The organism is Cytobacillus pseudoceanisediminis, assembly GCF_023516215.1.
Classification (GTDB): domain Bacteria; phylum Bacillota; class Bacilli; order Bacillales; family Cytobacillaceae; genus Cytobacillus; species Cytobacillus pseudoceanisediminis.
The window spans coordinates 2882227-3112912 of sequence record NZ_CP097349.1; the positions used below are offsets into that span (position 1 = coordinate 2882227).

Sequence of the window (230686 nt, forward strand, 5' to 3'; positions counted from 1 at the left end):
TTATCCGCTTATGAAAGTGGTAAAAGGCAAATGGAGAGAAGTTCATCCGCTGGTTTATTTATTTGCAGTGCTATTCTTTTATCAGCTTGCTTTCCTGCCGCACTAAAAAGAAAAGCGGAAGCGCCTTATAAAAAAGCTTGTCCAAATCGGACAAGCTTCAGACTGTCGACAAACTCGATGAAAATCGTGCTTGTCTGCAGTCTTTTTTATTTTAAAATAGAAGTAATACAATGCTTGAGGTGATTTAAATGCTTTCAAAACATAATCCAATTCAACGGGATCAAATTGAAATGGTTGCTTTAGACGAACTTGTACCGGCGGACCATTTGGTCCGCAAAATTGAAGCGGCGATTAATTTCTCATTCATCTATGACTTGGTAAAAGATAAGTATTCAGAAAAAGGCCGCCCAAGTATTGACCCTGTAATATTAATTAAACTCACATTTATTCAATATACCTTCGGTATTCGCTCCATGCGTCAAACAATTGAAGAATTGAAAACGAATATGGCTTATCGATGGTTTTTAGGATATGGCTTTCACGATAAAGTTCCTCACTTCTCAACTTTCGGTAAAAATTATGAGCGCCGATTTAAAGACACCGATCTCTTTGAACAAATATTTTACCGAATCTTAAAAACCGCAGCTGAAAAGAATTTAATTAGTGCTGAACACGTTTTTGTAGATTCTACTCATGTAAAAGCGAGTGCAAATAAACGCAAATTTGAAAAGAAAGTTGTTCGAAAAGAAACCCGTGCTTATCAAGAACGCCTTCAAGAGGAGATTAACCAAGACCGCGAGGATCATGGAAAAAAGCCGTTTCCACCTGATAAGTTTGATAAAGAAGAATACAAAGAAATCAAGGAAAGTACAACAGATCCAGAGAGTGGCTACTATGTAAAAGATGAGCGTACAAAACAGTTCGCTTATTCTTTCCATGCGGCTGCAGACCGCAACGGCTTCGTGTTAGGCGCAATTGTAACCCCTGGTAACACGCATGATAGTCATATTTTAGAGCCATTGGTAGAACAAGTCATTGAGAAAGTTAGTAAACCAAAAGCTGTTGCGGCAGACGCAGCCTATAAAACACCTGCTATCACGAGCTACTTATTGAAAAACGACATCACACCTGCTTTACCTTACACACGACCTCGCACAAAAGAGGGTTTCTTCAGAAAACATGAGTATGTTTATGATGAGCATTTTGACTGTTACATTTGCCCAACTGGTGAGATATTAAAATATACTACAACTACAAAGGAAGGCTATCGTCAATATAAATCAGATCCTCGAATTTGTGCTGGATGCCCTTTCTTGTCTCAATGCACACAGAGTCAAGCACATCAAAAACTGATTCAACGTCATGTGTGGGAGTAACATGTGGAAGAAGCAGATCATCTTCGCCACCATCAAGACGTCAAACCGATCTATGAAAAACGCAAAGAAACAATTGAACGAGTATTCGCAGATGCAAAAGAAAAGCATGGCATGCGTTGGACAACCCTCAGGGGACTTAAAAAATGTCGATGCAGGCGATGCTTACTTTCGCTGCCATGAATTTGAAGAAAATGGCCAACTGGACTTGGCAAGGTCCAGAAATGGCCTAAATGATAACCTCGGAGAGGTCTGCAATTCTCTGTAACTACTTGAAGTCCTACAAAAAATCAAAAAAAGAGTTCGGAATGAGACTATTCCGAACTCTTTTTGTCTACAAACTGAAGCTTGTCCAAATCGGACAAGCTTTTTTGTTTTTTACCGCTTCTATTTAATACCTGACCATTCATATTCTATAAGTATACAATTGGACAAGTTAGGGTGATAGCTTATGTATGAAAAGCTGTTTGCAACTTTAATAGGAAGTTTATTATTAGGCATAGGCATTAACGGCTTCCTTGTCCCCCACCATTTGCTTGATGGGGGCATTATTGGCATAGGGCTGATCCTCCATTATTATTACGAGCTTCCCACTGGATTAAGTATGATTGTCTTAAGCATTCCATTATATGTACTTGCCTGGTTTTATGAGAAGAAATATTTTTTCTATAGTCTGCACGGCCTCCTGATTTCATCCTTCATTATTGATTTGCTTTCTGCTATGCGAGGACATTTTAATCTTTCCATATTGCCCAGCTCGATTTTAGGCGGCTGCCTGGTTGGTTTTGGGATAGGCCTTATGCTCCGCTATGAAACCAGCACAGGGGGGACAGACCTGCTGGCACAGCTGATGACAAAGCTCCTCCCTATTAATATCGGCGCTTTGATATTTGCAATTGATGGATTGGTCATTTTAAGCGGTTTAAAAATTGTCGGTATTGAAAAATTCCTGTACTCGTTTTTAACCATCATATTTGTAGGCACCATGACATCGTTAACAGTTATAAGAAAAGAGCAGAATATCGTTAAATGAAAAAAGCGGCAGGTGCCCGGCACCTGTCGCTTTTCTTATGCTTATGCTTCTGCTTCTATTTTTTCATTCATGTCGCTATAAAGATTTCCATCAATTTCACCGGTGATACGGCTCGTTAAGATGCCGGAGGTCATGGATCCGCTGACGTTAACAGCTGTGCGTCCCATGTCTATCAGCGGTTCAATTGAGATCAGCAAGCCGGCCAGTGCAACTGGCAGGTCAAGGGCAGATAATACCAGGATCGCTGCGAACGTCGCACCGCCGCCGACCCCTGCCACACCAAAGGAGCTGATCGCTACAATGAGAATGACGGTAAAAATAAATCCTGGTGACAGCGGGTTAATGCCCACAGTCGGAGCAATCATTACCGCCAGCATTGCCGGATAGATTCCAGCACATCCATTTTGGCCGATGGAAAGACCAAATGACCCTGCAAAGTTGGCAATTCCTTCAGGAACACCCAGTGACTTTTGTGTTTTAATGTTCAATGGCAATGCACCGGCACTTGTTCTAGATGTAAAGGCAAATGTTAATACAGGAAATGCTTTTTTCATATAGGTAATTGGATTTAAACCGCTCAATGTTAAAAGCAGCAGGTGAATCAGGAACATAATGGCAAGGGCCACATAAGAAGCTATAACAAATTTCCCTAAGTTTAAAATGGAGTCGAAATCACTCATGGCCACTGTTTTCGTCATGATGGCCAACACTCCGTACGGAGTCAAGCGCAGAATTAATGTTACAACACGCATAATAATTGCATAGAACGCATCCACAATTTTTGCGAAAAGCTCAGCCTGCTCGGGTGATTTCCGTCTGACACCCAGGTATGCAATTCCTAAAAAGGCTGCAAATATTACAACTGAAATGGTGGATGTAGGTCTTGCTCCTGTAAAATCAAGAAATGGGTTTGCCGGAAGAAGATCAAGCATCTGCTGTGGGAATGTTCTTCCTTCAATACCCTGATAGGTTTCTTCCAGCTGTTCGCCGCGGGCTGTCTCTGCATCGCCTCCGCTGATTTGGACTGCCTCCAAGTCGAAACCGACAGCTGTTGCAATCCCTATAGCGGCAGCAACTGCAGTTGTACCTACAAGCAGACCAAGGATAAGCACACTGATTTTCCCTATATTATTTGTTAATTTAAGCTTAGTAAAAGCTCCTAAAATGGAAATGAAGACTAATGGCATTACGATCATTTGCAGGAATTTGACATAACCCCCGCCTATTAAATTGAACCAGTCTGCAGATTTGGCAATGATCTCAGCACCCGGTCCGTAAATCAGCTGAAGGGCGAAACCAAACAAAATCCCTAATCCAAGCGCTGTAAACACACGCTTTGAGAATGAAATATGCTTTTTTTGCATAAAGAATAATACGCCTACAAGCAGAAGCATAATGGCAATATTTAAAACTAATAGTCCTGTACTCATCGGACTGAATCCTCCCCAAAAGATGTTCTCATAATGACTTACTATAATACATGTATTCCTATGAGTCAAGTCGGAATTAAAATTTAAATTTTCTTATTATATATTCCATTCTGCCATGAAATGTTCAGTATTTTTCCTTTTGATTTGCGCCTAAATTTCACGAACCATTAGATAACCCGGCAGTTGTATAACTGCCGGGTTTAGGTTAATAAATCTTGTTTAATTGTTTTTCCCTGAAAGAGCCTTTGTTTTTTCAAAACATTGATCCATTGCACTCATTACCGCTGCACGGAACCCTTTTCTCTCCAGCTCGGCAACTGCTTCAATCGTTGCCCCACCTGGAGTACAGACCTCATCCTTTAATTCCGCTGGATGCAGACCTGTTTCCAGCACCATCTTGGCAGCCCCCAAAACAGCCTGTGCTGCGAGCTGATAAGACTGTTCACGGGGCAATCCTGCTTTTACACCGCCATCTGCCAATGCTTCAATGAACATATAGACGTAAGCTGGAGAAGAACCGCTTATAGCAGGAATCGCATCCATCATCTTTTCTTCCATAAAAGCTGCTCTTCCAATGCATGAAAATATTTTTTCCACTTCCTCCATATCATCTGGAGATACTGATTCATTAGCTGAAAGGACGCTCATTCCTTCTCCTACTAATGATGGCGTATTAGGCATGATTCGAATTGCTCTAACTTTCCGGCCAAATGACTGTTCCAGAAAGGTTAGACTAATGCCGGCCGCAATGGTTATAATGATGGCATCGGAACGGACGCTATCTTTAATCTCATCAATAACTTCCCCATGTGCATCAGGCTCAATAGCCAAAAACACTATATCCGCTTCTTCCGCTGCTCCAATATTGGAAAGGCGTGTTTGTATATTCCACCTGCTTTTTACATCGTCAAGCGTCTTCTCCGTTCTTGCTGAAGCAATAATCTGGCTTGGATTTACCAGATTGGATTTGAGTATTCCTCCAATTATGGCCTGAGCCATTTTTCCACATCCGATAAAACCGATATTTTTATTCATCAATGCCCACATCCTGTATAGTATTTCCCTTTGCTATTATACTGCAGGTATGGTTATGAAAAAATAGCAGAGGGTAAAAACATAAGACACGATGCTGCAACACTAATAACATACTGTTTGGAGAGATTGATCTTGAAAGATATAAAACCATATGCCCCACTGCCAGAAGACTTCTTTCAGCAGCCGACACTACTATTGGCGGAAGCACTGCTGGGCTGCTTATTGATCAAAGAAACGGAAGAGGGCATCGCCTCAGGCTATATCGTTGAGACAGAAGCATATATGGGCCCGGAAGACAGGGCAGCTCACAGCTTTGGGAACAGGAGAACAAAGCGGACCGAAATCATGTTCAATGAACCCGGATTTGTCTACACGTATGTGATGCATACCCATTGTTTGGTTAATGTTGTGAGCGGCCCAAAGGAAAAGCCTGAAGCTGTATTGATCAGGGGAATTGAACCTGTAGACGGCCTTGATTTAATGAAGAAAAGACGAAAAATGGATGATCTTAAGAACCTAACTAATGGACCTGGTAAATTAACCAAAGCTCTCAATATTACAATAGATGATTATGGGCGGCGTTTTACAAGCCCTCCTCTTATGATTGCTAAAGGAATTCCTCCCGGGAAAGTCACACGCGGAAAACGAATCGGAATTGATAATTCCGGTGATGCGCGGAATTATCCCTGGAGATTTTGGATTGCTGAAAATCCTTATGTTTCACGGAACAGGAAGTAAGAGGAAGGAAGAAATTAATAAACAGCAAACCGGAAAAACTCTTCAAAAGAAGAGATTTTCCGGAAATTTTTATGCTATTAACCGGAATTCTTCTGCACCCGTGAATGGATCCAGGATGATAACTGAAACAGCAGCATGCCGACCAAAGCTGCAATCAGGATATAAGCCCCTGCAAATACTTTAAGGCCTCCTGTGGCCAATCCGGCAATAATTACAGAGAATTCTCCCCTTGATGATAATGATAATCCCGCCTTTAGAGCTTCCTGTTTCGATAGGCCATACCATTGCCCTCCAAAATATCCTGCAGCAAGCTTGTGAATGATGGACCAGGTAACAATAATAACCAGAAGATCCAGAGAAGGAATTTCTTCATTAAACTCAAGCGAAAGCCCGAAATTCAAGAAGAAAAATGGGAGAAACAGATTCCTGACGGGAAGTACAACTTCCTCTGTTTTTTCTTTCACCTCCGTTCCGGCAAGTATGATGCCGGCAAGAAATGCGCCAATAACCTCTGATAGCCCCAGAAATACTGCAAATCCTCCATAGGTAATCGCAACTCCAAGAACAAGAATCAAAAAGGAATCTTCATGAGCAACTTTCTTCATCCAATGCTGGGCTTTATGAAGAACTATTCTGCTCATCCAAACTGCAGCGCCAGCAAGGAGAGATACCTTCAGAAAAATAAACAGAAAGTCTGCAGCGGAGAAACTATTTCCACCGCTCAGCCCAATCAGAACGGTCACAAGAATCGGGGCAGCGAGGTCTTCAAAAATCAGAAGAGATAGAATATATTCAGAGTCTTTATCTTCAAGGCGATTCTTTGATTCCAGCAGCTTAACAGTAATTGAAGAACTGGTTGCATATACGATTCCGCCTATCAATAAAGAGACAAACATATTTTGACCTGCTGCATAGGCAATTCCCGCAGTCACTCCCACTCCCAAAAAAACATCCAATAGCCCGGATTTCCAGACCTTCCTTCCGTTATTCCTTAATTCTCGCACAGAGAATTTTGTGCCAAGCAGAAAGAATAGCAGAATTAAGCCAATTTCACCTGCAGCTTCAATTACTTTCGCCTCTTTGTAAAATCCAAAAATACCGATGCCAGCTCCTAAAATAATATAAATAACGATATCGGGAATTCTTAAGATTTTAATCCCAATTATTGCAGTTATATAAAGGGCAATAAAAATGAGCCCAATTGCAAGAGGCATATTCATATTCCGTTATTCATCCTTTTCTGAAACCGTATTTTTACGGACTATTAATACCCTCTTTGTCTAAATTTCACTCCTGTCAATTAGATCCAAAATCGGATAGCACAAATTGTGTCATTCCCTCCAAGGATTGTTTTTTCGGCTGTATTTAATTTCGGAAATGAATACTTAATTATTTATATAAAGAAAATTCGACAGGTACCTGGCACCAATAAAATTTGTCGATAAAAAAACGAGCTATATTACTGGACTTTTTTATTAAAGCGTTTATTTTACTATAAAAAGGCAATATTCTATGTATAAGTTCAATAAAACCGAATGGGATGGTGTTACGATGGCAGACAAAAAAAATGTTAAAACTCCCAACAAAGATCTAAATATTGGTGCTAATGTTTCATTAAACGGCCTGGTAACAGCTGTTTTTGATAATATGGTCCATGTCCAGATTGGCGCTAAGATTGTAACGGTCCATGTAAAAGACCTTTATTCTGGATTAAATAATCCTTTGTTAAAAAACCAGCAGGCATAAAGTGAAACTTCAATCAGCGGGGGCTTTATACCCCACTGATTATAAGTTGAGGCCCACAGGACAAGGAAGGCTTCGTCTGCATGAGCATCGTACGAGCAAATGCGACAGCTTTTGGGCGGAAGTATGTTACAAAGACATTGCCATAGGACAAGGAAAGCTACGGCAGCGATACATCGCACGACCGAAAGCGCAGCTTTTGGGAGGACGTGGCGTTTTTAGTCTTTGTTCTGCGGTCGGGCCTTTATGGGCAGTGGACTCCCACTTATCCTCTTTCGATTCCTCTGAGTCTTGAAGAAGGAGGCTTACTGCCCGTTAGACTGCGATAACATCCACCATCTCTAAACATACTTCAGGAGGGGCAGCTCATAAGCTTGCCCCTCCTGTTTTTTCATTATGTTTTCAGGTTATACCGTCTGTACCTGTTTATTTTCCTTTACAGCCGGAGCATAGTCTCCAAGCACCTGATAAGCCTTCAAATCTGATGTATCTAATAATGACACAGCTTCCAATGATGCCTTAAAGATGAAGACATCTTTTGACACTTTACTGATTATTTCACATCCCTCAGGCAATCCTGCATTAGCATCACCCCAAATAATCCAAACTGGCTCGTCAAGAACAGTCCATTCCGACTTGCCTTCCTCAAAGACTGAAGGAATATCTGTTCTGCCTACATGAATCAAATCTTCAATAATTGCGCTGGCTGTCGGAAACATGCCGGCTCCAGGACCCTGCAGGCTGATATTCCCGACTATATCCGCATCAATTGAAACTGCATTTTGCACTCCTTCTACTCTGTACAAGGGATGTGCCTCCGCTGTCAGGACCGGTTTTACAGTACAGCGGATAGCATCTTTTTCCCTCTCAATCGATGCTACATGTTTAAATTTCAGTCCCAGGGAGTCAGCCATACGGATTTGTTCAATTGTAATGTCAGTAATGCCTTCTCTAACAGATGTTTCCTGCGCCGGTGCTTTCCCGAACACCAGCTCACTCAGAACAACCGCTTTGAAAAAAGCGTCATATCCCTCGATATCGTTTTTGGGATCGGCTTCTGCATATCCTTTTTCCTGAGCTATTTTCAGTGCTTCTTCAAATGATAAGTTCTCTTCGCGCATACTTGTCAAAATGAAATTGGACGTGCCATTTAATATACCTTCGATCCGTTCAATCTTGTTCGCATTCAGCAGCTGCTTGATAGTCTGAATTATTGGGATTCCGCCTCCGACTGTTGCTTCAAATCCTAATGATACATTATGTTCTTTTGCGAGCCTCGCAAGCTCACTTCCATGGAATGCAAACATCTCCTTATTTGCAGTAATGACATGGCATCCTCTCAATATTGCCTGGCGCAAATACGTATAGCCTGGCTCCCTGCCAACAATGGCATCAATTACGACATCAAGCTTGGGAAGCTCAATAATTTCTTGAAAATCATCAGTTAAAAGCACGTCATCATCAGGCACAGAATGCTTACTCACATTTTTGACAAGGATGGCGGAGACCTTCACTTCTTTCCCGAATATCGCCTGAAGCCTTCCCTGATGTTTGCTGATCGTTTCATACACTCCTTTTCCAACTGTTCCAAACCCCAATAGCCCGATCGTTAACGCTGACATTTCTCATTCCCCCTGGTTAATATTTAAAGAGCAGATACCTATAAAAACAAAAAACCCCTTCCGTCTATTACAGACAAGAAGGGGTTTGAATTTACATTCCGTTCATTCCGCCTTCTTATCTTCGGAAAATGTATTCCTCTGAATTTGGCACCGTGCATAAATGCTGGTTGCCGAGGCTTCATAGGGTCAGTCCCTCCGCCTCTCTTGATAAGAAGTTTCTAAGTATTCAATTTATATGAATCATAAACATTTATAAGGACTTCGTCAACCTTTTTTGAAATTTTTTCTTCAACCGCTTTCATTTTCCTCGAAATCTTCAATAATGATTTCAAGAAAATGCTTAAGAATTCTGGCAGTGAGCCCCCAAATAACCTTATCCTCAAAAAAGTAAAATACTTCTTCTACTTTCCTTGTCTGCCAATTGTAATTTTCACCTCCGGCAATCAAGTCAAAAGGAAAATTTTCTTCGGGCTCTACTTTAAAATTCACGTGATACGTTTCCGGCTTTACTCTTTTTAGAAAGGAAAGAGGCACGGTAAAAACTTCTTCTACTTCGTCAGGGTTTGGCACGATCTGGTCAGGATTATGGATAATGCCTGCATAAGGGTAAATAATTTGTCCGAAGGAAATCATGTAATCCAGCGGGGACACATCTGTGATGCTGTCTTCGTTTACACCAAGTTCCTCTGAGGTCTCACGGATAGCCGTATGCTCCTCATCCCTGTCTTCCGGATCTATTCTTCCCCCGGGGAAACAGACCTCCCCAGGCTGCCTTCTCATTGTAAGTGAACGCACCTCAAAAAGGACATGTGTTTCCTTATTTATCTCAACAAGCGGAAGCAAAATAGCGAATTTCGAAAATCGCTCACTCCCTAAAATGACTGGGGTCCTGTTACTTAACCTTTTAGCCAGTTTTTCAATCTCCATATACCCCCACCTCCAGCAGAAATTCCAATTTATTGGCTACATCTTTATCATACTGTATTTACTGTGTTTTATTAATTCATACGGCTTGTACCATGTAATGATACAGGACAGTCTAACTGTCCGCCCTTCAAAAGAAAAAGAAAGTTTCTCCTCCTGCAAATCAGGGGAAATAGAAAATATAATATGACATGAGGAGTGAAAATATGAAGAAAAATATATTAATAGGCGGGTATGCTACACAGGAAGAGCTACGAGAAGCTATTGAAGGGGCAGAGTCAAACGGGTATCAGAAAGACAACCTGGTGATTGTTTCAAAAGATGGAGCGAATCTTGAAAGCTTTGCAGACAATCATGGAGTGAACTTACGAATAGTCGGATCCCAGGAGCTCGGCAATCAGCGCTTTCTTGATTCAGTGAAAGCCCTTTTTATGGGAGAAGATCCAGCCACAAGTTCAGGAATGGATCCTGATAAAAAAGATGGTATACGGTTTGATGAACATGACCTGGATAAATACGCAAGTATGGTGTTTGATGGAAAATATGTCTTAATCGCGGATTACTACGGAAACTATCCCACTACCCAGAAAGGCAATCAGAGGGTCAGTGCTGAAGACTCAGAAGGGTACCTCGAAAGCGCTTCAGCACGGGAAGTTGTCCATGAAACAGATATCAAAACACTGGCAGATAAATCCGGTAGCTCATGTGCTGCCGATAATCAGGAATTTACTCGTGTTCATGTTTCACCAAAGTCTGAAGTTGTGAAAACCAGTGCTGAATTAAACTGGGATAATCGGCTTACAAAGGAAAGGCACAAATAGCAAAGGGCCCCCGTGTGGGGTCTTTTTTCCCGAATAAAAAAGAGAGGTTCCCCTCTCTTAAGCATACTTCTTCTTATCTTCCTCCTGTTTGAAGAAACTCTTCATCGCATGGAATACATCTGCTTTTTGCTTAAGGATATAATAGCGGAAATCCTCATTTTTAATATTTTTATAGGCTGACATCAAGGTCGAGTGGCGGTTATACTGGTTGACCTCACCGTACCCGAACATATTGGACACCTTCATAAGATCTTCCACCAGCTTAACACAGCGGGCATTGTCAGAGGTCAGGTTATCACCGTCTGAGAAGTGGAAAGGGTAAATGTTATATTTGCGCGGGTCGTATTTGACATCAATCAGTTCAAGCGCTTTACGGTAGGCAGATGAACAAATGGTTCCCCCGCTTTCTCCTTTTGAGAAGAAGTCCTCTTCTGAGACCACCTTTGCTTCAGTATGATGGGCAATAAATTCTATCTCGACTGTCTCATATTTGGTCCTCAGGAACCGGGTCATCCAGAAGAAAAAGCTTCTGGCCATATACTTTTCCCAAATCCCCATCGATCCGCTCGTATCCATCATTGCAAGCACGACAGCCTTTGAATCAGGCTTTACAATTTCATTCCAGGTCTTGAACTTCAAATCTTCCTTATAAATTGGGTGGAAAGCTGCCTTTCCATTCATTGCATTCCGCTTGAATGCCGACATCATGGTCCGTTTCTTATCAATATTGCCCATTAATCCAGTCTTTCTGATATCATTAAATTCAATGTCCTCTACCAGATTTTCATCCTGCTCTTTTCTTTTTAAATTAGGCAATTCCAATTGTTTAAATAAAGCTTCTTCAATTTCCATCAATGATACTTCTGCTTCAAAATAATCCTCGCCTGCCTGGTCGCCTGCCCCTTGCCCTTTTCCGGGTCCTTTCTGGCTGCCGGATCCGTCACGTGCCACTACATCTCCAATCTGGCTATCTCCATCGCCTTGGCCGACATGTTTGTTTTTATCATAGTTATAACGGATTTTGTATTCATCCAAAGAGCGAATTGGAATCTTCACTACTTCCCGCCCATTCGACATTACAATGTTTTCTTCCGTTATTAAATCAGGCAAATTGTTGCGGATTGCTTCCTGGACTTTATCCTGATGACGCTGCTGGTCATCATAGCCTTTGCGATGGAGGGACCAATCTTCTTGGGAAATCACAAACTGATGGTTATTGACATTCGTCATGTTAACCCCTCCTTTTAAATTAAATTTCACACATTACAGCTTTCCAACATACAATATCGCGAGTGTCAAAAAATGATGAAACATCCCCAATTCAGCAGTCTGCCTTCTTTTCATAGACTCATTTCCTGGCAGCAAATTAATTATTAATGCACCAATACAAAGAAATGTTTATTACTCTATCATATGCGAGAAGACAAAATAATTTACAAATAATTTTGACAATAAGACATTCGCATCATCTTTTAGACAAGCCCATTTTTTAATATGGGGATTTGCCTAATTAAACAAAAATGAACCTCCGCTTTTAGCGAAGGTTCTTGTCCTTGTTTTTATGCTGAATGGGATCGGGATATTTATCATAATCCTCTTTTAATTCTTTATTGGTCCGCAAATTTTCCATCTGCTTTCCCAGGTTTTCCATTTCTTCAATATTTTCTGCCATTGAGCTGTTTCTCGGTGTATAATTCTTATCTAATTCTTTCTTTTTCATGAATATCACCTCTGCTGTATTTATACCCCCAATTGGGCATATCTAAACTTTTAGGCAGAATCTGCTGCATAAAAATGGCCAAGCGAAAATAGGATTATACTAAAAGGGGGGATTTTTATGAGCGAAATCCTTTGCTGCGGCTGGTGTGGTGAATTATCACTGTATGATCGGACAGTTTATCTTGAAAACAAGCCAATTTGTCCTGAATGCCAGAAAAAAGAAAGAAGCTGCACAAAATATAGAGAAAAATAGATGAAGGGGCTTTCGGGCCTCTTTTTTTATATGGGGTATTTTTCCTGGAATCTATCATTTTTAATTCATTTTGCGGTTTGCTTTCCGATTCTGACTTTTTCTTGATTGCGACGCTTCTTCAATTATTTGCGCTGATACATTTGATTTTTGCGCTGTAACCCGTGTTATTTGCGCCTTCCTCATTCTTTATTGCCTCTAGTATCATAATTACGCCGATATCCAGCTGATTTGCGCTGCCCAATTTGATTTTTGTGCTGTAACCCATGTCATTACGCCTTCCCTATTCTTTATCGCGTTCTCTTCTGCCATGATTGCTCCTGAACTTATTTGCGCCCCTCCTAATTCAGCTCCTTATTCATCCGCAAAAAAAGCCTGGCAGCTATCCTGCCAGGCTTTTTTTAACGATTCAGCAAGCTTCCAACATAGCGGAGCAGTTCGTTTGCTGATGTTGAGTTATAGCCATGTTCGTCAATTAATCTTGCTACAACTTCATTCACCTTCTTCAGCTGCTGCTCATCAGGCGTTTTTGAAGATGTGGTGATCTTCACGACATCTTTCAGGTCAGCGAAAAGCTTCTTCTGGATAGCTTCACGCAGACGGTCATGCGAATTATAGTCAAAGCGCTTGCCTTTTCTTGCGTAAGCTGAGATGCGGATGAGGATTTCCTCCTGAATGCTTTCTTCGCATTCTCGGAGATGCCGATCTGCTCTTCGATTGAGCGCATCAGTTTTTCATCCGGACTGATTTCCTCACCGGTTAATGGGTCGCGAAGCTTCGCTTTATTGCAGTATGCTTCAACATTATCAAGATAGTTTTCCATAAGCGTTTTTGCAGATTCTTCATAAGAGTAAACAAATGCCTTTTGTACTTCTTTCTTCGCAATATCATCATATTCTTTGCGGGCCAGAGAAATAAAGTTCAGGTATCTTTCCTTCAGTTCTGGAGTAATGGATGGATGCTGATCCAACCCTTCTTTAAGCGACCGTAATACATCCAGCGCATTGATGCTCGTAATATTTTTACGGATGATTGTAGAAGAGATCCTGTTGATAACATAACGCGGGTCAATACCGCTCATGCCTTCATCTGCATGCTCTTTTTTCAATTCCTCCACATCAGCCCTGTTATAGCCTTCAACGCTCTCTCCATCATACAAACGCATTTTCTTAACTAAATCTATATCGCCTTTTTTCGGATCCTTCATGCGGGTTAAAATCGTAAACATCGCTGCAACCCTCAGGGTATGAGGTGCAATGTGCACATTGGAAACATCGCTTTCTCGGATCATTTTATCGTAAATCTTCTCTTCCTCTGAAACCTTTAAATTATATGGGATTGGCATAACGATAATCCTTGAGTGCAGAGCTTCATTCTTTTTATTAGAAATGAATGAACGGTACTCTGTTTCATTCGTGTGAGCAACAATTAGCTCATCCGCTGATATCAAGGCGAAGCGCCCTGCTTTAAAGTTGCCTTCCTGAGTCAGGGACAATAAATGCCATAAAAATTTCTCGTCGCACTTCAGCATTTCTTGGAATTCCATCATCCCTCGGTTTGCTTTATTTAGTTCCCCATCGAAACGATAGGCACGAGGATCTGATTCTGAACCATATTCAGCAATGGTTGAAAAGTCAATGCTTCCAGTCAGATCAGCAATATCCTGGGATTTTGGATCTGATGGGCTGAAAGTTCCAATTCCCACCCTGCGGTCTTCTGAGAAAATGATTCTTTCAATTAAAACATCTTCTATACGGCCGCCATACTCCTGTTCGAGACGCATACTATTCAATGGCGAGAGGTTTCCTTCAATTCTTATTCCATATTCATCATGAAAGTCTTTACGGAGGTGATGCGGGATTAAATGAAGCGGATCTTCATGCATTGGACAGCCCTTAATAGCATAGACCGCTCCCCTATCAGCGTGAGAATATTGCTCTAAACCTCTCTTTAGCATTGTCACTAAAGTTGATTTACCGCCGCTGACCGGCCCCATTAATAAAAGAATCCTTTTGCGGACATCGAGGCGTTTGGCAGCAGGATGGAAATACTCTTCTACCAGCCTTTCCAATGCTTCTTCTAATCCAAAGAGCTGATTGCTGAAAAATTGATATCTTTTTTGCCCCTTCACTTCTTCGACACCGGCATCCTTAATCATATTATATACCCGTGAATGTGCTGACTGGGCAACCCATGGCTTCTCTTTAACAATTTCTAAATACTCTCCAAAAGTCCCTTCCCATTTAAGCTTTTCTTCCTCGTGTCTGTACATCTCAATTTTTTTAGAATATCCATAAGGACCTCCCCTGTCGCATTATCAGAGACGATTAATATACTCTATGCGCCCCGGCAATCGAACATGCGTAAACTATTGAGAGTTTGGTTTGTACTTTTTATGGGGAATAATTATAAGGAACACTTTGCTGCGGGATCTAACTGTAAAAAAAACTCCATACTTTTCATTCACAGTTATTCATTTTTGGGCTATAATAAGCTTATATTTACAAGCTTGCCTATTGATATACCGCTAAAGGAGGATTACATATACATGGGTACAATTATTATTATCGGTGTAATGGTTGCTTTCCTTGCTGCTATTTTCGCTGCTGGTTATGATGACAAGCCAGGCGTAAGCAAAATAAGCTGCTGATCATTCAGCAGCTTTTCTCTAATTTCGAACACAGGCTCTTGGTTATAGCCCTACCTCAAATCCATCTTTTTCTTCTGTACAAAATCCTTCATATACATTCGTGTCTGCTTTTCAAGCATGCCGGCGATTTGACCAGTCCACGTGTCATTCCGCTTGCCGCCCGTACGCTCATCATAGTACTCGGAAATGATTTTATTATACACTTCCAGCTCTTCGCGGTAGGCAGTTTCATCCTGCTTATATTCATTTTCATGGTATATGTGCTGAAGAGGAAGCCTTGGCTTTTTATCGTTCTTTTTGGAAGGATAGCCAACAGCCAGTCCAAACAAAGGAATTACGCGATCCGGTGTTTTTAAAAGTTCAGCTACACCTTCAAGATTGTTTCTTATTCCGCCAATATAGCATATTCCCAATCCCAGCGATTCAGCAGCAACCGCAGCATTCTGTGCAGCCAATGCTGCATCAATGACAGCCACCATAAATTTCTCTGTGCTTTCAATGGAGGGAATTACATTGATATTTTCCATTTGTCCCATTACTTCATGACGATGCAGATCAGCACAAAATACGAAAAAGTGGCCATTTTCTGCTACATAATTCTGGTTGCCTGCAAATTCAGCAAGTTTCGCTTTCTTCACTTTATCGGTAATACCGATTATTGAATAGGCTTGAACAAAACTTGAGGTGGACGCAGCTTGAGCAGAAAGTACAATCGTTTCTATCTGTTCTTTGGACAGAGGCCTATCTTCAAAATTCCGCACGGAGCGATGGTCCATCAGCAAATTGATCACTTCATTCATCACAACTCATCCTTTCCATATATACTTTTTCATTTTACCCAGAAAGGAAAGTATTCTCCAAAGGAAAAGGCCCGAAAAATACCAGGCCAGCTGTTTCCTATTTTAAATGCAAGTAATCCTGCTGCCGCAGTGCTTCATAAACAAGAATGGCTGCAGTGTTGGATAAGTTAAGCGAACGGACTTTATCGTTCATTGGAACCCTTAATGCGCGTTCTTTGTTGATTTCAATGATATTCTTCGGAAGGCCCGTCGTTTCTTTGCCGAAAATAAAATAATAATCCTTCCCGACATTGCTGTAATCGAAAGTGGAATGCGGCTTGGTGCCATACTTCGTTAAGTAGAAGTATTCACCGCCTTCGCTGCTATTAAAGAAATCGTCCAATGATTCATGATAGACGATCTTTACAAATTGCCAATAATCCAAGCCTGCACGCTTCAGCATTTTATCATCTGTCGAGAAGCCAAGCGGCCGGATCAGATGCAATGTCGTATCAGTAGCCGCACAAGTACGGGCTATATTACCAGTGTTGGCCGGAATTTCCGGCTGATATAATACTACATGCAACCCCACTTTTTTCACCTCTAAATTAAATCTGCATGTGTTATTATATCATTTTGAAATCACCTTACAAATTACTGGTCATCAATTATAGACAAAAATTTATATTTAATATTCGGTGTATAGGCTGTTGAATCTTCATAAGCCCAATAACGCATTCGGCTGTTATAAGTATGGGCATTGACCAGGGGCATTCCTGAGGCATCTTTTCCCGTCACGATCGTTGTATGGTCAAATCGCCCGTCTCCCTGAAAATCATAGCAAATAACATCTCCAATTAAGAGCTGATCCGGACTGGAGACTTCCTCCGCTCTTAACCCCGAATTCGAACTCGGCAGATACCATCGCAATGAATTCGCTACCGTCCAGCTGTAGCTCCAATTTCCGCTTCTCATCCACCATCCTTTTCCGCGGTTAGGATACCCTCTCATCGGGCCGCCGCCTACATGAAGGCACTGTGAAATATAATTGGTGCAATCCACTTCAAATTTTTTATAAGCCGGATTATAGCTGTTCCACCATTTTTCTGCATACTGCACTGCTTTCATGCGGTCATACTCATATACAAGCCTTTCTTCCTCTCCATATTCATGGTCTGGAGACGCTTCATCTTTTTGAATCTCATTAAAAGGGTTTTTCTCCCGATCCTCGACGAACACTCCTTTATAAAAGTCGGCTGTTCGCTCTTCAATTTCTTCTTCCATATAGAACACGCCTTTTTGCTTAATTAAATATCTAAAGTGAACTCTGTATTCAACCTGCTTCACGTCATCCTTCTCCCCGCCGACCTTGATCACTTTTCCGGTTGCCTGGGCTTTAACAATCTCACCGGACCGGGCGGTAAGAGATTCTTTCTTCTTTTCAATCTTAGGGCAGGTATGAATTGAACTTCTTGAATGGGAAACGCACTGCTGCACTCTTTTTATTAACAGCTCCTGAAGCTGGTCCCTCACGCATCTCACTCCTCTCCTATTCAATACATATGAGAGAAAGCAGAGGACTTTGCTTAATTTTTCGTGCAATATAACAGTAAGTCAGCCGGACTGAACAGTTTCTCTGCATTTGAATTTTACTCTTTGCATATTGTTGGACTGAGGAAAAATTAGAATTTTTCATAAAAATGGCATAGAAAAAGAGGGAGATTCCTCCCTCATCATTTCTCAATAAAACTTAAACCTTTTTCAATCTCAGCAATGGCCTCTCCGTCTTTTTCCTGCTGCAAAGCCTTTTCCAGGGCAGCTAATGATTTCTCACCGCCAATTTTCCCAAGTGCCCAGGCAGCCGTTCCACGGATCACCGGCCGAGGATCTTCTGTCATGACTTTAATCAGATCTTCTACAGCTGTTTCGTCTTTGTAGTGAGCCAAGGCGATAATGGCATTTCGCTGGATCGGCTTTTTCCCTCTCCAGGAGCCTGAAACCGGACCATATTTTTCTTTAAATTCACGGTTGCTGATAAATAAAAGCGGCCTTAAAAGCGGCTTTGCCACTTCCGGATCCGGCTCCATCTCTTCGTGCAGATGAAAATCCTTGCCTTTATTTTCAGGGCATACGGTTTGACAGGTATCACACCCATAAAGTCTGTTACCCAGTTTTTCTCTATACGGCTCAGCAAGAAAGCCTTTTGTCTGTGTCAGAAACGCGATGCACTTCTGTGCATCAAGCTGACCTCCCTGAATTAAAGCACCAGTCGGACAGACGTCTACACATTTATTGCAGCTGCCGCATCTGTCTTCCATTGGTTTATCCGGCTCAAATGGCAGATTCGTAATCATTTCTCCTAGATAGACATACGATCCGAATTCCGGTGTAATGATGGAACAGTTTTTTCCGCTCCAGCCAATTCCGGCACGCTGCGCTACGGCCCGATCCACAAGCTCACCTGTATCCACCATGGATTTGCATAACGCCTCAGGTATTCTTGACTGAATGAATCCCTCAAGTTTCTGTAGACGTTCCCTCAAGATATGATGATAGTCTTTACCCCATGAAGCGCGGCAGAAAATGCCTCTTCTCTCACCTCTTTTGCTGACCACTCTGACCTTCATTTTGGAAGGGTAAGCAACAGCTATTGAGATAATGGATTTGGGCTTGTCCAATAGGAGGCTGGGATTCACTCTCTTCTCAATATCGGGCTCTTCAAATCCAGATTGATATTGAAGTTCCTGCTGGCGAATCAGTCTATTTTTCATCTCATCAAAAGTGCTGGCTGCTGTAAAACCGATTTTATCTATGCCAATTGTTTTACTGTATTCAATCACTTCCTGCTTGAATTGGGCAAAATCCATTGTATAACCTCCTTTCATGAAAAATTGATTTATATGAAAGTCTTTAATTTATTGAATCACCGCTTATTATGATAAACTATTTTAAAGTAATTTTGGAGGTGGAAAGCTTGGAAATTACGTTTGCTCCCGAGTTGTGCAGGTTAATTCCCCAATTTAAAATTGGATTCATTACATATAAAAATATAGAAGTCGGACAATCTCCTCAAATGGTAAAGGGCAGACTCCAATTATTTCAGGAATCAATTTATTTTGACTTAGAGGACAAGAGTGTTACAGAATATGAAGGGATCAAAGAATGGAGACAGATTTTCAAAACAGCAGGCAAGGATCCAAATCGGTACCGCCACTCTGCAGAAGCACTGTACCGAAGAATTAAGAAACAAAATTATCTGCAGCCGGTCAACAGCTCCATAGATATTAACAACTTCTTTTCCCTCGAATATCAAATACCGATTGGCGTGTATGACGCAGATAAGCTTTCAGGCAATCTGTCTATCAGGTTAGGCAAAGAAGGCGAAGAATATAACGGTCTAAACGGAAGACCCAACTCACTTGCCAATTTAATTATTAGTGAAGATGCGGCAGGGCCATTTGGCAGTCCGTTTGTCGACTCTGAGAGGACAGCGGTGACGGAACAGACTAAAAATGCCGTTCAAATCGTTTATTTGCGCCCTTCTCTGGAAATGGAAAAGGCTGAAAAAATGGTTGAGTCCCTAATGAACATGTACTCTCAAGTGCATGGTGGAGAAGGAACCTTTAAGGTAATTGGATGTTAAACAAGTTTATTAAAAATCGAGTGGAATCCGCGGAGGCCACCCGATTTTTTTGCTCAATAGCCAAAGAAAATGAAAAAACGCAATACCTCGTTCTTTTTGAACGAAACACTGCGTTGGCTATGTATGGAGCGGGTGAAGGGAATCGAACCCTCATCATCAGCTTGGAAGGCTGAGGTTTTACCACTAAACTACACCCGCATTTATATGAAGTTACTGACTACTGTTTTTTCCCGTACTTGCATGCCTCTTCCTCTAAAAGCTTTTTCATGGAAGCCTATGCGTCGAGGCAACTCGGAGATGATTCATGGATGTGTTGGCTCGTGGCTGAGGTTTTACCACTAAACTACACCCGCATTTGTGTATTTATATTTAATCAGTAATGAAATTATGCCTAAATCCAATGTCGATTTTTATCTACAGCAAAATAAACATTGTGTCGAATCAACTATTTAATAATACTAAATTCAGCCGGAATGGTCAACCCCAATTGAGAAAATTGTCGAAAATACAGGAAAGGATTTAAAATCCTTCCCTGCTAAGAATGTTACACCCACCACATTTCTGAAGGCTGTTCTTCAATTAAGATCGACTTAAGGTTCCTGACTGCCCTTGTAAATCCTTCTTCTATAGACATAAGCGGATCTTCATGCTCAATGCTGACAACATAATCATACCCAAATGTTCGCAAAGCGCTCATCATATCCGACCATTCCTGCAGGCCGTGTCCGCACCCGACTGACCTGAATGTCCACGCTCTGGTCTGGACATTTCCATACGGCTGCATATCTGTTAAACCGTACATATTAACATTTTCCTGGTCAATATAGGTATCTTTTGCATGAAAATGATGAATGGCATTTTCTTTTCCCAAAATCTTTATTGCTGCCACAGGGTCGATTCCCTGCCACCATAAATGGCTTGGGTCCAGATTGGCACCAATGGCATCACAGGTTTCTTCCCTTAATTTTAGAAGTGTATAAGGAGTATGCACAAGGAATCCGCCATGAAGTTCAAGACCAATTTTCACATTATGGTCTTTTGCAAATTGCCCGGCTTTCTTCCAGTAAGGAATGAGTTTCTCCTCCCATTGCCATTTCAGCACTTCTCCATACTCATTCGGCCATGGAGCAACCGGCCAATTCGGATGCTCGGCCCCTTCCCCATCACCTGCAGTGCCTGAAAAACAGTTAACAACCGGAACATTCATTAAGCTGGCTAACCTAATCGTGTCATATAACACGCGGTCCGATTCCTCTGCAAATGCTCTATCAGGGGAAATCGGATTGCCATGGCAGCTGAATGCGCTGATTTCAAGACCTCTTGATAAAATCTTTTTCAGATAATCAGCCCGAAGTTCTTTACTTTCTAATAGCTCGTTCAGGCTGCAGTGAGCGTTTCCGGGATAAGCCCCGTTCCGATTTCAACAGCCTTAAGACCTGCAGCTGCCACATGATCAAGCATTTCTTCAAAATTCTTCTCAGCAAATAAAACGGTAAATACGCCGAGCTTCATAAAATCCCCTCCTCGCTTCTAAAGTATTTCTCTTCTGCCCATTTCACTGCTTTTATAAATCGCATCAATAATTCTGGTTGTCTGCAGTGCTTCTTCTGCTTTAACTATGAATTCTTCCCTCCCCAAACAGCTGTCAATAAAGTTCCGTGCCTGCGCCAAAGCATAGTCATCCTCCCCGGCAGCCATTCTGAGCGTGTATTAAGGAGCATTCCATGTTTGGATTGGTTCAAACTGAATGGGAATAAATCAATTCCTCCACCCTGCCCTGAAAGGCTGAGGCTTTCATCATCCCGTTCGATATTGGCCGACCATGAGGTTTCAAAAAGCAGGGATGCCCCATTGGCAAATTTTATATAAGCTGTCACATGGTCATCGACATTAAAGGATTGATGGTCAAAACTTCCCCATAGATTCACCTGCTCAGGCATTCTGCTCAATGTATTATAAGCTGTACCGGAAACCCCGGTTTCCTCCGGGTTTCCCAGAAGCCAAAGCGAGAGGTCAAGCAAGTGGCATCCATAATCAATCAAACTTCCTCCGCCCTGAAGTTCCTTATTGGTGAAAACACCCCATCCCGGCACCTTTCTTCTTCTCATTGCCCGTGCTCTGGCGGCAAATGGAAGACCAATTTCATCTTCTGAAATGAGTTTTTTGGCAGCCTGAGCCTCTTTCATAAACCGGTAGTGGTAGGCAATGGCCAAAACCTTTCCCGACCTGTCTCTGGCTTCTATCATTTTCCTGCATTCTTCTGCTGTCATGGCCATCGGCTTCTCACACAACACATGCAGCCCGGCATCCAGTGCAGCAGCCGTAATCTCAGCATGAAACTTATTCGGTGTACAAATAACTACGGCATCTGTTTCACTGAATACTTCTTTATAATCCGTAAAAACGCTGCTAATTCCAAACTTCCTTGCAGCCAATTTTGCAGTATCCTCATTCACATCGCAAATAGCTGTTATGGAAGCACTATCCGATAATTTTAGTAAAACGGGAATATGCCTGGACTGGGCTATTCCGCCAGCACCAATAATCCCGATCCGAAGTTTCTTCATTGATGCACCTCACTTAATTCTGACAATCTGCTTTGTTTCGCTCGACTCCAGCGCAGCAAGTATCACTTGGAGCGACTTCATTCCCTCAGAACCAGGAATCGCAGGCTCCTTTTCATTTAAGATGCTTTCAAGAAAATGATCAATGACGCCTGAATTCTTTTGTCCTCCTTCTTCATTTGTCTGAATCCCGCCAAGTTCGTACTTCACTGTTTCACCATTTGCATACTGAACAATGAGAGAATTCACCGGATCATCTTCTAATCTCAAAATTGCCTTTTCTCCATAAATAATTGTGGAATTGTCTTCTTTTGAGACATAAGACCAGCTTGCAGCCAATGTACCGATTACACCGCTTTCCGTTTTTAAAACGCATACCGCTGTATCATCGACATCAGCACCCATCTTGGCACTTGTCTCTACGAATGCTCCTGCCTCAGCAAACTCTTCTCCCAGCAGATAACGCAGCAAGTCGGTCTTATGTACACCAAGGTCGCCCATGGCGCCAATAAAAGCCTGATCTTTTTTGAAGAACCAGCTTTCTTTGCCATCTGCACTCCATCCCTCTGGCCCGCCGTGGCCAAAAGCCGTCCGGAAACTATAGATTTTTCCAGCTTCACCTTTTGCAATCAATTCCTTTGCTTTTTTATGAGATGGAACAAAGCGCTGATTATGAGCAATCATTAATTTCTTTCCATTCTTACTGGCTGCTTCAATCATGTCCTGTGCCTCTTCCATAGAAGTTGCCATAGGCTTTTCACATAGTACATGCTTGCCGGCGTTTAATGCTGCAGCTGATATGGGAGCATGCAGATAATTCGGGGTGCAGACACTCACTGCATCTATATCCTTATTAGCCAGCAATTCTCTATAATCGGTGTACACCTGCGCCCCGTACAACCCGGCAAACACATTTGCACGCTCTTCATTAATATCACATACCGCTGCAATGACAGCCCCGCTGCTTGCATGATATTCAGGCATATGCCGATGCTTGGCTATACTTCCGCAGCCAATTATTCCAATTTTGAGTTTTTTCATCTTAATTCTCCACTCCTTCTTGACTCACTCTGATTCTCTCCAATGGCTTCGCATTTCCATAGACCGGTACGGGAAGATCAGTTGGTTTAGCCCACTTAACAGCATTTTTAATAACCTGCTGAACGTCCTTATGATAATAAGTTGGATACGTTTCATGTCCTGGGCGAAAATAAAAGATTTTCCCTTTTCCGCGCCTGTATGTACAGCCGCTCCGGAAAACTTCCCCGCCTTCAAACCAGCTCACCATTACAAGTTCATCCGGTGCAGGGATATCAAAATGTTCCCCATACATTTCTTCTTTTTCAAGTTCAATATATTCTCCAAGTCCTTCTGCAATGGGATGGCTCGGGTCTACAATCCAAATCCGTTCCTTTTCATCCGCTTCTCTCCACTTTAAATCACAGGATGTTCCCATCAATGCTTTAAAAATCTTAGAAAAATGGCCGGAATGCAGGACAATCAGCCCCATTCCATCCAGCACTCTTTGTTTTACTTTTTCAGCGATTGCATCCTCAACTTCCCCATGCGCGAGATGCCCCCACCAGACCAAAACGTCTGTTTCCTGTAAAACAGCATCACTAAGTCCATGCTGAGGCTCATCCAATGTAGCTGTCTTTACTTTATAATCTTCTTCATTTAAAAAGTCTGCAATGGCACCGTGAATACCATCCGGATAGACAGACCTTACCTTTTCATCCTTTTGTTCATGACGATTCTCATTCCAGACAAGCACGTTGATCATAATCTTCCTCCTTCTGTTAATTCATGCTTCGATATTCATTTGGGGAAATCCCCTCTGTCTTTTTAAAGACTTTGCTAAAGTACTTTTCATCCTGATAGCCGACCTGGAAAGCAATTTCATAGATTTTCAGTTTAGGGTTCTGCAGAAGCTCTTTTGCCTTGTTCATTCGGACATTCGTAATAAAATCCGTTATGGTAGCCTGATATTCATGTTTAAACTTCCTGGAAATGTACTCCCTGCTTAAATAAAATCTGTCTGCAATTTCCTGCAGGTTAATATCCTTGTTATAGCTTTCCAGCAAAAACTGTTCTATTTGCTGAATCACATTCATCTCCCCGCCATGCTCCTTCTGGCATTCCTCTGGAGGACTCTGCTGTTTCCATTCATTTATGGCTTTCTCCAGGGTTTCATTCAATATTTCAGGATCAATAGGCTTCAAAATATAATCAAAGCTTTTATAACAGATGGCATTCCTCATATAGTCAAAATCATCATATCCGCTGACGACAATCGTCTTGCTGGATAGATCCGAAGAATGAATCCATTTTAAAAGGCTTATGCCATCTCTCTTTGGCATGCTCATATCAGTGAATATGATTTCCGGGCGATGCTCTTTAATCAGCTTTATGGCCTCATTTCCATCTACCGCCTCCAGGATTGTGTCAATTCCAAAGCGGCTCCAATCCGCAAGAAGCAACAAGCCTTCCCTCACATGTTTTTCATCATCCACAATAATTGCTTTCATCTTATCCACCTTCCATCCTTTTTGGAAGTTTAATAGAAACAAGCAGCCCGCCGCGCTCAAGATTCTTAAGCTGCAGGTATGCACGATTGCCATAATAGAGTTTTAACCGGGTGTAAACATTCTTCAGTCCGATATTCGTTAACTCAACCTTTTGCCCTATCCTGTCATTCATCAAATGCAATCGGATTTCCTCCAGCCTGCTCTCAGAAACGCCGCTGCCATTATCCCCGATCAGAATATCCAGATAAAATTCATCCTGTCTGCAGGTGATACTAACCTCTCCTGTTTTTTCCCGTGCATCAAAGCCATGCTTAAAATAATTCTCCACTATGGGCTGTAAAATCATTTTCGGCACAGGAAACCCCAATGCTTCTTCATCAAGCTGAAAACTGAACTGAAGCTGGTCACCGAACCGCTCTTTTTGCAGCAGGAGATAGGACTTGGTATGTTCGATCTCTTTTTGAAGAGGAACCATATCCTCCTCCATATTCATGCTGTATCGCATGATTTTAGAAAGGCGGGTAACAGACGAATAAATCTGCGGACCCTGATTTTTTAATGCCGCTGTTCCGATGGACTGCAATGCGTTATATAAAAAATGCGGATTAACCTGGGACTGCAGAACCTTTAGCTGATTGGTCTTGTTCTCAAGCTGAAGTTTATACTCCCGATTGATCAAATCATTTATTTTATCGATCATTTGTTTAAATCGATCACCGAGATAGCCAATCTCATCATTGCCAAAAGATTGAAAACGGACATTAAGGTTTCCTTTTTCAACCTGATCAATATATTTCAGCAGGATTCTGATTGGTGAAGTGATTCTAACAGAGATAAATAGAGTGGCAAGAATAACCAGGATGAGTCCGATTACGCCAAACATGATATTGATTTTCGCCACGCTGAATGCACTTTCATATAAAGTGGTATATGGGACACGCTTAACAAGATACCAGCCGCCAGAATTTTGCGATAATTGATCGTATATCATGACGCCGTTGAATGAACCTTCTTTCCATTCAACCGTGCCATTAACTTTATTTGTACTCATTACCCAATCTATCCAATCAGTCGTTTTAGTATCTTCATCAGTTTCATCAGTTGAATGGTAGATCAATTCCCCTTCAGGAGATATAATATAGAATTCTTCATTTTCCTCCGAGTAAAGATTACGGCTGATATTGGTTATTTGATCTGGTGAGAACTCCAGTGAGATATATGCCAATATATCATCTGATGGAATATTGATTAAAGATCTGTGAAGCGTTATTACATTTTTAGGCTTTTTGTCCTCAGGCTCCTTTATCTTATGAATAGGCTCAAGATACATATTGCTTGGACTTTCTTTTGCTTTTAGGTAAAATTCCTGATTGGCATTTGTCAGCTTCTTTGAAAAAATAACTGTAGAGCGCCTGGAAGCTGTTATAAGACGATCTTCCTTTGCAACAGCAATGTTGACCCTTTTAATATTTTCTTCTGCATACAGTATGGTAGAAATTACATTTCTTACAGCTTCCACTGCCTGATAATTATTTTCCTTTTGGGGATCTTTTAAAAAGTTTATTAAACCTGGATTATTGTAAAGGGATAGTGTTAATCCATCCAGCTCATTTATGTAACCCTCCAGGTTCACTTTTCCTTGATATAATAGGTTGCTATTTTCCTTGATGGCCTGGTCTTTCAATGATTCCGCTGTATGATAATAAGTGATGATTATAGACGCCCCAAATGGAACGATCGTTGCTACCATCAATAGAACAATCAGTTTATTCCTAATGCTCTTTTTGAACATGTACATCCCCCGCTGCTTTGTCTTTTACAATAGTATAAAGCGAACTTCCCTTTTGGGGATGCCTTTTTGCTATGGGGTTTTGCTTATCATTAAAATATAAAACAGAAAGCATATCTTCCGCAGACATGCTTCCTGTTTAACCAAATTTATTTCAAATTATCCCAGGATGCCTGGAAGCGTTCAACGAGCGTATCATAGTCGATCTTTCCTGCAGCGTATTCCTGGATTGTTGCAGCAAACTCTTTATTTGCACCATCAGGCCATCTGAACCATGTCCAAGGAACAGTTTTCTCTTCCTTAGAATACTCAAGAATATGCTGGCCAAGAGGCCCTAAACCGGTTGGCTCTATATTGTCGAAGGCAGGAATGAACGCAAACTCTTCTGTGATATAACGCTTTCCTGTTTCAGAAGAAACCATCCAGTCAAGGAATAATTTTGCTTCTTCAAGATGTTCTGAATTTTTATTAAGAACCCAGTTGTTCGGAACGCCTACTGGTAAACGGTCTGCTTCAGCTTCATCATCAGTCAGCGGAATTGGAAGGAATCCCATGTTAATTTCAGGGTCGATTTCAAGAATCATGTTTTCTGTCCAGTTTCCCTGCTGAAGCATAGCCGTTTTGCCGGAAGCAAATAGAGTCACTTGCGTATTGTAATCTGTTGTTAATGGATTTTCATTTCCGAAGTTTATTTCAGTATCAAGCACTTCTTTGAACTCTTTAAATTTATCATTGCCAATAATCTTTTCAGATCCGCTGTATAGGCCCTCAATAAATGCCACTGGATCTTCCTGCTGTGCAAATGGAATATTTAATAAATGCTGACCAATGACCCACCACTCTCCGTAACCGGCAGAGAAAGGAGTAATTCCTTTATCCTTTAGTTTTTCAGCAGCATCCTTCAATTCAGAAATCGTATTAGGCGGTTCAGTAATGCCTGCTTCTTCAAATAAATCCTTATTATAAATGAAACCGTATCCTTCAAGGTTTACAGGCATTCCATAAAGTTTTCCGTCTGTATCAGTCATTGGTACTTTTCCAATTGGAAGCACATGCTCTGCCCAAGGCTCATTTGAAAGATCTGCAAGATGCTCCTTCCAAAGCTCCAATTCTTTAAATCCGCCATTGTTAAAAATGTCAGGCTGTTCGCCGGATGCAAACTTTGCTTTTAATGCGGCACCATAATCAGCACCGCCGCCGACTGATTCAAGCTTTACTTTAATATTCGGATGCTCTTTTTCGAATTCACCGATCATTTCCTGAAGCTGATCGGCAATCTCCACTTTAAACTGGAACAAATTTAATGTTACCACTTCATCCTCATTCTTTGAATCATCCTTAGGCTTTTCGTCCCCTGAAGAGCTGGAAGAAGAACAGCCTGCCATAATGCCCGCCATCAGAACCAATGACAGCAGTAATAAAGCAAAGCGTTTCATTTTGTTTCCCCTGAATAATTTTTTATATAAACTTTAACAGCCCATATGGCCGCAAAAGTCTCTATAACTACTTGATGGAGCCTTGTGCAATGCCTTTAATAATATGCCTCTGCAGGAACAGGAAGAAAATAACGACCGGTGTAATGCCCATTACAAGGGCGGCCAGTCCCATGTCCCATTGCTTTGTATATTGTGCAAAGAATGAACTTGTGGCCAAAGGAATCGTCCTAAGTTCTGCATCCTGAAGCACAAGAAGCGGCAGCAGATAATCATTCCAGATCCATAATGTATTTAAAATAACAACCGTTACAGTGATTGGTTTTAGAAGCGGAAAAACAATTCTCCAAAAGACCCCAAACTGGCTGCACCCATCAATTCGGGCCGATTCTTCTATCTCTATTGGAACTGTTTTAATAAATCCGTGATACAGGAAAAGCGATAATGGTACACCAAAGCCAAAATACATAATGATGAGACCTGGTATGCTGTTTGTCAGATTCAGCGTGCCTCCCAGCTTCATCAGCGGTATCATGACCGTCTGGAATGGAATAACCATCGCAGAAACAAATAGGGCAAATAGGATTTTGCTGAATTTTCCCGGGGTTCGGACCATCTTCCAGGCAGCCATGGAACTAATGACAACAAGTCCAATATTGCTGATCACCGTAATTATAAGCGAGTTCCAGAAGGCCCGCGGGAAATTAATAATATCCCATACCTTCAAGTAATTGGAGAATAAAAACTCCTGCGGCCACGCTGCAGCATCAATCAAAATATCTGCAAAACCTTTTACAGAATTGATGATCACGAAATAAAAAGGTATGAGGAAAATGACTCCTAATACGATTCCGATAATCTCGAGCAGAAACGTAACCTTCGTATATCTGGGATTCATTATGCCTCAACCTCCCTTTTCTTGGTCATCATAACCTGAACCGTTGTAAAAATAGCCACAACAAGGAAGAACAGAATGGATTTCGCGGTACCAAGACCATACCGGTTATTTTGGAATGCTTCCTGATAAATATTAATCGCTACAGATTGTGTTGAATTAAAAGGACCTCCGCCTGTCAGTGAAATATTCAGATCGAAAATCTTAAAGGCCATTGAAATAGTTAAAAAGAAACAAATCGTAAACGCCGGCAAAATAAGTGGAATAATAATTTTCGTCAGAAGTGTCCAGCTTGATGCCCCATCGATCCTGGCAGCCTCCAGCAATGTCTGGTCAACCCCTGCAGCGCTGCAATATAAATAACCATCATATATCCGCTGATCTGCCAGGCAAACACAATTACAATCCCCCAGAATGCTGTTGTCTCATCCCCAAGCCATGGGAGCTTAAAAACGGACAGGTCTGTAAGATTTCCAATTGCCGCAAACCCTTTTACAAAAATAAACTGCCAGATGAACCCAAGCAATAATCCCCCGATAACATTAGGAATGAAAAACACAGTCCGCAATAAGTTCCTGGACTTCAATGCTGCGTTCAATAATAACGCAAGCCCAAAACCTAGTAAATTACTAATAATAACCGAAGCTAACATAAACTTGGTAGTAAAAATAAAGGAATCAAAAAACTTAGGATCATTCTTAAAGATCTTTAAATAATTTTCAAGTCCTACCCACTCAACCACAGAACTGACACCATTCCAGGAAGTAAAGGAATAATAAATACCCATCAAAAAAGGAATGATTTGAATCACCAGGAAAAAAATCAATGCCGGTCCTACAAAAGCACTGTATGTTAGCATTTTTTTCAGATTTGCTTTTTTCCTGGATACTGTTTTAACCTCTGAATTGACTGCTGCTTCCCCGACCTCAATCTTTGTCTCCAAATCTTTTCACCGCCCCCTTATCTCTTGCAAACGCTTTCCTACATTATATTTGAAACCGTTTGCATATATAGGTGACTGAATTGACTAAAAAGGTGCAATATTTTGACTTGTTTAAAAGGTTTAACTTGTGTTAATCGAATACATTGCATAGAATGAAGCTATCTTGAATATAGGGATGTGGGCTATGATATTAAAATATCGTTATGAACCGGAAGAATTAAAATTGCTTCAGTGTTTACATGGAAGAATGCGGCTTTCCCCAAAAGATTACAGCCTCTTTCTTAATTTAGAAAAAGGTTTTTCAGGTGAGAAGAAATTTGATGAACTACTAGAACATTCGCCTGAGGAATGGATTATTCTTAATGATTTATTGTTCGATTACAGTAACACCCTTTTCCAAATAGATTCACTATTATTCACTGGAGGCTGTATCTATCTTTTTGAAGTTAAGAATTATGAGGGAGACTTTTATATCGAACAAAACAGATGGTATACAGTACCAGCAAATACTGAAGTTAAAAATCCTCTTCTGCAGCTTCAGCGAAGTGAATCCCTCCTGAGAAGACTTCTGCAGAAATTGGGAGTAGAAACCCCTCTTAAGGCTCTTCTTATTTTTATTAACCCCGAATTTCAATTGTATCAAGCCACAATGAATCTTCCTGCTATATTTCCAGCACAAATTAACCGATTTATAGACAAATTAAAATTGAAATCTCAACCGGCAAATAAGAACCATTTAATGCTGGCAGACAAGTTACTGTCTTTGCATTTGGAGGATATTCCTTATGGAAGGCGATTTGAGTATACATTTGAGGGATTGGAGAAGGGGGTTAAGTGTGCTTCTTGCCAGCACTTTATGGATCGATTGCACAGAGCTGCTTTAGTATGTAAGAATTGCGGATACAAAGAAGATGTCGAATTGGCAATCGTTAGAAGTGTTAAAGAGTTTAGAGTTATGTTTCCCGATATGATGCTAACAACCAATATTGTGCATGAATGGTGTTCTGATATTATTTCAAAGAAAAAATCCGGAAAATCCTATCAAACAACTTTAATCATATCATTCATGGCAAGACTTCTTACTTTGAATAAAACACAATTATGTTGAGTAGTTTATTTTTAACAGTATGGCATGTCCCCTTCGGCTATCCTCACACGATTCATGAATAAGCAAACATCATTAGATTCTTTTAGATCACACTATCGATACTGAAGGGCTCTATTCAGAATTATTAGTTCCATTCACTGAGGTTATCGAACCTTAATGGCTTTATTCTGCTGCATTAGTTCCGCTCACTTGACATCATGAAACTGAACGGCACTATTCACTTGCATTAGTTCCATTCATGTGACATCTTTGAAACTGAACGGCACTATTCTCTTGCATTAGTTCCATTCACATGACATCTTTGAAACTGAACGGCACTATTCTGCTTCATTAGTTCCGTTCACATAAAGTCATCGAATCTTTCTGGCTCTATTTTGGTGCATAAGTTCCGTTCACATAACATCTTCGAAATTTAGAGATTCTTTTTCGCCTCTTCAGTTATTAGTTCCGCTCAATTCACAACATTAGGACACATCGTTTTTTTCCTCCTGCTAAGTCAATAATTATGTCCTTTTGAATTACTTCCGAACAGTTCAGAACCCCATTTCGAAACCACCCTCTGAATCGTTCGGAACCCTGCATTGAAACAACTTGCATCACAATCAGCAGAAGGGCTGCATTGATATTTGCTTTCCGCTTTAAAATTTGCACAGATTTTAATTAACAACAAAAAAGGTTTCCCTATTAGGAAACCTTTTTTAGATACCGGTGGTCGGGGTCGAACCGACACTCCAGAAGGAACACGATTTTGAGTCGTGCGCGTCTGCCAATTCCGCCACACCGGCATATTAAAATGTAGTAAATCTTGTGGTGCCGAGGACCGGAATCGAACCGGTACGGTAGTCACCTACCGCAGGATTTTAAGTCCTGTGCGTCTGCCAGTTCCGCCACCCCGGCGTATATCAGCGAATCAAGATTTAGATTATGGAGGCGGCAACCGGATTCGAACCGGTGGTAAAGGTTTTGCAGACCTCTGCCTTACCACTTGGCTATGCCGCCATAAATTGAAGTTTATTCTGGAGCGGAAGACGGGATTCGAACCCGCGACCCCCACCTTGGCAAGGTGATGTTCTACCACTGAACTACTTCCGCAAAATGGCTGGGCTAGCAGGATTCGAACCTGCGAGTGACGGAGTCAAAGTCCGGTGCCTTACCGCTTGGCTATAGCCCATTGATCGTTCATATTACATTTATATGAGAGTTATACTCGTACTGTTACTTTAAAATTATGGGGCGACTGATGGGAATCGAACCCACGAGTGTCGGAGCCACAATCCGATGCGTTAACCACTTCGCCACAGCCGCCATTATAAAATTGGCAGGGGTAGTAGGAATCGAACCCACATCAAAGGTTTTGGAGACCTTCGTTTTACCATTAAACTATACCCCTATATAAATGGTGGAGGGGGCAGATTCGAACTGCCGAACCCGAAGGAGCGGATTTACAGTCCGCCGCGTTTAGCCACTTCGCTACCCCTCCATATTAACATAAAAAAATGGTGCCGGCGAGAGGACTTGAACCCCCAACCTACTGATTACAAGTCAGTTGCTCTACCAATTGAGCTACACCGGCAAATCAATTCAGTAAAGGTGGCTCAGGACGGAATCGAACCGCCGACACAAGGATTTTCAGTCCTTTGCTCTACCGACTGAGCTACTGAGCCAAATATTATTAATATTGTAAAAATGGCGGTCCGGACGGGACTCGAACCCGCGACCTCCTGCGTGACAGGCAGGCATTCTAACCAACTGAACTACCGGACCAAATTGCGGGGGCAGGATTTGAACCTGCGACCTTCGGGTTATGAGCCCGACGAGCTACCGGACTGCTCCACCCCGCGACAATAATATGGTGGAGGATGACGGGATCGAACCGCCGACCCTCTGCTTGTAAGGCAGATGCTCTCCCAGCTGAGCTAATCCTCCATTATGGTGACCCCTACGGGATTCGAACCCGTGTTACCGCCGTGAAAGGGCGGTGTCTTAACCGCTTGACCAAGGGGCCAATATAGAATTAATAATGGCGGAGAGCAAGGGATTTGAACCCTTGATACGCGGTTAGCGTATACACGATTTCCAATCGTGCTCCTTCGGCCACTCGGACAGCTCTCCATTTGGCTCCGCAGGTAGGATTCGAACCTACGACCGTTCGGTTAACAGCCGAATGCTCTACCACTGAGCTACTGCGGAATAGTGATATTTGTAAAACAGCCCGGCAGCGTCCTACTCTCACAAGGGGACAGCCCCTAACTACCATTGGCGCTGAGAAGCTTAACTTCCGTGTTCGGTATGGGAACGGGTGTGACCTTCTCGCTATCGCCACCAGACTATTTTTCAAAGACAAGTATTATTATACCGTCTTTTTATCATTTTTCAAGAGGAAATTTACTATTTTTCGTTCCCTCAAAACTAGATAATGTATGAAGAAGAATTTGCCGAGTATTCACCAATAACTTGTCTAGCTTCGGCTCCTAACTTCTCTCGAAGTTGAACAGTCGCCTCCGCTTTTCGTTTTGGTTAAGTCCTCGATCGATTAGTATCAGTCAGCTCCACATGTCGCCACGCTTCCACCTCTGACCTATCAACCTGATCATCTTTCAGGGATCTTACTAGCTTGACGCTATGGGAAATCTCATCTCGAGGGGGCTTCATGCTTAGATGCTTTCAGCACTTATCCCTTCCGCACATAGCTACCCAGCGATGCCTTTGGCAAGACAACTGGTACACCAGCGGTGCGTCCATCCCGGTCCTCTCGTACTAAGGACAGCTCCTCTCAAATTTCCTGCGCCCACGACGGATAGGGACCGAACTGTCTCACGACGTTCTGAACCCAGCTCGCGTACCGCTTTAATGGGCGAACAGCCCAACCCTTGGGACCGACTACAGCCCCAGGATGCGATGAGCCGACATCGAGGTGCCAAACCTCCCCGTCGATGTGGACTCTTGGGGGAGATAAGCCTGTTATCCCCGGGGTAGCTTTTATCCGTTGAGCGATGGCCCTTCCATGCGGAACCACCGGATCACTAAGCCCGACTTTCGTCCCTGCTCGACTTGTAGGTCTCGCAGTCAAGCTCCCTTGTGCCTTTACACTCTGCGAATGATTTCCAACCATTCTGAGGGAACCTTTGGGCGCCTCCGTTACTTTTTAGGAGGCGACCGCCCCAGTCAAACTGCCCACCTGACACTGTCTCCCGCCCCGATAAGGGGCGCGGGTTAGAATTTCAATACAGCCAGGGTAGTATCCCACCGACGCCTCCACCGAAGCTGGCGCTCCGGCTTCTCAGGCTCCTACCTATCCTGTACAAGCTGTACCAAAATTCAATATCAGGCTACAGTAAAGCTCCACGGGGTCTTTCCGTCCTGTCGCGGGTAACCTGCATCTTCACAGGTACTATAATTTCACCGAGTCTCTCGTTGAGACAGTGCCCAGATCGTTACGCCTTTCGTGCGGGTCGGAACTTACCCGACAAGGAATTTCGCTACCTTAGGACCGTTATAGTTACGGCCGCCGTTTACTGGGGCTTCGATTCAAAGCTTCGCTTGCGCTAACCTCTCCTCTTAACCTTCCAGCACCGGGCAGGCGTCAGCCCCTATACTTCGCCTTGCGGCTTCGCAGAGACCTGTGTTTTTGCTAAACAGTCGCCTGGGCCTATTCACTGCGGCTCATCAGGGCTATTCACCCTAATGAGCACCCCTTCTCCCGAAGTTACGGGGTCATTTTGCCGAGTTCCTTAACGAGAGTTCTCTCGCTCACCTTAGGATTCTCTCCTCGCCTACCTGTGTCGGTTTGCGGTACGGGCACCTTTTCCCTCGCTAGAGGCTTTTCTTGGCAGTGTGGAATCAGGAACTTCGGTACTAAATTTCCCTCGCCGTCACAGCTCAGCCTGTGTGGTAACGGGATTTGCCTCGTTACCGGCCTAACTGCTTGGACGCGCTAATCCAGCAGCGCGCTTACCCTATCCTCCTGCGTCCCCCCATTGCTCAAACGGTAAAGAGGTGGTACAGGAATATCAACCTGTTGTCCATCGCCTACGCTTTTCAGCCTCGGCTTAGGTCCCGACTAACCCTGAGCGGACGAGCCTTCCTCAGGAAACCTTAGGCATTCGGTGGATGGGATTCTCACCCATCTTTCGCTACTCATACCGGCATTCTCACTTCTAAGCGCTCCACCAGTCCTTGCGGTCTGGCTTCAACGCCCTTAGAACGCTCTCCTACCACTGACATCGTAAGATGTCAATCCACAGCTTCGGTGATACGTTTAGCCCCGGTACATTTTCGGCGCGGAGTCACTCGACCAGTGAGCTATTACGCACTCTTTAAATGGTGGCTGCTTCTAAGCCAACATCCTGGTTGTCTAAGCAACTCCACATCCTTTTCCACTTAACGTATACTTTGGGACCTTAGCTGGTGGTCTGGGCTGTTTCCCTCTTGACTACGGATCTTATCACTCGCAGTCTGACTCCCATGGATAAGTCTTTGGCATTCGGAGTTTGTCTGAATTCGGTAACCCGATGGGGGCCCCTAGTCCAAACAGTGCTCTACCTCCAAGACTCTTACTACATGAGGCTAGCCCTAAAGCTATTTCGGAGAGAACCAGCTATCTCCAAGTTCGATTGGAATTTCTCCGCTACCCACACCTCATCCCCGCACTTTTCAACGTGCGTGGGTTCGGGCCTCCATCCAGTGTTACCTGGACTTCACCCTGGACATGGGTAGATCACCTGGTTTCGGGTCTACGACCACATACTCATTCGCCCTATTCAGACTCGCTTTCGCTGCGGCTCCGTCTCATCAACTTAACCTCGCATGTAATCGTAACTCGCCGGTTCATTCTACAAAAGGCACGCTATCACCCATTAACGGGCTCTAACTACTTGTAGGCACACGGTTTCAGGATCTCTTTCACTCCCCTTCCGGGGTGCTTTTCACCTTTCCCTCACGGTACTGGTTCACTATCGGTCACTAGGGAGTATTTAGCCTTGGGAGATGGTCCTCCCTGCTTCCGACGGGATTTCTCGTGTCCCGCCGTACTCAGGATCCACTCTGGAGGGAACGAAGTTTCAACTACAGGGCTTTTACCTTCTCTGGCCGGCCTTTCCAGACCTGTTCATTTACCTCGTTCCTTTGTAACTCCGTGTAGAGTGTCCTACAACCCCAAGAGGCAAGCCTCTTGGTTTGGGCTAATCCCGTTTCGCTCGCCGCTACTCAGGGAATCGCGTTTGCTTTCTCTTCCTCCGGGTACTTAGATGTTTCAGTTCCCCGGGTCTGCCTTCTATACCCTATGTATTCAGGTAAAGATCCTATCCCATTACGGATAGGGGGTTTCCCCATTCGGAAATCTCCGGATCAAAGCTTACTTACAGCTCCCCGAAGCATATCGGTGTTAGTACCGTCCTTCATCGGCTCCTAGTGCCAAGGCATTCACCGTGCGCCCTTTCTAACTTAACCTACTTCGGCCGCTGATCGACTGCGGATCTCTGCGTCAGCTCTCTCGCTCCGCTCCTCACGTACTGAAGTACGCTCCGGTGCTCACTCGGTCGCTTCCTTGATCTCCTTGCCGCTCATCGTCCTCATGGTTTGTGCTCTTACTTATTTTCAAAATAAGAGAAAAAACTAAGATGGCGATTACTCGGTTATTGCTTCTTCATTATCATTATCTAGTTTTCAAAGAACGAATCTTTCATTGAGAGATTGAACTCTCAAAACTGAACGAACAAAACACGTCACGTTTCATGTAAATATCCTTAGAAAGGAGGTGATCCAGCCGCACCTTCCGATACGGCTACCTTGTTACGACTTCACCCCAATCATCTGTCCCACCTTAGGCGGCTGGCTCCAAAAGGTTACCCCACCGACTTCGGGTGTTACAAACTCTCGTGGTGTGACGGGCGGTGTGTACAAGGCCCGGGAACGTATTCACCGCGGCATGCTGATCCGCGATTACTAGCGATTCCGGCTTCATGCAGGCGAGTTGCAGCCTGCAATCCGAACTGAGAATGGTTTTATGGGATTCGCTTAACCTCGCGGTCTCGCAGCCCTTTGTACCATCCATTGTAGCACGTGTGTAGCCCAGGTCATAAGGGGCATGATGATTTGACGTCATCCCCACCTTCCTCCGGTTTGTCACCGGCAGTCACCTTAGAGTGCCCAACTGAATGCTGGCAACTAAGATCAAGGGTTGCGCTCGTTGCGGGACTTAACCCAACATCTCACGACACGAGCTGACGACAACCATGCACCACCTGTCATCCTGTCCCCCGAAGGGGAACGCCCTATCTCTAGGGTTGTCAGGAGATGTCAAGACCTGGTAAGGTTCTTCGCGTTGCTTCGAATTAAACCACATGCTCCACCGCTTGTGCGGGCCCCCGTCAATTCCTTTGAGTTTCAGCCTTGCGGCCGTACTCCCCAGGCGGAGTGCTTAATGCGTTTGCTGCAGCACTAAAGGGCGGAAACCCTCTAACACTTAGCACTCATCGTTTACGGCGTGGACTACCAGGGTATCTAATCCTGTTTGCTCCCCACGCTTTCGCGCCTCAGCGTCAGTTACAGACCAAAGAGTCGCCTTCGCCACTGGTGTTCCTCCACATCTCTACGCATTTCACCGCTACACGTGGAATTCCACTCTTCTCTTCTGCACTCAAGTTCCCCAGTTTCCAATGACCCTCCCCGGTTGAGCCGGGGGCTTTCACATCAGACTTAAGGAACCGCCTGCGCGCGCTTTACGCCCAATAATTCCGGACAACGCTTGCCACCTACGTATTACCGCGGCTGCTGGCACGTAGTTAGCCGTGGCTTTCTGGTTAGGTACCGTCAAGGCACCGGCAGTTACTCCGGTACTTGTTCTTCCCTAACAACAGAGTTTTACGATCCGAAAACCTTCATCACTCACGCGGCGTTGCTCCGTCAGACTTTCGTCCATTGCGGAAGATTCCCTACTGCTGCCTCCCGTAGGAGTCTGGGCCGTGTCTCAGTCCCAGTGTGGCCGATCACCCTCTCAGGTCGGCTACGCATCGTTGCCTTGGTGAGCCGTTACCTCACCAACTAGCTAATGCGCCGCGGGCCCATCTGTAAGTGATAGCCGAAACCATCTTTCAGCTTTCCCTCATGTGAGGGAAAGAATTATCCGGTATTAGCCCCGGTTTCCCGGAGTTATCCCAGTCTTACAGGCAGGTTGCCCACGTGTTACTCACCCGTCCGCCGCTGACTTCAGGGAGCAAGCTCCCATCTGTCCGCTCGACTTGCATGTATTAGGCACGCCGCCAGCGTTCGTCCTGAGCCAGGATCAAACTCTCCATATAAGAGTTGATTAAGCTCATAAATTGTCTTTTCAAAAAAGACTAAAGAATTAACGTTGACGTTTTTGTTCGTTCAGTTTTCAAAGATCAATTTCTCTTTGTTATATTTTACCTAATCGCTCAGAAGCGACTTTATCAATATAACATGTGTTGAATTTAGTTGTCAACACTTTTTTTATAAGTTATCCGTCGTCTGTGAAAATGTTTTTCGTTCATATCGCAGCGACGGATATAAATATAACAAGGATTTAAATAAAGGTCAATAACTTTTAAAGTTTTTTTACGATAATTTTTTTGAGTTTGTAATACCTGTGATAAATTCCTTGCCCTTTTGTTTCAACATTTACTGTTTCGATAAAATGCTTATCAATCAAATACTCAAGAAGCATGCTTAAGTCAACTGCATATAGATAAAGCTCTTCATGGTTCATAATATCGTGGATGGACCATGCATCTTTCTCAGCAAGCACATCTGCAAGATGGCTGATTCCTTGCTTAGTTCTTGAATGAATTAGAAATTCACTTGCAAGAAACAGAAGCTCCAGTCTTTTTTCAAGAGGCTCCTGGCTATTCACCAATTCTTCATATAGCTTCATTATTTCAGGTTCAATTTGCTTTACCTGGTTCCAGACAGTTACCTCTGGATGGAATCCATTTTCAATAACAGCCAGTCTGGCCAGGTGATGAAGGGAATGAACAATATGGTTATAGGCATCAAAATAATGGCGATTTTCAAAAAAGGCTTTGCCATCCATATATCTTCTGATCAGCTTGGCAAACTCAAGACCCATTTTTAATTTTCGCCCATAGAACGGAAATTCTCTTAATTCCACCTTCAGGTTATAAATATATTCATTTCGATCGAATAAAACTTTCCCATTATAGAGCCAATCAAAGATCTTTCGGTTCGACCCCAGCAGGATCCATTCGCGAAGCTGCTTGTCTGTCACAATATGAAGAGCAGCTTTTTTATCTTTATATGTGTAATGTTTAACAAACACAGGTTCATCTGCTTCCTCTACAAGGATCAGCAGTACAGCATCAAATGTATCAGTAGCAGGAATAGCTTTTTGCAGTTTTTCGGTCATAATCACGCCAAGAGTGTTCGTCTGGCTTGCCCGTTCTTGATATATAGGACGGAGAATATCTTCCATCATAATTCCTCCATTTTATTGATAGCGTATATCTTCGACAATTATAAATGAAATCCTTCCTAAATGTGAGACATTTTTCGACACCATTCTATATTAATATTTATTTACGCAAAAGGAGTATGGTATAGTTAGTTTTTAGGAGGGAGCAGAATGGCTAAGTACTCAAATAAAATCAATAAGATTCGTACATTTGCCCTTAGTTTAATTTTTATCGGATTTATCGTTATGTATCTCGGAATATTCTTTAGGAATTCCGCTCTTCTCATGACAATATTTATGCTTCTTGGAATGCTCTGCATTCTTGCTAGCACCGGTGTATATTTTTGGATCGGCATGCTTTCAACAAAAACCGTGCAGGTGGTTTGCCCAAATTGCGGAAAACATACAAAGATGCTTGGCCGAGTTGATATGTGCATGTACTGTAATGAACCTTTAACGCTCGATCCAAAACTTGAGGGCGTTGAATTTGATGAAAAATACAACAAAAAAAATACGAAGCAGAGCTGATTTATCTCTTGCTTCATATTCAAGTTTTAAGAATGACCGGCTAACTGAAAGCCGGTTTTTTTATGGAAAAATAAAAAGCTGACAGCACACAGCCGGCAGCTTTAAATAATTTATTAGTGAGCTTCTTTACTTGCACAATCCGGACACGTTCCGTAAATCTCCATTCTATGATGGCTGATTTTAAAACCTGTAACATGTGAAGCAAGGTGCTCTACTTCATCAAGACCAGGATAGTGGAAGTCTACAATCTTGCCGCAGCTTTCACAAATGACATGATAATGATGAGTGGTTACAAAATCGAAGCGGCTAGATGCGTCACCATATGTCAGTTCCTTTACCAGGCCAACCTCACGGAATACTCGTAAATTATTGTAAACTGTTGCCACACTCATATTTGGAAATTTACCCTCTAATGCTTTGTATATATCGTCAGCAGTAGGGTGTGACATGGAGTTTATTAAATATTCAAGTATCGCATGACGCTGCGGAGTGATACGGACTCCAGTATCTTTTAAAGTATCCAGCGCCTCTTTTAATTCCATATGCGCCACCGCCATGCACCTCTTTTCCAACAAATATTCTTACTTTATAATCTTTATAAATAGTGTACTAATTTTTTACCACATTTGTCAATATTACAAACTCCTTAATAGAGGGAATCAACTCTTTTCAGCGTGAAGCGATTGCTCACCGGAGCCTAAATGGTGATTGACAAACCGGGCAGCAACAAACAGCAGATCTGACAATCGGTTCAGATAAACTAAAACGATCGGATTCACTTCTTCACCGAGCGAGACCGCACATCGTTCCGCTCTTCTCACCACCGTTCTAGCTACATGGAGCGCAGCTCCCGAAGGGTGACCGCCGGGTAATATAAAGTTATTAAGCGCTCCAAGGTCAGCTTCCCACTCATCAATTTGCTTTTCCATGAAGGTGATATCCTCTTGCTTTATCGTCCATTTAACTTCTTTTCCTGCAGGCGTTGCCAGCTCTGCTCCTGCATGAAACAGGTCTGTCTGCACTTTATGAAACACCTGCTCCACTTTTTCTTTCCCGCTGAAATACTCACTTCTTAAATGGCTTAAGGCCATTCCAATCATAGAATTAGCCTCATCACATGAACCGTATGCCTCAACGCGAATGTCATTTTTACTGACTCTCTGCCCGTATATTAATGACGTTGTCCCCTTATCTCCCGTTTTTGTATAAATCCTCATCTTAATACCCTCTTTCAAAATCGATCGCATTAATAATCTTTGTTATTTTATATATATGTATGAAGGTTATGCTTAAAAATTTAACCAGACTTGGACCTTTTCATTTTCCGCCGGCAGTTTATTTAACATGCCCTAACAAAGTACCAAGCGTAAACTCAGCCATAAGAATTTCATTCCCATTGCATGTTTTGAAATGCATTTCATCTATTCCTGCTGACATCACCATAATCCACTTTAATTTTTTTATCTTATTAATTCTTACCCATGTGTAATAAATACTTAGCATCATAAAGGATTTCCCGCAGCTTCAAATCCGTCAATAAATAGAAAATCCCCTTAAGGAAAATCCAGTATTGCCTCTTCCTGCAGCTCTTGGGAGGCAAAATGGAAGAAACAATTTTCATAACTACCACTCCATCTTATTTAATTCACCGTTTCACCCCATGCCGCTTGGCAAAAATAATAAACATAAAAAAACGAACCTGTTCAGGTCCGTTTCGAAAAAGTATCTGAGGAGGTATGCCCTAATAAAATGATATGCAAAACTTGTTCTTCGGAATGGACAAAAGCCTTGTTCCGTTAAAAAATAGGCAACCCATTTGCGGCTAGGACAAATTCTCCTTTATATATTCCAGTGTCTCCTCGACATGCCCTTTTACCTTAACCTTGCGCCACTCTTTAACCAGTTTGCCTTCCTTGTCAATAATAAAAGTGGAACGTTCAATTCCCATGTATTCTTTCCCGAAGTTCTTTTTCAGTTTCCAGACATCATAGGCATCTGCCGCTTTATGCTCCTCATCCGCAAGCAGCAGGAAAGGCAATCCATGCTTTTCAATAAACTTCTCATGCCTGCTGAGCGGATCGGGGCTTATTCCTAAAACGACAGCATTCACATCTGCAAAATTATCATGATTGTCCCTGAAATCACATGCCTGGGTTGTGCAGCCAGGCGTCATGTCTTTCGGGTAAAAATAAAGAACAATATTTTTCCCGAGGTAATCTGATAACTTTACCTTTTCACCATTACTGGCCTCGAGCTCAAAATCCGGAGCTGCTTTACCGATTTCAATTGCCATTTTAATTCCTCCTGTTGAATAGGTTTCTTACTCTAAGCCTATCCAACTTTGTGGTCAAAAACAACTGATAGCATTATGAAACCCGGTCACCTGCATCAAATACTACCCTGGCAACAAATGCTGCCGGGATCACATAACCGATTAACGCTTCCAGTACGGCAATAAGCCTGCCTATACCAACAGGACTGATATCTCCATACCCAACTGAAAAAAGTGTTACCGCACTAAAATAGAAACCCGTCTCCAGTCTCTCGAGGAAACCAGTTTCCATATAGTCAGTGCCGTCCATTAAAACCACCAGCCCATGTAAATCAAGCCATATATATATAAGGCCAAACCCAATCATAATCGTTGCATACAAACTTATCAGATAAAGGAAATTCTCCACAGAAACCCATCTTCCCTTTATCTTGGCGGATGAGAAAAGAGTCTGCAGACTCATGATCATACACAGCACGATTAAAATCAGCGATAAATAAAATGCCATACTGCACCTCATTTCGAAATGCTTATCAATTCATTTATACGCTTATAGCCAGTCCTGTATGACAGCCTGTCTCTGAAACGTCTTTCTGCTTATACTCAGAATTTCCTCCCATAAAAAAAGCCAGGGATTTAACCCGTCTTTAATTGCCCGCACCGCGATAGCGCTTAACACCTGAATTCCAAGCCAGAATCGAAATGCTAAAGAATACTATACCGATTACAGGCGTTAAAAAGGAATACAAAAACCATTCCTCTTTCCCCAAAAAGTATGAAGCTGGATATACACCAACAAAGGCAAACGGAAGCACCCAGGTTAGGACGAAGCGTATGACACTATTATAAATATCAACCGGATACCTGCCATAATTCCCGATGTTGTACATCATCGGCATGATTGATGTTCTGGCATCCGCCCAAAAGCTGATGCAGGCAATCATGACAAAGATGCCACCGTACACAAGCATTCCACCTATCACAAATAAGAAGAATAAGAATGGATCTGTCCAGGATATCTCTAAACCAAGACTGTTTCCGGCGTAAATCATAACCGCAATTCCAGTAACAGCCCCAAAAAGAGATTCAAGTTCCATCCGTTCTAAAACGATTTGGAACAGACTATGGATCGGCCGGGTCAAAATCCTATCGAGTTCTCCTTTTACAATATATCTCTCATTAAAATCCCAAATATTAAAGAATGATGAAAACAGTGCATAGGGCACAAGGAAAAATCCGTAAATAAAGATAATTTCATCCCTTGTCCAGCCCCCAAGGAGAGTTGTATGGCCAAAGACGACTAAGATAAAAATTAAATTGACTGCCTGAAATAATAGATCTGAAAGGATCTCTACAAATAAATCTGCACGGTACTGCATTCTTGTTTTCATATATTGGGCGACATATTGAAAGAAAATGGCTATATAAAACATCTGTCACCCTCCTTGAATAATGAGCTGTTTTTTCGCTATGATCCACAGAACCTGAATTGGCATTATCAGAATAAGAACCCAGATCCCCTGCATAATGATAGCTTGTATAGCTTCGTTATTTGAAAAGCTATTTGTAAAGATCATGCTCGGCACATAGCTAATACCCTGAAAGGGCAGAAATCTTAATATATCCTGTGCCCAGACCGGAAAAAAGCTGATAGGAATCAGAAGACCGGAAAAGAGATCAATCACAACTCTTTTCGCCCGGATAAGCCCAGTATTATTAAATAAGAAGAAAGTGGTAATACCTGTCAATAAATTAATTTGCGTATTTATAAGAAAACTTAATAAAATCGATACCGCAAAGAAAATCCAGGTAGTCCAATCCGCAGAAAATTGGAGCGGAAAAATGAACGAGACAATTGCCATTCCCGGAACCGAGAAAAAGAAGAGACGGAATATCCCTTCACCCAATCCCTGCATCGTTTTCATGCCCAAATAATTATATGGGCGGATCAGTTCCACCGCTACTTTTCCTTCTTTAATCTCAGCAGCCATTTCCCTGTCTATATTATTAAAGTAAAATGCCCTTGCCATCCACGCTACAGCCACATATGTCGACATCTGGATCACAGACATTCCCTCAATCGCATCTTTTTCTCCATAAATGGCGCTCCACAGGAAATAGTAAGCGCCAATATTAATACTGTATATCAGAATGCCTGTATAGTAATTCGTTCGGTAGGCAAGCATCATCAAAAAGCGGATCCGAATCATTTCTATATATTTATCCACAGGAACACCCCCGGTTATAAATAAATCCTTTCATTAAGAGATCCCCCGGTCATAAATATTTCTAATTATTTCCTCTGTTGAAGTTTCTTTAATATTGATGTCTTTCACTTTCAAATCCGCCACGACTTTAGCGATAAGCAGGGAAATCAGTTCATCATTATCCTCCACAAAGGCGGTAAAGATCGCTTCTTTCTCATCCTTTTCCCATTTTACTTCAGATGATGCCGTAATCTTGTTTAAATCGGCAAGGCCCACTTCTTCAAGAAATTGAAATTCTATTTCCTTCCCTTCTCCCCATTTTTCCTTCAGGCTTTTTAATGCTCCATCATAAATGATTTTACCGTCATCTAACATAACAACTCGTTCGCATAACGCCTCAATATCCGAAAGATCATGAGTAGTCAGGAGAATAGTTGTATTATATTTTTCATTTATTTCCTTTAAGAACTCCCTGATTTTCAATTTTACAAGCACATCTAGCCCAATAGTGGGCTCGTCTAAAAACAGCAGCGGAGGATTATGGATGAGTGCTGCTGCCAGCTCACACCTCATTCTCTGCCCGAGTGAGAGCTTCCGGACCGGTTTATCGAGCAGAGGTTCAATATCTAAGGTTTTGATAACATGCGCCATATGACTGTCGTATTGCTCATCAGTAACCTTATACACCTTCTTGAGAAGCCTGAAGGATTCCTGTACAGCAATATCCCACCAAAGCTGAGATCTCTGGCCGAAGACAACTCCAATCGTGCTGACGAATTTTTCACGGTCTTTATGAGGGTTCATTCCATTCACAATCACTTCACCGCTGGTTGGGGTTAGAATCCCCGTCAGCATTTTTATGGTGGTTGATTTCCCCGCCCCATTTTCACCAATATACCCAACCATCTCCCCTTGCTTTACATTAAAACTGATATTGTTAACCGCTGGCACAATCTTATAATTCCTTGTAAGCAAGTCACGGAAAGCACCTTTTAATCCTGAGCGGCTTGAATATGCTTTAAACTCCTTCTTTAAGTTGCGTACTGTTATTGCATCATTCATCATTACTCCTCCTGCCAATTAATGCCCTAATGAAATAGTTTAGACAAACAGCGCATTCTTCACAACTAGATTGCTCCATTTCCGCTTTCTAAAATACAGAATAGTCCGCCTTCCCCTTAGATTGGACGAAGCCCCTTCCAAACATGTTAAAATAATGATGAACGTATAATTGGATTTTATCAGGAGGATTAACATGCAATTTACTAATTCTGAACGGCTGCATAAACAGGCTTTAGAACATATTGTCGGCGGGGTGAACAGTCCTTCCCGCTCCTATAAAGCAGTTGGAGGCGGCTCGCCGGTTGCAATGGAACGTGCACAGGGCGCTTATTTCTGGGATGTGGACGGCAATCAATATATTGATTATCTGGCTGCTTATGGTCCCATCATTACCGGGCATGCTCACCCCCATATTACAGAAGCAATAAAAACAGCAGCTGAGCGCGGAGTATTATATGGAACTCCTACACCACATGAAGTGAAATTCGCGGAAATGCTAAAGGAAGCAATGCCTAATTTGGATAAAGTCCGCTTTGTGAACTCAGGAACTGAAGCGGTCATGACCACGATCCGTGTTGCAAGAGCCTATACGGGCAGGGACAAAATCATTAAGTTTGCAGGCTGCTATCACGGCCATTCCGATCTTGTACTGGTTGCTGCAGGGTCAGGGCCGTCAACACTTGGAACCCCTGACTCTGCCGGGGTTCCAAAGAGCATTGCCCAGGAAGTGATCACAGTTCCTTTCAATGAAATCGAACCATATAAGGAAGCGCTGGAAAAATGGGGCGACCAAATCGCTGCCGTCCTGGTGGAACCGATTGTCGGCAACTTTGGAATTGTTGAACCCAAACCAGGGTTTTTGGAACAGGTTAACGAATTAACACATGCAGCCGGGGCACTAGTCATTTATGATGAAGTCATCACAGCATTCCGGTTTATGTATGGCGGTGCCCAGGACCTGCTAGGCGTAAAACCAGACTTGACAGCTATGGGGAAAATCATAGGCGGCGGCCTTCCAATCGGTGCGTATGGCGGGAAGAAGGAAATCATGGAAACAGTAGCTCCGTTAGGTCCTGCATATCAAGCAGGTACAATGGCTGGTAATCCAGCTTCGATTCTGTCAGGAATTGCATGTCTCGAAGTATTGAAACAGCCTGGTGTCTATGAATATCTGGACCGGCTTGGCGAATTGCTTGAAAAAGGCATTAGTGCAGCTGCAGAAGAACATAACATTCCCATAACAATTAACCGATTAAAAGGTGCCCTGACAATCTACTTTACGGAAGAAAAAGTTGTGAATTATGAACAGGCGGAAAATACAGATGGAGAAATGTTTGCAAAATTCTTCAAGCTGATGCTCAATCAGGGAATAAACCTGGCTCCATCAAAATATGAAGCATGGTTTATGACAATTGCGCATACCGAGGAAGATATCCACGCAACAATTCATGCGGTTCAAAACGCATTTCAGCAATTAAAAGACTAATAAATATTCATATTTTTATACATTAACGGGAGCAGAAATGCTTCCGTTTTCTTTAACTCCAGTAATGAAAACGTTTACAAACAAGGCGATTTTTTATACACAAACTAATGTCCCCCTTCTAATCATATCCAACTTTTTGTATAAATAATTGATTTCTGAAAATTCATATGATATGATGGGAGAAATCTTTTGTGTAAGAGCGGATTACGCTGGCATAAAAAGTTTAATATATTATTAGCCTGTCCCGAATAATCGAACTATTCATTTAATAAATGCCTATGCATTTATCCTTTCAAAACAAGATTAACTTTGCAGCAGCCTCATTTAAAACCCGTAAACACTAAATTTTTATAGATTACTATTTTTCAGGAGGTGAACGGCTTTAAGGCACAGCCTTATTTTCAGCCGAATTTTATGACATTACAGCAATGGAGTCCTTCACTTTTTAAAGAGTTTCACCGCCAGGAGCACGATGCGTGCGGCATTGTTTCTGCAATGGAGAAAAAGAAAGTCCCAACCCGCGAGAATATTTTCAGCTGTATCAATGCACTCGTTACGATGAATCACCGTGCCGGTTTTATAAATGGAGAAGGCGACGGCGTAGGGATTCATATTGATATCCCAAGAGAGCTATGGAAAGAAAAGTTAAAACAAGCAGGAGCAGATCCTAAAGCAGCAGAAAAAGAAGGATTTGTCGTTGGACATGTGTTCATGTCCAGAAAGCAGGATACTGAATCACTTAAAGCCATTTTGCTGCAAAAGCTTGCTGACGCAAATCTAATGGTTATTTATGCATCTGATGAAGTAACCGAGTCCTCAGCTTTAGGTCCCATTGCCATTCAGGAGAATCCTGTATTCTGGCAGTTTGCCTGTTTAGCAGAGGAGAATGGCGGAGAGCTTTCCAAGAAGCTCTTTGAATTGATTGTTGACTTTGAAGAAGACGAACATGTTCATGTCGCTTCCCTTAGCCAGCATCATGCTGTATACAAAGTAATGGGAGCGGGAGACATTCTGCCTAAATACTATCATGATTTAGCAAGCCCGCTTGTTGCTTCAACAATGACTCTTGGGCACAATCGCTATTCCACTAACACATTATCAAGCTTTTTCCGCGTGCAGCCTTTTAGTGTGTTAGGACATAACGGAGAAATCAACACGATTGCCAAGCTTAGGGATGAAGCCAAAATGGTTGGCGTTCCGCTTGTAAAAGACGGCAGTGATTCTCAGGATTTGAGCAGAACACTTGAAACATTTATCTGCAGGGATGGATTTACCCTGTTTGAAGCAATGGATGTTATGTTCCCGCCTATCGTGAATGAAATCAAATCATACCCTGATCACCTTCAGGATATGTACGCCTATATCCGTGAAGCATGGGGACATTTTGCTCAAGGTCCAGCAGGAATTATTTCCCGTTTTGCCGATGAAGCTGTTTTCAGTGTCGATGCGCTGGGTCTCCGCCCGCTTTGGATGCTGGAAACTGAAAGTTCTTATCTGTTCTCTTCTGAGCCTGGTATCATCCCATCCAGTGAATATGTAAATGAACCTAAGCCGCTTTCACCAGGTGAAAAGGTTGGTTTAAAATGGGACGGAGATACACTTGCAGTATACGAACACAGCCATTATCAGGCTGAAGTTTTTAACAGATTTTCAAAGCGTGTGAACACTGATAACTTCCGGATTCGCCTGCAATCTCCTAAACTGGAGAAAACCGTCTCTGTAAACTATCCGGATAAGATTCATAACGGGCAGTATAAAGCTTTCGGCTGGGAGAGAGATCATGTCCAGCTGGTAGAGCAAATGGCAGAAAAAGGAGCGGAGCCAATTCGTTCTCTTGGACACGACTCTCCTTTAGCAGCACTAAATCCTCAGCGGAAAAACATCGCAGATTTTATTAAGGAAAGTGTTGCTGTCGTTACAAACCCTGCCATTGACCGTGACCGGGAAACTGAGCATTTCTCAACCCGCACGATTATCGGCCAGCGTCCTTCTTTATTTGAAAAACAGGAGCCAGGGGCCGTAATTGAATTGCAGACTCCTATTTTAATAGAAGGCAAAGCAGGCTATGAATGTTCCGTTGAACTTAATCAGCCGAGCTACGATCAGGTAACCTGCTTCTATCAGGAACAAAAGCTGATATCTTATTTGTCTACCACATTTACGAAAGATGAAACGGTAAAAGAAGCTTTAGACCGTTTATCAGCAGAAGCAGTTGATGCTGTCAAAAATGGCAAAACCCTGCTTGTACTAGACGACGCCAATGCTCATCAGGAGGACGCTTACTGGATTGATCCGCACCTTGCGGTCTCTGCGATCGATCAAGCTCTTGTAAAAGAGGCTGTGCGCCGTGAATGTTCCCTATTGCTGCGCTCAGGTTCAATCAGATCGCTTCATGATATCATCACAGCATTCGGTTTAGGCGCTGATATTATAAGTCCTTACTATATGTTTATGACAGTTCTTGGCGAATCTGAAACACCGCTTAAGAATTTATATTCAGCTCTGACTAAAGGACTGGAAAAAGTCATTTCAACAATCGGCATTCATGAATTAAGAGGCTATGGACGTTTATTCTCTGCCATTGGTCTTCACGAAGAATTAGCCGAATACCTGAATATAGTGAATTTCTTCGGATCTAAGGAGCTTTCATTTAGCTTTAGCGCTTTAAAGGAAGATGCATTTGCAAGAGCAGAAGATTACCAGAATGAAAAAGAACGGATCGGAAAAACATTCAGCCTTTTCCCCCGAATCTGGAAAGCGATCGGCGAAGTTGCCTCAACTGGTGACTACAATGCATATAAGGAAAAAATCACAGAACAGGAAGACCAGAATCCAACAACAATCCGTCATTTAACCGGATTTAAGGAAACTGCTTCTCATTTAAATCCTGAGGATATCAGCCTGCATGTGGGCGAGCATGACCTGCCATTTGTCATTTCCTCCATGTCATTTGGATCTCAGAATGAAACAGCCTTCAGAGCCTATGCTGAAGGTGCTGACCGCTTGAACATGGTCAGCCTGAATGGCGAAGGCGGAGAAATCAAGGATATGCTTGGAAAATATCCGAGAACCCGCGGACAACAAGTGGCATCAGGACGCTTCGGTGTTAATGCCGAGCTCCTTAATTCATCCAACCTGCTGGAAATAAAAATAGGGCAGGGTGCAAAGCCTGGTGAAGGAGGTCACCTTCCTGGATCCAAGGTAACTGCAAAAATTGCCGAGGCACGTAATGCAACAATTGGATCGGATTTGATTTCACCTTCCAACAATCATGACATCTACTCGATTGAAGATTTGGCACAGATGATTCACGAGCTTAAAACAGCCAATGACAAAGCTAAAGTTTCGGTAAAGGTGCCAGTTGTGCCGAATATTGGAACCATTGCAGTCGGGATTGCAAAAGCTGGTGCCGATATAATCACACTGAGCGGTTTTGACGGAGGTACAGGGGCAGCAAGAATTCATGCCTTGCAGCATGTAGGCCTTCCGGTTGAAATTGGTGTTAAGGCAGCCCACAATGCCCTTCTGGAGGCAGGAATCCGCGATAATGTGGAGCTTTGGGCTGATGGCGGAATCAAGAGTGCAGCAGACGTATTGAAGGTTATGCTGCTAGGTGCTAACCGTGTAGGCTTTGGTACACTTTCCATGCTTGCTATCGGCTGTACAACATGCCGCGGCTGCCATCTTGATACTTGCCATGTTGGTATTGCAACACAAATTGATTCAGAAGCACAGGCGAAGGAACATGGTTTAAGAAGGTTTGTTCCTCGTCAATTCGACCTTGCTGTCCAAGGCATCATGAACCTGTTTACTGCTTTTGGCAACGAACTGAAAGCACTGGCAGCTTCAATTGGTGTAAAAAACCTGCAGGATGCAGTTGGACGTTCTGACCTGCTTGTACAGATTAAGGGCCAGGATCAGCTTGATCTGACTCACCTTCTGAAAACACTTGAAATCGGCCAATTCTCAGTCCAGGAAACACCTGAAGCACTAAAGGAAGCCCAGCTGCAGGTGGCTGTTGGAGCAGAGTATCTGGATGCAAGTGTGGAAGAATTACATCAGTCACGTGAGTTCCATAGCATCACTTCCGAGCAGCGAGTACTGGGAAGCCGAGTATCCTGCCACCGTGTAAGAGACAGACTCGACGGTTCTTATAAAACTCTTCCGCAAGTTGATTTGAAATACAAAGGCGGATCCATCCCGGGCAATGGCCTTGGAGCTTACAACAGTTTCGGCATCAACATCGAAGTTGCTGGAGGAGCACAGGATGGCATCGGAAAAACTTCTTTCGGCGGACAAATTAAAATCTTTAAAGCAAAAGGCAAGAATGGCAAGTTTTATAATGGCTCTGTTGGTAAAGGCTTTGGTTATGGCGCTCAGCAAGGTTTGCTTGTGGCACAAGGAAATGCTGACGCCCGTGCCGGAATCAGATTATCTGGAGCAGACATGATTATCGGCGGCCAGCTGCAAAAGCCGCTGCCTGAAAAGGAATACGGCAATATCGGTTCAAATGCAAATATTAAAGGGTTTGCCTTTGAGTATATGACTAATGGCCGAGGCCTGGTTCTGGGTGATGCCGGTCCATGGATCTGCGCAGGAATGACAGGCGGTGTTGTTTACCTAAGACACCAGCCGGAAATGGGCTTAACAAAAGAAGCCATCCAGCGCAGAATTGCCAAGGGAGCAAAAGTCTCTGTTACTCCTCTTTCCGATAAAGGAAAGGAAGATGTAAAAGACCTGCTTGGCCAATACGTTGCACTGTTGAACGATCAAGGCCAGGAAGAAGAAGCCTCAAAGCTTGCTTCCCTTCTTAATCATCCGGAAGACCACTTCGTTCAAGTCATTCCTGTCAAAGAACAGGCAGATCCTTCTGTTTCCACAGAGTGATGACCAACCAAGCCCCAACCGTTTCAGCGGATGGGGCTTTTAGTCTTAGTTTGGCTTTTTTATTCTGTTTTGGCACAACTCCCAGTTTCTTTCACTGCTTCTGTGCTTCGTCCAGCGCACTATTCCGCTCCTTGAGTTCCTTTCGCTACTTCCCCACTTCGCCAAGCGGCACTATTACGCTCCTTGAGTTCCGCTGTTTCAGTGCTCCCCCAGCGGCAATATTCCACCACATGATTTCCATCACTGTTTCCGTGCTTCGCCAGCCGCACTATTCTCCGTTCTCTTAAACTTTTCACATCGTTTAGGCACCTTTATCTTTTTTACAACTTTTAATAAAAATTTCATGAAAATGCCCCTTGAACTTCTTTCCATATCCCTGTATAGTACAATATTGTTTAATAATGAGCAAAACCGTTTAAAGTATGTATAATTACTGTAATTACGGTTTAATTCAACTTGCTTTTTAATGAACCACAAGATAAAAAATCTTAAAGAAAGAAAGGACATTTATTGTATGAAACTTGGCGCCCGCATACTTAAGACGGGAATCGCAATCATTCTAGCTCTTTTATTATCGGAACTCTTTCATCTGCCTGCTCCAATCTTTGCAGGAATTGCAGCTATCTTTGCTGTTCAGCCGACTATTTACAGATCTTATCTATCTATTGTTGAACAGATCCAGGGTAATGCGATCGGTGCAGTAATTGCCGTGATTTTCGTGCTATTATTCGGCAACGATGTCTTCATTATAGGTCTGGCAGCTATTATTGTTATCACGATTAATCTAAAGCTTAAAATCGAAAACACGATTGGACTGTCACTTGTAACCCTGATTGCCATTATGGAAACACCTGGCGATACCTTTTTGCAGTTTGCACTTATTCGTTTTTCAACCATTATGCTTGGTGTATTATCGGCTTTTATCGTTAACCTTGTATTTCTTCCTCCTAAATACGAAAATAAACTTTACTTTAAAATATCCAATAGCACGGAGGAAATTACCAAATGGATCAGGCTAAATATACGGCATGCGTCTGAACACAAACTGCTCAAAAACGATATTGATAAAATGAAAGAAAGCAATGTGAAGCTTGATCAGCTGTACTTAATGTATAAAGAGGAAAGAAATTATTTTAAACGCAATGATCAGGTTAAATCCAGAAAACTCGTTATATATAGGCAAATGATCTCGACTGTTAAACGCTCACTGGAAACGTTAAAAAAGCTTCACCGCTATGAAAATGATCTGCTGCAAATGCCAGAAGAATTTCAGCATGCAGTTCAGCAGCAGCTTGATATCCTTATCCACTATCATGAACACGTCATGCTTAAATTTATTGGAAAAGTCCGGCCGAATGTAGTTTTTGAGGAAGGCGACTTCAGCCTGAGCAGAAAGGAACTGGTGAACCTTTTCCTGGCTCAGCATAAAGAGTATGAGCATGATGAAGAATCCATTCTCCCTCATATCATGCAAGTTGTATCAGCTATTGTTGATTATGATGAACATGTGGAACACCTTGATAAGCTTATTTCCAGTTTTCAGGCATATCATAAAGAGGAAAATGAGGTTTCAATACCGGAGAACTCCGAATAGCCGGGGGATATAAACTAACAATCATAGGAAAAAGCAGCTGATTTCAGCTGCTTTTTTTGTTAGTTCTTCATTCTTGGGTCAAGTGCATCCCTTAATCCATCACCCATTAAGTTAAAACCTAGAACCGTAAGCATAATCGCAAGCCCGGGGAAAATCATCGTCCATGGAGCCTGTATTAGATATGCCTTAGCATCAGAAAGCATTTTTCCCCATTCAGGATTTGGCGCCTCTGCACCAAGGCCAAGAAATCCAAGGGCAGCACATTCAATGATTGCTGTTGCGATGGCAAGTGTTCCCTGTACAATAATCGGAGCCATGCTATTTGGGAGCACATGCCTGAAGAGAATCCGGCTGTTGCTCATTCCGATCGCTTTTGCGGCCATTATATATTCTTCCTGTTTTACACTCAGCACCCTTGAACGAATAAGTCTGCCAAAGTTAGGAATATTGATTACCGCAATGGCAATCAGGGCATTTCTCAATGATGGGCCAAGCACTGCCACAATCGCAATGGCCAGCAAGATGCTTGGGAAAGCCAGCATGATATCGAAAATGCGGGAGATAATTGTATCAACCCATTTGCCATAATACCCTGCTACTACACCTAAAAGGCAGCCAACTACAATAGATCCGATTACGGCCAGAAACCCTACCCATAAGGAGATCCTTGCCCCATAAACAACTCTTGAGAAGATATCCCTGCCGAAGTCATCCGTTCCAAACCAATGCTCGCCTGATGGTGCCTGAAGCCTTTTTGACAGCATTTGCTCATTAATTCCCTGCGGCGCAATAAGCGGTGCAAATACAGCCAGAAGAATGAAAAATAATACAATAATGGTGCCAATTAAAGCTAGTTTATTTTTTCTAAAGCTCCTCCATGCTTCCACCCAGGGGGAAACTGCTTTTTCTTCAGCTGGCATAATAGGCGGCTGAAGGTCTTTTTGTCTTGAAAGTTCCAAGTCCGTTCCCCCTCCTTAATTATATTTAATGCGCGGATCGATTGCTGCATACAGCAAGTCCACAATTAGATTGATCATGACAAAGATAAATGCAATGACAAGTATGCCTGACTGGATAACAGGATAGTCACGATAATTGATAGCCTCATAAATATAACGTCCGATACCCGGCCAGCTGAAAATCGTCTCTGTTAAAATCGCTCCTCCAAGCAATAGTCCCATTTGAAGACCGATAATTGTAAGAACTGGAATGATGGCATTCTTTAACGAGTGCTTATAAACGACCCAGAACATTCTTAAGCCTTTTGCCCTCGCCGTCCTGACAAAATCAGATCTCATTACTTCAAGCATCGTAGAACGTGTAATTCTCGCAATGATCGCCATTGGAATTGTCGCCAGGGCAAATGCCGGCAGAATCAAGTGTCTGATAACATCCCAGAATTGATCCATTCTTCCCTGCAGGAGGGTATCAATCATATATATGTTCGTAATGGCCGTAATCGGATTTCTTACTTCTTCCCTTCCTGAGGTAGGAAGCCAGTCCAGCTTAATGGCAAATGCCCACTGCTCCATTAAACCAAGCCAGAAGATTGGCATGGAAACACCAATAAGTGCAAGCACCATTGCCACATAATCAAACCAGGAATTCTGATACCATGCACTGATGATTCCGGCATTCACACCGATAAAAACAGCAATTAACATGGCAACGAATGTAAGTTCAATTGTTGCAGCCAGATACGGCCAAATTTCCTGGCTAATTTCTGTTTTCGTACGGAGTGATTCTCCAAGGTCCCCCGTGAAGAGCCCGCCAAGGTATGTAAAATATTGAAGGTACCAAGGCTGATCAAGCCCCAGCTGCTTCGTTAATTCCTCTACTGCTTCTTTTGTTGCCAATTGTCCCAAGATAATCTGTGCCGGATTACCAGGAATTGCCCGAATCATAAAAAAGACGATAAGGGAAAGCCCCAGCAAAACTGGAATAAGGGAAAACAAACGTTTTAGTGTATAGGACAGCATTGCCATTTCACCTCTCTTGAAGGTTGTCTAAAATTTGTTGGAATAGAAAAGGGAGCTACAGAACTGTACTCCCTTTTCCTTGAATATAAGAAGTATACCTATCTCACTTGAAAAGCATCTTATTTAAATTCTACAGTTGCCAGTAAATCAGAACCTGTTGGATGCGGCTTGAAGCCTGTGATATCAGCCTTGCCCGCAAGGATTGGCCTTGAGTGGACAAGCGGAATCCATGGAGCATCTTCTTTGATCAGAACCTGAGCCTGTTTGTAAAGCTCTTCACGCTCTGCCTGATCCGCACTAGCCTGAGCCTTTACAAGCAATTCATGCACCTCAGGGTTTTCATAGTAAGTGTAGTTGTTGGAGCCGATGCTGTCCTGGTCAAGAAGCACATATAGGAAGTTATCAGCATCCCCATTGTCGCCAGTCCATCCTAATAGGAATGTATCAGCTTCACCATTCTTGGCTTTATCCAGGTAAGTACCCCACTCATAAGTAACGATTTTTGCTTTAACACCGATTGCATCAAAGTTGGCTTGAAGTGCTTCAGCCACTTTTTGTCCATCCGGCATATATGGTCTAGGAACCGGCATTGCCCATAGTTCCATTTCAAATCCATTTTCATATCCTGCTTCTTTTAAAAGTTCTTTAGCCTTTTCAGGATCGTATTCATAATCTACAACATCATCGTTATAGCCAGCTACAACTGAAGGCATTGGGTTTTTCGCAGGCTCAGCTGCACCAGCATAGAAAGCATCAATTAGCGCTTGCTTATCAACAGCATAGTTCAATGCCTGGCGGACTTTCTTATCTTTTAATGGTCCGCGGGTGCTTGTCAATCCAAGGTAAGCTACGTTTAATGATGGACGTTCAAAAGTTTGAAGGTCCGGGTTTCCTTCGATTTGGCCAACATCACTGAAGTTAACACCATCGATTAAGTCTACTTCACCTGTAGCCAATGCATTTAGACGCGCAGAGTTTTCTGGAATAACACGGAAGATAACCTCATCAAGCTTTGGAAGACCTTCCTGCCAGTATTCTTCATTTTTCACAAGAGTAATGCGATCGTTTGCTTTGTATTCCTTAAATACAAATGGTCCTGTCCCAACCGGGTTGTGAAGGAACTTTTCACCGTGCTTTTCAATAGCAGCCGGGCTGGCAATTCCAAATGGTGACATTGCAAGGTTCTTTAAGAATGGTGCAATTGGCTTGTTTAAAGTAAATTCAACTGTGTAATCATCTACAGCTTTTACTTCAGAGATCTTGTCTCCGAACTGAGAGTTATAGTAATAGAACTGTTCAGCGTTTCCAGCTTTCCATCTTTCAAAGTTGAAGACAACCGCTTCGGCATTAAAATCAGTTCCATCGTGGAACTTTACGCCTTCACGAAGCTTTAATGTATGCTTTAGCCCGTCTTCACTTGCTTCCCATTCAGTAGCAAGGCCAGGCTGAATTTCTGTATCCTGCTCACCAAATTCAATCAGAGTTTCATAGATGTTTTTTGTAACTTTAAATGACTCACCTTCTGTTGTGATAGCGGGATCAAGCGAAGTAGAGTCACCGCCTCGGCCAAATACTAATGTGCCGCCTGAAGACGTTTCTTCTGTATCTGTACCTTTCTCTTTATCCTTTTCGTCTTTCGTTCCGCTGCTTGAGTTGCTGCTGCAGCCGGCAAGAGCCAGTGACAGAAGCAAAGCTGCAACAAGAAACCAAATGCCATTGCGCTTTTTCATTGTTTTCCCCCTTTTTTCTTTTGCCGGTATCGGCTATTAACCTATTTATCATCCATGCAGTTCTGCCCTTTTTATAGCTCAGCTATAAAGATGGCAGGCTGCAAAGTGACCTGGTTCTATTTCCTTCAGCTGCGGCCTCTCTGTTTTGCAGATCTCCATGCATTCTTTGCATCTTGTATGGAATGCACATCCTGTTGGCGGATTCTGCGGACTTGGAATGTCCCCAGTCAATAGCTCCCTGTCTTTCTTTAAAGTCGGATCAGGGATGGGAACTGCACCAAGCAAAGCCTTTGTATACGGGTGCAGCGGTTTATCGTAGAGCTGGTCAGATGTTGTGATCTCTACTAATCTTCCAAGATACATAACACCAACTCTATCACTGATATGTTTAACAACCCCGAGATCATGGGCAATGAATATATACGTCAGCTGGAATTCCTTTTGCAGATCTTCCAGCAGGTTGAGCACCTGTGATTGAATGGATACATCAAGAGCTGAAACAGGCTCATCTGCAATGATCAGCTTAGGCTTGGTCATCAATGCTCTTGCAATTCCAATCCTCTGTCTTTGGCCGCCGCTGAATTGATGCGGATAGCGCTTGGCATGGTAGCTGCTGAGGCCGACAACCTCAAGCATCTCCCTTACCCTCCGTTTACGCTCTTCCTTATTGCCGATTCCGTGGACAATGAGAGGCTCCTCCAAAATCTGCTCAACTGTATGGCGCGGATTTAAGGAAGCAAAAGGATCCTGGAATACCATCTGCATTTCCTTTCTCATTTTGCGCATTTCCGCCGAGTTGAGGGCAGTCAGATCCTTGCCTTCAAAAACTACTTTTCCCTCTGTTGGTTCTATCAGGCGCATCAGCATTCTGCCCGTGGTTGATTTGCCGCATCCTGATTCACCGACCAATCCAAGCGTTTCACCTTTATTGACGAAGAAGCTGATATCGTCAACCGCTTTCACATCGCCTTGTTTTCTTCCAAACAGACCGCCGGATACTGGAAAATACTTTTTTAACTGATTAACTTCCAACAGCACTTCGGTCATTAATGACACCCCCAGACTCATGCAGGAAACAGCGCACCGTATGCTGTTCTGCTTTTTCGACATTGTAAAGCGGAGGACTTTCCGTTATGCAGCGGTCATGGACAAATTCACAGCGCGCTGCAAAACGGCATCCAGTCTTGATGGAGCCCGGTTTTGGGACATTTCCCGGTATGGAATATAGACGCTCCTTCTTTTCTCTTACATCAGGCACTGATTGAAGTAGTCCCTGGGTATAAGGGTGCTTTGGGTTTTTGAATATCTCTTCTACCGGAGCCTCTTCCACTATTTTCCCTGCATACATAACAATTACCCGTTCACAGACTTCAGCTACTACCCCTAAATCATGTGTGATCATAATAATAGCTGTATCCAGTTTTTCATTTAGATTCTTCATTAAAGATAGAATTTGGGCCTGGATTGTAACGTCTAAAGCGGTCGTCGGCTCATCCGCGATCAAAAGGCGCGGATGGCAGGACAAAGCCATGGCAATCATTACCCTTTGCCTCATTCCCCCTGAGAGCTGATGGGGGTATTCCTTCATAATCTGCTCTGCCCTTGGCAGTCCAACAAGCTTCAGCATTTCAACTGCCTGCTGGCTCGCGGCTTTCTTTTTTAATTTTTTATGTAATTTGATTCCTTCTACCAGCTGATCTCCAATTGTAAATAAAGGATTTAATGAAGTCATCGGCTCCTGGAAAATCATAGCCACTTCATTGCCTCTTAATTCACGCATTCTTTTTTCTGATGCATTAACAAGATCTTCTCCATCCAAGAGGATTTCGCCGCCCGTAATTTTTCCCGGGGGCTGTGGAATCAGCTTCATAATGGAGAGTGATGTAACACTCTTTCCACAGCCCGATTCACCTACAATTCCAAGAATTTCACCCTTGTTAACCGAGAAGCTGATATCGTCCACGGCGGGAACTTCTCCATCTGAAGAAAAAAGGAAGTCCTCAGCTGCTTTACATCTAAAACTGGAGCTTGAGTCACACGGATACTCCTTTCTTGAACGTCCTTTTCTATGAAATGGGACATTTTTAACAATATTGGACCTTAGGTCACTATCTTTTTTTCATTCTATAAAAAAAGATTGGTTAAGTCTACTCATTTTTCTAAATTATTTAAATATAGTAAACATTATATATTTTTAGACATGATTTTGTAAGTAATATCCTACTAATATTTATGAAAAAGATGGAGATTAATGACCGTTATTTGCCGGCAGCAGTTTTAACACTATAGTAATTTAACGCATTGCTATAAAAAAGCGCACAATAAAGCCGGCCCTGTAATAGAGCCGGCTTTTAAACCTAATTTTCAAGCTGCTGAACTTGAAAAAGCTTATAATAATTACCTTGTTTTTTCATTAATTCCTCATGGCTTCCAGCTTCAGAAATTTCACCATGCTCTATCAGGATAATTCTATCCGCATGAGTGATGGTGGAAAGGCGATGAGCCACGATAAAAGTCGTGCGGTCTTTAGCCAATTTTTCTAATGCTTCCTGTATCAGATGTTCACTCTCTAAATCAAGGGCTGAAGTGGCTTCATCCAGCACAAGGATCGGCGGGTTTTTCAAAAAAATTCTCGCAATGGCGATCCGCTGCTTTTGCCCTCCCGAGAGCTTCACACCGCGCTCGCCTACCTTGGTATCATAACCTTCAGGCAAATTCATAATAAATTCGTGGGCATTGGCAGCCTTGGCAGCTTCTATTACTTCATCCTCGTTGGCATCGGGTTTGCCGAGAAGAATGTTTGTTTTAACCGATTCGCTGAACAAAATATTATCCTGAAGCACCATGCCAATTTTATCGCGAAGGCTCCTTACCTTAAATGAACGGATATCAGTGCCATCAAGCAGGATTCTGCCTTCGTTGACATCATAAAAACGCGGAATCAGCCCTACTAATGAGGATTTCCCTCCTCCGCTCATCCCAACAAGGGCAATTGTCTCCCCTGCTGATACATCAAGATTTATTTTCTTTAATACTGGAGGCTCATTCTCATTGTAAGAAAAGCTTACTTCTTCAAATTGGATATGCCCTTTAACATTCCGGCATTGGATTGCATCAGAAGAATCGTCTATATCATATTTCTCATCAATTAATTCGAATACTCGATCCATGGATGCTATCGATTGAGTTAAGGTTGTTGATGAGTTAACAAGCCGTCTCAGCGGGCCGTACAATCTATCTATATAAGCGACAAACGCCATCATGACACCGAGAGAAATTTCCCCCTGGATAACCTGGTATCCTGAATAGCCAATTACTAAAAGCGGTGAAATATCTGTAATGGTGTTAACAACTGCAAATGCCTTTGCGTTCCACTTCGTATGGTCGATCGCTTTTGTCAGGAAATTTTTATTTTGCGCATCAAATTGGGTTTGCTCATAATCTTCAATTGCAAAGCTTTTAACAACTGCCATCCCCTGAACACGTTCATGCAGATAGCCCTGTACTTCTGCAAGAGCCTGAGAACGGGCCCTTGTCAGCTTTCTGAGGTTCCCAAAAAAGTATTTGACTGAAAAAGCATAAAATGGAAATAAAAGCAGAGACACAATCGTCAACGTAACATCCATATTCAGCATAATGACAACTGCTATTAAAATAGTTGCCACATCAAGCCATAAATTCATTAAACCGGTTACTACGAATGTTTTGGTTTGCTCAACATCATTTATGACCCTGGAGATGACTTCCCCTGTTCTTGTATTTGCATAGAACCGGAAGCTTAGCTTTTGAATGTGGGTAAAAAGCTTATCCCGGATATCATATAGAATTTTGCTTGCCACCCATTGGGCAAAGTATTGGCGGTAATACTCAATTGGCGGACGGGCGATGACAAATAAAGCAATCATCACAGCCATAACCATTAAAAGTGTGCTGGTCTTATCGCTTTGGCTTAATGCCTCATTGCCAATAATATCATCAATTACATACTTAATCAGAAGCGGAATCAAAAGTGGAATGGCAAATTTAATGATGCCTATTATAATGGTTCCGATAATCTGAAGCCGATACGGCTTTACGAATTTCAAATATCTCTTTATACTGTCCAACCGGATCGCTCCCCTCTCTTCATCATGCAGCTTTTTTATTTTGGACTATCAGCCGATATTTCCAATTATTTTTTTAAACTTACCCCTAAACCTGGTAATCATGCAGATCTGGACAAAAATAAAAACCTGCTGACTCAAGGTCCAACAGGCGTTTTTTCGGCATTCAGCCATTTTTTAGCGTCTGTAAGTAAGATAACGTTCATACCATATATCAATAAAGTCGGGTGCAAAAGGTCCTTTTCTCTGACGGATCCAATGGATGAGATTGTCAACATTCGATTTAAGGATGCTGTCAATTACATCGGGATAATTCATCTCCTGACGGTGCCGTTCATACTCATCTTCGTCAAGCAGATTGAATGTCATATCCGGATACACTTTAATATCAAGATCATAATCAATATACTTTAACGCTTCTCCGTCAAAAATGAATGGTGAACTGATATTGCAGTAATAATAAACACCATCTTCCCGAATCATTCCAATCACATTAAACCAGTGCTGTGAATGGAAATAACAAATGGCTGGCTCTCTTGTCACCCATGTTCTTCCGTCAGATTCTGTTACGATTGTCCGGTCATTTCCGCCAATCACTAAATTTTGTGTCCCTTTTAATACGGTTGTTTCCTCCCAGACGCGGTGGATATGCCCATTATGTTTATAGCTGTGTATTTGCATTGGTTCGCCTTCGATGGGTACCGCCATTTTTTTCCCCTACTTTCCATTCCGGAAGCTTTGCAACCTGAAAATACTTTTTTTGGCGCCATTTAATAGGCGTCCTCCCCTTCATGCCGGCGTTTACTGCACAGCATGACTCAATACTATCCAAAAGAAAAAGGCAACAAAGTACGATTCCTGTTTTCTACTATTATAACGGTAAAAGGAAATTTTTAAAACAAAGAGCCATTGAAATGTATCAACGGCTTTAAAAAAAGGATATATAGCTGATTTTATAGGTATAGAAGAACAGATGGATTTAGGGAAGGAAAGTTATTTTTAAACAGTTACATTTACTTCCTGATAGGAGCGGATGACCTCTTCGGTCTGTTCCTCAAATATACGATGAATTTCTTTCAGTTCTTCTTTCATCCTTGCAATCTCATACTGTACACTTTCAAGCTCCGTTTCCTGCTGAATTGCCTTCAATTCTTCTTCAATCTCTTGGCAGCGTTCCAATTCACTTTGAAGATAAAGAAGCTTTTCCATCGTTTTCATCTGTTCTGAAACTAAACTGTTAAAGTTCTCCATGTTTGTTTCACCGTCCCCATTATTTTTCCTATCTTTATATTTCGATGCACCTTTTTTTAACCCTTTGACTAGTTATGTTGACTTTATGGAAGTTTTGTCGAAGTGATGACCAGAGATAAAAAATTGACTGGGGACTTTAATTCTAATCCGCACAAAAAAGAAGAAACCGCCCTTTCCATTTAAAAGGCGGTTTCTTTCTTTAAATGTTATTAGCGGCTTTGTTTGCCGGCATTTTGACCTTTACGAGCTTCAGCTTGCTGGTTTTGCTGTCTTACTTCAGCAGCGTTTGTTTCGCTGGCAAATTCAGTTCCGAATTGGCCTTGTCCAGCAGATTGTGCGTTTTGTTGTCTCACTTCTTGAACGTTAGTTCCAGCTTGAGTTTGGTTTGGTTGTTTAGCCATTATAATCACCTCCACGCTCATTAATTTAACCGAGAGCGGAGGAAACTATCCAACTTTTTTAAATACCAAAGATATCCATTTTCTCATTAAACAAGCAGTGAAATGCCTCCATCCACAATAATCGTTTGGCCGCGGATCATGCTGGAATCCTCACTTATCAAAAACATTACTGTATTAACCATATCTTCAATTTCCACCATACGCCCTGCAGGAGTTTTGGTCTTTGCTTCTTCGAGAAGCTCTGCACGGTTAGGGAAATGTTTTAAAGCTTCAGTATCAACTGCACCGCCTGAAACAGCGTTTACGACGATATTTTTGGGAGCCAGTTCAATAGCCAAGTAGCGTGTCAATGCTTCTAATGCGGCTTTTGAAACCCCCACAGTCGTATAGTTTTCCAGGTAGCGGATCGATCCCAGGGAGCTGATGCTTACTATTTTTCCGCCGCCATTTTTCTCCATCAGCTTTGCAGCTTCCTGTCCGCAGAAAAGCAGAGCTTTGCTGTTAATATTCATTGTCCAGTCCCAATGGGATTCTTCCAGTTCCATTGCCGGGCGCAGTACACCGGATGCTGCATTGTTTACAAACACATCCAGCCTTCCAAATTCACGCTCAATCTCCTGGAATAGCCCTTTAATTTTTTCTACGTCACCTACGTTTGCTTTTACAACCAGGACTTTTCTTCCCAGTGCCTCAATTTCGGCTGCTGTTTCATTTGCAGCCGATTTGCTGCGTGCGTAATTGATGACAATGTCATAGCCTTCTTTGGCAAGCCTGATGGCCGTTGCCTTTCCAATTCCTCTGCTGCTTCCTGTTATCAGTGCTACTTTTTGTGTCATGATTCAGTTTCCTTTCTGTTATGTATTCCTGTTCCAAACTGTTTTAGGGATTGTTATAACGGGAATTTAAAAATTAAGCTGTTCTCTCTAGTTTGGTGCAAGTGTCCTCCGCTCTAACCAACTCTGCATGTTAAACTTTGTTTGAATTTAACAGCACCAAAATTTTAAAAAACAGCCTAAATAAAACCCCTTACCGATTTCATTTTAGCTTTTTCCATGTATATATGGCAATTCGAATTAAAACACTATTTGTAATCCAAATAAGGAAAGGAAGATGGCAATTGTTTGTCGGACGTGATATGACAGAGCTCTCTATGATGTCAAAATCAGACTGGAAGGACAGTGAGCTTGCTTTTTACCATCATTCATTTCAGCAGATCATGCCTTATTTAAATGCTGAGGGCCAAACCATCCATAGGGAAATCATCGAAGAAATAGAAAACCGCGGCGGCTTGAAAAGACAGGAAGCTGATTATACGCATGGAACCCGGGTAAGCTACGATTAATCATATAGAAAAAGGGGGCACGCCTCCTTTTTCTATCCTCTGCTATCCAAATATTGCTTCCATATTTTCTGGTGGGAAACCGGAAAAGGAAATTCTTTAATTTCTTCAAGGCTGACTAATTTCAAATCATTTTTTTCTTCTTCAAGTATTATTATTTTTCCTTTATACACATTTATGTTCCATGTTAGATGGGAAAAAACGTGTTCAATCTGACCAGTCATTTCTTGTATTTCCACTTCGGCGCCAAATTGTGTGCTGAACACATCTTTCATCTGCTCTTTGTCGCTTACATAAGCAATATTGATTTCTGCCATCGGAAATTCCCAGAGATTAGCAAGAAGGCCTTTTTCAGGCCTTTTGTGTATCAAAATTCTTTCGTGATCATCTATGAGGACAGCTGCTGCTAACTGGACATTTCTTTGCTTCTTTGTTTTAGTTTTTACGGGCAGCTCATGCTGCGTCCCCTCATAAAAAGCAGTACAATGTTCTCTCACCGGGCATAATAAGCATGAAGGTGACGTTGGTGTACAAATTAATGCGCCAAGCTCCATAAGGGCCTGATTGAAATGGGACGGATTTTTATGTGAAATTAATTTTCGGACGGAAGACTCAAAGATCTTCCTGGAAGAAGGCTTGGCGATATCATCCCAGATAGAGAGGATACGCGAAAGGACCCGCATGACATTGCCATCCACAGCTGGTTCCGGTATTCCGTAAGCAATACTGAGAATTGCTCCTGCTGTATAAGGCCCTACTCCTTTTAATGTAGAAATTTCTTTTGGTGTATCTGGAACTCTTCCGCCATATTTTTCATGGACTTCCCGGACGGCCGCCTGAAGGTTTCTTGCTCTTGAATAATAGCCCAAACCCTCCCAGGCTTTTAATACCTTTTCTTCGTCTGCTTCAGATAGATCCTTTACAGTCGGAAACTGTTCAATAAAGCGATGAAAATAAGGAATTACGGTATCCACCCGCGTCTGCTGAAGCATAATCTCGGAAACCCAAACCTTGTAAGGATCCTGGTCCTTTCTCCATGGCAAATCCCTTTGCTCAGCTTCAAACCACCTGAGCAAATCATCTTGAAAACCATTTATATCAACTGATTCAATCGTATTTTGATTAACTTCTTTCAATTTTTAATCCTCCTGATGTTAAACAATCGGAAAATATGGGAATATATTAGTACAGTCGCTTCTTTAATCCTTAGTTCTTGATGATTGAACATTATTCATCAACTCCTTTAAAGGTACCCATATTCAGCTGTTAATACAAGAAATTTGCTGGTACACTAAAAAAGCGGCATCATGTCCGCTATAGATTAAATCAAACACAAGAATCATGTCCCAAGGAAGGAGGTATTTTCCTCTTGGATACCGGCACACATGTAGTTATGGGGCTGGCGATTGGCGGCATTGCCACTCTTGACCCCGTTGTTGCTGAAAGTTCTGCTACAGCAACAAGTGTCATGATTGGAGCCATAGTCGGTTCACAAATACCAGATATAGATACTGTTTTAAAACTAAGAAATAATGCCGTTTATATTCGCAATCACAGGGGAATTACCCACTCCATACCGGCTGTGCTGCTTTGGCCTCTTGCCATACTTGCAGTTGTTTACCCATTTTTTCCAACAGCAGATTTGCTTCATTTATGGCTGTGGACTTTTTTGGCTGTTTTCCTGCATGTTTTTGTAGACATATTTAATGCTTATGGAACTCAGGCACTTCGGCCCTTTTCTTCCAAATGGGTAGCTTTGGGAATCATTAACACATTTGACCCATTTATTTTTGGGATCCATGTCGCAGGATTATTTATCTGGGCCTTCGGGGCTCATCCTGGTTATACATTTTTAATTATCTATGGCATTATTGTCGTGTATTATCTTCTTCGATTCGCAGCTCAGAGAAGTGTGCTGAGAGCTGTAAAAGTAATTATACCGGATGCCACAGAAATCATCATTGCCCCAACTATGAAATTCAATCAATGGCGAGTTGCCGTGATGAGCAAGCAGCAATTTTTCGTTGGGCGTGCTGTTAAAAACCATGTGAGGATTCTCGATCAATTTAACCGCGTTCCTGTTCCTGAAACACCTGTAATTGAAGCCGCGAAGAAAGACAAAAATCTTTCAGCATTCCTATCCTTCTCACCTGTTTACCGCTGGGAAGTGGATGAATATGATGATTATTATGAAGTTCGATTCATTGACCTCCGCTACCGGAGCAATGGACATTATCCATTTGTAGCCGTGGTCCAGCTCGATCGGGAGTTTAACATTCAATCATCCTATACAGGCTGGATTTTCAGTGAGGAAAAACTTCGAAAAAAACTGGATATCATTCCTGGCTAATGAAAACAGGCTGCTAAATAGGCAGCCTGTTTTCAATTCAGCGCATTTTTGTCCTGTTCGAGTAAATGTTTGTATTTAGGATTATTGGCAACAAATTCATGGAGCCTGCTTCCGTGGTTTTCTACCCATTGCCTTACGATTCTTTCTGTCATTTCAGCACCTTTATATTCTCTGCCAGCCTTGGCATAAGTTGCTTCAAAATCTTCCCATAGCAGTTCAATCCATGTCTGGGCCTGGCTTGCTGAAAGCATTTTGTTTTTTTCCAATAAAAGCTCATAAAGCTTTTGCTGGTACTCATTCATAAAAGTCACCTCATTACCATTTATTAATAACCAGTATCCATCATAGCCTTTCGAAAAAAACAAATAATAGTATTACGTGATTGGCTAATATGCCGTTCACGCTCTTATTCCGGTTTAGGAGGCTGCTTATGCGCAATAAAGCGAGAAATTTCCCAAATCAAAACAATATAAAATTGGAAGGGGAGCCGCGGGCTAAAGCAGAATATGCTTCACGCCGGGCTGATGGCACAATTAATACGCACCCTCAGGAACGAATGAGAGCTTCATCAAACCGCGAAAGTGACACACCAGAATTTTAAAATACAAGGAGGGCTTGGTTATGGGAAACAGCAAAAACTTTTTTGGGGATAACCCTTATTCCAGTCCATTTACTTCACCGCACTTTAGGCCTAAACGTGCACATTCACAAGTAAATGGTGAGACCCAGCAAACTCAAGACCTCATTATTTTAAAACGGCAGATTCGCAAAAATTCATAAAGTGAGTTAGACTGCACTAAAATCAGAAAGAGGATGGTTTACATCATCCTCTTTTTTCCAGTTTTTTCAGCATGGAGATCGGCAAAGCTTCTTCACCTTTGCTTCCATTTAGCCGGAATCCCCAGGCAAACACGCCATTCATATATTCAATTTTAAAGTAAACTCCTGGATCTCCATCGATTTCATAAATTTCACCAGGGGAAAAATCATCAGGATTGAGCAGGTAGGATTTCGCCATTATTACTTTGCGCTCAAGTACGGCAAACTCATTTACCATACCCATCTGTTCCGCTTTCCTTGCTTTTTCATTTAAGCTGGCAATTTCTTGCTGAAGCTCATACGTAGTCATTGTACTGTACCTTTTCTCCTGCATATTAACCCCTCTTACTTTCTCTAGATAATCGTATATTGCTTTGGTTAATTCTTGAAATTTCTGTTTAGTCTTTTAATGTGCCCGTTGATTTCCGGTTCGACATACCTAAGTATATGAGAAAATGCCTGTTTAGAAAAGGGTCCTGCCTTTTGTTTTGATGCTATTTCACAAGTATTGAACTTTTTTGTTAAAATGGTGTTTAAAAGACCTTCAAAGGAGGGAAACATATGAAGTCCGTCATCATTACCGGCGCGGGGTCCGGATTAGGCAAAGAGCTTGCTTTATTATTTGCCAGACAAGGATTCCATATTATTTTAACAGGAAGGACTTTGGACAAACTGCAAAGTGTGGAAAAGGAGATTCTTGAAGCTGGCGGAAGCGCTCAATCCTTTACATTAGATATTGCAAAACTCCAGGAGATCAGCAGCTTGATGACGCAAATCCAAAGCCATGAACTTTACGGCTTAATTAACAATGCTGGAGTTGGACATTTTGGGCCATTTGAACGTCTTGGAGAGCAGGAAATACAGGAAATGCTTCAAACAAACGTGCTGGGCACTATTTATATGACTCAGGCTGTTCTGCCTTATTTTAAAGAAAAAAACGGCGGCTTGCTGATGAACATCATTTCGACTGCTGGCTTAAAAGGAAAAGTAAATGAATCAGTGTATGCAGCAAGCAAGTTTGCTGTAAGAGGGTTTACAGAGAGCCTTCAGAAAGAACTCGAAGACACGGATATTAAAGTTAAAGCCGTTTATATGGGCGGAATGGATACCTCTTTCTGGGATGAAAGCGACCATATCAAAAACAAATCCAGGCTTCGTTCTCCTGAAGAAGTGGCAGTAATGATTCTGGATAATTTGAATGAAGAGTCCATTGTAATTGAATCTAAAAAATAACACATGGGCTTCCATGTGTTATTCTTCATCACTTAAATATCGATCAATTAAATCAAACGAAAAGCCCTTTCTAAATAAGGTTTGTTTCATTTTTTGCCTGTATTCGAATTCAGGAAGATTGGCATATTTCCTCTTAGCTTTCTCCGCTTGGTACTTTAGGGCAGCCAATTCTTCATCTTCTTCTTTTTCAATCTCCGTTTCAGATATTGCTTCTTGAATGATGTCAAAATTAAAACCTTTACGCATTAACATCTGCTCCAGTTTTTGTTTGAGGATCTTTGATGAATCACGGCCATATTTCTGTGCATGCTTTTCACACAGCCTTATTGCTGTACTTAATTCAGCTTCCCTTGAATACACCTCCAGCGCCTCATCGATTAATTTAGGGGATATCCCTTTCTCCTTTAGTTCAGTGCGGATTAATCCTTTCCCTTTATCTGATGTGTTCATTTGTGTACGCACAAAAGCTTTTGCATATTCTTCATCGTTTAAAAATTTGTAATCATACAATTTGTGAACAACTTCCTGAATAACAGGTTCTTCAACTTCTTTGTCAGCTAAATGTTTGCGGACTTCGGTTTCTGAGCGCATCCTTCTGGATAAATACTGAATAGCCATGTTATAGGATTTCCGGATATCGTCCTGATAGCCAATTTCATTTAGTGAAAATTCATCAAGCTCGATTCCTTTTTTGAGCTGATGTTTTATTAATACATCTTCATCCACACTAAATGCATATTCTTCACCTTTCCCATAATCCATATATATATTGTAGCGGTCTGTGTTTTTTTCTGAAATGTGATTTTCGTAATGATCGGCATTTTCTCCACCTCTTTTCTTAAATGTAACATAATCAAAGCCTCTTTTCGTATAAATTGTTGTTTTCCGCTCCAGGCTGCTCGCTTTCTGCAGGCCGCGGGCAGTGAGTCTCTTCGACAGGGTCTTACCGCCGCAATAAACTCAATAAATAATATACAAAAAGCAACAAACCTTGCGAAAACAGCCTTATCAAAAAAGGATTTTGAAAGAGAACGTCGTAAACTGTAACAAGGTATTTGCACTTGAAAGGGGAATCGCCCATGAGAATAGCCATCGCAGGCGGAACTGGCTTTGTTGGAAACGCCTTGGTGAAAAAATTACTGGAGAAAAAACATGAAATATTTATTCTAACGAGAAATATATCTCATAAGCAGCATTCTAAAAATCTGAATTATATACAATGGCTGAACGATGATGATTCACCGGAAGATGTTCTGGAAAGCATTGACGTGTTTATCAACCTGGCTGGTGAGTCCATTAACAGTGGAAGATGGACGGAAGATCGCAAAAAACGGATATTAAACAGCCGCATTACAGCCACGAAGGAAGTTCGCCGGATTATCAGCCGCCTTGAAGAAAAGCCGTATACACTTATAAATGCCAGCGCCGTTGGTTACTATGGCACTTCCCAGGTTGAAACTTTCACCGAATCTTCCAGGAAAAGCGGTACTGATTTTTTGGCTGAAACAGTAAGACGCTGGGAGGAAGAGGCAGCCAAAGCAGAAGAATTTGAAGTCAGGACAGTATTCTGCAGGTTTGGAATCATTCTTGAGAAAAACGATGGTGCTCTTCCGCGAATGGCCCTTCCTTATAAATTATTTGCCGGAGGGACTGTCGGAACAGGCAGCCAATGGGTTTCCTGGATTCATTTAGATGATGCCGTAAGCGGAATCCTTTATTGCATTGAACACGAACAGCTTCAGGGTCCCGTAAATTTCACATCGCCCTATCCTGTGACTATGAAGGAATTTGGGCAAATACTTGGAGAAGTCCTTAATCGCCCGCACTGGATGCCTGCTCCGGGCTTTGCTCTAAAAATAGCTCTTGGAGAGATGAGTACCCTGGTATTAGAGGGGCAAAAAGTACTTCCTGAAAAATTGCAGTCATTCGGTTACGAATTTTTATATCCAGAATTAAAGGCAGCTCTTAGCGATATTTATAAATGAAATTTGTATCATTTTTTTCAAATAAGGGAAAAATAAGGGAAGTGTGAACCTTATTCTGAAAGGATGATACAAAGTGGACAAAAAGAAAAGAGACAAATCCAAAAGCACTTTATCAAGCATGCAGGAAGTAACTTATTCAAGAGAATTCAAAAGAGCTGACAAAGCAGGCGGATTTGCAGGCAGACAGTCAAAACATTAATTTCCACCCATACCATCCCTATTAAAGGCACATGATAAAGGTACGGAAATAATTAGTTTCCGCACCTTTATTGCTGAAAGGGGTTATTTGCAATGGGCCGTGCACATGGACATAAAACTCGCGATAAAAACAAATCATCACTTCCACAAGTACCAAAAAACATGAAATCTGACGGCATCGACGTAGAATTTAACCGCGAACTTGCCGATCATGATGATCTCGAGGCAATGGCACGTTCCAAGGCTGCTGATCAGCGGGCAAAGAGCAGACAAAAACGCTAGCCTAAATAGAAAAGCGGAAGCCCATGCCCATGAAGGAGCACAGACTAAGAATGCCACGTCCTGTGGCAACGTCTGCATAACCCGTATCCTGCGGACCTCAGGCATAAGTCGGTTCCTGTAAGAAGGCGTTCTTCCTTCTGAAAGGAAATGGCTTATGACGTCCCTAGGAGCCGCAGTTAGACAAGCTTGTGACCTCGAGGGGGCAGTCACTGGAGCGAGACATTTATCGACATTCAGAATTCTATGCTTTTCTATTATTAAAGGACAAAAAAAGCAGGAACCTCAGGTTCCTGCCTTTCATATTTCTGCTCAGTGAGTGTGTGCTTCTTTTTTGCCTATTCCGTGACCGCCTTTTATCATTGTTTTAATATAGGGGATGGCGAATCTGTCAACACCCCAGCAGTAAGCACCTGCACCTGTAAATAGAAGGATGATTGCTGCTGTATATAGTATTGGGTTAGTGCTTGTTGTTCCTGCTAATAGGAAATTTAGATTCATGAAAGCTCCTGCGATTAATGCCGGAATGGTCGCTGCTCCAAGTATTAGTCCAATTCCAACGAGGACTTCACCCCATGCAACTAAAGTACTGAATAAATCTGCGTTTGGCAATGCTACATTTTCCAGGAAGCCCGCATACCAGCCCTGCACTGCTGGATGGTCGCCAGCGGCTTGTGCTATGGCCCCCTGCATGAACCCACCTGCATTAAATCCGCCTGCTACCTTATGCCATCCTGCTTCCAGCCATTGTATACCAAGCCAAACCCTTAATATTGTCCACACGACTGCTGTCTTAGGAGTTTTCCACCATTTCATGATAATCATCTCCACGTTATTATTGTGATAAATTTCACATATTCATTTAAAAATTTTTCCCTATCAGGGGATTTAAAAGCCGGCCAGCTCTCGAGAGGAAAGATTGCTGCCGTGAAGTTATTTGTGAAATACTTCACTAACTTTCCTCACTTATAATATACTTCTTTCCATCCCTTTTCGCAATATACTTCACTAATTCTTCACAAAATATCGGACTATCATTAATAAGGCTGTTTTCATCCGGCCAAAGCGGGAATAGGAATAGTACTGTGTAAATTATTGCTGCATTAAAGGAGGACCTTTGACACATGCTTGAAAGCTTGCTGAAAGATCTCATTGCTATTAATAGCTCTTCAAAGGAAGGAGCAAACCAGGCTATTGAATATTGTCATCAATGGCTGTCGGGCCACGACCTTCCCTCTAGAATAATTGAAAATAATGGATATAAAATGGCAGTCTGTGAAATTGGAAGCGGTGATCAGACCGTTATTTTTAATGGGCATGTGGATGTTGTCTCAGGAAAGGATGAACAATTCATTCCTGTAGAACTCCGCGATAAAATATATGGACGCGGGGCAGCAGATATGAAAGCCGGGGTTGCGGCCATGATGTGTGCAGTAAAAGAACTCCGCAATAAGCCAATTGGCGTAAAAATTCAGCTTCAAATTGTATCAGATGAAGAAATCGGCGGTTTTAATTGTTCCGGGTATTTAGCAGAACAGGGGTATCGCGGGGATTTTGTCATTTGTTCTGAACCGACTCAGCTCGGAATTGCACTGGAAGCAAAAGGAGTTATCAGGCTGGACATCCAGATAGACGGAGATCCGGCCCACGGCAGCCGTCCATGGGAAGGAGTCAATGCCATTGAAAAGGCTTTTGAAGTACATCAAAAACTATTAAAATTGCCTTTTGCAAAAGAGGCGTCTGAATTTTTTCCGCAGCCTTCGATTAATCTGGCAAAAATAACTGGAGGAGATGTTTATAATAAGGTGCCTGAAAAATGTATCATGTCGTATGATATCCGGTACTTGCCTGAACAGGATCATGAAGAGATCATCAAACAAATCGAGAATATCACAGATGGAGAAATAATTATGAATATGTTCAGCAAGCCGCTTGTGACAGCCAGAGACAATCCTTTCATCTTAATGCTTGAACCTATTGTTGAAAAACACACAGAAGATAAAGCCGTTTTCTTTGGACAGCATGGTTCTGCCGATACTGTGTTCTTTGCCAATTACGGGATACCAGCTATCGAGTTTGGCCCAACCGGCATGAACTGGCACGGTGATAATGAATATGTCCTGCCGCATTCCATTCATTTATATGAAAAAATGCTTATCGACTTTGCCATGAAATTCTCGAATTAAGATGCAAATTAAATGCTAATAGTCTCCCAATATGGTAAATTTTCGGTATATGATTAAAGGGGGATTCAGAGTAATGAGCTCTATTAGTTTATTGAAAAAATCTGCTGGAATTGTGCTGCAGAAAAAGAACCTGACAAATGTTACTGCCAGAGTTGGACTTGTACTGGACATTTCCGGCTCCATGCGCAAGTTATATAAAAACGGGACTGTCCAAAGGGTTGTGGAGAGAATCTTAGCAGTTGCCAGCCAATTTGATGATGACGGTGCACTTGATATTTGGGTCTATGATAATGAATTTTCCAGGCTGAAGCCGGTAACAGAACATGACTTTGAAGGATATGTGGATCAATATATATTAAATAATGATCTGATTCACAAATTCGGAAGAAATGATGAACCGCCAGTAATGGAGGATGTCATTCAGAAATATACCACAGAAGATCCTAGTAAAGACCCTGCCTTCATTGTTTTCATTAATGATGGGGGCTGTAAAAGAACGATCAAAAAGCCGGTTATAGCATCCTCCGATAAACCATTATTTTGGCAGTTTGTCGGCATAGGCGATTCAAACTTTGAAGTACTGGAAAAATTGGATGAAATGGATGGCCGCTATATCGATAACGCAAACTTTTTCCACATTAAAGATATCGAGACCATTTCTGATAACGAACTTTATGACCTCTTGCTGAATGAATTCCCTGACTGGCTAAAAGAAGCTAAGGAAAAGAATGTCATTTTATAGATAAGCAAAAAGGCGGATTTGATATTAATCAAGTCCGCCTTTTGCATCCCTGCTGGCCATATACCCATTTTGCATCCAACTGTCATTTCAAGCATTAGCACCCACTGCCGCTTTACCGTGAAGCCGATAGTAAAAGCCTTCCTGTTCAAGCAGAGAATCATGAGTACCTTCCTCAATAATCCTGCCCTCTTCAAGAACAAAAATTTTATCCGCTTTCTGAATCGTATTCAGACGGTGGGCAATGACAAAACTGGTCCTGCCTTTCATCAGTTCCTGAAGGGCATCCTGAATCTTAAGCTCTATCACTGTATCAATGCTGCTTGTTGCTTCATCCAAAATTAAAATGCCCGGGTTGGCCAGAAAGGCACGTGCAATGGAAAGAAGCTGCTTCTGCCCCTGACTTATGCCATTTCCGTCCTGACTCAGCACTGTCTCATACCGCTGAGGAAGTTTCATGATAAAGGAATGGGCATTGGCAAGCTTAGCCGCTTCCACCACTTCATCATCTGAGGCTTCCAGCCTGCCGTAGCGGATATTTTCGCGCACAGTGCCGCGGAATAGAAAGGAATCCTGCAGCACAAAACCCATATGCTTCCTCAGGCTTTCTTTTTTCACATTGGCTATATCTTCACCGTCAATTAATATAAGGCCTGAGTCCCGTTCATAAAACCGTGAGAGCAAATTGATCATTGTTGTCTTCCCTGCACCTGTCGGACCAACTAAAGCAGCAGTCTGTCCTGCTTTTACATGAAGGTTTACATCCCTTACCGTATTTCCATCTTCCTCATAAGAAAAAGATACATTATGGAACTCTACCTCGCCTTTTACTCCGGTAAGTTCTTTTAGCTGCTCTTCATTTCTGAATTCTTCATCTTCATCCATAATGTCAAATACCCGCTCTGCTCCTGCAATCGCTGATAAAAGTGTGTTAAACTGGTTTGCCAAGTCATTAAGCGGACGTGTGAATTGCCGGGAATACTCCGTGAATATGACGATGACACCGATTGAAATCATACCATTCAGGGCAAAAATGCCTCCAACCCCGGCAATAATGGCAAAGCTCATGTTGTTCAGAACATTCATCAGCTTCGGGATAAATCCGGAATATGTCTGAGCCCAGAACCCTGCCCCCTAAGTTTTTCTCCTTTTTCCCGGAACTCGGCTATAACTTTCTTTTCCTGTGAAAAGGTCTTGATGATCCTCTGTCCTGATATGGTCTCTTCAATAAAACCGTTCAGCTCTCCAAGATTCTTTTGCTGCTCTTTGAATAACCTTCCTGTCCGTGCTGTAATCCATTTCATTCCAAAAAACATCAGCGGCACAATGATCAGAGTAATGATCGTCAGCAAAGGACTGAGCCAAAGCATAACGGAAACTGTGCAAATCAAAGTCAGCAGGCTGGAAAAGACCTGGATCACTGAACTGTTCAGAGTCGAGCTGACATTTTCAATATCGTTTGTTACCCTGCTCATCAGTTCCCCCTGCTGCCGCTTGTCAAAGAACGGAATAGGGAGCTTATGCAAATGTTTGAAAAGCTTCGTTCTCATTGTAAATACAGTATCCTGTGCGATGCCGATCATCCAATAATTCTGAAACCAAAGTGCAAGCGAGTTCAGCACATATATGACTCCAAGCCAGATCAGTAAGGCAATAAATCCATTGCTGTTCTTTGTGACAATATACTCGTCGATCGCCATCCCGACTAAATAAGGACCAAGCAGCCCCATTGCTGAGCTGATAACCACCATTAATAGAACAAGAGATAACAACCCTTTATTGTAGGCCAAGTATGTCCAGATTCTTTCTAATGTGAAATTAATGTTCTCAGATTTCGGCTTTTTCCCTTTAGTAAATTCACCATTCAAGTCGAGAGGTATCTTTTTATATTGGAAAGGTTCTTTGAGCTGTTTAAGCATAATTTCTGTTCTCCTCTCCAGATTGGGATTGAAAAATCCGCTTATACAATCCCGATGTTTTAAGGAGATTCTCGTGGTCTCCCTCAGCCAGAAGCCTTCCATCTTCAAGCAATAAGATTCTGTCTGCTTCCATTGCTGTACTGATTTTCTGTGTGATAATCAGTGTTGTACAGGTATATTTTTTTAAAGAACTCAAAAGTTTTGCCTCTGTTTTCATATCCAGTGCACTTGTACTGTCATCAAGCAGAAGGATTTTCGGCATTCTTACTAGCGCCCGGGCAATGGATAGACGCTGTTTTTGCCCGCCCGATAAATTAACACCCTTTTGTCCCACTTTTGTTTCATAACCTCGTGGCAGCTTCATAATCGTTTCATGTATTTGTGCATTGACAGCTGCTTCAGTTATTTCCTCCATCACTGCATCTTCCTTGCCCCATGAAATGTTCTCTTTCACACTGCCTGTAAAAAGCAGGGCTTCCTGAGGTACAAAGCCAATTTTCCTGCGGAGATTCTCCATTTTCATTTCCCGGACATCATGCCCATCAATTTCAACTTTTCCTCCGGTCACATCATATAGCCGGGGGATGAGCTGAAATAAAGAGGTCTTCCCTGAGCCTGTTGCACCTAATATCGCTACTGTTTCCCCGGGATATATTGTAAAGCTGATGCCGTCCAGTACCTTCTCAGAAGTGCCTGGGTAATGAAAAGATACATTATTAAATAGAATTTTGCCCTGACTTACTGTTAGGGCATTCTTGGATCTTGAGCTGTCTGTTAAATCCACATCAGTCTCCAGCACCTCTGCTACACGATTCGCAGAGGCCCGCGCCCTTGAGAATGCCATGATAATCCAGGAAAAAATGGAGAAAGCGGCCGTTATCCTGGTAGCATAGTTAACAATTGCAACAATCTCTCCAACCTTTACATCCCCTGTATTTACCTGTATGCAGCCAAACCAAAGCACGCCAAGAATACTAAGATTCATGATTAGGAGCAAAACAGGCATGGTCACTTCCATTAGGCGCAATGCTTTAACCGTTCCATCTCTAAGATCCTCATTCGTGCGCGTAAATCGTTTCACTTCATGATTTCTGCGGACAAACGCTTTAATTAGCCGAATCCCTGTCAGATTCTCCTGCATGACGCTGTTCACAGAGTCCAGCTTTTCCTGGACTGCTTTAAAGAGCACGCCTCCTTTTCCCATTACCCAAAACAGAAATAGAAAAAGGAATGGGGCCACAGCTGATAAGATAAGAGCAAGTTTCACATTTACCACAAAAGCCATTATAAGGCCGCCAATTATTAATAGAGGGGCTCTCATCATGATTCGAAGACTCATAAAAACGGTATTTTGAAGCTGCGTAATATCATTAGTCATTCGGGTAATTAATGAAGATGTCGGAAAAAGATTAAAGTTGGCAAAAGAGAAGGATTGTACCTTGTCATATAATCTTTTCCTTACATCAAAACCAAAGCTTTGGCTGACATGGGCAGCATAAAAGGAATTAATGACTCCAGCCGCAAAGGCGGCAAAAGAGGCAGCCAGCATAATCCCTCCCCACTTCACTACCTCCTGAAGATTATTCTGAAGGATGCCTTCATCTATGATCTTTGCCATTAGCAATGGCTGAATAAGCTCAACAGCAAGCTCCGTCAGCATTAAGAATAATGCTATTGCCACCGCTATCCGGTAAGGCTTAAGAAATGCTAAAACTTTCGCCATTTATAGTCCCCCAAGCTGTAATTGCAATTTATAATATATGTATAATAAGACAACTAAAATCCTTCGGCAAACTAAATAAACCTATTAATATCATAATCCTTTTTACAAAATTTTTAAATAATTCCATTAAAAAAATTAAAAAACGCCTGGATCAGACCAAGCGCCTATTCATTCTTATATATGGGGGCAATCAGGTCGATCCTGTTTGTCCATATGCCTCCTGAATAATCATCAGGCAGCCGTTCCATGTCTTCCGATCTGTCAAATCCTTCCGACCAGCTCCCGTCCCCTGCAACCACAATAACTCTTGTGCCTGCATCATCCATTCGATTCAAGAACTTATTTGGCCAGCCCCATAACAGCTTTGTATATGATTCAGGAATATGAAGCTGTGTGTTATGGCAGGAGTTTGGAACATATCCTGTCCACCCCGTTCCTAAATAAGGGAGAAGGCATTCTTTCAAAGTTGCCTTGGACATCACCCTCATTGCAGGCATTTCTTCTATCAGAGCAGCAATAGGTTCGTCTCCTCCATAAACAGATATTTTCTCCAATCTGTCTTCTGAAAACATGGACAGGTATTCAGCAAGCTTTTCTCCTTCTTGGGGATCGTTGCTTTTAATATGGATTAAGAAATCTCCTTCCGGAAACTCTTTCATGACTTCATCAAGGCTTGGCATCATCCCGATTCCTTTACCGCGAAACGGATAGGTTTTTCCATTATCAGCTGTGTAGCCATATCCAATGTCCAGCTTTTTTAATTCCTTCATTGTATAATCTCTGGTATTTCCCTTTGCATTTGTCCGGCATTCCAGCGTCCAATCATGGAATACCGCAAACTGTCCATCCTTTGTAAGCTGAATATCCAGTTCAACTGCATCTGCACCTGCCGCAAAAGCTGCTTCCATGGAAGGAATCGTATTCTCAAGAAAGGAATGCTCAGGCTCGTAAATTCTTTCAGCCGTACAGGTCTCCCCTGTTATCCCTTCCATATGAAAGGTCTGGGCCATTCCTCTATGGGCGAGAAGCAGCGGCTTATCATTTCTTTCTTTTGTAAGCAGGGAGGTGTTGTTTAAAAACATAAATGCGCCGAGAATTAATAAGATTATGATCAGCCGTTTTAAAATCTTCTTTACCTTTTTCATTTGTCCTCCGGTTTTTGCAGAAATAAATCTTTTCTCAACCGATTTTACCATAATCCAATAGGTAAAAATATAAAAGGCCAAATCTAAAGATTCGGCCTTTTATTGTTAGCTTGATTTCCGCCCCAGGTAAGCTTCCATGATTCTAGGATCATTCAGGAGCTTTTGTGAGCTTCCCTCAGCAACCATTTTCCCTGTTTCTAGAACATACCCATAATCGGATATTTTTAGTGCCTGTCTTGCATTCTGCTCCACCAGAAGAACAGTTGTGCCTGCTTCGTTAATTTCTTTAATAATTTTAAAGATATCTGCCACTATTAGAGGGGCCAGCCCCATTGAAGGTTCGTCAAGAAGAAGCAGCTTTGGTTTGCTGAGGATCGCTCTCGCAATGGCCAGCATCTGCTGCTGACCCCCGGATAATGTTCCTCCAAGCTGCTTCTGCCTTTCTTCAAGGATTGGGAAACGTTCCATTACAATCTTAATATCCTGGTCAATTTCATTGTCCTTCCGATGGTACGCTCCCATCTCAAGATTTTCAAGCACTGTCATTCCTGAAAGAATCTGGCGGCCTTCCGGAACAAGGGCAATCCCTTTGCGCAGCAGCTGGTCCGGCCGCAGTCCCGTTACATCCTGCCCCTGAAATTGAATGCTGCCGGCTTGAGGCTTGAGCAATCCGGAAATGGTCTTCATAGTCGTTGTCTTTCCTGCTCCGTTTGCGCCAAGTATCGTAACAATACTGCCTTCTTCCACTTCGAGGCTGATGCTTTTCAGAACCTGGATTTTTCCATAAAAGGCGTTAATCCCGTTTACCTTAAGCATACAAATCTTCCTCCTCACTGCCGAGATAGGCTTCGATGACATCCGAATTATTTTGGATTTCAGCAGGTGTTCCTTCAGCAATCTTCTTGCCGAAGTTTAGCACGGCAATACGGTCGCATAATTTCATGACAAGCGGCATATCATGCTCAATCAGCAGGACGGTAACGCCTTGTTCCTGAATTTTTTTGATGAGATGAAATAATTCGCTTGTTTCTGTTTCGTTCATTCCGGCTGCCGGTTCATCCAGAAGCAGCAGCTGAGGAGAGCTTGCCAGTGCCCTGGCAATTTCCAGCCTTCTTTGCTGGCCGTATGCCAGGCTGTCAGAAACAATATCCGCAAAACCTCCCAGCCCAACAAACTCTAATAGTTCATTCGCTTTGCTGCGGATTCTTTCTTCTTCTTTCCGCTGTGATTTTGTCCTGAATACACTGCTGAACACCCCGGATTTACTCCGGCAATGCTCCCCAACCATCACATTTTCTTCTGCTGTCATCTGGGGAAACAAGCGAATATTCTGGAATGTTCTGCAAATGCCTTTTTTCGTGATAAGGTGCGGCTTTAAGCCATTGATATTGTCTTCATTAAAGATAATCTCGCCTGAGGTAGGCGTAAACATCGATGTAATCAGATTGAACATCGTTGTCTTCCCGGCTCCGTTTGGACCGATCAGCCCAAAGATCTCACCCCGGTTAATAGAGAACGAGACATCAGACAGGGCACTCAGCCCGCCAAAGTTTTTACATGCTTTTTTGATTTGAAGTACCATGCTTTTGCCTCCTCTTTGATGCTTTAAGCTTGAGCCAATTTAAAATATTTACATCAATTAATCCCTGTGGCCGGACAGCCATCATAATAATAATGATCAGACCGTAAATCATGTAGCGGTATTCGCTTATAAACCTGAGCACTTCGGGCATTACAGTTAAGAAGAGCGCTCCAAACACCGGTCCCCAAATTACTTCGCTTCCTCCAAAAACTGCGAAAATCAGTATCTCAACCGCACGGTGATAGGCAAAATCGGCAGGACTTATGTAGGCAAGAACATGTGCAAATAATGCACCTGCAAATCCGGCTACCAGTGCCCCCTGTGCAAATGCCAGGACTTTATAATAAGTAATATTGATTCCCATTGACTCTGCTGCTTTTTCATCCAGCTTAATCGCTGCGAAAGCCCGTCCCACTCTGGAGCGGTTCTGCCTTCTGAAAAACGTGATTATGCTGATTGTAACCCCTAACAAAATGAGGAAAATAGCTAGAAAAACAAACTGGTTATTTTGGAGTCCAAGTATTTTCGGATCAAAGCCAAATTCTTTTAAAGTATTCAGCAGTTCACGGCCCATATGAGGAATGCCTGATAAGCCTACAGCTCCCTTTGTCATAGACTCCCAGTTTACAAAAATAACCCGGATAACCTCTCCAAACCCGAGAGTCACAATGGCGAGATAAACCCCCTGAAGCCTTAATGTCGGTATCCCGATAAGGATTCCGAATAAACCCGCCAATAAAGTGCCCGAAAGTATCCCCACAATAATAGGAAGGTCAAAGTTCAGCGTCAGAAGGGCCGATGTATAGGCACCGATCCCCATAAATCCTGCATTGGCAAGCGAGAGCTGACCAGTTGATAGAGTAATATATATACTTACCCCTAAAATAATGTTGATTAATATAAAAGAAGCTACCTGTAAATAATATGGATTTATTAATTCTGCAAGCATGAGTTCACCTTCTTACGCTGAAATTTTTTGGCCAAACAACCCCTGCGGCCTGATGAGAAGGATGACGATAATTGCCGCAAAAGCTATTGCATCCTTGTATCCCGAATTGCCGTAAACAACGACAAAGGTTTCCGCCAAGCCAAGGATAAGGCCTCCGGCCATCGCTCCCTTGACATTCCCCATGCCGCCAAGAATGATGATGGCAAGTCCTTTTAGCCCAATGGATAATCCCATCTGAGGGGTAACAGAGTTAAATGCCATTCCGACCAGGATCCCGGCAATCCCGCCCATCGCAGATGCGATAATAACAGTCATCGTAATCGTTCTTTTCACATCAACACCAAGCAGGCTTGCAGTTTCAAGATTTTCAGCAGTTGCCCTTAAGGCTTTTCCTGCCTTTGTTTTGCCTAGCCAAAAAGAAAGGGCGTACATGAGAAGGACAGAAATGATAAAGATAACAATCTGCACAAGATATACGGTTATCGAACCAATCTGGAAACTTATTTCCGCAAAAGAAGCACGGAAAGGATGGTTGCCTGGACCAAAAATATGGTGCGACAGGTTCTCCAGCAGTATCGAAACACCAATGGTACTGATCAATGGCGCCAGATGGGATACTCCCTGTTTATTCCTGAGAGGTCTCAGGGCAAATCGCTCAAGCAGATATCCCATTGCGGCAGTTACCAAAATCGCTGCCATAAAGGCCAGCCAAAGCGGCCCTTTGAATGTGGAAGTGACAACAACACCAATGAAGGCCCCGAACATAAAGATTTCTCCGTGTGCCATATTGATAATGCCAAGCACCCCGAAAACCAATGTAAACCAAGTGCAACGATGGCATAAATGCTGCCAAGGGTAATTCCGTTTATTAATTGTTCAATTAACACGGTATTCACCTACTAACTTTATTTATATGAATCATTTTCTTAAAAGTAAGCTCTGGCACTGATAGCGCCAGAGCTTCACTTTTGCAGCTTTCTTAATTAAATTCCTTAAATGCCCCGCCTTCGATAACCAAAACGGTCGGATCCATTACGACATCCCCTTCTTCATCAAAAGAGAACTCCCCAAGGATTCCATTAAAGCCTTGGATTTCGGCCAAAGCATCACGAAGTGCATCACGATCAGCTTCACCCGCATTTTTTAATGCTTCAGCCATAATGTATAGTGCATCGTAAGCCTGTGCTGCAAATTGGTCAGGCTTTTTGCCGTATTCTTCCTCATACTTACCGACAAATTCCTTGACCTTATCATCTTCTTTTTCACCATACCATGGAGTTGCCACAATCAGTCCATTTGCTGCATCCCCTGCTATATTGATGACCTCAGGAGAATTGAAGCCGTTTCCTCCTACAAACGGGACATCAATGCCCATTTTCCTTGCCTGATCCATTATTACTGCACCTTCATTGTATAGAGCCGAGGCCAGAATAAGGTCTGGCTTTAAACCTTTAATTTTCGTCAATTGCGCATTATAGTCTGATTGTCCTTTTTGGAACGTTTCAATCGTTAAGATTTCAAGCCCCTTCTCTTCTGCTGCTTTTTTCATCGTGTCAAAGCCGGATTTTGTAAAAACATCATCATTTCCATATAGAATTGCTACTTTTTTAGCATCATATTTCTCAATGGCTTTATCTATTGAAGCAGGAATCGCCAATGCTTCAGGCAGCGAGTTTCGGAAGACATAGTCCCCAATTTGCGGAATCCCTTCTGCAGTTGTTGAAGTCCCCATAATCGGTACCCCGTTCAGATCGGCTTCTGGACCAACTACATTCATTTCTGTACTTAATGTAGGCCCGATAATGCCTGTCACATTCTCTGAATTCATAAGCTTTTGTGCTGCTGTCAATGCCTGATCCTGCTTGCCGGCGGAATCTTCTATAACAAGGTTTATCTCGACTTCACCCTTGCCGTTGATTTCTTCCTGTGCGAGCTTTAAGCCATTTGTGATTGCTTCGCCATAAGCTGCACCCGGCCCGCTGATATAAGAAATAACTCCAATGTCGGCTTTAACTGCTCCTCCGCTGCTTTCCCCATCCTCATCCCCTGCTGCCTGATTGCCGCCGCATGCAGAGAGGACAAGCAAACTGGACAATGCTGTAAATTGCGCAAATTTCTTTAACTGCTTTCTCATTTTCTCTAACCCCCGTTATCAGAAATAAGTAAATATTCAAAACTATATTACTATTTAAATACAAATGCTTGTCAATGTAAACAATAATATGGAAACTTTTCTTACATATTAATTGACAACGGAAAGCGGAAGTTGCCTGGAACTGAAGCAGATGTTTCATCGTCTGGAAAATGCAGCCTTTCATTGTCTTCTGTCAACAATAGAAATATAGAATCTTTGTTTTTTATGAACATTGTCGTAACTTGTCACAGAATTGTAAGATTAATCTAAAGATATAACCATTGGAGGTGCCGGAAGAAATGGAAGCGATTACAAGAGACTTTTTTCTATATTTATCAAAAAATAGCTTACTGAATAAAATTGCCCAGAACAGAGGCGGAAGTTTTGCGGCAGGTAAATTAATTGGAGGGGTTGATTTCAAAAGCAGCGTCCGCTTTATCAGAGATCTGAATAATCAAGGACTTTCTGTAACAGTGGACCATTTGGGAGAATTTGTTGATTCTGTTGAAGTGGCTAATGAACGGACAGAGGAATGTATTTCAACCATTGAAATGATCAGCAAAGAAGGACTTGATTCACAGGTATCCCTAAAAATGACCTCTCTTGGTCTGGATATCGATCGTGATCTTGTTGTGAAAAACATGACAAGAATTCTTGATACTGCCGAGAAGCATAAAATTATGGTGACAATTGATATGGAGGATGTACCGCGCTGCCAGGCCACTATCGATTTGTTTAAGCAGTTTAAAGAGAAGTACAGCTGTGTAAGTACAGTTCTGCAGGCTTACCTGTATCGGACTGAAAAGGACCTCGAGGATTTGGGGAAATATCAGCCTTTTTTAAGAATGGTAAAAGGTGCTTATAAAGAATCACCGGAGCATGCTTTTCCTGAAAAGACAGATGTAGATGAAAACTATAAGAAATTAATTGAGCAAAGTCTGTTAAACGGAAATTATACAGCAATAGCTTCCCACGATGATCAGATCATTGAGTACACAAAAGAATTGGCAAAGAAGCATAACATTCCAAACGATCGCTTTGAATTCCAAATGCTCTATGGCATGAGGAATAAAACACAGCTGGAACTGGCGAAGCAAGGCTATAAGATGCGTGTCTATGTACCATACGGAATGGACTGGTATGGATATTTCATGAGAAGGCTCGCTGAACGCCCTGCTAATATTGCTTTTGCTTTTAAGGGCATTTTCAAAAAGTAAAACTTTAAAATTATTTTTCTTCCAAAACAATAAAATACAGCTATAATAATAACCAACCATTTGTGATTTCTAAGTAATGAGAAAGCAGCCCACTGCTTTCTCATCGCTTATTTTATCTAAATATTTGTAAACTAACAAAAAGGAGGCTTACAAATGGATTATGCATTAATTATATCCATTACCGTGTATATGATTGGGATGCTTTGGATTGGCTATTATGCCTATAAAAGGACTTCCAATCTATCAGACTACATGCTCGGAGGACGAACACTGGGTCCTGCGGTAACCGCTTTAAGTGCGGGTGCATCCGATATGAGCGGCTGGCTGCTGATGGGACTCCCGGGAGCCATGTATGCCACTGGCCTAAGCGCTTCCTGGATTGTCCTTGGCTTAACACTCGGGGCATGGGCGAACTGGCTTTATGTTGCACCTAGGCTTCGCACGTATACTGAGGTAGCCAATGATTCTATTACGATCCCTGGTTATTTAGAAAACCGTTTCGGGGATGCTTCCAAAATTCTGCGCCTGATTTCAGGATTAGTTATCTTAATTTTCTTTACCTTTTATGTATCATCAGGCATGGTATCCGGGGGAGTATTATTCCAAAGCACCTTTGGGCTGGATTACCACACAGGTTTATGGATCATTACTGGTGTAGTAGTAGCGTATACACTATTCGGTGGATTTCTTGCGGTTAGCTGGACAGACTTTGTTCAAGGTTTGATTATGTTTATCGCCCTCATTCTTGTACCATTAGTAACACTTTTCCATGTAGGCGGATTTGGGCCGGCAATTGATACTGCAAGAACAATCAATCCAGCTTTCCTTGATATCTTTAAAGGAACAAGTCTTTTAGGCATCATTTCCCTTTTTGCTTGGGGACTTGGCTATTTTGGGCAGCCTCATATTATCGTCCGCTTTATGGCTATCAGTTCTGTTAAAGAAATCAAGAAAGCCACCCGCATTGGGATGGGCTGGATGATTTTCTCGAGTATTGGCGCTATGCTGACTGGTTTTGTGGGTATTGCTTATGTTGCTGATACAGGCATTTCAATAGAGGACCCTGAAACCATTTTCATTCTTCTTGGCGAGGTATTATTCCACCCGATCATCACTGGATTCTTAATCTCAGCCATTCTGGCAGCTATTATGAGTACCATTTCATCACAGCTGCTTGTAACATCAAGCTCATTGACGGAAGATTTATATAAAACGTTCTTCCGCCGCTCAGCTACAGATAAAGAATTGGTTACAATAGGAAGATTATCTGTATTACTAGTTTCTATCATTGCATTGATTATTTCATGGGAGAAAAATGAAACGATTCTAGACCTTGTGGGTTATGCATGGGCTGGTTTCGGATCCGCTTTCGGACCTCTTATCATTCTTAGCTTATATTGGAAGCGCATGACAAGATGGGGAGCATTAGCCGGAATGATTGTTGGGGCAAGCACTGTCATCATTTGGTCTCAAGCCGGATTATCTGAAGTACTTTATGAAATGATTCCAGGCTTTGCTGCCAGCTTAATTGCCATCATAGTGGTAAGCCTTCTAACTGCAAAGCCATCTGCAGAAATCGAAAAACAATTTGCTGACTTTGAAAAATCCTTAAAATAACCTAAACGTTTCAGGACTGGGCCAAGAAAATGCCCGGTCCTTTTTCTTTCGGCAAAATTCGAGTGGTGCCTCCCATTGTTTTTCACTATAATAAGAACAGCAATGTTTAGGAGGGAGCCTTTAATGAGTCAGCCGCTGGAGAAAATCCTTAATATGACAGATATAGATGAGATTACAGAAATGGTCAGTACTTTTTTAAAGAAGCCTGTTGTCATCGAGGATGAACAATTCTCACTGCTGGCCTATAGCTCGTATTATATTGAACATTTTGATTTGGCGAACCAGCAGACCATATTTTCGAAGAGATGGCCCATACCCATTTTGGAGAAATTTATGGATGAAGGCATTGTTGATCAGTTAAAGACAATTCCTGAGCCTTTTAGAATTAAGAAAATGGAAGAAATCGGCCTTAACCAGCGCGTGGTTGTAAGTGCAAAATATAAAGAGCAGATACTGGGTTTTATTTGGGTTCAGGAAATAGAAGACACTCTATCTGAAAGCGAAATGAACTTTCTGCATGATGTTTCCTTCCATATTGGAAAGCTATTATATCAGAAAAACCTGAAAAAACTGCGCAAGGAAGAAGAAAAACATCAATTTTATCAAAAGATTATTGATCGTACCTATCAGACGGAAGATCAGATCAAATGGGAGGCGGCCAATGTTAAAATCATCCTCCCTGAGGCCTTTATCATCAATGTATTTTCTGTCGTGCAGGCAGATGAAGAGATATTTGCGGAATTGAATGAAACCGTTCGGCTGTTTGCAAATGCCCTCAGCCATCCAGCTCACATATTTACAAACCAGCATGAAATTATCGTCATGATCGGCAGCAGTTCCCCTGCACCCGGCAGCCTATCAGAAGACGCACATGAATTAACCAATACCGTTCTTAGCCAATTCAGACCGCAGACTGTGTATGCAGGGATCGGAGGAGAATATTCCTCCATCTTAAAACTGCGCAAAAGCTATGCAGAGGCTCTGGAGGTCATCAAAGCCGCCAAATTCATTGGATCACCTGAAGAATTGCCGTATGAATATAAAAAGCTATGGGTATTCCGTTATTTAGAACCTATTGCTCAGCATAACAGCCTGACTAAATATGTAAATGAAGACCTTTTGAAGCTGCAGAAAAAAGACCTGGAAAGCCAAACCAGCCTGCTGAAGACGCTTGAGGTGTATTTATTAAACAACTGCCGCCTTAAGCCGACAGCGGAACAGCTTTTCATCCATACAAATACTTTAAAATACCGAATGAAACAAATTACTGATTTAACATCCATCGACTTTGATGACTTTAACACAAGATGCCAGCTGTACATTGATTTACAGCTGCTCAAGCGGAAGAAATAAGAGCTGGCTGGCGGAAGCGATTCATGACGACTTTTTCATGTTTGTTTTCCTGATTTCGGCTTCATGAAGCGTCCATGGCGACCATTTTTCCCTTTGCTTCCTGATTTTCGGCTTCATGAAGTGCTCATGGCGACCATTTTTCCCTTTGCTTCCTGACTTTCGGCTTCATGAAGCGTCCATGGCGACCATTTTTCCCTTTGCTTCCTGACTTTCGGTTTCATGAAGTGCTCATGGCGACCATTTTTCTACTGGCTTCCTGGTTTTCAGCTTCATGAAGCGGTCATGGCGACCATTTTTCTCTTTGCTTCCTGATTTTCGGCTTCATGTAGTGCTCATGGCGACCATTTTTCTACTGGCTTGCTGGTTTTCAGCTCATGAAGCGGTCATGGCGACCATTTTTCTCTTTGCTTCCTGATTTTCGGCTTCATGTAGCGCTCATGGCGACCATTTTTCTACTGGCTTCCTGGTTGCCGGCTTCATGCAGCGCTCATGGCGACTATTTTTCTCTTTGCTTCCTAAATTTCGGCTTCACGAGGCATTCTCTTCTATCACCGGCTTTTAAACTTACCTGGATTCTCAACTCTAATAGAAACAACTTCTCCTCAACTTAAACAAAAACGATAGATTTTTAAAGATCCTGCTGAGAGCTTTTTATTTAATGGTTTAACCGGCATGAAGTCGGTGCCTTCCGCAAATTCCTCACCATTGCATATTGGGCATTCCACAATATGATTCACTTCTCTCATCCCCTTCTGCTTATATACAAACCGAGTGGTAAAAGTTCCAAAAGAAATGCCTGTCCCCTCGCCAGGGAGCAGGCATCATTATTGTTCTTCTTTTTCCGGCTTGAATAAAAAGTATGAGATGACCCCTGATAATAGTGCTGCACCAGCTGCTATCAGCAATCGAATCAACAAATCTATTTGCTGATAATCTTTATTAAGCATCCACATTGCAGCTGCAGCTACAAGAATCATTATGGGAATGACAATAAGCTTCCTATTTTTCAAGATTTTTTACATCCTTTCGCGTCGTGCTAACCAAAACTTATTATATAAGAATTAAGCAAAAATAGATAATATCAGCCCCTCTTGCAAACCCTTCCAATTTTCATAATTATTAAACCTTATTTTTTTGCCCTCATTCCCTTTACAAAGGGGCTTTAAGGGCTTTATAATCCCGTTGTTCCACTTTATACGGATCTCGAGAAAACTATAAAAAAGGAGGTTGCGGCGATGCGGCAAAAACTATTTTCTTTTATCATGATAAATCTGGGAGCATTCCTGGTTTCTATAAATGTCCATTTTTTCTTGTCCCCCAATAATTTAGCAACAGGAGGGGTCAGCGGATTGTCGATCATCATGAATGACTTATTTCCGGATTTCTCCATAGGTACTTTCATGATTCTTGTCAACTTGATCCTGTTTGCAGTTGGTTTTATTTTTCTTGGATCAGGCTTTGGGGCAAAAACTATATATGCGAGCTTCGCTTTGTCTTTTTATGTGTGGGTGCTTGAAAAATTCACCCCGATGGCCCATCCGCTAAGCGAAGACTTGCTTATTCAGCTGATCATCGGGCAATGCATCGCCGCGACCGGAATGGCAATTGTCTTTAACCAGCAGGCTTCTACTGGCGGGACAGACATCATCGCCATGATTATTAATAAATACTTAAATATTGAAGTCGGCAGAGGAGTGCTTCTTGCGGATTTATTGATCGCCCTGTCTTCCGCCGTTCTGTTCGGCCCGCAAGTTGGCATGTATGCCTTCTTTGGTGTCATAATTAATGGATTTGTCATTGATTATGCACTTCAGCAATTCAATTCAAACAAAGAAGTTGTTATTATCAGCCGCCACAGTGATGAGATTAAAACCTATATCGTTCATGAACTGGGCAAAGGTGCAACCATCCACTCCGCAACCGGTGCCTTCACATCAGATAAAAAAGAAGTCATTACAACTATCCTGGGGAGAAAAGATTTCACAAAGCTGAAAAGTTACATTACCCAGGTTGATAATAAGGCATTTATCACTGTTCATACGATGAATGAAATTCTTGGCCAAAATTTTAAAAGGCTGGCATAAATGGTAAAGCTTCATCCGCAAAGGATGGAGCTTTATTTTATATGCAGTGGCTTTGCTTTGGGCTTCAATCCATGTAATATTATAGCGAAAACGGAATCATCCTATACGTACGCGGTCCTAGTGGCCGCTTTTTTGTTTGCCTAATTTTGGTTTTAAATAAACCCTATGTGGAAAAAGGGTAGAAAAGGAGGCGTTAGCATGAAAGTTATTGTAATCGGTGCCAATGGAGATGTGGGCGAACATGTAATCAGAAAGCTCGCGGAGAAGAAGCTTGAAGCTCTTGCCGTTGCTGCAAATGAAAACCAAATTGAAGACCTTGTAAAACTGGGTGCATCCCATGCAATTGTTTATGACGAGCAAAAGCTGATCCCCTTTCTTCAGGCATCAGATGCAGTGATTTATTTAACAGGCGTCAATCCTAAAAAACATACGAGCAAAACAGTCATGGTCGATCACCAATCTATTTCAGATATCATCCAATTGGCACAAGAATCCGGTATCAGACGATTTGTGATGATGAGTGCAGTCAAAGCGGAGGAAAGGGAAACGGACCCTTCCCGCAAGATTGCTGCGAAGGATCTTCCAGAAGATATGCTTAAAGCAGCCAATTTGGTCTACACGGTTATCCGGATTGGTCAATTAACTGACAATCCCGGCAGCGGAAAAATTACCCTGTCAGAGAAAATCCATGACCGGGATGCTGAGATTTCGCGTGAGGACGCAGCCGAAGTTCTAGTAGAGTCTATTGATAAAGAAGCTATCTTTCATTCAACCATTGAGGCAGCCTCTGGGGACACCCCTATACGAGAAGCCCTAAGCCAGTTTTAATAGAAGGAGGATAAAATGAGTTTAACAGATTACCTTGTCATTGCATTATTTATATTCATTGCATTGGTTATTTTTGTACCAGTCATTCTATTTATTTATTGGTATGTAAAAGATGACAGGCAAAAACAGCACTCCATACTCAGAAACTTTCCGGTAATTGGGAAGGTGCGATACATCACAGAAAAAGTGGGACCTGAGCTAAGACAATACCTATTCAATAATGATACGGAAGGCAAGCCTTTTTCCAGAAAGGAATACCAGGATGTGGTCAAAGCCGGCAAATATAAAGAAAGACTAATAGGATTCGGCTCTATAAGAGATTTTGATGAAGAAGGGTTCTATATACGCAATACCCTGTTCCCTAAACTCGTTGATGAGATGAAGGTGGATAATACACAGAAAGTTAAAACACGTGTTTATAAAGTCGATGGAGACAATCTTTTTCAAGAAAGGAACACAGCGAAGAAAAATTGGCCGATCCTTACTATCTGCGGGATGAAGATGCGGTTGTGCTGGGCGAAAAAACCTGCCGGCAGCCATTCAGAGTCAAGGGACTTGTAGGACAATCGGCCATGAGCTACGGTTCTCTTGGCGAAAAAGCGATCACTGCACTTTCAAAAGGTCTTGGCCTTGCCGGCGGCACCTGGATGAATACTGGTGAAGGCGGTCTGTCTCAGTATCATCTTGCCGGCAGCCCGGACATAATAATGCAAATTGGCCCTGATATGTTCGGCGTCCGAAAGGCTAACGGGGAATTCTCCTGGGAAGAATTTAAAAAGAAAAGTGAAATACCTGAGGTAAAAGCCTTTGAACTAAAGCTTGCACAGGGTGCAAAAACCCGCGGCGGACATGTTGAAGGTGAAAAAGTAACCGAAGAAATTGCCAGAATCCGGCTTGTAGAGGTTGGCAAAACGATTAACAGTCCAAACCGTTTCTATGAATTTGAGGATGCCCCTTCCATGTTCCATTTTATTGAGGAGCTCCGGAGTGTAGGCGGAAAGCCTGTCGGAATGAAAATAGTGGTAGGAGATCTTGATGCCCTGGAGAGCATGATTTCCTATATGAAGGAGAGCGGCAAAGGCCCTGATTTTATTACAGTTGATGGCGGTGAAGGCGGAACAGGGGCTACTTATCAGGAGCTTGCAGATAGTGTGGGGCTCCCCATCCAATCAGCCCTGACAGTTGTGGATGAAATGCTGAGGGAGTACGGAGTCAGAGACCGTGTAAAAATTATCGCTTCCGGTAAATTAATCACTCCTGATAAAATTGCCATTGCTCTTGCGATGGGAGCGGATCTTGTCAATATTGCGAGGGGCTTTATGATCAGCGTCGGCTGCATCATGGCCCAAGTCTGCCATACAAATCACTGTCCTGCAGGGGTTGCGACAACTGACAAGAAGCTGCAGGATGGATTGATTGTTGATGAAAAGCATTACCGGGTCTGCAACTATGTCATCTCTCTAAGAGAAGGATTATTTAATCTTGCGGCAGCTGCTGGAATCGATAATCCCACCCAATTTGAAAGAAAACATATTGTCCATAAAGATAAATTCGGCAGAGTCTCCCCTATTGAAGATATACTGCATGCAGCCAAACGTGCCCAGCTGCAGAAAGAAAGCTGACAAACTGATGCCTGGTCCCGTCTGGACCGGGTTTTTTGCCCTCTTATTTCTTTAGTTAATAAGCAATAAGATTCACCGCGCGCTCCTTTTTCTTACATAAAAACGGGACTATCGTGTTATTTTGAGGTTATCATTCGAAATCCGCAGGCAATAAAGGTATAATTTAGTTTGGTAAAAAAATAGATTACTAGAAAAAATGTGTTTACATAAGGGAGGATTTTAGGATGGGATGGGTAATCGCCATATTATTTGGTTCAGCAGTTGTGCTGCTCATTTTATCGTTTTTAAAAACGGCGCAATCCAAATCAAATATTGAGCAGCAAATCGATCAGGTTACTTTTACATTAAAAAATGAAATTCATGAACTGCAGCAGCAAATCAGAAATATTGAATTGGATGCTGAGATTACAGCAAAGCAATCCGGGGCAATGAGCGGGCCATCAGAAGAAAGACTTTTGCTTCGCGAGGTACTGGATTTGCATAAACGCGGATATTCGAATGAAAGCATTGCATTAAAAAAACAGCTTACACCTAAAGAGGTCGACCTGATGCTTCTGCCTTATTCAGCGAACAAAGGTGAAAGGAGCATGGTTGCCCAATGACACCAAATACCTTGCGCAGTTTTGCAGCAGGCCTTTTAGCGGCGGCCATCTTGACAGGAAGCGTCTACCTTTTTGGACCTTCTGAAGCAAAAAGTACAGAAAAGCCTTCTGATAAGACAGAGGAAGCAGAAAAGCTGTCAGATAAAGAAATGATTGAATTGCTCGCATCTAAAGGCTACGTCATCAACACTGAAGCTGAATGGAGCAAACAGCTCGCTGCTGCAGCAAAGTCCAGCGAGAAGAAAGATGAAAAAGCAGAAGAGAAAACTGAGGACAAAACTGGCGAAAAAGTTGTTTACCGGACTATTTTAACCGTATCTATGGGAATGACCAGCATTGACGTTGGGAACGCACTTGAAAAAGCCCATATTATTGAAAGCGGAATTCAATTCTATAAAGATGTAGAAAAACGGGGACTTGAGAACGAATTGCGTCCCGGCACATTTGAAATAGAAAGCGGAATGACTACAGACGAGATCATTTCAGTTATATTTAAGTAAGAAAAGCTCCTTTTCGGGTGAAAAGGAGCTTTTTTTCTATATTTCAATAGTAAAAATGACTAATTTGCTGTCATAGGAACCTTTATGTGCGGATAACACAAATTTGTGTGCGGATAGAAATAATTATGTGCGCTCAAAAAAAGAGTCTGCTTACTCTTTCAAAAACCTGCGAAGAATCTGAGCCAGTTCTTCCGGTGCTTCGTACATGCTCATATGCCCGGCAGCTTTAATGGTCAATTGTTTGATGTTAGGCCCTTCAACTGCAAATGACTTTTCTGGAGGGATAATCTGGTCTTTGTCTCCAGCAACAAGTAATACCGGGAGCTTTGTACTTTTCAAGACATGGCTGCGGTCCGCACGAAGTTTCATCGCTTTCAGAGCAGCCTTTGCACCTTCAGAGCTTGTACGATAGCCAATCTCTTTGGCCATTTGAATTTCCTTGGGATGTTTCTCACCGGGCGCAAAGAGCTTGGGCACAAGCCCATCAATAAAGGACTCAATTCCCTCTTTATCAATTTTGCCGGCAGCGATATCCCTTCCTTTCTTTCCTTCTTCTGAATCGGGGCTGGCTGTTGAATGGACAAGAGAAAAAGATTTCAGCATGTCTTCATAAGATTCAGCAAATGCAAGGGTTACGTAGCCGCCCAATGAGTGTCCGAAAAGAGATACTTTATCAAACCCCAGCTCATCTATAGCCCCTTTGATCACTTCAGCCATCTTTTCAATTGACAGTTCACCGGCCGGCAAACTTGACCCCCCATGTCCTGGAAGGTCCACCGCAATGACGCGAAAATCCTCCGCCAAAATTGGAATCATCCTTGCCCAATAATCTTTGCTGCCGCAAAAACCATGCAGCAATACCAGCGGCTCACCTGTGCCTTCATCATAATATGAGATGGCTGTTCCATTTACATTTTTTATTTTTGCATCCATTCAGAAAAAACCTCCTTTATTTCGCGAGTAAATCCTGATATTCGCTCTTTCGGTCAAAAACAGCTTTAGCATATGAGCAGGCAGGAACAATCTTATACCCTTTGATGCGCGCCTCCTGAACGACACTTTCCAGCAGTTTTCCGGCAACTCCCTGACCGCGCAGAGATTCACTTACATATGTATGGTCTATGGTTATGACGGAATCGCCGCTTGGAATATAGGTGATTTCAGCAATCATATTCCCTTCATCATCATTCATAAAAAAACGGTTTTCTTCTTTTTGTATATCTTTATTCATCGCATTTCCTCCTTTATTTAAATATTTCCTTATACTTGATGTTAACATACTGTCTTCAAAATTATCTGAATGTCCTTTCCTATATCTTCCCTGCTAAATAAAACTTTTAAACTTTAGTTTTCTTACTATGCTTTTACATTGCTGCTATTGCTGCTTAGGGAATCAACTTTCAGCACACTTTTATGAACCAAAAGAACTCCCTTTCTGCTATTAAAACAGAAAGGGAGTTCTTTGCCTAAAATACCTTACTATGCAATTACTCTATACCAGCGGTAAATAAGATATCCTCTATTTCTTTGTATCCTTTTCTTCTGGCGAGCTCAATCGGCTTCACACCATATTGGTCTGTAAGGCTTGTATCGGCCCCGTGTTCAAGCAATATCCTTATGATGGCCTGCTGGGTTTCTCCTCCATCATTCAAAACAATGGCTTCAATCAAAGGTGTCCATCCGCAATAATTGGTATGGTTTACGTTTATATCTGTAGATGTTAAAAGCTCACGAACCACCTCTATATGTCCCTTTTCGCAGGCTGGAGTAATACCCACTCCGCCAAATCTCGTTAAGAGATTAATATCTGCCCCAGCGCTAATCATCATTTTAACTAACTTCAAATCTCCATGAATGCATCCATATAAAAATGGGTTTAAGCTGGTTTGATCTTGAAGATTAATATCTGCCCCTGACTCCGCCAGAAAATGAACCATATCATAATGCTTATTTATCGAAGCAATCAAAATGGCCGTTCGTTTTTTCTTATCCTGAAGATTAATATTAATGCCGCTCTCTAGACAGGCTTTCAAACAGTCAAGGTCACCATTTTCTGCTGCGTCGAATAGCACAAGGCTATCATCAATTTTTAACATATGATCCTCCATAAAATATGGTATTTATATCAGGAAACGTTTTTATGTCAGCTGTCCTGCTACAACTTTCCCTCTAAAAATTACCGCTTCTCTTTTAGGTGTTCTCGCAACTGCTTCTGCCGAACACGAAGCATCGACAAGTACCAAGTTTGCTTCTTCTCCCTCAAGCGGCCAACTCATCTCTCCATCCTTGTTTAATGGGACAGGACCCCCAGTGGCCCATTTTAATGATTGTGCCAGAGAAATTTCATCGCTCTTACGGTAAAGCTCACCATATCTCGTTACTTTTTCCAGCAGATCTCCAGTCCCGAAAGGTCCCCATGAATCATAGAAACCATCGCATCCCAGATAAATATTTACACCTTTTCTGTCCAAGAGTTCAATTGGTGGAAGAGATTTTGTTATAGGAATAGTGGACATGATCGACATTCCAAGCTCATTCAATCTTTCCGCCATTTCTTCTGCTTGCGGGACTGGTACTTCCCCTAAACAAAATGCATGGCTTACAGCAGCACGATTGTGCCACTTTGCTTCTTCTATCATTTCAGCAAATTTATCAATTGTATATAGCCCTACATGTCCTCCATCATGTAAATGGATATCTATATCTGCATCAAATTCTGTACTCAGATTCATGACTTCATAAAGTGACTTTTCAATATTACGGTCAATTCCTGCAGGATCAAGACCGCCTACAATGCTGGCTCCAGATCTCATCGCTTCTTTCATGAGAGGAATTACATGTTCCCTTAAAAGACCGTGTTGAGGGAAAGCTACAATTTCGAATGTCAGTTTGTCGGAATAGTCTTCTAAAGCTTCTCTTACGCCCTCCAGGTTCTTCAAGCCAATATAAGGATCAATATTTACATGGGTACGAATGTGAGTTGATCCCTTAGAAAGGAGAAGCTCAATCATTTTGCTTGCCCGCTGCCTGGCTGTAGGCGCCAATTCCTCAAGCTCCATTGCTTCATACCTTAAACGTTCCTCTAAATTTTTGACCGGCCTGCAAGCCTTCCAATCAAGAGAAAGATAGGTCTTATCAAGATGGTTGTGCATCTCTTTAAAAGATGGCAGTGCCAAAAACCCTCTTCCATCCACTGTATTTTCATTTTTCGAAATTTCATATCCGCTGCTCTGTTTTTCTATTACTTTTCCATCTTCAATTTTCAAATGAAATAGTTCAGTTTTTGTAGTATAAACTCCCTTTTCATCCTTGAGGTATCCAGTTTCAAGCTTAATGTTTGTTAACCAATGGGACTTAGGCATTACTTAACCCTCCTTTTTGCTCTTAAGCTATGAATTTATTATGTTTAGTTCAGTTCGTTTGCTTTCAACCTTATTGCCTTTGAAAAATAATGACTCAACCGGTGCTCTTCTTGCAATTGCCTCTGCTGAACATGTCGCATCAACAAGCATCATCGTTGCATCGTCGCCGACTTTTGGCCAAACCCTTTCACCAGCTTTATTCAGGGGAGTAATACCGCCAGTTGCAAACTTCAAGACTGATGATAAAGAATATTCATCAATCATTCGGAACCTTTCCGCAAGGGTCCCCAGTTTCTGTATGGTGTTTCCTGTTCCGAACGGGGACCAGTGATCGGTGATGCTGTCATGGCCTACTGAAACGGGAATACCATAACGATCAAGGGCAGGAACTGGAATAGTTGTACGATTAATTGGAATGGTAGTGGTCACGTCAATTTCCTGCTCTTTTAATATTGCCGCCATCTCAGCCAATGCTTCTCCGGACAGGTCGGCTAAAGCAATTCCATGGCTAATTGTTGCTCTTCCTGCCATGCCTGCTTCTTTTGTATAATCTGCCATTCTCTCAAATGTAAAAGCTCCCAATGAGTTAGGATCATGAAGATGGATATCGACTCCCTTATTATGCTCTGCTGCAATTTCAAAAATGGTATGCAGGGACTTTTCAATGTTTCTGTCCACGGTAGCTGGATCCACACCGCCAACCAGGGTGGCACCATTTTTCATAGCATCACGAATTAACTGAACAGAGCCGCTCCTCAGCAGTCCATGCTGCGGAAACGCAACAATGTCATATGTAAGGACATCTTCATATTTTTTTAGTGCATTGACAGTAGCTTCCAAGTTTTTCAGGCCAATTACAGGGTCAACATTACAATGTGTGCGAATGTGGGTATGGCCATTTTCCAAATATAGCTCTATCATTTTTTCAGCACGTTCTTGTGCGGTTGGGAGAAGCTTTGGCAGAAGTTCCTTTTCCTCTTCTAATCTAGTGAAAATGCCATTTGTGATTGGTGTACAGGCTTTCCATGGCCCGCCGTAATAGGTTTTGTCAATATGAATGTGCATATCTCTTAAAGAAGGAAGCAGAAGCTTCTGTTTTGCATCAAGTTGGTTTTCATTAGAATCTGGGGCAAGCAGTGAAATTTCTGCAATTTTTCCAGCTTCGATTTTCAAGTGGCAAATTTCTGTGCTTGTCCCTGTAATTTGTTCATTTTCGTAAATGAATCCTTTTTCTAGCCGAACATTTGTAATCCATAGAGCTGTCATTCTGATTCCTCCTAAAATTGAAAATGAAGGAAAAGCACTTTTGCTTCAAAAGTACTTTTCCGTTTCCCTTTTTAATTTACTTACTTAATTACTGCATCATCAATCATTAAATAATTGGCAGCATTCAGCCAAAAGCCGCTTACATTTTTACTGTGCGCAGCCATATGTTCATAGTTTCGGATTGGAATATAGACCGCATCCTCTAATTCCATTTGCATTACTCTTTCATAAAGATCCTTCCGCTTTGCTTCGTCAGTCTCTCTTCGTGCTTCTTCGATAATTTTGTCTACCTCTGGGTTGCTGTAATAAAAATGGTTTCCAGGAGGTCCCTGTGAAGCAGTATGGAAAAGGTTGTACTGATTATAATCACCATCTCCAGTGGCATTTCCCCATCCTCCGATAAATAGATCATGCTCAGATTTATCAATTGTATCGATATATGCTCCATATTCCATTACTTGAATATCTACCTCAACGCCAATTCCCTTTAATTGCGATTGAATAACTTCAGCCATATTGATGCGTTCTTTTCTATCACTTGTCAGTAATTTAAGCTTAAGTCCGTTTTCATATCCGGCTTCTTTTAACAATTTCTTTGCTTCATTTAGATCATAATCATAAGGCTTAACTTTTTCACTGTGGCCAAACACCTTTGGACTCATCGCGGCATTAGCAAGTGTGCCCACATTGTTATAAACCCCTTTAATGATCGCTTCTCTCTCAACTGCATGGCTGATTGCTTTGCGGACTTTAACATCATCCAATGGTTTTTTCTTCGTGTTAAATCCAATATATTCAACTGCAAGCCCCTCAGCCCGGAGAAGTCCCATCGATTCAGAAGCCTCAATTCGCTCAATTTCTGTAACAGGCACCTGATCATTAATGTGTGCTTCCCCTGTTTCAATCATAGCCAGCCGAGTCGCGTCTTCAGGTACAACCTTAAAAACAACTTCATCAATACTTGGACTTTTTCCCCAATAATTTTCATTTTTCTTCAAGGAAATTTCCTGTCCAGTCTTCCAATTTTCAAAAACAAACGGGCCTGTACCAACAGGTTTCTCTGCAAGCGTCTCCTGGTTTTCGGCCAGCGCCTTTGGACTCATGATGCTTCCTTCACTGCTTGCAAGAATAGAAAGCAGCGGAGCATACGGGTAATCAAGCAATAATTGTACTGTGTATTCATCAATTACTTTTACTTCATTAATCATCGCGAATTTCTCACGCTGAGGCGATCCAGTGTTTGGATCCAGCAAACGATCAAAGGTGGCCTTCACAGCTTCAGAGTTAAACGGTGTACCGTCATGAAAGGATACCCCTTCCTTTAGTTTAAACTCCCAGGTCGTATCATCAATGACATTCCACTCTGTTGCCAGCAGCGGCTGAATGTTCATATCTTTATCTGGTTCCACTAAAGTTTCATATACTTTTTGATAAATAATATTTGCTGAAGGAATGTCTGTAATAAAGTGAGGATCTAATTTTGTTGCATCTGATAAACGGACAACTGTCAATGTACCCCCATCCTTTTTACCTTCGGATTCATTGCCAGCTTCCTGCTCTGTTTTTGTTTGTGTAGAACATGCTGTTGACAGCAGCATCATTAAGCTTAGGAAAATCATTAGCAATCCCTTTCGAAAGTGCTTTCTATCTTTCTCCATTTTTCTCTCCCCTTTTTTAGTAAATAATTCCGGTAATAAACTCAATGTTCACCGTCCCTCCGTAAATGCATATCTGCATTATAGAAGATGATGCACTTAGATATTTACAGAATATTTACTTGATTTTTAAATATTTTGACAACTATTTTAAAAAATATTTACTTTACAGGTAATTTTGATAATTTTAACTAAACGTTTGCAATCCATTCTTCTTTTGAAAGGAGGAAGACTGATTTTCAATTTACTGCTAGTAAAAAAATCTTTTAGGGGGAAATAAGATGACAGTTCAAGTAAAAACGGAGCAGCCAGATATAGCTGTAAAGACATTGATTAGCGGCTCAAAGGAATCTAGAATAAAAGATTTTCTTTCTATATTGATGCAAAATAAAGCAGCACTTGCTGGGGCTATTATTATTTTTGTTTATCTGTTAATGGCGGCATTTGCACCGCTGCTGGCTCCATATAGCCCATACGAAATTGATTTGGAAAATAAGCTGACTCCTCCATCTGCAGACCACTGGATGGGAACAGATGATAAAGGAAGAGATATTTTAAGCCGGATTCTATATGGTTCAAGGCTTTCAATGGGGGTCGGATTTGCTGCTGTGTTATTCGGAGCATTTTTCGGAATCATTTTTGGTCTTGTAGCTGGGTATTATGGCAAATGGGTTGACACCATTATCATGAGGATGATGGATGTTATGCTTGCATTCCCAGGGATTCTCCTTGCTCTAGCAATTATTGCAGCACTGGGTCCAAGTCTGATTAATGTGACCATAGCAGTAGGAGCTTTTTCTGTACCTTTATTTGCTAGAATCGTCCGGGGATCTACTTTAGAAGTAAAGCGCCTTGAGTATATTGATGCAATCCGATCGCTTGGCGCCTCTGATTTTGTCATTATATCCAGGCATATTTTCCCGAATATTCTTTCACCCATTATTGTTCAAGGGACTCTGCGATTGGCTACCGCCATTCTGTCAGCAGCTGGATTATCATTCCTCGGCCTGGGTGCACAGCCGCCTTCACCTGAATGGGGAACCATGCTCAGCAGCGGGAGGGATTTCTTATTCTCCGCACCTTATATCGCCCTATTTCCAGGTCTTGCCATCTCTATTCTAGTTCTTGGATTTAATATTTTTGGTGATGGTTTGCGTGATGCGTTTGACCCTAGGATGAAAAAATAAAAGCTTTGAGGAGGTTATATCTATGCTGATGTTTATATTACGCCGGATTTTACAAACAATCCCGGTCATTATTGGAGTTACTTTTGTTGTCTTCTTTATTATGCAGCTCGTTCCAGGGGATCCTGCAGTACTTCTTGCTGGTGAAGGCGCCTCAAAAGAAACGATTGAAGCTATTCGAGACCAGCTTGGATTAAATCAGCCTTTATATATCCAATACTTCGAATATTTAACGAGTGTGTTTAAGGGGGATTTAGGTGTCTCCTTAAAAAACAGCCAGCCTGTTCTTGATGAAATATTAGTAAGACTGCCAATTACCATTGAACTCGCCTTCTTTAGCATCATTATTACAATCGTGCTGGGAATGGCAGCAGGAATTATTTCAGCTGTTAAACCTTATTCTTTGACCGATGTCAGCGTCATGCTTGTTGCACTCTTAGGAATTTCACTTCCAAGCTTCTGGTTTGGCCTCATGCTTATGTATTTCTTCTCTGTTAAGCTTCAAATTTTGCCGGTTGCAGGATGGGACAGTCTGCTCCATGTCATCTTGCCGGCTATTACCCTTGGAGCAGGAGGAGCAGCAATTGTCGCAAGGATGACCAGATCGAGCATGCTGGAAGTTATTCGCCAGGATTATATTCGGACAGCACGTGCAAAAGGGCTTCGCGAACGAATCATTATTTATAAACATGCACTGAGAAATGCCCTGATTCCAGTGATTACGGTTGTGGGCCTGCAGTTTGGCGCACTCCTTGGAGGCACCGTATTGGTGGAATCGATCTTTGCTATTAATGGACTGGGAAGAATGATTGTCGATGCAATTCGAATGCGTGATCTTCCAATGGTCCAGGGAGGAGTATTATTTGCCTCACTTATTTTCGTAGTTGTGAATTTATTCGTAGATGTCTTCTATCGGTTCTTCAATAAACGCATTGAGCTAAATTAAGTTAAGGGTGGTGACTGGATATGAAAGAAAGTAACAGGCCAATACTTGAAGTAAAAGGATTAAAAACCCACTTTACAACAAAGCGGGGAGTCAGCAAAGCGGTTGATGGCATCGATTTTACACTGCATAAAGGGGAAACGCTGGGAATTGTAGGGGAATCCGGATGCGGGAAAAGTATGACTTCCCTCTCTATTCTCCGCCTCATTCCTTCTCCACCGGGAAAAATTGCCGGGGGTTCCGTTCTTTTTAAAGGAAGAGATTTAGTTACAATGCCAGAGGATGAAATGAGAAAAATTCGCGGGAATGAAATATCTATGATTTTTCAGGAGCCAATGACTTCCTTGAATCCTGTAATCCCGGTTGGGGAACAAATTGCAGAAGCTTTGAGGCTGCACCAAAAGATGGGAAAAAAGCTGCATGGGATAAGTCAGTTGATATGCTGAAGATGGTTGGAATCCCTCTCCTGAAAAACGAGCGAAACAAGAACCGTTCCAATTGAGCGGAGGGATGCGCCAGCGTGTCATGATTGCTATGGCTCTTGCATGTACACCTGAGGTATTAATAGCAGATGAGCCAACCACTGCCTTGGATGTTACGATTCAAGCGCAAATACTGGAGCTGATAAAAGAGCTGCAAACAAAAATAGGAATGGGTGTTATCATGATTACCCACGATTTGGGAGTTGTGGCAGAAACTTGTGATAAGGTAGCGGTAATGTATGCCGGAAATATAGTCGAGCATGCTTCTACAGAGCAAATATTTGCTGATCCAAAGCACCCTTATACGCAAGGGCTATTGAACTCATTGCCCAAAATCCATGAAGATCAGGAAGAACTAATTACGATAGATGGCAGTGTCCCCAGCCCTTACAATATGCCTGGCGGATGCCGGTTCGCCTCTAGATGCCCTTATGCGGAAGATATATGTGCTGCACACCAGCCTGATCTTGTTTCCTATTCTGAAGATATTAAAGTAAGATGCTGGAAATACACCGACAAGTGGACTGGCAAAAGAGATAAAGAAGGGGTTGTCTAACGTGGAAACGACAGCAGAAAAAAATATCATCTTGCATGTAGATCGATTAAAACAATATTTCCCGGTTAAAAAAGACTCTATCTTCAAGCCAAAGGCATATGTAAAGGCGGTAGACGATATTTCATTTGAGCTTTTTGAAGGTGAGACATTAAGTATAGTTGGGGAGTCCGGATGCGGGAAATCAACAACCGGACGTGCAATTTTAAGGCTTGATGAACCTACTGACGGAAAGGTTCTTTATATGGGGAAAAATATTTTAACGTTAAATAAAAAGGATATGAGAAAACTTAGAGGTGATTTGCAGGTTATATTTCAAGATCCTTTTGCTTCTCTTAATCCCCGGCAAATGGTGAAGCAAATTTTAAATGAAGCCATGGCCATTCAGAATGTGGTTGAAAAATCAAGGCGAAAGGAAAGAATGCTGGAACTGCTTGGCTATGTCGGACTTCCTCCAGAAGCACTTGACAGATATCCGCATGAATTTAGCGGCGGCCAGCGCCAGCGTATTGGAATCGCCAGAGCATTGGCCGTTAATCCAAAATTAATCATTTGTGATGAAGCTGTATCTGCCCTGGATGTATCTATCCAGGCACAAATTCTCAATTTATTAAAGAAGCTGCAAAAGCAGTTTAAATTGACCTTCCTTTTTATCTCTCATGACCTTAGTGTCGTCAGGCATATTTCAGACAGGGTTATGGTGATGTATCTGGGAAAAGTGGTCGAGATTGCAGAGAAAAAGAAATGTTCGACTCTCCGCTTCACCCGTATACAAAAGCACTGCTCTCGTCTATTCCAGTTCCGGATCCAACTTTAAAAAGGGACCGCGTCATATTAAAAGGAGATGTTCCATCACCGATTGATCCTCCTGGAGGCTGCAGGTTTCATACACGCTGTCCTTTTGCTGTTGAAAAATGCAAGCAAGAGGAACCTCCCCTTAGGGAGCTGGTTAATAATCACTTTGTAAGCTGTCATATCGCTGAAACTCTTCCAGTTTAATACAAATACCTCTATTTTGTATAAAATGTTATATTAAAAAAGGGATAGGTTATTATACCTCCCTTTTTTAATACTTAAGGAGAAACGAACCACATGCTGCCTATTGAATCATTCTCCATATACATTATGTTTTGTGTTCTGGTTCCGCTGGCGGGAGCCTTTACCCTGCTATTTTTATTTGTTTTTGAAAAAAGAATTGATTTACTTGAGAGGCAAAAAAGAGAAATAGCGTTAGAAAGTGAACTTCAAACAGCTTTATACAATCAATTAAACCAGGAAATCCAGCCGCATTTCTTTTTTAATACCTTAAACTCCATCCTGGCTCTAGCTAGGCTGGACCGTAAAGCAGAATTAATACGGTCCATTGAAACCCTTTCAAAACTGCTAAAATTTAAATATCGGACTTTAAATAATTTCATATCAATTGAAGATGAGCTTACTTATGTTAATTACTATCTGGAGATACAGAAAACAAGATTTAGAGATCGTCTTCATTATGAAATTCATTTGGACAACCATGTGAATAATGCCATTATCATTCCCTTTTTAATACAAACACTTGTGGAAAATGCTTTTAAGCATGCCTTTGAAAGACATATTGGCGAGGCCTTATTAAAAATAAAAATAATAAAGATCGAATCAGCGATTCATGTTTCAGTGTGGAACAATTCTTTAGAGCGCTATGAAACAAGTCCCCAGGATGGCGGCGTGGGGCTGGAGAATATAAAAAGAAGACTTGAACTATTATTTCCCAATGATGAAACTTCTGTGCAATTAACAGACCAGGGAGATGGAACAGCAGTTTTGGCTATATTCCCCCACGTTATTATGTCAGAGAAATTGGAAGGAGAAAGGATGCAATGAATATTCTGCTTGTAGATGATGAACTTATAGAATTGGAACAGCTGGAATATCTCATCAAAAAGAAATTTCCCAATTGGATTCTTTTTAAGGCTCAGGATGCCTCACAAGCTCTTCAAATTATAAAAAAGCACGACATCTTTCTCGCTTTCCTTGATATTCAGCTCCCAGGCAAATCAGGGTTAGATTTAGCTATGGAGCTTTCCGCAGCTGGTGATATGGACTTAATCATGGTTACAGCCTATCAAAACTTTGATTATATTCAAAAATCACTCAGGCTTGGAGTAGTTGATTATATTACAAAGCCCGTCATTGAAGAGGAGTTAATGAGCGTTTTGCGGAGGTATGAACGAATTGGCAGCTACTCTGAGCAAATTGTTAAGGCTTTGCAAATTATTCAAAAGGAATACAATGAAAAGCTTACTTTAAATTATTTAGCATCTAAAATTCATATCAATTCAGCTTATCTGAGCAGAAAATTTCACGAGGAAGTAGGAATGGGCTTTTCCGAATACTTAAATGACTTTCGATTAAAACAGGCACAAAAAATGCTGATTGAAAGCCCTGAATTAAGCATTAGCACCATTTCAGAAAAGTGCGGATTTAACAGTCAGCACTACTTTAGCCAAATCTTTCGGAAAATGACTGGCCAATCACCCAGGGATTACCGCATGAAGGAGACTTCACAATGAAGAAAACCGATTTTCAATACTATATTGGCGGAGCATTTCAGCTGGGAATCGGTTTTGGTGTTGTGAGTCTTTTGTCAAGATGGGTAACAGGCAATACCATTCTTTCATCTCCCGAAACATTAATAAAGTATGGGTTAACCGGAGGAATCGGCTATTCCCTTATGGGGGCTCTTGCACTCATTTTATTTGGAATATTAGCAAAAAAGATTCGAGATCGGTTTCATGACCAGCAAACGATAGGTGATGTATTGCGCAAAAGATTGACTCCACCCGGTTACTGGTTCATGATTTTTATTCTTCTCGTAATTAGTTTCCATTCTATATTCGTTCAAGCTATGGGGGCAGGAATCCTACTGCACATGATTTTTCCCCTGCCTGTTTTTTCTGTTATGGTTTTCTTTTTATTGTTTTGTTTTTTTATTGGGGGAGCAGGGGGCATGCAAAGAATCCATCAGCTTGCAGGCATTAATGTCGTGCTCATATTCAGCGCTGTCATCATCATCCCTGTTTACTTTTATATCCAGGAAGGTGTATATCCTGTTTATGAAGGCATTAAATTATATCATCCATACATCCTTTACGTTAAAAACACGGAAGCTATTTTGTTTATTTTCACAGCTATTTTAATTGGCTTTGGACAAGTAATTATTGATCGTGCCTCATGGCAAAGAGTTTTTATTATAAAAAAAGAAAAGCTGAGAATTACTTTTACACTAGCGGGTTTAATTTGGGCAACTATTCCTCTTGCATTATCATCTTTGATCATGATTATTATTTTTGGAAGAAGCTATGATTCCATATATTCCTTGTTATTTGAGTTAATAGGAAAAATCAATTCAACATTGCTTATTGTTTTATTTGTCCTGTTTTGCTTCAGTGCCATTTCATCTGCAATTAGTGCAGAATTACATGCTGTTGTCACATTGATCATTAAAAATATCGTCGGGATGCTTCGCCCCCTCAGCAATAAAGAAAAATGGGGATTCACCTATCTGTTTTCCGGAGCCATGTGTTTATTATTACTTATTATAGTTAGTATCCTGCCTCCATCTCCTATCGAACTGCTGTTTTTTTCGGTAATACTTATGCTTCCATGATTGTTCCCATGCTGTATATTATCCTTGGCAGTAAAACCTTGCCTGCCCTTATTCCCCTTGCATCTATTATTGGGACTGCCGGGGGTTTGCAGCTTTGCCTATTATGGAAAATCTTCTTACGATTTGGATCAGCTTTTCCCTGTCCAGCTTAATTTGCTTAGGTTATTTCATTTACAATCTATTAAGAACGAAGCTGACTGTGAAAGTTTAGCCGGGGTGCTTGTTTGTTATGAACATAAATTGGATCTAATTATACATATCGCTCTCTTCCAGAAAACTGGCTGAGAGCGATACACTTTTTAAAAGACTACAGCCTGCAAGTCAATATCTTGTTATATCCATTGGCAAAGACCCGGCTGCAAATCCAACAAATAAAAACCTGTCCTTCCCGGTATTGCGCATTCCATGAATCTGATTAGGCTTAGCAAGGATCACCATGCCTTTACCTATTTGAATTTCATTCTCCAAGTCAGGAAAGTAGGTTCCTGTTCCCTCCATACAAACCCATATATCATCAACATTGGAGTGAGAATGCAAGTATACCTCCTGTCCAGGTTCCAGACACCAGACAGCTCCTGCCGTTTTATCAGTTTCATAAAAATAGTTCTTTTGCGGTTTATCTGAATCGAACTTTGCTATTTTATCGATTTCAAAAACTCTTTCTTCCATAATCTTCTGTATGTTTGGCACCGCTATTTCTCCTCTCCTGTAATTTTTTATAGTTCCGCATCCCGATTGCAATCTTTTGAGTAGATATATGTTAAATTTTCTCTCCCTATAGCGTACGCTGCCTGGTGAACATAAGGGCCCATGAAAATATAATCGCCTTTTTTTACTGGAATCCACTTGTTATCGAGATTATACATCCCTTCTCCGGAAAGGATATATGCTCCGTGTTCCTGAACATGTGTTTCAATAAACGGGTGGCTCGCAGCAGGATCGAACGAAAGGATATGAAAATTCATATCAAAATCTAAATCAGCAGGCAACAGATCTTTAATGTTGACATTATGCATATCATCGTAGTTCCTGAATTCTATTCTATTTGCATGTCCTGATATAACCCAGGGCTTTCTCCCTTCAAGACGGCGATATTTCTGCTTGTATAAGAAGAGCTTAGAATCCCCATCATTCATATTTTCTAAGTACATTTTCACTCCCGGCGGACAATAAAGGTATCCGCTTTCCTCTAAGATAAATTCTTTTTCATCTGCTGAAGCTTTTATTTTCCCCTCCAGTATGTAAACAAATGTCTGTACTTCCTCCTGTCCGCCAAAGCCTTCTTTATTTCCGCCTTCTTTTTTCATTGTCACATGATAGTCGACAAAGCTTGCCCCAAGCTTAGGAGAACCTAAAATCGAAATATGGCAATGATGAAATCCAGGAATAACATTGTTCACTAATCCTTCAGGTGCAATTAAAGCATATTTTCCATGTTCTATTACAGACCTGCTCGATAATAAATCTTTTGGATAACCCATATATAACTCCCCTTTTCATTAATATTATTTATAAGCCAGTTCATATAAAGTGCTGATCAGTGCTTGAACTCCCTCAGCTAAATCAGCAGGCGCAGTATATTCACCAGGGTTATGGCTAATGCCCTTTTCGCTCGGCACAAAAAGCATAGCCGCCGGAATGGACGGTGCAAAAATTTGTGCATCATGGCCAGCACCACTATGCATTACTTTATAGCTCAAATTTTTCTCCTTGCACTTCTTTTCAATCAATTCTGTAATTTCAGGATCCATTGGGACCGGGTCCGTATCAAGCCATTTTTCAATGACCGTTTCAACCCCATGCTCTCGTGATATATCATTTATGTTTTCTATAAATCTTTCAGTAAAATGGGACATCGTATTTTTATCAATATGGCGCAGGTCTAAAGTAAACGCAGCTTTTCCCGGCACCACATTTGCAGTGTTGGGTGAAATATCAATCCTCCCAACGGTTGCTACAAGCGGATCGCCATATTGCTTTGCCATATTTAGTGTTTCATGTATCATTTGGCTGGCAGCATATACAGCATCTTTTCGATATGCCATGGGTGTTGTTCCAGCATGATTGGCTTGACCTTTTACTTCAATTGTAAAACGCCTTTGCCCAACGATGCATTTCACAATACCAACAGATTTTTTCTCAGTTTCAAGGACATTTCCCTGTTCGACGTGGATTTCAACGAATACCTTCAAATCCTGCCGCGGAGATTTTGTTTCATCCCTATAGCTGAACCCCGCCTCACCCATGGCTTCAGAAAAAATTACTCCATTTGAATCTGTAAGATTTTCAACATCTTTTTTATATGCGTATCCGGCAATATTCTTTGAACCCCAAAAGCAATAAGGAAATCTGCTTCCTTCTTCTTCTGCCAGTGAAACAACCTCGAGATTGCGTTCTGGAGTCCCATAATGATCTTTCAAATAAATTAAAGCCAGTATCCCAGCTACTATGCCAAATTGGCCGTCAAACAACCCGCCATTTTTCACGGTATCAATATGCGACCCAGTTAAAACGGTTTCTGTCTGATTTACCCCTTTAGTATTCCGCTGAGATTTCCAACTTCATCAAACTTTACTTCCAAACCCTCAGTTTCCATCCATCTCTTCAAAGCTTGCTGAGTGTCCGTCCATTGTTGGGAATATAGAAGACGGGTAATTCCTCCTTCTGGGTCCTTTGCAAATGAGCCCAGCCATTCAAGCCTTTTCACAATATTTTTTGCTAAATTTTCATATTCAAGTTTCCCCTGCAAATTGATTAAGTCTGTCATACCCAGTTCCCCTATCTATAATCTTTCTGCGGACTTTTTAATTTCAGATCATATTCAAAGTTGACCTGCCATTTTTTAACTTAAGGGCTTTTCCGAGTGGTTTCCCAACAATCCCCTGATCCAAATCATATACAATCTTGCCGCGGACAAGGGTTTTGGTTATCCGGCAATTAATCATCCTTCCAATGTATGGGCTATGCTTATGCCGATAATATAGGCCTTCCTCCTCAACAACATAGGAACGATTAGCATCAATGAAGATGATATCTGCATCCATTGATACTGCTATTTCTCCTTTATTGGGAATGTTAAAACGTTCAGCGGGATTAGAAGAAATCATCCTTGCAAAATGAGTGATTGGCAGTTTTCTTTTCAAAACCGCTTCATCAAACATTAAATCAACGCTGTTTTGACACCCTGTGATTCCTCCCCACACTTCGAAAAAATTATTTGAAGGACTATGCTTCATTTCAGGCGGACATGGTGAATGATCAGATGTTAACATATCAATCTTGCCTTCTATTAACTTTTTCCAAAGCCTTTCTTGTTCCTCTATACTTCGCAGTGGAGGAGAACATTTGGCAGCCGGGCCAATTTTCTCAAGCTGTTCAGCTGATATCGTAAAATAATGGGGACAGGATTCAAGAGAGACATCCTGACCCGCGCTTCGGGCCTTCATAATTTCTTCTACCGCTTCTGCGGTGCTAATGTGCACAAAATGAATAGGGCACTTCGTTTCTTTTCCAAAATAAAGGGCGCGTTTCACTGCTTCAACCTCTGTTAAAACAGGCCGTGAAAAGACATAATCTGCTGCTGCTGTCCTGCCCTGTGCGGTTAACTCTTCGCCTAATCGATCAGTAATTTGGGCATTTTCCGCATGAATCGACAAAATTTGACCCAGTTCAGCAATCTTTTTCATCCCCGCAAAAAGGGTATAATCATCCACATTAGAAAAATCATCGGGATTATCCGTTCCACAAGTGGACATAAAGCATTTATAGGCGATAACTCCTTCATCTGAAAGCTCTTCGAGTCTTTCAAGATTGTCTGGAACAAGTCCGCCATAAAATGCATAATCAATATAATTCTTCCCCTTGGCTGCTTCTGCTTTTAATTGCAGTGTATGCCTGTCTATCGTAGCCGGAAGGGCATTCAAGGGCATATCCGCATAGCATGTAGTTCCTCCTGCTGCCAGTGCTTTAGTTCCAGTTATAAACCCTTCCCACTCTGTTCGGCCAGGCTCACAAACATGCACATGAGTATCGATCATTCCAGGCATGACATATTGATCAGAGGCATCGATAATCAGCTCAGCTTCATGGTCAATCGTCTCCGCAATCGCTGCAATTTTTCCATTAATAATGGCAATATCATTGTTAACTACCTCGTTTTTAAGAACCACTTTGCCGCCTTTTATTAACAAATCATAAATCATCGCATTTCCCCCGTTACTTTTAATCTTGTTCTGTATTTCGAGGAACCTCATTAACTGATTTATTAAATTGTATAAAAAAATCGAACTATTTTTTTCGGATTCTTTTACTAATTTTTTAGCTTTCTTTACTTCTTCAATTTCTTTTCTTCCCTGCTTTATCGCAAACTAAATTCCCCTTGTAGAACACTGCATGGCGTTCCGCTCTTCTAGCCATAGCCTCTGCTGAACAGCTTGCATCGACAAGGACCATGCTGGCTTCATCTCCAGGGGTTGGCCAGATCTGGTTTCCCTTCTGATCCAGCGGTGTTCTGCCCCCTGTAATATATCTAAATGCTTGCGAAAGAGACTTTTCATCTGTCCATCTATACCGTTCAATTAAGCGGCCTGCTCTTTCCAGGATATCGCCATTGCCTGTTGGCCACCAGGAATCAAAAATATTATCGTTTCCAACAGCAACCTCTACTCCACACTCACTTAACAGATCAACAGGCGGGATTGCCCGGCCAGTCGGGAGGCTAGTAACGATCGATATACTTGCGTCTTTTAAAATTTCTGCCATTTCAGCGGCTTCTGCCCTTGAAACATCACCCAGGCCGAATGCATGGCTAATCGCTACTCTTCCTTCCCAGCCAGCTTCCTTAGTCAGAAAGGCCAGCCTTTTCATTGTAAAGGTACCAAGGTGACCAGGATCATGTAAATGCAAATCAATATCTGCATTGCCTTCTACAGCTAGATCCATCAATTGAACAAGCGAAGCTTCAATATTGTTGTCAACGGTAGCTGGATCGACCGCACCTACAATTCCTGCACCATTTCTAATAGCTTCTCTAATAAGCTGAGGTGTCCCTGAGCGCAGCAAGCCATGCTGGGCAAAGGCAACAATCTCGGAGCTTGCATAGCTTGAAAATTCCTCCAATGCCTGCTGAACTTCAGCTAAATTCTGTAATTGGACTTCAGGGTATATATCCACATGGGTTCTAATGTGAGTTGATCCATAAGATATGAGTTGCTTAAGTAATGCTGTTGATCGCTGATAGGTACTTGCAGACATAGATAACAATGCATTCTTTTCAATTTCACACCGTTCTATAACACCCGATGCAGGGATGCAGGCCCTCCACTTATCCCCCATATAGGTTTTATCGAGATGGACATGCTTTTCAACAAAGGATGGCAATAGCAGCAGTCCCTTTGCATCTTTTATAGGCAGATCATCAGATGAAGCCTCTAAGTCCTTCGTAATCTTTGCAATGCAGCCGTCCTCTATTAATAAATGAAATCGATCTGTTATAGTACCTGACACTCTATTATTCTCATTTTTGTATCCGCATTCCAAACGCACATTCTTTAGCCAATAGCTATTATTCATTTTCATTCACCTTTCCGGCCCCGGACAAGATAAAAGGGTACCCAGAATGGATATCCCTCTTATCTTAGAGTCTTATTTAATTGAAATGTCATTGATCTCCAAGTATCCAGATGGACTTATAGAGAAGCCTTTTACATCTTTTGAAATAGCAGCCATATTCTCAATTACACGAACCGGAATATAGATAGATTCTTCCATTTCGATTTCCTGAGCTTTTGCATAGAACTCCATCCGCTTATCCGAATCTTTTTCAGCCCGTGCAGCTTCTATTAAGCCGTCCACTTCTTTATTGCTGTAAAAGAAGGTATTTCCGGCAGGGCCGTGTGAACTGCTATGGAAAAGGTTATATTGATTATAATCAGCATCTCCAGTCGCATTTCTCCAGCTTAAAATAAACATCTCGGAATCACCGCGGTTTACTTGTTCGACAAATGTCCCATATTCATATACCTGAATGTCCAGTTTGATTCCTATCCCTTTCAGCTGAGACTGAAGAACTTCCGCCATATTGATCCATTCTTTCTTATCCATTGTTTTCAACGTTGTTCCAAAACCATTTGGGTAGCCTGCTTCGGCCAGAAGCCTTTTTGCCTCATTGAGATTATATTCATATGCTTCTAAGCTTTCATGATATCCAAATACCTTTGGCCCAAGCAGTGAATTGGACTTTTTCCCAACATTCTCAAATACACCTTCCAGGATAGAATCCATTTCAACAGCATGTCCAATAGCTTTGCGGACTCGGGCATCATCGAATGGCTCCTTTTCAACGTTAAACCCAATATATTCTGTACCAAATCCTTCACTGCGGAATATTTCTGCATTTTTGGAGTTTTCCACCGTTTCCATCATTGTGACGGATAAAGGTTCGGCTATGTGAGCTTCGCCTGTTTCAAGCATAGATATCCTTGTTGTTTCTTCAGGGACGATTTTAAAAATGACTTTCTCCAGCTTAGATTGAGTCCCCCAATACTTTTCATTTTTGTTAAAAACAATTTCCTTACCTGGAGTCCAGGATTCAAATACAAATGGACCTGTCCCTACAGGTTCTGCAATAACTTTATTTCCATATTTCTCAAGTGTTTTTGGTGAGATAATGCCGCCTTCATGACTGGCCAATATGGATAGTAAGGGTGAAAAAGGTTCTGATAGTTTAAATTGAACAGTAAATTCATCAACTGCTTTTACTTCTTCAACCATTTTGAATACTACAGCTCTTGGAGATGCAACTTCCGGATCTAATAACCGGTCAAATGTTGCTTTGACTGCATCAGCATTAAATGCAGTCCCATCGTGGAATGTAACATTCTCTCTAAGTTTGAACTCCCAAGTTGTTTCATCTAATTGTTCCCACTTTTCAGCCAGCAGCGGCTTGATTTCGGCATTTTTATCCCGACCAACAAGACCTTCATAAATTTTATTATGTGTAACGCTGGCAGCATTGATCGTCGACATAAAATGATGATCTAAATTTTCTGCGTCAGATAACCGGGCTATAACTAATGTTTCGCCGTTTTCAGATGCTGTTCCCTTGGAGTCCTGATTGCTGTTAACTTGCTTTTTAGTCGAACATCCTGAAATAAGGATCACGATCAGCAGAGCTAAGATCACTAACCCCATTCTTTTTTTCACTTTCAATTACACTCCCCCTTTTTCAGCTCTAAAGCCTTTGTCTAATTATATAAAATATTCTGATTAATCTGTTTCTACTTTCTTTACATGTTTTTAAACTTTTTCTACTACTTATAAAAAACGTCGTTGCTAATCAATAGAATCAACAAACCTAAAAGAAGGCGGCATCAATTCATTCTCAGGAAGCTCCTGATAATCTCTTTTTAAATAACCTTTTTTCATTTTCATAAAATATTCTTGCGCTTTTCCTTTTAATTCCTCTAAATCAAGGTTGGGTATTTTTCGGTCTGTCATGACTACTTTCCCATTGATAATGGATAACTTTACATCTCTTCCAGTTCCGCTTGCAATCACTGTTCTTAAGGGATCATCTAATACTCCCATATGGAATCCGTCTAAATCAATTGCAATAATATCTGCTTTTGCGCCAGCACAAAGACGGCCCAAATCTTCTCTTCCCAGAAACTTTGCAGCACCTAAAGTTGCAGCACGGTAAAGATCTGAGTATGCTGAGTCTTTAACTTCTTTATTTACGATCCGGGAAAGCATGCTCCCTGTTCTGATATTCTGGAACATGTCCGGAGGAAACGTATCTGTACCTAACGCTAAATTAATTCCTGACTGTTTATATTTTGCAAAGGATTCCATTGCCTGTCCGTGCCTTCCAATTATTAATGGGCAATGAATGACAGTTGTGCCCGTTTCCCTCAGCAGTGACAAATCATCTCCACCACCAATTTTTGCCCCACTGTAGCCAGCAATAAAGTGGGCATGAGGAATCGCCGTTCTGGATCCTAAAAATCCAAGATTATATAAATGCCTAATTGGCGTTACGCCATATTTCTCAATCATTGTATGGTATTCAAAATCACCTTGGGCTGCATGCAATTTTATCGGAACTTTATAGTGATCACTATATTGCTTTGTACGGAGAAGACTTTCTTCCGTTTGACTTTCAATCCGCTCAGGGGCAAGCATTCCCCTGACCAAACCATTAAATGAACCATCAAACTCTTCCAAAAAGCGCACAGCTCTTTTTAATCCTTGCCTTCCAGCTTCTTCATCCCAATGAATCTTTATATTGCCATCTGCCTGGACGACCCTTATCCCCGATTGATAGCTTGGACCCAGGTATATACGCAGTCCCAAGTCAGCAGCATGCCTCGCTGCTGAAGCAAGCTCCTCATATGTTTCTGCCCATTTTTTATAATGAACAGAAGTGATTGGCATAGCAGTTGTAATTCCATGAAGGATCAGCTGTGAATAGGCATATAAAGATTTAAAAGCCTCTTCTTCAGCTGTCATAATTTCATGGTGCCCTTGCTTAACATACCTCTCTGACCAAAGCAGATTTTTCTGTCTTGCTGAACTGGCCTCCAAATGCAAGATATCATGATCAATATCGCCTAATGCATTCAAGTCAATGAATCCCGGACTGATTATAGCGCTGCCGGCATCTATAACTTTATCAGCTTGGCCCGAATAACTTTTTCCAACATAAATGATGGTATCATTTTCAAATACAACCTCAGCATTTTCTATCAGGACATGATCTTTTCCATCATATCCAATTACATATTTCCCCTTTAGCCTGGTCTTCATTGATTTTCCCCTTTCTCCCCAATATCAGATTCTTTATCATGATCCATACCATCCCCATAGGTTCGTGTGTGACCCCAAAAATATTTCGTTTGCTTCATGTATTTTTCAAGCCCTGCACGCTTAATTGTTGAGTTAGCTTCTTCATTTGCTTCTGCCAAAACTGATCTTTCATCAACGGAGCAGACTGCTCTGTCTTTCATAAGGACCCTGCCATCTACGATAACATGCCCCACATCAGTTGCATAAGCTTGATGGACGAGCCGGTGAATATGCATAAACTCAGGTGTTAAGTGCGGCTGATGCATATTGACAGTTATAACATCCGCCTTTTTCCCCGCTTCAAGAGAGCCCAATTCATCATCCCATCCAATACATTTTGCAGCATCAATCGTAACCATCTCCAGAAGTTTTCCAGGAGGTAAGCAATATTCATCTCTATGAGCTGCCTGATGTATAAATTGTGTTTTTCTCATGGCTTGAAACATGTCAAAGCTAGTGGATGGTGAAGTGCCATCTGTTGATATAGCAACTGTTGTTCCCAGCTCGATCAATTCTATCATCGGTGTGCGGGCATGAATTTGAGAGAATCCAGGAGAGGCACTGACATTTGTTCCGGTTTCAGCTAATATTTTCGCTTCATCAAAGGATATCCCACGGCAATGCTGAAGATGAACATCAGGACCTAAAAGAGCATTCTCCCAATCTTTTACTGCTAAGTGAATCATGCCTCCAAAAGCATCAGAATGGATTCTTGTATTATATTTTCTGGCAATTCCTCTGACTTTCTTTGCTTGGTATAAATCATGCTCTGTTAAATGATGAAGTTTCGCAGGTGAAGTTGGGCCAGATGGTTCAACTGATGTAACAATTACGAAAGGAGTAATAAATGCTCTTGTCCGATCTTGATTGGCATGGTTTAAAGCTTCAATTACTGCTTCAGCACCATTTAACACTTCCTCGTAGGTGACTTCTTTAGTAATTCTTTGACCGTCTATCCACCTGCTGAATGAATGAGGCCATGGCGGATTGCAGGGACCAGTGCAAACAACCTCCCTGACACCAGTTTCTGCATAGGCTCTTGCATGATTGATGGCAAAAACCGGGTCATCCGACCTTGGCATTGAGCCAAGAACAGATACACCTGTTGTTATGCCCGCCTTCAGGCGCTCAAGTGCAGAAAGCTTTCCTTCAAAATACCAGAATTCGTCTGTTACAAAATGCTTATACGTATTCGTCATAATTGGCATCCAAAAATCCAAGCTTTCCATTGCAATTGTCTTAAACATCGAATGGCCGCCATGTCCATGTACATCTATTAATCCAGGCAGGATACAATGATGGCTGCAATCTATCACTTCTTTTGCCTCATACTTTTCCAATAGTTTCTCACTCATATCCACATCCAGGATCCTGCTTCCATTTATGGCAACAGCTCCATCGGTGATTATCCGCCTGTTTTGATCCATAGTAATGACAGTTCCATGAATCAGGAGTAAATCAATCATTTCCTTCTCCCTCACTTCTTTTAACTTAAAGTATAGGAAAAAAGAAAACACTTAACTTTCAGAATTATTACTTATTTTTAAAGTATTTCTACCTATTTTTTATTTTTTCCTTCCTATAAAGTTAAGCTTCTATTTCACCTTCCTTAATAATTCTTCTAATAATACAATTGCATGATTATTTACTGTATCTTTTGCAGCATATAGTAATGTTAGTTTTTGCTTCTTTGATATCTCGTACAGTTCTTCCATCTTGTGAATCTTGTCTGTCTGTGTGCGCAGTTCAATGAGATACTTTTCCCGAAATATACCGAAAAGTTCAGGTTTATGATTAAAAGATTTTCTAAGCTCGCTGCTTGGTGCAACCTCTTTCTCCCAGGCTGATAAATGTGCATCTTCTTTTTTAATTCCCCTCGGCCACAGCCGATCCACTAATACCCGGTATCCATCAGCCTCTTCATACGGATCGTATACTCTTTTTATAGTAATTTCAGCCATTTCTTCACCACCAGATTATTTTCGCGTTTCTATCTCACTTGTCATTTGCTATAATTTATACAAATACAAATTATACAAAATTTTCTAATTCAATTAAATGTGAGGTGCAAGGAATTTGACAGGTACTATTGCTGTAGTGATGACTTTCTCTATTCCCATCATCGCCATCCTGACTTTTCATACACAAAGACTGGCAAAAATTAAACACAATATGATAAAAGATGAAATCACCCTGGAAAAGCTGAAGCAGGAAAACTTTCTGCTTGAAACAGAAAAAATGAAGCTCGAGCTTGAGCAAATGAAAATTGAAGGTCCTAAGGATCATACAAAAATCATATAAGAAAAAATCCCCATCTTTAGCAGAAGGGGATTTTGGTTTATATACGATCAATAATTTTTCTGGCAGTTTCTGCCCCATTTTCGATGCAATCTGGAATTCCTACACCATAATAGGAGCAGCCTGCAAGCCATATTCCAGGGTATTCCTGGTCCAGCCTGTTTTCAAGTGCAGCTACTGTCTGCGGATGGGATATCAAATAGTTTGGCATTTTTTCAGTCCATTTCGTCACTTCACTGGCAGCGGGAACAGATGTAATGCCAAGGCTTTTTTCAATATCGGCCAAAGCCGTCTGCAGCAAATCTTCATCGTTCATTTCCTTTAGAGATGCAAAGGCCGGATGGCTGCTTTTATAAAATAATCTAACAAGCAGATTACCGCTTTCTGAGGTATGCTCCCATTTACGGCTTGTCCATGTACAGGCATTGCAGGTCAATTCATCCGTATTTGCAGTGATGAAGCCTGTCCCGTCTTCAGGCAGCTCGCTGTCTGGAATATCATAAGCAAGATAGATAGAGATTAAGGAACTGTTCTTCAAAAGTTCGAATTCCGCCTTCAGCTCCTCATGATCGAACAGCGCTGCAGCGGCATTATGCGGAATGCTCAGCACCACATGATCGGCCTCCAGGGTTTCGCCATTCGAGAAATCGACTATATATTTACGATCACTTTTCTCTATTTTAACTGCCTTCGTGTTTTTAAATATTTCTGATTCATCCAATTTCTCCTCATAAGCATCTATTAATCCATCCAGACCTTTTTTAAAGGAGAGGAACTTCTTTCCCCTCCGCTCTGGAACACCTTTTTATTTTCTTCAAAACCTTTAATGATGCTGCCGTATTTTTCTTTATAATCAAACACCTGCGGAAGAGTCGAAGCAATGGTTAAGTCACTGAGATTTCCGGAATATACACCTGAAAGAACAGGCGCAATTTGCTTTTCCACCAGTTCTTTTCCGAAAAAATGCTCCAGGAAATCGCCGATGGAATCGTTTTTTGTAAATCTATCATTTTTCGTATAAAAATCTTTCAGGGCTTCAACCTTTCCTTCTGCTGAAACAAGAGCAGATTTGGCAAGAGATTCAACACTGGCCGGTATCCCAAACACAGAATCTGCCGGTATCAGCTTCAGCTCACCATCACTGTATATATAAGACCGCCCCGCAGCATTGTAGACAACGTCTTCCTCCAGCCCCAGCTCCTGGATAAAGTTCATCGCATTCGCTTTACGGGCAACAATCGAATCAGCTCCCGCTTCTATTACAAATCCGCCTTCCCTGACAGTGCGGATTTTCCCGCCAAGCTGTTCTGCTGATTCTGCCAGTACAAGCCTTATATCCTGATCATTTTCTTTTTTCCACTTATTCAGTTCATACATAGCGGACAATCCTGTTACACCGCCGCCTATGACCAATACTGTTTTCACTCGTATGCACCTCAGTTTACATCCAATTCATATATAAAGTGTACCATAACATGAAGTGATGAAAGAATGTGATGGTTTGTACAAATGATGAATTTATTTTTTCAAAAAAGGAAAAAACGGAGAACACATCTCTCCGTTTCATTATTACCTGAACCAATTCGCCTGTTCATCCATATGCAAAAAAGGAATGTCCGTATCAACTTCACCAGTGATTCTATTCATTTCAATATCCTGTCCATCGAGCCAATGCCCAAAATCAAAAATACTCGGCTCTCTGTCGCCGCCGAGCGCAAACCAGGCCTTCATCTCCCCCGGCAAATAGGCGGATGTATGAATCGTCCCGGCCCAGCTTCCATAAAGATCCGAGAAAACGCCTTTATCGCTATCATTCAAGAGGCGGAAAGCATCATGTGCATCTAATCGCTCACCCTGATGGCTTTTCATGACATCCAGCCTGCGCAGGCTGTCAGCTAGATGGTTGCGATTTTCATCCTTCATGATTTCAAAATGGTTTGTGCAGGCAGTTGTCTGACGGACCTGTACACCTCTCGGAGATGTTTCCACTGCATAAGTCTCTCCGCTTGTATCATGCACCACATATGTAAAGGAATGACGGTGCGGTATTTCCTTTAGCATCTCAACCGCTTCTTCCACATTTGCACATGCCTCCAAAATCAGGCGGCCGATCATACAGCAGATAAAGCCATCAGCAGGCTTTTTCCGATTCATAAAATTATATCCAATCGCAAGTCCTTTTTCGTTCATGCCATCCATCCGCCCGGTCACCCTCTGGCTGGGGCCAATCATCGCATATCCCTGATCTGTTGGCTGATAAAAAGTATAGCGCCCCTCATAGGTTTTCGGATGGTAATCATAATTGCGGATCAGGTAATCAGCCCCTGTAAGGATGGAACAGCCCGAGCGGACATAATCGAGGCGATAGCCGCCAAACTCCTGCATAACCCGCTCCATCGGCCATTGCAATGCTTCCCGTATCCCAAGCAGTTCATCCCAAATACCAGGGGCAAACCTTGTAATCGCTTTTTTCACTTCTGCTTCATTTATTGAAAATCGCGGCTTTCTTACCTTCCATTGATCCTCCCGATTTTTCACAGAAAGAGAATCCTTTATAAGTTCTCCCTGCATGAAACCAAAATCAAAGTGGGTTCCACGGAATTGAATTATATCACTGTAAATCTTTTTCAAGATAAATCCCTCTTCTATTCGTTTCTTTTATTAAGAATAAATGAAGCCTGCATGAAATTCCAGCAGATGGCTTTTAGATATTAATTCACTTCAAGTACCGGACTGCTGCTAGACCGAAATAATACTAACACACGGTGGACAGGGATAATTGATTACGGTGAAAAACCGGATTCATCTAAAATTCTTTCAGTTTAATGCTATAATACCTCATACTTTTCGGAATTCCTTTTATGGCTAATATTCCGTTATAAATTAAGGATCTTACTCTATACTCTGCAAAGCCATCACCAATTGGCTCATCCAGATGCCCAATCACTTCACCAATTAATCTGGCTGATTTTATAAAACCTTTGTTGCTTTTATGCAGCTTTTTGGCTGACTCGATGATAGATTCATCAAAATAACTCTCTGGTACACTATGTATTTCATTATCTTCCCATATACGCAATACTTCCCTTGTTTTGGAGAGGGACTGCCAATCAGATACAAACCTACTTTTTCTTCTGCAGATAAAGGGCTTCCTAAGTGTTTTTCCAGCATCATCTTCAGCTTCTCAGGAGCTGCTTCGCCTGAGTGCCTTAAAATGGATTGATGCTTTTTCGCAGGGAAAAGCTCCTTATATGACTGAGCAGTATTAATAACATGCACATTATTTTCTTTGTTTCTTAATAAGTGAAGGAAATACCGTAAACCAGTTTGTTCATCTGCATTGTCAGCTGTCCAGATAACGATCGGTTTTCCCGCTGGAATAGAATCTATCTCTTCAAGTGCTTTAGCTACTTTTCTTTCATATCTCATTTCCAGGTAATCTTCATGCATATTAATGTGATCCATCAGCCATTCTAATCGCTTTTTCTGCCCTCTTCTTCATGCAGCTTCCAGAGAGGTCCGTTACTAAAAAAATCAGGATAGCCAATGACCTTATTTTCTTTACTAAGCCCAACCTTTAAAGCGCCTGCCGGTGATTCTCCGCACACAATATGGTATGTTTCATATTCCCGCTCCAATTTTCTTTCTTGAGAATAAAAGAGTATCCTTTTTTGAATATCATTTAGCAGTTCGAGTATCTCTTCCTGGGAATCAACACTGTTATTCAATAAGTGAACCCGAAGCAATATGTGGAATAAATAGCTCTTCGCTCCCCTCTCCGGGAGTTTCTCAATCGCTTCCCGTAATTCGTCCATCATCATGATCACCCTTTGTAAATGAAATTGAAACCTACCTTTTCTACGAATAAACTTAATGGTAGTTTCATAAAAAGCTGATTTGTTTACAAAAGGAGTTTAGATCGCTTAAGATTAAATCGTACACGATTAAAAGTAGGAGGTATCCTAATGACAACGGTTTATGATTTTGAAGTCAAAAAAACAACTGGTGAATTGAAATCTTTGAAAGAATATGAAGGCAAGCCTCTGATTATTGTAAACACAGCCAGCAAATGCGGATTAACACCCCAATTCAAAGGACTGCAGGAGCTTTATGAAAAGTATAAAGACAGCGGCGTTGAAATTCTTGGGTTTCCTTGTGATCAGTTCAATAACCAGGAATTCGATAATATTGAGGAAACAACTGAGTTCTGCCAGCTTAATTATGGTGTATCCTTTCCGATCTTCGCTAAAATTGATGTAAATGGTGACAATACGGATCCATTATTTGCTTATCTAAAAGAACAGAAAAAGGGAATTCTGTCTAAAAACATTAAGTGGAACTTTACTAAATTTCTTGTGGACCGGAATGGCCAGGTTGTAGAACGGTATGCACCTACAACTGAACCAGGAAAAATCGAGGATGATTTGACGAAATTATTGTAATGCTAGAGATTAGAATCAGGTGATTATGTGAAAGACTTTTTTACACTGGACAAACAGCTATGCTTTGCTGTTTATGAAACAGCAGGCGAATTTACAAAACTGTATACAAGTGCCCTTCAGCCATTTGGCTTAACCTATCCCCAATATCTGGTACTTCTGGCACTTTGGGAAAAGGATGGCGTGACAGCAAAGGAGCTTGGAGAAAGACTAAATCTTGGCACGGGGACACTCACACCTATGATCTCCAGAATGATTTCTAATGGCTGGCTTCGAAAAGAGCGTTCCAAAGCTGATGAACGCAAGGTGTATATCTTCCTCGAGGAAAAAGCACGCAAAGAAAAAGAGGTTATCACCCAAAATGTCGGAGAGGCCATTCAGGCTTGCAGCATTCAGCTGGAAGAATATGAAGAGCTTATGGAGCTTCTCGGAAAACTTAAATTTAAGTTAAGGAGCAGAGTACTTCGCTGATGCGGAGTACTCTTTTCACAGTTCCGTGTTTAATCCCTGCAAAAAAAGCCATATTAAGGGATAGATAATCGGAAGGGAGCATACGTCATGGAGTTTTTACCAAGAGAGCAAATTATCAGTGCATTGCAGGAGCCATTTCAGTCATATTTAGACAAATATGAAATCGATGATATTGGTATTTTCGAGGAAGAAGGCCAGGATCATCATTGCTATATAGGATACACGGTGAAAAAGGCAGGGAAAACTTATCACGTACATAGTCCATTCATTAAAGATGGTAATGGCGGATTAACTCCTGCAGAAAATGAGTGGACAATTGAATCGGATGAACCAGATAGCATTGACCGAAGAGGCTTCAATAATGTAGATCAAGCACTTCAGGAATTATAAAAATTGTCCTGATTTTCACTTTTTGACTTTTGAGCTATATTAAATTTAGAATATTTTGTCTATAATGGAATTGTATTAGGAAGGAGTGAAAGGGATGGCTGTTAATGCCTATCTTAATTTCGAGGGAAATACACGTGAAGCAATTGAATTTTATGTAAAGGCTTTTGAACTGGAAATGCCTGAGATTTCAACTTTTGGTGAATCACCGCAAAATCCTGAATATCCTCTTCCAGAGGAAGCAAAGAATTTGGTCATGCATTCAAGCCTTAACATATGCGGCAGTAATGTTATGTTTTCAGATACTTTTCCCGGTATGCCATTTACAGTAGGAAATAACATTAATCTCGCAGTTGTCATTAATGACCTGGATAAGCTGAGAAAGTATTTTAACAATCTGCAGGCAGGCGGCACAGTAACAATGGAGCTGCAGGAAACTTTCTGGAGCAAGAGCTTTGGCCAGTTAACAGATAAATTTGGTGTAAACTGGATGTTCAGCCACGAAAGTGAATAAGATACATAGACAAAAATGGAGGCATGAGGCCTCCATTTTTATTATTCATCCAGCAAATGATGAAGCATCCTTTTCTTATCATCAAAGAATTGTTTCATGATGCGGTAATGATTCGTTTCCTCCAGCTTCTTTTCTGAAATGCCTTCCTCGCTGAATTCATATATCGCTGCCTCCGGATAGGCCATAATGATCGGAGAATGTGTAGCGATAATAAATTGTGAGTGTTCCCTGACCAAATCATGAATTCTTGTCAGCATGGACATTTGCCGCAAAGGAGAAAGTGCTGCCTCCGGCTCGTCCAGGATGTAAATCCCATTGCCGCGAAACCGGTGAAGAAACGTAGAGAAAAACGCTTCTCCATGAGATTGCTCATGTAAAGAACGGCCTCCAAAGGAGTCGATTACTTTTGGTGCGCCACCTTCCCGATCCATTTCCTCAATATTAGAAGCGACATTATAGAAACTCTCTGCCCTTAGAAAAAAACCATCAGACGGCCTATCTATGCCTTTTATCACCTTGAGATAATCTCCCAGCACAGAATGCGAATCGAAGGTTGAAAAGTTAAAATTGAAAGATCCGCCTTCTGCATTAAATCCTAGTGCAACCGCTACTGCCTCGAGCAGTGTCGACTTTCCCATTCCATTCTCTCCAATCAGAAAGGTTACTTTCGGGTGGAAAGGCACCTCATCCATGGTTTTCAAGCTGGGAAGGTTGAAGGGATACTGATTGAAGGAAGGAATTTCTTCTCTTTTAAGGCTAATACCTCTTACATAATGTGAACTTAATAGATCCATAAAAATACCTCATATATTTTATAGTCAGCTATTTGCCATCAGGGCTGAAGCCAGCCTTGGATACACCTAATTGAATGGGTGCATCTTGAAATTCCCGGTCCAGCATTTTAAGAACCACTTTATATGCAGATGGACTATACCATTTCTCCAAACCAAGCTCATCAAAGATCTTGCGGATTCCAAGTCTCTCAGTCCTGCGTCCGCCGCTTCCATCCCCCATCCAAAAATCGTCAATTGTAACTCGATTTGCAATAGACTTAAGTTTTGCAGGAAATTCTCTTGAACAAGGCAGTAACGGGGCTATTGTTGCTTGAGTTATAATTCCTGCATCTTTTATGTCTTTTAGTGCAGCCATTCTTGCCGGGATGGGAGGGGCCGCTGGTGCAAATGCCTTTCTGACTTCTTCTTTGTCTGTCTCGATTGTCATGGAGATTCTGATACTATCTCCGAATTGCTGAAATAAATCAATATCCCGCTTCACCATAGGAGAACGGGTTTGTACATGTAAAAAGTCAGGCTGATTTTTAAGCATAACTTCCAATAAACTTCTTGTCAGTTTTGAGGCATATTCAATCGGCTGGTAAGGGTCTGTGGAAGAGGACATAAATAAAGCAACTTTTCCCCTCTTTTTAGCTTTAACCAATTCTTTCTCCAAAAGTTCGGCCGCATTTGATTTTATATCAATCCACGCACCCCATTCCTCTTCACGAAAAATGGAAACAGGAAGCTCCCTAACGTAGCAATATTTGCAGCCAAAGGCACAGCCCGCATAGGGGTTCAATGAATGAGTAAAGTTGTCAATTGCACCTTTGGCAGGTGTTAAGATACTTTTTGATATGATTTCTTCAAGATGTATATTCAGGATAATCACCAAATCGAATGTATGTTCTGTCTTAAAAATAACACCGTGATTTCCTGAAGTCAACAATAAAGCACTAACTGCTTAAATAAAAAATGCCTGCCCCACTAATGGGGCCAGGCTTTGCAAAATTACAGCCAACGCTCTAATTGTTCATTTCTCTATATTAAGTTCCGCAAAATGTTCGATATGGCATGCCGGATGGCTCTGGCAGCTTGCAGTATTCTTCCTGTTCTATTGTATAGGCATAAGGATCCTTCAGTGCTGCAAGAAGCTTTTTCATCACGCTGTAATCCCCTTTGGTAACAGCTGCTTCAAGAGCTTCTTCAACTCTGTGATTCCGGGGGATGACGGATGGGTTGCTCTTCCTCATTAATTCATTCACTGCTTCTTTCGATTCCTTTTGCCTGTTCAGCCTTTCCTGCCATTGTCCATGCCAGTTTGCAAATTCTTGATCATCAAATATCGAAGTTTCCTCAGGCTTGTCTAATGTTAATAAACGGAAGGTGTTTGTATAATCTGCTCCAGACTTCTGCATCATCTTTAGAAGGCTGGTAAATAGGGCTTCATCTTGTGCTTCTTCATTAAAAAATCCGAGTTTTGCCCTCATCCCTGCAAGCCAATGGTTTTGATAAATTTTATTGTATTCCGAAATTGCATCCTGGGCTATATTTACAGCATCTTCCTCATTTTCATGCAGCAGGGGCAAGAGGGTTTCAGCAAACCTTGCCAGATTCCATCCGCCTATATAAGGCTGATTTCCATAGGCATACCGGCCTTCTCTGTCAATGGAACTAAATACGGTTGCCAAGTCATACTTATCCATAAAGGCGCACGGACCATAATCGATGGTTTCTCCGCTAATTGTCATATTGTCGGTGTTCATGACTCCATGGATAAAACCTGTTAGCTGCCATTTCGCAATGAGTGCAGCCTGACGTTTGATCACTTTCTGCAAGAGTGTCTTGTAAGGATTTTCATCGCCTTTAATTTCTGGGTAGTGGCGCTGAATCGTGTAATCTGCCAGTGTTTTAAGCTCATCAGCCGGCCTCCAATTTGCCGCATATTGAAAAGTGCCCACCCGTATATGGCTATCAGCCACTCTTGTCAGTACAGCACCTGGAAGCTCAGTTTCCCGGATAATCGCTTCACCTGTTGTTACAACTGCCAGACTGCGGGTAGTGGGAATTCCCAGAGCATACATGGCTTCGCTGATAATGAATTCTCGGAGCATCGGGCCTAGAGCCGCCCGCCCATCTCCCCCGCGTGAAAACGGAGTTCTGCCGGAGCCCTTCAGCTGAATGTCCACCCGTTTATCCTCAGGAGTTATCTGCTCGCCGATCAGCATGGCCCGGCCATCTCCAAGCATATTAAAGTGTCCAAACTGATGCCCTGCATAAGCCTGAGCAAGAGGTTCAGCGTCTTTTGGAACTCGAGAGCCAGAAAGTACCTCAATGCCAGTTTCGCTTGTCAATGCATCAATGTTTAGTCCCAAAAATTTCGCCAGTGGCTCGTTAAGGATCACCAGCTCAGGTGATTGTACAGGATTTGGCTTTACTTTTGAAAAGAATGTCTGCGGCAGCCGTGAATAGCTATTATCAAAATTCCATCCGGTTTCATTAATAGTCGTCATTCTATCTCCTTCCTGTCTGCATGGATTTAGTGTCATTTTCATTTATTATACCCTTTCCGGAGAAACATAGCGGTCTTAATAATCTTCTCTTTTTGTATGTAAAAAAACCTGACGGCCGGGATCGTTAAAATTCTCCAGCAGTCAGGCCTACTCAATCTTATTCACGATGCTCAAACGTTTTACAGGCTGTTTCCTCTACATCATCAGCTTCTCGGCCATTTTGGCCAATCACATAAATAGAGTCGGCAACGCACTTATCACCTTCAGCCCAATACTTGCAGTTCTCAACATTACATAAAACTTCTACTTCCATTCTTGGCCACCTCCTTTTGGATTACTGATCAATACCCCTTTTCCAAGTGAATTAACCATATGGAATTTAATTCCACACACAGGTGAAATGGCTGGGCTGCTGTTATTTGGAGAGAATTAGGCTTCTTAGTTTTATCGTCATTTCTGGAGAAGTTAGGTAAACAGATTCATCTGTAATATACATGAAGGCGCTTTTTTCATTGTCTTCTCCAAGCCACAAATGAATGCCGTGAGAAGGAAGTTCTCCTTTATATTCTACTGCTATATCATACTCAGGTTTACTAATATCTGCATTCCCTGACTGTTTTACAGCAGATGTTATTGCCTTTTCAAATACAGCGATCGATTTTCTATCCTTGAAAGAAATAAAACTTTCTTCATTAATTCCGCCTAGACCCTCCGATTTTGAAACTTTGATTTCTCTGACTTCCTCATCCAGCAGAACCATTGTTTCAGCTGATTGACAGCCTGCTATCATTGCAAAAGAAAATACCATGAATGTGCATAATAAAAAAGCTTTCATCCTCATCCCTCAAGTTTAAAATTTAGGCTCTTTTCGTATAAATTGTTGTTTTTTGCTTATCAATGCTGTCCGTTGATTTCCGCTCCAGGCTGCTCGCTTTCCGCGGGGCGGGCGGTGAGCCTCCTCGACGCTGTGCGTCTGCGGGGTCTCACCTGTCCGCTACTCCCGCAGACATTGAGTAAGCTCCCTTGAGTAAACACCGCACGAAGAAAATGCGAATGCATTTTCAAGGATCTCGCACCTTCCGCTACAATCAACTCAGTAAATATAATACAAAAAGCAACAAACCTTGTGAAAAAAAGGAGGATGGACCGCTTGCCCATCCCCATTTAGAATTCAGTTATTATTTTCAAGATTCTTTGACACAAACGCATCAAGCAATTCACGCACTTCATCTGTAGACCTTGTGTTCATCAATTGATTTCTTAGTGCACTTGCCCCTGGAAATCCTTTGGCATAGATCTTGAAAAAACGGTGAAGAGCCGTGAACGGCCGCAGCTCTAAATGCGAATATTGATCATGAAGATCCATATGCAATCTTAAAAGGTCCAGCAATTCCTCACTGCTATGATCTTTCTTCTCCGTTTCAAAAGCAAATGGATTATGGAATATGCCGCGCCCAATCATAACTCCATCAATACCGTATTTCTCGGCCAGCTCCAAGCCCTTCTGACGGTCAGGAATATCTCCATTGATCGTCAAAAGGGTATCTGGTGCCACCTGGTCGCGAAGTTTCTTAATCTCCGGGATCAGCTCCCAATGCGCAGGCACTTTGCTCATTTCGTCCCTTGTACGCAGATGAATGGAAAGATTAGCAATGTCCTGCTCCAAAATGTGTTTCAGCCAGACCTTCCATTCGTCTACTTCCGTGAAGCCAAGCCTTGTCTTTACACTTACCGGCAAACCTCCTGCTTTGGCTGCCTGGATCAATTCAGCTGCCACTTCCGGGCGGCGGATCAGGCCGCTTCCCTTCCCGTGCTGTGCCACATTGGGTACAGGACAGCCCATATTGATATCCAATCCCTTAAAGCCCAGTTCCGCCATCCCAATACTCATTTGCCGGAAGTATTCAGGCTTATCCCCCCATATATGGGCTACAATTGGCTGTTCATCCTCTGTAAAAGTCAAACGCCCACGCACACTATTAATCCCCTCAGGGTGACAATAACTATCTGAGTTTGTAAACTCAGTAAAAAACACATCAGGTCTGGCTGCTTCACTCACCACATGGCGAAAAACAACATCCGTCACCTCTTCCATTGGTGCCAGTATAAAAAATGGCCGCGGTAACTCACGCCAAAAATTATCTATCATAGTAAAATTCAAATCCTCTCAATATGGGAAACCAACTTTTAATCCCAAAATTAAAAAGCAGAATATCCCTGCTTCTTTTACACTTATACCATGCTTAAGCACTTTTTATCAAACTGATTAAATAATGTAAATTTTAACTGCACAATTTTTGTACAGCTAAAATATCTCCTGCTGGCATCCATCCCATTAAACAGTATTCCACTGGCTGAGTAAAAAATAAAGCTTTGCTAAAACATCCTAAAAAACAGCAGGGATTAACAGAAAAAAGACCCCGAAACCGCAAAAATATTTTTTACGAAATCAGGGTGGATCAGCAAAAGCTTATGTTTGGGTTACACGTTTAAAACAAGTTGTGTCACACTCTCCACGTGTGCGGTCTGCGGGAACATATCCACAGGCTGTATGCCATTTACTTTATATTTGGGGCTCAGGACCGAAATATCCTTTGCCAATGTAGATGGGTTACATGAGACATAAACCACTTTCTTGGGCTGGACTTTTAAAATAGTCTTTAACAGCTGATGATCAAGTCCTGTTCTTGGCGGATCGACGATAATAACATCCGGACGCCATCCATCTTTTGTCCATTTAGGAAGCCATTCCTCTGCTTTGCCGACAACATATTGGGCATGTTTAATTCCATGGCGGGCAGCATTTTTCTTTGCATCCTCAATGGATTCCCTGATGATATCCATGCCGCGGATTTCCGCTGCCTGATCGGCTACCCATAATCCAATCGTTCCGACGCCGCAGTATGCGTCAGCTACTTTTTCCTTGCCGGTTAAAGCCGCTGCTCTTTTGACTTCATTATAAAGCTTAACGGTCTGTTCAGGGTTCAGCTGGAAAAATGTCCGTGCAGATAGTTCAAACTGCAAATCTCCGAGTGTTTCCTGGATAAAGTCCCTTCCGTCCAGATTCATGGTTTCCTGTCCAAAAATAAGGGAGGTTTTTTCACCATTCACATTTTGGATGATTGATTTTACTTCAGGAAGCTCGCTTTTGATTTTTCCTATTATGATCTCTTTCTTTGGAAGCTCTTTTTGAGTTGTGATCAGTACAATCTGAAGCTCTCCTGTCTGGATTCCCACCCTGGCAACGATTGTTCTTACTATACCCTTTCGGCTTCTTTCATTATAGATTGGGATTCTCAAATCCTGGAGAATTCGTTTCACTGTTTCAGTCGCCTTTGTTGTTTGCGGATGCTGCACTGCACAGTGCTCAATATTAATCAGGCGGTGCGAATTCATGCCATATAATCCGGCAAGCACCTTCCCGTCTTTTTGGCCAACCTGGAACTGGCTTTTATTTCTGTAGCTCCACGGATCTTCCATTCCAATGGTTTCTTTGATATCCAGCTTCTCGGGATTCAGCTTAGTATGGCGTTCTAAAGCTTGAATAATGATATCCCGTTTCTCCTTCAGCTGCTGATCATACCGGAGATGCTGCAGCTGGCAGCCTCCACACTCATGATATACCGGGCATGGCGGCTGAACACGGAATTCCGATTTTTTACGGATATTTTTTATTTTGGCCTCAGCAAACTTTGGGTTTACCTTTGTTGCTTCTGCTGTGATTTCCTCGCCAGGCAGTGCTCCTGGAACAAATACGACTTGCCTTTTAAAATAACCGACACCTTCCCCATTGATGCCAAGCCTTTTGATTGTCAGCGGGAATGTTTGCTTTAGTTTTAATTTAGCTGTTTGTTCTTGTTTCATGGTGCTTCATCACTCCAAATTACTCGATACTCCTCCACAAATAAAGAGAAGCATAGCTCAAATAAGGATCCCAGCTCTTCGAGAATGTCTCCATTTCCTCAAGAGTCGGTTTCGCTTCTAATTTATATAGTTTTTTTAAGGCATTCTGGATGCCAATGTCTGCAGCTGGAAAAAGATTTGGCCGGCCCAGCCCGAACATCAAGAAGTTTTGAACAGTCCAGGGTCCGACACCGCGCAATTTGATAAGTTTATCATAAATTTCTTCATCTGAAAGGTTTTTAAGCTCGTCAAAGTTTAAATTTCCCGAGGCCGTTTCTTTTGCGATGCCAATTACATACTCAGCCTTTCGTCCACTGAACTGCAGCTCTCTTAATTCATCCACTTTCAGTTCTGCAACTTTTTCGGGAAGCGGATAAAACCACACTCCATCCTTTTCGAATCCAAATGCTTTTACAAACCGTTCTGTTAACGTGTGTGCGAAAGCAAGATTAAGCTGCTGGTGAATAATGCATTTTAATATACAGCTATACGGATCAAAATCAAGAACAATTGGAGTACCATAATGAGCATCGAAAATTGGCTGTAATTCTGTGTTTTGAAAATGTTCGTGAATCCTCTCAAGAGGCAGATGCCATTGAAAAATTTCCGATAAACGCTCTGCTGCTTTTTCTTTAAAAGCGCCATCAGTTCCGGTTATTAAAAATTCTGGCTTATCAGTTGTACCGATTGCTTTTACATTTGCAACAACTGGATGTTGGCCGAGCAGCATAGGCACTTTCACAGACCGATTTTCTATATCAACCTGATTAAGAGGGTCATTCGAAAGCCTGTCCAGTACCAGATCAAAATTATAAGGTCCTTCTACCTGAATCTTTTCCAAGAAGAATCCGTCCTTTATCATTTTCCCCGATTATAGCATTTTTTGCCGTTATTTTACTAAAATTGTTGGACTATATACAAAATAGACCCTGAAAAGTTGGGTCTATTTCATGCAATTTATAAATTCCTGCAGTGTTACCGGCCGAAATTGGGCATTTACCGGCCATCTTAAAAAAATATCGGCCAAAGCACATAATTTACCGGCCTAATCTTAAGTTTTACGGCCAATATCACTTTGTTGTGCCCATCCAAATTTTTTATCGGCCGAAACTATCGTTTATCAGCCAAATCTTGGATTTATCGGCAAAATGTCCAGCTTTAACGGCCTACCACAATATTTATCGGCCAAACATATATTAGTACAGCATCCGCTCCCCAATTGCCTGTTCCCATGTCAGATCATCAAGGCTCTTAAAGGTGTACCCGCGTTTTTTCAGATCCTGTATGGCCTTTTGGAGAGCATCGGCATTGTCCTTTGAAACAGTATGCAAGAGAAGGATACAGCCTGGATGGATCTGACGCATAATATTGTCGTAAGAATACTGCCAGCCTTTCTGCCGGTCTGTGTTCCAGTCGACAAAGGCCAGTGACCAGAATACATGCGTATAGCCTTCCTTTTTAGCCAAAGCCAAAGTGCGTTCGCTGAAAATGCCTCGAGGCGGCCGCAAATATGCCATATGCTTAACACCTGTAAGCTTTTCGTTTTCAGCACGGACCATTTCAAGTTCTTTAATAAATTTCTCATCGCTCACTCTTGTCATATCAGGATGATGCCAGGAGTGATTGCCTATGATATGCCCTTCATCCGCCATCCTCTTTACAAGATCGGGTGCGCTTTTTAAATAATGTCCTGTTACAAAAAAGGCAGCAGGAACATTTTCCTTTTTCAGAACATCCAAAATTTGCCCTGTATAGCCGTTTTCATATCCATTATCAAATGTTAAATAAATGTCTTTTTTGCTTGGATCGCCTTTATAATAGGAGCCATGTCTTTCAAGCAGTGAGTCGAGCGGCTTTCCTGCTTCGGCAGGCACCTCATTTTTTGCTTTTTTGAATCCCCAGTGAACCGGCGAATTGCCATAATTCGCATAAGCTGTTCCGGAAAAAAACAAAATAAAAACACTCAGGAAGATACTTAATTTTTTCATCTGAGCTCCTCCAATATTTTTTTCTTAGTGTTTGTGAATGAAATAAAAACATTCGCAGGGATCATTGGCAAAAAAATGCACAAAAAAGAGAGGCCGCAAACAGCCTCTCTCCCGTTCATCTATTAGAATACACGCTCTTTGAATTGAGCCAATTTCTCAAGTGAAGATTTATCTACATCCCTATGAAGACTGTTCCCGTGGGAATCCATCGTCACAACTGCAGTAAAGCCTTCAACCTTAAGGTGCCACATAGCTTCCGGAATACCGAATTCCATGAGGTCCACGCCTTCAACCGACTTGATGCAGTCAGCATAATATTGTGCAGCACCGCCGATTGCATTTAAGTAAACGCCGCCATGTTCCTGAAGTGCTTCCAATGTTTTTGGCCCCATTCCGCCTTTACCGATAACAGCACGGATGCCGAACTTTTTCATGATATCTCCCTGATATGGCTCCTCACGAATACTTGTAGTCGGTCCAGCAGCTTTTACATGCCACTTGCCGTCTTCGTCCTTCATCATGACCGGGCCGCAGTGGTAAATGACCTGCCCATTCAGATCGACTGGTGCATCATGGTCCATAAGGTGATGGTGGATGGCATCGCGGCCCGTGTACATCATGCCGTTGATCTGTACCACATCACCAACCTTAAGGTTGCGGATCTGTTCTTCAGTAATCGGCGCCTGCAATGTTACGATGTTTGTTTGCTCTGCTGTTTCTGCTGCTGCCGCTGTCTCTAGTTCAGCTTCAGAAGCACCAAAGTCGATGTGCTCGCCTTCCTGATACATCCATTCATTAATTTCGCCTGTTTCCATGCTGATGGCTGCTCCTAGGCGGCGGAACGCCCAGCAATTATAGGCAACAGATACGAAGAAGCTTGCCGGAATACGGTTCATAACACCGACTTTACAGCCTAAAAGCGTGGTTTCCCCGCCGAAGCCCATTGTTCCGATTCCTAACTCATTTGCATTCTCCATCACGTAATCCTCGAGTTTGCGGAGATCTTCATTAGGATTTACATCATCTACAGAACGGAACAGCTGCTCTTTCGCCAGGTCATAGCCTGAAGAGCGGTCTCCCCCGATGCCGACACCGATAAAGCCGGCGCTGCATCCCTGTCCCTGCGCCTGGTATACAGAGTGCATGATGCATTTGCGGATTCCATCTAGGTCGCGTCCAGCTCGGCCAAGGCCTTCAAGTTCGCAGGGAAGGCTATATTGGATATTTTTATTTTCACAGCCGCCGCCTTTAAGAATCAGGCGGGCGTCTATATAATCTTTTTCCCATTGTTCAAATTTAATGACAGGTGTTCCGTAGCCAAGGTTGTCCCCGCTGTTGGCGCCAGTTAAGGAATCAACAGAGTTCGGGCGAAGCTTTCCGTCCTTAGTTGCCTGGGCGATTGCGTTTTTGATTGCTTCCTTCATGACCAGCTGGTTAGCACCGACTGGCGTCTTGATTTTGAAAGTCGGCAATCCGGTATCCTGGCAAATTGGCGACACATTATCATCAGCCATTTTAATATTATTCGTAATGGTATCTAAGCTCATCGCTGCTCTAGTGCCGGCATTTTCTCTTTCTTTCGCTGATTTGATTGCACGGCGCACATCACGCGGAAGATTAGTAGATGTCTCAACAATCAGCTGATACATGCTTTCCTGAAATTTGTCGATATTCATTGCTTTAGTCCCCTTCCCTTTGCTCCCTATATAGCTCATATCTTTTATGAAAATTACAATTATTAATCGTAATCATTATACTCCTATCTGATGCGTATTTAAAGACAAAGGTTGCAATCGTTTACAGGATGAAAGAGGAAATTCCCAAAGCAATTTCCATAAAAAAAGAGCCCTCAGGCTCCTGTTTTAATCGCGGTTATTAAATTCACGGCATTTGGATTCGAGGTCATCGATCATAGCAATTAAACGGTCGATGTCTTCGATTTCGGTGTCTTCCGGCTCAATAGCTTCCAGTACGTCCAGGAACATATTTAAGCGCTGTTTTAGAAAAGTAACCTGTGAATTCTTATCTTGAATCGGACTGCCCAAAACGTTCTCTCCTTTCGTCTCGATAACATCCTACATGAAATTAGTTATTTCAGCAAATAAGTATTTTTATTTAATATACCCTTCAATTGCCTCCATGCAACATGAATGGAGATAAAAATCTTCCGTTTACTGTCTTCCTATAAAAGGAATAAAAACCATATAGAAGGGAGGCAATCATGTTTTTTCAAGCTGGCAAGATTTATGGAGAGTTCTTTCAAATGGAGCTATAAGCTATATTTTTCTGATTCTGTTCCTGAGACTATCAGGAAAACGGACCTTAACAAAAATGATGCATTTGATTTAGTGGTAACAGTTGCCCTTGGGTCTACCCTGGCGACTATTTTCCTTAACAAACAGGTATCACTTGCAGAGGGTCTGACTGCATATGCACTTTTGATCGGCCTATATAGTAGCCTGGCTTTCTCTTCATTCAGCCACATTCAATAAAGCAAGTCCTGACCTGCTTTATTATCAAGGTCAATTCATAGAGTCAGCCTTATATAAAAACAGGGTTTTGAAATCAGTAATTATGCAGGCTATTCGTTCCAATGGGTTTTCCTCAATGGAAGATGTGGAAGCAGTTGTATTCGAGACTAACGGCAGTATGTTAGTCATTAAAAGGAGCAGCTCAAACAGCAAAACGAGCACACTATCTGATATTGATTCAAAGAAAAGCTGATGCCAGGCGGCATCAGCTTTTTATTTGCTCCTCTGTAATTCCGGCTGCCTTTCCTTCACGGCTGGAGTCAGCCGCACCATATAGACGGCCCTTCTCCCGGTCAATCTGAATGGCCTGAACATTCCCGATTCGGCTTGGCTTGTCTCCAAATTCAAATCCGCTTGACTCCATTTCGCCTTTGGATTCCATGCTTATTCCCGGCTCCCATTCAATAAGCGGGCCTGTTGTGGCAAAGATCCGGGGCTCTTCAATGGCTTCCTTTAGATTCATTTTATGGTCAATGATATTCACGATCGTCTGAAAAACCGAGCCAATAATGGTCGGTCCGCCTGGAGAACCAAGAGTTAGAACGGGCTGGTCATCCTTAAATAAGATCGTCGGGCTTTTGCAGCTGACCGGCCTTTTGTCCGGTTTTGGTTCATTGATTCCGCCAGGGTTGGCATCAAAGTCTGTAAGTTCATTGTTTAATAAAAATCCGTAGCCCTTTACTATAATCCCTGACCCAAATGGATGCTCAACGGTTGATGTACATGCGGCAATATTGCCCCATTGGTCAATAACCGTGAAATGAGTTGTTTCACTTTTCTCTAAGTCATCCGGCTGGCGAATAATCTGCTTTGGTTCGCCCCCTTGATATTTCCAGGGGTTTCCAAAATCTATTGCATCATTTCTCCTTTTAAAATTTATAGCCTTTACCCTTTCAGCAATATAATCATCATGTAGCAGGCCTTCAATAGGGAGATCAGAAAATTCCGGATCCCCTGAATAGGCAACTTTGTCCGCAAAAGCCAAACGCATAGCTTCGGTTATCAGATAATACTTTTCCCAGGACTTTGCGTCATATTGGCTTAAATCAAACTTCTCCAGCATTTTAAGAATTTGGATAACGGTTACCCCGCCTGCACTGGGAGGAGCGGACGAAGCGATCTTATAGCCTTTATACTCGCCCCATATCGGCTCATCAATGGTAAGCCGGTAATTTTTCAGGTCCTCCAGCGTCATAAAGCCGCCTTCTTCTTTTAACGTTTCTACGATGGCTTCAGCTATCTCTCCTTCATAAAAGGAGGCTATTCCTTCTTTTTGCAGGATCCTGAATGTCTTGGCTAAATGATCCTTGACAAGTCTGTCACCTTCCTTTAGAGATTTGCCTTCCGGAAAATAAAAAGCTTTGGCTTCCTCACCCAGCCTGTAATGAAAGTTCTGAAGAGCTTCCTCCATTACCCAGTTCACTTCAATGCCGCTTTCTGCGGCTTCTATTGCCGGCTGAATCAGATCGGCTAATGACTTTGAACCGTGATCCTTTACAGCTGAATCCATAGCTTTTAATATTCCCGGGATTCCTACTGCTGTTCCATGCGTAGAGCGTTTGCGAAAATCGATTACTTCCCCATTGTCATCGAGGAACATTTCCGGATGCACACCTTTTGGCGCCCTTGTGTGTCCATCATATATTTTTACATCTTTCTTTTTATTGTCGTAAACCATTAAAAATCCGCTTCCGCCAATGCCTGTCATCATTGGTTCTACTACATTTAATGCAAATTGGATGGCAGCTGCAGCATCTACTGCATTGCCGCCCTCCCGCAGTATTTTTTCACCTATATCTGTGGCAACTGAATGAGGACTGACTACCATCCCTGCAGTTCCAACAGCTGTTTCTCTTTCGTAAGATTGTTTTTCCATATCCTTTGATAATGATTTCCCTCGTCTATAACCCATAAATGTAACCTCCAAAAAATGTCCTATACCTATAGTTAAGGGTTACCCCCTCCATGTATATATAAAACAACCATCATTAGGAAACAGAACCAATAAAAAATCCTCCACTCATAAGAGCAGAGGAAATTTTATATTATTAATTAAAGGTTATTGCTGTTCTTTTGAGTCTCAGGACTATAGGTGACAGCACTTTCTCCACGCTCTACCGGGAAAGCAGTTTCTGAACTGCTCACTGAACTTGCTGCCTGGTTGTTCGAGCCAGTGGAATTTCCACCGTTCTCAACAGGGCTTTCCATTAATTCTGAACCTGCTTCCTTTACTTTTGACCCGATATCAGCCAGCTCGCTTTTTGCTTCCTTTGCTGTTGACATGGCTTCATTAGACACTTCTTTTACCATATCCATGTTGCCGAAAACATCTTCGTTGACACGCTGGTACAAACTCTGGGCATCTTTAATGGCCTCTTTAAGAGTATTGGAAGCACTCTTAAACTGGTTAATCATATTATCCTTTACATCACCAGGATTTTCTTTCACTTCAGAAATAAGATTTGCAGAAGAATCCTTTAGATCCATCGCTTTCGTTTTTACTTTTGTTCTTGTTGTACTATCCAGCATTGCTAAAGCCCCGCCAATAATACCGCCAATGACAATCCCTTTCATCAGCTTGCTGTTTGATCCGTTATCATGGTCATAATTCATATCCTGTCCATAATCTGATCTTAAAGCAGTTGTTGTGTTTGTTGTATTATAAGTGTTATTCTGTTCCATGTTAAATCCTCCTCTTAAGTTAAAAAGTGTTTCGCGTTTGTTATTGAGTTAATTCCCGCATGAGGAGAAATTAAACGTTTTTATATCATTTTTAGTCCAAACTATCGATTGACATGGGATATGAAAGATTAAATAATGACAAAGGACTTAGATTTAAAAGGAGATACATATGAAAACACAACTTTCACCTATCACACCGGAAAATGATCCATGGGAAGCTTATTCCGATATCGATCAGCACGGAAAATTGGTGCTTTCAAATATTGAATTCACAACCACTGTATTATGCAACATGCGCTGTGAACACTGCGCTGTCGGCTATACACTTCAGCCCAGGGACCCCGATGCCCTGCCCATTGATTTGATGCTTAAGAGGCTGGATGAAGTTTCTCATTTAAGCTCACTGAGCATTACCGGCGGGGAGCCGATGCTTTCAAAAAAATCGGTTAAAAATTATGTTGCGCCGCTGCTTCGCTATGCGCACGAAAGAGGGGTCAGAACACAGATTAATTCTAATCTGACACTGGAGTTAGCCCGTTATGAAGAAATCATTCCATATTTGGATGTCCTTCATATTTCTCATAACTGGGGAACTGAGGAGGACTTTATCGAAGGCGGCTTTGCGATGATGGAGCGAAAGCCGACGATAGAGCAGCGTCAGCGGCTCTTTTACAGGATGATTGAAAACAGCAGGGAGCTCGTGAAAGCGGGGGTAATGGTTTCTGCTGAAACAATGCTCAACAAACGGACATTGCCTTATCTTGAAAAAATTCATAAACAGATTATAGAAGAAATGAACTGTCAGCGCCATGAGGTCCATCCAATGTATCCATCAGACTTCGCCTCATCATTAGAAACATTAACTCTTGAAGAAATGAGATCAGCCATCCATCATCTGCTGGATATCCGGGATGAGAATACATGGATGCTGTTTGGCACCCTGCCCTTTTATGCCTGCAGCAGCAATAAAGAAGACCTGGATCTTTTAAGAAGACTGCATTCATCAAATAATGTAACCGTCCGGAATGACCCTGACGGAAGATCACGGCTGAATATAAATATTTTCACCGGCGATGTCATTGTCACTGACTTTGGCGATACACCGCCGCTGGGAAATATCCAAACTGATCAGCTTGAGGATATTTATCAAAAGTGGAGCAAAACAGAACTCGCTGATTCTCTGAACTGTCATTGTGCGGGGGTTAGATGCCTTGGCCCTAACGTTCTGGTAAAGAACAGCTACTATAAAGAAACAGATTTCAAAACAAGACGTTCGAATATCTAATAGATTAAGCCAGCCTATATGTCAGGCTGGCTTTTTTATTATCTAGGCCTTTCCGAAACAAGAAACCCAAACGTCACATGATCCTGAATCGGAATCCAGGCACCTATTCCCTGTGAAGTGACATTTTTAATGACAATCATTTTCTTGCTGCCTTTCAGCATCAAATACACTTCTCCATACGTTACTTTCCCCTTTTCATTGATTGCGGGAGCATAGCCGTATAGATACCCTAATCTTTTGGGCGGAATGTTATAGATATGATCTTTTTTGGTGCCTGCTCCAACAATCGTTTCAAAAGCAAGAGGCAGACCGGATTTCTCCATGGCTTTGAGAAGCATCATCTTTTTTACATCCTCGGCATTGGGAACCTTGGCAGTCAAACCTCCACGGACAACCTTTTGGGCTTCCTGAACATAATGAATCTGGTATGGGGCCTTGCCGCCGCGGTTGTCGAAATAATTCGTGTTAATCCTCTGATATTCCCAATTAGGGAGGTTTCAGCAGACTCATAATTAAGCGGCCACTGACCGAGATAGACGATGGCCCTGTATCCAAGTGCGAACGGAGTGCTGCTCACAGAGGTTTCATTCAGCATCCGAATGAGATCCGGATTTTCGATTTTAACCTTGGATGAATCAATGAGCTGCTGGGTTAATTCACTCGGCTGGAGTGTCGGCATATCCTGAGCCGGATTAGGATACGTATTTTCCTTTGTAACATTCAGCACCGAATTAGGGACAACAATGGCCTTCGGCGGCTGTTTTGCCGATTTCTCAGTCCCTTTCTGCGCTTCTGCGGCCGGATGGAATGACAGTATTAATATAAGACCTAAAAAGAATGCTTACGTATTTTTTCATGATGTCTTTCTCCTTTCAAGTCACAATCTTTTTAGGTTGATATTAGTTTTTTCGGAGAAAGTGGATATTATCCGTCCCGTGAAAAATAACGGAGGGATTTGAGGAGGAATCAGCAGCAAAAATATTTCATTTGTAATGATTTTGTAAAAATCTGAATATTTACAAATATCTAATAATGTTTTATAATAGGCTTACTAAACTAAAGGAGGGCAGTGGAAATCAACCCCACTACTATGTAAAAGGAGGAGAATCGTTTTTTTGTTAAGTCTTCTGCAAGTCATGATAATGGTCAAAAATCAGCGTAAAGGTTGGTGATCAATGACTGAAAGCGAACAGAACCATTCTCTGAAAAACATAATCCTTTAAAAAAGTACTTAAATACCCATATAAATAACCGGCCCTGAGATTTTTTCAGAGCCGGTTTTCTGTTTGGTCATGACTATAAAAGATAAAATCCGATTCCCATTATAACGTAAGCTGCCAGCAGAGTGGCGCCTTCGAACCAATTGGTTTCCCCATCATTGCCAATGACAATCATAAGCAGCACCGCTGTCACCATGGCAATTAACTCAGGCAATGTAAAGACAAGAGGCATTGCAGCCGGGAACAGCAATGAAAGCAGTACAAGAACAGGTGCTACAAACATCGCAACCTGCAGCGTGGAACCAACAGCAATTTCAACAGCTATATCCATTTTATTTTTATAAGCCATAATGATGGCAGAAGCATGCTCAGCCGCATTTCCCACGATTGCCACAATGACCACCCCAATAAACAATTCCGTCCAGCCAAACGCTTCTCCAACTTCTTCGAAGGTGTGAACCAGATTCTCTGATACATAAGCAACCGCAATGGTAGAAATGGCAAGTACAGCAATGGCTTTTCCTTTGCTCCACTCCGGAGTTTCCTCCTCATGAGAGCTTCTGTCATCCTCTTTTGATTGATAAACGCCCCGGTGAGTGACCAGTTTGAAGAACAAAGCCGCTAAATAAAGAGCTATTAATATGACAGAGATGCCAATGCTGAAAGTTATCGTTTCAGCTTCATCCATGGTCATTGAAAAAACTTCAGGAATCACAAAAGCCACAATGACGGCAAACATCAGAAGTCCTGAGTTATGACGTGCATCATATACATTAAAGGACTGGGTCTTGTATTTAACTCCTCCAACGAAAAATGAAAGGCCGGCCACTAACAGTAAATTTCCCAATACGGACCCTGTCAGTGAGGCAAGAACAACACTAATCAGGCCGGCCTTTAAAGCAAAAATCGAAATGATCAGTTCAACCGCATTTCCAAAGGTGGCATTCAGCAGCCCTCCAATTCGGGGGCCGGTTACTATGGCAAGGCTTTCTGTCGCCCTTCCCATATAGCTGGCCAATGCGATAATGGTGATGCAGTAGATCACAAACAGCAAAATATTGGACCAGTGCATCAATGTTCCGATGACAGACAGGGGCACACCTGCAAACGCCAATACCATGAAAACTTTATTAGTCATATCTTTTTTCTCCTTACGTTTTAATATTTTTAGTATTGCCTGCTCATTCACGCCTATGTGATTATATGCAGTAAGTTTATGTAAAACGTTTCTTTCTCTTTAGCCGCTTTCGAAAAAATTCAAACTTGAAGCAGGATTTAGGCATTTTAAAAACAGGGAAGAAATTTAGCTTTTGCTGTCCGAACACAGGGCGACTTGGGACACAATCCACGGTTCTTCCTCTTCTCTTGTCCGAACTCGGGGCGACTTCCGACACAATTCACGGTTTTTCCTCTTCTCTTGTCTGAACTCGGGACGACTTCGGACACAATTCACGATTTCCCCTCTTTTTCTGTCCGAACATAGAGCGACTTCGGACTCAATCCACGGTTTTTCCTCTTCTCCTGTCCGAACATAGGGCAACTTCGGACACAATTCACGATTTCCCCTCTTTTTCTGTCCGAACATAGGGCGACTTCGGACTCAGTCCACGATATTTCTTCTTCTCCTGTCCGAACATGGAGCGGCTTCGGACAGAATTCAAGGTTTTCCCTTTTTTCTTGTCTGAACTCAGGGAGACCCTAGGCCCAAACCACGACTTTTGCTGTCCGAACTTAACCGCTAATTCAGACATGAAGACAACAAAATACCCCAATCACCAGGCGATTGGGGCTACGATGAAATAAGTTTTTTAAATAATAACTAAAGCTGCTAAGAGAGCAGCCTTCCGGGTTACTTTATAGCTTTTTTTGCTAAGGCCAGAATGGTCATATCATCCATTGGCGGATTATGCAGGCCGGCACGCACATCCCTGTAATATCGCTGCAGAGGATTTTTTGCTGATAAACTGCGGGCACCTGCCACACGCATGGCTAAATCGACTACTGCTATGGCTGCGTTTGTTACAGCCAGCTTGACTGCTCCCAATTCAGGCTGCATCCTGCTTCTGGCTTCATCGTTTGCTTCATCCCATTTCTTTGCAACTGAATAGAGAAAATGGCGTGCTCTCATGAGTTCAAGCTCCATCTCGCCAATTTTTTGCTGAACATTTGGCAAATCAATGATTGCACCACTAATGCTGTTCGGGGAATAATTTTTGGCAAAGGTAATGGCATAATCTTGAGCCGCTTGTGCAATGCCTAAATAACAGGCCGGTATATGGAGAAGCCAGCCAGCCGCTCCTTTTTTCCAGGCTGAAACAGCTCGACTAGCGCGTCCTGCTTCACTCTTACATTTTTTAAAAGAAGATCATGGCTCCCCGTTCCTCTCATGGCAATGCTGTCCCATGTTTCCTCTATTTCCAGGCCTTCGGAACTTCTCGGAATTAAAAAGTTTCCTATTTCCCCGCTTTCTTCAATCGTGGCGCTCACATTGAAGTAATCAAGCACAGGGGCCATGGTTGTAAAGCTTTTCCGGCCATTAATGATCCAAAAACCCTCTTCTTTTCTGGCAGAGGTAATTGGCTTTCCTCCCCTTGTAGGGCTGCCCGTCTGAGGTTCTGATGCACAGTTATTCATTAAAGCCCCTTTTTTACTTCTTCACATAAAGCCCTAAATACTGATTCATCCCAGTTGTTTTTCTCGCCCAGGCTTTTGATAATGCCCATATGCCAGCCAATGGATAAGGCTGTGGAGCCATCTCCTTCAGCAATCTTTTCCTGGAGGCGCAGAAATTCAGAAAGGGAGATTTCCTTTCCTCCATATCGTCTGGGGACTGTTAATGATGTATATCCCGATTCTTTAAGTTCTTTTATATTTTCAAAGGGAAAAAGACCCTCTTCATCATTTTTGCCAGCTCTTGATAAAAACGTTTCCGAGAGTTTTTCCATGAGCTGGATTCTTGCTTCGGCTGTATATAAGTCTTGGAATTTCATTGCGGGGCACCTCACTTCTAATTTTCAATTCTTATTATTTTTATAGGAATTATTATACTATTTTTCAGTTACCCTTCACAAAGATACTGATGAAAAGCTTGCCTATAAAAAAGAAAGAGGCATCCTCTTCCTTGTTTGCGTTTTAAATAAGTTCAAATGTCTCTTCTATTTCAATGCTTCCTTCCACTGAGCGCACCATTGAACAATTTTTTCTAGTCAATTCCAATGCTTTGTGAAGTTTCGCTTCATTTAAGTCAGTTCCTTTTATGATGAAATGAATATGTACTTTCTCTACACGATCAGCGACTTCAGGATTTCTTTCCACATTGGTTTTTATTTCGATGTCTTCGAATTCCATGCGCATTTTTTTCATGATTTTCCTCAAAACACCCCCGCTGCACACAGCCAGCGAAGCGACAAGCAGCTGGTACGGTCTGAAGCCATGCTCTTCATCCCCGGCAACATCCAGGCGTCCAAATGGCAAATCGGTATAAAAGCCTGCTTCTTCCTTCATTTTAAATTCCATGGTATTCGCCCCTTTTTATCTTATTAATATTAGAGATTACACTATTTTATCTACAAACAAAAATATTATGACCAGCAACTTTCTCTTGCCAAGATTCTCTATTCCCGATACCATCATTTAGGAGACATTTATATTTCACGTCAGAAAATGAGGTTTTAATATGAATAAAGAAACAATGCGTTTTTGGATTCTCATCAGCATTGTGGCCATTTCAGGTTTCAGTCAGGGAATGCTGCTTCCTTTAATTGCAATTATTTTTGAAAATGACGGCATTTCCTCCAGCTTGAATGGTTTGAATGCAACAGGTTTATACATTGGGATCCTGCTCATCTCTCCTTTTATGGAATATCCATTGCGCAAATACGGCTACAAGCCTGTTATCATACTTGGAGGTTTATTAGTGGTGGTATCTCTCATCCTGTTTCCTCTCTGGAAATCATTTTGGTTTTGGTTCATTCTCCGGCTTTTAATCGGAATTGGCGACCATGCCCTGCACTTTGGCACACAAACATGGATCACATCCTTCTCACCTGAAAACAAGCGCGGCCGGAATATTTCATTATATGGACTTTTCTTCGGGGTGGGTTTTGCAGTAGGTCCATTAATGGCTCCGCTTGTCAAAATTAATGAAACCATGCCGTTTGTCCTTTCTTCCATACTATGTCTAATCGCCTGGCTGTTCTTATTTACATTGAAAAATGACTTCCCTGAACAGGCCATTGAAATCAACTCATTCAGGGAAACAATGAAACGTTTTTCAAAAGCCACAAAATATGGATGGGTTGCCTTCTTGCCTGCACTCGGCTATGGGTTCCTTGAAGCCTCCTTGAACGGCAGCTTCCCTATTTACGGCCTGCGCATAGGACTTGAGGTTTCAAGTGTTTCCCTTCTGCTCACTTCATTTGCAATCGGCGGAATCATATTCCAGCTTCCTTTAGGGATCATGAGTGATAAATTCGGCAGACGCAACGTATTAATGAGTGTTCTTTTTATCGGGTTTATCAGCTTCATCGCCGCAAGCATGCTCGAAGAATTGGTCTTTGCTCTAACAGTTTGCTTATTCATTGCCGGTATGGCAGTCGGATCAACCTTTTCACTTGGCATCACCTATATGGCAGACTTAATGCCTAAAAACCTGCTTCCAACCGGCAATCTCCTATGCGGAGTAGCATTTAGCATTGGCAGCCTGATTGGCCCCTATTTCGGCGGCCTTTTCATTGAATTATTCAAATCCATAAGCTTCTTCAATATTATCAGTGTCATGCTTTTGATTATCTTTGGTGCAGTCACATTGTTTGGGAATAAACAGCAGGTATTGGAAAAGAGCCAGTCATTCTAAGCATTGTAAAGCAGTTTAATATTGGTGCGGGGTTTTTAAATGCAAATTAAATTACTGAGTTGATTGGAGCGGAAAGCAAGTACCCGCAGCGGAAATCGACGTGCAAAATTCATAAGCTAAATAAATTTATTTAATTTTTATAGAGACCGTTTAACTTTCCTTTTCATAGGCTATATAGTAATATAAGAGTAATAGAATACAATATTTGCATAATGCTAGCTGGCATTACCTGATATGACTGGATTTTAACGCTGTCACCTAATTGGTGGCAGCTTTCGTCGTTTTTTAGGGGTATTGAATGTGATTATTCTTCTCAATAAGACAACTGAAAAAACTTTAAAATCATTTTTAGGAGGACAAACGATGAGTATGGAGGCAAAGGCTCTGCTTAAAAGCAGCACTGCATCTGAAGAAAATCTTTTAGAAAAAATCAAACCGCATGCTGAACTGATTGCCGCTCTTCTAAGCGGTGTATTGATTCTGGCAGGCTGGTTATTAGACCGAAGCAATATGGAGGCTGCATCGATTGCCTCTTATCTGCTTGCTTTCATTATAGGCGGCTTTGCGAAAGCAAAAGAAGGTATTGAAGAGACCATTGAGAATAAAGAACTGAATGTTGAAATGCTGATGATTTTTGCTGCGATCGGGTCAGCCATTATCGGGTATTGGACAGAAGGTGCAATCCTGATATTCATCTTCGCCGTCAGCGGCGCTTTAGAAACATACACCATGAACAAGAGCCATAAAGAAATCTCTTCCCTCATGGAACTTCAGCCGGAAGAAGCCCTGAGGATCATAGATGGGGCCGAGGAACGTGTGCATGTTTCTGAGCTGAAGATTGGGGATTTAATCCTGGTGAAACCAGGTGAACGTGTTCCATCAGATGGAACGATTGTAAAAGGCCATTCCTCATTGGACGAGGCAGCCATCACGGGTGAATCACTGCCAGTTTCCAAAGGTGCAGATGACCAGGTATTTGCCGGTACTGTGAATCTGAACGGATCGATTACCGTTGAAATAACAAAACCAAATAATGAAACTCTTTTTCAAAAAATCATTGAGCTGGTCCAATCTGCCCAAAGCGAGAAATCTCCTTCACAGCTTTTCATTGAAAAGTTTGAAGGAACCTATGTCAAAGTGGTTTTGGCTGTTGTCGTTTTAATGATGTTTGCTCCTCACTTTCTTTTAGGATGGAGCTGGACAGAAACCTTTTATCGGGCAATGATTCTGCTTGTCGTCGCTTCACCTTGTGCCCTGGTTGCATCGATCATGCCCGCAACCTTATCCGCTATTTCGAATGGTGCGAAACACGGCATTCTGTTTAAAGGAGGCGTGCACCTCGAAAACTTAAGCCATCTTAAGGCAATCGCCTTTGATAAAACCGGCACCCTGACAAAAGGAAAACCGGAAGTTACCGATGTAATAATCAAGGATGGTCTTTCCAGGGAAGATCTGCTTTTAAAGGTAGCTTCCATTGAGAGTCATTCAAACCACCCGCTTGCAAATGCCATAGTCAAATATGCTAAAGAAACACTATCAGAATCCCTTGTTCGTCCTGAAAGCATTGAAGATGTTACCGGATTTGGAGTCAAAGCCAAAGTTGATCAAGATGAATGGAAAATCGGCAAAGCCTCTTTTGTCGGTAAAACAGAGGCCAAGGCATTTGCAGAAGCTGCTGCCGATCGAATGGCAAGTGAAGGAAAGACTATTGTGTTTGTACAGAAAAATGATGAAGTAATCGGCCTTATTTCCCTCAAGGATGTTGTCCGCGAAGAGACGAAGCAGGCAATAGACCTATTGAAGCAGCAAGGGATTTACACCATCATGCTTACTGGAGACAGCCAGACCACGGCCGCAGCGATTGCCAGCGAAAGCCATGTGAATGAGCATATTGCCGAATGCCTGCCTGAAAACAAAGTGGAGCATTTAAAAAAGCTCAAAGAAAAATACAGCAATGTCGCCATGGTCGGTGACGGAATAAACGATGCCCCTGCCCTTGCAACGGCAAATGTCGGAATTGCCATGGGCGAAGGAACGGATGTAGCGCTTGAAACAGCTGATGTTGTCTTAATGAAAAATGACCTGCCAAAAATTGCCGAAGCCATTAAACTTTCAAGCCGAATGAATCGCATTATCAAACAAAATGTCATCTTTTCTATAACGGTCATTATGTTTTTAATTGCATCCAACTTCCTGCAGATACTTGACCTTCCTTATGGAGTAATCGGCCATGAAGGGTCTACCATTTTAGTTATTTTAAATAGCCTGAGGTTATTGAGATCATAAGAAAAAGCCTGGGAACTCAGTTTCCCAGGCTTTTATTATGTCTGGCGCAAGCAGCCTGCCCCCTCGAGTACACAAACCAATCCTGCCACAAAGGCAAAGGACGCCTTTCAGGCTCGTCTTGTGCTTGGGGCCCCCAGGATGGGGGTCATGCAGACGTTTCCACAGGTCGTGGTGTCCTTAGTCCTGCGGTCCTGCGTGATAAGGCGCTTACGCCTTTCTTTTTAATGGTAGCCGTTCTGCCCGTTAGCAGATCCGGATGTTTTTTGTTTAGGTTTATTTTTGCCTTTTTGCTTTGTGCCGCCGTCTTTTTTCGTGTGTTTTGTCATTTCGATGCCCTCCTGAAAATTCATTTTCCCCCATTACTATTGTGCTACGGAGAGAATGTTTTTAAGAAGGAAACTTTTTCATCAGCAATCCTCTTTATTAATCTTAGAATTGATGGCATTGATTTCCCCGCCAAGAATGATGATAATGCCGGATATGTAAAACCAGATCATAAGCACGATAATGGCCCCAATGCTTCCATATGTCGCGGAAAAATTGCCGAAGCTGCTGACATAGTATGAAAAGGCAAGTGATGACAGCACCCAGCCGGCTGTTGCAAAAATGGCACCAGGTACAACACTTATACACTTTAATTTTTTATTTGGGGCAATCCAGTATAACCCTGTAAACACCACAAAGAGAATGAATGGACTCACTAACCAGCGGACCATATTCCATATCGCCAGAAATTGGCCTGACAAACCAAATTCTGAAGAAATAAACAAACCAATCTGTCTTCCGAAAACAGGAAGGAGCAATGCCAGTACAAACACAAAAATCATGGCAAACGTCAGTAATATCGCCATCCCTCGTGCAATAATAAAATGACGGGTTTCCTTAACGTCATACGCCTTATTAAAAGCCTTCACCACGGCATTGATTCCATTTGAAGCTGACCAGAGCGTAGCGATGATCCCAAAGGAAAGCAGCTTTCCATTTCTTTGCGTAATTTCATAGATATTGCTTTCAATAAGCTTCATGGTCTCTCCTGGTGCAAAATCCCGAACAACATTTAAGATATCCTGCTGTGTGATCGGCAAATAAGGAACGAGTGTGACCAAGAAAATTAGCAGTGGAAAAAGAGAGAGGAGAAAGAAATACGCCAATTGGGCTGCAAGTCCAAACACGTCATCCTCTTCTACTCTCCTCCATAAGTTTGGAATCAGAGCCGAAAAAGTTCGTCCCATTCCAACACCTCACTTGTTTTTAATGCGGAATCTGAACTGAATCGTCAGCAGATTTTTCCGGCAGTTCACTTGATCCCTTCAGCTTAATATCTGAAAAGGCCTGCTTTGTATTCTGGACAATCTGTGTTACTTCCGGTGCCATTTCTCTTATTTCTTCCACTGTTCCAGTAATAAAAGCAACGTCTTCACTTACTTGGTCAATCGCTGTTTTGACCTTGTTGGAAACATCCTTCACCTGATTAACTGCTTCACTTGGGTGCTTTAAGTAATAGCCGACATTGCTGGACGTTTTCCGGCAATTTTCAAAAACGGTTTCCCTTGTAGATTTGTCAAGAAGGCTTAGCGCACCGCCTGCAAGTGCTCCATATAGTACGCCTTTCCAAAACAATGATTTCCCCATATTTTATTCTCCTTTAGCAAAATTATTATATGAAAATTTGATTCAATTTTTCCCTTTTTTCCGGCTGACGAAACCTGACTCGTCCATTTCTTGTATTATCTTATGTGATTTGTACAAACTTTCTCCTTTATTTTCTACTAATTTCCATGGTACATGCAAGCCTAATTTATATTGACAATTTATTGAGAACATGGAAAGATGAAAAGAATACGAAGATTCGTGAATACATAGTGATGAGAGGGTGTTGGGAATGAATAATTTGTCAGAGAAATCGGTTGAGAATGTGGAGTTTATGATTGAGGCGATTAAGGAAAAGCTGAAGGTTTTAAACTTAGGTGCTATAAAGCCTTCCCACTTTGATGAGGAAATGTATGAGGAATTGAAGGATATTTATGATCTTGTTATGAAGAAGGATTCTTTTAGCCCGAATGAAATGCAGGCTTTGGTGGAAGAGCTGGGGAGTTTGAGGAAGAATAAATAATTATTGGAGCAGCCTATTGATGGCTGCTTTTTTTGATGGGTTGTACCCTTTAAACATAATGTGCAGCTGTTGATATGGGTGCTGATTTCCACTGCAGGCACTCGCTTTCCACGGGGCTACCGCGAGCCTCCTCGGCGTGACCGCCTGCGGGGTCTCCCCTGGTTCGCTACTCCCGTAGGAGTCTCGTACCTTTCGCTCCAATCAGCACAGTTATTTAACAATTATACGGAATCAAAACCCATATTAAGTGTATATATTAAGCCCTCTACCAACTAAGGCAGAGGGCTGTCAATTTTATTAACCTAACAACTTAAGCGATTCACGTGTAAATGCCGGAATATCATCTGGCTGTCGGCTTGTTACTAACTGGTTTTGGCAGACGACGACTTCTGAGTCCTGGAATTTGGCTCCTGCGTATTCCATGTCGACTTGGATGGATTTATAGCCGGTTGCGTCGCGGCCTTCGAGTGTTTTAGCTGTCAGCAATAGCTGTGGTCCGTGGCAGATGGCGAATACTGGTTTCTTTTCGTCCATGAAGGATTTTGTAAATTGAACAAATCGGTCATCGGCACGAAGCTGGTCCGGTGAGAATCCGCCTGGCAGGAATAGTGCATCAAAGTCCTGCGGATTTACGTTATCAATACTTTGATCTATTTGAACAGTGGCTTCGCCCTGTTTTCCTTTAACAGATTTGCCTTGTTCCTTTTCAATTGTCACAACTTCATGGCCGGCTTCTTTAAATGCTTTGGCAGGTTCCGTGTATTCACTATCTTCGAACATCTCGGTAATTAAGCATGCGATTTTTTTACTCATTTATAACATCTCCTTTGAAAAATCTTCACATAAGGAGATTTCCCTGAATGGACAATCTTAAACGTAAAAAGGCATATTCACCTTTAAAATACCTGGCTGTCCATTCTTCTGGCAAAGTCAACAAACCTGAATTTGTCGGGTCTGTGCCTGGATTCTGTGTATTGAAAAAGGGTGGCATCGTCAAAGTAGATATAATTTTTCACCACGACAATGGCATGGAACCCTTCCATATCAAGGAGCCTGCGGTCTTCAGCAGTTGGTTCTTCCACAGTAAATTCCTTTTTGGCAAAACTGATTTTTTCCCGAGTTCGCCCTCAATGTAGGCAAAAATAGAGCTCTGGCATATTTCTTTGTTCAAGCCCGGGACATATTTCTCAATTAAAAAATCCTTGTCCAAAATAATCCGCTCATCTTCAATCTTCCGGACACGATACACTTTCCATACCTTTTCACTTTTATCAATATGGAGATGCTTCATCTTTTCTGCATCAGGCTGAATAAGTGAAAATTCGTCCACAATCGTTTCGGCACGCTGACCCATCTTCCCGGCCAGCTCTTTAAAGCTGACCAGACCCGATATGGGGAACTGAAGCTTTTTTAAATCAAGGACCAGCGAGCCTTTCCCGCGGATTTTCTGGATAAAGCCGTTTTGCGCAAGCAAATTCAACGCTTTTCGGATGGTTTCCCTTGAAGTGGAATACATCTCCGTCAATTCATGTTCAGATGGCAGAATGGATCTGGCGGGATACTTGCCTTCCTGAATTTGCTGGGCAAGCTCCTCATAAATCACTAGGTATTTATTATTTCTCATTTCAATCACCATTTCAGTCATGTTTTACACCATTCTACCATTTATCTAGCTTGCTTTCATTTACCTGTTGGACAGCTGGATAAAATACCATCCGCCTTCGGTTACGACCGGCTTGAAGGTTTTTACTTTCAGCTTCAGCTCTTTAGCGATTTGATGTATATCCTCCTCGGTCGGGGTAGGATAGAGATTTTCAAATGCAGAGAAGAAGCTGTTAAAAACACTTGAAAACTCTTCCCCTTTTTTCGAATGAAGAATGGGCGTGATAATAGTTATGGATCCTTTTCGGCTAAGCCAGCCTTTCAAGCGGAATAGCAGCTGCTTGCGATCCTCCGGCTGGATATAGTGCAGTAAGTTATTGACCATAATTAAATCAGCCTGATGCTCAGGTGAGTATTCATGGACATCCGCTGTGACAATTTTAATGTTGGGAATATCTTTGCAATTGGTTCTGGCGGAATCTGCCACCTCTTCATTCATTTCAATGCCTGCCAGTTTTGCCTGCGGGAACTTTTGGCTGATTCTGCTTAAATAGCCGCCTTCCCCGCACCCAATGTCGATGATCCTTTCCATTTTGTTTTTCTTAATGGTTTTCATCAGACGCGGCAATGCAAGCTGTTCAAGCAGTGACGAGGTTCTCGCTACGGTAGGTCCATGCTCTTCATGGTCAAAAGTGTTTTTCTTATTGGAACGGAGCAGTTCTGGATAAGAGAGTAAAGTCGGGATATGCAATTCCATCATTTCCTTCAGGATGATTCCTGTAGATCGGGGGTTTTTCGGCGTAGATGGAAGACTGAATTTAGATGCTGTCTTAATTTTATCCTTCCCTTTCTTTTTCAAATGACGGATCGAAAGCCCCACCTCCACCCACCTTAAAAGCAGCTCCTCCTGAAGATTTTTGCTTGATGCCACCTCTTTTACCGTTTTCCAGCTGCGGAACTGGGAAAAAAGGTCAAGCTCGAAGCCTACGTATGCGTGCCAGCTATATAAAAACGGCTGGTTCTTTTTCATCCAATTTCGTGCTTTTAGTAATCTCACATATTCATTTATCATGGCTGTTCAACCTTCTTCCAGGGATAGTCATCTTTTTCTGTATAAAAGTAATCGCTTTTAACGGCAGCTGATAATTCTGTTCTTCTTGCCGGCAGCATTCCTGCCTGAATCAATCGATCCCACAGGCTCTCTGACCAATATCCAAGGCCTGAAACATTCAGCATTTGCTTATATTGCAATGTTTTATCTCTTTCAATCTGCTTCAGGCCATTGCGGCGTATTCCAGTAATAACCCGGTTGGAATAGGAATAGGCTATGGCCGATAAATGGCTGAGGCTGATCATGTTTTCAGCGCGGGGCTTCCGGACTTTTTCATACCATTTAAGCTTGTCCGGCGAAATTCTTCCGCTCGCATACATCTCTGCAAGCAATTCACCAAGCACATCCGCATCCTGAATCGCCATATTCATCCCTTCACCTGCCATCGGATGGACCGTATGGGCTGCATCCCCCAAGATAGCGAGCTTTCCATCCACATATTTATCTGCATAAAAGGCTGTCGGAATCATCAGCTGAATATCCTTCCAATTTTCCAGCCTGGTCACATACCCCTCCAATTTCGGAAAAAGCTCTAAATAGTTTTTATGGAAATGGTGAATTCCTTTTTTGAGATGTTCCTTATAAGTGCCCTCCGGAATTAAATAGACAGACCGTACTTTCGCATCCGGCAGCGGAAATAATCCGAGAAACCGTTCACCCTTAGAAATGATCTTCCCTTCCTCCAATGATTGAGGCCGGGGGAAAGTAACAGTTAAAAATTGATGATTGTACTCAATCTTTTTAATCTTGCTATTCATTACTTTTCTTGTTATGGAATTCCTTCCCTCAGCACCTATAAAAAAGTCAGCCTTCACCGTCAGCTGCTCCTTTAAATTCTTCCGCTCAACCATTAATTCGCCATTTTCATAGCCTTTTGCCAGGGTCCCTGACAAGTAATGAAAGTTTGGATATTGAAGCGCCTGTTTGAGGAGGATTCCTTTCAGCCTTTCATGCTCGATCATGAGTGAGTATTTATAATCTCCCGGCAGAATGCTGTAATCCATGGCAAACTCTTTTTCCCCTTCCTTAAACGCAATTCGGGAAAATGAAAAGCCATTCTCGCGGATTACATCCAAAGCATCAAGCCGCTTAAAAATTTTCAGGCTCTTCGGCTGCAGGAGTTCTCCCTTATAAACGGAAGATGGGGCATCCAGTTTCTCCAGAACGAGGACATCAATATTGGCTTGGGCCAGCTTCAATCCAAGCGTCAAGCCGCCAATCCCTCCGCCCACAATTGCAACCGCTGTATTCAAGGACATGTTTCCACCACCTTTGCCTTTTATTTAACCTCCTTTTTAAAAAGCAAAACCAATGGATATGCTGATATTACAATGTCTGGAAAAAATTATTAGAACAAACTTTTAAAAATAGGAGTATGATTGTGGGAGACACCTATATTTTCAAAATCCTGTATAATAGAGAGAGTAAAATCAATTAACGTTCCTTTTCGGACGATATATAGCATTATTTTTTGGAGGCAATAATAATGAGAGAAATAGCAGTCGAACAATATATCCAAATGGACAACGCAGTTCCGGTCGATGTCAGGTCTCCAATTGAATTTGAGGAGTGCAGCATTCCCGGTGCTGTCAATGTTCCGCTTTTCACCAATGAAGAGCGTGTGGAAATCGGAACACTATATAAGAGAGAAGGTTCTGATGCGGCTAAGTGGAGAGCGATGGAAATCGTTTCACCTAAAATTCCGTCCATGATGCAGAAAATCAGAGACCTGAAAAATGATGGCTTACAGCCTGTCATTTACTGCTGGCGCGGCGGCATGCGCAGTAAAGCGGTCACCACATTTATAACGTATGCAGGCGTTTCAATCCCCCGTTTAATTGGGGGCTATAGAGCGTACCGTCAATATATTCTTGAAAACACAGCAGACTTGATTCCTGAAAAAGCAGTTGTTCTGCACGGAATGACCGGCGTCGGGAAAACGGATGTGCTGAAGGTATTAAGCGAAAAAGGATATCCTGTTATTGACCTTGAAGAAATGGCAGGACATCGCGGTTCAATCTTCGGATCCTTTGGCATGGGAGACGGCAGCACACAAAAAACATTTGATGCACTATTGTATCAATCCCTTTCTGAGGTTAAAGGTTCCCCTTATATTATTATGGAAGCTGAAAGCAAGCGAATAGGAAAGGCTGTTCAGCCGGACGAGCTTCTTGATACCAAAAAAACTGGTATTCATATTGATATGTTTGCCAGCATGGAGTCCCGTGTGCAGCGTATCCTCCGTGACTATGTGGAACCTTATCAAAGAGAAGAATGGTTCAAGCCGAAAGTGGATGAAAGCCTTGTGTTTATTAAAAAACGTCTGAAAGATACTGAAATCCGCGAGCAGCTGGATGAATCAGCTGAAGCAGAAAACTACGAGCTATTTATAAAGCTTTTATTAGAACACTATTACGATCCGCGCTATGCTTTTAAACAGCATGACTATGAAGGCCAATTCCACCACGTAAATGCGGATGATGTGGAAGCTGCTGCACAGCAAATTATTCACATTATTGAAAACCAAAATGCTCCCGTCCTCTGACGCGGAGCATTACTTTTTGCGAGCGACAAAAGATATATTTTTATAAATCACAGATAACTAACTATTTAAACCGGTTGACACTGTGGTATGATGGTAATAATATTGAACAAATCGTTCTTAATATGGAACTAGATATATGATATAATCCTATTACATACAAAATAAGGTGTGTGGTATACGATGATCGGTGATCGTGTAAAAAAACTTCGCCAGGAAAAGAAAATGTCCTTATCCGAGCTTGCCGACCAGGCCGGTGTGGCAAAATCATATTTAAGCTCGCTTGAGCGCAATCTGCAAACTAATCCATCGATTCAATTTCTTGAGAAAATCGCAGGTGTTCTGAATGTTCCCGTGGACCATCTGATCCATGAGCAGATCAACAAGGAAGACCTCGATTCAGAATGGATGAAAATTGTAAAGGAAGCGATGGAGTCTGGTGTTTCTAAGGAGCAATTTCGGGAGTTTTTGGATTTTAATAAGTGGAGAAGCGGACAAAAATCATAGATGCAATGAGCCTGAAGGTACAGGCTTATTTTTTTTGCAAAATTAGGATCCTTTCTCATAGTGTGTTGTTTTTGCTTATTATTCTGCCCGTTGATTTCCGCTGCGGGAACTTGCTTTCCGCGGGGAGGAACGGGAGCCTCCCGCAGGAGTCAAGTCCCCTCCGCTCCAATCAACTCAGTAAATTAAATCAATTTATTAAATAGCAACAAACTTTACGAAAACAGCCAAAATAAAAAGCATTTCCGTATATAGAGATACCTCTAACAGAAATACTTAGCAATACCGGATATTAGGCTTCCATCAGAAGCTCTTTGGCTTTGTTATTATGTAAAAACTCTCTAATTTCTTCCTTTTGCAGGCCTAGGTTCTTTGCTTCCATAATTAACTGCAGCCACTCCAAATCAATTCCTTCGACCTTTACATTTTGCTCCGTCAAAATTCTTCCCCCAGGATACATATCGTATTCCAGGCAACCCAGCCATCGTAGTATCATCCAATACCTTAGACCCGTGACTTTGCGTCCTCATCTTTCAATGAGTTTGCCTTTTTCTGCGCCTATCGGCTCAAAGAAATTTTTACCATAAATGTATTCTACTATGGCCGTATTGCTAACGTTGTCAGATTTTGTAATTTTTATTAATTATTTTAATATTAAATTAATTTGATTTTCGACAAATTTCTAATTGATCTAGGTTCTTTTGATTACCTGTACCCCTCATCTTTTAAAGGAAGTTGTTATTAATGGTCGAACTCTTTTTTGAGTAGTAGGAAAGTCCGATTCTTTTTCTGAAATTTTTGCTGATTTGTTTTATTGAATCGGTATGCGGATTTATACATTTTTTAAAGGTCGTGTGGACTGGTTCGAGGGTCATAGCATTCAGAAAGACTTCATCCGTTAAATTAGATCCGCATATCGGGCATAGCCAGTCACCCGATTCACTGCTGCTGTATGAAGGCTTGTGGCATTTATTGCAGTTCTTTCGGTACATTTTCAGCCTCCTTATTTGACTAAGAATAGTATTTTTACTCTATCGGTTATTAAGATAGATCTTCATAAATCCATAAAACATGAAGTACTAATATGAATGAATAAAAATAAGCTGCACCTCTTCTTTACCTTGGTTTACGTTGGAAAATTAGTCGAAGTTGAGTTTAGAATTAAAAAGCCTGAAAAAACAGCTTTAACAGAAAGAAATAATAGGGGTTCTATAGTATATAGAAAATCCATTATTAGATTCACTTCTTCAATCAGCCATAGTCTAATTCCAAAGAACGTCAAGAGACTATCCAGAAGATTAATGAAGGCAAGATACTGCAGATTTTTTTCATAAGTTCACCGCTTAATGAGCAGCTATTTGATTATATTCATTAATTGCTTAAATAAGTTCTAAACACGAATTAAAATTAAGGCCTTAAAGAATCAGTTCCTCAGGCCTTAATCTAAGTATCACTCCGAAGCCTTCTATAACGCCATAATAAAATTACGCTTCCAGTACTTAAAAATAGTGCACCAATAAGTAATAAATTATAATTATTAGTTGCGGTATTTGGGAGCTTATTCACTTTCTCTGGAATTACCGTGGCATCTGTTGATGGTGGTGAAGTATTAGTTCCCCCTCCAGAATTATTATCTCCTGATCCGGGAGTCTCGTTGTCGGTTCCAGAATCACCTGTTGCTTCCGCAAGAAAAATGATTTCAACCTCTGCGGCGGAATTTTGAAATTCATTTCCCAAATGCTCTGGCATTGTTACTTGGAAAAATAAAGTTTCTTCTGTCCCCTTCCCTAATTCTCTGGGAGAGAAGCCTTTAAAATCCTTAAGTTTTCCTTCGTAAAGCATCTTTGTATCTTTCTTAACCTCAAGCTCTAATTCCTCAAAAAGTCCTTTAATAGACTTCGATTTTCCAATGTTAGAAGTATATTTAAAATCTTGATTGCCATCATTTTTTATCGTTATATTTCGCGGCATCCAGTCGCCTGGTTTTAGGTTTTCTACTTTAAATAGGTATCTATTTGAGTTATCTAAGTTCGTATTAATATCAATTTCCTTGTCCAGTGCTATTGCAGTTTTGTTTCCAAAAACAATTAAGAAAACAAAGCTATATATAATAAATATTTTTATAGGTTTTGCCAGCAAACTTTTAACTTTCATGGCATTCCCTCACAACGATAGATTTAACAAAAGGCGGGAAATTAATTCCCACCCTTTGTTCTGAAAAATAATTATCTTGCAACACCAGCGCCTTGCTTACCGTCAAATGTCCATTTCAGTTCTAAAGAATCTCCTTGGAATTCGTTTTGATCAGCATTGTTTTCTACAAACTCATATTGTACATAAAGAGTATCAGAAGTGCCTGCTGCTAAATTTCCTCCATTTTCTGCAAACCAACCACTCCAGAAGTTTCCAGCAATTACATCAGGGCTTGAATTTTTCAGATCATAAAGTGTTGTTGACCAAATTGGCGCGTCTAATTTATCAGCATTTATTAAGAAATTTACACGGATATGTTTCCCAAGATCATCCCCATTATTTCCATTTGCATCATTAACTTTATAATCAGTCATTAAATCAATTGTAGCTATATCCAAGGTACCACCATTAACTAATTTGAATGAGCGGAGCATAGTATCTCCTGGTTTAATATTATTTACATCAATAATAGTTGTTGGACTTACACTTAAATCCAATGTTCCAGCTGCAAATTTAGCAGTGGCTTCTGCACTGTCACTAAAATATGCAAATGTCCCCCCACCAACTAATGAAATACCTAAAGCTGCTGATGCAATTCCCATACCTAATTTTTTCTTAAGATTCATAATAAAGCTTCCTCCTCTTACCCCTTTTTGGGTATGTATAATTTTATATATTGACCCCTGTATTTCTATAGGGAGTTCAACCAAATTAAGCTGTTTTTTCTTCTGAATCCGTTTTGCTGCTTTTAGGATCAATTTCTCTTATAGTCTGGAAGATGCTAAATGCTGCATACCCCAGGAGCAGTAAGCCAGGGCCAATAAGCAAGATGGCACTTCCTTCTTTCGATTGAGCAAAATCTATAAAATATCCCACATAAGGAATGGTGAAACCAGTATAAACAGCTCTTACATTTTCAGATAGCACAGGTTCCATGTCTGCAGTTTTGTTGTTATCTCCCTTTGTTTCATACATGACATGATCTCCGCTGCTGCTGACACCGATTACGCGGTGAGTAATTAATTTTTCTTCGCTTGCTTGGAATGTAATGACATCATCTTTCTTAAGAGACTTTCTTTCTTCAGAGCTAAGCGGCTTTACTGCAATAACAGATCCAGTTTGGAAGGTAGGCTCCATAGAGCCTGATAACACTGTCTTAAGCTGATATCCAAAGGCCTGCGGCTCTCCTCCTGATGCTTTGGAGGAGACCACTAGGATGGCCATTAAAATTAAATTAATGAATAGAACCGCTGTTATAATGTTGCTTATCATTTTCAATGCTTTTTTCAAGCTATTCACCTGCCTCATTTGTGCTTTCTTCAGAATTAACAGGAGCTTCTGAAGACTTAGCCTTGGTATCTTCCGGCTTTGATTCTTCTTTTGGTTTCTCTTGTGGCTTTTCTTCAACTTTAGGCTGTTCTACCTTCTGCTCTTCTTTTGGTTCTTCTGCTGGCTTTTGCTCAGGCTTCTCTTGAGGTTTATCTTTCGTTGGTTCAGCTGCTTCTTTGCCTGTTTCCTCTGTCTTATTGCTTACCTGTTCCTTGGCAGTCTCTTCTGTTACATCTGCCTTTTGTTCCGTTTTTCTTCTTCCACATTGTCAGTCTCACCTGCATCTATGCTTACTGTTATAGCTTCACTCCACAGCTCCCCATTTCCAGGATGATCTTTGTGCTGATAGGCTTTAAACATATAGGATCCACTTTGCTGAGGAATAAAAGAAACTTCTATTATTTTTCCTTCTTTAATAGGAGCAAATGTCAGCACTTCACCAACAGGCTTTCCTTTCTTGGGGTTCCCTTTCTCAATGTAATAAATTTCATATGTTCCATTCGTTTTCATATCTGACCCTGTGTTTTGAATGGTTGCATATATCTTCTGCCCATCATACTTTTGTCCAACGAATTTTAGAGAGCTGCAATCCCATTCCCCATGCTTCTCACCTTTAGAGCACCCTGGCTCTTCTGTCTCCCAGGTACCGGCTTGAATGGTCCCAGTTACTGTGTCACTATCACTAAAATAGGCATTCGTCTGCCCAGTCAAAGTTGCCGACATCCCAATAAGCAGATACCAGGCAGCCACAAACTTAAATGCAAGCAATAGGATCTTATTCTTCTTCCCAAATTTTCTAATCCGTTTGTATCGTATAAGAACCCCTCCTAGTGAGTTGATGTTCTTTGTTTTTGTTCGTTTCGTTCTTTTTATCGAACCGATAAGTCGAGTATAGTCCATCCGCCTTATTTTGAGAAATACCAAATTCAGCCGTAATTTCGTTTTAAAGAACGTTTTTCGTTCTTTTTCTAAGAATATCTCGAGAATTCTCACTATTTTGTATTTTTTATTGAACATTTTGTTCGTTATAATGAAAATGTCTTTACATTTTATGATAAGGGAGTATTATGCCTATGATAGGTAGCCGGATTAAAACCTTAAGAATCAAGAAAGGATACTCAATTAATGAGCTTTCTGAAAAAGCAGAGGTATCCAAATCGTACCTAAGCTATATTGAGAGAGGCATACAGGAGAACCCTTCATTGCAGGTTTTATCGCGAATCGCCAGGACACTGGATGCTAATCTTGAGGATCTGCTGGAAGAGAATAGAGAAGATATTACAGACTTGTCTAAGCTGGATGAGGAGTGGGTTTCCCTTGTCAAAGAAGCAATCAGGCAGGGAATTACGAAAGAGGATTTCGCTTATTATCTGGACTTTATTAAATTTAAGAAGTTGAATGGAGGTAATTCTTAATTGAAGGTTAAAAGCCGTTTGCTGCTATTAGCTGCCTCCTTCTTTATCTTAATCGGAGGCGGATTGGTCCTGTTCTCGCTGCAGGAAATGTACGCTCAAGAGAAGAAAACAAAGGATTCTTTAGCCCAGGCACAAGAAGGAATTCAGAACGAAGTAAACAAAGAAAGTAAAAGTGTTCTCCTAACAGAACAGCCAATAGATATATCCTTCGAGCAGGGTGAAGCTATTGGCATCTTAAGTATCCCCCGTTTAAAAGCAGAACTTCCCATTATAGAAGGAACAGATGAGGATGAGCTGGAAAAAGGGGTTGGCCACTACTCCACAACTGTACTTCCCGGGCAGCCCGATCAGATTTTATTGTCAGGGCATCGGGATACGGTCTTTCGAAGACTCGGCGAACTTGAAATCGGTGATATTTTTGAAGTCAGCATGCCATATGGTAAATTTACATATGAAATTACCGATTCTAAGATTGTTGATGCAGACGATACCACTGTGATCCGCTCCACCGCTCCTAACGAAATTCTCACTGTTTCCACCTGCTACCCCTTCTCATATGTGGGCAATGCACCATCCCGGTATATCCTGAATGCCAAAAGAATACAAAATTAAGAGGCACATTCCAAAGGAAGTGCCCTTTTTACTGCATATAGACAAACACCCTTCCCCCATATAAGACCCTGTACATATCATCTAATATATGGGTTCCAGAAGGGACAGATCCTGATGATCAATTTCTTAAGATTATTATTATATTTAGCCATCATCATCACAGCTATCATTCTATCAGTATAAAAAGCCAGACTCCCTAAGTCTGGCTTTCCCCTTACTTATTCAAACTAACAGCAATCTTAGAGCCCACTTCCGCATTATGCTTCACCAATGCAATGTTCGCTGTCAAGCTTCTTCCTTCTGTTAACTCCTTCACTTTACCTAGTAGGAATGGCGTTACTTTTTTGCCTGCGATATTGTTTTCTTTTGCTTCTTTAAGAGCAGTTTCAATAACATTTGTGATGAACGCTTCTTCCAGCGCATCTTTTTCAGGGATTGGGTTGGCAATGACAACGCCGCCTTTTAGGCCCAGTTCCCATTTTGTGCGGATCATTTCGGCTGCTTCTTCTGCATTATCCACCCGGTAGTTCACGCTGAACGGACTTGTGCGTGTATAAAAGGCAGGCAATACATCTGTTTCAAATCCAACGACCGGAACGCCGTGGGTTTCTAGATATTCGAGCGTTAACCCGATATCCAGGATGGATTTTGCACCTGCACAGATAACAGCAACATTGGTCATCGCAAGCTCCTGAAGGTCAGCCGAGATGTCCATTGTGGTTTCAGCTTCGCGGTGAACTCCGCCAATTCCGCCTGTTACAAACACTTCAATGCCGGCAAGCTCTGCACAGATCATGGTGGCTGCTACAGTTGTCGCACCATTTTTCTTTTTCGCTACCAAATATGGAAGGTCACGGCGGCTTGCTTTTTCCACGTCCTTGCTTTGGGCCAGGAACTCCAGTTCCTCATCTGACAGACCGATTTTAATTTTTCCGTTTAAAATGGCGATCGTTGCAGGAACAGCACCGTTTTTGCGGATGATTTCCTCTACCTCTTTTGCCGTCTGAACATTTTGCGGGTAGGGCATTCCATGTGAAATGATTGTGGACTCAAGGGCAACAACCGGTTTATTTGCTTTCTTTGCTTCTAACACTTCTTCTGAGTACTCAAGCCATTTTTCTAACATGATGTCACTTCTCCTTAGTCGAAATATTGTTTGAATGTTTCCTGCAAGCGTGTGTTGTTTAGATTAGGATTAACGGTTTCAAGGGACTGCAGAGCCAGCATGGAGCAGGACATGCCGATTTTGCAGGCATCCTCTGTGCTCAGGCCCTTTAAATGGGCAAAAATAATTCCTGATACAAGCGAATCACCTGCACCTGTCACATCGGCAATTTTCACCTTCGGAGGAAGCTGCACACCTGCTTCACCCCTGTTTGTAAAGTAGATCAGCCCTTTATCTCCCCGGCTGATAACGACTCTTTCAACGCCTTTTTTCATAATCTCCTGTGCCGCCTTAAAGAAGTCTCCTTCATTGCTGATCTCCATCCCCGTTAGTGCTTCTGCCTCATTTTGGTTGGCAATCAGCCAGGTAACACCCTTCAGATCATCCGGCAGATTTTTTATTTTTGGTGCAGAAACAGGAGTAATGCAAAGAGGAATGTTCTCTTCATAGCACCTTGTAATAATCTGTTCCAGAACCTTGGGCGGGAAGTTTGTATCGAGTATCACCATTTCGGATGATGCCAGGTAACCCCACTTTTTCTCGACAAATTCTCTGCTAACGCTTTCATAAATGGACATATCAGCGAGTGCTACAGCCATTTCTCCTTCATTATCGAGCACTGCGGTATAGGTACCGGTGGTGGACCCTGCCAGCGACTGTGAAGGAGTGACATCAGCAAAAGCTTTCGTATATTCAAGAAGCCATTCGCCTTCCGGATCATCTCCCACTACTGTCATCAAACCCACATCACAGCCCAGCCTGCCAAGGTTTTCAGCAATGTTGCGTGCCACTCCGCCACAGGATTGGGAGCTTTCTGCAGGGTTCGATGTTCCGTATTGGAGCTGCCCTGTTGTCTGGATTTTTCTGTCCACATTGGCGCCTCCAACACAAAGCACTTCTTTCTTTTGCGGCAGGATATAAGCTCTGCCAAGAATTTTCCCCTGCTTGGTCAGTGAAGAGATATAGCCGGCTACTGCGGACCTGGAAAGTCCCGTTTTTTCTGCCAGCTCGTTTTGGGCAATAAAAGGATCCTCTTTAATCAGCTGCAAAATCAATATTTCTTTATCATTCATAATTGACCAGCCCTGCCTTATTAAACTTTTGTCTATATTATAAACTTATGTCCATTTGTAACACAAGTGTTATTTTTCAAAAAATTTGCGAAGTTAATAAAAAAGCCTCCCGCCATAAGCGGAAGACCAAACTTTACGCAGCATTATCATCTTTTTTAATATCCTTTAAATAATATTTTTCTGAAGTGAAAAACTCGTTTTTCAGCTGTTTAACCTCTTTGCTTAGAAGGAGAACAGCAACGATGTTTGGTATCAAAATCATGGCAAGAGCCAGATCAAGGAACTGCCAGATTGTTTTCGCCGCTCCCACTGAGCCAAGAACAATGGCAGCAATGTAAACGACTTTAATGGCTTTTCCGGCAAATGAGCCAAATAGGAACTCTGCCATTTTGGATCCATAAAAGACTACGACAATGATCGTCGAAATGACAAAGAATACCAGGGATACAGCAACAAGAATACCTCCAAATGATCCAAAGTATTCCGTAAATGCCGCTGCTGTCAGGGCTGAAGGATCTTCCATTGCCCCTTCCCTTGTCCACACCCCGGAGGATAGGACAACAAATGCCGTTGCAGTACAAACAATCAGCGTATCAACAACGATTCCGATGATCGCCCAAAATCCCTGGCGCACCGGGTGATCGGTTGTGGCTGCAGCATGGGCAATCGGAGCGGTTCCGAGTCCTGCCTCATTGGAATATAATCCTCGAGCAAATCCCCAGCGAATGATTTCGCCAATTGCCGCTCCGGCAAATCCGCCCATTGCAGACATTGGCTGAAACGCATAAGTGAAGATTAATTCCAACACTTCAGGAAGTTTGCCAAGATTCATAAATAAGACTACTAACGCCGCACCTACATAAATGAGAGCCATAAACGGAACAAAGATTTCGGTCACCTTGCCGATTCTCTGAATCCCGCCAAAAACAACTAACGAAACAAGTACTGCTACAGCAATTCCTGTATAAAGGCCATCAATTTTAAATGTCTCGCCAACCGCAGCTGCTACTGCATTTCCCTGTACCATGATGCTTGGAATCAGTTCAATCATCAGCGCGAACGCAAAGATCACACCAAGCCACTTCATGTTAAGCCCCTTCGTCATATAATACATAGGGCCGCCCACATATTCTCCATCTTCATTTTTTCTCTGTACTTAATGGCTAATACACTTTCCGAGAACTTGATGGCCATTCCAATGAGCGCAATGATCCACATCCAGAATACGGCACCTGGACCGCCAAACATGATGGCTGCCGGCACACCTACAATATTCGCGGCACCAATGGTAGAAGCAAGTGCTGAAGTGAGTGCCTGCAGCGGTGTAACGGTTCCTTTCCCCTTCGGCTTTTTAAACACACTTCCGAATGTTTGCTTAAAAATATATACCGGATAACGGAACTGGAAGAAACCAAGCAAAAAGGTTAAATACAGTCCTGTTCCGGCTAATAATAGGATGATGGGATATCCCCACAGCCATCCTGAAATATCTCCTACGGCTTCTAATAACTTATCCAAAAAAATTTCCCCCTTATTGTTGTGCACAGTTGCCCTTATTCTTCCATTCCCTTTTATTTGGCAGTTAAACACTTAGTTAGCAAAAGAATAGAAGAGGTGGACATTTTCGTAAATTTCATGTATAGTTAGCTAGGTAATTATTTTAAGCAGGTGAATACATGCACCCTAATCAAAGTGAATTTTTTCATTCTATTAACCAATTTACACGCCATTTTTCCAAAGTACTTAATGAAAGTTTAGTGCCGCTTGGTTTATACGCTGCTCAATGGACGATTATTTACCGTCTGAAAATTGGAGGCCCGAGCACTCAAAAAGAGATTTCTTCTTATCTTGGCGTTGAGGCTCCGACCATGACCAGGACATTGGCCCGTCTTGAGAAATCGGGCTGGATCACGAGAACGGCAGGAAAGGACAAACGTGAAAAATTGATTTCTCTGACTGATGCAGCCATCCAGGAATACGACAATTGGCTTGCTGCAGTAAGATCAAGTGAAAGCAATGTCCTGCAGAATATTACGGAAGAAGAAATCAGCACGATGATCACAATTATGGCAAAAATGAGAGAAAATATGGTACCAGGCACCTAGACCAGTTCACCAAAGTGGTCTAGGTACCTGGTACTTCATTGTTAGGAGGACAACTATGAAGAAACAGCCATTATGGACGAAGGATTTTTTGAGTATTTCTATTACTAGTTTTTTCTTATTTATGGGGTTTTATGTTTTGCTGACTACGCTTCCCCTTTATATTTTGGATGATTTAAAAGGGGATGAAACACAGGTAGGTCTGATTATTTCAGTCTTTCTGATTGCTGCAGTGATCAGCCGGCCTTTTACAGGGAAATGGATTGACGAGGTTGGACGCCGAAAGATCCTGATTGCTTCCTTGATTGTATTTGCCGTATCTTCTTTGCTTTACTTCTGGGCTGACTCTACACCCGCTCTTTTAGCACTGAGATTCCTGCACGGAGTTGGATTTGGCATGGCTACCACTGCAACTGGAGCTATCGTTGCTGATATTGTACCGAATGAACGCAGAGGCGAAGGACTTGGATATTATGCAATGTTCATGAATCTGGCCATGGTCATTGGCCCGTTTGCCGGTTTGACGATTGTTCAATATGCAAATTTCTCATGGATTTTTGCTTTATGTACAGTTTTATCTTCTATTGCTATCTTGCTGGGTGCTTTTGTAAGAATACCGCATAAAGCAGAGAGCTCTGTGAAGCATCCAAAATTTACCCTTTCAAGCTTATTTGAAAAAAGTGCAGTTCCCGTGGCGATTTCTGCAGGCATCCTTGCTTTCGCTTACTCAGGAATTCTTTCCTTTATTTCTGTTTATGCGAAAGAGCTTGATTTGCTTGAAGCTGCAAGCTTCTTTTTTGTGGTATATGCGGCATTTATTATTATGTCCCGCCCATTTACAGGCCGCTGGTTTGATGCGTACGGAGAAAATAGAGTGATCTATCCGGCCATTATTCTTTTTGCAGCAGGGTTATTTTTACTAAGCCAGGCAAACAGTACCTTTGTGTTTTTGCTGTCAGGTGCGATAATCGGATTGGGATATGGCACCATTGTTCCGGGTCTCCAAACGGTTGCAATTAAGCAGGCTGATCCAGCTAAACGCGGACTTGCTACCTCAACCTTCTTCACACTTTTTGATACCGGAATTGGACTGGGATCCTATGTTCTTGGAATACTTGCTGTAAAAACAGGCTTCGCTTCACTTTATTTTATGCTTGCGGGCGTGGCACTGTTTGGATTACTCGTTTACTATTTGCTCCATGGAAAAAAGACAGAACCAAAAACCATTCATTCAGAAGCAGATCTTCCATTATAAGAGCCCATTTGCGGCTCTTTTCTTTTGTCAGTCTTAAATTATGTGTATTTTCTGAATATTATTTTTTTGTGGACGTTGGCATATAATGTAATTAATACCTTTTGGGAGGTTTGTTAATGACCATTGTTCATGTATTGAATTTTTCTATTCCAATTGCCTGTGTATTACTATTTGGTGTAATGGTCGGCCGCATGTGTAAACCGGATGGCTCGGAACAGGAAGCAAATGAATAATGTTTTTCACTTCAAAGTGGCTGGATTTCAGCGCTTTTTTTATTTCAATAAAAAAACCAGCCCCCTAAGGCTGATTCCCCGTTCTTGGCAATATTAAAATTTCTACCCGTCTGTTCTTCGCTCTGCCTTCCTTGGTATCATTTCCGGCAACCGGCTGGAATTCTCCGAAGCCTTTGGCACTGAACCATTTAGGGTCCAGCTGGTCATTTTTCAGAATTATTTTCATAAAATTGACAGCGCGCATCACACTGAGTTCCCAGTTGGACTCGAAGCTTGAGTTGCGGATCGGGACGTTGTCTGTATGGCCGCTTATGATAATGTTTCTTGGCGGGTCCATGATGAGAAGCTCTGCAATTTCACTTGCCATATTTAAATCCTGCTCACGGACTTCTGCACTTCCTGAGCCGAACAGGACATTATCCCTGATTGACACAAGCAGTCCTTCGGTTGTTAAAGAGGTTTCCAGTTTATCCGCCAGGTTTTGATTTTCAATAAAAGCATTGACTCTTTGCTGCAGCTCTGCCAGTTCTTCCTGATCGGCAGCCTGCTTCAGCTTTTCTTTTTCCAATTCATCCATTGCTGCCATCTCCTCCAAATCCTTGCTTGGCTTTTCGGACACAGCATCAGTGGATTGCATTTGGCCTTCTGGCATTGGACTTGGGAATTCAAATACCCCTGTCCCCCCTGAAAAGACATCATTGAATGCCTTTGAGAGCTTCTGAAATTTCTGGGCATCTACGGAACTCATTGCGAATAGGACAATGAATAGGGCCAGAAGCAGTGTTAATAAATCAGCATACGGCAATAGCCAGGATTCATCTACATGCTCCTCATGGTGCTGCTTCTTTTTCCGCCTACTCATCCTTCGCCACGCTGCTTTCTTCAAGGAATTTCCGGCGTTCCCCTGCAGGAAGGTAGGAAGCAAGCTTTTGTTCTATTACCCGAGGCGCCTCCCCTTCTAAAATAGAGAGAATGCCTTCGATCATCATACTTTTAATTTTTGCTTCCTGCTTGGATTTTCTCTTAAGCTTATTGGCAAACGGATGCCAAAACACATAACCCGTGAAAATCCCCAGCAAAGTCGCTACGAATGCCGCACTGATGGCATGACCGAGACTCGTGGTGTCCTCCATATTACCCAGTGCTGCAATTAATCCTATTACTGCTCCCAGCACTCCAAGAGATGGGGCATAGGTGCCTGCCTGGCTGAAAATCTGGGCTCCGGCCTGATGTCTTTCTTCCATCGCTTCGATTTCTTCGCTTAATACATCACGTATATAATCGGCACTTTGCCCATCAACTGCCAGAGATAAGCCGTTCTTTAAAAAAGTATTTTCGATTTCGTTCGTTTTGACTTCAAGTGCAAGCAATCCTTCTTTTCTTGCCAGCTGAGCCCAATCCGAAAACATCTTAATCATCTCAGCAGGGTTCATCAGCTTTTCTTCTTTAAATAAAATGCCGAAAAGCTTGGGCACCCGTTTGATTTCATTTGTTGGAAATGCAATAGCCACTGCTGCTGCAGTTCCCAGGATAATGATTAGAATAGCGGCCGGATTAATCAGAACAGACGGGGAAACCCCTTTAAAAACCATCCCTACTCCAACTGCTATGATCCCTAATATTACGCCTATAATCGTTGTTTTATCCATGCAAGCCACACCTTCTATGTAGTCTGAAAATCTCTATTACCTTCTATTATTAATTTCGGATGATTTTTACAGTTCTTTAGGGAATTTTTCATATATAAAAGGCAGAGGTGCTTCCCCTGCCTTCGTTTCATTGTTTTTAGATCCAGCGGCATCCGCAGAAACCTCTTCTTCTGCGGTCATCATCATCTCGGCGGCGTCTGCATCCTCTTCCAGATCCGGCTAAGTCTCTGTTGTACCATAAGTCACCAGCACCGCGTACGTCATCACGGCGATGTTTTCTGCGGTCGTCTTCTGCTCCGCCCACACTGTCTCTTCCACAGCCGCAATGGTTTCTGCGATTGTCTTCGATACCAAATACATCGTCATCACGGTGGTGCTTCCTGCGGCGGTCTTCTGCTCCACCTACATCATCCCGACGGTGCTTCCTGCGGCGGTCTTCCGCTCCACGTACATCATCACGGCGGCGATCATCATCTTCTTTTACAATAACTCTTTCGGCTCTGATTTCTACTTCATCTGCATTAATCTCAAATCTTCTTCTCCAATCTCTCGACATATTTCTACCTCCTTTCTCATGGATACTATAGAATATGTGCCACCGGAGGTTTTCGCATGGACAAATCCCCAAAGGGAAAGAAAATGTGCCTGTTCAATGAAAAAAACCCCTGTCCTATTCAAGAGAGGAGTTTTTGAGAATTTATATTTTTTGAAAGACGAGGCTGTTTATTTTCATTAAATGCTTTAAGGCCGCCTGGAAGGTTGCATGTGTTTCAGCATTTAGCGCTATTCCGGAAAGGACGATTTCCTTTATCAGCTGCGGGGTCATTCCTACAAAGTAAGGCTTAACCCCCATGAGGTTAATGGAATCAGTCAGGTTGCGGATTTGCTGTCCAAGTTCGGAAAGGCACATCTGCTCTATGCGGTCGACCGTAATGTCTGTAAAATCTATGATGGCGAATTCAGTGTCATGCTCTTTAATATGATTCAGGATTTTAGCCGTAATTTTTTCAAATCTTTCTGCCATGAGCAGGCCTGTAATAGGCACCAGTATCGTCTGGGGAATGATCGATGGTATAATCGGTGCAGTCATATCCGCTATGGCTGCCTCATATTCTTCCACTCTTTTTTCAAGGACCGTTATATATTCATCTTTGTTCATGTATTCTCCTCAATTCCAATCATCTGATCCATTAGAATAATTTATTGTTAATTTTCTCTTCGTAGTTTTTGAAAAGGGATGAATTGGTGTTTTGTCTTCTTTTCGACATCATGCTGTTAAAGCGGATCATCTTTTCGTTAAGCTTCTTCTGCAATGCCTTTTTTCTTCCTGATCCTCACATTGTTTAATCAGGTCTTCGATCGTTAGCATTTCCTTCTTCATTTGGTTTTCTTCATCAGTGAATCCTGCATTCTTCATGATGCGGTAGGCCATGCGCAAATTTTCAGGGACGGAAGACAGGTCATCGAACGGAAGCGGTTTCCCATAGCCTGGCAAATTATCAAACTCGCCATCCTTGTACGCTTTTTTGATCCGATCTTCAGACAGTATAGAAAAGAAGTCCAATCTCTAGTTCCCCCTTCACTTCATTTGTTACTTATTATTATATATTTTCAGCGCTGCTTATTAAAGCAATTATGTATATGGAGGACCTGCAGAAAAATCAAGAGAAAGCTTGCGCCTCCTCCCTTCAGATTTTGCCTATTAAGTTCGGATCCATGTTTATCCCGGTCTGGCCAGGCTGCCAATTGGCCGGCACACCTTTTCCTGTCTGTTGTGCATATTGAATTCCCTGCATGATTCTGACATGTTCATGCAGATTTCTTCCAACTTCTCCGGGGTAAATGATCTTTGCCGCAATAATGCCATTAGGGTCGATAAAAACGGATGCCCTGATTGCCGCTCCTGAATTCTCGTCCAAAACCCTGTAAGCTCTGCTTATTTGATGGGTTCGATCACTTACCATTGGATAATTTACATTTTTCAAAGAGGGAGATGTTTCCTTAAATACTTTATGGGCGTATACACTGTCCGTGCTGATGGACATTACTTCACAGTTTAAAGCTTTTAAATATGGATTCACAGCGGCGACCGCCGCCAATTCTGTCGGTCAGACAAATGTGAAATCACTCGGATAAAAAAACAGCAGAACCCATTTTCCGATATAATTCTCCAAATTGACTTTTTTTATTTGATGATCAATGACAGCATCTGCAGTAAAAACAGGAGCTCGGTCTCCCCGGCCCGCACAAAATACGGAGGCATTCGAATTGTTCATGGCTATCCCCCTCCCTTCCTCTTTCGTCTCTGCTATATATACTTATGCGGCCAAAGACAAAATTGAACGGAAAATATTGAGTGAATCAGCCGTACATAGTCCAGGTGTCCAAGGGAAAAATAGTGAAAGAATATGAATTCAAGAATGAAAGGAGCCAGACTATGTCACGCGGAGTCCATTTTAATCATAAAAGAAAACATCACCCTGGGGAATTTCCTGAACACACAATGGTCGAGCGCCACACAACTGAAGCACAGGAAGACGAAGAATTTATTGTGACACAGGAAGCTTTTAAGAACCGCTTTGAAGAAGATGAAGCAAAGCAACTTGAGGAAAGAGCCAAAGATTAAAAAGCCGGGGGCCTGAATAAAATTCAGACCCCTGCTGCTTATATTGCGTCTACTTCCACTTCTTTCAGCCAGGACGCGCATGCTTCAATATCCTTTGAGAATACGCGGTCTTTTGTGATGGAAGGCACCACTTTTCTTGCTTCTTCATAAAAACGTTTTGTTTTATCAGCCATTTTATCTGAACCGCGGTATTCTGCTGCCTGGAGTGCGCAAATCAGTTCAATTGCAAGCACTTTATTAACATTCTGGATAATCTGATATGCATGTCTTGATCCGATGGTTCCCATGCTCACATGGTCTTCCTGATTCCCGGATGAGGGGATGGAATCCACACTTGCGGGATGGGCAAGTGTCTTATTCTCCGATACAAGTGAAGCTGCAACATATTGGAGAATCATCGCACCGGACTGCAGTCCAGGTTCCGGGCTTAAAAATGGCGGCAAGTCACTCAGCTGCGGGTTAACAAGCCTTTCAATCCGGCGCTCTGAAATATTGGCCAATTCCGCAACCGCGATTTTCATGAAGTCCATTGCAAGTGCGATTGGCTGCCCATGAAAGTTTCCGCCGGATATAACGCTTTCCCCGTTTTCAAAAATCAGCGGGTTATCTGTGGCTGCATTCATTTCAATTTCAAGCTTTTCTTTCACATAATCAAGCGCCTGCCAAGATGCTCCATGCACCTGCGGGATGCAGCGGATGGAGTACGCGTCCTGGACCCGGATTTCTCCCTGTCTTGTGATCAGGCTGCTGCCTGAGAGATATTCCCTCACTCTTCTTGCTGTATCGACCTGCTGCTGATAGCCTCTTGCCTGATGGATATTCTCATCAAACGCATCAATAATTCCGTTTAAGCCCTCCATTGTAACTGCAGCGATCAATTCACTTTGATAAGCGATTTTTTCTGCTTCCAGATAGCCAATCACTCCCATTGCCGTCATCGCTTGAGTGCCGTTAATCAGGGCAAGCCCTTCCTTCGCCTGTAATGTTAAAGGCTCGATTCCCTCCTGAACAAGCACTTCAAGAGCAGGCTTTCTTACCCCTTGAAAAACACTTCCCCTTCTCCCATTAACACTAATGCCAAATGGGAAAGAGGAGCCAAATCGCCGCTCGCTCCAAGAGATCCCTGCTGCGGGATGACAGGGTGGATTTGTTTATTCACAAGCGCTAAAAGAGTTTCTATCACGACAGGACGGACTCCTGAAAATCCTTTCAATAAAGCATTGGCTCTTAATAGGAGCATAGCTCTCGAAACAGCCTCCGGAAATGGTTCCCCTACACCGCAGGCATGCGAGCGGATTAAATTCAGCTGAAGATCCTCTACATCTCCCTGATCAATTCTTACATCGCTGAATTTGCCAAAGCCAGTGTTAATGCCGTAAATGACCTTTTCTTCACTTACAATTCTCTTAACGGCTTCACGGCTGTTTTTTACACGCAGCATGCTTTCCTCTGATGCTGCAGCCTTTACTCCTTCAAAAAGCACTCTTTTGGCTTCAGACAAAGTAAGGGTATTTCCATTTAAAGTAACCACTTTGTTCTCCTCCCCGCGAGTTAAAGTCATCATCGAATCTGTCAATTTTTCCATTTCATTTCCTCCTCGGTACATTAGCGAGATAAAGAAAAGGCTGTATCTCAAACACAGGTTTGAAATACAGCCTTTTTAAAAAGATTATTTGCAGTATCAGTTTTTAGATGCCTCATCTTTATCACAGCCTAATTTTGATATATTTTCTGAATATAATTAATTCTATGTGCCCTATGAGAGGATGTCAATTAGTTTTTACCATTTTTTAACAAGTTAGATTGTTAGAATGGTAACACAGTAAAGCGTTTTTATTATAGCTATATAAGAAGCCGGCATTTCTGCCAGCTTGATTTCATTCAATGTCTTGTCTTTTCAGTGCTTGCTTTAATGTACCGTAAGTATTAATGCCTGTGAAGTCCAGGCCAAGCTGAATGGAAGTCTGGGCAACTTCAGGGCTGATGCCGGAGATGGTGGATTTTACCCCCAGCAGCTTTAAAGCTGTCGTTAAAGAGAATATTTGATGGGCAACCATCGTGTCGATGATGGCCACACCTGATAAATCAATGAATAGATGTTCTACATCTTCTTTTGCACATTTTTTCGGAATTTCCTCCAGCAGGATTCGTGCACGTTCGGTGTCTATATTTCCGATAAGAGGGAGTACAGCTGTATGGTCTTTTATCGGAATAACAGGAGTTCCAAGTTCATTGATCAGACTTTGCTGGGCAACAAGCCTGTTGGTCGTTAATTGATAATACTTCTCTGAAAATTTATTAATGAGCTTATCAAAAGCCTTGTTAATAATTGTGCTCCATTTCAATACATCATCTGCTGTGACTTCAGACTTGTTTTCGTTAATGAACTTTTCAACAAAATGCCAATAGGTTTCCCGCACATTGCTTAAAGCTTCAAGCACTTGAAAAATGGGCGTATTAGAATCCACTCTGCTCTCCGCTACTGTAATGGCCCATTCTTCCATATTCTCGTTAAAAGTGTCCTCATCAATCAGAGCTGCTGAAACGGTGCGGTTGGTAAATGTATTTTGTTCTCTCAGGAGCTTCTCATAAGCAGGGTCTGCATCTGCAGAATAAATGGAACCTTTCTGTTTATCCCTTAAAGACAGCCACATATCTGTGATATTGATTGAATTCTCCTGAATGTAATCATAAAGAAGCCGATTTTTTGCATTCATTCATTTCACCTTGTCTCTTTCTATTTGTAAACAAACTGGTAAGTTCATTGTAGAATGAATTGTGGCTGATGAAAAGCAATACAACTTAGGCAGTTATTCACTTCACTGCCCATCAAAGATTATCCTATTACAAATATTGATTAATTTCAGCTATACTTAGTTTGTACAGAAATGGCTGAATGTAATTTGAAAGGAGTTCTTATGAAATCACTTGTTCTTGCTGAAAAGCCCAGTGTTGCCCGTGAAATTGCACGGGTTCTGGGATGCCGGCAATCTCATAAAAGCTATATGGAAGGCGATAAATATATCGTGACATGGGCTCTTGGCCATCTAATCGAGTTAAAGATGCCTGAGCATTATGACAGCAAATACAAAAACTGGAATCTGGAGGATCTGCCGATTATTCCTGATCAAATGGGCCTGAAGGTGATGAAGCAGACCAGCCACCAGTATAAAGCGATTGAGAACCTGGCAAAGCGGAAGGATATTAAGGAAATTATCATTGCTACTGATGCAGGACGCGAAGGGGAGCTTGTCGCACGCTGGATTTTGGAGAAAATCCGCTGGCGCAAGACAATCAAACGCTTATGGATATCTTCTGTAACGGACCGCGCCATCCGGGACGGCTTCCAAAAGCTTAAGCCAGGAAAACAATTTGAAGATTTGTATGAATCCGCCGTCTGCCGTGCAGAGGCCGATTGGCTTATCGGGCTGAATGTCACAAGGGCCCTGACTACTAAATACAAGGATCCCCTATCCGCTGGACGGGTGCAGACACCGACACTGGCTCTCGTGATGGATAGGGAAGCATTAATTCAAAAATTTGTTCCAAAAGAGTACTGGACGATTCGCGCTCAAATTGGCCCCCTGCAGGCTGATTGGGAGAAAAATGGTGAAAAGCGCATCTTTTCTAAAGAAGCAGCTGATGGAGTCCTTTCTAAAGTGAAGGGGCAAAAAGCAGTTATCCACTCCATTATCCGGAAGGAAAAAACAGAGCCGCAGCCGCTTCCTTATGATTTGACGGAGCTGCAGCGTGACGCCAATAAGCGTTACGGCTTCTCCGCCAAGAAAACATCGAATGTGCTGCAGAAACTTTATGAGCAGCATAAGCTCGTCACCTATCCGCGTACTGACTCGCGCTATTTGACAAAAGATATGGAAGCCACCATGATGGATCGCCTTCATGGCATTGCAGCTTCCTATAAGGACGAAGTGAAGCCGATCCTTGCGAATCAGGGCAAGGTCCTGGCAAAGCGGGTCTTTAATAATGAAAAAGTAACTGATCATCATGCAATTATTCCGACTGAAGAACGTGTACACCTCAGTGATTTATCTGCTGATGAGCGGAAGCTGTACGAATTGATTCTGCGCAGATTTCTGGCCATTTTCCATAACCCTTATAAGTATGAAACTATCCATGCTTCGATAGAAGTTAACAGTGAGACATTCACTGCCAGGGAAACAGCAGTTATCGACCTGGGTTATCGCAAGGTTGAACGCAGCAGTGATGAAGAAACAGGAAAACAGAGCCTGAAGAACATCTCAAAAGGACAGAGCTTTACGGTACAAACGGCTGAATTGTCCGCCAAGCTTACTGAACCTCCTCTTCGCTATTCCGAAGCTGACATATTGACCCAGATGGAAAAATACAGCTTGGGAACACCTGCGACTAGAGCGGAAATCATTGAACGGCTCCTTGATACGGAAGCGATCGAAAGGCAAAATGGACGTCTGTTTCCGACTAAAAAGGGCAAACAGCTGATGGACCTGGTGAATGAAGATCTGAAATCACCGGAACTGACTGCTAAATGGGAACAGGAATTGGAGAAAATTGCACGCGGAAAAGCAGATCCCAAAGAGTTTTTGCAGAATATCCGCAAGCAGACACGGACATTGGTTTCAGAAATTAAAAAGAGCGATAAATCTTACCGTGCCCATAATCTCACGGGCTCAAAATGTCCAGAATGCGATTCCTTCCTAAAAGAAAGAAATACCAATGACGGAAAAATACTTGTCTGTTCCAATCTTGATTGTAATTTCCGAAAGCGCAAAGATCCAAAGCTTTCAAACCGCCGCTGCCCTCAGTGCCGCAAAAAAATGGAAATCCACCAGGGCAAAGCAGGAGCCTACTTCCAGTGCCGGCCATGCAATGTGGTGGAAAAAGCACAGGACAAAAAGAAAGCCGTCAACAAACGGGAAGAGCGAAAACTTGTTCAGAAATACACCCAGAAGGAAGATTCCTTTGGAACAAGCCTTGGCGATTTGCTTAAGGCTGCCATGGAAGATAAGGATTAATATATAGCCCTGGCTGATGCCAGGGCTCTTTCTTTATGAACAGGCATACACAGCTTGTCCTCTCCATAGCATGTACTAATACTGAAAGGAGAGTGAAAAGATGTTAACCAGAGTGGCAGACCGTTTCTCCAAGCTTGTGGAAAGGTATCTCCCGGACGCCTTTGTCATTGCGGTATTAATGACTCTGTTTGTGTTTATTGCAGGGTTTTTCATGAAGCCTTCCGAACCTGTTGAGCTATTTAAATCCTTCGGTGACGGCTTCTGGGTGTATCTTGCTTTTACCATGCAAATGGTGCTCCTCCTAATGACAGGCATGACGCTTGCTTCAGTTCCTTCTGTACAGCGTATACTTGAAAAGCTGTCCTCAAAAGCGAAGACAGCCAACCAGGCCTACGTGCTGACTTTTCTCGTTTCATCTGCTGCTTATTATATTAACTGGGGCCTTGCTGTTGTCGTTGGCGCCATTATTGCCCGTGAAGTTGGGAAAAGAAATCAGAACGCACACTTCCCCCTATTGGTGGCTGCAGCCTATGCACCAACTGCTCTTTATACGGCTGGTTTATCAAGCTCAATTGGTTTGACTGTTGCGACCAAGGGCCATTTTCTCGAGGAAGCGGCTGGCGTCATCCCCACTTCGGAGACCATTTTCCATCCTGGAACAATTGCTATTTTAATTGCTCTTGTAATGACTATGCCAATTTTCATTGTGCTGATGGCACCCAAAAAAGGCATTATCTCATACGTTCCCCCTAAGGCACCCAAGCAGGACGCTGAACAGAAGGAAGTTTTAAAAACTCCCGCCGGAAAGCTTGAAAGAACACCCTTTCTCGGCATCATTACCGGATTAATCGGGGTAATCTATGTCATATTTGAGTTTGTAAACGGGCGTGACCTTGACTTGAATATTATCAATATTGCCTTTTTATCGTTAGGCCTCATCCTTCATAAATCGCTCGTACAATACGCCAATGCTTTTAAAGAAGCGGGTTCTGCCATTTCTCCTATCATTCTGCAATTTCCATTTTACGCCGGGATTATCGCCGTTCTCGGCAGCTCCGGGTTAGCAGAGTCTATAATTAATGGGATGGCATCCATAGCAAGTAAAGACACCTTTGATATATTCACCTATTGGTCCGCCGGTCTCGTCAATATTCTTGCTCCTTCAGGCGGCGGGCAGTGGGCATTGCAGGGGCCGCTTCAAGTGCCTGCCGGTCTCCAGCTTGGTGTGGATCCTGCCATTACGGCTATGGCTGTAGGCTGGGGTGATGCCTGGACGAATCTGATCCAGCCTTTCTGGGCCCTTCCTATACTGAGTGTGGTTGGCCTTCATATTCGTCATATAATGGGCTACTGTGCATTACTGGCCATATGGGTTGGCATAGTTACTACGGTCTTGATGTTTTTTGTATATTGATTAAGAAAAGCCAAGCCTAATCAAGGCTTGGCTTTTTTGGAAAAAGTCTTCTTGTGTTTTTTTCAATTTTGGTAGTATGATAGCGTTATTCTGAGATTGAAGTTGGGGAAACAGCATGAAAATAAAAGATTGGGATAAGAATTTAAAAGTAAGGTTATTTGGGGAAGCGCTTATGAATATTACATTCTGGATGTTCTTCCCGTTTTTAACGATTTATTTCGCGGATGAATTCGGAAAAGACAAGGCTGGTTTATTGCTCATTTTTTCTCAGGTATTCTCCGTACTTGCCAACTTAATGGGCGGTTATACAGCTGACCGCTTTGGCCGCAAGAAAATGATGGTTCTCTCTGCATTTGGACAGGGACTTTCATTCATCATTTTTGGATTTGCCAGTTCACCCTGGCTGGATTCTCCGGTGCTTGGCTTTATCTGCTTTGCTTTTGTGGGAATATTCGGTTCATTTTATTGGCCGGCAAGCCAGGCAATGGTTGCAGATGTGGTCGAGGAAAAGGACAGAAGCCAGGTATTTGCTATTTTTTACACTTCAATTAATATTGCTGTTGTGGTGGGTCCCATTTTAGGAGCCATTTTCTATGTCCATTACCGTTTTCAGCTTCTTATGGCCGCCGGCATTATCTGTATCCTATTATCTTTCATCCTTTCCCGGTGGACAAGGGAAACATTGCCAATACAAATACTTGCAGAAAGCGAAAATAGTAAATGGCATGCAGTTTTATTAAAGCAAACGAAAGATTATGGCATTATCTTCAGGGACAAAACCTTTCTCCTTTTTATCATAGCAGGTGTTCTGGCTGCACAGACTTTTATGCAGCTTGATCTATTATTACCTGTCTATACAAATGAAGCTGTTCATAATCAGGCGCTTTTTAAATGGAATGACTGGTACTTTTCTGTTCAGGGAGAACAGGCTTTTGGCATTCTGCTGTCTGAGAACGGCTTCCTCGTAGCCTTATTTACCGTAGCCGTAACGAAAATGATGTTAAAGTACAAAGAAAGAAATGTCTTTATTTTATCATCTCTTACTTATGCAGCAGCCATCATCATGTTAGGGCAAACGCAATGGATATGGGGATTAATTCTGGCTATGGCCGTTTTCACTATGGGTGAATTAATGACAGCCGGCCTTCAGCAGAGCTATGTATCAAAAATTGCTCCAGATCATATGCGGGGTCAGTACTTTGCAGCTGCCTCCCTTCGATTTACAATCGGGAAAACCATTGCACCTATCTCCATTCCGCTTACAGTCTGGATCGGATATGACTGGACATTCTTCATACTGGCGCTGCTGGCTGTTGTAAGTGCGTTTTTGTATTGGCTGATGTTTGCTTTGCCTGAAAGAAATAATGCATCCCATGCCAAAAAGGAATCTGTATAAGGTTCCTTTTTAATTATGTCTCCGTCCATAGATGGAGACCCAAGGTTCTCGAGCACGAATTTCAATTCAATAGGTTTCTTTTTGCGAACAGAACAGCTACAATGAAAATGAAGATTCTGACAAAGGAGAATACATAATGAGTCATTTTCAAACGAATTTAGAGAAATACGCAGAGCTTGCCGTAAAAGTTGGTGTAAACGTGCAAAAGGGACAGACGCTTGTAATTAACACAACGCTTGATGCAGCTGAACTGGTTCGTACAATTGTTAAAAAGGCCTATGAAGCAGGAGCTCATAACGTAGTTGTGAACTGGAGCGATGATGCGGTCACTCGCACAAAGTACGACTTGGCACCGGATGAGTCTTTCTCCGAATACCCTGAATGGCGTGCGAAGGAAGTCGAAGATTTAGCTGAAAAGGGTGCGGCATTCATGTCAATCGTTTCGGCAAGCCCTGATTTGCTGAAAGGCGTGAAATTAGAACGAATCTCAAGCTTCCAGAAAGCTGCAGGACAGGCGCTGGCAAAATACCGCAAATTCATCCAGTCCGATAAAGTAAGCTGGACAGTCATTGCAGCTCCATCTAAAGCCTGGGCAAACATGGTATTCCCTGACGCACCGGAAGAATCACGTGTGGATATGCTTTGGGAAGCTATATTCAAAGCAACTCGCGCTGATTTGGATAACCCGGTTGAAGCCTGGAAAAAGCATGATGAAACACTTCATGAAAAAGTGGATTATTTGAACAGCAAGCGATATCAGAAGCTTCATTATAAAGCTCCAGGTACAGACCTGACAATCGAGCTTCCAAAAGGCCACTTATGGGTGGGGGCAGGCAGCATAAATGAACAGGGGCACGAATTCATGGCTAACATGCCAACTGAAGAAGTATTTACGGTACCTTACAAGACAGGTGTTAACGGCACGGTTTCCAGCACAAAACCTTTAAGCTATGGCGGAAATATCATCGACAAATTCAGCCTGACATTTGAAAACGGCCGTATTATCGATGTGAAGGCCGAAGAAGGCGAAGAGATTCTTAAGCAGCTTGTTGAGACAGATGAAGGCTCCCACTATCTTGGTGAAGTGGCTCTGGTTCCTTTCAACTCGCCAATTTCACAGTCCAACCTGCTTTTCTATAATACTTTATTTGATGAAAATGCTTCAAACCACCTTGCGATCGGCAGTGCGTATGCATTCTGCATTGAAGGCGGCAAGAAAATGTCTAGTGAAGAACTGGCTGAAAACGGCTTGAACGAAAGCTTAACACATGTTGACTTCATGATCGGCTCCGCTGAAATGGATATCGATGGAATTACTGAAGACGGCAACGCTGAACCCGTGTTCAGGAAAGGTGATTGGGCATTTTAAAGCTGAACCGCATTGCCCGGAACGCAGACTAAGTACGCCACGTCCTGTGGCAACGTCTGCATGACCCACATCCTGTGGGCCTCAAGCACAAGACGAGCCTCCCGGAAAGGCGTCCTTTGCCTTTTGGGTGGCTTGCCCGAAATGTGGAGGCGACTGCCCAGGGACGACAGGCATAAGACGGTTCCTGTAAGAAGGCATTATTCCTTCTGAAAGGAAATGGCTTATGACCCCGAGTCCCTAGGAGCCGGAGCTAGACAAGCTTGTGACCCTGAGGGGGTAGGCTGCTTGCGCTAGACGGTTCTTGAAGTTCAAAGTATAATACTTTCTTATTTTACAAAAAAATCATGCGGTCATTGTGCCGCATGGTTTTTTGTTTTCATCAATACTATTTCACTAACATTTCCTTCAAAATCGGAAATGAATTCGATGGAATATTTATCTGCCAAGTAGGTGGAAATGGTTTTACCTGACAGCACCTCTTCCCTTACTTCAAGAGGAGTGCCAAACATAGCAGTAATCTCGTCAATGAAAGTTCTCACCCGCTGTCCAGGAATAGAAATTGCGGTTACATTTCCGGTTTCCCGTTCAAAATAATAGCTGATTTCAGGGTACATGACAAAAGGGCTTCCATTTTCAAACCCTTCCTTAATATAATTTGGATCTGACTTCTTAATTTCAGATATGTTTGTGCCAATTGGATAAGGGCTTCCGAGCGGAATTCCCTGTTTGGCTTTTTCAATGGCATCCACGCTGAGTGCCAGGTTTTTAAAAGGATAGTATAGGGCTTCCTCTTTTAACCACAGATTCATCCAGTCGATATCAGAATGATCTTCTTTGTTCAGCTCTATTCGGTCATGCAGGCTCATCGAAAGGGTTTCTTCATTAAATAGCCATGTTGAAATAACCCATCTATCATTCTTATTTTGGGCAGTTTGAAGATACTTCTGATTAATATTTTTTATTTTCGCTTTGGAGGAAGTGACCACTTCTTTTTCTGTATTGATTTTAAGCACTTCTCCATCTTTAATCGCCAGCAGTTGGCCCTTAACCGCATTTTCCCCCTTGGACTGAAAAATCGAAATGATGGTTTTATTCCTCATTTTCTGAGTGTAAACCTGCTCCTTCGAAGGGTTAAATGACAATTCAGCACTGTTATTCAAAGCTTCCTGTCTATAAGCCTCTTTCGACCCTTTCTCAGCCAGGTAAACTGAGTAATGTCCTGTAAAATAAGAATCGCCTTTCTTCCCTTTCGCACTGTCCTCTTCCAGAATGGTTCTTCTTTCATCTTCAGCATATAGATAAACTGTATATTTCATTTTTCCATCTGTTGCGTCCACCTGGAATAGTGACTTGCCTTCAAGCCAAACAGTATCTTTTTTCTCTTTCCCGACCTCTTGTACAGCTGATGTATTCTGTTCAGCTTCCACTTTATCTTCTTTTTCAAATTTTATTTCTTCTGTATTTAAAGATGCATTTATTTCATTTGAACATCCTGCTATAACGGATGACAGCATGGCAATCATGATCATATTTATTAAATTTTTCATTATATTCTCCCTAATGTTATAAAAACATTTCCATTTAAAGTCAAATGTTACAATTACGTTTCAACTAATTAAGTGTAACAAATAGGGATCGTTTCTACAAACCTATCAATATGCTCATTTTTTTACAAAAACAAGGGTTTCCTCCCGTTTCCTTTATATATGACTCTTCTCCTGCTTTACTTACACGGTTGAATAAAACGCCATATGCCCTATTTATCAGCGTTTTACAGTAAGAGACAAGAGGCCCCGGAATAGTTTCCGGAGCCTAATGCTTATATTTCTGCTGGTGCCGATGCATGTTTTTCGGTCAATAGACTTACAGATACGTATGCAGCAAGTGACAAAGCAATAGGCAATACGACTGTATTCATGCCTAATGCATTTGGATAAAAAGTATGGAATAAAATATACGAAGCAGTTCCGGTTATCATCGAGGCCACAGCCCCATATCTATTTCCCTTAGCCCAATATAGGCCCAGCACAACTGGCCATATGAATGCTGCTTCCAGTCCCCCAAAAGAAAAGAGATTCAGCCAGATCAGCAAATCGGGCGGACTGAGAGCCATGATGCAAACCAGAATTCCAAGCAGGGCTGTAACCGCAAAACTCAGTTTCTTTATGGCAGCTTCTTTGGCATCAGGCTTAATGTAATTAATATAGACATCTTTCACAATCGCCGAGCTGACCAGGAGGAGCAGGGAATCCACTGTTGACATGATGGCAGCCATCGGTGCAGCCAGTACAATTCCCGCAAGCCATGGAGGAAGAACTTCCATGGCAATCAACGGCATAACTTTATCTCCCACTTCAATCCCCGGAAGAATAGGACGGGCAAATACGCCAATTAAATGCATGCCAAGCATGATAAAGCCGACTACTATTGTTCCGATTATAATGGCCCTGTGCATGGCTCTGGCATTTTTATATGACATGGCCCTCACTGCGACCTGAGGAAGGCCTACAACTCCAACTCCCACAAGAATCCAGAATGAGGATACATATAAAGGAGTCAATCCGCCATCAAAGCCAAACGGTGTAATCAGATTCGGATTTTCTGAAGACAGGTCGCTGATAATATTCGGTATTCCTCCACCTGCCATAATAACAGCAACCAGAAGGATCATGGTGCCGATGAACATGATTCCGCCTTGGACAGCATCCGTTACGGCAACAGCACGGAAGCCGCCGATAACCACGTAGACCATAACAGAAGCCGCAAAAATGAATAAAGCAGACAAATAGCTTAATCCTGTCAGTGACTCAATTAATCTTGCTCCGCCAACCCATTGGGCAGCCATGGCAGAAAAAAGGAAAATAATGATGCTGAGAGAGGATAGCCAGACAACCCATCTGCTGTTATATCGTTCTTTTAGAAAATCGATGAGCGTCACAGCATTATACTTTCTTGCTGTGATGGCAAACTTTTTCCCCAGCACCATGAGAACGAAATAACCTGTGACAACCTGTGACATCGCAAGCAGCACCCAGCCAAGCCCCTGTGTGTAAGCAACGCCGGGACCTCCAATGAAACTGCTGGCACTTCCGTAGGTTGCAATCATCGTCATAGCCAGAATAAAACCGCCAAGCTGCCTTCCTCCAAGAAAATAATCCTGCAGGAACGAACTCCCGGTATCAATCTTTCTGCTGGACCATAAGCCTACGAGAAAAATAATAATTAAAAAGATGAGAAGAGGAAAAATTACCTGCCAATTCATTCAGATTCTCCCCCTTCCCCGTTTTCTTCAAACGGAACTTCTTTAAACAGGAACTTAACAGCTGCTGTTACCAGAATCACCATTACGGCAAATCCTGCTGCGCAGCTCCAGAAAAACCAGGCAGGCAACCCCCAAATATATGTATACTCACCAGCAGGCCCAGACCCCATCCCATAGGCAAACCCATACCACCATACAAAATTGAAGAGCACCAGACCAATGCCAATCCACGCCTCTCTCTCTGCGATTTTAAAGCGCGGATCTTTTTTATGTACGCCTTTCTTCATTTTGTCCCCCTTCAGAGCTTTATTTAGTAACGTACCATAAAATACAGAATATTCCCTGAATATAATCCCACTTATGTATATTTTCTGCAACAAAAAAAGCAGATTGCTCTGCCTTTTTGATATTATTTTAAAATTTCACTTTAAGCAAGCTAGGATCTTAACGATTGTCAATTGTCTCCGGGTAAAGGTCATGGTTCATTAAACGGTATTCTGCCATTTTTTCATATTTCGTCCCCGGCTTGCCGTAGTTGCAATACGGATCAATGGAGATTCCGCCACGTGGCGTAAATTTGCCCCAAACCTCAATATAGCGCGGGTCCATTAATTCAATAAGGTCGTTCATAATGATATTCATGCAGTCTTCATGGAAATCGCCATGATTTCTAAAGCTGAAAAGATATAGCTTTAATGACTTGCTCTCTACCATTTTCTGATCCGGAATATAGCTGATATAGATGGTCGCAAAATCCGGCTGTCCTGTTTTCGGGCAAAGACTCGTAAACTCAGGGCAATTAAACTTTACAAAATAATCGCGGTTTGGATGCTTATTGTCAAAAGCCTCCAGAATATCAGGCGAGTATTCAAAAAGATATTTTGTACCCTGATTTCCCAATAGCGTAATATCCGTTAATTCCTCATCTTTTCTTCCTGACATAAAAAAGCCTCCCTTTATACGATCCCGCTGATCCTAAGAAGAGGTCCAAAAAGTACAGCTTAAAAAATAAAAACCATATCCTCTTATGGATATGGTTGATTATTATAATCAAAGCCATAGTTTTTTATAGAGGGTGAAGCTATGAACCTCTCCCGCTCACACGGGAATATTCGAAATATAATTGTCATTGTTACTATAGAGAAAAAGCCTGTTTCTGTCAATAGGGGCTTCTTTATCTGGTTTTCATTTATTCTTCTATAGTATAATTACGTTAATTTTCTTAGAAAGGTGACATGTTATGTGGAATGAGTTTAAAAAATTTGCCCTGAAGGGAAATGTGCTTGATTTGGCTGTCGGGGTTGTTATCGGAGCTGCCTTCGGAAAGATTGTATCTTCTCTTGTAGATGATATCATCATGCCGCTTGTTGGATTGCTGATGGGCGGAGTTGACTTTACGGATCTGATGGTAAAAGTTGGAGGAGCTGAGGTCAAATACGGTTTATTCATACAGAATGTGGTTGATTTCTTCATCGTGGCATTCTCTATTTTCATCTTTATCAGGATTATCAACAATCGTTTTAAAAAGAAAGAAGAAGCAACGCCTGCCCCAGCTGTGGATAAAAACGTTGAGCTATTAACGGAAATAAGAGACCTTTTAAAAAACCAATAAATGATGAAACTTATATAATAGTTCTGACGTATATACATATACAAATGATTTTAGGGGAGAAATGAAACAAATGTATGTACAGCAAACCGCAAATAATAGTTATTTGCCTTCTGTTTTACGGGCATTCGCCTTATCATTGGGTATTGCTTTTATCGGAACGATGGCGGGTGTTTTCGTCCCTCCAGCCCTGTTTTTGCCGCTCATGATTCTTGAACTCGGAATGCTGCTTTTCGCTTTCCTGCTTCGCCGCAAAAAGGCCATCGGGTATCCATTCCTGTATGTATTTACATTTATTTCAGGGATGACGACCTATCCGATTGTTGCCCATTACCTGGCTGCCATTGGCCCGAACCCCGTACTGGTCGCACTTGCAGCGACAACGGTTGTGTTTACAGGCCTGGCTGTATACGCTACGACAACCAAGCGGGATTTATCTTTTCTTGGCGGCATGCTGATGGCAGCATTGCTTGCCCTTATTGCAATCTCTATTTTCAGCATCTTCTGGCCGTTAAGCTCTAACGCGATGCTGGCATTCTCCTTCATCGGAGTGCTTGTATTCAGCGGATATGTGCTATTCGATTTCAACCGCATGAAGCATTATGGAGTTTCACCGGAAGAAGTGCCTTTAATGGCTCTTAACCTATACCTTGATTTTATTAACCTGTTCATTAATATTCTTCGTATTTTTGGAATTTTGGGGAGCAGGGACTAAACAGGAGTGCGAACTCCTGTTTTTTTATGTGCAAGCATCATTTCTTTATTCCTTCAAAAAGATTAGGTATGATCAGAAGTAAATCCGAAAGGCGGGATAATAATGAATTATATTTTGGAAACCCAAAATCCTGATAAAAATATTACGCTTGAACAGGCCATTAATGGCCAATATACAATGGCTGTTTTCGTCCGCCATCTTGGCTGACCGGTGTGCAGAGAATATCTTGCGCAGTTGCGCGAGCGCATAAGTGAATTGGAAGCCAGAGGTTTTCAAGTCATTGTCATTGCTCCTTCTAAAGGAACATTCATCAATCAATTCCTTGAGCAATTCGGCCCGTTCCCTTTTCCAATCCTTAGCGATCCATCCCGGGAAGCTTATAGAGGAATGGGACATAAAACAATGCCAAAGTGGAAGCTCCTTTCAAAAGCAGCATTTGGATTTATAACAGGAAAAGTGAAGGGCTTTGTCCCTGATAATGAAAAACAGAAGGAATTTGTCATGAAATCCATGAAGACCCAGGATGTCTACATTCAAGGCGGGACATGGCTTTTCTCGCCACAGGGAAAGATTTTATGGAAGCATATTGATGAATCCCCTGAAAATCACGCAAAGATTGATGATGTTTTAAAGAAAATGGATGAAGTGAAAGCTTGAAAGGCAGTCAATTACTTGGCTGCCTTTCCTTTTGTTAACTCCCATATTTCACGCAAAACCGGCATCTCTTCCATTTCCTTCTCCGTTACAAGATCCCATTGAATCCCGTTTGGTTTTGGATATGGCGTGTTGGTTTTGATCAGTTCCTTTTCAGTGGCAATCCAGTCGACAGTCAAATCATATGGGTCCCTCGGGATATCTGCCTCTGTAACCTGGGCGCTATTCACTGTTCCAATTACAGGGATTTCGGGATTTCCCAATTCTCTGATTATCGCATATTCACGGTCGGCATAGCCCTCCCCTTTTCCGACACGCCGGCCATCCCGGTGAAGACCCACTGATCCGGCAAAAAACAAATCAATTTTCGGCAATTCGGTGAGAGGAACTTCTTTACCATATGAGTGGATATGCTTAAGGCTCGCTGCTTTTCGCTCCTCCCCGGGTGGGACCCATTCCGGCTTTACCATAATAAATCCTGCTTTCAGCCTTGGAGTTGGAACCAGCAATGTCTTTCCATCTTTCAAAATTTGTGCACGGACCGGCAGCTGCGGAGAATCAGGATTAACTTTAATTACCTTAGCCTCTTTATACTCAGGCATAGTAAAAACAAATGCAGCCGCTTTTTCAGCTCCTTTGAAATTGGGGATTCTATTTTTTAAAGGAAACGGAAAGCGGCCAAGCTTGTTTTCCTCGAGAAAATTCCATATGTACTCACGGATTTCTTTCTTCGTATTCATTGCGTTTCACTTCCTTTCTTTTATTTTATCCATAAGGGATAAAACTGAATAGAAAAAGAACTTCATTTTTTAAAGAAATAGGTTTTAAGTCAAGATCTCGTGGTAAACAAATAATGCAAGGCCAATAACAAAACAGAAGGGACTGGTTGACGATGAAAAGCGTAACAGCGACTTCAAGGTTCGTCATTGGCATTGCAAGAAACCAGGGAGGGTTTGCAGAGCGTTCGAAAGGCACTCTCGTCTATAACCGATATATTTAAAATCGGTTCGGCCCTATGCAAATCATAATCCTCAGGTTGTCCGTCATCGGACTTAAAAAAGGTGCAGACCAATCGGTTTGCATCTTTTTTAATGCCTTAAATCCCCTAAAACCCCTCTTCTTTTCTCCCTATCTGCTAAAAAAATTCCTGATCATTGTTTAGACATGTATTTTTTTCACCATAATGGCAAATAAAAGGAGGTTTCTAGATAAATGTCTGAACATGAACAAAAACAAGAATCAACCATGTCCCGGAGGAGATTCATCCGTAATTCCGGGTTAGTTGCCGGCGGTTTGGTAGGAGGCGGCATTCTTGGCGGCTTAATTGGCGCAAACATGAATAAAGACGGTACAGCAACGGAAGAGAATCCCCATACAAACGGGCATGATCAGGTTGCCTATCAGCAGTCACCTTTATATTTCACAAACCCCGAGATATTCGGAATCCTTCAGGCGGCCGTTGAGAGAATTTATCCAAAGGATGAAAATGGCCCTGGCGCTAATGATTTGGATGTTCCATTTTTTATTGACCACCAGCTTGCGGGCTCATGGGGAAACAATACAAGGGAATATATGCAGGGCCCTTTCTTCCCAGGCTCAAACTTTCAGGGTTACCAGTCCCCTTTAAAACGGCATGAAGTCTTTGATGTCGGCCTTGTTGCCCTGCAGACCTACAGCAATGATAAGTTTAATAAGCCTTTCGCTGAACTGGAGGGTGAACAGCAGGATGAAATCCTTACCGCTTTTGAGGAGGATAAAGTAGAGCTCCGGGGTGTCACTTCCAGGACATTTTTTAATATTCTCCGGGCAGCAACTATTGAAGGCGTTTACGCAGATCCTGCCTATGCCGGAAACAAGAATATGGAAGGTTGGAAAATGAAAGACTTTCCTGGCCATCAGATGAGCTATATCAATCAAATTGAGTCTGAAAAATTTGTGGAAATTGAACCAAATAGCCTCCATTCATATACGAAATAGAACTATCTCTTAAGGAAGTGATAAAAAATGGCTAAAACATTGCCTAAAACAGATGCCGTCATTGTAGGAGTTGGATGGGCCGGCGGAATCATTGCGGCTGAACTAGGGAAACAGGGATTAAAAGTGGTCGGCCTGGAGCGGGGAAAAGAGCGCGGTGTCAAGGACTACTATGTTGTCCATGATGAACTTCGCTATGGAATCCGCTATGAATTAATGCAGGACCTTTCAAAAGAAACGATTACCTTCCGTAACCAGGGGAAAGAAAGAGCTCTTCCGATGCGTCAGCTTGGTTCCTTTTTGCTTGGTGAAGGCTTAGGAGGATCCGGTGTCCACTGGAATGGCCATACTTTCCGCTTTTTGCCTTATGACTTCGAAATTAAATCACAGACGGTTAAAAAATATGGAGAAGCAAAGATTAAGGGGCTTCAAGTTCAGGATTGGGGCATTACATACGATGAATTGGAGCCTTATTTCTATGAATTTGAGAAGGCGGCAGGAATTGGCGGTGAGGAAGGTGAGCTAGGGCCAAAGAGAGCGAATCCGTTCCCAAATCCTCCAATGAAGGAAACACCCATTACAGCAAGATTTAAAGAGGCAGCGAAATCATTGGGAATGAAACCTTACCATATGCCATCCGGCAATATGAGCCAGGCATATGAAAACCAATATGGCGCCAAGCTGGCTCCATGTCAGTATTGTGCGTTTTGTGAACGCTTCGGCTGTGAATATGGTGCCAAGGCAGATCCGACCGTTGCCGTCATTCCGTTTGCCAAAGAAACTGGCAATGTGGATATCCGCAACTTTTCGAATGTAACAGAAATTATTCACGACGGCAAAAAAGCAACTGGAGTACGCTATGTGGATGTGCAAACGAAGGAAGAATTCATCCAGCCGGCAGAAATGGTTATTCTGACAAGCTATGTCATGAACAACACCCGCCTGCTGCTGACATCCAAACTGGGGCGTCCATACAATCCTGACACAGGGTCAGGGGTTATTGGAAAGAATTATTGCTACCAGATCCTTCCCGGATCAGCTGGATTTTTTGATGAAGAACAATTTAATACATTCATGGGTGCCGGTGCTCTTGGTGCTACTGTGGATGATTACAATGGAGACAATTTTGACCACTCGGATCTGGGCTTTATCCATGGGGGCTCCATTTCCCTAAACCAATCAGGATACCGTCCGATTCAATATAATATGGTTCCGACTGATACACCGAAATGGGGCAGCAAGTTCAAGGAGAATTCCATTAAGTATTTCACAAGGGCTTTAAGCATTGGGACACAGGGAGCATCCATGCCTGTGCAGCACAATTATATGGACTTAGACCCTTCTTATAAAGATGCCTACGGGCTTCCGCTGTTACGCCTGACATACGATTTCACCGAGCAGGATAAGAATCTTTATAACTATATTGGAAAAATCACCGACAACATCATGAAGGAGATGGGACCATCAAAAATTAATGACCGGCAGCAGCTGGAGCACTATGACATCGTCCCTTATCAGACAACACACAATACCGGCGGCGTGATCATGGGGGCTGAGCCCGAAACATCAGCTGTAAACAACTATCTGCAGATGTGGGATGCAGAAAATGTATTTGTCATTGGCGCATCCGCTTTTCCTCACAACGGAGGGTATAACCCGACAGGAACAGTTGGTGCACTCGCCTACCGTGCTGCTGAAGGAATCATCAAATACAGCAAAGAAGGCGGACTGCTTGCATAAGAAAGGCGGAAGCGCCTTGCCCGCCCCCGAAACCTAAGGGGGCAGGCGCACTTACTCACCTTTTTAAAAATCCACAAAAAGGAGTGAACATCATGGGGCTTTCAAATATCGGAATTCCCGGATTAATTATCATCCTTGTTATTACCTTAATTATCTTTGGTCCTAAAAAGCTTCCGGAAATCGGGTCTGCCTTTGGAAGGACCTTATCAGAATTCAAGAAATCAGCCAGAGAAATTATGAGTGATGATGAGGAACCCGATTCAAAAAAACGTCCAATCGAAACGGCTGACCGGAAGGATAAACCGCTTTAATAGGAGGGTTTAGATTGAAAACGGATGAACAAACCCTTGTAGAGCATTTAACAGATCTAAGAAAAGTGCTGATTCGATCACTGATTTTCTTTATAGCCAGCTTTGCCCTTTGTCTGTTTTTCATCAACAGACTGATCCCTATGCTCGCGAATGATCATGAGCTTGTCATGCTTGGACCGCTGGATGTGATTAAGATGTACACGGGAATTGCAGGAAGCATCAGCCTTGGGCTTTCGCTTCCTTTTATCTCATATCAGGTCTGGCTATTTGTGAGGCCCGCATTAACGGAAAAAGAAAGCAAAGTATCATTGATATTTTTTCCGGCTATTCTCTTCAGCTTTATCGGCGGTCTTTGCTTCGGCTTTTTTATTATATTCCCTGCTATTTATCAGTTTTTAATGCTATTGGGTGAATCACATTTTGCGATGATGATCACTGCCAGGGAATATTTTTCTTTTCTGCTGATGTCGACCATTCCTTTTGGTTTTCTGTTTGAAGTGCCTTTGCTGTTATTGTTTCTGACAACCATCGGCATTGTTACCCCAGCCATGCTCAGCTCGATGCGAAAATACGCTTACTTGATCATGGCTGTTGTATCAGCTCTAATTACACCGCCTGATTTATTTTCACAGATTCTTGTCCTTGTGCCCCTTATCGGGCTATATGAAATTGGCGTTATTATGTCAAAATTAAAATTCAAGAAATTGAAAGCTGTTCAGGAATCTCCATCCAGCGAGATATAAACAAGTTTAGGTTGGCCCCCAAAAGGATATTTAATAAGAAAACGTTCTTTTGGGAGGTCTGTTAAATGAATGAACAGGATCATGTAATCAAACAAGATGGTGAATTGGATACAAAAAATATCAAGAATGTAATGGACAAGATGTCAAATGAAAGGGCCGAAGATATTTTAAGCAATTTCGACGAGTTTAAAAGCTATCTGGCTGAAAGAATCGAGCTTGGCAAAAAGCTGGGATTAAATGAGGAACAGCTTGCGGTAACAGCGGAAAAGGTGGCTGGCTACCTGGCTGAAAATGTGGAGCCAAAAAACCGCGAGGAACAGCTTCTGAAAGAATTATGGAAAGCTGGCAATGATGAAGAAAAGCATAAGCTGGCCCATATGCTTGTACGACTGGCCCAACAGGCTTAATAACAAAGCCGGAATTGCTGTGTATGACAATTCCGGCTTTGTTACTTTTTCAGATTTCTATAAAGATTTATAAACTGGTTTGGCTCAGACTTTACTTGAAAAGAGAATAGCCCTCGATTGGTATGAAGATAGAGAAAACCAATTTCGCAATTGGAAGATCTGTATGACATATCCCAAACTTCATCAAGGAGAAATTTATCCGTTGGCGAAAGGATGTGATCCTCAAATAAATGAAGATAAAGTTCCTTTTCAATGTATTGCTGCTGATTCCAATCGATCTTCCGGCTGACTGTTATAAAAGGATGGGAAGCAATGATCCGCACATGAACCTCCATATAAAAAATGATTTGCTTCCATTGAAACATAATGCGGACAGCGATTCAAATGGCTGCACCTTCCCCTATATATTCCTCCAGCAATATCGCATAATAAGTCAGGTCTACCGGCCTGCCGTCTTTCATTACATGCTGGCGCAAAATTCCTTCATGCTTCATTCCTGATTTCTCCATAATCCTCCATGATCCAGGATTGTCTGTAAAAGCAAGGGCATAAATGCGGTTATGGTTCAGCTCTTCGAATCCATATTTAATAACTGCCCTGGCTGCCTCTGTACCATACCCTTTTCCCCAGAACGGCTTGCCGATCCAATAGCCGATTTCTGCTCTTCTGTTTGCATTAGTGCCTGTTATATTGATGAGTCCTATTAAGCTATTATCCTCTTTTTTCGTTATGGCGAAAATCGCAATTTTACCGTTTCTCTCTGCTTCCAGGATGCTTGTAATAAACTCCCTTGCTCCCCCTTCCGGATAGGGATGGGGAATATTTAGTGTTGTTTTGGCCACATCATAATCACTGGCATATTCTTCTACCTTGGGTGCATCGTCGTGGGTAAGACTGCGAAGAATTAGGCGGCTGGTTTCAATTAGGTCCATCTCATTGCCTCCTTTTTTGTTTAACAGCAATATTTCTATTCCTTGAAAGAATATCCTTTATTTTTCCAGAAGATTTTTCAGCTTATACAGCAGCTTTTATTTATCTCTAGATACTTTTAATTCTCACACAATTAAAAAAGCACACCACGTATTACAGTAGTGTGCCATTATCTTTTAATTATTCAACCGTCACAGCCAGTTCCCTGATTAATAAAGATGGCGAACCAATATAGCCTGTGGCCATGAACCCCATCGAAAATTCCAGATCTGAGCCGATGGCTTCAATATTATTCAATAGCTCATAGAAGTTTCCGGCAATCGTCATTTGGTTTACTGCATTTTGCACTTTACCGTCTTTGACATAATAGCCATTAGCCGCAATGGAGAAGTCCCCTGATACGGTGTTGGCACCGGAATGGAGGCCGGATAATTCGGTTATGATTATGCCCTCTGACAGCGATGATAACAGCTCGTCATAGCCTTGATCAGATGGAATGACAAGAAGGTTCGTTGGAGCTACCGTTAAAGCGCCCTTATAAGAAGCTTTGTAAGCATTGCCCGTCGATTCCACACCATCTTTTTGAGCCGTTTTGCGGTTATGCATCAAGGTAACAAGTCTGCCGTCTTTCACAATATCTTTCCTGGCAGTGGCGACCCCTTCGCTGTCGAAATTTGAGCTTAGCAGACCTTCCTCTAAATATGGATCATCCACTATATTCAATGACGCTGCCGCAATGATCTCCCCTGTTTTGCCCTTTAAAGCCGATTGCCCTTTTTGGGTATTTTCCGCTGAGAAGATAGGGATGTATGTCTGAAGGAGGGCGCTGGCAGCATCATTTCTCAATAATACGGGATATTTCTTGCTTTCAGCACTTCTGGCATTAAGCTGAGATAAGGCTTCTTCTACTGCATGCTTGGCAATTTCCTCAGGATTCAAGATGGAAAAGTCTCTCGTAAACTTGGAGTATTCTCCGTTTTTCACTAGATCTCCTTGCTTAACGATAACTGATACATAAATGCCGGCATGATTGTTCTTTTCGCTGAGTTTCAGGCCTTTGCTGTTGAGAAGAACCCTTTCCGTTTCACCGCTCCTCAGCATGAAATAATCAGTCCCGGTTACCCGCTCATCATATGCATAGATGTGTTTTTCTATTTCCTTAAGCAGGTTCATTTTTTCAGGGATTGTGACCTCCGCAAGATTAGCTGAATAGTAGTTTCCTTTTTCATATCTTTCGCTGCCGGCAAAGATTTCTTCCTGTACTTCATCTTCAATAAACTGAGAGTTTTCCTTTGCATTCTCGATCAGAAAAGACAGGGAGTCCTCATCCAGTTTCTCCGTAAAAGCATAGCCCATCCTGCCTTCGTAAAGGCCTCGGAAGGAGGTTCCGAACACTTCGGAAGTATCGTAGGAATCAATTTCCCCTTTGTAAAGCTCGCAGGCGAACTTCTCCTCTCTCTCATAATACAGCTCCATATCTGTAAAACCATGCTGCTCGCCAAGCTGAAATAGCTTTTCCTTAAATTCCTGCAGATTCATATTATTCGCCCCCTTTGTTCCGCCAACAGTCATTTCGCTTACGCGGATCATCGGCTGGCCAACATTGACAGGGATGCTTCCGCTCAGGGAACCGCACATGCCTGCACCATGATCAAGGTTATTCCCCACCATATCAACCAGCTGGAGAGTTTTCGGGCCATTGCCTATTAAAGTAGCACCTTTTAAAGGTTTGCCGATTTTTCCATCTTTTACAAGGTACGCTTCCATGACGGCAAAATTATAATCGCCAGTTGTTGTATTCACCTGGCCGCCGCCCATGTATTTTGTATAAATTCCGTACTCTGTATTTGAAATGATTTCTTCCGGAGTGGATTTGCCGTTCGCAATATACGTATTGGTCATCCTCGAAGTCGGTGCATAGCGGTAGGACTGCCGTCTTCCCGATCCTGTCGACTCCATGCCCATTCTGCGTCCGCCGAATTTATCAATCAAGTAACCTTTTAAAATCCCATTTTCAATCAGCACATTTTTACGGGCCTTTTCGCCTTCATCATCTATCGTAATTGATCCCCACTCATTGGCAAGCGTGCCGTCATCTACGTATGTAACGACATCTGAGGCAACTTTTTCGCCGATCCGGTTTGCAAAAACGGAGTTATCCTTCGCCACAGATGTAGCTTCAAGGCCATGTCCGCATGCTTCATGGAAAATAACGCCGCCGAATTCATTATCGATGATGACAGGAAATTTCCCACTCGGGCATGGGTCCGCTCCAAGCATCGTAACCGCGATGCGGGAAGCTTCATTGGCATAATGTTCAAGGTTAAGGTTTTCCATGAATTCAAAGCCTTTATGGGCTCCAGGTCCATAGAATCCAGGCTGCATTTGATTTCCTTCTGCAGCAATCGACTGAATGGCAAGGCGGCTTCGCACCCGGCGATCTTCAACAAACTTACCTTCCGAGTTGGCAATCAGCACATTCTGTTCTTCATCCAAATACCTGAGCGTAACCTGCTGGATGCTGCTGTGATAGTTTTTGGCAATTTCGGATGCCTTTTTCATCACATCTACTTTGCGGATCTTCTCCACTTCGCGCGGATTCAGAGATATAGGATGTACTGCCGGAATAATTTCCTTTTGCAGCCGTGCAGGCTGTATGATTTTCTCACCTCTGATCGCCTGGGCAGCATTGCCCGCAGCTTTCAGCAAACCTTCCTTTGATCCATCCGTTGTGTAAGCATAAACACTCTGCAGTCCCTTAAACACGCGAATGCCTATCCCATAATCCCTGCCTGATAAGCTGCTCTCAATTTTCCCGCCCTGAAGTGCAAGGTTATTGGTGAAACGATCCTCAACAAACACTTCCGCAAAATCCCCGCCAGTGGCCAGGGCTGCTGTAATTACATCCTGAATGACTGATTGTGAAAGCATAAAAACCCTCCCTCTTTCTAACTCTTCAAACTATTCTAATCATATCGTACTGACCTTTATTTTAGTATGATTTTTTCCTTTTTTGACCAATAAGGAGGATGATTATGCCTCGGTCTGGAGACTTAAATGGGTTATTGGCAAGTTCGGATTTCTATTTGTACGGGGCTTGGTCTATTTGAAGGTTTATTTATTTATTTATTTATTTGCTAGGTTTGGTGCTCTATTTGCAATTTCGTTATTTATTTGCAAGTTGAGCCGCTTTGTTTGCAAGTTCAGCCGCTTTATTTGCAATTTCGTTTATTTATTTGCAAGTTCAACTGCTTTATTTGCAGCTTCACTTATATTTGTTAGTTATGTCGCTCTATTTGCCGCCTCACTAATTTATTTGCAAATTGAGCTGCTTTATTTGCAAAGCTGTTTTCCACACAAAAAAAGCGCCACATCCATGGCACTTTCTTTATAAGACCCCGGAAAACAGCCGGGCGAAGGATTCCTTCGATCTTTCCGCCAATCCGCGTTTATAATACTGGACGGGGCTTATTTTTTCGCTTTCTTCCAGATCCTCCTCATAATGGGCGACAAGATCACGGATGGAGCTTGTACCGTATAGGAAGACGTTGACTTCAAAGTTCAAGTGGAAGCTGCGCATATCCATGTTCGCAGTTCCTATTGAAGCGAGGATTCCGTCAACGATAATGATCTTCTGATGCAAAAAGCCTTTTTTATAGGAATAAATTTCAACGCCATATCGAAGCAGTTCCGCAAAATAGGACCGGCTTGCGTATTGTGTCAGGAAGCTGTCATTGATCTCAGGGACCAGGATGCGCACTTCCACTCCTTTAGCCGCAGCCACCCTTAATGCAGTGCGAATGGATTCATCAGGGACAAAATAAGGTGTGGCAATCCAAATGGATCTGGTCGCGCAGGATATCATTGAATAATATAAATCGCTCATAATTCCCTGCTGTGTGTCGGGTCCGCTGGCCACCACCTGCACGGCACCATCGAGCACATCATCATCTATCGGATATTTTACATTTCTGTATTCCTCCAGCACATCTTCCTTGCTTACATATTCCCAGTCCAAGAGAAAGACCGTATGCAGTGTGTACACAGCCTCCCCCTTCAGAAGCATGTGAGTATCCCGCCAGAAACCGATTTTTTCATTTTCGCCCAGGTATTCAACGCCCACATTCAGTCCGCCCACAAAGCCGACTTTCCCGTCTATAACAACTATCTTGCGATGGTTTCTAAAGTTGAATTTCTGATTGAAAAAACCGTACTTCAACGGAGAAAATGGACGTATCTTAATGCCTGCATCCTCCATGGACTGCAAATCCTCCAGTGTAATCCCCATGCTGCCTGCCGCATCAAAAATAAACAGCACCTCCACACCCTGCCTGGCTTTATCCATCAAAATATTGATGATTTCCTTGCCAAGTCTGTCAGAGCGGAAAATATAGTACTCCATATGAATAAACTCTTCTGCTTCATGCAGCTTTTTCTTGATTTCATTAAAAGTCTCTTCGCCATTTTTGAGAATTTTTGCCCTTGAATTTGTGCTTAGGGGAGTCAGTGCTACATTATTGGCGAATTTTGCAAAGCAGTGCTGGCTGTCCTGCAGGAATGATATATCTGGCGTGTCTTCTCTTTTCATCAGCTTCTTCCATTCATCCCTGTCTCTGCTTCTTTTGCTTTTAAACAGGTGGCCTTTCAAATAAAGCTGTCCGGAAAACAAATAAAACAGATAGCCGGCAACCGGAAAAAATACAAGCACATACATCCACAGCAAGGTCTGGTTAGGGCTGCGATTCTCAAGCATCAAGGAATAGGCGCTGATAAAAATAACAGCTGCATACAGCATGACAGCACCGGTTTTTATTGGCGAACCGGCATCCGTGAAAAATATCGTATACACAGATGCAATCAGAATAAAAACAAATAGGGATTCCACTCTTCTTTTTTCATAGCCCACTTCTCCAAATCTAAAAAGGTTACAATATGTATGTTTCCTTATACCCTTTTTGATGCCCTGTAGAAACCAGGCAATCTTAGCTTTTCCCATTTTCAGGAGAAGAAAGCATGATCCGGAAAAAAGAAGAGCCTTGCTGATAACGCAAAACTCCATGGCTATTGTCCGCCTCCGGTATAATGATTATCACCCATCGTATAATTCGTGCTTTCCCCCGGTTTATCACTTGGGCTGATTCCTTTTTGGATCGTATTATTTATCTTTTTCCTTCTTCGGTCGATCCCATAAGCGAAGGCCAGAGTCGCGATAATTAAACCAAACAGCACTCCCATTCTGCATCCCCCTTTTTATATGTATATTCAATAGGAGTAACCCATTGCTTACTATTCGGGGCGGGAGTCATTTTTCCTTTTTAAAAAGAGAGCTATTCTTCATAGCTCTCTTAAAACTACTTCCTCATATTCTCCTGGTCCTTCAAACGGTTTTGCTGATCCGGCTTACGCTCCTGATCTTTCAATGACTGTTCTTGTTTCTGCGCGGAATTCTGCCCTTTTACAATATCCTTTAAGTCCTTGCTGTTTTCCTGAGACATTCCAATCCCTCCTGTACTTTTTTTATCCTGTTCCCTTATACAAGCAGAAAAAAACTTTTCTTAGAAAAATGTTAAAGGAGTTTGTCCTGTTAACTAGAATCTAAGGGTTAGGAAAAATAAAGGAGTGTCCAGGATGGAAATTAGGCTTCTGCGTCCGGATGATGCTGAAATCTACAAAGAGATTAGATTGGAAGGGTTAAAAAAGAATCCGGAAGCATTTGGTTCAAGCTATGAGGAGGAAGCCGGGAGGCCTCCTGAAGTGTATGGTGAAAGATTTAAGGGGGATAACTCCTTTCACTTCGGCGCATTTGAAAATGGAAAACTTATAGGTGTTGTCAGTTTAGTACGAGAAACCGGATTGAAAGTAAATCATCGGTCCAATATTTATGCGATGTACGTTACAGAGTCATGGCGTCAGAATGGCGTTGGCAAGTGCCTGGTGGGCAAAGCTGTGGAAAAGGCACGCTCCTGGGATGGGGTTGAACAAATCCACCTGGCTGTAATGTCTGAAAATATTCCTGCTAAAAAGCTATATGCTTCTTTTGGCTTCGAGGTTTACGGAAAGGAGAGGCACGCTCTTAAGATTGATGGAAAGTACTATGATGAAGACCTGATGGCACTGTTTTTATCATAAAATAAGGCAGCTTCCTGTTTGAGGGGGCTGCCTTATTATCATTGATATTTCTTTACAATTTCCTGCAGCTTCAGCGCCAGCCCCATTTTACCGTCTACTTTCAGGCTGCCTGTCATAAATGCCATGGTCGTGTTGAGATCATCTTTTAATAACTTAGAAAAGTTTTTGTCTGACAGTTTCAGTGTCACTTCAGGCTCATGGGAAGCCCCTTCTTCCACTATGACTTTTCCCTCCTTTAATAAAATCTGGATAGATCCGCTTTCTTCAAGGTCCACCTGAAATACCCGATTTTTCTCATCCTTGATATGAACGGGATCAGCGTTCATTTTATCTGCCAGCTGGTATAATTCATCTTTGACTGCCATGGCATGTTCCTCCTTCTTTTATGAATGCCTGCTTAAATTATATTTCAACAGATAAACATAAATTCCTGCCATAAAATGAACGACTATTCATTTCGCATCAAAAGAATAGCACCTTATTGATAAGGCGCTATTCTCACAAATCTTATTTGCTTTTCCCTTTTCCTTTCAAATCAACACCAATGGCAGCACCATTGCGGCTTGAATCTGCCACACCTTTGAAAATTCCTTTGTCCCGGTCGATCAAAATACTTTGGACGTTTCCAATCGTGGTCGGACTCGGACCGAAGCTATGCCCCATCCCTTTTAGCCTATTAATAACTTCTGAAGGAATGCCCTCTTCATAGCGGTAGGAATTCAGATTATTTGTATAGATTCGCGGTTCTTCAACTGCTGCTTTTAGCTCCATGTCATATTCAATGGCGTAAAGGATCGTCTGCAGTACTGATGTTATAATCGTTGGGCCGCCTGGTGAACCGACAGTCAGGACAGGCTCTCCATCTTCAAAGACAATCGTCGGGGTCATCGAGCTTAAAGGCCGCTTGTTTGGCTGGACTTCATTTGCCCCGCCCGGTACGGCATCAAAATCTGTCAGCTCATTATTCAGCATCAGCCCGTAGCCTGGAACCATGATTCCTGTTCCGAATACCTGTTCAATCGTTGTGGTATAAGAGACAACATTTCCCCATCTGTCCGTTACAGAAAAATGAGTGGTCTCACCGTATTGGCGGTCATTCGGCTGTTCAGCTGCTTCATAATTGGCTTCACTGTTCTCATATTTCCAAGGATCTCCCGCCTCCGGGCTTGGATTCACTTCATTCAGGCTGATCAGTTCCTGGCGCTCCTTAATATAATCAGGGTGAAGCAGCCCATTGACTGGGACATTTACAAACTCTGGATCTCCTGCATATACGGCGCGGTCTGCATAGGCAAGATGCATGGTCTCAGCAAGCAGGTGATATTTCTCCCAGGATTTTAAATCATATTGTGATAGATTAAAATCATCCAGAATCTTCAGCATCTGCAGCAAAAACACTCCGCCAGAGCTTGGGGGCGGCATGCTCGCAATTTCATACCCCTGGTAATCTCCCCAAATAGGCTCATCAATAGTCACTTCATATCCCGCAAGGTCTTCAGGTGTCATGGATCCGCCAAAATCCTGCACCACACCAGCAAGAGCTTCTGCGATTTTCCCATTATAAAAAGCGTCTGTCCCGCCAGCACGTATCATCTTCAGGGTTTTTGCAAGATCCTTCTGTACTAGACGCTCCCCTTCTTCAATAGGTTCGCCCTTAGGCAAAAACACTTTGCCGGCAGCTGTTCTGCCAAGCTTGTCCTGATTATCGGCAATCGCATCGGCTAATACAGAATCTATTGGGAATCCTTTATCTGCCAGCTTAATGGCAGGGCCGATCAGCTGCTGCATAGGGCGTGTTCCCCATTTTTCAAGGGCCGTTTCCAATCCTTTCAATGTGCCGGGCACACCGACTGCCGTACCGCCAGTTGAACGCTCCGCAAATGGAATCGGCTTTCCGTTTTCATCCAGGAACATATCTGGTGCGGCACCTGCTGGAGCGCGCTCACGGCTGTTAATAATGCTGGTTTCTTTCGTTTTGCCATCATAGACCATCATGAAACCACCCCCGCCAATTCCGGACATCATTGGTTCCACAACATTAAGGGCGAATTGGACTGCGACAGCCGCATCGATGGCATTACCGCCATTTTTCAAGACATCTGCCCCAATTTTTGATGCCAGCGGATGGGCTGAAGCCACCATTCCGTCCTTGCCAACATCAACCTGGCTATAGCCGCCATAGCCATCATCAGGCTTCGGCTTTTTCGCCTGCCCGGTTAAAGGCATGGTTCCGGCAACTAGTAAAATACTTAAAAGCATTAGGACACTAGCTTTCAAAACTCTTCTCATATTCATCCTCCTTCAGTTATGTTATACACGTCTAACTTAAGAGGAAGGAAAAGGATTATCAAGGAATAAGAGTTAATATTCTGAAAGTTAAATCTATTTTACTAGATTATGTGATACAAGCTAGGAAGAAATGAGGAGTTTATTTTTTAAAAGCAAGAATTTCTTCAACTCTGCAATCCCCAGCTCTGCAGAGGTTTCAACGTATCCGACAATCTGCTGAAATATAAACACTTCAAGGGGCTTCTCAGCGTCCTTTTTATCGTATTCAAATTCGTTTTAAACAAATGGAAGAAATAAGCTGACTTGTTTGGAAGAAATCTCTTCTAAGTCTGGCAGGTTCAAATTTCATAGGGCCGTAATGTCCAGAGAGCTTTGCATTACACAGGCGAAAATCATTATGATAGCGGGTAAGACCTCGTCATCTTTTTCCATTCTGTTTTTCAGCCTGGGAAGATAGAATCCTGTCAGCCAGACATGGTCTGCAATTAAGTGGATGTAATAGCCGAGGATGTAAGGTGAATGACTTATATTCCTGTATTTATAAACAATACTCTTATAATCATCCGTTCTCCCTTTATAAAAATGGGAAAGATCCCTTTGGGAGAAACAGCGTCTGGTGCTATTCCCCCCAATAAAAAAGCTGCTCTGTCCTCTATTTTCATTCTGGATGCAATTTCATTGTTGATGATGCTATGCATCACTTTGGAACCCATTATTCTCCCCCTTATTTACCAGGGCAGACCTGTACCGTATGTCTTTGCCCTGGCTTCACTGTCCTTTCTCCGTTTTTTGCGAATTTCCGCACGTTCTTTTGCTGATTCATATAAGCTCTTTTCTTCATCTGTCTCAGGCACAACCGCCGGCACCGGAGTCGGCTTTCCATTCTCGTCAACCGCAACCATTGTCAAAAAGGACATAGCACACACATTTCGGTCCCCGGTCAGCAGGTCTTCTGCAATTACTTTTACAAAGATCTCCATTGATGTCCGGCCTGTATAGGTCACAAAGGCCTCCAGGCAGACTGAGTTGCCTTCATAAACCGGATGAAGAAAGTCAACAGAATCTGTAGAAGCGGTTACGACATTTCTTCTCCCGTGCCTCATCGCCGCGATGGCTGCCACATCATCAATATAAGCCATTAGCTTGCCGCCAAATAGTGTTCCATATGTATTCGTGTCTGGCGGAAGCACAATGCTTGTTTTTACCGTAAAAGATTCTCTGCATGTTTTTGTTTCATTCATGTTGTTCCCTCCTGTTTTATTAAAGCATATCAAAAGCTGATGGCTAATTAAAATTATTTGGATAGATAGTAAAAAAACATTGCCAAAAATATCCTATCATCATATAATTTTATTGACCAGTGTTCAATAACGAAAGGTGATTCCATGAGTCCAAGAAAATCAGCCCATGACGAACTAACAAAAGAAGCCATTATTTCTGTAGCACGTGACCTGTTTGTTCAGGAAGGATATGCCGCAGCATCCATGAGAAAAATTGCGGACACCCTTCAGTGCAGCCATGGTGCCATCTATTATCATTTCAAAAACAAGGCTCAATTATTTTATGAAATTGTTGAAGCCGATTTTCAAAAACTTGATCAAGTCCTCGCCAGTGTCCTGAGAGAATCTGCAGATAGCAATGAACAAAAGCTTTTCAGCATTTTTTACCGTTATATACAATTTGGCCTGACCCATCAAAAACATTATGAGCTGATGTTTTTAATACGTGATGATGATGTGAAAGGCTATCTAAATGAAGGGCCAAACAAAAGCTACCTGCATTTTGCACAAGCGGTTAATTCACTCGCTCCCAAATCTCTCTCCATAAAGGATATTTGGTCTGTATTTCTAAGTCTGCACGGCTTTGTCACACATTATTGCAGAACGGAAACCACATTTGAAGAAGTGAAGGAACTCGCCTCTTCACATGCCCAATTTTTAATAAAAGCAATTTGTTAAAGAAATGTTATCGCATTTCTTTCATTTTTCCACTCAATTGAACAGTGGTCAATTAAATAAAAAGGATGATGACAAATGATGAAAACAGCTGCAGTATTAGGAGCAACAGGCGGAATGGGCTATGCTTTGACAGAAGCATTATGCCGCAGAAATATTAAAACTATCGCTTTTGCAAGGTCTAACGAAAACCTTCTTAACTTTAAAAAAAGCTGGGGACAAAATGCTGTTATCCATGCTGGTGATGCCTTGAATCCAGATGATGTTGAGAAAGCAGTGTCCGAAGCAGATGCAGTGTTCCATGCCATCAATATCCCTTACCCGGACTGGGATCCCACACTCTCAATTATCTTAAATAATATCCTGCAGGCCTGCAGCAAACATCATAAGCCTTTTATATATGCTGATAATATATACTCCTATGGTCTTCAATCCAGCCCTGCAAACGAAGTTTCTCCCAAGAATCCGCACACGAAAAAAGGCATGCTGCGCCAGGACTTGATTGAGACTATTAAAAGATCAGGGGTACCATATATCATTGCCCACTTCCCTGACTTTTACGGTCCTCATACAGGAAACACACTCTTACACTATACTCTCAGCCAAATTATTGAAAAGAATAAGGGCATGTTTGTCGGCAAAACCAATATACCGAGAGAATTCATTTTCATTAAAGATGGAGCAGAAGCATTAGCCGAGCTTGCATTGAATGAAAACTCATATGGTGAAGCTTGGAATATCCCTGGTGCAGGAACCATTACCGGAGAAGAAATAGCCAGTATTGTATCTCAGCATCTTAGCAGAGGCGTTTCCTTCAGACCTGTCCATAAATGGATGATACGTGCAATCGGCCTATTTGATCCCATGATGAGAGAATATACAGAATTGATGTATTTGAATCAGACACCTGTTATATTGGACGGCAGTAAATATGAAGCGAGAATTGGCACTCTTCCTAAAACATCATACGAGGCTGGGATTAAAGTAACACTGGATCATTTACTAAACGAAAGGAATGCCGCATTCTAACGGCATTCCTTTATTTGAAGAATGAATTCTTCTTTTTTCCCCTTAGGATATCACCCATCCAGCCTTTTTTAATAAGCATGATATAGAGGGCTGCGGTAGAAGCGATGATTATGATAATGGAGAACAAATACCCATACTTCCATTCCAGTTCAGGCATAACTTTGAAGTTCATACCCCAGAGCGCTCCCCATGTTGCGATCGGAGTCATAAGGGTGGTAATGACCGTGAGTGTCTTCACGATTTCATTTCCCCGGTGCATGGATACCATTTCTTCAAAATTAACCAGGTCATCAATTTCCTGCTGATACTCCCGCACCAGCGTATAGCCCCTTTCAATTCGCTTGCACGTTCTTTTAAATTCAGTTCCATCGGTGACACCTTCACCAAACGTCTCTTCTACACCCAGCCTGATTTCCTTAACAGGAATCATAATATTCTTCCAAACCAGGATCTGGTGACGGAGCTCATAGATTTCCTCCAGGCGGTTAATATTATTTTTCTCTTTTATTTTCCATAGCAGCTCATTTAACCGTACTTCAAACTTATCAATCTTCTGGATGTTATCACTTAGGATTTCGCCTAAAATCACGAAAAATCCATCAATAGCATTATGGGTATAATCCATTTTTTTTAATAGCAATGAATCATCAGACTGAATGACAGACGAATCAAAGCTGACAGTGATGAGAAAATCCCTTGTCAGAAAATAGTGGAACAAACTATTTTCATGCTGCTCCTTTGTTTTTTGCTGATAAATGAGCGAACCGCTAATAAATTCCTTACCGCGGACTGAAGTATCAATTTTCATTACATTTGTTTTATTCTCGGATGTATTCTTGGCCCATTCCTTTAAGACATCTTTATAGTCACCAGCCACCTGGTAATCTATTTCCTCCAAATGATCGTAACGGTGCCATTTCCAGTTATCTTCGTTATATTCTTTTTCCATCCCCATCTTCCTTCCTAACATCGTATCCTTATTTATATTTAATACATAATTCCCTTCTTGCTGCCTGAATAAAACCATTCATAAGGTGTAATTATTTCTAGCACTGGAAACAATGTAATAAAGATTAAATGTTTGCTTTTAATTACGCCGGGTAAATAAACACCAAGACATACAAATCCAATTATTTGAAGGAGGAGCATAATCATGAATTCTCGTCCGTTAAATCCATATCTATTAGCCGGTGTTGGCATTACAAGTATTTTATTGTTGGCAAGCAAAAATAATCGAAATAAGGTTCAGTCTCTTGCAGTTAAGATGAAAGGCCTGCTTCCGAACCGATTTATAAATGATACAGTGCCTGAAGAAAAACTTGGCCACCCGGACCCGCATAATATTGAAGATAATAAAATGGTTGACGAAGGTGCCATGTATTCAGTGAATTACTATAACGAAACCGTACAGCAATGACCTAAGGACTGGCTTCCTTAGGTTTTTTACATAATTCTAAATTTTCGGAGGAAGCAAGATGGGTGTTCTTTTCATCCTGATTTATTTGGGAATCGTTTTGGCTGTTATCGAAATTCATACGCTGATCTTCACATATACCGGGCTGGATAAGCCTATTGCGAGATTTCAGGTGATCAGCATGCTGACAGGAACCGGTTTTACAACCGGGGAATCTGAACTGATTATCGACCATCCAATCCGCAGAAGGTTCGGAGCCTTTTTAATTTTATTTGGCGCCTTTTCATTGGCAGTAATCATTTCGGCAATCAGCAGCATCCTCTCAGATGAATTCTTTACTGCCAAGATCTCGGTCGTCGCCGCTGTCCTGATCCTGGTTATTTTTATTTTAAAGATTCCTAAAGTGCGCGATTATCTTTCGGGGAAACTGGAGCATGAGCTCGAAGAACATTATGATTTTCGCGATCTCCCGATAAGAGAAGCGCTGCTTACGGATGATACGGATCATGTATTGGACTATACCATCAATGAATCATGCGATTTCATTGGTAAAGAATTAAGGGAATTGATTGAAGATGACGAAGATATTAATGTGCTGTACATCCAAAGAGGTGAAATAAAGATCAGAAAAGACCGGCTTATCACTGAGATTCAGGAGGGAGATCATATCATCCTGTACGGAGATGAACAAACGATTGAGAGCAAATTCGGGGAAAAAATGAGGACAAAAAATAAAGCATCTGCCCATGACGGGAGATGCTTTCTCATTTTCAATTAAACTGCTTGGCTGGCGATAGATAGAGTGTCAGGCCAATTTTTCTGCATACTGTTACATAATGCATCATGGCCAGGAGGACAGCTCCCATATTCATGCCCATTATAATACCGTCCATCTGCAGGCTGTGCATGGATCCAAGCACGAACATGGCTGTAAATGAAACAACAGTTGACCATACTGAATGATAAAACGCATCTTTCATGAGGCCCAGGCCGATTAAATAAGCCTGCATCGGGATAATGAAAAAGTGGAGCAGAAAAAATGGCCACAGCAGCTGTAAATAAACGGCTGCATCTGTGGAGTGGAAAAACACCTCGGTCAGCGGCCGTGCAAAAAAATAGAAAAGAACGACCGATGGGATCCCGTATAAAAAGGTGACAAAGAACACCTGCTGAAGAAGTCTCCGAAGCTCCTCCAGATTTTTATCCGCATATTCTTTGGAGACTGTCGGAATCAGCATGATTAAAAATGAATGGGCAATGAAGGATGGGAAAAACCGATCGTCATGGCGACACCAGCAAGCATTCCAAAATGTTCTGTTGCGACTTCGCCCGGCACTCCTGCCTTTAAAAGCGCCCCCTTAATCAAGAATGGCTGAACAGCATGTGTCAGGGCATGGAAAACTCTCAAAGCAGTCGTCGGCACTGAAACAGAGATTAAGTTCTGCCTGACACTACTTCCGCTTACAAACTCAGATGGCTCTTTTTTAATACGGTGATACTGGATAATAAACATATTCAGCAAATAGAGAAAAACAACAATCTCACTTCCTACAAACGTACAAAATGCAATAAAGACTGCTGTATTGACATCAAATTGAAAGGCCTGATAAAGAACCACGAGCAGAAGGAGCTGAACGGATTTGCGCAGAAAATTGGAGGCTGCAATTTTCCCCATTTGATGCTTGCCCATGAAAAAGCCTCTGGCAATTGAGGAAAAAGACACGATTGGGATGAACCCGATTACAACCCATCTCAGGAGCGGATGGTACTCATTAAAGACACTGACAAACGGAATGATTGCCGCTGCAATCGGAACCAAAACCGCTGTAAAGATAATGGTCAGCTTGATGACATGATGGAGCATACTGAGATGATACCTTTTATCCTTTTCAGCTATGAACTTGGAAATAGAGATTGGAAGCTCAAAACTGGCCAGCAGCACAATTAGAAATATGGTCGGCAAAATCGACATGTACATGCCGAGTCCCCTCTCCCCCAGTTCCCGGGCAAGCACCATATTTACCACAAACTCTATACATTCGCTTGCAAAAGCAGCCAGTGCAAGCAATATGACTCCTTTGAAGAATTTACTCATTGCGCCTCTCCTTATATAATGCAGATTCTATATAAGATATGAGACATGCCCCAATAATATATTGCCCTTTTTGAACTTTTAAGAAAATTAATATAACGAAAAGGAGGGCAGGCTACCTGCCACCCTCCTTCCAACTAAAATACAAAAACATGTGCAATCAGTACAATAACAGGTAACGTAATAACCGTTCTTTCAATAAAGATAACGAATAAATCCATAAAGCTCAGCGGAATGTTTGAACGCAGGATCAGGATCCCGATTTCAGACATGTATACTAATTGTGTTAATGACAAGCCCGCCACGACAAATCTTGTCAGCTCGCTCTCAATCCCGCTTCCGATAACGGCAGGAAGGAACATATCAGCAAAGCCAACAAGCATAGTTTGTGCTGCTGCTCCTGCTTCCGGCAATTGCATAAACTCCAAAACAGGGATGAGCGGGTATGAAATAAACTCAAATACAGGCGTGTATTCCGCAATAATCAGGGCTGCTGCTCCCAAGCTCATAACAAGCGGAATCAGTCCCATCCAAATATCTAAAACGGTTTCGATCCCATTGGTTAATAGCTTTTTGGGACCCGGGGCATTCCTGGCTTTATCAATTGCCTGCTCCCATCCCCATTTCAATTTCGAAACCCCTTCCGGAATGGTTTCATCAATCTGCTGTCCTACTGGCTCATAATAGGTATCCGGCTTCCGGGATAATGGCGGAATTCTAGGCATAATCAATGCTGCCACGACACAAGCTGCAGAAACGGTTAAATAAAAGGGAATGAATAAATGCCCAAGGCCAACCACGTTCGCAACAACAAGACTGAAAGCAACTGATGCAATCGAAAAGGTCGTCGCAATGACCGCTGCTTCTCTTTTTGTATAAAAGCCTTCATCATATTGCTTCGTGGTAACCAAAACACCTACAGTTCCGGCGCCCATCCAGGACGCAAGGCAATCGATGGATGACCGTCCGGGAAGTGTAAAAAATGGTCTCATAAATTTTTGGACAAGTGCCCCAATGAATTCCATTAATCCAAATTCCACTAAAAGCGGCAGAAGGATGCCGGCAAAAAGGAACCACGTAAGCAAAACGGGAGCCAGGTCATAAAGAACCACTCCGCCTGTATTCCGTGACCAGATAAATTCAGGCCCGATCTCAAACAAAGTCATGATTCCTGCTGCGAATCCAAGAATTCTCATGGTTAATCCAAACTTGCCGGTATCAAATAATCCTTTTAAAAACTTATTATCCAGTATAAATGCGGGTTTTGCTGCTTTTGTCAGGATGGAAAGAAAAACCGATACTCCTAAAATGAAAATGATAATGGCAGGCATCCGCTCACTGAACGCATTACCTACTAGTGATGCTAAAATACCAACACCAATGGTTACGTCTCCCTGAAATTTAACTGGAACCAGAAATAGGAGCGACCCAATTAATGATGGAATGATAAATTTCCAATACTCTCCTGTGACAGCCTGCGTCTTAACCCTTGTCTCAGCTTTCATTCTCATACCTCCTTATGAATTGGAAACAACTGCTTCATGCTCTGTAAGTGCTTCTTCCAATACTTTCAGTCCCTGGTCGATTTGCTCCTTTGTTACGATAAGCGGCGGAATCATCCGAATCACTTCCCCTGAATTTCCGCAGAGATAGAAGAGGACGCCTTTATCAAGTGAAGAGTTCAGAATATCCATTACCGCTTTTCCATCCGGTTTTCCGGTTTGCGGATCGATTATTTCAATGCCAATCATCAGTCCCAGCCCTCTGACACTGCCAATTGCAGGATGTTCGGCTTTTAAATCCTGTAATTTCTTTAATGCATACTCTCCCATCTGCTTTGCGTTTTCCAAAAGATTCTCCGTTTTTAGTATTTCAAGAGAAGCTAAAGCTGCAGAGCAGGCAATCGGATTTCCGCCGAAGGTTGTTCCATGGGCACCCAGCGGCCATTTTTCCATCAGTTCTTTTGATGCTGCAGTTGCGCTTAACGGCAGCCCTGCCGCGATTCCTTTTGCAATCGCCATGATATCCGGCACAACATCAAATGCCTGAGCGGCAAACCATTCTCCAGTACGCCCAAAGCCTGTTTGCACTTCATCAAATATCAGCAGGATTCCATGCCGGTCACATATTTCCCTGATCTTCAGCATCCATTTCTTCGGAGGAATGATATAGCCTCCTTCTCCTAGAACCGGTTCAATGATCATGCAGGCAACCTCTTCAGGGTCCACCTGATGCTTGAACAGGGTTTCAGCATCCTTTTCCAGCTTTCTTGGGAAGTACTCCTCAGGATCTTCACCAAAAGGGCAATCGCGCTCATCCGCATATGGAAGCTGATAGGTCAGCCAGGACGGCTGCTGAAACTTGCGGTATTTGCTCTTCGATGTAGATACACTGAGTGCCCCCATCGACCTTCCATGGAAACAGCCTGTAAAGGAGACAACATAGGGCCTCCGCGTAACATACTTTGCCAATTTAATTGCACCCTCAATTGCCTCTGTCCCGCTGTTTGCAAAGAAAAAGCAATCCAGATTTCCCGGCGTGATTTTTCCAAGTTCATCTGCGAGCCGCAAAATTGATTCATAGATGATAACGCCTGACGGGCCGTGCACCAAATGATCTGCACTGTCTTTAATGGCCTGTACAACCTTAGGATGACGATGGCCAACATTCTCCACTGCAATTCCTGATGTAAAATCCAAATACTCTTTTCCGTCGACTCCGTAGTAATAGCAGCCTTCCGCCTTGACCACCGGCAAATTCGGGTGGTCCTTTGCCATGCTTGGTGCCAATAAGTTTGAAATATTTCCGACAAGATGACTCCAATTTTCTTCGTTCATACTAACCCCTCCTGAATCCTGCATAAGATGTAAATGCTATATTTGCTCTGCTATTCTTTAATGCAATATTCATGCCAAAGTATGTATTAACAATCATATTTTTTTAATTTTCTTACTACTGAAGGCTGACTGATCCCCAGGGCCCCCGCTATTTCAGTAGTGGTTCGGTAACGCTTCCTTGCATTGATTAATACTTTCCTCTCTACATCTTCCAAAATAGCAGGAAGAGATTGCCCCTCAAAATCTATAAAACCATCTTTTTTCCTTGCATATGGTATTCATAAGGCAGGTCCTCTTTCGTGATCATCAGGCTGGTGCTTGTCACGATAAGGCGTTCCATCAGGTTTTCAAGTTCTCTTACGTTTCCCTTCCATTCCAGCTGCAGTAAGTGATCGACCAGGGGTCTTTCCAGCTGCCTTTCCCGATTATGCCGTTTGGAGATAGAGTGGAGAAAATAATGAATGAGCGCAAACAAATCCTCTTTCCTCTCCCTTAAAGGCGGTATCTTCAATGGCACCACGTTCAGCCGGAAGAATAAGTCCTGCCTGAAATCCTTGGATTCAACTGCTTTCTCGAGATCTTTATTTGTAGCCGCAAGGAGCCGAAAGTCTGCCTGAACAGGCTTTGTTCCTCCCACTCTATAAAACTGCTTGTCTTGTATGAATTTCAGCAGCTTTGCCTGCAGATGGGCTGAAAGTTCGCCAATTTCATCAAGAAATAGCGTGCCTCCTTTTGCCATTTCAGCAAATCCCATTTTTCCTTTATTCTTTGCCCCTGTAAAAGCACCGCCTTCATACCCGAAAAACTCAGCTTCAAAGATGGATTCTGGAATGGCACTGCAGTTTACTTCTATGAACGGTCCGTCTTTTCTCGTACTGTTTTGATGAATCCATTTGGCGAGAGCCGATTTTCCGACACCAGATTCACCCAGGAGCAGGACTGTGACATCTACATCCCGGATTCTTCTGATGGTTTCGGCTATATTTTTCATCGCCAGACTGTCAGCTATCATGCCATCCAATTTGATGCTCTTATTGCGCAGGAGATCCAGCTCGCTCTTCACCCTTGCCATTTCTTCTTCGACACTGTTCAGGTATTCTTTTATAACAAGAAGCTCTGAAACATCGTAGGAATAGCTGACAATATGTTCGATTTTTCCAGTTTCATTGAATACGGGAATACCAGTAACCAGGATCTTTTTTCCTGAGCCGGCTTTTTGCACTAGAATGACTTTTTCTTTTTCTTTAATACTTCAGGAGTAATCGCAGGCTTGAAGACCCCTTTTCTTTCCAGATCATAAACAGATTCGCCGAGTAGAGATTCCGGTTCAACGCCATAATGACTGCCGCTGCCTTTACTGACTTTTATAATTATGCCGTCTGCATTAGTAACCATAATGTCTTCTTCCATTGAAGATATGACTTCTTTGTCATTATTCCAATCCATGAAAAAGCTGTTCATTTGGGTCCTCCGAAAAAATTATTCAATATTGAATAGCGGTTCTTCTTTTGAAAGATCTTATTATTAAAAGAAAATCTCGTGAAATTATTCAGATTTAAATAATTATTCAAATTTGTATATTACTATACAGGAAATAGATGAAAACTGAAAGGTTTATTTGAAAAAAATTTATATTCATTCGATAAAATGCATAAAAAAAGGCTAACTCATTTGTTAGCCTTAACTTTTCTTTATAAAATAGCATCCAATTTCCTGTACAGCTCTTCCCTCTTCTTTTCAAGCTCTTCTTTTTCATTATAAAATGTTTGCAGTTTCTCCAGGTCCATTTCCGATTCCAGAACCGTTTCTAATTTCATAAGAGTTGTTTCAAGTTGTTCAATTGCGTTTTCCAATTCCTCTGTTTCCTGCACTTTATCCTTTTTTTCGGAGAAACAGCTGCTATTTTAGCCTTTTTCACAGGAGGAACTTCCATCACTGCTCTCCACTTCTCATCCATTTTCTTTCTGGCCCGATCATAATTCCCTTCATAGTAATGAAGTTCTTTTTGATCAATCCAGTATATTTTGCTGAATATTCGATTGATAAAGTAACGATCATGGGAGACAGCCAAAATGGTTCCATTGAATTCTTCCAATGCCTCTTCGAGTACCTCTCTAGATTCGATATCAAGATGATTGGTCGGTTCATCAAGAATAAGAAAGTTAATGTCCCTGTGCATAAGCTGAGCCAAACGAAGCCTCATTTTTTCACCGCCGCTCAATTGTGAAACTTTACGAAAAACAGTGTAGCCATAAAAGAGGAAACCGGCCAGAATATGGCGTGCCTCTCCCTCTGTTACAGCAAGCCCTTCCCTAAAGGCATCAATCACCGATTGATCATCTGCATCTGCGAAAACATGCTGTGACAAATAGCCGACTTTCAGGTTGCTCCCTCTGCGAATTTCCCCTGCATCAGGTTCTAGCTCTCCCAGGATCATTTTGACCAAAGTCGATTTTCCAGTCCCATTATCCCCCACAATAGCTGTCCGGTCGCGGAATTGGATGTGTATGCTGACGTTTTGGAATAAGTGCTTACTCCCAAAAGACTTGCTTACTTCTTTCATCAAGACCACATCTTTTCCGCTCCGTTCAGATGCTTCAAGATCCATATTCATTTTTTTGCGGTTTAATACAGGCCGGTCCAGCTTCTCCATCCGATGGAGGGCTTTTTCCATGCTGCTTGCCCGTTTATGAAGGCCCGCGTTAGGCGGAGTGCATTGATTGGCCCACTCTCTTAACCTCTTGATGGCTTCCTTCATCTTCTTGATTTTCTTTTGCTGCTCCTCATATTGCTGAAACTCTCTCATTAGCCTTTCTTCTTTCTCTTTTACAAAGCCTGAATAGTTTGTCTGGTAAAGAGTGATCTCTCCACCTTCCAAATCCAGAATCCTGCCGGCCGTTTCATCTAAAAAATAGCGATCATGTGAAATGAGCACTACTGTCCCTTCATAATTCTTTATAAAATCAGCCAGCCATTCCACTGCCTTAATATCCAGGTGGTTGGTCGGCTCATCCAGCAGAAGCAGATTCGGGCTTTTCAGGAGCATGTGGGCGAGACATACCTTTGTTTTTTCACCACCGCTTAGAATGCTGAAATCCTTGTTCAGAAGACTGCTGATATCAAGGCCATTTGAGATGCGTTCTATCTGGCTATCCATTTCATAACCATTGTTCAGTGCAAACTGATCCTGCAGCTCTCCATACTCTCCAATAAGTTTATTTAATTGATCCGGAACATTTTCATTTGCCAATTGCTGTTCCATTTTCTTCATTGTTTTTTCCATCTCCAGCAGATAAGTAAAAGCTGTTTTTAAAACATCAATTGCCTTCATACCTGCCGGATAGTCCGGAATTTGTGCCAGATAGCCAATCTCACACCCCTTTCGCCAATGAATCTTGCCTGTATCCGGGACTTCTGCTCCAGCCAGCAATTTAAACAGAGTCGTTTTTCCGCTTCCATTTCTTCCTGTCAAACCAACCCTGTCCCTCTCATGAATTTCAAAGCATATATTTTCAAACACGGTATTTCCGCCGTAACTTTTTCCGACTTGCTGTGCGCTGCATGCGATCATAGATATTTCCTCCAAATTTATAAAAATATACATAAAAAAGCCATAGGAAACATACTCCTATGGCCTGGGTAAAATCTGATAAAATGAAGCTTTCACTGGACGATTTTCTGCTCACAGTTAGCTGTACGGCAATGCGCCGGCCACTCAGCTGCTGCCAAAATGCGGCTGCTTTATACTGAGTTCATTTAATCGGACTTTTATCGGAAGCTTGGTGCAACAAGATTTCTTAATCTTGCTGCAAAGCTAACCGCAATGAAACGGGATAAAAAAAGAGAGCTTGAAGAAGCTCCCTTCACCGTTCTATATAATGGCGTAAAAGAGATGTTCTCACTGTTTTGTTTTCATATAAAATTTGCTAAAAAAGGACAGACTTGTCCCGTTAACAGCAAAACCATGAAAAATCGCACGGTAAATTGTCAGGAATTCAATCCATTCACCTCGTGCCAAAACAGTTCCACTCATCTCTTCTCCACCTCCATTTCAAATAAGTTAGTTTTATTTTAATATTTCTTCAATTTAAAAGCAATGGGTATTTTTCCAGCATAATGAGCGCTAAAAAAGGAAGCCTTTAGTGCGGGCTTCCTTTTCAATATTATTTCCACGTCTGGATTTGATCTGTCTCAAGAATACCAAGTGTTACATCACTGATATCAGGGTCATCAAGCAGCTGATCTCTAACACCAATTTTTATATCATCCGCATCGGCAAGCGTGAGGCCTTCGACCAGCTCAATGTAACCTTCCACATGATATCTTCTTCCCTCCTGAATCAGCCGCAGCTGTTTAATATCCACGACCTGAGGATCTCCGAGAATAATTTGGGCGATACGGTCTTCAATATCTTTTGGTGCCGCTACACCAATCAGGCCTAGCGTATTTTCAAATCCGATTTTTACAGCGATCCCCACCAAAAGCAGTCCAATTAAAATTGTGCCGACTCCATCCAGGAAGTAAAGTCCTGTAAAATGAGCAATTAATATCGAAACAAGGGCAAGCAAGGCGCCAAATGTCGCAATAATATCTTCATAAAAGACCAGCCGTGTTGGAGGGGAGGCTAGCCTGACATTTTTAAAGGCAACAGGAACAATGCCAAATCCTTTGGCAGGATTCCTGGTTTCATGGCCGATTTCCTTCATGGCTTTTAATAAAATAAAACCATCGACAGCAACGGCAAGAAGCATAACTCCTACATTGAGCCAGAGGTCGGTTGATTCCTTTGGATGCTGAATCAATTCCCAGCCTTTATGTATCGTTTCATAGGCCATGATGGAAATAACGATAACAGCAATTAATACGAACAGGTTGATCACCCGGCCAAATCCTGTGGGGAACCTTTTGGTTGGCGCCTTTTCGGCAAGCGCACTGCCAAAAAACACAAACCCCTGGTTCAGTGCATCAGCAAGGGAATGGAGGGTTGTGGCAAGCATGGCCCCGCTGCCGCTTGCAAAAGCTGCCAGCCCTTTAGCAATCGCCAGTGCCGTATTTCCGATTGCTGCCATTCCCGATGATTTATTTCCTTTTTTCAATAAAGCAATCACAGACATTTCATCACCGCCAAATTTTTTTGTTTGGTTTTATTGTTACCCTCATGAACAGATTCTGAATCATTTTTTTCTGGTTCATCATTCAGGCAAAATAAAAAGAGCTAATATCACAATTAGCTCTCCAGAACATTATTTAACCAGCGAGTGCTTGAAGGCATAAATGACTGCCTGGGTTCTGTCCTGCACCTGCAGCTTGCTTAATATATTGCTTACATGTGTTTTGACTGTTTTTAAGGCAATGAAAAGTTCGTCGGCGATGTCCTGATTCGTTTTGCCTTGTGTCATTAAAAGAAGGATTTCCATCTCGCGGCTTGTCAGCTCTTCATGGGGCAGCTGGTGATTTTTCTGCCTCATTTTCACCATCATTTTGCCGGTCACTTCCGGTTCCAGCACCGATTGTCCATGATAGGTCGAACGGACTGCCTCAGCTATCTCACTGGCTTTCGAGGTTTTCAGCATATAGCTTGTCGCCCCTGCCTCCAAAGCCGGATAAACCTTTTCATCATCAAGGAAGCTTGTCACAATAATGATCTTAGCTTCCGGCCATTTCTCGATGATTCTTCTTGTCGCTTCAATACCATCCATTTCTTTCATAACAAGATCCATCAAAATGATATCCGGCCTCAATTCGAGTGCCAGATCAATAGCTGTTTTCCCGTTATCCGCTTCTCCTATAACCTCAATATCCGGCTGTGCCGTAAGGTAGGAAGACACTCCAATCCGAACCATTTCATGGTCATCCACAAATAAAACTTTAATCATTGGCCTCACCCTCAGAATTTAGTCTTGCCTAACAGCAGACATTATTTACATAATCGGAACCTTAACTTCAAGACGGGTTCCTTTGTTTCTTACACTGATGATTTTCATGCTTCCGCCAACTTCAGCGGCACGTTCATACATGTTCTGCAAACCGTAGGAGCCAGCCCTCGTCTCCTCTACATCAAAACCGACTCCATCATCAGCTACACGGAGTATGGCATAATCATCTCTTTGAATCAGGAGCACTTCAAGGTTTTGCGATTTGGAATGGCGGAGTGTATTGGACACCGCTTCTTGGAGGATGCGGAATAGGTGGTCTTCCACCCCTTTATCAAGCGGAAAATCCTCTACCTTCCATTCAATCTCCATCGCTACTTTTTGAAGCAATTCGACCAGAAGCTCTTCAATTCCTTCCTGCAGGCTTTTGCCCTTAAGGGCCGCTGGACGAAGGTGCAGCAGCAGGGCTCGCATTTCCAGCTGTGATTGATGGATCATTTCTTCCACCATTTTCAGCTGCTTTGCCTGCCTTTCTTCCGGATCCTGCTGGGTTTCAGTAATCGCAGACATCATCATGGATGCTGCAAACAGCTGCTGGCTGACAGAATCGTGAAGCTCGCGTGCAAGCCTGTTCCGTTCCTGGGAAACAATTTCCTGCATCCTGTTCTCGAAATCTTCCGCTTTTTCATTTGCCAGCTTTTGAGAAATCTTTGCCTGATCTGCCATATGCTGTTGAATCTTCTCGGCCCTGACTGCTATGGAATGCAATTCTTTACCTGTTTCCTGCACATCCAATTGACGGCCTTCCTCCACCTGGTGGAGCATTGTATCTACGGCAAAAAGCTGCCGGCGCCAGTAAATGCCTGACAATAATCCAAAAATCAGGCCAAGAGCCAGGCTTACGCTCGGCACAAATAGGATAAACGGAATATCGAGTATTTCCGTTTCCCACAGATCCCGCCATCCGGGAATGGGAAACATCGTAAAAAAAGAAGCTGTCAAAACAGCAAGAATACAAAGGGACATGCCCGCTCCCCATGCAATTTGCCGCTGAATGATACTCATACGCGCTTCACCTCGATATCCCCTACTGCAAGTGAAGTGAAAATCTTAACGCGCTGTCCTGATTGATCATAGCCGGGAGTCTGAAGCTGAAGGAGCTGGTTAAACATCTTTGATTCCTCGTGCTCTAATATTCTGGCCTTACCCACAATAGCTGAATGGCTGACACTAACCTCAACGTCATAGGGAACAAGCACCTGCACGTTTCCGATGAAGTTCCGGATGAAAATAACGGTTTCTCCCTTGGGAATAACCGTATAGCTTAAATCTATGACCGTATCACCAATACCGGTCTGGATATTGATATCATTCCATTCGTATACTTGCTCAGGTGTTTTTTGCTGGCCGACAAATATATTGGAAAAAAGAGGACTCTTCTTTATGACTGTTTCTTTCTGGAGATTTACTGCCGGTTCATTGAACTCCGGCTGAATCCGTTTAGGATCCTTTTTGGACTGCCCAAACTGAATCAGCAGGTGAATCAAAATCGCCAGGAGGAAAAATTTCAGCGTCATCATGCTGAAAATATTGATGAGCAGAAAAATTAGCCCCAGCCAGAAAAGCCATTTTCCGGAGCTCTTAGGCATCCTCTTCCTTCCGATATATACCATTCCAATTGGCACAAGAAGAGAGAATATCACACCGCTATTAAAAAAGGCTATTTCCACAAAGAGAAAGACAATGCCCAATATGATAATCCAGCTCATATAATCGCTTTTGTTGTTAATGTTCATGTGGCATCCCCCTTTTGTGTATATGGAATGATAAGAAATGCGGCAGCGCCTTCGGAACAAGCCAAAACGCTTGTTCCTGCGAAGAACATCCAAGGAAGCCTTGCTTGGTGCTAACCCCCGACAAGCACAAGACGAGCCTCACGGAAAGGCGTCCTTTGCCTTTTTGAGAGGCTCGGCTTGTGACCTCGAGGGGTGGCGCTGGAGCTAACAGTTATAGACTTAAAAGGCGCAGTATCTCTACGCCTTTTTAGAATACCATTTTTTGTTCATAAAATAGAAAGAGTTTTTATCTTTTTTGGGAAAAAGATAATACAGGCAGGCTTCATTTTTGTTTTATTGCATGTTCCAAACTATTTCTGACTTATTTTCGAATATTACAATACAGGCTTCTTCTCAAGCTCTTTTTCCAGCTGTGCGATGCGGGCATCAATTGTGCTGCGGTGATAGGAGCTTTTCACCTGATGTTCAAGATGGTCAAGATAGGATTCGATTTCCTGGAATCTTGTAAAGTTTTTATCATTGTTTTGATCAAGCACCTTATCCATTTGGTGATTTGCGCGTGTGATGTTTTCACGGCCCATCAGCTCCATGCGGCGGATATGCATATCCTTCAGTTTATGCTTCATTTCCTCGTATTTTCTTTCAAGGTCACCCATTTGCTGTACAGCCTGGTTCAGAAGATCCTTCAAACGGCTGGCACGCTCTTCATACTGCATTTGCTCCTGAGCTGCAAACTGATAGAGTTCTTCCTCACCTGCCTGCGATGCAACCTCTGCCTGGCGCTTGCGTTTGTCTGCAAGGTTTTTCGCCTGCTCGTATTCTCGAGTGAACTCTTCTTTCAATGTATATTGACGTTCCAAAAGCTTGCGGACCTTTTCGGTTTCACGCTCACATTCACGAAGGTATTGGTTTAAAAGTGCGATTGGATTCTTTTTCTCCTTTTTATCCAACACTTCGTGAAGGTCTGCCATTACTGTATCTTTGATTCTCGTTAATAGGTTTGCCATATCTATCTCTCCTTTTTTAGTTTCTGTTTAAATCCGCCCATTGCTTTTCAAAGTTAGCAAAAGGGTCATTTTCCTCTTCCACTGCACTTGAGCTTGAATCGTTCCATTTTTTATATACCAGATATAGAACATATGCAGCTGCAAGCCCTAAAATTGCCGGGAAGTTGGAAGCGGTTGCCATCAAAGCGATGAACCCGATGATTCCATAGCCGATTTTTGCCATCGTGCTTTCTGCTTTTATAAATTGTTTAAACACAAAGTATAGAATCGCCGCGCTTACTGCCAGACCCACTATTGGTCCAAGATTTGAAACCAGCACCATGGCTGCAATTCCACCTGCTATCAGTAATCCAAGTTTTTTCATTTTCGTTTCCTCCTTTCTTGATTTCATCTTACCTGTTTCGTGTAAATGCTATAACGAGCCTCAGCTTTATTTTCAAATAAGACCTGAGACGTAGCAGATAGTCGGCCTCTTTCGACCCAGATGGGAAATATGGAAAAAGAATGTACGTTAATGCGGAAAAATGCGGGGTACACATGGGGTAGGCAAACAAATAATGAAGCTGCATCGCGCAGATTTTTCATACAGCTATGGAAATGGAGGTCCTCCCATGTTTGGGTATGATGATTTTTTGAAATTTATTCAAGCCTTTTTTGTGGTTTACCCGGCGGTCACACTGATTCATTTATTGGGGCATATATTCTTTGCAGGCATTTTTGGCGGAAAAGGGATCCGTGTTATCATTGGCACAGGCAAAATCCTATTCTCAATGAGGTTTTTAGAGGTTAGACGGTTTTACTTCTGGTATGGAGGATGTGAGTTTTCAGCATTAAAATACAGCAATAAACTGACCAAATCTCTTATTTTTTTAGGAGGGTCTATTTTTAACATAGGCAGTATTTTTATTGTGAATTACCTGATCCGGCTGGGCATTCTGGATGCAAACATGCTGTGGTACCAATTTGTATATTTCTCCTTTTATTACGTCTTTTTCGCCCTGCTGCCAATGGATATGGCAGATGGCACACTTAGTGACGGGAAGGCTATGTACAAGCTCTTGTTTAATAAAAATAAAGATGATTCCTCAGCAGACTGCCAGCTGGTTGATGAGGAGAAAAGATAGGTGAGCTGCCAAAATTCTGTTTTTTGGACGGAATTACAAAGTTATGAGCGAAACCTCAAAATTATCCGCAAAAACCCTGATTAATAAGCCAATAAAAAAGGAAGCCCCGATCATTCGGAGCTTCCTTTTTGCATGAATTTCATTTCATAATGGCCTAGTGCCAATAGCGGCCAAATATACCGGTAACTGTGATAGTGCATGTATAGGAAACCGGCCATTCCCTGACCTTTTGGGTAATTTGTCGTCCAGTCATTTCTTTGGCCTTCGCGAATCAGGAAAGCCATGCCTTTTCTGATCTCAGGGCTGTTTTCATGAGAAACGGCAATTAAAGCATCAACGGCCCAGGCAGTATGTGTTAATGTACTGCTTCCCAATGGAACATAGCGTTTTTCAATATCGCTTCTGCAGGATTCTCCCCAGCCGCCGTCCTCATTCTGGACAGACTTCAGCCACTCAACCGCTTTTCTGATGTACTTCTCATCTTCCTTTTCCCCTGCAGCGGCGAGGCCGGTAAGGGCTGCCCAGGTTCCATACAGATAGCAAACCCCCCAGCGCCCATACCAAGAACCGTCTCTTCTCTGATTCTTTTTCAGCCAGCTTATTCCTCTTTTAATTGAAGTTTCAGCTCCTGTAGTGAAAGTACATAAATATTCAATGGTTCTGCCAGTTAAATCTGCTGTGGACGGATCAGTGAGAATAAACTCTGCTCCTTGAATAGGAATTAGATTCAGAAGGCGGTTATCTACGTTTTTTTCAAATGCCGGCCATCCTCCATCACGGTTTTGCATGGATAGAGTCCATCGGTCTCCTCTCTGCCTGGATTTCTTGGCAGCTGCTCCCGTTTGATTGTGAAGGCTCCTCAGACTGGCGGTCGTATCATCCACATCGGGATGCATGGTATTGAAGTCTGAAAATCCCCAGCCTCCAGGAAGCCCCTTGCGGTTGTGGACCGTCCAGTCTCCGTGACGGGTTTGCTGCCTTGAAAGCAAATAGTTATTCGCGTTTAAAATCGCCGTATCTGATTCATCTACACCTGCCTCCTGGAGAGCGTGGGAAATTAAAGCCGTATTCCATACTTTAGCGTCTGTTAACTGAAAATGGATATGTCCATCTATTGTGCAGGACATTCCCTTTAATCCCTTTACCGCCTTGATGATCACTGGATCTTTTGGAGAGCAGCCGAGAGCGAGGAGGGCAAATATCATATAAAAAGTGCTGCTGAAATAATTTAATGATGTTCCATCCGGTTCAATCCGCTCTAGCAAATATTGCTTTGTTCCCTCATATGCCATGCTGCGGAGCCGATCAGGCAATCCAATTAAGCTTTCGGCCATATCGGTAAGAATATCAGCAAGTTTTCTCCATTCATCAGAACGGCTTTCTTCCCATAGTTCTTCCCTGTCCCTTGTTCCATAGATTTCATCCAAATCAGGACTATTTTCCGTTCTTCGCCTGAATTTTTTGCTGCCAAGCAGGATCACCGGCAAGAGATGAATTCTGGCAAAGCTCGAAAGCTGGTAGATGCTGATTGGGCTGGATGGAGGAAGCAGCACTATTTCGATTGGCACTGGAAAAACAGCCGGCCATGGATATTGGCCTGTCATGGCAAGCATGATTTTCGTAAATATTCCTCCTTTTTTTATCCCGCCCTTTGATAAAATAAATTTCCGTGCAGCTGAAAGAGCCGGGTCATTCTTCTGCCTATAGCCTGAGTACAAAAGGGCGTAGTACGCTTCAATGGTCAAAGATAGATTTCCTTCTTTTTCGTCTCTAAAAAGCTTCCACGCACCACTCTCATCCTGGCGGCTTTCTATTCTTTCCGCCAGTTTCCGAATTAGCTCTTCATCCTTCGTTTTGAGCGTCCTCAGCAGGATAATCATATAAACATCAGTCATGATTCCAATTTCAAACGGATATGCCCATGAGCCATCCTGTGATTGGCTCCTTTTCAGCAAATCGGTTAGCCGGGTAATTTCTGCCTTGACTAGCTGCACATTCCTCATTCCCTCACTAAAGTTTTATTACACTATATTCCTTAATCAATTAAAGAATTCGGCCTTCCGGGAGAATGTGCCAGGGGCTTTTTAACGGACAGAGGATGCAGAAGTCCGGGGGCATGATGACAGAGCTTCATGGCAGCTTCAAAGTGAAGCCAATATTCAATCATTTTTTCGGCACATGAAACAATTCTCTCCTGTCCATACTAAGGGCGGAGGTGCACCTGCGATATGAAATTCTCATGGGTATTGGGGATCATGCTATTAACACAAACACAAACTGCCAGTCTTCCTGATGACTTATCCATTGAAAATGACGGCAAATCCATTGCAAGAGTCAACAGGACGGAATATGAAATGCCTTTTCCCGGGCTTCCGCTAGTGGACGGTGAACGGTTCACTCAGCTGCTGGAAAAATTAAATCGCCAGACGTATATTCCGCCTAGGAACGCGTACATAGGCGAAAGCGGACGCATCGTTGCTGAGAAGCCTGGAAAAATACTGCACCGCAAAGCATTCACAGATATTTTTTATACATATTTTTATAATAACGGGCCAGCCAGAATTGAGATCCCAACGCTCCCCGTATACCCGAGAGTGGATCGTGATCTTATCTCCCATATCCGAGTTAAAATGATCGGCCAGTACGTTACTTATTTTAATCCGAATAACACCTCACGCTCCCATAATATTCAGCTTGCAGCCGAAGCCCTTGATAATTATGTTGTTTTTCCGAATGAAGTATTTTCTTTTAACCGTGCTGTCGGCAAAAGAACGGCGGGGAAAGGCTATCAGCGTGCTCCGGTCATCGTTAGAGGAGAACTGTCAGAAGATATCGGGGGCGGGATCTGCCAGGTATCCTCCACTCTGTTCAATGCAGTTGACCGGGCAGGTGTCAAAGTGATCGAGCGTTATTCCCACAGCAAAAAGGTTCCCTATGTACCGCCTGGCCGGGATGCAACTGTAAGCTGGTATGGCCCAGATTTCACCTTTAAAAACCGTTACAGTTCTCCCCTGCTCATTCGGGCACAAGCTATGCATGGCCAAGTGGTAATCAGAGTATACTCCTCTGATGAAATTGACTATGAGCCCCGAAGGGTCCCGAAAGCTTCAACAATGCTGCCGGAAGAAATCAGCATTGAAAAGGAAGCAGTTTTAGAGAACTGATAGCTTTGTCAGCTGCATTCAGGCAGGCATCCAAATCTGACAAATTTAATGTCATCTATAAAATAAGGCTGATGACCATTATTGCCAGCCCGAAGATCGCAGAGCCGCGCTTCACGCTTCTATTTTGCCGGGGCTTTAGGAATAAACTGATTATAAAACCAGCTGGCAATACAATGCCATTAATGCTAAAAGTAAATGTGCCTAACAAATAATAACCAATCAGTTTCAGGATCAAATGCTCTTCTTCCTCATTCCTGCTGCGGAACAAAAGATAAATGCCGGCTGCCCAAAATAGTATAAATATTATAAACATATGTGCACCCCCTCTTAATACGGTATTCTGTGCTAAGCAGGAAAGTGCTATAAAAGGAAACACCCGCTTTTCAGCGGGTGTTCAGCTTTATACAAGGGCTTTTGATGAGACAATCACACCATCTTCATCTGCATAGACATATTCTCCCGGCTTCCAGTCAATCCCTCCGAACGTAACTGGGATGTTTCGATCCCCTTTTCCTTCTTTTCGGCTTTTTAAAGGATTGCTGCCTAGTGCGAGGATGCCTGTATCAAGGCTTCCGAGCTCTACTGTATCCCGGACGCACCCATAAATGATCACACCGGCAAGCTTTCTCGATTGAGCAATTTCACCAAGCCTGTCACCCATTAAGGCGCATCTTTTTGATCCGCCGCCATCCACCACCAGCACACTTCCCTCTGGAATGGACTCCAGTGCCTCTACTACCAGCACGTTATCTTCAAACACTCTAACCGTTGAAATGGGACCGGAAAACTTTCTTTTTGCCCATAAGATTTAAACTCCTGCTGACAAATGAGCAGTTCTTTGCTGTGGTCATCACATAAATCGGCCGTTTTGAAATCCAAAAGAGATCCCCTCCTTTAGCGCTTTTGGCTGTAAAACACTTTATGCCATCTTCTTTACTTCGATATGCAGCACCCTGTTCCCTTCCTTTTTTAATAATCGAAAGGGAAAGATTGAAGATTTCAGGCATATACCTTTTAGTAAGGAAACGCTCTTGGTTCAGAAAAGCGGAAGCGCCTTGCCCACAAATGTATGCAGACTCGCTTTCGGTCGTGCGATGTTTATGCTTTCGAAGCCTTCCCTGTCCTGCGGGCCTCAGGCATAAGACGGTTCCTGTAAGAAGGCGTTCATCCTTCTGATAGTAAAGGCATAGATCTGAGAGTCCCTAGGAGCCGCAACAAGACATGCTTGCAGCATTGGGTGGGCAGGCGGCTGCTTGCGCTGGACAGTTATCGGCGTTCAAAATTCTATCTTTTAAAAATATGGAGGTTAAAGGATGGCTCTAATGTGGGCAATTACAATCGGTTTTATGGTTTCATTGGGACTGGCCGGATTTATGCTTGTCCATTTTTTAAGGGGTGCAATGGATTCCAGTGATTCCACGACAGTTGATAGGATTCAGAGTGATCCGGAAGAGTAGAGAAAAGAGGCTGCAGTATGCAGCCTCTTTCTTAGTTTTGGCAATTTGCGCAGTAGAATGTTTTCCGGGAAGAAATTTCTTCTTTCACTATAGGGCTGCTGCAGCGGAGGCAGGGTTCTCCTTCTCTGTCATACACTCTGCACTGCTCATTATATCCCCCGGTTTTGGCATCTCCTTTAAACAAAGGCTCTTCCATATAGCCCCCAAACTGAATGGCCCGGGTTAATACGCCCTTCATGGACTGATACAGGATTTTTATTTCATCCTCATCCAATTCATCTGCTTTTCTCATAGGCAGCAGCCCAGCCTCAAAACAGATTTCATCGCTGTAGCAGTTGCCGATTCCCGAAAGAAACTGCTGATTGATGAATGTCGTTTTCAGCATGCCTCTTCTGGTTCCGATCCGTTCGCGGAAGGCCGGAAATCCCAGCGTTTGACCCAGAGGCTCCGGCCCAAGATCTGAAAGCTCCTTTTCCACCTCTGTGTCTGTCAGCAAGTGCAGATAGCCAAGTCTTAGTCCAATAAAATAGAGCTTTTTATCTCCAAAAGAAATAATAACCTGTTTCGTGCGGTCAGGATTGTCCGCTTCATTGCCAATATACATCCAGCCGCCCAGCATCAGATGCAGCAAAAGATTTTTACCGGAACTCAGCTTGAAAATAAGATGTTTAGCCCTTCGGGTGATTTCGGTTATTTGTGCATTTATCAGCTGACTTTTTAATTGGGCAGGCTGCACGTTGATGGACTTTTCCCGATTTACTTCTACATCAGTAATGACTTTACGGGCCAGCTGCTCCGTTAACAGCCTTCTGTAGGTTTCCATTTCCGGAAGTTCAGGCATAGTGTCAGCTCCTTCCTCAAATACTGTATCCTTAGTATTTAATGGAAGGAATCACTTCATTCCTGAAAACTGCCACCTTGAATTTTTTTACAAATGTTCAATATTTCGCAACAGTAGTTTCCAATATTTTGATGTTGGAAATGTTGAAATTAAAGGGAGGTTTTTCCAAATGAAAAAGAACTATTCCAGCAAGCAAACTTTTATGTTTTTTATTATTTATTTTGCGTTATTATGCTGTTTAATTTTTGCGGCTGTCACCCTTAAACCTTCTTTTCAAAAAGAACAGACTTCAGAAATTTCTTCTGCTTTTTCAAAAGAACTCCAGATTCAGAAGAACAAACAGGAAATGAAAGCAGCTGAGAATGAAGGGAAATGGCAGCCATCCAATACCTTTGTGATCACAGCCATTTCCATTGGCTCTTGCCTGGATATCATCATCGTGCTTCTTTGGGCCCGTCATGAAAACAAAAAGAAACAGCAAGGGCAAGTCTCTAACCCGAATAGATTGACCAATAAGAAGTGGTTCTGGTACTTGGTTTCAATGGGGATTGTTCTGCCCAAGGATGGCAAATTGACATTCAGCCTGAAAAACTTCGTCTTAACTGTTACCTTGTTGGTTTTATTGAAGCATTGGCTGTTTGACCAGCTTGAGAGCATCTAATAGTCATCCCAGACTCCGAATAATAGCCTTATTCAGCTGCGCAATAATATCATCCGCATGTTCAATTCCGATGGATATCCGGACCAACTGCTTAGTAATGCCAAGTTCCCTGCATACTTCAGGAGGCAGTGTCCTGTGCGATGTGGTCAGAGGGTGGGATACGGACGTTTCAACACCCGCAAGTGTCGGCACAATTTTAATCCACCCCAGCTCTTTAAAAAACTCATTCACATCAGCACTGTCAGCCAATTCAATCGTAACAATGGCGCCGAATCCTTCTTCACCGTGCTGAAAAGGATAATAGACATTTTTTATTTCTTGATTTTGCCTTAATGCCCTTGCCACTCTTCCGGCATTTGCTGACTGCTGCTTCATTCTGAGAGCCAGAGTTTTCGCTCCCCTGCATGTCAGCCAGGCTTCAAACGGACTTAAATTAACCCCGAGGTTTACAATTTTTCCGCGTGCCTTTCCGATCAGCTCTTCATCTCCAGCCAGGACACCTGCTGTAATATCGCTATGCCCGCCTAGATATTTGGTTGCACTATGGACGACTAAATCAATGCCTATCAAATAAGGCTGGCAATGAAATGGAGTGGCAAATGTATTATCGATCAGGGTAACGAGATTATGCTTCTTCGCCAGGCGGACGACTTCTTCAAGGTTTTCCACCCGCAATAAAGGATTTGTGATGGATTCAGAATAAAGAAGTTTTGTATTCTCCTGTATGGCTCCCTCCACCTGCACAGCATCAGAGAATGGAACAACGGTTACTTCTATGCCGAGCTGTGTCAGCTCTTCCTTGATTAAATGGAAGCTGCCGCCGTACAGGTCATCTGCTGCCACAATATGGTCGCCGCTTTTGACTACAGCAAGCACTCCCGCCAGAATGGCGGATAAACCGGATGAGGCAGCCGTCCCGGCCGGTGCTCCTTCCAGGGTGGCAATTAATTCACCAAGCTCATCCGTATTCGGATTGCCGACCCGGGAATAAAGATAATTGCCGTTTCCCTGATAAAATCCCTCCAGCTCATCCAGATCATTGAATGCGAAGGCGGAAGTTTGATAGATCGGTGTTACTTTACTTTTAATCTTGCGTTTGCTCTTATTTTTCAAGTGCAGAACAGAAGTCTCGAATTTCATTTGGCCTTTCCCCTTTAAAAGAAATAAGGGCTGGACAATGCCCAGACCTTCAAAAATTAGCTGAATTATAGAAAAATTATATCAATACAGCTTTTATGCGTCAATGAAGGAAAGAATCTCTATTTTACTTCCTTCAGAAAGCTTTTAGTCCTGATGCCTGTTCGCCGAATGATTAAAGTTGTGTCTACATTTATATCAGCATCAGCAAATTTTTCGTCCCAGTTTTTCTGGACTTTTTTGAAATTCTGATAATCCTGTCTAAGCACATCTTCACCAAAGCCAAAAATATCGGTGCCATATTCCTGCTGAACCTTCTCAATCGTTTTTGTGACCATTTCATTAATCTGTTTTTGGGCAGTTTCTCCACTTTCTTTATATGTCTTTGCTTTATCAAGCTGATTGTTGCAATGAGTTCCGTCAATATATGCCTCTGCTCTGATTTTTACATTAATCTTTGCTTTCCCATTTTCGAGTTTCCCTTTAATCTTTGTCCTTGTATCATATACTCTAAGCCCCATATACTCGCTTTCACTGCATTTTACGGTAATGGATGTTTTATTGATTTTATTCTGAATCCATAAGTAATTTCTTGAATCCTCCAGTGTCAGAAATCCTTCGAGCTTATCACCTTTGAATATAGCCAGTGAGTCCAGGACCACAAGCGCATCCGGGGTGACCTTCATCATATTTTCCGCACTCGCGCCAGCTTCCGGGTCACCCTTAATCCTGACAGCGGCCATTACAGGCTGACGTCCCGGTGCTGTCCAGGCTGTAATGACATCATTCATCCTCACTCCTGGGTCTCCCCCCAATCCTTCATCATGGTGTCCAGCTGAGTGTGCAATTTTAAAGAAGTAGATTTCTGAAATTGATACGTCACTTTTAATACATCCGATCCCTTCCCCCCTTGCAATCAATATATTAAAATCATCCCGGATTTCCCGATTTCTCTCCAGAAAATCAATAAAGTCAATAATGCCTTCTTTAGCAAGTTCCTCCCCAATAATCAAAGTGCGCATGTGGGAATAGATCAAATGCCTGGATATCCCTTCATTCACTCTATAGGTCAGTTCTGCCAGAGTGTTTCCTTCAGCAGAATAAACAATAGATGGCGCATTTCCGCTGGCGGTGCGGTTATTCAATTCTGTCGCATTTATGCCTTCTACAGTCAGGATATACTTATCGTCCTCGCCCTTATCCACAGCCATTCCTGTTACAACAGTTATTTCACTCAGCTCTCTCTGATCCCAGCATCCTGAAAGCAGAATAGCCGTCAAAATAACGGCAAACATCACACCATATTTTCTCAATTGGACTGCTCTCCTTCCATTGGAGGAGGAGAAGGCGACCCGGTCTTTGGAAACTTTTCAGGATTCTGTGACTTTAGATAAGCTGGCCGCTTCCTCATGCTCCAAACCGGGAATCGGAAAAAGACATCTTTCTGCTGCTCGATGATAAATGGAGCAACCGGTGAAAGATACGGAACGCCAAAGGATCTGAGTGAGCTTAAATGGGCGACAATAAAAACAAGTACTATCAGGACCCCATACAGGCCCAGGAAAGCCGATACAATGATCAGCAGGAATCTTAACAGCCTTGCTGCTGCAGCAAAACTATAAGTGGGTGATACAAAATTGGCAATGGCTGTAATGGCAACAATGATGACCATTATATTCGATATAATCCCTGCTTCAGCTGCAGCCTGTCCGATGACGAGCGCGCCAACAATTGAAACAGTCTGCCCGACAGCCCTTGGCATTCGAACACCGGCTTCACGCAGAATCTCAAAGGTAACTTCCATCAATAACACTTCAATGACTGCCGGAAATGGCACCCCTTCCCGCTGTGCAATGATCCCGAGAAGCAGAGGTGTAGGCAGAAGCTCATGATGAAAGGTTAAGATTCCGACATATAAGGATGGCGTAATCAAGGCAATCATAAACGATAAATACCTGATCATTCTTAAAAAGCTTCCCATCATGAAGTTTTGATAATAATCTTCTGCAATGGAAAAGAAATCTACCAGAACAGCCGGAACCACCAGCACAAAAGGAGTCCCATCAACAAGGATGGCAATTTTCCCTTCAAGCAAATTGGATGCCACGGCATCAGGCCTCTCTGTATTCAGTGCCAGCGGAAAGGGTGTAGCGGATTTGTCTGCAATCAGCTCTTCAATATTTCCAGATTCAAAGATTGCGTTCACTTTGATTTGACCAAGCCTTTTGCGGACTTCCTGGACGATCTTCTCATTTGATATGCCTTCCATATATCCGATGTATACGGAAGTATTAGTCTCAGATCCAATGATGAATTTTTCAAAACGAAGATTTCTGTTCTTAATTCTTCTCCTCAGGAGACGAACATTTGTTGAAATCGATTCTACAAACCCATCCTTTGGACCCCTTATCACGGTCTGGGTGCTTGGCTCTGTTACTGACCGGTCTTCACCTGAAGCCATGGAAAGGGAAAGCGCTTTTTCCATATCTTTAAAAAAGATAATGATGTTTCCATAAAGCAGAGCAGTAATGATATTATCGAACGATTCAACCAGCTGGTAGCCTGCCCCTCCGAATTTCTCCTTGCATAGTGATTTCAGATCGTCCTCCGTTGTTAACTCAATGCCATCCTCCTTCCCGCTGAGTGATTGAAGAATCGTTTCCTTTAATAACTTTGTATCAATCATAGTTGTAAGGTAGATGAGCAAAGCATCTTTCCCTTCTGTTTTCAGCTCATCCATGCTTAAATCAACCGTGCTTCCGAACTCTGCATTTATTCTGTTTTTCAGCTGTTCCAGGCTCATGCTTTTAAGATCTGGGTCAGTGTTTGCAGCTTCCTGAGGCTGAACAGGATATTCTTTTTTGCGCATTTTTAATAGTGATTTAAGAATACTCAAAACTTCATCCCCTTCACGCCGGGTTTAGCCTTTTTCTTTCGCCGCTTCCATAAAACCGCGATCAGCAGAAGTGATGGCAGTCCGAACTGCAATGGCAAGTGCAAAAAGTATGGGACCATCTCAAGCCCCTCCTGCCAATGATCACCGAAGTTCACGGATATTAATATAGAAAAGGATGAAACAATCATGGCTACAGGCAATGAAAAATACCGGTAAGGAAGGCGGAAGGTGTACTCAAGGCCTTTCAATCCTGCAAACATGAACACAGAACCCTTTACCAGAATCCCCAGCATCATAATAAATACAACGAGTGCATCAATTCTTTCAATGAAATTGCCGATGGAGACCTCACGAGCTGAGCTGAGCATGGGAAAATTGGAACGCTGCAAAGCATCAGCCCCCAGTGTGACAATCATCAGAAACATTGCAAATAATAAAAGCGCACCTGCAATTCCCACTCCGAGCATGGACACACGCAGGCAATATTTAAA

General features: G+C 42.3%; 204 protein-coding genes, 17 tRNA genes, 3 rRNA genes, 26 pseudogenes and 3 riboswitches (2 of these 253 running past the window's edge). Of the genes and pseudogenes, 77 read left to right on the forward strand and 173 right to left on the reverse strand.

All coding sequences use genetic code 11. The annotated features are described in order from the left end of the window. The 3 genes and pseudogenes from M5V91_RS15460 to M5V91_RS15470 form a co-directional block, all read left to right on the forward strand. A protein-coding gene (locus M5V91_RS15460) for an NCS2 family permease (protein ID WP_009331536.1) crosses the window boundary here: on the forward strand, positions 1-106 show its end. Its footprint begins 1196 nt before the window's first position; the window shows 106 of its 1302 coding nt (coding positions 1197-1302); the start codon falls outside the window, past its left edge; its stop codon occupies positions 104-106. Positions 107-248: 142 nt separating this feature from the next. After that, positions 249-1606: pseudogene (locus M5V91_RS15465) on the forward strand (IS1182 family transposase). Positions 1607-1824: 218 nt separating this feature from the next. Next, a complete protein-coding gene (locus tag M5V91_RS15470; RefSeq protein WP_251175758.1) occupies positions 1825-2406 on the forward strand; it encodes a YitT family protein in 582 nt (193 codons plus the stop codon). A 41-nt stretch (positions 2407-2447) separates the two neighbouring features. Here the strand turns inward: M5V91_RS15470 and M5V91_RS15475 are convergent, their stop codons facing one another. After that, complete coding sequence (locus M5V91_RS15475) at positions 2448-3836, reverse strand: L-cystine transporter (protein ID WP_009331540.1); 1389 nt, start codon at positions 3834-3836, stop codon at positions 2448-2450. A gap of 219 nt (positions 3837-4055) precedes the next feature. Then, positions 4056-4871 carry a pyrroline-5-carboxylate reductase gene (gene proC, locus M5V91_RS15480; protein ID WP_009331542.1) on the reverse strand — a complete coding sequence of 272 codons (816 nt, stop codon included), beginning with the start codon at positions 4869-4871 and terminating at the stop codon, positions 4056-4058. Positions 4872-5003: 132 nt separating this feature from the next. Between proC and M5V91_RS15485 the strand changes: the two genes are divergently transcribed. Beyond that, positions 5004-5609 (forward strand): DNA-3-methyladenine glycosylase, encoded by a 606-nt coding sequence (locus tag M5V91_RS15485; RefSeq protein WP_009331544.1) that lies wholly within the window; start codon positions 5004-5006, stop codon positions 5607-5609. A gap of 77 nt (positions 5610-5686) precedes the next feature. Here the strand turns inward: M5V91_RS15485 and M5V91_RS15490 are convergent, their stop codons facing one another. After that, entirely contained in the window at positions 5687-6829 is a 1143-nt protein-coding gene (locus M5V91_RS15490) for a cation:proton antiporter (protein ID WP_009331546.1), read from the reverse strand. Positions 6830-7160: 331 nt separating this feature from the next. On the opposite strand from M5V91_RS15490, the gene M5V91_RS15495 reads away from it, so the two are divergent. Further along, positions 7161-7355 carry a hypothetical protein gene (locus tag M5V91_RS15495; protein WP_009331548.1) on the forward strand — a complete coding sequence of 65 codons (195 nt, stop codon included), beginning with the start codon at positions 7161-7163 and terminating at the stop codon, positions 7353-7355. Between the two features lie 404 nt (positions 7356-7759). On the opposite strand, the gene M5V91_RS15500 is transcribed toward M5V91_RS15495, so the two are convergent. Both M5V91_RS15500 and M5V91_RS15505 read right to left on the reverse strand, forming a co-directional pair. Continuing rightward, entirely contained in the window at positions 7760-8974 is a 1215-nt protein-coding gene (locus M5V91_RS15500) for a homoserine dehydrogenase (RefSeq protein ID WP_009331550.1), read from the reverse strand. A gap of 112 nt (positions 8975-9086) precedes the next feature. After that, positions 9087-9188: riboswitch (SAM riboswitch) on the reverse strand. A 74-nt stretch (positions 9189-9262) separates the two neighbouring features. Further along, entirely contained in the window at positions 9263-9901 is a 639-nt protein-coding gene (locus M5V91_RS15505) for an NUDIX hydrolase (RefSeq protein ID WP_019381367.1), read from the reverse strand. A gap of 203 nt (positions 9902-10104) precedes the next feature. Between M5V91_RS15505 and M5V91_RS15510 the strand changes: the two genes are divergently transcribed. After that, positions 10105-10719 carry a general stress protein gene (locus M5V91_RS15510; RefSeq protein ID WP_019381366.1) on the forward strand — a complete coding sequence of 205 codons (615 nt, stop codon included), beginning with the start codon at positions 10105-10107 and terminating at the stop codon, positions 10717-10719. Between the two features lie 57 nt (positions 10720-10776). Here the strand turns inward: M5V91_RS15510 and yhbH are convergent, their stop codons facing one another. Both yhbH and M5V91_RS15520 read right to left on the reverse strand, forming a co-directional pair. Then, complete coding sequence (gene yhbH / locus M5V91_RS15515) at positions 10777-11949, reverse strand: sporulation protein YhbH (protein WP_019381365.1); 1173 nt, start codon at positions 11947-11949, stop codon at positions 10777-10779. Between the two features lie 304 nt (positions 11950-12253). Then, on the reverse strand, positions 12254-12439 hold the full coding sequence (locus M5V91_RS15520; protein WP_009331558.1) for a hypothetical protein: 186 nt from the start codon (positions 12437-12439) through the stop codon (positions 12254-12256). A gap of 117 nt (positions 12440-12556) precedes the next feature. Between M5V91_RS15520 and M5V91_RS15525 the strand changes: the two genes are divergently transcribed. Next, entirely contained in the window at positions 12557-12691 is a 135-nt protein-coding gene (locus M5V91_RS15525) for a hypothetical protein (protein ID WP_284521337.1), read from the forward strand. A gap of 398 nt (positions 12692-13089) precedes the next feature. Here M5V91_RS15525 and M5V91_RS15530 read toward each other — a convergent pair. The 5 genes and pseudogenes from M5V91_RS15530 to queG all read right to left on the reverse strand — a co-directional run bounded on the left by M5V91_RS15530 (position 13090) and on the right by queG (position 18984). Further along, positions 13090-14960: pseudogene (locus M5V91_RS15530) on the reverse strand (PrkA family serine protein kinase). A 428-nt stretch (positions 14961-15388) separates the two neighbouring features. Then, the gene (nfsA, locus tag M5V91_RS15535) at positions 15389-16138 is read right to left on the reverse strand and encodes an oxygen-insensitive NADPH nitroreductase (RefSeq protein ID WP_251175759.1); all 750 of its coding nucleotides are present in this window, start codon (positions 16136-16138) and stop codon (positions 15389-15391) included. A gap of 97 nt (positions 16139-16235) precedes the next feature. Beyond that, positions 16236-16709 carry a tRNA (uridine(34)/cytosine(34)/5-carboxymethylaminomethyluridine(34)-2'-O)-methyltransferase TrmL gene (gene trmL, locus M5V91_RS15540; protein ID WP_019381359.1) on the reverse strand — a complete coding sequence of 158 codons (474 nt, stop codon included), beginning with the start codon at positions 16707-16709 and terminating at the stop codon, positions 16236-16238. Positions 16710-16771: 62 nt separating this feature from the next. Next, on the reverse strand, positions 16772-17650 hold the full coding sequence (locus M5V91_RS15545) for an amidase domain-containing protein (protein ID WP_251175760.1): 879 nt from the start codon (positions 17648-17650) through the stop codon (positions 16772-16774). A gap of 200 nt (positions 17651-17850) precedes the next feature. Continuing rightward, complete coding sequence (queG, locus tag M5V91_RS15550) at positions 17851-18984, reverse strand: tRNA epoxyqueuosine(34) reductase QueG (protein WP_019381357.1); 1134 nt, start codon at positions 18982-18984, stop codon at positions 17851-17853. 107 nt (positions 18985-19091) lie between these two features. Here queG and M5V91_RS15555 point away from each other — a divergent pair, with 107 nt between their 5' ends. Then, positions 19092-19760 carry a B3/B4 domain-containing protein gene (locus M5V91_RS15555; RefSeq protein ID WP_251175761.1) on the forward strand — a complete coding sequence of 223 codons (669 nt, stop codon included), beginning with the start codon at positions 19092-19094 and terminating at the stop codon, positions 19758-19760. Positions 19761-19884: 124 nt separating this feature from the next. Here M5V91_RS15555 and M5V91_RS15560 read toward each other — a convergent pair. The 10 genes and pseudogenes from M5V91_RS15560 to M5V91_RS15605 all read right to left on the reverse strand — a co-directional run bounded on the left by M5V91_RS15560 (position 19885) and on the right by M5V91_RS15605 (position 29912). Beyond that, positions 19885-19958 (reverse strand) — tRNA-Gly (locus tag M5V91_RS15560). Positions 19959-20304: 346 nt separating this feature from the next. Further along, positions 20305-21272, reverse strand: a pseudogene (locus M5V91_RS15565) (sugar phosphate isomerase/epimerase family protein). 18 nt (positions 21273-21290) lie between these two features. Continuing rightward, positions 21291-22327: pseudogene (locus M5V91_RS15570) on the reverse strand (Gfo/Idh/MocA family protein). A 9-nt stretch (positions 22328-22336) separates the two neighbouring features. After that, positions 22337-23365 carry a Gfo/Idh/MocA family protein gene (locus tag M5V91_RS15575; protein WP_251175762.1) on the reverse strand — a complete coding sequence of 343 codons (1029 nt, stop codon included), beginning with the start codon at positions 23363-23365 and terminating at the stop codon, positions 22337-22339. 1 nt (position 23366) lies between these two features. After that, positions 23367-24107, reverse strand: a complete 741-nt coding sequence (locus tag M5V91_RS15580) for a ThuA domain-containing protein (protein ID WP_251157550.1) — start codon at positions 24105-24107, stop codon at positions 23367-23369. Positions 24108-24123: 16 nt separating this feature from the next. Beyond that, complete coding sequence (locus tag M5V91_RS15585) at positions 24124-24852, reverse strand: response regulator transcription factor (RefSeq protein WP_009331570.1); 729 nt, start codon at positions 24850-24852, stop codon at positions 24124-24126. A gap of 1 nt (position 24853) precedes the next feature. Then, positions 24854-26644, reverse strand: coding sequence for a sensor histidine kinase (locus tag M5V91_RS15590; protein ID WP_251175763.1), 1791 nt, complete (start codon positions 26642-26644; stop codon positions 24854-24856). A gap of 146 nt (positions 26645-26790) precedes the next feature. Beyond that, positions 26791-28077, reverse strand: a complete 1287-nt coding sequence (locus M5V91_RS15595; protein ID WP_009331572.1) for an ABC transporter substrate-binding protein — start codon at positions 28075-28077, stop codon at positions 26791-26793. A gap of 67 nt (positions 28078-28144) precedes the next feature. Continuing rightward, entirely contained in the window at positions 28145-28972 is an 828-nt protein-coding gene (locus tag M5V91_RS15600) for a carbohydrate ABC transporter permease (protein WP_019381349.1), read from the reverse strand. Next, positions 28972-29912 (reverse strand): annotated as a pseudogene (locus tag M5V91_RS15605) (carbohydrate ABC transporter permease). Before M5V91_RS15605 ends, M5V91_RS15600 begins: the two are co-directional and overlap by 1 nt. A 184-nt stretch (positions 29913-30096) precedes the next feature. Here M5V91_RS15605 and M5V91_RS15610 point away from each other — a divergent pair. Then, a complete protein-coding gene (locus M5V91_RS15610) occupies positions 30097-31020 on the forward strand; it encodes a nuclease-related domain-containing protein (RefSeq protein ID WP_284521338.1) in 924 nt (307 codons plus the stop codon). 703 nt (positions 31021-31723) lie between these two features. Here M5V91_RS15610 and M5V91_RS15615 read toward each other — a convergent pair. The 20 genes from M5V91_RS15615 to M5V91_RS15710 all read right to left on the reverse strand — a co-directional run bounded on the left by M5V91_RS15615 (position 31724) and on the right by M5V91_RS15710 (position 39469). Further along, positions 31724-31805: transfer RNA gene (locus M5V91_RS15615), tRNA-Leu, on the reverse strand. 23 nt (positions 31806-31828) lie between these two features. Next, a tRNA-Leu gene (locus tag M5V91_RS15620) sits at positions 31829-31917 on the reverse strand. Between the two features lie 28 nt (positions 31918-31945). Continuing rightward, positions 31946-32019, reverse strand: a tRNA-Cys gene (locus M5V91_RS15625). Positions 32020-32037: 18 nt separating this feature from the next. Then, a tRNA-Gly gene (locus M5V91_RS15630) sits at positions 32038-32112 on the reverse strand. A gap of 4 nt (positions 32113-32116) precedes the next feature. Next, positions 32117-32191 (reverse strand) — tRNA-Gln (locus M5V91_RS15635). A gap of 58 nt (positions 32192-32249) precedes the next feature. Beyond that, positions 32250-32325, reverse strand: a tRNA-His gene (locus M5V91_RS15640). Positions 32326-32336: 11 nt separating this feature from the next. After that, a tRNA-Trp gene (locus tag M5V91_RS15645) sits at positions 32337-32410 on the reverse strand. Positions 32411-32417: 7 nt separating this feature from the next. Further along, positions 32418-32500, reverse strand: a tRNA-Tyr gene (locus M5V91_RS15650). 17 nt (positions 32501-32517) lie between these two features. After that, a tRNA-Thr gene (locus M5V91_RS15655) sits at positions 32518-32593 on the reverse strand. A gap of 18 nt (positions 32594-32611) precedes the next feature. Continuing rightward, positions 32612-32684 (reverse strand) — tRNA-Phe (locus M5V91_RS15660). A 23-nt stretch (positions 32685-32707) separates the two neighbouring features. Beyond that, positions 32708-32784, reverse strand: a tRNA-Asp gene (locus tag M5V91_RS15665). 3 nt (positions 32785-32787) lie between these two features. Next, a tRNA-Met gene (locus M5V91_RS15670) sits at positions 32788-32861 on the reverse strand. Positions 32862-32870: 9 nt separating this feature from the next. After that, positions 32871-32946: transfer RNA gene (locus M5V91_RS15675), tRNA-Val, on the reverse strand. Between the two features lie 4 nt (positions 32947-32950). Then, positions 32951-33025: transfer RNA gene (locus M5V91_RS15680), tRNA-Glu, on the reverse strand. A 16-nt stretch (positions 33026-33041) separates the two neighbouring features. Further along, a tRNA-Ser gene (locus M5V91_RS15685) sits at positions 33042-33132 on the reverse strand. A gap of 3 nt (positions 33133-33135) precedes the next feature. Then, a tRNA-Asn gene (locus tag M5V91_RS15690) sits at positions 33136-33210 on the reverse strand. 20 nt (positions 33211-33230) lie between these two features. Beyond that, positions 33231-33347, reverse strand: a 5S ribosomal RNA gene (gene rrf, locus M5V91_RS15695). A 186-nt stretch (positions 33348-33533) separates the two neighbouring features. Beyond that, positions 33534-36468, reverse strand: a 23S ribosomal RNA gene (locus tag M5V91_RS15700). A 300-nt stretch (positions 36469-36768) separates the two neighbouring features. Beyond that, positions 36769-38318 (reverse strand): 16S ribosomal RNA (locus M5V91_RS15705). Together the 16S, 23S and 5S rRNA genes with 16 tRNA genes alongside form the textbook arrangement of a ribosomal RNA operon. A 266-nt stretch (positions 38319-38584) precedes the next feature. Then, a complete protein-coding gene (locus M5V91_RS15710) occupies positions 38585-39469 on the reverse strand; it encodes a nucleotidyltransferase-like protein (protein ID WP_284522282.1) in 885 nt (294 codons plus the stop codon). Positions 39470-39619: 150 nt separating this feature from the next. Here M5V91_RS15710 and M5V91_RS15715 point away from each other — a divergent pair, with 150 nt between their 5' ends. Next, positions 39620-39976: a YgzB family protein gene (locus M5V91_RS15715; protein WP_009335859.1), complete on the forward strand. Its 357-nt coding sequence runs from the start codon at positions 39620-39622 to the stop codon at positions 39974-39976. A 113-nt stretch (positions 39977-40089) separates the two neighbouring features. On the opposite strand, the gene perR is transcribed toward M5V91_RS15715, so the two are convergent. The 7 genes from perR to M5V91_RS15750 all read right to left on the reverse strand — a co-directional run bounded on the left by perR (position 40090) and on the right by M5V91_RS15750 (position 45517). Next, positions 40090-40527 (reverse strand): peroxide-responsive transcriptional repressor PerR, encoded by a 438-nt coding sequence (perR, locus tag M5V91_RS15720; RefSeq protein WP_162272000.1) that lies wholly within the window; start codon positions 40525-40527, stop codon positions 40090-40092. A 108-nt stretch (positions 40528-40635) separates the two neighbouring features. Then, positions 40636-41193 (reverse strand): cob(I)yrinic acid a,c-diamide adenosyltransferase, encoded by a 558-nt coding sequence (locus M5V91_RS15725; protein ID WP_019383517.1) that lies wholly within the window; start codon positions 41191-41193, stop codon positions 40636-40638. A 605-nt stretch (positions 41194-41798) separates the two neighbouring features. Then, positions 41799-42269, reverse strand: coding sequence for a thioredoxin-dependent thiol peroxidase (gene bcp, locus M5V91_RS15730; protein WP_019383514.1), 471 nt, complete (start codon positions 42267-42269; stop codon positions 41799-41801). A gap of 73 nt (positions 42270-42342) precedes the next feature. Next, positions 42343-42756 (reverse strand): potassium channel family protein, encoded by a 414-nt coding sequence (locus tag M5V91_RS15735; protein WP_009335854.1) that lies wholly within the window; start codon positions 42754-42756, stop codon positions 42343-42345. Between the two features lie 139 nt (positions 42757-42895). Then, positions 42896-43681, reverse strand: a complete 786-nt coding sequence (locus tag M5V91_RS15740; protein ID WP_009335853.1) for an ABC transporter permease — start codon at positions 43679-43681, stop codon at positions 42896-42898. A gap of 3 nt (positions 43682-43684) precedes the next feature. Beyond that, positions 43685-44476 carry an ABC transporter permease gene (locus M5V91_RS15745; RefSeq protein WP_009335852.1) on the reverse strand — a complete coding sequence of 264 codons (792 nt, stop codon included), beginning with the start codon at positions 44474-44476 and terminating at the stop codon, positions 43685-43687. 33 nt (positions 44477-44509) lie between these two features. Further along, the gene (locus M5V91_RS15750) at positions 44510-45517 is read right to left on the reverse strand and encodes an ABC transporter ATP-binding protein (protein WP_009335851.1); all 1008 of its coding nucleotides are present in this window, start codon (positions 45515-45517) and stop codon (positions 44510-44512) included. A 193-nt stretch (positions 45518-45710) separates the two neighbouring features. On the opposite strand from M5V91_RS15750, the gene M5V91_RS15755 reads away from it, so the two are divergent. Together M5V91_RS15755 and M5V91_RS15760 are read left to right on the forward strand one after the other, a co-directional pair. Next, positions 45711-47003, forward strand: coding sequence for a glutamate-1-semialdehyde 2,1-aminomutase (locus M5V91_RS15755; protein ID WP_019383513.1), 1293 nt, complete (start codon positions 45711-45713; stop codon positions 47001-47003). Between the two features lie 414 nt (positions 47004-47417). Then, the gene (locus M5V91_RS15760) at positions 47418-51890 is read left to right on the forward strand and encodes a glutamate synthase-related protein (RefSeq protein ID WP_251173936.1); all 4473 of its coding nucleotides are present in this window, start codon (positions 47418-47420) and stop codon (positions 51888-51890) included. Positions 51891-52009: 119 nt separating this feature from the next. Here the strand turns inward: M5V91_RS15760 and M5V91_RS15765 are convergent, their stop codons facing one another. After that, positions 52010-52186, reverse strand: a complete 177-nt coding sequence (locus tag M5V91_RS15765; protein WP_009335848.1) for a hypothetical protein — start codon at positions 52184-52186, stop codon at positions 52010-52012. Positions 52187-52404: 218 nt separating this feature from the next. On the opposite strand from M5V91_RS15765, the gene M5V91_RS15770 reads away from it, so the two are divergent. Further along, a complete protein-coding gene (locus M5V91_RS15770; RefSeq protein ID WP_009335847.1) occupies positions 52405-53484 on the forward strand; it encodes an FUSC family protein in 1080 nt (359 codons plus the stop codon). Between the two features lie 59 nt (positions 53485-53543). Here M5V91_RS15770 and nikC read toward each other — a convergent pair whose 3' ends face one another. The 10 genes and pseudogenes from nikC to fabL all read right to left on the reverse strand — a co-directional run bounded on the left by nikC (position 53544) and on the right by fabL (position 63784). Next, complete coding sequence (gene nikC, locus M5V91_RS15775) at positions 53544-54404, reverse strand: nickel transporter permease (protein WP_050807843.1); 861 nt, start codon at positions 54402-54404, stop codon at positions 53544-53546. Between the two features lie 54 nt (positions 54405-54458). Continuing rightward, the gene (locus M5V91_RS15780; protein WP_009335845.1) at positions 54459-55463 is read right to left on the reverse strand and encodes an ABC transporter permease; all 1005 of its coding nucleotides are present in this window, start codon (positions 55461-55463) and stop codon (positions 54459-54461) included. 119 nt (positions 55464-55582) lie between these two features. Continuing rightward, a complete protein-coding gene (locus tag M5V91_RS15785; protein WP_009335844.1) occupies positions 55583-57193 on the reverse strand; it encodes an ABC transporter substrate-binding protein in 1611 nt (536 codons plus the stop codon). A gap of 78 nt (positions 57194-57271) precedes the next feature. Continuing rightward, complete coding sequence (locus M5V91_RS15790) at positions 57272-58240, reverse strand: ABC transporter ATP-binding protein (protein ID WP_009335843.1); 969 nt, start codon at positions 58238-58240, stop codon at positions 57272-57274. Next, a pseudogene (locus M5V91_RS15795) lies at positions 58215-59230 on the reverse strand (ABC transporter ATP-binding protein). Before M5V91_RS15795 ends, M5V91_RS15790 begins: the two are co-directional and overlap by 26 nt. Before the next feature lie 320 nt (positions 59231-59550). Further along, the gene (locus tag M5V91_RS15800; RefSeq protein WP_009335841.1) at positions 59551-61299 is read right to left on the reverse strand and encodes an ABC transporter ATP-binding protein; all 1749 of its coding nucleotides are present in this window, start codon (positions 61297-61299) and stop codon (positions 59551-59553) included. A gap of 174 nt (positions 61300-61473) precedes the next feature. Then, positions 61474-62004 (reverse strand): nucleoside tri-diphosphate phosphatase, encoded by a 531-nt coding sequence (ntdP, locus tag M5V91_RS15805; protein ID WP_009335840.1) that lies wholly within the window; start codon positions 62002-62004, stop codon positions 61474-61476. A gap of 291 nt (positions 62005-62295) precedes the next feature. Continuing rightward, positions 62296-62547, reverse strand: a complete 252-nt coding sequence (locus M5V91_RS15810; protein ID WP_009335839.1) for a YgaB family protein — start codon at positions 62545-62547, stop codon at positions 62296-62298. Positions 62548-62756: 209 nt separating this feature from the next. Further along, entirely contained in the window at positions 62757-62948 is a 192-nt protein-coding gene (locus M5V91_RS15815) for a gamma-type small acid-soluble spore protein (protein WP_009335838.1), read from the reverse strand. Between the two features lie 86 nt (positions 62949-63034). Then, complete coding sequence (gene fabL / locus M5V91_RS15820; protein WP_009335837.1) at positions 63035-63784, reverse strand: enoyl-[acyl-carrier-protein] reductase FabL; 750 nt, start codon at positions 63782-63784, stop codon at positions 63035-63037. 281 nt (positions 63785-64065) lie between these two features. Between fabL and yfhS the strand changes: the two genes are divergently transcribed. Continuing rightward, positions 64066-64290 carry a mother cell protein YfhS gene (gene yfhS, locus M5V91_RS15825; RefSeq protein WP_019383506.1) on the forward strand — a complete coding sequence of 75 codons (225 nt, stop codon included), beginning with the start codon at positions 64066-64068 and terminating at the stop codon, positions 64288-64290. 32 nt (positions 64291-64322) lie between these two features. Here yfhS and mutY read toward each other — a convergent pair whose 3' ends face one another. Further along, positions 64323-65423 carry an A/G-specific adenine glycosylase gene (gene mutY / locus M5V91_RS15830; RefSeq protein WP_251173937.1) on the reverse strand — a complete coding sequence of 367 codons (1101 nt, stop codon included), beginning with the start codon at positions 65421-65423 and terminating at the stop codon, positions 64323-64325. 233 nt (positions 65424-65656) lie between these two features. Between mutY and M5V91_RS15835 the strand changes: the two genes are divergently transcribed. Next, a complete protein-coding gene (locus M5V91_RS15835; RefSeq protein WP_009335834.1) occupies positions 65657-66637 on the forward strand; it encodes a metal-dependent hydrolase in 981 nt (326 codons plus the stop codon). 32 nt (positions 66638-66669) lie between these two features. Here M5V91_RS15835 and M5V91_RS15840 read toward each other — a convergent pair whose 3' ends face one another. Further along, entirely contained in the window at positions 66670-66939 is a 270-nt protein-coding gene (locus M5V91_RS15840) for a YfhJ family protein (RefSeq protein WP_009335833.1), read from the reverse strand. A 128-nt stretch (positions 66940-67067) separates the two neighbouring features. Between M5V91_RS15840 and M5V91_RS15845 the strand changes: the two genes are divergently transcribed. Then, the gene (locus tag M5V91_RS15845; protein ID WP_009335832.1) at positions 67068-67238 is read left to right on the forward strand and encodes a small, acid-soluble spore protein K; all 171 of its coding nucleotides are present in this window, start codon (positions 67068-67070) and stop codon (positions 67236-67238) included. 20 nt (positions 67239-67258) lie between these two features. Next, a complete protein-coding gene (locus tag M5V91_RS15850) occupies positions 67259-67417 on the forward strand; it encodes a YpzG family protein (protein ID WP_009335831.1) in 159 nt (52 codons plus the stop codon). Between the two features lie 43 nt (positions 67418-67460). Here the strand turns inward: M5V91_RS15850 and M5V91_RS15855 are convergent, their stop codons facing one another. After that, positions 67461-67790 carry a YfhH family protein gene (locus tag M5V91_RS15855; protein WP_251173938.1) on the reverse strand — a complete coding sequence of 110 codons (330 nt, stop codon included), beginning with the start codon at positions 67788-67790 and terminating at the stop codon, positions 67461-67463. A 227-nt stretch (positions 67791-68017) separates the two neighbouring features. On the opposite strand from M5V91_RS15855, the gene M5V91_RS15860 reads away from it, so the two are divergent. After that, positions 68018-68689 carry an SDR family NAD(P)-dependent oxidoreductase gene (locus M5V91_RS15860; protein ID WP_251173939.1) on the forward strand — a complete coding sequence of 224 codons (672 nt, stop codon included), beginning with the start codon at positions 68018-68020 and terminating at the stop codon, positions 68687-68689. 18 nt (positions 68690-68707) lie between these two features. Here M5V91_RS15860 and recX read toward each other — a convergent pair. Further along, positions 68708-69510 (reverse strand): annotated as a pseudogene (gene recX, locus M5V91_RS15865) (recombination regulator RecX). A 258-nt stretch (positions 69511-69768) separates the two neighbouring features. Between recX and M5V91_RS15870 the strand changes: the two are divergent. The 3 genes from M5V91_RS15870 to M5V91_RS15880 all read left to right on the forward strand — a co-directional run bounded on the left by M5V91_RS15870 (position 69769) and on the right by M5V91_RS15880 (position 71154). After that, the gene (locus M5V91_RS15870) at positions 69769-70674 is read left to right on the forward strand and encodes a TIGR01777 family oxidoreductase (RefSeq protein WP_251173940.1); all 906 of its coding nucleotides are present in this window, start codon (positions 69769-69771) and stop codon (positions 70672-70674) included. A 73-nt stretch (positions 70675-70747) separates the two neighbouring features. Beyond that, positions 70748-70873: a YfhE family protein gene (locus M5V91_RS15875; RefSeq protein WP_019383498.1), complete on the forward strand. Its 126-nt coding sequence runs from the start codon at positions 70748-70750 to the stop codon at positions 70871-70873. Between the two features lie 92 nt (positions 70874-70965). Next, a complete protein-coding gene (locus tag M5V91_RS15880; RefSeq protein WP_009335826.1) occupies positions 70966-71154 on the forward strand; it encodes a YfhD family protein in 189 nt (62 codons plus the stop codon). 309 nt (positions 71155-71463) lie between these two features. On the opposite strand, the gene M5V91_RS15885 is transcribed toward M5V91_RS15880, so the two are convergent. Next, positions 71464-71967, reverse strand: coding sequence for a DoxX family protein (locus tag M5V91_RS15885; protein WP_019383496.1), 504 nt, complete (start codon positions 71965-71967; stop codon positions 71464-71466). Positions 71968-72275: 308 nt separating this feature from the next. On the opposite strand from M5V91_RS15885, the gene M5V91_RS15890 reads away from it, so the two are divergent. Together M5V91_RS15890 and M5V91_RS15895 are read left to right on the forward strand one after the other, a co-directional pair. Then, positions 72276-73337 (forward strand): M20 family metallopeptidase, encoded by a 1062-nt coding sequence (locus tag M5V91_RS15890; protein WP_009335824.1) that lies wholly within the window; start codon positions 72276-72278, stop codon positions 73335-73337. Between the two features lie 73 nt (positions 73338-73410). Further along, positions 73411-74079 carry a vWA domain-containing protein gene (locus M5V91_RS15895; RefSeq protein ID WP_019383493.1) on the forward strand — a complete coding sequence of 223 codons (669 nt, stop codon included), beginning with the start codon at positions 73411-73413 and terminating at the stop codon, positions 74077-74079. A gap of 87 nt (positions 74080-74166) precedes the next feature. On the opposite strand, the pseudogene M5V91_RS15900 reads toward M5V91_RS15895, so the two are convergent. From M5V91_RS15900 to M5V91_RS15935, 8 genes and pseudogenes are all read right to left on the reverse strand, one after another. Then, positions 74167-75995: pseudogene (locus tag M5V91_RS15900) on the reverse strand (ABC transporter ATP-binding protein). Further along, positions 75988-77718, reverse strand: a complete 1731-nt coding sequence (locus M5V91_RS15905) for an ABC transporter ATP-binding protein (protein ID WP_251173942.1) — start codon at positions 77716-77718, stop codon at positions 75988-75990. The pseudogene M5V91_RS15900 and the gene M5V91_RS15905 overlap by 8 nt, the downstream one beginning before the upstream one ends. A 164-nt stretch (positions 77719-77882) precedes the next feature. Then, complete coding sequence (locus M5V91_RS15910; RefSeq protein WP_251173943.1) at positions 77883-78863, reverse strand: glycerophosphodiester phosphodiesterase family protein; 981 nt, start codon at positions 78861-78863, stop codon at positions 77883-77885. 105 nt (positions 78864-78968) lie between these two features. Further along, positions 78969-79679 carry an ABC transporter ATP-binding protein gene (locus M5V91_RS15915; RefSeq protein ID WP_251173944.1) on the reverse strand — a complete coding sequence of 237 codons (711 nt, stop codon included), beginning with the start codon at positions 79677-79679 and terminating at the stop codon, positions 78969-78971. After that, entirely contained in the window at positions 79672-80445 is a 774-nt protein-coding gene (locus M5V91_RS15920; RefSeq protein ID WP_009335818.1) for an ABC transporter ATP-binding protein, read from the reverse strand. The genes M5V91_RS15915 and M5V91_RS15920 overlap by 8 nt, the downstream gene beginning before the upstream one ends. Further along, positions 80417-81394, reverse strand: coding sequence for a branched-chain amino acid ABC transporter permease (locus M5V91_RS15925; protein WP_009335817.1), 978 nt, complete (start codon positions 81392-81394; stop codon positions 80417-80419). Before M5V91_RS15925 ends, M5V91_RS15920 begins: the two co-directional genes overlap by 29 nt. A gap of 12 nt (positions 81395-81406) precedes the next feature. Further along, positions 81407-82281 (reverse strand): annotated as a pseudogene (locus tag M5V91_RS15930) (branched-chain amino acid ABC transporter permease). 92 nt (positions 82282-82373) lie between these two features. Continuing rightward, positions 82374-83528, reverse strand: a complete 1155-nt coding sequence (locus tag M5V91_RS15935; RefSeq protein WP_009335815.1) for an ABC transporter substrate-binding protein — start codon at positions 83526-83528, stop codon at positions 82374-82376. Between the two features lie 299 nt (positions 83529-83827). On the opposite strand from M5V91_RS15935, the gene M5V91_RS15940 reads away from it, so the two are divergent. The 3 genes from M5V91_RS15940 to M5V91_RS15950 all read left to right on the forward strand — a co-directional run bounded on the left by M5V91_RS15940 (position 83828) and on the right by M5V91_RS15950 (position 87715). Further along, positions 83828-84745 carry a proline dehydrogenase family protein gene (locus M5V91_RS15940; protein ID WP_009335814.1) on the forward strand — a complete coding sequence of 306 codons (918 nt, stop codon included), beginning with the start codon at positions 83828-83830 and terminating at the stop codon, positions 84743-84745. A gap of 153 nt (positions 84746-84898) precedes the next feature. Beyond that, complete coding sequence (putP, locus tag M5V91_RS15945) at positions 84899-86362, forward strand: sodium/proline symporter PutP (RefSeq protein ID WP_009335813.1); 1464 nt, start codon at positions 84899-84901, stop codon at positions 86360-86362. Positions 86363-86485: 123 nt separating this feature from the next. Continuing rightward, complete coding sequence (locus M5V91_RS15950; protein WP_009335812.1) at positions 86486-87715, forward strand: PucR family transcriptional regulator; 1230 nt, start codon at positions 86486-86488, stop codon at positions 87713-87715. A 602-nt stretch (positions 87716-88317) separates the two neighbouring features. Here the strand turns inward: M5V91_RS15950 and M5V91_RS15955 are convergent. After that, positions 88318-88452, reverse strand: coding sequence for a hypothetical protein (locus M5V91_RS15955; RefSeq protein WP_019383488.1), 135 nt, complete (start codon positions 88450-88452; stop codon positions 88318-88320). A gap of 87 nt (positions 88453-88539) precedes the next feature. Beyond that, a complete protein-coding gene (locus M5V91_RS15960) occupies positions 88540-88725 on the reverse strand; it encodes a hypothetical protein (RefSeq protein WP_009335811.1) in 186 nt (61 codons plus the stop codon). Between the two features lie 225 nt (positions 88726-88950). On the opposite strand from M5V91_RS15960, the gene M5V91_RS15965 reads away from it, so the two are divergent. From M5V91_RS15965 to M5V91_RS15985, 5 genes and pseudogenes are all read left to right on the forward strand, one after another. Next, the gene (locus tag M5V91_RS15965; RefSeq protein WP_217025725.1) at positions 88951-89799 is read left to right on the forward strand and encodes a YitT family protein; all 849 of its coding nucleotides are present in this window, start codon (positions 88951-88953) and stop codon (positions 89797-89799) included. Between the two features lie 198 nt (positions 89800-89997). Next, positions 89998-90627 carry an NAD(P)H-binding protein gene (locus M5V91_RS15970; RefSeq protein ID WP_217025726.1) on the forward strand — a complete coding sequence of 210 codons (630 nt, stop codon included), beginning with the start codon at positions 89998-90000 and terminating at the stop codon, positions 90625-90627. Positions 90628-90642: 15 nt separating this feature from the next. Next, positions 90643-92249, forward strand: a pseudogene (locus M5V91_RS15975) (FMN-binding glutamate synthase family protein). 224 nt (positions 92250-92473) lie between these two features. Next, positions 92474-92851, forward strand: a complete 378-nt coding sequence (locus M5V91_RS15980) for a hypothetical protein (protein WP_009335804.1) — start codon at positions 92474-92476, stop codon at positions 92849-92851. Next, positions 92848-93351: a hypothetical protein gene (locus tag M5V91_RS15985; protein WP_071155935.1), complete on the forward strand. Its 504-nt coding sequence runs from the start codon at positions 92848-92850 to the stop codon at positions 93349-93351. Before M5V91_RS15980 ends, M5V91_RS15985 begins: the two co-directional genes overlap by 4 nt. Positions 93352-93501: 150 nt before the next feature. Here M5V91_RS15985 and M5V91_RS15990 read toward each other — a convergent pair whose 3' ends face one another. The 6 genes from M5V91_RS15990 to M5V91_RS16015 all read right to left on the reverse strand — a co-directional run bounded on the left by M5V91_RS15990 (position 93502) and on the right by M5V91_RS16015 (position 99637). Beyond that, the gene (locus M5V91_RS15990) at positions 93502-94284 is read right to left on the reverse strand and encodes an alpha/beta fold hydrolase (RefSeq protein ID WP_217025727.1); all 783 of its coding nucleotides are present in this window, start codon (positions 94282-94284) and stop codon (positions 93502-93504) included. Positions 94285-94300: 16 nt separating this feature from the next. Next, complete coding sequence (locus M5V91_RS15995) at positions 94301-94582, reverse strand: GNAT family N-acetyltransferase (RefSeq protein WP_019383480.1); 282 nt, start codon at positions 94580-94582, stop codon at positions 94301-94303. Positions 94583-94838: 256 nt separating this feature from the next. After that, on the reverse strand, positions 94839-95447 hold the full coding sequence (locus M5V91_RS16000) for an ankyrin repeat domain-containing protein (protein WP_009335798.1): 609 nt from the start codon (positions 95445-95447) through the stop codon (positions 94839-94841). A gap of 42 nt (positions 95448-95489) precedes the next feature. Beyond that, complete coding sequence (locus M5V91_RS16005; RefSeq protein WP_251173946.1) at positions 95490-96713, reverse strand: amidohydrolase; 1224 nt, start codon at positions 96711-96713, stop codon at positions 95490-95492. A gap of 27 nt (positions 96714-96740) precedes the next feature. Next, positions 96741-97979 carry an amidohydrolase family protein gene (locus M5V91_RS16010; RefSeq protein WP_251156843.1) on the reverse strand — a complete coding sequence of 413 codons (1239 nt, stop codon included), beginning with the start codon at positions 97977-97979 and terminating at the stop codon, positions 96741-96743. Positions 97980-98059: 80 nt separating this feature from the next. Then, positions 98060-99637 carry a glutathione ABC transporter substrate-binding protein gene (locus tag M5V91_RS16015; RefSeq protein WP_009335795.1) on the reverse strand — a complete coding sequence of 526 codons (1578 nt, stop codon included), beginning with the start codon at positions 99635-99637 and terminating at the stop codon, positions 98060-98062. A gap of 278 nt (positions 99638-99915) precedes the next feature. On the opposite strand from M5V91_RS16015, the gene M5V91_RS16020 reads away from it, so the two are divergent. The 7 genes and pseudogenes from M5V91_RS16020 (at position 99916) to M5V91_RS16050 (ending at position 106445) form a co-directional block, all read left to right on the forward strand. Then, positions 99916-100821 carry an ABC transporter permease gene (locus tag M5V91_RS16020; RefSeq protein ID WP_071155927.1) on the forward strand — a complete coding sequence of 302 codons (906 nt, stop codon included), beginning with the start codon at positions 99916-99918 and terminating at the stop codon, positions 100819-100821. 22 nt (positions 100822-100843) lie between these two features. Further along, on the forward strand, positions 100844-101764 hold the full coding sequence (gene nikB / locus M5V91_RS16025; protein ID WP_009335793.1) for a nickel ABC transporter permease: 921 nt from the start codon (positions 100844-100846) through the stop codon (positions 101762-101764). Between the two features lie 20 nt (positions 101765-101784). Further along, positions 101785-102799, forward strand: a pseudogene (locus M5V91_RS16030) (ABC transporter ATP-binding protein). A 1-nt stretch (position 102800) separates the two neighbouring features. Then, positions 102801-103795 (forward strand): annotated as a pseudogene (locus tag M5V91_RS16035) (ABC transporter ATP-binding protein). Between the two features lie 93 nt (positions 103796-103888). Then, complete coding sequence (locus M5V91_RS16040; protein WP_009335790.1) at positions 103889-104659, forward strand: sensor histidine kinase; 771 nt, start codon at positions 103889-103891, stop codon at positions 104657-104659. Then, positions 104656-105348: a response regulator transcription factor gene (locus M5V91_RS16045; protein ID WP_251173948.1), complete on the forward strand. Its 693-nt coding sequence runs from the start codon at positions 104656-104658 to the stop codon at positions 105346-105348. The genes M5V91_RS16040 and M5V91_RS16045 overlap by 4 nt, the downstream gene beginning before the upstream one ends. Next, positions 105345-106445, forward strand: coding sequence for an SLC5/6 family protein (locus M5V91_RS16050; protein ID WP_284521339.1), 1101 nt, complete (start codon positions 105345-105347; stop codon positions 106443-106445). The genes M5V91_RS16045 and M5V91_RS16050 overlap by 4 nt, the downstream gene beginning before the upstream one ends. Before the next feature lie 321 nt (positions 106446-106766). Here the strand turns inward: M5V91_RS16050 and M5V91_RS16055 are convergent, their stop codons facing one another. The 9 genes and pseudogenes from M5V91_RS16055 to M5V91_RS16095 form a co-directional block, all read right to left on the reverse strand. After that, positions 106767-107135 (reverse strand): cupin domain-containing protein, encoded by a 369-nt coding sequence (locus tag M5V91_RS16055; protein ID WP_251173950.1) that lies wholly within the window; start codon positions 107133-107135, stop codon positions 106767-106769. Positions 107136-107161: 26 nt separating this feature from the next. Beyond that, entirely contained in the window at positions 107162-107926 is a 765-nt protein-coding gene (gene allE, locus M5V91_RS16060; protein WP_009335786.1) for a (S)-ureidoglycine aminohydrolase, read from the reverse strand. A 24-nt stretch (positions 107927-107950) separates the two neighbouring features. Then, positions 107951-109212, reverse strand: a pseudogene (allC, locus tag M5V91_RS16065) (allantoate deiminase). Between the two features lie 43 nt (positions 109213-109255). Beyond that, positions 109256-110647 (reverse strand): allantoinase AllB, encoded by a 1392-nt coding sequence (gene allB / locus M5V91_RS16070; protein ID WP_019383471.1) that lies wholly within the window; start codon positions 110645-110647, stop codon positions 109256-109258. 133 nt (positions 110648-110780) lie between these two features. Beyond that, the gene (locus tag M5V91_RS16075; protein WP_071155917.1) at positions 110781-112016 is read right to left on the reverse strand and encodes an amidohydrolase; all 1236 of its coding nucleotides are present in this window, start codon (positions 112014-112016) and stop codon (positions 110781-110783) included. 72 nt (positions 112017-112088) lie between these two features. Next, a complete protein-coding gene (locus tag M5V91_RS16080) occupies positions 112089-113636 on the reverse strand; it encodes a glutathione ABC transporter substrate-binding protein (RefSeq protein ID WP_251174139.1) in 1548 nt (515 codons plus the stop codon). Between the two features lie 141 nt (positions 113637-113777). Further along, positions 113778-115250 carry an amidohydrolase family protein gene (locus M5V91_RS16085; RefSeq protein WP_251173953.1) on the reverse strand — a complete coding sequence of 491 codons (1473 nt, stop codon included), beginning with the start codon at positions 115248-115250 and terminating at the stop codon, positions 113778-113780. Continuing rightward, complete coding sequence (locus tag M5V91_RS16090) at positions 115247-116755, reverse strand: amidohydrolase family protein (protein WP_251173954.1); 1509 nt, start codon at positions 116753-116755, stop codon at positions 115247-115249. The genes M5V91_RS16085 and M5V91_RS16090 overlap by 4 nt, the downstream gene beginning before the upstream one ends. A gap of 129 nt (positions 116756-116884) precedes the next feature. Beyond that, complete coding sequence (locus tag M5V91_RS16095) at positions 116885-117250, reverse strand: DUF488 domain-containing protein (RefSeq protein WP_009335779.1); 366 nt, start codon at positions 117248-117250, stop codon at positions 116885-116887. Positions 117251-117365: 115 nt separating this feature from the next. On the opposite strand from M5V91_RS16095, the gene M5V91_RS16100 reads away from it, so the two are divergent. Beyond that, positions 117366-117590 (forward strand): hypothetical protein, encoded by a 225-nt coding sequence (locus M5V91_RS16100; protein WP_009335778.1) that lies wholly within the window; start codon positions 117366-117368, stop codon positions 117588-117590. A gap of 37 nt (positions 117591-117627) precedes the next feature. On the opposite strand, the pseudogene hemG reads toward M5V91_RS16100, so the two are convergent. From hemG to M5V91_RS30530, 4 genes and pseudogenes are all read right to left on the reverse strand, one after another. Next, a pseudogene (hemG, locus tag M5V91_RS16105) lies at positions 117628-119012 on the reverse strand (protoporphyrinogen oxidase). Between the two features lie 144 nt (positions 119013-119156). Next, positions 119157-120218 (reverse strand): C45 family autoproteolytic acyltransferase/hydrolase, encoded by a 1062-nt coding sequence (locus M5V91_RS16110; RefSeq protein ID WP_251173956.1) that lies wholly within the window; start codon positions 120216-120218, stop codon positions 119157-119159. Positions 120219-120393: 175 nt separating this feature from the next. Then, positions 120394-120666, reverse strand: a complete 273-nt coding sequence (locus M5V91_RS16115; protein ID WP_369425885.1) for a DUF3658 domain-containing protein — start codon at positions 120664-120666, stop codon at positions 120394-120396. After that, positions 120558-121408: pseudogene (locus M5V91_RS30530) on the reverse strand (DUF1835 domain-containing protein). Before M5V91_RS30530 ends, M5V91_RS16115 begins: the two are co-directional and overlap by 109 nt. Positions 121409-121552: 144 nt before the next feature. Between M5V91_RS30530 and M5V91_RS16130 the strand changes: the two are divergent. The 4 genes from M5V91_RS16130 (at position 121553) to M5V91_RS16145 (ending at position 123398) form a co-directional block, all read left to right on the forward strand. Further along, positions 121553-122029, forward strand: a complete 477-nt coding sequence (locus M5V91_RS16130; RefSeq protein ID WP_217025737.1) for a glutathione peroxidase — start codon at positions 121553-121555, stop codon at positions 122027-122029. A 27-nt stretch (positions 122030-122056) separates the two neighbouring features. After that, positions 122057-122497, forward strand: a complete 441-nt coding sequence (locus M5V91_RS16135; protein WP_019383463.1) for a MarR family winged helix-turn-helix transcriptional regulator — start codon at positions 122057-122059, stop codon at positions 122495-122497. Positions 122498-122584: 87 nt separating this feature from the next. Beyond that, the gene (locus M5V91_RS16140; protein ID WP_019383462.1) at positions 122585-122887 is read left to right on the forward strand and encodes a DUF5634 family protein; all 303 of its coding nucleotides are present in this window, start codon (positions 122585-122587) and stop codon (positions 122885-122887) included. Between the two features lie 94 nt (positions 122888-122981). Beyond that, on the forward strand, positions 122982-123398 hold the full coding sequence (locus tag M5V91_RS16145; RefSeq protein WP_019383461.1) for a VOC family protein: 417 nt from the start codon (positions 122982-122984) through the stop codon (positions 123396-123398). 41 nt (positions 123399-123439) lie between these two features. Here the strand turns inward: M5V91_RS16145 and M5V91_RS16150 are convergent, their stop codons facing one another. From M5V91_RS16150 to M5V91_RS16200, 11 genes are all read right to left on the reverse strand, one after another. Next, entirely contained in the window at positions 123440-124192 is a 753-nt protein-coding gene (locus M5V91_RS16150; RefSeq protein WP_009335770.1) for an AAA family ATPase, read from the reverse strand. A 28-nt stretch (positions 124193-124220) separates the two neighbouring features. Next, entirely contained in the window at positions 124221-125063 is an 843-nt protein-coding gene (locus tag M5V91_RS16155; protein ID WP_374940683.1) for an SPL family radical SAM protein, read from the reverse strand. 154 nt (positions 125064-125217) lie between these two features. After that, a complete protein-coding gene (locus M5V91_RS16160) occupies positions 125218-126684 on the reverse strand; it encodes a protein adenylyltransferase SelO (protein WP_009335768.1) in 1467 nt (488 codons plus the stop codon). Positions 126685-126841: 157 nt separating this feature from the next. After that, entirely contained in the window at positions 126842-126997 is a 156-nt protein-coding gene (locus M5V91_RS16165) for a DUF1540 domain-containing protein (protein WP_019383459.1), read from the reverse strand. 102 nt (positions 126998-127099) lie between these two features. Then, entirely contained in the window at positions 127100-127519 is a 420-nt protein-coding gene (locus tag M5V91_RS16170; protein WP_019383458.1) for a YhfM domain-containing protein, read from the reverse strand. Positions 127520-127855: 336 nt separating this feature from the next. Beyond that, complete coding sequence (locus M5V91_RS16175; RefSeq protein ID WP_251173959.1) at positions 127856-128833, reverse strand: tRNA dihydrouridine synthase; 978 nt, start codon at positions 128831-128833, stop codon at positions 127856-127858. A 332-nt stretch (positions 128834-129165) separates the two neighbouring features. Continuing rightward, complete coding sequence (rlmD, locus tag M5V91_RS16180) at positions 129166-130548, reverse strand: 23S rRNA (uracil(1939)-C(5))-methyltransferase RlmD (protein ID WP_251173960.1); 1383 nt, start codon at positions 130546-130548, stop codon at positions 129166-129168. Positions 130549-130567: 19 nt separating this feature from the next. Continuing rightward, entirely contained in the window at positions 130568-131449 is an 882-nt protein-coding gene (locus tag M5V91_RS16185) for a DNA-3-methyladenine glycosylase family protein (protein ID WP_217025741.1), read from the reverse strand. A gap of 334 nt (positions 131450-131783) precedes the next feature. Beyond that, positions 131784-132575, reverse strand: coding sequence for a delta-lactam-biosynthetic de-N-acetylase (pdaA, locus tag M5V91_RS16190; RefSeq protein WP_251173961.1), 792 nt, complete (start codon positions 132573-132575; stop codon positions 131784-131786). 122 nt (positions 132576-132697) lie between these two features. Then, a complete protein-coding gene (locus M5V91_RS16195; protein WP_284521341.1) occupies positions 132698-134251 on the reverse strand; it encodes a fumarate hydratase in 1554 nt (517 codons plus the stop codon). A gap of 186 nt (positions 134252-134437) precedes the next feature. Then, positions 134438-134620, reverse strand: a complete 183-nt coding sequence (locus M5V91_RS16200) for an SE1561 family protein (protein ID WP_009335760.1) — start codon at positions 134618-134620, stop codon at positions 134438-134440. A gap of 201 nt (positions 134621-134821) precedes the next feature. Between M5V91_RS16200 and M5V91_RS16205 the strand changes: the two genes are divergently transcribed. After that, positions 134822-135067 (forward strand): DUF421 domain-containing protein, encoded by a 246-nt coding sequence (locus M5V91_RS16205; protein ID WP_251173962.1) that lies wholly within the window; start codon positions 134822-134824, stop codon positions 135065-135067. Positions 135068-135104: 37 nt separating this feature from the next. After that, a complete protein-coding gene (locus tag M5V91_RS16210; RefSeq protein WP_251174142.1) occupies positions 135105-135299 on the forward strand; it encodes a YetF domain-containing protein in 195 nt (64 codons plus the stop codon). 12 nt (positions 135300-135311) lie between these two features. Here the strand turns inward: M5V91_RS16210 and ggt (M5V91_RS16215) are convergent, their stop codons facing one another. Both ggt (M5V91_RS16215) and M5V91_RS16220 read right to left on the reverse strand, forming a co-directional pair. Continuing rightward, positions 135312-137018, reverse strand: coding sequence for a gamma-glutamyltransferase (gene ggt / locus M5V91_RS16215; protein WP_071155890.1), 1707 nt, complete (start codon positions 137016-137018; stop codon positions 135312-135314). 140 nt (positions 137019-137158) lie between these two features. Beyond that, positions 137159-137788 carry a hypothetical protein gene (locus M5V91_RS16220; RefSeq protein ID WP_009335757.1) on the reverse strand — a complete coding sequence of 210 codons (630 nt, stop codon included), beginning with the start codon at positions 137786-137788 and terminating at the stop codon, positions 137159-137161. 169 nt (positions 137789-137957) lie between these two features. Between M5V91_RS16220 and yfkAB the strand changes: the two genes are divergently transcribed. Further along, positions 137958-139073 carry a radical SAM/CxCxxxxC motif protein YfkAB gene (gene yfkAB, locus M5V91_RS16225; RefSeq protein ID WP_071155886.1) on the forward strand — a complete coding sequence of 372 codons (1116 nt, stop codon included), beginning with the start codon at positions 137958-137960 and terminating at the stop codon, positions 139071-139073. A gap of 38 nt (positions 139074-139111) precedes the next feature. Here the strand turns inward: yfkAB and M5V91_RS16230 are convergent. The 4 genes and pseudogenes from M5V91_RS16230 to M5V91_RS16245 all read right to left on the reverse strand — a co-directional run bounded on the left by M5V91_RS16230 (position 139112) and on the right by M5V91_RS16245 (position 143809). Beyond that, positions 139112-139930 (reverse strand): annotated as a pseudogene (locus M5V91_RS16230) (YfkD family protein). Positions 139931-140369: 439 nt separating this feature from the next. Further along, complete coding sequence (cax, locus tag M5V91_RS16235) at positions 140370-141431, reverse strand: calcium/proton exchanger (RefSeq protein ID WP_009335736.1); 1062 nt, start codon at positions 141429-141431, stop codon at positions 140370-140372. Positions 141432-142142: 711 nt separating this feature from the next. Further along, a pseudogene (locus M5V91_RS16240) lies at positions 142143-143283 on the reverse strand (acyl-CoA dehydrogenase family protein). A gap of 142 nt (positions 143284-143425) precedes the next feature. Next, the gene (locus M5V91_RS16245; protein WP_009335734.1) at positions 143426-143809 is read right to left on the reverse strand and encodes an OsmC family protein; all 384 of its coding nucleotides are present in this window, start codon (positions 143807-143809) and stop codon (positions 143426-143428) included. 160 nt (positions 143810-143969) lie between these two features. Between M5V91_RS16245 and M5V91_RS16250 the strand changes: the two genes are divergently transcribed. Both M5V91_RS16250 and M5V91_RS16255 read left to right on the forward strand, forming a co-directional pair. Beyond that, the gene (locus tag M5V91_RS16250) at positions 143970-145148 is read left to right on the forward strand and encodes an MFS transporter (protein WP_009335733.1); all 1179 of its coding nucleotides are present in this window, start codon (positions 143970-143972) and stop codon (positions 145146-145148) included. Between the two features lie 363 nt (positions 145149-145511). Beyond that, complete coding sequence (locus tag M5V91_RS16255; RefSeq protein WP_251173964.1) at positions 145512-147434, forward strand: heavy metal translocating P-type ATPase; 1923 nt, start codon at positions 145512-145514, stop codon at positions 147432-147434. Positions 147435-147841: 407 nt separating this feature from the next. Here M5V91_RS16255 and M5V91_RS16260 read toward each other — a convergent pair whose 3' ends face one another. Next, complete coding sequence (locus M5V91_RS16260; RefSeq protein WP_009334894.1) at positions 147842-148666, reverse strand: YihY/virulence factor BrkB family protein; 825 nt, start codon at positions 148664-148666, stop codon at positions 147842-147844. 19 nt (positions 148667-148685) lie between these two features. Further along, positions 148686-149066: a YtxH domain-containing protein gene (locus M5V91_RS16265; protein WP_217025746.1), complete on the reverse strand. Its 381-nt coding sequence runs from the start codon at positions 149064-149066 to the stop codon at positions 148686-148688. Between the two features lie 250 nt (positions 149067-149316). Here M5V91_RS16265 and M5V91_RS16270 point away from each other — a divergent pair, with 250 nt between their 5' ends. After that, on the forward strand, positions 149317-149547 hold the full coding sequence (locus tag M5V91_RS16270; protein ID WP_009334896.1) for a DUF1128 domain-containing protein: 231 nt from the start codon (positions 149317-149319) through the stop codon (positions 149545-149547). Between the two features lie 297 nt (positions 149548-149844). On the opposite strand, the gene M5V91_RS16275 is transcribed toward M5V91_RS16270, so the two are convergent. The 4 genes and pseudogenes from M5V91_RS16275 to M5V91_RS16290 all read right to left on the reverse strand — a co-directional run bounded on the left by M5V91_RS16275 (position 149845) and on the right by M5V91_RS16290 (position 153519). Next, positions 149845-150360: a type 1 glutamine amidotransferase domain-containing protein gene (locus M5V91_RS16275; protein WP_009334897.1), complete on the reverse strand. Its 516-nt coding sequence runs from the start codon at positions 150358-150360 to the stop codon at positions 149845-149847. Between the two features lie 83 nt (positions 150361-150443). Then, positions 150444-151171, reverse strand: a pseudogene (gene treR / locus M5V91_RS16280) (trehalose operon repressor). A 60-nt stretch (positions 151172-151231) separates the two neighbouring features. Beyond that, on the reverse strand, positions 151232-152221 hold the full coding sequence (locus M5V91_RS16285) for a class I SAM-dependent methyltransferase (RefSeq protein WP_251173965.1): 990 nt from the start codon (positions 152219-152221) through the stop codon (positions 151232-151234). Continuing rightward, positions 152218-153519, reverse strand: a complete 1302-nt coding sequence (locus M5V91_RS16290) for an FAD-dependent oxidoreductase (RefSeq protein ID WP_251173966.1) — start codon at positions 153517-153519, stop codon at positions 152218-152220. The genes M5V91_RS16285 and M5V91_RS16290 overlap by 4 nt, the downstream gene beginning before the upstream one ends. A 227-nt stretch (positions 153520-153746) precedes the next feature. Here M5V91_RS16290 and mnmH point away from each other — a divergent pair, with 227 nt between their 5' ends. Together mnmH and M5V91_RS16300 are read left to right on the forward strand one after the other, a co-directional pair. Continuing rightward, positions 153747-154805: a tRNA 2-selenouridine(34) synthase MnmH gene (gene mnmH / locus M5V91_RS16295; RefSeq protein WP_251173967.1), complete on the forward strand. Its 1059-nt coding sequence runs from the start codon at positions 153747-153749 to the stop codon at positions 154803-154805. 180 nt (positions 154806-154985) lie between these two features. Further along, entirely contained in the window at positions 154986-155309 is a 324-nt protein-coding gene (locus tag M5V91_RS16300; RefSeq protein WP_048010430.1) for a helix-turn-helix domain-containing protein, read from the forward strand. Between the two features lie 289 nt (positions 155310-155598). On the opposite strand, the gene M5V91_RS16305 is transcribed toward M5V91_RS16300, so the two are convergent. The 7 genes from M5V91_RS16305 to tapA all read right to left on the reverse strand — a co-directional run bounded on the left by M5V91_RS16305 (position 155599) and on the right by tapA (position 159728). Next, a complete protein-coding gene (locus tag M5V91_RS16305; RefSeq protein WP_019382411.1) occupies positions 155599-155745 on the reverse strand; it encodes an anti-repressor SinI family protein in 147 nt (48 codons plus the stop codon). Between the two features lie 29 nt (positions 155746-155774). Then, a riboswitch (cyclic di-GMP riboswitch) is annotated at positions 155775-155863 on the reverse strand. 168 nt (positions 155864-156031) lie between these two features. Then, positions 156032-156298 (reverse strand): hypothetical protein, encoded by a 267-nt coding sequence (locus M5V91_RS16310; protein ID WP_217025751.1) that lies wholly within the window; start codon positions 156296-156298, stop codon positions 156032-156034. 134 nt (positions 156299-156432) lie between these two features. After that, a complete protein-coding gene (locus tag M5V91_RS30535) occupies positions 156433-156588 on the reverse strand; it encodes a DUF5658 family protein (protein WP_369425886.1) in 156 nt (51 codons plus the stop codon). Between the two features lie 161 nt (positions 156589-156749). Then, entirely contained in the window at positions 156750-157460 is a 711-nt protein-coding gene (locus M5V91_RS16320) for an LPxTATN C-terminal sorting signal domain (protein WP_251173969.1), read from the reverse strand. Positions 157461-157531: 71 nt separating this feature from the next. Then, the gene (locus M5V91_RS16325; RefSeq protein WP_251173970.1) at positions 157532-158125 is read right to left on the reverse strand and encodes a CalY family protein; all 594 of its coding nucleotides are present in this window, start codon (positions 158123-158125) and stop codon (positions 157532-157534) included. A gap of 85 nt (positions 158126-158210) precedes the next feature. Beyond that, positions 158211-158789 (reverse strand): signal peptidase I SipW, encoded by a 579-nt coding sequence (gene sipW, locus M5V91_RS16330; RefSeq protein WP_251173971.1) that lies wholly within the window; start codon positions 158787-158789, stop codon positions 158211-158213. A gap of 267 nt (positions 158790-159056) precedes the next feature. Beyond that, a complete protein-coding gene (gene tapA, locus M5V91_RS16335) occupies positions 159057-159728 on the reverse strand; it encodes an amyloid fiber anchoring/assembly protein TapA (protein WP_284521343.1) in 672 nt (223 codons plus the stop codon). A gap of 173 nt (positions 159729-159901) precedes the next feature. Here tapA and M5V91_RS16340 point away from each other — a divergent pair, with 173 nt between their 5' ends. Both M5V91_RS16340 and srtD read left to right on the forward strand, forming a co-directional pair. Then, on the forward strand, positions 159902-160243 hold the full coding sequence (locus M5V91_RS16340) for a helix-turn-helix domain-containing protein (protein ID WP_019382417.1): 342 nt from the start codon (positions 159902-159904) through the stop codon (positions 160241-160243). Beyond that, positions 160244-160855, forward strand: a complete 612-nt coding sequence (srtD, locus tag M5V91_RS16345; protein ID WP_251173973.1) for a class D sortase, LPxTATN-specific — start codon at positions 160244-160246, stop codon at positions 160853-160855. 214 nt (positions 160856-161069) lie between these two features. Here srtD and M5V91_RS16350 read toward each other — a convergent pair whose 3' ends face one another. The 3 genes and pseudogenes from M5V91_RS16350 to M5V91_RS16360 form a co-directional block, all read right to left on the reverse strand. Further along, entirely contained in the window at positions 161070-161981 is a 912-nt protein-coding gene (locus M5V91_RS16350; RefSeq protein WP_019382419.1) for a pseudouridine-5'-phosphate glycosidase, read from the reverse strand. Positions 161982-161995: 14 nt separating this feature from the next. Then, complete coding sequence (locus M5V91_RS16355; RefSeq protein ID WP_009334911.1) at positions 161996-163093, reverse strand: carbohydrate kinase; 1098 nt, start codon at positions 163091-163093, stop codon at positions 161996-161998. A gap of 133 nt (positions 163094-163226) precedes the next feature. Then, positions 163227-164611, reverse strand: a pseudogene (locus tag M5V91_RS16360) (alanine/glycine:cation symporter family protein). A gap of 158 nt (positions 164612-164769) precedes the next feature. On the opposite strand from M5V91_RS16360, the gene M5V91_RS16365 reads away from it, so the two are divergent. Both M5V91_RS16365 and M5V91_RS16370 read left to right on the forward strand, forming a co-directional pair. After that, positions 164770-165198, forward strand: coding sequence for a MarR family winged helix-turn-helix transcriptional regulator (locus tag M5V91_RS16365; RefSeq protein WP_019382422.1), 429 nt, complete (start codon positions 164770-164772; stop codon positions 165196-165198). A gap of 55 nt (positions 165199-165253) precedes the next feature. Continuing rightward, positions 165254-166450: an MFS transporter gene (locus M5V91_RS16370; RefSeq protein ID WP_251173974.1), complete on the forward strand. Its 1197-nt coding sequence runs from the start codon at positions 165254-165256 to the stop codon at positions 166448-166450. 297 nt (positions 166451-166747) lie between these two features. Here the strand turns inward: M5V91_RS16370 and motB are convergent, their stop codons facing one another. The 6 genes and pseudogenes from motB to M5V91_RS16400 form a co-directional block, all read right to left on the reverse strand. Next, on the reverse strand, positions 166748-167545 hold the full coding sequence (gene motB, locus M5V91_RS16375) for a flagellar motor protein MotB (protein WP_251173975.1): 798 nt from the start codon (positions 167543-167545) through the stop codon (positions 166748-166750). Then, positions 167538-168332 carry a flagellar motor stator protein MotA gene (gene motA, locus M5V91_RS16380; protein ID WP_009334916.1) on the reverse strand — a complete coding sequence of 265 codons (795 nt, stop codon included), beginning with the start codon at positions 168330-168332 and terminating at the stop codon, positions 167538-167540. The genes motB and motA overlap by 8 nt, the downstream gene beginning before the upstream one ends. Positions 168333-168468: 136 nt before the next feature. After that, positions 168469-168888, reverse strand: a complete 420-nt coding sequence (locus tag M5V91_RS16385) for a hypothetical protein (protein WP_251173976.1) — start codon at positions 168886-168888, stop codon at positions 168469-168471. A 141-nt stretch (positions 168889-169029) separates the two neighbouring features. Next, the gene (locus tag M5V91_RS16390; protein ID WP_009334918.1) at positions 169030-169491 is read right to left on the reverse strand and encodes an STAS domain-containing protein; all 462 of its coding nucleotides are present in this window, start codon (positions 169489-169491) and stop codon (positions 169030-169032) included. 31 nt (positions 169492-169522) lie between these two features. Next, positions 169523-169896: pseudogene (locus M5V91_RS16395) on the reverse strand (DnaJ family domain-containing protein). 124 nt (positions 169897-170020) lie between these two features. Beyond that, entirely contained in the window at positions 170021-170608 is a 588-nt protein-coding gene (locus tag M5V91_RS16400) for a peroxiredoxin (protein WP_251173977.1), read from the reverse strand. 80 nt (positions 170609-170688) lie between these two features. Here M5V91_RS16400 and M5V91_RS16405 point away from each other — a divergent pair, with 80 nt between their 5' ends. Further along, positions 170689-170958 carry a hypothetical protein gene (locus M5V91_RS16405; RefSeq protein WP_306576498.1) on the forward strand — a complete coding sequence of 90 codons (270 nt, stop codon included), beginning with the start codon at positions 170689-170691 and terminating at the stop codon, positions 170956-170958. Positions 170959-170996: 38 nt separating this feature from the next. Here M5V91_RS16405 and hutH read toward each other — a convergent pair. Together hutH and M5V91_RS16415 are read right to left on the reverse strand one after the other, a co-directional pair. After that, positions 170997-172489, reverse strand: a pseudogene (gene hutH, locus M5V91_RS16410) (histidine ammonia-lyase). A gap of 346 nt (positions 172490-172835) precedes the next feature. Then, on the reverse strand, positions 172836-173675 hold the full coding sequence (locus M5V91_RS16415; RefSeq protein WP_251173978.1) for an STAS domain-containing protein: 840 nt from the start codon (positions 173673-173675) through the stop codon (positions 172836-172838). Between the two features lie 201 nt (positions 173676-173876). On the opposite strand from M5V91_RS16415, the gene M5V91_RS16420 reads away from it, so the two are divergent. The 4 genes from M5V91_RS16420 (at position 173877) to M5V91_RS16435 (ending at position 180149) form a co-directional block, all read left to right on the forward strand. Further along, the gene (locus M5V91_RS16420; protein ID WP_251173979.1) at positions 173877-175970 is read left to right on the forward strand and encodes a DNA topoisomerase III; all 2094 of its coding nucleotides are present in this window, start codon (positions 173877-173879) and stop codon (positions 175968-175970) included. 100 nt (positions 175971-176070) lie between these two features. Further along, on the forward strand, positions 176071-177384 hold the full coding sequence (locus M5V91_RS16425) for a short-chain fatty acid transporter (RefSeq protein ID WP_251173980.1): 1314 nt from the start codon (positions 176071-176073) through the stop codon (positions 177382-177384). Between the two features lie 115 nt (positions 177385-177499). Further along, complete coding sequence (locus M5V91_RS16430) at positions 177500-178780, forward strand: MDR family MFS transporter (RefSeq protein ID WP_251173981.1); 1281 nt, start codon at positions 177500-177502, stop codon at positions 178778-178780. Between the two features lie 136 nt (positions 178781-178916). After that, positions 178917-180149 carry an aminopeptidase gene (locus M5V91_RS16435; RefSeq protein WP_251173982.1) on the forward strand — a complete coding sequence of 411 codons (1233 nt, stop codon included), beginning with the start codon at positions 178917-178919 and terminating at the stop codon, positions 180147-180149. Positions 180150-180499: 350 nt separating this feature from the next. On the opposite strand, the gene M5V91_RS16440 is transcribed toward M5V91_RS16435, so the two are convergent. From M5V91_RS16440 to queF, 4 genes are all read right to left on the reverse strand, one after another. Next, a complete protein-coding gene (locus tag M5V91_RS16440) occupies positions 180500-181696 on the reverse strand; it encodes a hypothetical protein (RefSeq protein ID WP_019380278.1) in 1197 nt (398 codons plus the stop codon). 272 nt (positions 181697-181968) lie between these two features. Further along, complete coding sequence (panF, locus tag M5V91_RS16445) at positions 181969-183411, reverse strand: sodium/pantothenate symporter (RefSeq protein ID WP_019380279.1); 1443 nt, start codon at positions 183409-183411, stop codon at positions 181969-181971. Then, positions 183408-183698, reverse strand: a complete 291-nt coding sequence (locus tag M5V91_RS16450; protein WP_009334931.1) for a YhdT family protein — start codon at positions 183696-183698, stop codon at positions 183408-183410. Before M5V91_RS16450 ends, panF begins: the two co-directional genes overlap by 4 nt. 157 nt (positions 183699-183855) lie before the next feature. Further along, positions 183856-184353: a preQ(1) synthase gene (gene queF, locus M5V91_RS16455; protein WP_009334932.1), complete on the reverse strand. Its 498-nt coding sequence runs from the start codon at positions 184351-184353 to the stop codon at positions 183856-183858. 110 nt (positions 184354-184463) lie between these two features. After that, a riboswitch (PreQ1 riboswitch) is annotated at positions 184464-184509 on the reverse strand. A 142-nt stretch (positions 184510-184651) separates the two neighbouring features. Between queF and mscL the strand changes: the two genes are divergently transcribed. The 3 genes from mscL (at position 184652) to M5V91_RS16470 (ending at position 186392) form a co-directional block, all read left to right on the forward strand. Next, positions 184652-185023, forward strand: a complete 372-nt coding sequence (gene mscL / locus M5V91_RS16460) for a large conductance mechanosensitive channel protein MscL (protein ID WP_019380280.1) — start codon at positions 184652-184654, stop codon at positions 185021-185023. 70 nt (positions 185024-185093) lie between these two features. Further along, complete coding sequence (locus tag M5V91_RS16465; RefSeq protein ID WP_009334934.1) at positions 185094-185735, forward strand: Bax inhibitor-1/YccA family protein; 642 nt, start codon at positions 185094-185096, stop codon at positions 185733-185735. A 234-nt stretch (positions 185736-185969) separates the two neighbouring features. Continuing rightward, on the forward strand, positions 185970-186392 hold the full coding sequence (locus M5V91_RS16470) for a peroxiredoxin-like family protein (RefSeq protein ID WP_019380282.1): 423 nt from the start codon (positions 185970-185972) through the stop codon (positions 186390-186392). An 11-nt stretch (positions 186393-186403) separates the two neighbouring features. Here M5V91_RS16470 and M5V91_RS16475 read toward each other — a convergent pair whose 3' ends face one another. Next, positions 186404-187129, reverse strand: coding sequence for a 5-formyltetrahydrofolate cyclo-ligase (locus M5V91_RS16475; RefSeq protein WP_251173983.1), 726 nt, complete (start codon positions 187127-187129; stop codon positions 186404-186406). A 472-nt stretch (positions 187130-187601) separates the two neighbouring features. Between M5V91_RS16475 and M5V91_RS16480 the strand changes: the two genes are divergently transcribed. The 5 genes from M5V91_RS16480 (at position 187602) to M5V91_RS16500 (ending at position 191564) form a co-directional block, all read left to right on the forward strand. Continuing rightward, complete coding sequence (locus M5V91_RS16480; protein ID WP_217025769.1) at positions 187602-188366, forward strand: gluconate 2-dehydrogenase subunit 3 family protein; 765 nt, start codon at positions 187602-187604, stop codon at positions 188364-188366. A 27-nt stretch (positions 188367-188393) separates the two neighbouring features. Then, positions 188394-190103: a GMC family oxidoreductase gene (locus M5V91_RS16485; protein ID WP_009334938.1), complete on the forward strand. Its 1710-nt coding sequence runs from the start codon at positions 188394-188396 to the stop codon at positions 190101-190103. 92 nt (positions 190104-190195) lie between these two features. Further along, positions 190196-190414 (forward strand): twin-arginine translocase TatA/TatE family subunit, encoded by a 219-nt coding sequence (gene tatA / locus M5V91_RS16490; protein WP_009334939.1) that lies wholly within the window; start codon positions 190196-190198, stop codon positions 190412-190414. Between the two features lie 14 nt (positions 190415-190428). Further along, on the forward strand, positions 190429-191157 hold the full coding sequence (tatC, locus tag M5V91_RS16495) for a twin-arginine translocase subunit TatC (RefSeq protein ID WP_071155844.1): 729 nt from the start codon (positions 190429-190431) through the stop codon (positions 191155-191157). Positions 191158-191222: 65 nt separating this feature from the next. Further along, positions 191223-191564, forward strand: a complete 342-nt coding sequence (locus M5V91_RS16500; RefSeq protein WP_071155842.1) for a DUF3243 domain-containing protein — start codon at positions 191223-191225, stop codon at positions 191562-191564. 41 nt (positions 191565-191605) lie between these two features. Here M5V91_RS16500 and M5V91_RS16505 read toward each other — a convergent pair whose 3' ends face one another. The 7 genes and pseudogenes from M5V91_RS16505 to M5V91_RS16535 all read right to left on the reverse strand — a co-directional run bounded on the left by M5V91_RS16505 (position 191606) and on the right by M5V91_RS16535 (position 197989). Next, complete coding sequence (locus M5V91_RS16505) at positions 191606-191887, reverse strand: hypothetical protein (protein ID WP_009334942.1); 282 nt, start codon at positions 191885-191887, stop codon at positions 191606-191608. Between the two features lie 57 nt (positions 191888-191944). Then, positions 191945-192496 (reverse strand): GNAT family N-acetyltransferase, encoded by a 552-nt coding sequence (locus M5V91_RS16510; RefSeq protein WP_009334943.1) that lies wholly within the window; start codon positions 192494-192496, stop codon positions 191945-191947. 178 nt (positions 192497-192674) lie between these two features. Continuing rightward, entirely contained in the window at positions 192675-194066 is a 1392-nt protein-coding gene (locus M5V91_RS16515; protein WP_369425990.1) for a TldD/PmbA family protein, read from the reverse strand. Then, positions 194043-195425, reverse strand: a pseudogene (locus tag M5V91_RS16520) (TldD/PmbA family protein); the annotation flags it as partial. The gene M5V91_RS16515 and the pseudogene M5V91_RS16520, both read right to left, overlap by 24 nt. 457 nt (positions 195426-195882) lie before the next feature. Then, the gene (cls, locus tag M5V91_RS16525; protein ID WP_284521344.1) at positions 195883-197553 is read right to left on the reverse strand and encodes a cardiolipin synthase; all 1671 of its coding nucleotides are present in this window, start codon (positions 197551-197553) and stop codon (positions 195883-195885) included. A 2-nt stretch (positions 197554-197555) separates the two neighbouring features. Beyond that, a complete protein-coding gene (locus M5V91_RS16530) occupies positions 197556-197729 on the reverse strand; it encodes a hypothetical protein (RefSeq protein ID WP_009334947.1) in 174 nt (57 codons plus the stop codon). A gap of 116 nt (positions 197730-197845) precedes the next feature. Next, positions 197846-197989 carry a hypothetical protein gene (locus tag M5V91_RS16535; protein WP_019382565.1) on the reverse strand — a complete coding sequence of 48 codons (144 nt, stop codon included), beginning with the start codon at positions 197987-197989 and terminating at the stop codon, positions 197846-197848. A gap of 133 nt (positions 197990-198122) precedes the next feature. On the opposite strand from M5V91_RS16535, the gene M5V91_RS16540 reads away from it, so the two are divergent. Next, positions 198123-198623: a GNAT family N-acetyltransferase gene (locus tag M5V91_RS16540; RefSeq protein WP_009334948.1), complete on the forward strand. Its 501-nt coding sequence runs from the start codon at positions 198123-198125 to the stop codon at positions 198621-198623. Between the two features lie 38 nt (positions 198624-198661). On the opposite strand, the gene M5V91_RS16545 is transcribed toward M5V91_RS16540, so the two are convergent. The 4 genes from M5V91_RS16545 to M5V91_RS16560 form a co-directional block, all read right to left on the reverse strand. Then, positions 198662-198988, reverse strand: a complete 327-nt coding sequence (locus M5V91_RS16545; RefSeq protein WP_251173987.1) for an SCP2 sterol-binding domain-containing protein — start codon at positions 198986-198988, stop codon at positions 198662-198664. Positions 198989-199130: 142 nt separating this feature from the next. Then, entirely contained in the window at positions 199131-200912 is a 1782-nt protein-coding gene (gene ggt, locus M5V91_RS16550) for a gamma-glutamyltransferase (protein WP_251173988.1), read from the reverse strand. Between the two features lie 524 nt (positions 200913-201436). Then, a complete protein-coding gene (locus M5V91_RS30540; RefSeq protein WP_306219769.1) occupies positions 201437-201625 on the reverse strand; it encodes a hypothetical protein in 189 nt (62 codons plus the stop codon). 15 nt (positions 201626-201640) lie between these two features. After that, the gene (locus M5V91_RS16560) at positions 201641-202153 is read right to left on the reverse strand and encodes an acyl-CoA thioesterase (RefSeq protein ID WP_009334951.1); all 513 of its coding nucleotides are present in this window, start codon (positions 202151-202153) and stop codon (positions 201641-201643) included. 144 nt (positions 202154-202297) lie between these two features. Here M5V91_RS16560 and M5V91_RS16565 point away from each other — a divergent pair, with 144 nt between their 5' ends. Together M5V91_RS16565 and M5V91_RS16570 are read left to right on the forward strand one after the other, a co-directional pair. Continuing rightward, complete coding sequence (locus M5V91_RS16565) at positions 202298-202870, forward strand: TetR/AcrR family transcriptional regulator (RefSeq protein ID WP_251267257.1); 573 nt, start codon at positions 202298-202300, stop codon at positions 202868-202870. A 75-nt stretch (positions 202871-202945) separates the two neighbouring features. Then, positions 202946-203896, forward strand: coding sequence for an SDR family NAD(P)-dependent oxidoreductase (locus M5V91_RS16570; RefSeq protein WP_019382570.1), 951 nt, complete (start codon positions 202946-202948; stop codon positions 203894-203896). 10 nt (positions 203897-203906) lie between these two features. Here M5V91_RS16570 and M5V91_RS16575 read toward each other — a convergent pair whose 3' ends face one another. After that, positions 203907-204845, reverse strand: coding sequence for a magnesium transporter CorA family protein (locus M5V91_RS16575; RefSeq protein ID WP_019382571.1), 939 nt, complete (start codon positions 204843-204845; stop codon positions 203907-203909). A gap of 204 nt (positions 204846-205049) precedes the next feature. Here M5V91_RS16575 and M5V91_RS16580 point away from each other — a divergent pair, with 204 nt between their 5' ends. Together M5V91_RS16580 and M5V91_RS16585 are read left to right on the forward strand one after the other, a co-directional pair. Further along, the gene (locus M5V91_RS16580; RefSeq protein WP_251173990.1) at positions 205050-205313 is read left to right on the forward strand and encodes a YbyB family protein; all 264 of its coding nucleotides are present in this window, start codon (positions 205050-205052) and stop codon (positions 205311-205313) included. A 58-nt stretch (positions 205314-205371) separates the two neighbouring features. Further along, positions 205372-206088 carry a TrkA C-terminal domain-containing protein gene (locus tag M5V91_RS16585; protein WP_284521345.1) on the forward strand — a complete coding sequence of 239 codons (717 nt, stop codon included), beginning with the start codon at positions 205372-205374 and terminating at the stop codon, positions 206086-206088. Here the strand turns inward: M5V91_RS16585 and M5V91_RS16590 are convergent. The 13 genes and pseudogenes from M5V91_RS16590 to M5V91_RS16645 all read right to left on the reverse strand — a co-directional run bounded on the left by M5V91_RS16590 (position 206081) and on the right by M5V91_RS16645 (position 219279). Then, positions 206081-207405, reverse strand: a pseudogene (locus M5V91_RS16590) (polysaccharide biosynthesis protein). The gene M5V91_RS16585 and the pseudogene M5V91_RS16590 overlap by 8 nt on opposite strands. Before the next feature lie 134 nt (positions 207406-207539). Further along, positions 207540-208907, reverse strand: a complete 1368-nt coding sequence (locus tag M5V91_RS16595) for a YjiH family protein (RefSeq protein ID WP_217025773.1) — start codon at positions 208905-208907, stop codon at positions 207540-207542. A 12-nt stretch (positions 208908-208919) separates the two neighbouring features. Further along, positions 208920-210239 carry an aspartate aminotransferase family protein gene (locus M5V91_RS16600; RefSeq protein ID WP_217025774.1) on the reverse strand — a complete coding sequence of 440 codons (1320 nt, stop codon included), beginning with the start codon at positions 210237-210239 and terminating at the stop codon, positions 208920-208922. 86 nt (positions 210240-210325) lie between these two features. Next, positions 210326-211700 (reverse strand): annotated as a pseudogene (locus tag M5V91_RS16605) (sigma-54 interaction domain-containing protein). Between the two features lie 230 nt (positions 211701-211930). Then, positions 211931-212092, reverse strand: coding sequence for a hypothetical protein (locus M5V91_RS30555; protein ID WP_369425892.1), 162 nt, complete (start codon positions 212090-212092; stop codon positions 211931-211933). Continuing rightward, a complete protein-coding gene (abc-f, locus tag M5V91_RS16610) occupies positions 212053-213810 on the reverse strand; it encodes a ribosomal protection-like ABC-F family protein (RefSeq protein WP_369425893.1) in 1758 nt (585 codons plus the stop codon). The genes M5V91_RS30555 and abc-f overlap by 40 nt, the downstream gene beginning before the upstream one ends. A gap of 327 nt (positions 213811-214137) precedes the next feature. Further along, positions 214138-214272, reverse strand: coding sequence for an RAxF-45 family protein (locus M5V91_RS16615; protein ID WP_284521346.1), 135 nt, complete (start codon positions 214270-214272; stop codon positions 214138-214140). A 130-nt stretch (positions 214273-214402) separates the two neighbouring features. After that, the gene (locus M5V91_RS16620; RefSeq protein WP_071155820.1) at positions 214403-215353 is read right to left on the reverse strand and encodes a cation diffusion facilitator family transporter; all 951 of its coding nucleotides are present in this window, start codon (positions 215351-215353) and stop codon (positions 214403-214405) included. A gap of 129 nt (positions 215354-215482) precedes the next feature. Continuing rightward, entirely contained in the window at positions 215483-216115 is a 633-nt protein-coding gene (locus tag M5V91_RS16625; protein WP_251173994.1) for a response regulator transcription factor, read from the reverse strand. Between the two features lie 45 nt (positions 216116-216160). Next, positions 216161-217177 carry a sensor histidine kinase gene (locus tag M5V91_RS16630; protein WP_251173995.1) on the reverse strand — a complete coding sequence of 339 codons (1017 nt, stop codon included), beginning with the start codon at positions 217175-217177 and terminating at the stop codon, positions 216161-216163. Continuing rightward, positions 217174-217908, reverse strand: coding sequence for a cell wall-active antibiotics response protein LiaF (liaF, locus tag M5V91_RS16635; protein ID WP_009334965.1), 735 nt, complete (start codon positions 217906-217908; stop codon positions 217174-217176). The genes M5V91_RS16630 and liaF overlap by 4 nt, the downstream gene beginning before the upstream one ends. A 374-nt stretch (positions 217909-218282) precedes the next feature. Further along, positions 218283-218915 carry a PspA/IM30 family protein gene (locus tag M5V91_RS16640; protein WP_009334966.1) on the reverse strand — a complete coding sequence of 211 codons (633 nt, stop codon included), beginning with the start codon at positions 218913-218915 and terminating at the stop codon, positions 218283-218285. Between the two features lie 16 nt (positions 218916-218931). Beyond that, complete coding sequence (locus tag M5V91_RS16645) at positions 218932-219279, reverse strand: lmo0954 family membrane protein (protein WP_009334967.1); 348 nt, start codon at positions 219277-219279, stop codon at positions 218932-218934. A gap of 247 nt (positions 219280-219526) precedes the next feature. Between M5V91_RS16645 and M5V91_RS16650 the strand changes: the two genes are divergently transcribed. Next, positions 219527-220039, forward strand: coding sequence for a hypothetical protein (locus M5V91_RS16650; RefSeq protein ID WP_009334968.1), 513 nt, complete (start codon positions 219527-219529; stop codon positions 220037-220039). Positions 220040-220149: 110 nt separating this feature from the next. Here M5V91_RS16650 and shc read toward each other — a convergent pair whose 3' ends face one another. Beyond that, the gene (shc, locus tag M5V91_RS16655) at positions 220150-222042 is read right to left on the reverse strand and encodes a squalene--hopene cyclase (protein ID WP_251173996.1); all 1893 of its coding nucleotides are present in this window, start codon (positions 222040-222042) and stop codon (positions 220150-220152) included. Positions 222043-222267: 225 nt separating this feature from the next. On the opposite strand from shc, the gene M5V91_RS16660 reads away from it, so the two are divergent. Continuing rightward, the gene (locus M5V91_RS16660) at positions 222268-223203 is read left to right on the forward strand and encodes a VanW family protein (protein WP_009334971.1); all 936 of its coding nucleotides are present in this window, start codon (positions 222268-222270) and stop codon (positions 223201-223203) included. Positions 223204-223258: 55 nt separating this feature from the next. Here the strand turns inward: M5V91_RS16660 and M5V91_RS16665 are convergent, their stop codons facing one another. Both M5V91_RS16665 and rraA read right to left on the reverse strand, forming a co-directional pair. Further along, on the reverse strand, positions 223259-223516 hold the full coding sequence (locus M5V91_RS16665) for a hypothetical protein (RefSeq protein ID WP_251173997.1): 258 nt from the start codon (positions 223514-223516) through the stop codon (positions 223259-223261). A gap of 87 nt (positions 223517-223603) precedes the next feature. Further along, positions 223604-224082 (reverse strand): annotated as a pseudogene (rraA, locus tag M5V91_RS16670) (ribonuclease E activity regulator RraA). 434 nt (positions 224083-224516) lie between these two features. On the opposite strand from rraA, the gene M5V91_RS16675 reads away from it, so the two are divergent. Beyond that, complete coding sequence (locus tag M5V91_RS16675; protein WP_251173999.1) at positions 224517-224660, forward strand: hypothetical protein; 144 nt, start codon at positions 224517-224519, stop codon at positions 224658-224660. A 31-nt stretch (positions 224661-224691) separates the two neighbouring features. Here the strand turns inward: M5V91_RS16675 and mutM are convergent, their stop codons facing one another. After that, on the reverse strand, positions 224692-225501 hold the full coding sequence (gene mutM, locus M5V91_RS16680; RefSeq protein WP_251174000.1) for a bifunctional DNA-formamidopyrimidine glycosylase/DNA-(apurinic or apyrimidinic site) lyase: 810 nt from the start codon (positions 225499-225501) through the stop codon (positions 224692-224694). A gap of 169 nt (positions 225502-225670) precedes the next feature. Between mutM and M5V91_RS16685 the strand changes: the two genes are divergently transcribed. Continuing rightward, a complete protein-coding gene (locus M5V91_RS16685; protein ID WP_251174001.1) occupies positions 225671-226162 on the forward strand; it encodes a hypothetical protein in 492 nt (163 codons plus the stop codon). Between the two features lie 3 nt (positions 226163-226165). Here M5V91_RS16685 and M5V91_RS16690 read toward each other — a convergent pair whose 3' ends face one another. The 4 genes and pseudogenes from M5V91_RS16690 to M5V91_RS16705 all read right to left on the reverse strand — a co-directional run. Next, positions 226166-227302, reverse strand: a complete 1137-nt coding sequence (locus M5V91_RS16690; RefSeq protein WP_251174002.1) for a trans-sulfuration enzyme family protein — start codon at positions 227300-227302, stop codon at positions 226166-226168. A gap of 119 nt (positions 227303-227421) precedes the next feature. Continuing rightward, positions 227422-228612, reverse strand: coding sequence for a Ger(x)C family spore germination protein (locus M5V91_RS16695; RefSeq protein WP_284521347.1), 1191 nt, complete (start codon positions 228610-228612; stop codon positions 227422-227424). After that, a complete protein-coding gene (locus tag M5V91_RS16700) occupies positions 228609-230195 on the reverse strand; it encodes a spore germination protein (protein WP_019382589.1) in 1587 nt (528 codons plus the stop codon). Before M5V91_RS16700 ends, M5V91_RS16695 begins: the two co-directional genes overlap by 4 nt. Continuing rightward, positions 230192-230686: pseudogene (locus M5V91_RS16705) on the reverse strand (GerAB/ArcD/ProY family transporter); it runs 626 nt beyond the window's last position. The gene M5V91_RS16700 and the pseudogene M5V91_RS16705 overlap by 4 nt, the downstream one beginning before the upstream one ends.

Bases quoted from the DNA above. Each gene is read 5' to 3' on its own strand.
- M5V91_RS16195 (WP_284521341.1), bottom strand. From the start codon at position 134,251: ATGAATATCGACAAATTTCAGGAAAGCATGTATCAGCTGATTGTTGAG.
- M5V91_RS16045 (WP_251173948.1), top strand. From the start codon at position 104,656: ATGAATATTCTGCTTGTAGATGATGAACTTATAGAATTGGAACAGCTG.
- bcp (WP_019383514.1), bottom strand. From the start codon at position 42,269: ATGGCAATTGAAATCGGTAAAGCAGCTCCGGATTTTGAGCTCGAGGCC.
- M5V91_RS16530 (WP_009334947.1), bottom strand. From the start codon at position 197,729: ATGGGAGTGCTGTTTGGTTTAATTATCGCGACTCTGGCCTTCGCTTAT.
- M5V91_RS15510 (WP_019381366.1), top strand. From the start codon at position 10,105: ATGAAGAAAAATATATTAATAGGCGGGTATGCTACACAGGAAGAGCTA.
- M5V91_RS16250 (WP_009335733.1), top strand. From the start codon at position 143,970: ATGAATAAAGAAACAATGCGTTTTTGGATTCTCATCAGCATTGTGGCC.
- M5V91_RS15840 (WP_009335833.1), bottom strand. From the start codon at position 66,939: ATGAATGAGTACCAGCAAAAGCTTTATGAGCTTTTATTGGAAAAAAAC.
- M5V91_RS15950 (WP_009335812.1), top strand. From the start codon at position 86,486: ATGAGTCAGCCGCTGGAGAAAATCCTTAATATGACAGATATAGATGAG.
- M5V91_RS16365 (WP_019382422.1), top strand. From the start codon at position 164,770: ATGCACCCTAATCAAAGTGAATTTTTTCATTCTATTAACCAATTTACA.
- M5V91_RS15940 (WP_009335814.1), top strand. From the start codon at position 83,828: ATGGAAGCGATTACAAGAGACTTTTTTCTATATTTATCAAAAAATAGC.
- M5V91_RS16080 (WP_251174139.1), bottom strand. From the start codon at position 113,636: ATGGGGTTAGTGATCTTAGCTCTGCTGATCGTGATCCTTATTTCAGGA.
- nikB (WP_009335793.1), top strand. From the start codon at position 100,844: ATGCTGATGTTTATATTACGCCGGATTTTACAAACAATCCCGGTCATT.
- ggt (WP_071155890.1), bottom strand. From the start codon at position 137,018: ATGGGTTATAGACGAGGGAAATCATTATCAAAGGATATGGAAAAACAA.
- M5V91_RS16435 (WP_251173982.1), top strand. From the start codon at position 178,917: ATGAGTCATTTTCAAACGAATTTAGAGAAATACGCAGAGCTTGCCGTA.
- M5V91_RS15850 (WP_009335831.1), top strand. From the start codon at position 67,259: ATGGGAAACAGCAAAAACTTTTTTGGGGATAACCCTTATTCCAGTCCA.
- M5V91_RS15970 (WP_217025726.1), top strand. From the start codon at position 89,998: ATGAAAGTTATTGTAATCGGTGCCAATGGAGATGTGGGCGAACATGTA.
- M5V91_RS15860 (WP_251173939.1), top strand. From the start codon at position 68,018: ATGAAGTCCGTCATCATTACCGGCGCGGGGTCCGGATTAGGCAAAGAG.
- M5V91_RS16145 (WP_019383461.1), top strand. From the start codon at position 122,982: ATGGCTGTTAATGCCTATCTTAATTTCGAGGGAAATACACGTGAAGCA.
- M5V91_RS15905 (WP_251173942.1), bottom strand. From the start codon at position 77,718: ATGGCGAAAGTTTTAGCATTTCTTAAGCCTTACCGGATAGCGGTGGCA.
- M5V91_RS16465 (WP_009334934.1), top strand. From the start codon at position 185,094: ATGTATGTACAGCAAACCGCAAATAATAGTTATTTGCCTTCTGTTTTA.
- tapA (WP_284521343.1), bottom strand. From the start codon at position 159,728: ATGGACTATACTCGACTTATCGGTTCGATAAAAAGAACGAAACGAACA.
- M5V91_RS16160 (WP_009335768.1), bottom strand. From the start codon at position 126,684: ATGACGACTATTAATGAAACCGGATGGAATTTTGATAATAGCTATTCA.
- M5V91_RS16205 (WP_251173962.1), top strand. From the start codon at position 134,822: ATGGAGAGTTCTTTCAAATGGAGCTATAAGCTATATTTTTCTGATTCT.
- M5V91_RS16020 (WP_071155927.1), top strand. From the start codon at position 99,916: ATGACAGTTCAAGTAAAAACGGAGCAGCCAGATATAGCTGTAAAGACA.
- putP (WP_009335813.1), top strand. From the start codon at position 84,899: ATGGATTATGCATTAATTATATCCATTACCGTGTATATGATTGGGATG.
- M5V91_RS16320 (WP_251173969.1), bottom strand. From the start codon at position 157,460: ATGAAAGTTAAAAGTTTGCTGGCAAAACCTATAAAAATATTTATTATA.
- M5V91_RS15575 (WP_251175762.1), bottom strand. From the start codon at position 23,365: ATGAAAAAACTCAAAATTGGAATAATTGGCTGCGGAAGTATAGCCAAG.
- ggt (WP_251173988.1), bottom strand. From the start codon at position 200,912: ATGAGAAGAGTTTTGAAAGCTAGTGTCCTAATGCTTTTAAGTATTTTA.
- M5V91_RS30540 (WP_306219769.1), bottom strand. From the start codon at position 201,625: ATGGGTTCCAAAGTGATGCATAGCATCATCAACAATGAAATTGCATCC.
- M5V91_RS15610 (WP_284521338.1), top strand. From the start codon at position 30,097: ATGATATTAAAATATCGTTATGAACCGGAAGAATTAAAATTGCTTCAG.
- M5V91_RS15750 (WP_009335851.1), bottom strand. From the start codon at position 45,517: ATGAATGATGCAATAACAGTACGCAACTTAAAGAAGGAGTTTAAAGCA.
- proC (WP_009331542.1), bottom strand. From the start codon at position 4,871: ATGAATAAAAATATCGGTTTTATCGGATGTGGAAAAATGGCTCAGGCC.
- M5V91_RS16150 (WP_009335770.1), bottom strand. From the start codon at position 124,192: ATGGATCTATTAAGTTCACATTATGTAAGAGGTATTAGCCTTAAAAGA.
- liaF (WP_009334965.1), bottom strand. From the start codon at position 217,908: ATGAACATTAACAACAAAAGCGATTATATGAGCTGGATTATCATATTG.
- M5V91_RS15580 (WP_251157550.1), bottom strand. From the start codon at position 24,107: ATGATCAACGTGCTTGTCTGGAATGAGAATCGTCATGAACAAAAGGAT.
- M5V91_RS16630 (WP_251173995.1), bottom strand. From the start codon at position 217,177: ATGAGTATCATTCAGCGGCAAATTGCATGGGGAGCGGGCATGTCCCTT.
- M5V91_RS15980 (WP_009335804.1), top strand. From the start codon at position 92,474: ATGGGATGGGTAATCGCCATATTATTTGGTTCAGCAGTTGTGCTGCTC.
- allE (WP_009335786.1), bottom strand. From the start codon at position 107,926: ATGGGTTATCCAAAAGATTTATTATCGAGCAGGTCTGTAATAGAACAT.
- M5V91_RS15810 (WP_009335839.1), bottom strand. From the start codon at position 62,547: ATGGAGAACTTTAACAGTTTAGTTTCAGAACAGATGAAAACGATGGAA.
- pdaA (WP_251173961.1), bottom strand. From the start codon at position 132,575: ATGAAAAAATTAAGTATCTTCCTGAGTGTTTTTATTTTGTTTTTTTCC.
- motB (WP_251173975.1), bottom strand. From the start codon at position 167,545: ATGAGTAGGCGGAAAAAGAAGCAGCACCATGAGGAGCATGTAGATGAA.
- yfkAB (WP_071155886.1), top strand. From the start codon at position 137,958: ATGAAAACACAACTTTCACCTATCACACCGGAAAATGATCCATGGGAA.
- mscL (WP_019380280.1), top strand. From the start codon at position 184,652: ATGTGGAATGAGTTTAAAAAATTTGCCCTGAAGGGAAATGTGCTTGAT.
- M5V91_RS16475 (WP_251173983.1), bottom strand. From the start codon at position 187,129: ATGAATACGAAGAAAGAAATCCGTGAGTACATATGGAATTTTCTCGAG.
- M5V91_RS15815 (WP_009335838.1), bottom strand. From the start codon at position 62,948: ATGGCTAAACAACCAAACCAAACTCAAGCTGGAACTAACGTTCAAGAA.
- tatA (WP_009334939.1), top strand. From the start codon at position 190,196: ATGGGGCTTTCAAATATCGGAATTCCCGGATTAATTATCATCCTTGTT.
- M5V91_RS15715 (WP_009335859.1), top strand. From the start codon at position 39,620: ATGGCTAAGTACTCAAATAAAATCAATAAGATTCGTACATTTGCCCTT.
- M5V91_RS16440 (WP_019380278.1), bottom strand. From the start codon at position 181,696: ATGAAAAATTTAATAAATATGATCATGATTGCCATGCTGTCATCCGTT.
- M5V91_RS16290 (WP_251173966.1), bottom strand. From the start codon at position 153,519: ATGTCCTTGAATACAGCGGTTGCAATTGTGGGCGGAGGGATTGGCGGC.
- M5V91_RS15520 (WP_009331558.1), bottom strand. From the start codon at position 12,439: ATGAAAAAGAAAGAATTAGATAAGAATTATACACCGAGAAACAGCTCA.
- M5V91_RS16535 (WP_019382565.1), bottom strand. From the start codon at position 197,989: ATGTCTCAGGAAAACAGCAAGGACTTAAAGGATATTGTAAAAGGGCAG.
- M5V91_RS16675 (WP_251173999.1), top strand. From the start codon at position 224,517: ATGGCTCTAATGTGGGCAATTACAATCGGTTTTATGGTTTCATTGGGA.
- M5V91_RS16645 (WP_009334967.1), bottom strand. From the start codon at position 219,279: ATGAAAAAACTTGGATTACTGATAGCAGGTGGAATTGCAGCCATGGTG.
- M5V91_RS15935 (WP_009335815.1), bottom strand. From the start codon at position 83,528: ATGAGAAAGCAGTTAAAGAAATTTGCGCAATTTACAGCATTGTCCAGT.
- M5V91_RS16085 (WP_251173953.1), bottom strand. From the start codon at position 115,250: ATGAAGACCAGGCTAAAGGGGAAATATGTAATTGGATATGATGGAAAA.
- queF (WP_009334932.1), bottom strand. From the start codon at position 184,353: ATGTCAGGAAGAAAAGATGAGGAATTAACGGATATTACGCTATTGGGA.
- M5V91_RS15885 (WP_019383496.1), bottom strand. From the start codon at position 71,967: ATGAAATGGTGGAAAACTCCTAAGACAGCAGTCGTGTGGACAATATTA.
- M5V91_RS16425 (WP_251173980.1), top strand. From the start codon at position 176,071: ATGTTAACCAGAGTGGCAGACCGTTTCTCCAAGCTTGTGGAAAGGTAT.
- M5V91_RS15590 (WP_251175763.1), bottom strand. From the start codon at position 26,644: ATGTTCAAAAAGAGCATTAGGAATAAACTGATTGTTCTATTGATGGTA.
- M5V91_RS15990 (WP_217025727.1), bottom strand. From the start codon at position 94,284: ATGGATGCAAAAATAAAAAATGTAAATGGAACAGCCATCTCATATTAT.
- M5V91_RS15915 (WP_251173944.1), bottom strand. From the start codon at position 79,679: ATGCTTAAGGTAAACGGGATTAACGCCTTTTATGGAAAAATCCAGGTT.
- abc-f (WP_369425893.1), bottom strand. From the start codon at position 213,810: ATGATCGCATGCAGCGCACAGCAAGTCGGAAAAAGTTACGGCGGAAAT.
- M5V91_RS16040 (WP_009335790.1), top strand. From the start codon at position 103,889: ATGCTGCCTATTGAATCATTCTCCATATACATTATGTTTTGTGTTCTG.
- nfsA (WP_251175759.1), bottom strand. From the start codon at position 16,138: ATGAATGAAGTGATCAATTTGCTGATGGACCATCGCTCCGTGCGGAAT.
- M5V91_RS16015 (WP_009335795.1), bottom strand. From the start codon at position 99,637: ATGGAGAAAGATAGAAAGCACTTTCGAAAGGGATTGCTAATGATTTTC.
- M5V91_RS15500 (WP_009331550.1), bottom strand. From the start codon at position 8,974: ATGTCAGCGTTAACGATCGGGCTATTGGGGTTTGGAACAGTTGGAAAA.
- M5V91_RS15470 (WP_251175758.1), top strand. From the start codon at position 1,825: ATGTATGAAAAGCTGTTTGCAACTTTAATAGGAAGTTTATTATTAGGC.
- M5V91_RS15600 (WP_019381349.1), bottom strand. From the start codon at position 28,972: ATGAATCCCAGATATACGAAGGTTACGTTTCTGCTCGAGATTATCGGA.
- M5V91_RS15585 (WP_009331570.1), bottom strand. From the start codon at position 24,852: ATGAAAGCAATTATTGTGGATGATGAAAAACATGTGAGGGAAGGCTTG.
- cls (WP_284521344.1), bottom strand. From the start codon at position 197,553: ATGGAGTTTTGCGTTATCAGCAAGGCTCTTCTTTTTTCCGGATCATGC.
- M5V91_RS15495 (WP_009331548.1), top strand. From the start codon at position 7,161: ATGGCAGACAAAAAAAATGTTAAAACTCCCAACAAAGATCTAAATATT.
- M5V91_RS15505 (WP_019381367.1), bottom strand. From the start codon at position 9,901: ATGGAGATTGAAAAACTGGCTAAAAGGTTAAGTAACAGGACCCCAGTC.
- M5V91_RS16165 (WP_019383459.1), bottom strand. From the start codon at position 126,997: ATGGAAGTAGAAGTTTTATGTAATGTTGAGAACTGCAAGTATTGGGCT.
- M5V91_RS16385 (WP_251173976.1), bottom strand. From the start codon at position 168,888: ATGTCGAGAGATTGGAGAAGAAGATTTGAGATTAATGCAGATGAAGTA.
- M5V91_RS16300 (WP_048010430.1), top strand. From the start codon at position 154,986: ATGATCGGTGATCGTGTAAAAAAACTTCGCCAGGAAAAGAAAATGTCC.
- M5V91_RS16220 (WP_009335757.1), bottom strand. From the start codon at position 137,788: ATGGAACAGAATAACACTTATAATACAACAAACACAACAACTGCTTTA.
- M5V91_RS16075 (WP_071155917.1), bottom strand. From the start codon at position 112,016: ATGAATAATAGCTATTGGCTAAAGAATGTGCGTTTGGAATGCGGATAC.
- M5V91_RS15785 (WP_009335844.1), bottom strand. From the start codon at position 57,193: ATGAAAAAGCGCAATGGCATTTGGTTTCTTGTTGCAGCTTTGCTTCTG.
- rlmD (WP_251173960.1), bottom strand. From the start codon at position 130,548: ATGAAACAAGAACAAACAGCTAAATTAAAACTAAAGCAAACATTCCCG.
- nikC (WP_050807843.1), bottom strand. From the start codon at position 54,404: ATGCCAGCTGAAGAAAAAGCAGTTTCCCCCTGGGTGGAAGCATGGAGG.
- M5V91_RS16540 (WP_009334948.1), top strand. From the start codon at position 198,123: ATGGAAATTAGGCTTCTGCGTCCGGATGATGCTGAAATCTACAAAGAG.
- M5V91_RS16140 (WP_019383462.1), top strand. From the start codon at position 122,585: ATGGAGTTTTTACCAAGAGAGCAAATTATCAGTGCATTGCAGGAGCCA.
- M5V91_RS16185 (WP_217025741.1), bottom strand. From the start codon at position 131,449: ATGATAAAGGACGGATTCTTCTTGGAAAAGATTCAGGTAGAAGGACCT.
- M5V91_RS16685 (WP_251174001.1), top strand. From the start codon at position 225,671: ATGAAAAAGAACTATTCCAGCAAGCAAACTTTTATGTTTTTTATTATT.
- M5V91_RS16260 (WP_009334894.1), bottom strand. From the start codon at position 148,666: ATGGGACGAACTTTTTCGGCTCTGATTCCAAACTTATGGAGGAGAGTA.
- M5V91_RS16310 (WP_217025751.1), bottom strand. From the start codon at position 156,298: ATGTACCGAAAGAACTGCAATAAATGCCACAAGCCTTCATACAGCAGC.
- motA (WP_009334916.1), bottom strand. From the start codon at position 168,332: ATGGATAAAACAACGATTATAGGCGTAATATTAGGGATCATAGCAGTT.
- M5V91_RS15735 (WP_009335854.1), bottom strand. From the start codon at position 42,756: ATGGCATTTTATTTATCGCTGATTTTAATCGTGCTGTGTATGATCATG.
- M5V91_RS16255 (WP_251173964.1), top strand. From the start codon at position 145,512: ATGAGTATGGAGGCAAAGGCTCTGCTTAAAAGCAGCACTGCATCTGAA.
- M5V91_RS16650 (WP_009334968.1), top strand. From the start codon at position 219,527: ATGTTTGGGTATGATGATTTTTTGAAATTTATTCAAGCCTTTTTTGTG.
- M5V91_RS16585 (WP_284521345.1), top strand. From the start codon at position 205,372: ATGGGTGTTCTTTTCATCCTGATTTATTTGGGAATCGTTTTGGCTGTT.
- cax (WP_009335736.1), bottom strand. From the start codon at position 141,431: ATGACTAATAAAGTTTTCATGGTATTGGCGTTTGCAGGTGTGCCCCTG.
- M5V91_RS16595 (WP_217025773.1), bottom strand. From the start codon at position 208,907: ATGAAAGCTGAGACAAGGGTTAAGACGCAGGCTGTCACAGGAGAGTAT.
- M5V91_RS15725 (WP_019383517.1), bottom strand. From the start codon at position 41,193: ATGAGGATTTATACAAAAACGGGAGATAAGGGGACAACGTCATTAATA.
- M5V91_RS16580 (WP_251173990.1), top strand. From the start codon at position 205,050: ATGAATTCTCGTCCGTTAAATCCATATCTATTAGCCGGTGTTGGCATT.
- M5V91_RS15965 (WP_217025725.1), top strand. From the start codon at position 88,951: ATGCGGCAAAAACTATTTTCTTTTATCATGATAAATCTGGGAGCATTC.
- M5V91_RS16665 (WP_251173997.1), bottom strand. From the start codon at position 223,516: ATGTTTATAATATTTATACTATTTTGGGCAGCCGGCATTTATCTTTTG.
- yhbH (WP_019381365.1), bottom strand. From the start codon at position 11,949: ATGACGAATGTCAATAACCATCAGTTTGTGATTTCCCAAGAAGATTGG.
- M5V91_RS16450 (WP_009334931.1), bottom strand. From the start codon at position 183,698: ATGAAGAAAGGCGTACATAAAAAAGATCCGCGCTTTAAAATCGCAGAG.
- M5V91_RS15845 (WP_009335832.1), top strand. From the start codon at position 67,068: ATGCGCAATAAAGCGAGAAATTTCCCAAATCAAAACAATATAAAATTG.
- M5V91_RS16390 (WP_009334918.1), bottom strand. From the start codon at position 169,491: ATGAACAAAGATGAATATATAACGGTCCTTGAAAAAAGAGTGGAAGAA.
- M5V91_RS16170 (WP_019383458.1), bottom strand. From the start codon at position 127,519: ATGAAAGCTTTTTTATTATGCACATTCATGGTATTTTCTTTTGCAATG.
- M5V91_RS16660 (WP_009334971.1), top strand. From the start codon at position 222,268: ATGAAATTCTCATGGGTATTGGGGATCATGCTATTAACACAAACACAA.
- M5V91_RS16510 (WP_009334943.1), bottom strand. From the start codon at position 192,496: ATGGACCTAATTGAAACCAGCCGCCTAATTCTTCGCAGTCTTACCCAC.
- M5V91_RS16690 (WP_251174002.1), bottom strand. From the start codon at position 227,302: ATGAAATTCGAGACTTCTGTTCTGCACTTGAAAAATAAGAGCAAACGC.
- ntdP (WP_009335840.1), bottom strand. From the start codon at position 62,004: ATGGCGGTACCCATCGAAGGCGAACCAATGCAAATACACAGCTATAAA.
- M5V91_RS16415 (WP_251173978.1), bottom strand. From the start codon at position 173,675: ATGAATGCAAAAAATCGGCTTCTTTATGATTACATTCAGGAGAATTCA.
- M5V91_RS16245 (WP_009335734.1), bottom strand. From the start codon at position 143,809: ATGGAATTTAAAATGAAGGAAGAAGCAGGCTTTTATACCGATTTGCCA.
- M5V91_RS16350 (WP_019382419.1), bottom strand. From the start codon at position 161,981: ATGTTAGAAAAATGGCTTGAGTACTCAGAAGAAGTGTTAGAAGCAAAG.
- M5V91_RS16325 (WP_251173970.1), bottom strand. From the start codon at position 158,125: ATGAATCTTAAGAAAAAATTAGGTATGGGAATTGCATCAGCAGCTTTA.
- M5V91_RS15855 (WP_251173938.1), bottom strand. From the start codon at position 67,790: ATGCAGGAGAAAAGGTACAGTACAATGACTACGTATGAGCTTCAGCAA.
- M5V91_RS15740 (WP_009335853.1), bottom strand. From the start codon at position 43,681: ATGTTTTATATAGCCATTTTCTTTCAATATGTCGCCCAATATATGAAA.
- M5V91_RS16480 (WP_217025769.1), top strand. From the start codon at position 187,602: ATGTCTGAACATGAACAAAAACAAGAATCAACCATGTCCCGGAGGAGA.
- allB (WP_019383471.1), bottom strand. From the start codon at position 110,647: ATGATTTATGATTTGTTAATAAAAGGCGGCAAAGTGGTTCTTAAAAAC.
- M5V91_RS16615 (WP_284521346.1), bottom strand. From the start codon at position 214,272: ATGAGTGGAACTGTTTTGGCACGAGGTGAATGGATTGAATTCCTGACA.
- M5V91_RS15780 (WP_009335845.1), bottom strand. From the start codon at position 55,463: ATGCTGTCCTATACACTAAAACGTTTGTTTTCCCTTATTCCAGTTTTG.
- M5V91_RS15985 (WP_071155935.1), top strand. From the start codon at position 92,848: ATGACACCAAATACCTTGCGCAGTTTTGCAGCAGGCCTTTTAGCGGCG.
- M5V91_RS16130 (WP_217025737.1), top strand. From the start codon at position 121,553: ATGACAACGGTTTATGATTTTGAAGTCAAAAAAACAACTGGTGAATTG.
- M5V91_RS16620 (WP_071155820.1), bottom strand. From the start codon at position 215,353: ATGTCTGTGATTGCTTTATTGAAAAAAGGAAATAAATCATCGGGAATG.
- mnmH (WP_251173967.1), top strand. From the start codon at position 153,747: ATGAGAGAAATAGCAGTCGAACAATATATCCAAATGGACAACGCAGTT.
- M5V91_RS16545 (WP_251173987.1), bottom strand. From the start codon at position 198,988: ATGGCAGTCAAAGATGAATTATACCAGCTGGCAGATAAAATGAACGCT.
- M5V91_RS16600 (WP_217025774.1), bottom strand. From the start codon at position 210,239: ATGAACGAAGAAAATTGGAGTCATCTTGTCGGAAATATTTCAAACTTA.
- M5V91_RS16500 (WP_071155842.1), top strand. From the start codon at position 191,223: ATGAATGAACAGGATCATGTAATCAAACAAGATGGTGAATTGGATACA.
- M5V91_RS16640 (WP_009334966.1), bottom strand. From the start codon at position 218,915: ATGGCAAACCTATTAACGAGAATCAAAGATACAGTAATGGCAGACCTT.
- M5V91_RS16370 (WP_251173974.1), top strand. From the start codon at position 165,254: ATGAAGAAACAGCCATTATGGACGAAGGATTTTTTGAGTATTTCTATT.
- M5V91_RS15910 (WP_251173943.1), bottom strand. From the start codon at position 78,863: ATGAAAAAGGTAAAGAAGATTTTAAAACGGCTGATCATAATCTTATTA.
- M5V91_RS15890 (WP_009335824.1), top strand. From the start codon at position 72,276: ATGCTTGAAAGCTTGCTGAAAGATCTCATTGCTATTAATAGCTCTTCA.
- mutM (WP_251174000.1), bottom strand. From the start codon at position 225,501: ATGCCTGAACTTCCGGAAATGGAAACCTACAGAAGGCTGTTAACGGAG.
- M5V91_RS15790 (WP_009335843.1), bottom strand. From the start codon at position 58,240: ATGACCGAAGTGCTGTTGGAAGTTAATCAGTTAAAAAAGTATTTTCCA.
- M5V91_RS16270 (WP_009334896.1), top strand. From the start codon at position 149,317: ATGAATAATTTGTCAGAGAAATCGGTTGAGAATGTGGAGTTTATGATT.
- M5V91_RS16485 (WP_009334938.1), top strand. From the start codon at position 188,394: ATGGCTAAAACATTGCCTAAAACAGATGCCGTCATTGTAGGAGTTGGA.
- M5V91_RS15920 (WP_009335818.1), bottom strand. From the start codon at position 80,445: ATGGTACTTCAAATCAAAAAAGCATGTAAAAACTTTGGCGGGCTGAGT.
- M5V91_RS15770 (WP_009335847.1), top strand. From the start codon at position 52,405: ATGAAACTTGGCGCCCGCATACTTAAGACGGGAATCGCAATCATTCTA.
- M5V91_RS16355 (WP_009334911.1), bottom strand. From the start codon at position 163,093: ATGAATGATAAAGAAATATTGATTTTGCAGCTGATTAAAGAGGATCCT.
- fabL (WP_009335837.1), bottom strand. From the start codon at position 63,784: ATGACACAAAAAGTAGCACTGATAACAGGAAGCAGCAGAGGAATTGGA.
- M5V91_RS15525 (WP_284521337.1), top strand. From the start codon at position 12,557: ATGAGCGAAATCCTTTGCTGCGGCTGGTGTGGTGAATTATCACTGTAT.
- M5V91_RS16275 (WP_009334897.1), bottom strand. From the start codon at position 150,360: ATGAGTAAAAAAATCGCATGCTTAATTACCGAGATGTTCGAAGATAGT.
- M5V91_RS16515 (WP_369425990.1), bottom strand. From the start codon at position 194,066: ATGACTGTTGGCGGAACAAAGGGGGCGAATAATATGAATCTGCAGGAA.
- M5V91_RS16095 (WP_009335779.1), bottom strand. From the start codon at position 117,250: ATGGCTGAAATTACTATAAAAAGAGTATACGATCCGTATGAAGAGGCT.
- M5V91_RS15755 (WP_019383513.1), top strand. From the start codon at position 45,711: ATGCAATTTACTAATTCTGAACGGCTGCATAAACAGGCTTTAGAACAT.
- queG (WP_019381357.1), bottom strand. From the start codon at position 18,984: ATGGATTTTGCCCAATTCAAGCAGGAAGTGATTGAATACAGTAAAACA.
- M5V91_RS15880 (WP_009335826.1), top strand. From the start codon at position 70,966: ATGGGCCGTGCACATGGACATAAAACTCGCGATAAAAACAAATCATCA.
- M5V91_RS16050 (WP_284521339.1), top strand. From the start codon at position 105,345: ATGAAGAAAACCGATTTTCAATACTATATTGGCGGAGCATTTCAGCTG.
- M5V91_RS16575 (WP_019382571.1), bottom strand. From the start codon at position 204,845: ATGGAAAAAGAATATAACGAAGATAACTGGAAATGGCACCGTTACGAT.
- M5V91_RS15595 (WP_009331572.1), bottom strand. From the start codon at position 28,077: ATGAAACGCTTTGCTTTATTACTGCTGTCATTGGTTCTGATGGCGGGC.
- M5V91_RS16175 (WP_251173959.1), bottom strand. From the start codon at position 128,833: ATGATAGATAATTTTTGGCGTGAGTTACCGCGGCCATTTTTTATACTG.
- M5V91_RS15925 (WP_009335817.1), bottom strand. From the start codon at position 81,394: ATGCTTGCAGAATTAATAAATCCATATTATTTACAGGTAGCTTCTTTT.
- M5V91_RS16565 (WP_251267257.1), top strand. From the start codon at position 202,298: ATGAGTCCAAGAAAATCAGCCCATGACGAACTAACAAAAGAAGCCATT.
- M5V91_RS15490 (WP_009331546.1), bottom strand. From the start codon at position 6,829: ATGAATATGCCTCTTGCAATTGGGCTCATTTTTATTGCCCTTTATATA.
- M5V91_RS15475 (WP_009331540.1), bottom strand. From the start codon at position 3,836: ATGAGTACAGGACTATTAGTTTTAAATATTGCCATTATGCTTCTGCTT.
- M5V91_RS16625 (WP_251173994.1), bottom strand. From the start codon at position 216,115: ATGATTAAAGTTTTATTTGTGGATGACCATGAAATGGTTCGGATTGGA.
- M5V91_RS16010 (WP_251156843.1), bottom strand. From the start codon at position 97,979: ATGACAGCTCTATGGATTACAAATGTTCGGCTAGAAAAAGGATTCATT.
- M5V91_RS16285 (WP_251173965.1), bottom strand. From the start codon at position 152,221: ATGATAAATGAATATGTGAGATTACTAAAAGCACGAAATTGGATGAAA.
- M5V91_RS16340 (WP_019382417.1), top strand. From the start codon at position 159,902: ATGATAGGTAGCCGGATTAAAACCTTAAGAATCAAGAAAGGATACTCA.
- M5V91_RS15870 (WP_251173940.1), top strand. From the start codon at position 69,769: ATGAGAATAGCCATCGCAGGCGGAACTGGCTTTGTTGGAAACGCCTTG.
- M5V91_RS16000 (WP_009335798.1), bottom strand. From the start codon at position 95,447: ATGTTAAAAATTGATGATAGCCTTGTGCTATTCGACGCAGCAGAAAAT.
- M5V91_RS16265 (WP_217025746.1), bottom strand. From the start codon at position 149,066: ATGGGGAAATCATTGTTTTGGAAAGGCGTACTATATGGAGCACTTGCA.
- M5V91_RS16560 (WP_009334951.1), bottom strand. From the start codon at position 202,153: ATGAATGAAACAAAAACATGCAGAGAATCTTTTACGGTAAAAACAAGC.
- M5V91_RS16005 (WP_251173946.1), bottom strand. From the start codon at position 96,713: ATGCCTAAGTCCCATTGGTTAACAAACATTAAGCTTGAAACTGGATAC.
- M5V91_RS15710 (WP_284522282.1), bottom strand. From the start codon at position 39,469: ATGGAAGATATTCTCCGTCCTATATATCAAGAACGGGCAAGCCAGACG.
- M5V91_RS16420 (WP_251173979.1), top strand. From the start codon at position 173,877: ATGAAATCACTTGTTCTTGCTGAAAAGCCCAGTGTTGCCCGTGAAATT.
- M5V91_RS16090 (WP_251173954.1), bottom strand. From the start codon at position 116,755: ATGATTGATTTACTCCTGATTCATGGAACTGTCATTACTATGGATCAA.
- shc (WP_251173996.1), bottom strand. From the start codon at position 222,042: ATGAGGAATGTGCAGCTAGTCAAGGCAGAAATTACCCGGCTAACCGAT.
- M5V91_RS15760 (WP_251173936.1), top strand. From the start codon at position 47,418: ATGACATTACAGCAATGGAGTCCTTCACTTTTTAAAGAGTTTCACCGC.
- panF (WP_019380279.1), bottom strand. From the start codon at position 183,411: ATGAATTGGCAGGTAATTTTTCCTCTTCTCATCTTTTTAATTATTATT.
- M5V91_RS15895 (WP_019383493.1), top strand. From the start codon at position 73,411: ATGAGCTCTATTAGTTTATTGAAAAAATCTGCTGGAATTGTGCTGCAG.
- M5V91_RS16430 (WP_251173981.1), top strand. From the start codon at position 177,500: ATGAAAATAAAAGATTGGGATAAGAATTTAAAAGTAAGGTTATTTGGG.
- M5V91_RS15995 (WP_019383480.1), bottom strand. From the start codon at position 94,582: ATGAATAAAGATATACAAAAAGAAGAAAACCGTTTTTTTATGAATGAT.
- M5V91_RS16570 (WP_019382570.1), top strand. From the start codon at position 202,946: ATGATGAAAACAGCTGCAGTATTAGGAGCAACAGGCGGAATGGGCTAT.